Below are 225,380 nucleotides of genomic sequence, written 5' to 3' on the forward strand. Positions count from 1 at the left end.
GTCGGCAGGTCATCAAGCACCGCTGTTGTGGGTGGGCTCTGCAGGGCTTGATGAAGCGTGGATTTCTGCTGGGGGCTGAGCTGGCCTAGTTGAGCCAGCCAGTGGTGAAAGGCTTGAGTATCCATGATCGGCAGACCTCCCGAGCGGATGCCTGCCTTTCAGATTAGTTCTTGCAACACATCATTGGGACATAGCCAACAAAAAGGCCCGGACTAGCCGGGCCTTTTTTATTGGTCGCCAATCAGGCGTTGCCCGACAACTTCAAGCGTGCCGCCTGGGTGAAGTCGAGCATACGCTTGAGCGGCTTGATCGCCCTGGGGATCAGCGCTGGGTCGACGTGGATCTCGTTACTGCCTTCACGCAGGCATTCGAGGGTGCGCTGCAGGGTATTCATCGCCATCCACGGGCAGTGCGCGCAACTGCGGCACGCCGCACCGTTGCCGGCGGTCGGCGCCTCGATGAACTCCTTGTCCGGGCACAGCTGCTGCATCTTGTAGAAGATGCCGCGGTCGGTGGCGACGATAAAGGTCTTGTTCGGCAGACGCTGCGCCGCCGCAATCAGCTGGCTGGTTGAGCCTACCGCATCGGCCAGCTCGATCACCGCCGTCGGCGACTCCGGGTGCACCAGCACGGCAGCATCCGGGTACAGCGCCTTCATGTCTTCGAGCTGCTTGGCCTTGAACTCCTCGTGAACGATGCAGGCGCCGTCCCACAGCAGCATGTCAGCACCGGTCTTGCGCTGAATGTAGCGCCCCAGGTGCTGGTCCGGCGCCCAGATGATGCGCTCGCCGTTATCCATCAGGTGCTCGATGATCTCCACCGCACAACTGGAGGTCACCACCCAGTCCGCCCGCGCCTTCACTGCTGCCGAAGTATTGGCATACACCACCACGGTGCGCTGCGGATGCTGGTCGCAGAAGGCGGCGAACTCATCCACTGGACAACCCAGGTCCAACGAGCAGGTCGCCTCCAGCGTCGGCATCAGCACGCGTTTTTCCGGATTGAGGATCTTGGCCGTCTCGCCCATGAACTTGACCCCTGCCACCAGCACGGTCTGCGCCGAGTGCTGGTTGCCGAAGCGGGCCATCTCCAGCGAGTCGGAGACGCAACCACCGGTCTCTTCGGCCAACGCCTGCAGCACCGGATCGCAGTAATAGTGAGCCACCAGCACGGCGTTCTGCTTCTTTAGCTCGGCGGCAATTTCGGCGCGGTAGAAAGCTTCCTGCTCGGGCGTCAGCGGCTTGGGCTGCTTGGCATCGAGATGAGCTTGGACTAGAAGGCGTTCGGAAATCTGCGTCATGTCATCAGGCCCTGTGAAGGTCTATCAGCGCGGAGTTCGAGTATACCCGCCAGATTGACTATGCGAGAGCAGACAGGACGGGGATACGGGGAGTGAAGCGAGATGAAGCAAGGAAGGAGGTTGGTGGGTCGTGTAGGATTCGAACCTACGACCAATTGGTTAAAAGCCAACTGCTCTACCAACTGAGCTAACGACCCAACGCGAGGCGTATAATACTGATTTAATTCAGGAATTCAACACCTCGCGAAAACTTTTTTAGAAATACCGGGTCGGGTCGGCGACCCCGGCCGCGGCAAAGCCAGCCGCGCGCAGGCGGCAGCTGTCGCATTTGCCACAGGCGCGTCCATCATCATCGGCCTGGTAGCAGGACACCGTCAGCGCGTAATCCACGCCATGGCCCAGCCCGGCCTGGACGATCTCGGCCTTGCTCAGGCGCTGCAAGGGCGCCTGGATGCGAAAGCCCTGCCCCTCGACCCCGGCCTTGGTCGCCAGGTTGGCCATGCGCTCGAACGCCTCGATGAACTCCGGACGGCAGTCCGGATAGCCGGAGTAGTCCACGGCATTGACCCCAATGAAGATATCCCGCGCTCCCAGCACCTCGGCCCAGCCAAGGGCCAGGGAAAGGAATACGGTATTGCGCGCCGGCACGTAGGTCACCGGGATGCCCTCGGTCGGGCTCTCCGGCACCTCGATGCTGCTGTCGGTCAGCGCCGAGCCGCCAATACCATTGAGGTTAAGCCCGATCACCTTGTGCTCGACCACACCGAGCTGCTGCGCCACCCGTTCGGCCGCCTGCAGCTCGGCACGATGGCGCTGCCCATAGTCGAAGCTCATGCTGTAGCAGCTGTAGCCCTCGGCCTTGGCCAGCGCCACCACAGTGGCCGAATCGAGCCCTCCGGACAGCAGGATGACCGCTTTTTTATCGCCCATGACGAAATCCTCGTTAAGACAAAATCTGAAAGGCGGGTCGACCGGTCAGTGGCCGGGCTCGTCGTTCCAGAGAATCTTGTGCAACTGCATCTGCAGGCGCACCGGCAGGTTATCGGTGACGATCCAGTCGGCCAGGCTGCGCGCGCTCAACTCGTGGTGACTCGGCGAGAACAGCACCTCGCCGGCGCGCTCCGGCAAGCGATACTGGATCAACTTGGTCACCGCCCAGTCGTAGTCCTCGCGCGAACAGATGACGAACTTGACCTGGTCATGCGGCGTGAGCAACTCGATATTCTCATAGCGGTTGCGCGCCACCTCTTCCGAGCCCGGGGTCTTCAGGTCGAGCACCTTACTGACCCGCGGATCGACCGCCGACACATCCAGCGCGCCACTGGTCTCCAGCGAGACCTCGTAACCGGCATCGCACAGGCGCTCGAGCAAGGCGATGCAATTGGGCTGCGCCAGCGGCTCGCCCCCGGTCACGCAGACATAGCGCGGCCTGTAGCCGGCGACCTGCTCGACGATGGCGTCCAGTGACATGAGTTCGCCACCGCTGAAGGCATAGGCGGTGTCGCAGTAGTTGCAGCGCAGGGGACAGCCGGTGAGGCGTACGAACACGGTCGGCAAGCCGGCGGTGCGCGTTTCCCCCTGCAGCGAGTAGAAAATCTCGGTAATGCGCAGGGTTTCTTGCATATCAGCCACGGGCGTGACGGCTAAACAGGCCATCCGCCTCCGTTGCGGGAAAAGGGGCGACGATTCTAACGAAAAAACCCGCGACAAGCGCGGGTTTTGTTGATCGCCGACTCAGCTTTTACGGCAGGCGCTGCAGGTCTCGCTGCGCTAGCTGCGCAGCCGAACTGCCGGGATAGCGCGCGACCACCTGCTGCAGGATGGCCTTGGCCCGATCGGTATTGCCCAGGCGCATCTCCACATCCGCCAACTTGAACAGCGAGTCTGGAACCTTGGCATGCTCCGGATAGGCCTGACTGACCCGGGCAAAGGCCTGTCCGGCACCCTGCAGATCGCCCTGCGCCAGGTTGACCTCACCCAGCCAATACTGGGCGTTGCCCGCGTACTGGCTGTTCGGGTACTTGCGCAGGAAGGCACTGAAGGCCTGACTGGCCTTGGCGAAATCCTTGGCCTTGATCAGGTCGAAGGCTGCATCGTAAAACAGCTTCTCCTTCTCCGGGTCGGCCGGCCCTGCAGCAACAGGCGCTTGCGCCTGATCTGCTGCAGACGAAGGGTCAATGGCGCTACCAGCACCATTTACCGGGGAATTCTGGGTAGTGCCGGCATTGGCCGCACCACCGCTCAAGCGTCGATCAAGATCCTGATAGCGCTCCAGGCTCTCCTGCTTCAAACGCTGAATTTCGTTCTGCTGCTCTTCAAGCATGCCCCGCAGCTGCGCAATTTCCTGCTGCATCTGCTGCAACTGGCTGAACAGCATGCCCTGCGCCGAGGCCGGGGCTTGCGCCCCGCCCCCGACGTAGGCGCCGGACGCGCCATAACCAGCCGGCGGATAACTGGCGCCGTAACCGGCATCGTTATCCACCACGGGAACCTCGGCCCAGGCCGCAAGCGGCAGGCAGAGCGCCAAAACGGTTATAGCGCGACGGCACTTACGCATGACGAATTACTTACGCAGTTCGACGCGGCGGTTCTGAGCCCAGGATTGCTCGTCGTTGCCGGTGGCAACTGCACGCTCTTCACCATAGGAGACCAGTTCCAGCTGAGCCGGGGAAACACCCTGCAGTACCAGGTAACGCTGCACGGCCTTGGCACGACGCTCGCCCAGAGCCATGTTGTACTCGCGGGTACCGCGCTCGTCAGCGTGGCCTTCCAGAACGACGCGAGCGCCGTTGCCTTTCAGGTCCTTGGCGTGTACGTCCAGAGCGCGCATGGCTTCCGGCTTCAGGTCGGAGCTGTCGTACTCGAAGTAGAAGGTGGTGATAGCGCGCAGAGCGGCTTCTTCGCTCATGCTGCCATCGACGGAGCCTGCATCGGCACCGTAACCAGCGTTCGGATCCACAGCACCTTCGCCAGCGGTGTCACCGCCCTTGGAGGAACAACCAACAGCCACGGCGAGAGCCAGACTCAGTGCAGCAAATTTGCCGAATTTCAGCATTTCCATCATGTAACCCCAGTGTGTTAAGCAATAGTTAGGTGTAGCACCGCATCAGTTCAGGTAGGGGGACCAGGAAGGCTCTCGAACTTCGCCTTGAGCGGTAGGAAGAGGGAGCCTCACGCGTCCATTGGTGGACGCTAACATCAAGACTCCCCGACCCTGCTGGCGGGTCGCGTAGATTAGCATGGTGCCATTCGGCGCGACAGTGGGCGACTCATCCAAACTGGTGTCTGAAAGGATCCGCAGATTGCCTCGCTGCAGGTCTTGAGCCGCTACCTTGAACACGGTGTAACCCTCTTGACGATGAATCATCACGAGGGTCTTCTCATCAGCCGAGAGCTTCGGGTTGGCGTTGTAGTTACCCACGAAGGTAACCCGCTCGACCGAGCCGCTGCCGATGTTGGTTTTATAGATCTGTGGCTTACCCGAACGATCGGAGGTGAAGTAGATGGTCTGACCATCCTTGCCCCAGAAAGGTTCGGTATCGATCGCGTAGTGATTGGTCACCCGGCGCAACTGGCGCGACCCCATGTCCATGACATAGATTTCCGGGTTGCCGTCGCGCGATAGCACGAAGGCCAGCCGACCGCCGTCCGGCGACCAGGCCGGAGCGCCGTTTAGCCCTTCGAAATTGGTGATCTGCTCACGCCGGCCGGTGTCGATATGCTGGACGAAAATCCGCGGGCGCTTCTGCTCGAAGGACACATAGGCGATCCGCCGTCCATCCGGGGCAAACGCCGGCGACAGGATAGGCTCGCGCGACTGCAGCAGGGTCACGGCGCGGGCGCCGTCGTAATCGGAGCGCTGCAGGGTATAGCGGGTGTTGTTGACACTGAATCGCTCGGCGGTGACGTAGAGCAGGCGGGTGGAAAAGGCACCCTTGACCCCGGTCAGCTTCTCGAAGGCCTGATCGGCAATATGGTGGGCCATGTCGCGCAACTGATCGATGCCGCCACCCACGCTGCCGGTCATCACCTGCTGCTCGGTGGCCACGTTGAACAGGGCAAACTGCACCTGCAGCCGGCCGGCGTTGGGCAGCATGCTGCCGACCAGCACGTACTGGGCGCCCAAGGCCTTCCAGTCGCGGTAGATGACCTCGCTGGCCTGGGTCGGCAGGCTGATCATGTTCTGCCGCGGGATCGGTTCGAACACCCCGGAATTGCGCAGATCGTTGCCGATGATGGTCGCCATGTCCTCGGGCAGCACGGTACCGCCCTGCCAGCCGAATGGCACCACGGCAATCGGCGTCGCGCGGTCGGTACCGCTACTGATCACCAAGGGATCAGCCGCCTGTACGCTGCCGACCAACATGGCCAGCCCCAACAGGACAATACGCATCAGGGTATTCACAGACCTAAATCCTCCGGTTTGAAGACTGCACGACGCTGCCGGTAAAGCCGGTCGAACGTGGCACGATCCAACTGTTGCATTTCGGCGATTCGCCCTACGTTACGCACCGCCTGTACGGCCGAACTGTCGAAAGGCGCATCACCGCTTGAGCGGGTGACGCTGGCGTTGATGATGGTGCCATCGGGCAGCATCTCGATCATCACCTCTACGCTCATACCATTACGTGCCGATGGCGGACGGCGCCACTGCTCGCTGACCAGCTTAACGATCAGATCATCGAGACTGCCGGCCACCTGGTCGCCATGGGTATCGGCGAGCGCCTGCTGATGCTGCACATCATCGGATAACAATTCTGCCAATGCCGCCGCTTTCTTGTCCTCGGCCGCCTTGCGCGCCTGCTCGGCAGCCTTCTTCTTGGCATCCTCGGCGGCTTTCTTCTTCGCGGCCTCGGCGGCGGCCTTTTTCTTGGCCTCTTCCGCCGCTTTCTTCTTCGCCTCTTCGGCCGCTTTTTTCTTGGCGTCCTCGGCAGCCTTCTTCTTGGCGGCCTCTTCGGCGGCTTTCTTCTTGGCGAGATCGGCCTGCTTCTTCTGCTCGGCAGCTTTCTTCTCAGCCTCGGCCTTCTTCGCCGCAACAGCCTTTCGAGCCTCCTCGGCCTTCTTTTGTTCCGCCGCCTTGGCAGCGGCCTGCTTCTGCTGTTCGGCCTGGGCCAGTTTCTGCTGCTCGGCCTTTTTCTGCTCCAACTGCTCGGTTTCGTATTGCGGCGCCGAAGTTTTCTTGGCTTCGCCGGCAATCTTCTGGTTGGTCTGAGTGGTCGCCTGGCTCTGCGACTTCAACTGATAGAGAGTCGCCTGAATGACCGGCCGGGCCGGCGGCAAATCCGGGGCGAAGGCAAAGCTGACGAACAGCATGGCGAACATCAGGATATGCAACGCCAGGGCCCAGACCACCGGCCAGAAATAGCTTTGCGAAGAAGAAGGCTCGCGCTGCTGCATCAGGGCGCCTCGGTAATCAGCCCGACGTTGCCCACGTCAGCCTGCTGCAAACCACTCATGGCCGCCATTACCGCGCCATAGTCGACGGCCTTGTCGCCGCGCATCAGCACCTGCACCTGCTTGCCCTGGCTGCGGCTCTGGTTGAGGATCGCCGTTACCGCACGCACCATTTCATCCAGGGTCAGCGCCTGCTCCTGCACGGTATCGACATCGACCTCGCTGCCCATGTTCCAGTAGTAGGACTTGTCGGCCTTGATCGAAATGGTCAACACCTGGGCGTTGTTGTCCTGCGGCAGGACCTCACTGCTGACCTTCGGCAGGTCGACCTTGACCCCCTGATTGAGCATCGGCGCGGTCACCATGAAGATCACCAGCAGCACCAGCATCACGTCGATGTAGGGCACCACGTTCATCTCGGCGACGGGCTTGCGTCTGTTGCGAATTCTGGCCATGGCCTGAAACCTTTCCTCAGCGTCTGCGGCTTAGTCGTCGGAGGTATGCACCTTGCGGTGCAGGATCGCCTGAAACTCATCGGCGAAGGTGTAGTAACGACCGATCAACATCTCACCGCGCGCGGAGAAACGGTTGTAGGCGATCACCGCCGGAATCGCCGCGAACAGGCCAATCGCCGTGGCGATCAGCGCCTCGGCAATCCCCGGCGCCACGGTCGCCAGGGTCGCCTGCTGCACCTGAGCCAGGCCGCGGAAGGAGTTCATGATCCCCCAGACGGTACCGAACAGGCCGATATAGGGGCTGGTCGAGCCGACGGTGGCCAGGAATGGCAAGCTGTGCTCCAGCTTCTCCTCTTCGCGCGAGATGGCCACGCGCATGCCGCGCGCCACGCCATCCATCACCGCATCAGGGTCGACGCCAGGCTGCTGGCGCAGGCGGGAAAATTCCTTGAAGCCGGCGCGGAAGATCTGCTCGAGCCCGGAGTCAGGATCCGGGTTGCTGCCCGCCTGGCGATAGAGCTTGGACAGATCGATACCCGACCAGAAGCGATCCTCGAAGTTATCCAGCGCACGCTTGGCGGCGCGCAGCATATTGCTGCGCTGAAAGATCATGACCCAGGAAGTGACCGAGGCGGCCACCAGCGTCAGCATCACCAATTGCACCACCAGACTGGCGTTGCTGATCAAACTCCACATCGACATATGGTCAACGGCGTTGGCTTCCACGCTTACTCTCCTGCTTTGGCTGGCCCCGCGTCGGCCTGCTCGGCAAAGGCCGTACGCAGCGACTCGGGAATGGCCCGGGGTTTCAAATTGTCGGCGCGCACACAGGCCACCAGAAACTGCCCTTCGCAGAGCAGCACATCATCCACAACTCGCCTGACCTGCTGACGAAATCGCAAGCTGGCACGGTTCAATTCGATAACTTGCGCACTGACCAGCAACTCGTCATCCAGGCGGGCCGGCGCGTGATAACGCGCCTCGGCCGAATGCACGACGAACAACAGGCCCTCACCTACCAGCGCCGACTGGGCAAAGCCCAGGTCGCGCAGCCGTTCGGTGCGGGCCCGTTCCATAAACTTGAGGTAATTGACGTAGTAGACGATGCCGCCGGCATCGGTATCTTCGTAATAAACACGACACCGATGGGCGTATGGCTGAACTCCGTTTTGCGCGTGCATACTGTAGTGCTAGCTCCTGATCTTGCCAATTGGGTACAGCAAGTATTTTTTTACTCCAGAGCCCCGTCGAACAGATCGCCTGCTGGCGACTCGCCCATGCGTTTGGGCAGGTTGAGGCCGAAGTGCAGATAGGCATGACGGGTCACCACCCGTCCTCGCGGGGTGCGCATGATGTAGCCCTGCTGAATCAGGTAGGGCTCCAGCACGTCCTCGATGGTATGGCGCTCCTCGCTGATCGCCGCCGCCAGGTTGTCGACCCCTACCGGCCCGCCATCGAACTTCTCGATCATGGTCAGCAGCAGCCGGCGATCCTGGTGATCGAAGCCGCGCTCGTCGACGTCCAGCAGGTTCAGCGCCAGGTCGGCGATCTCGCGGGTGATGTCGCCCTGACCGCGCACTTCGGCGAAATCGCGTACGCGCCGCAGCAGACGATTGGCGATGCGCGGCGTGCCACGGGCGCGCCGGGCGATCTCGAACGCGCCCTGGGCCTCGATCGGCAAACCGAGAATGCCGGCCGAGCGGGTGACGATGGTGGCCAGGTCTCCCGTGCTGTAGAACTCCAGGCGCTGAACGATGCCGAACCGGTCGCGTAGCGGATTGGTCAGCATGCCGGCGCGAGTGGTGGCGCCCACCAGGGTGAATGGCGGCAGGTCGAGCTTGATCGAGCGGGCAGCGGGCCCCTCGCCGATCATGATATCGAGCTGAAAGTCCTCCATCGCCGGGTACAGCACCTCCTCGACGATCGGCGACAGGCGATGAATTTCATCGATGAACAGCACATCGCCCGGTTCCAGGTTAGTCAGTAGCGCCGCCAGGTCGCCCGGTCGCTCGAGTACCGGCCCCGAGGTACTCTTGATCGACACGTTCATTTCCTGGGCGATGATGTTCGCCAGGGTGGTCTTGCCCAACCCCGGCGGCCCGAAGATCAAGGTATGGTCGAGTGCCTCGCTGCGCCCCCTGGCCGCCTGGATGAACAGCCCCATCTGTTCGCGCACATTGGGCTGGCCGATATAGTCGGCCAACTTGAGCGGCCGGATGGCACGGTCCACCTGCTCATCGCGATCGCGGGGGCTGGCGGTAATCAGGCGGTCTGCTTCGATCATCTGCTGGGCTGTCCTGGAAGGCATTGAAGTGGGGCTAAGTACGCGAGGTCGGCGGGAACCATGCAGGCCCACCAAGATATCCCGGAAAAAACCAGTGCGCGGTTAAAGGTGCTGCTCACCGCCTAGACCATGCCCCTGAGGGCACGACGAATCATATCCTCGCTGCTCAACCCCTCCTCCTTGATGAGCGAGACTGCACGACTGGCCTCCTGCGGCTTGTACCCGAGAGAAATAAGTGCGCTGACCGCATCACTCTCCGCGCTTGAGACTGCAGTCAAGCCACGAGGTTCCACGACCAGGGCGGCCATCGCCGGTACAGTCTCCCAGGCTTTGAATCGATCTTTCAGTTCGACCAGCAACCGTTCGGCGGTTTTCTTGCCAACGCCAGGCACCTTCACCAGCATCGAGGTGTCCTGCGCCTGCACGCAGCGCACCAGCTCATCGACCTCCAGGCCGGACATCAAGGCCAGAGCCAGCTTCGGCCCGACTCCATTGAGGCGGATCAATTCGCGAAACAGTTCGCGCTCACGCTTCTCGGCGAAGCCATACAGCAGATGAGCATCCTCACGCACCACCAAGTGGGTATGCAGCGTCAGCGGCTCACCCACGGCGGGCAAGCGGTACAGGGTAGTCATGGGCACTTCCAGCTCGTAGCCCAGGCCATTCACATCCACAATCACATGCGGCGGCTGCTTTTCCGCCAGGGTGCCGCGCAAACGTCCGATCACCGCTGCTTTCCTTGAATTACTTATAAACGAAGACGGCCGCTGCGCCGCTTGGCGGCTGACAAACCGTGGGGAATCAGGCTCTGCCGGTGATGGGCGTGACAGAGCGCGATGGCCAGTGCATCGGAAGCGTCGATTTGCGGCTTCTGCACCAGTTTGAGCAGATGCATGACCATCATCTGCACCTGTTGCTTGTCCGCCCCGCCTGTACCGGCGATCGCCTGCTTGACCTGGGTCGCGGTGTATTCGCTGACTTCCAGGCCCGCCTCGACGCCGGCGACGATGGCCGCGCCGCGCGCCTGACCCAGCTTCAGGGCGGAATCCGGGTTGCGCGCCATGAACACCTGCTCGATGCCCATGGTCACAGGACCGTAATTCTGGATCACTTCGCCCACGCCACGAAAAATGATCTGCAGCCGCTCAGCCAGCGCACCACTGCCGGTGCGGATACATCCGGAGGCGACGTACTCGCAGCCTCGCCCCGTATCACGTACCACCCCGTAGCCGGTAATTCGCGAGCCAGGGTCGATGCCGAGAATCAATGTCATGCCCTGCCCCCCCCTCTACGCGCCCAATACAGACAATCAGCGCACTGTCTATTTATACAGGCCGCAAGTATAGGGCCAGCTCCGTGCGCCGTCACGGCCCAAGAAAAAGCCGGAAGGGTCTGGACACAAGTGCCCGACAACTTCCGGCCCGTTCAGACTGCAATCACCTCAGCCAAGCTGCTCCATGATCTCATCGGGGATCTCGGCATTGTGATAGACGTTCTGCACGTCATCGAGATCCTCCAGCATATCGATCAGCTTGATCACCTTCTGTGCGGTCTCGAGGTCCTCGATGGGCGCGGCGATCGACGGGATCATCGCAATCTCCGACTCGTCGCCCTTGAATCCGGCCTCGGCCAGCGCCTCGTTGACCGCGTGAAAATCGGAAAAAGGAGTGTAGACCTCGACCGAGCCATCATCGGCAGCGACCACGTCGTCGGCGCCCGCCTCGAGGGCGGCTTCCATCAGGGCATCCTCGTCCACGCCCGGTGCGTAGCTGATGTGCCCCTTGCGCTCGAACATGTAGGCCACCGAACCATCGGTACCGAGGTTGCCACCGCACTTGCTGAAGGCGTGGCGCACTTCGGCGGCGGTGCGGTTGCGGTTGTCGGTCATGGCCTCGACGATGATGGCCACACCGCTCGGTGCGTAGCCCTCGTAACTCAGCTCGATCATGTTGTCGGCTTCGTTGGTGCCGGCGCCGCGGGCGATGGCACGGTCGATCACGTCGCGCGTCATGTTGGCGGTCAGCGCCTTGTCCACCGCCAGACGCAGGCGCGGGTTATCCGCCGGAATCCCGCCGCTCTTGGCGGCCACTGTCAGCTCACGAATGATCTTGGTGAAGATCTTGCCGCGCTTGGCGTCCTGACGCCCCTTGCGGTGCTTGATGTTGGCCCATTTGGAATGACCAGCCATATCTCACTCCATCTTGCTTCGAATCAGACTGTATCGCCCATAACCAAGGAGCCCGGCAAAACCAGGCTCCTGTTGGGTCGGCTTATTCGGCCTTGGCTTGCTCGCGCAGGCGAATGTGCAGCTCGCGCAATGCCTTGTTGTCCACCAAGCCCGGCGCCTGGGTCATCACGCAGGCCGCACTCTGGGTTTTCGGGAAGGCAATCACTTCACGAATCGACTGCGCGCCGGTCATCAGCATCACCAGACGATCCAGGCCGAAGGCCAGGCCGCCGTGAGGCGGGGCGCCGTACTTCAGCGCGTCGAGCAGGAAGCCGAACTTCTCCTGCTGCTCCTCCTCGCTGATGCCGAGCACGCGGAACACCGCCTGCTGCATGCCCTTGTCGTGGATACGGATGGAGCCGCCGCCCAATTCGGTGCCATTGAGCACCATGTCATAGGCACGCGACAGGGCCACGGCCGGATTGGTTTCCAGCTCGGACGCGCTGCAGCTTGGCGAAGTGAACGGGTGGTGCAGCGAGGTCAGGCTGCCGTCGTCGCTCTCTTCGAACATCGGGAAGTCCACTACCCACAACGGCGCCCACTCGCAAGTCAGCAGGTTGAGGTCGTGGCCCAGCTTGATACGCAGCGCACCCAGGGCCTCGCTGACGATCTTGGCCTTGTCCGCACCAAAGAACACGATGTCGCCATCGGCCGCACCGACGCGGTCGAGGATCACATTGAGGTTGTCCAGCGGGATGTTCTTGACGATCGGCGACTGCAGGCCCTCGACGCCCTTGGCGCGCTCGTTGACCTTGATATAGGCCAGGCCACGGGCACCGTAGATACCGACGAACTTGGTGTAGTCATCAATCTGCTTGCGCGGCATGCTTGCCCCGCCCGGCACGCGCAGCGCGGCGACGCGGCACTTCGGATCGTTGGCCGGACCGCTGAATACCTTGAACTCGACTTCCTGGAGCTGATCGGCGACGTCGACCAGCTCCAGCGGAATGCGCAGGTCCGGCTTGTCCGAGCCGTAGCGACGCATGGCCTCTGCGAAGCTCATGTGCGGGAATTCACCGAACTCGACGTCCAGCACTTCGCGGAACAGCTGGCGGATCATCTTCTCGGTGATACCCATGATGTCGTGCTCATCGAGGAAGCTGGTCTCGATGTCGATCTGGGTGAACTCCGGCTGACGGTCGGCACGCAGGTCCTCGTCGCGGAAGCACTTGGCGATCTGGTAGTAGCGATCGAAGCCGGCCACCATCAGCAGTTGCTTGAACAGCTGCGGCGACTGCGGCAGGGCAAAGAAGCTACCGGCATGGGTACGACTCGGCACCAGATAGTCGCGCGCGCCTTCCGGGGTGGCCCGGGTCAGGATCGGCGTCTCGACATCGAGGAAGCCGTTCTCGTCCAGGTAGCGGCGGATGCTGGTGGTGATGCGCGAGCGCAGCTTGAGCTTCTCGGCCATTTCCGGGCGGCGCAGATCGATGAAGCGATAACGCAGGCGGGTTTCCTCGCCGACGTCGGAGTATTCGTTGAGCGGGAACGGCGGGGTTTCCGCCTCGTTCAGCACCTCCAGCTCGTACCCCAGAATCTCGATGGCACCCGAGGCCATGTTCGGATTCACCGCGCCGGCCGGACGCAGCCGCACCTTGCCGGTCAGCTTGACGACATATTCGCTGCGCACCTTGTCAGCCTTGGCGAAAGTCTCGGCACGATCCGGGTCGAACACCACCTGCGCCAGGCCCTCACGATCACGAATGTCGAGGAAGATCACCCCGCCGTGGTCGCGACGGCGGTGTACCCAACCGCAAAGGGTGACTTCCTGACCGTCCAGGCTCTGATTCAATTGCCCGCAATAGTGGCTGCGCATCATGGTGGTAATCGCTTCTCTCGAGTCTTGAATTCGTTGGGCCACAGCAATCCCGGCGCTCTTAACCGGATGTGCCGCAGGCTGACGGCAGGCGAGCCAGGCCGACAGGCGTAGGCGAAAGTCTCGGCAATTGCGCTAACAGGCGAAACCGCCAAGCAAGCAACGACGCGCCCGTACCAGGCCATCGCCAACCGGCTCGCCGTGACAAAGCGCGGGATTATATATGGTTAAGCCGCTAGTTGCAGCCGCCCGCCGGACGGCTTTGCACTCATCCCTATTCACTCCGGCGCCTCGCCGAGGGCGCCGACAAGCATCCTCACGGCCTCGCCAAGCGCTCTCGGTATGCCCAGGGTTTGCTGGAAGCACGGCCACCGCGACCACCTGCACCTGCGCGCACCACACCCGAGACCGAGCCGCGACGACATGCTATTCCAGAGCAACAATAGATAAGACATATAGAGATCAACAAGCCAATAGCTTAAATGCATAATTTCGATGCAAATAGGCAAAGACTGCGCCCAAGATCGCCATGCTAGTCTCGGATCATTGCGAAACCGCGCCCACCGAAAGGAGAGACGACATGGAAATCAATATCGGAATTGCCGAACAGGATCGCGCAGCCATCGCCGAAGGCCTGTCCCGCCTGCTTGCCGACACCTACACCCTTTATCTGAAAACCCATAACTTCCACTGGAACGTTACCGGCCCGATGTTCAACACCCTGCACCTGATGTTCGAAGGGCAATACACCGAGCTGGCGCTGGCCGTCGACCTGATCGCCGAGCGCATACGCGCCCTGGGCTTCCCGGCACCCGGCACCTATGCCGCCTATGCCCGACTCGCGTCGATCAAGGAGGAAGAAGGCGTACCCAGCGCCCAGGAAATGATCAAGCAACTGGTCCAGGGCCAGGAGGCCGTGGTACGCACCGCGCGCGGCATATTCCCGCTACTGGACAAGGTCAGCGATGAACCTACGGCAGATTTGCTGACCCAACGCATGCAGGTGCACGAGAAAACCGCCTGGATGCTGCGCAGCCTGCTCGACGCCTGAGCGAACCGAACCAGTCCGCCCAGCCACCACCCACTCGAGGGGCTGGGCAACTCCCGCAACGAGGCGCCTCACTACCAGGCTCGACATTAACCCCTACCCGCACGCGGCTTTTGCTAGGCATGCGGCCCAGCGCTGTTCTATGCTTGGCCCATTCGCAATTTGCCACCGTGACGTGCATGGCCCAGCCGATCAAACCCCCAAGCATCCTAGAGCTCTATCCAGAGGAAACCCGCGAAGCAGCGGGCTTTCTCAAGCAGGCCGTGCCCCTGATGATGCGCCATGACATCCCCCCCACCCCACTGCACTATTCCCTCTGGTACACCTACAGCAAAGGCTCGGAGCCTGAGCTGAACCGTCGAATGGACAAGATCGCCAAGGACTTCAATAGCTTTCCGCCGGAGGCGGCGAGCAAACTGTTCCGCGACTACATCATTCGCGGCGAACTGGAAGAAGCCCGGGAAGGCCAGCAGCAGGTCATCGAGCTGGTCGACGATATCGAAGTGGACGTTACCCGCAGCGTTAGCGGCAGCCGCGACTACCAGGCCAGCCTCAAGCATGGCCTGGCCGCGCTCCAGGAACCGCTTATCGACGATCTGCCGAGCGTGCTCAACGAGCTGCAGCAAAGCACCCAGCTCATGCATGACCAGCAGGAAAAATTCCTCTACCGCCTGCGCTCGGCCCAAGAAGAGATCCTGACGCTGCGCAGCCAGCTGGAACGCGCCCACGTGGCAGCAACCCTGGACAGCCTGACGCAAGTCTTCAACCGCAATGCCTTCACCCGACTCTTGGAGCAGGCGCTGAGCAGCGACCATCAGGGCCTGGCCCTGGTGATGCTGGATATCGATCACTTCAAGCAGTTCAACGACCAATATGGCCACCCCCTGGGTGACCGGGTCTTGCAGCACGTGGGCCAACTTTTACGCGACATGCTGCCACCGCGCGCCATCGCCGCCCGCTACGGCGGCGAGGAGTTCTGCATCATCTTGCGTGAATGCTTCGATACGGCCAGCGCCAGCGACTTTGCCGAGCGCTTGCGCCTGAAGATTCAATCATTGCGCATCAAGGTGCGGCGCACCGACCAGACACTCAATAGCATCAGCGCCTCCTTCGGCTTCGCGCTAGCCGAACCCGGCGACGACCTGGAGAGTCTATTGACCCGCGCCGATGACGCGCTCTATCAAGCCAAGCGCAATGGCCGCAACCAGGTCCACCCGGCCAGCGCAGCAGTAGCCCTAACCAGCTGATTTGAGCCCCCCTCGCATTTACTGTTAAATAGCAGCGCGCCGCCTACCACCTGACCGGCGCGTAGGCTGTTTCCCTGCACGCACCAGCAACGCATCCCATTTTCATCGCGAAGCCTGTGCAGTCAGCTCATTCTGGATACCCATCGAGTAAGTGAGTTCATCGACCATGTTGAAAATCGTCCACCTTTTGACCGGCCTTGCAGCATTACTGCTGTCCCTGGCCCCGACCCTAGGCCTTACCCATCAGCCCTTCTTGCAAGACCCCGCCGCACTGACCCTGGCTCTGTTCGGCCTGCTCAACCTGCTGCTGGCGCCACAGCTGCCGATCTGGCATGCCGGCCTGCGTCACCACCTGCAAAACCTGGTATCTGCCCTGTTGATCCTCGCCCCACTGCTGCAAGCGCTGATCCTGTTGGCCCCCCTTCCCACCATCGGCAATCAGCCCGCCAGCGCGTTCAGCCTGCTGATCATTACCGCCGGGGTACTGCTGCACCTGGCCACCAACCTGCGCCTGCAGACCCGCAGCAAAGCGTCGCCCGCCATCGCATCCGACCGTGAAACCGGCACGGTCAAGTGGTTCAATACCTCCAAGGGCTTTGGCTTCATTTCGCGCGATTCCGGCGACGATATCTTCGTTCACTTTCGCGCCATTCGTGGCGAAGGCCATCGCGTACTGGTCGAAGGACAGCGAGTGGAATTTTCCGTCATGCAGCGCGACAAGGGCCTGCAAGCGGAAGACGTGATCGCCGCACAACCTGCTCGGCGCTGACGCCACAGAAAAAGGCCCGCCACTCAGTCGAGTGGCGGGCCTTTTACATTTCAGCAACCACTAATAATGGGGCGGCGGCGACTCGTCCTCACCAATATCGAACTGCCCGCTTGCCTCTTCCTGACGCTTGGCCAGCGCCTCGACCTGCAACTGCAACCGCTCAAGCGCCCGCTGCTGAGCCACCAGCACGTCATTGAGCGCCTGAATGGTATCGTCCTGGAATGCCAGGCGACTCTCCAACTCGGTAACCCGCTCTTGCACATTCATTGTTCACTCCTCGAAGCTGAAGTTGTCGGTCAGCACCAGGCGTAACTTGGCCTTGATCGCCGCCACCTGCTCCTCACTGTAGGGCTGCGGCGCCAGCTTGCCCCAGACCGGCGCCGGCCAGACGGCATCGTCACGCCGCCGCACGATCACATGCATATGCAACTGACTGACCACGTTACCCAGGGTCGCCACATTCATCTTGTCAGCGGCAAACGTATCCTTGAGCGTTTCCGCCAACAGCGTCGTTTCCTGCCAGAGCGCCCGCTGATCTGCCGCATCGAGCTGAAACAACTCGCTGACCCCTTCGCGCCGCGGCACCAGGATGAACCAGGGATAATTCGAATCGTTCATCAACAACAAACGGCACAGCGGAAAGTCTCCCAGCGACAAGGTGTCCTGGCGCAAGCGTGAATCCAAGGCGAACATAGCACCCTCCGTTCAACCAAGTTACAAGGCTAAGCGTAGCGCCATAACCCAGAGGCCGTACCCCACGCGATAGACGCGCAGGATACGCGGCGACCTGCTTGGATTCACCCCCCAACCAACTGCCCACACCTGTGAGCAGAGCAACGCACCATCACGCATCCACCCCGCCCCGCACGCACCACTTCTGCGCGCCTTGCCGTTTCTTCCGGTAATCAATAGCGCCTCAGACGTTACCGACAACGACCCAGCATCCAGGCACAGCACCAAGCGGTCACATTTGCAACCCCCAGCAATTGCTCTCCCTCGTACAACCCAAGACAGCGGCTACCCCCACGAAACAGTCCCTCACCCACGGCCATACAGGCCAGCTGCCCACCGTCCGGCGCAACCAGAAAGTCTTTACGTACTTTGAGCACGACTCTTGCTTAACGTTTGGCCGCTACTTGGCGAAAGCCCGGCGGCACTGGCTGCACCTGGATTTTCGACGGTCAGAACTGCAGAATTCGTCAGCGCTGGCGAACGCAAGTGAAAATCTACAGAATTGCGACATGCTTCAGCTGATTTTGCGACACAGCCATGAAGAAAGCGCAACGAATAGATAGCAACTATCGCCAACTTAGCGTGCGTGCTATAAGTTAGCGCCGACACAAAAAGAAAGAGCCGCCCATATAACAATGACTTGGGCGGCGCAACTCTTCTAAACCAAAGGAGCAATCACGATGCAAGTGATGAAGTGGAGCGTAATCGCCCTGGCAGTAGCCGCGGGTACCACCCAAATGGCAGTAGCCTCGAGCCAGTCCGAATCCAAGGGCTTTGTTGAAGACAGCAGCCTGAACATCCTGAATCGTAACTACTACTTCAACCGCGATTTCCGCAATGGCGCCAGCAACGGCGCAAGCAGTTCCGCCAACCCTGCCGGCTACCGTGAAGAGTGGGCTCACGGCATCATGGCCAACTACCAATCCGGCTTCACCCAGGGCACCGTTGGTTTTGGCGTCGACGCTCAAGGCTTCCTGGGCCTGAAACTGGATTCGGGCAAGGGCACCGTCGGCTCCGGTCTGCTGCCAGTGGGTGACGATGGCCGCGCGCAGGACGACTACTCTGAGATTCACGGCGCAGTAAAAGTACGCATTTCCGATACCACCCTGAAGTACGGCGAAATGTACTCGGCCGCCCCGGTATTCGATACCGGCGACAGCCGCCTGCTGCCGGAAACCGCTACTGGCTTCAGCCTGCAAAGCGCTGAAATCGAGAACCTGTCGCTGGAAGCAGGTCACTTCACCGCCAAGAACACCCAAAGCGGGACCAACTCCGACAACCCGCTCAATGCCGAATATGCCGGCGTCGATGCCGAAAGCGTTGACTTCATCGGTGGCTTCTACAGCATCAATGACAACCTGAGCGTCGGCCTGTACGGCGCTGAAGCCGAAGACATGTGGCGCCAGTACTACGGCAACGCCAACCTGAACCTGCCGATCGCTGACGGTCAGAACCTGAACTTTGACCTCAACGTGTATCGCACCAATGATACTGGCGACAAGCTGGTGGGCGACGTCAGCAACACCACCTTCAGCCTGACTGCCGCTTACACCCTGGGCGCACACAAGTTCTCCCTGGGCCACCAGCGCGTCAATGGCGACACTCCGTACGACTACATCGGCGGCGACTCCATCTGGCTGGCCCACTCGGTTCAGTACTCCGACTTTAACGGCCCTGAAGAGCGCTCCTATCAGGCCCGCTACGACCTGAACATGGCCGAGTACGGCGTTCCGGGCTTGACCTTCATGACCCGTTACACCACCGGTGACAACATCGACGGCACCAAAGCTGACGCCAGCGGCGCCTACGCTGGTTTCTACGGTGCAGATGGCAAGCACTGGGAACGTGACATCGAAGCCAAGTACGTAGTACAGAACGGCGCCGCCAAAGACCTGTCCGTTCGCGTGCGCAATGCCGTGCACCGCGCCAACGATGACCAGGGCGAAGGCGATATCAACGAAGTACGCGTAATCGTCGAATACCCGCTGAGCGTGCTGTAAGCCAGCGTCGATTCGATAGCACCATGAAGAAGCCCGGCCTATGCCGGGCTTCTTCTTTATTACTGCTTAAACAATCGATCAGCCGCCCACCTTAAAGCGGCAGCGCATAGGTCCCTGTGACATGCGCCACCAGCTCCTCTTCGTTGCCCGCCGAATACAGCGACACCTCGCACACCGCCTGGCGCCGACTCAGGCGCAGTATGGTCGCCTCGGCAAGCAGATCGGCCGGCCTGGGCTTTACCAGGAAGTTGATATTCAGATTCGAGGTCACCGCCATCTCCACCCGCCCCAAGCGCCCCAGCACCACCGCATACATGGCGGCATCGGCCAAGGCCATGAGGGTCGGCCCGGATAGCGTGCCACCGGGACGCACCAGCTTGGCGTGAAAAGGCACCCGCGCCAGCACGCCTTGAGCGTCCAGCCGGTCGATACACAGACTGATGTCTTCGGCCATCGGCAACCCCGCCCGAATCAGCGCCTGCACTTGCTCAGCAGTCAATAACAAGACCTCGCCCTCCTCTCTTGCGACGTGCCTGGATCCTATACGCATCTGTACAGGCACCGTACAATGCCGACCTAGCAAATGCCCTCGCAACCGACAGAACGGCCAAATATGCGCACCAGTCAGTTCCTGCTCTCGACCTTGAAAGAAACCCCGTCCGATGCCGTGGTGATCAGCCATCAGCTGATGCTGCGTGCCGGGATGATCCGCAAACTGGCCTCGGGCCTCTACACCTGGCTGCCGCTGGGCCTGCGCGTGCTGCGCAAGGTGGAGAAAGTGGTGCGCGAGGAAATGAACGCCGCCGGCGCCCTCGAAGTACTGATGCCCGCCATCCAGCCGGCAGAGCTGTGGCAGGAGTCCGGTCGCTGGGAGCAGTACGGGCCGGAGCTGCTGCGCCTAAAGGACCGTCACGACCGCGCGTTCTGCGTCGGGCCGACCCACGAGGAGGTCATTACCGACCTGGCCCGCAACGAACTGAGCAGCTACAAGCAGCTGCCGCTCAACCTGTACCAGATCCAGACCAAGTTCCGCGACGAGATTCGCCCGCGCTTCGGTCTGATGCGCGGCCGCGAATTCATCATGAAGGACGCCTACTCCTTCCATGCCGACCAGGCCTCCTTGCAAGAGACCTACGACCGCATGCACCAGGCCTACTGCAATGTATTCAGCCGCCTGGGCCTGAACTTTCGACCGGTACAGGCCGACACCGGCTCGATCGGCGGCACCGGTTCCCACGAGTTCCACGTACTGGCCGAATCCGGTGAAGACGACATCGCCTTCAGCGACAGCTCCGATTACGCCGCCAACATCGAGAAGGCCGAGGCGATTCCGCGCGAGACGGCCCGCGGCGCCGCCACCGAGCAGATGCGCCTGGTCGACACACCCAATACCAAGACCATCAATGACCTGGTCGAAGGCTATGACCTGCCTATCGAGAAGACCATCAAGACCCTGGTGGTGCGCGGCGCCGAGGACGGTCAGCTGATCGCCCTGATCATTCGCGGCGACCACGAGCTGAACGAGATCAAGGCCGGCAACCTGGCCCAGGTCGCCAGCCCCCTGACAATGGCGACCGAAGCCGAACTGCGCGCCGCCATCGGTGCCGGCGCCGGCTCGCTGGGCCCACTGAACCTGCCGCTGCCGTGCATCGTCGACCGCTCGGTTGCCCTGATGAGCGACTTCGCCATCGGCGCCAACATCGATGACAAGCACTACTTCGGCGTCAACTGGGAGCGCGACCTGCCACTACCCGAAGTCGCCGACCTGCGTAACGTCGTCGCCGGCGACCCCAGCCCGGACGGACAGGGCAGCCTGGTGATCAAGCGCGGCATCGAAGTCGGGCACATCTTCCAGCTGGGCAGCAAGTACAGCGAAGCCATGAATTGCACCGTGATGGGCGAGAACGGCAAGCCCACCGTCCTGACCATGGGTTGTTACGGGATCGGCGTATCGCGCGTGGTCGCCGCCGCCATCGAACAGAACAACGACGAGCGCGGCATTGTCTGGAACGACGCCCTCGCGCCGTTCCAGATTGCCCTGGTGCCGCTGCGCTACGAAACCGAAGCGGTACGCGAGGCGACCGACAACCTTTACGCCGAGCTGACCGCGGCCGGCTTCGAGGTGCTGCTCGATGACCGTGACAAGAAGACCAGTCCGGGCATCAAATTCGCCGACATGGAACTGATTGGCATCCCGCACCGTATCGTCATCAGCGACCGCGGTCTGGCCGAGGGCAACCTGGAATACAAGAGCCGTCAGGAGTCCGAGCCCCAGGTGGTTCCGGCTGCCGATATCCTGCCGTTCATCCAGGCCCGCATCCGCCGCTGATCTCAGCCTTTTGACAAGAGTCGTCATGCTCAAGCGAAACACCTTGCACCTTTTCGGCGCCGCCCTGTGCGGCGCCGTTTTCCTCAGCGGCTGTGCCAACCAGTTGCCACAGCGCAGCGAGCACGAGGAACGTATCGAGCGCAACCTGCTCGACCACAGCCTGCAAATCGACGTGGGCGAACCGCGTGTGCTTGAGCTGCCGCAGCGGCGCATCCGCGTGCACGAACAGAAGACCTTCGAAGTCACCGTCTTCGAGGTGACCCGCCGCTACGATCGCTACACGCCGTACCAGATCTGGCGCGAACTGTACGAAGTGCCACTGGGCGCCGTTGCCGTGGTCGCCGGCATTGGCGCCAACGTACTCAACGTGGCATTGCTCGGAAGCCTGCCGGACAGCGCTACCAAGGACTGGATCAGTTACGGCTTTGCCGGCCTCAACCCGCTGATGAACGTCGAGTCGAATGGGCGCTCGCAGCAGAACCTCGCGAGCCTCGAAGAGCACCGCCAGGACGCCCGCATGGAGTACTCCAGCCTGCCCTGGGACGAGCGCCCGGTATTGGTCAAGGCAGGCGAGCAGAAGCATGAGCTGCTCACCGACCGCAACGGCGTGCTGCACCTCAACCTGCTGGACGGACCATTCAACGAACAGGATGCCAGCCGCACCGGCACCCTGCTGCTGAGCGTGGAAGATTCGCAGGACTCGACCCGCGCCGAGGCGACGCTGATGGTTGGCCGCACCTTGCGCGGCAAGCTGCAGGAGGCGCACGCACTGATCTACGACGACCTGGAAGGCGATGACATCAAACAGTGGGTGCATCGGGTCAAGCGCTTGTCCGAACTGGGCCTCGAGGAGGAGGCCAGCGAGCTGGAGCAGAGCCTGATCGAACTCACCCGCAACGACCCGGAGCTGCAGGAGACCTTCTTGCGGGCGCTGATGCAGGATGCCGGACGCCTGGTCGCCGATCCTGGCGGCGACTGAGTCGAACATGGCAGGGCGTCTGCTCCTGGTATGGCTGCTGAGCCTGGCTGGCCTGGACGTCCAGGCCAGCGTGCGCCAGGCACCCGAGCCGGAGCTGCGCGCGTTGCTGCAGCGCACCGTGGCCGAAGCCGACAGCTTTCAGGATCGTTTCGAGGCACAGGTCTGGCTGCTGGACATGTCCACCCGCCTGACACCCTACATCGCCGATCCGCAGCAACGCCTGGAGCTGCTCCGCCTGGTCCATCGCGAAGCCAGCAAGGCGGGGCTGCGTCCCGAGCTGGTGCTGGCCTTGATTCACACCGAGAGCCACTTCGACCGTTTCGCCATTTCCTCGGCCGGCGCGCAAGGCATGATGCAGGTCATGCCGTTCTGGAAGGCGGAACTGGGCCGCCCCCAGGACAATCTCACCGACAATGCCACCAACCTGCGCTACGGCTGCACCATCCTGAGCTTTTACCTGCGCAAGGAAAACGGCAATCTCAGCCGCGCCCTGGCGCGCTACAACGGCAGCCTCGGTCGGCAGGCCTACCCGACCAAGGTCATCGGCTTCTGGTACGACTTCTGGTACGTCAAGCCCTGAGCCGAATCAGCGCCGCACGATGAAACCGGCGATGCCCTGCACCCCCTGTTCCTGTAGCTCAACCGAGTCCACCTTGGCCGCACTCGGTCCCCGCTCCAGCCAGGCTGCCAGCTCATGCACAGCCGCCTCTTCGCCCTCGAACAGGACCTCGACACGGCCATCGCCCAGGTTCTGCACCCAGCCATCCAAGCCCAGGCGCTCGGCCTCCTCGGCAGTGGCCTGACGAAAATACACGCCCTGCACCTTGCCGCTCACGTAACCATGCTTGCACACTCGGGCCATAGGGCTATTTCTCCACTTGTAGGGCCGCCAGTCGCTCACTCAAACCGGCCGCCGTCTGCTCGCCGACCAATCGCTCGCGCAGCCGCCCCCGATCGTCGACGATAAAAGTCGCCGGTAGCACCTGCGGGCGCGGCAGTCCAAAGCGCGCCGAAGGATCCTGTGCCAGCACGGTGAACTCGATCCCCAAAGCCTGCACCGCGCCGCTCAGTTGCGCGCCCTGCAAGCCGTCGAAGTTGACCCCCACGACACTGGCCCAGTCGCCAAGCTGCCTGTCCAGCGCATTCAGCTCGGGAATCTCGGTACGACAGGGCGCACACCATTCGGCCCAGTAATTGATGACCAACCACTGGCCTTCCAGCCGTCCAGCCGGTACCTTTCGTCCAGACTGGTCGACGCCGAGATCCTCGCCGCACGCCGCCAGCAACAAGCCGAGACTCATCCCTGTAACCATACGAATAACAGCCTGGAGCCGCGTTCCCATGCATTCGATCCTCGCCCATGCAGGGTTGATATGACACTGAATGCCTTGCACCTGGAAGTGCCGGACATCCTCGAAGGAGAGGCCACTGCCTTGGCCGACCTCAACGAGCAACTGGCCAGGGCGCGTCTACAGGCCCGGGAGCTCGCGCTGCAGGAAGCGCTCGGCCTGCTGTTTCGACTCAACCGCAGCGCCATGACCTTACTCGAAAGGCAACGGGCCTTGCAAAGCTGTAGCGATGAGTATCGCCACTACGCCGCCGCCTGCTGCACAGGCACACCGCCCTCGCCACTGTTCGTGCGCCTGTGCAGCGAGCTGGCAAACGGCTTCAAACGCCTGCTGCTGCAGATGTTCCAGGGCCGGCAACCCTCGCGACCACATCTGGCCTGGTGCCTGTACATGGCCCAGCACTTCCATGCGCAAGGTTTGCTGCGGCATTACCAGCTGTATCAGGAGCCACCACCGGCACTGTGGCGTGACAGCCACCTGCTGTACTGGCTTGCCGAACAGCATGACTGCCTGGATGAGCCCGTTGCCGCGGCATTTCAGCCGCCGCCGGCCAGCACCCCGCGCGGCCTCTATCAGCAGATGCTGCTACTCGCCCTGAGCAACCCGTTTCACCTGACCGAGGGCGAGTGTCCGCAACTGTTCGGTGCCCTTGCCCCCCTGGCCGAACTAGCGCGCCTGCAGCCGCTGGATGAGGACGATGAATCGGATGCGCCCATCGTCGACCTGACCGAAGCCCAACCCTGCCTGGGCTATGCCCGCCTGGCCGATGGCGGGCGCGAGCACCTGCGCCGCCTCGAGGTGGGCGCCCTGCTGATTGCCCTGGATGAGCCCGCCCCCCTGCAGAGCAGCGGCGACCGGCAACTGCTCGAACGGGTCAAGCCCCACTGGATGGGTCGTCAGCAACGACGCCACCCGCGCACCGAGCATGAGGCACAATGCCGGCTGGTGATTGGTCTGGCGGCCATTCATGCCGACCTAGCTGGGCAGCGCCCACCACAGCTGAGCGCGCAGATGCTCGATGTCAGCCCAGGCGGCGCGCGTCTGCTGTGCACTGCTGACAACTCGGGGCGGCTGGACGTCGGCCAACTGGTTCTGCTAATGGCCAGCAGCGGATCGCCAACCCTGGCGCTGGTGCGCTGGCGACACATCAACGGCGAAGGCCTGCACCTGGGCCTGCGCTACCTGAAGGGGCTGGCGCGGCCGGTCTGGCTGCGCCGCGCACCGAGCGCGCAAACCCACCTGGGCGTACTGCAGAGTACCCCATCGCCCGGCAACGGCTGGCAGCATGGCTTGTGGCTGGCCAATGGCCAATTTGGCGAAGGGGAGAACCTCTGGCTGCAACTGGCCAGCGCTCTCAACCAGACCGTGCTGCCATTGCCCGCGGCCAACCTCGGCACTACCGTCGTCACCCGTCACCCGCTGCACCTGGGATAAACCCTGGAACTGCGAGACGGGTCACGCCGAATATCGGCAAAGTGCACGGTTTCGTCGGCAGGACCCTGCATATAATTGCTCGCACTCGTACTTGCTGCGAGCAGCTATCAGCCTGGAAACACGATCATGACCCAAGCCCACGACAAGCTGATCGGCCCGGTGCCTGCGCGCATCGTCGATGTAGCCCGCCTATCGGTCACGCCCTATGAAGGGCGCGTGGCCGAATACAACATTGCCACCTGGCTGCAGCTGCCCGGGCTGGCCAACTTGCCGGTATCGCTACTGGTCAGCTATCGCGATGGCGACCAGCGCCGGGAGGTGGCCGTCGATCACGGCAAGGTCAACAACCACAGCAAGATCCTGCTTTCCGGCATCGCTCGCCTGCCGGTCAAACAGAAGATCGAAGACATGCAGGTGCGTCTGCGCTCAGCAGTCGCGACCCCGGCAGTGGTGGTCGAGGAACTCTTCGTTCAGGCAGTGGAACTGGCCCGCAGCGACAAACGCCAAGCCATCGCCTAAGCCACCAGGGGCCGCACACGGATGCGGCGATTGATCATCGCGCGGAAATGTTGCCCATTGCCGCCGGACTCAGGGCGTCATCCTGCCGCGGATGCTCCTCGACCTCGGGCAGCGGCACCAACGACTCCGGCCAGCGCGAAAAACGCAGCCCGGTCAATCGGTTCAAGCGTCCTAGCGCCTGCTGCGGGTCCCGCCGATAGAGATACACAACCCTGCCCTTCGTCGTCATAAACCGTCCCTACTCATCTGGCACCACCGCGCTGCTGGCAATCTGACAGTCGTCTACCTTAGGCTTTAGCCAGAAACGTGCCAGCCGCCCCAGCCCGTACGTACAGCCCTGTCCTTCCAGCCCAGCCCCGGCGCCAGGTGAGGGCGCGCCGCAATCTGACGTTTTTTGTCACCGCACCGAAGGATGCAACCAATCGGCCAGGCTTGCCCCAAACAACGCCGTCTGTTCCTCGTACAGTTTCTCCAAGGCGCTGCGTAGCGCCGGATACCAAGGCTCATCGAGCTGCGCAGGCAACTCGGCGAGTTGCGGCAGGGGCCATGGGCTGTGGCTGAGCAATTGCTGCAGGTTGTAGTGGGAAAGGTCGCGACTGAGCACCCAGGCGCCGGCGGTCGTAGGCGCAACCAGTTGCTGACTCTCGAGGAACTCGAGCACCTCTTCCCACTCGTGCTCGGGCAGTTGCCAGCCCTGGCGCTGCAGGTCCCGGTGACGCACCTTTAGTCCCGACTGCTGCCGCTCGTGAAAAACCCGCAAGACCCCCAGCACCACCAGCACCCGAGGCATCGCTCGCTTGCGCCACTGGCGGGAGATGGACAGGTTGCAGACCAACTCGGCGCCGAACAGCACGATCAGCCAGGACAGGTAGATCCACAGGAGAAACAGCGGCACGGTGGCAAAGGCACCGTAGATCAGCTGATAGCCTGGAAACAGACGCACGTAAAGGCCGAACAGCGCCTTGGCCACCTCGAACAGCACGGCACTGAACAGCCCGCCCAGCAACGCATGCTTCAACGGCACCCGTGCATTGGGCACCGTGGCGTAGAGCAGGGTAAAGGCAGCGGCGCTGAACAGCAGAGGCATGAAACCCAGCAGCGTCTGCATCCCGAGCAGGGCATCCGGACCGGAGATCAGGGACAGGGAAGCGATGTAGGTCGTGATCGCGAAACCGGCGCCCAGCAGGATCGGCCCCAGGCTCAATATGGCCCAGTACAGCAGAAAACTCGACACGCCCCGGCGCGGCTGGCGCACCCGCCAGATGGTGTTGAAGGCCTTTTCGATGGTCACCAGCATGAGGAAGGCGGTGACCGCCAGCAACACCACCCCGACCCAGGTCAGCTGACGCGCCTGGGCGGTGAACTCACGCAGGTACTGCTGCACCGTCTCGCCGGCCGAAGGCACGAAGTTGCTGAAGATGAAGCTCTGGATCTGCTCGCCGGTGCCCTGAAAGGCCGGCACCGCCGAGAGCATGGAAAAGGTCACCGTCATCATCGGCACCACCGCGAACAGCGTGGTGTAGGTCAGGGCTGCGGCGCTGTTGGCGGCGCGATCGGCAAAAAACCGCTGGGCCAGGAAACGCCAGAACTCTAGCCAGTCATTGAAACGCTGACGCATGCCTTCTCCTTAGCACTGGACGAAGCGGCGAGCTGGTGCAGATGTCCGGCCTCGACACGGTTAGAATAGCCGCCATCCACTGCAAGATGCGACCTGCACATGACCGACCTGACGCTCTACCATAACCCCCGCTGCTCGAAATCCCGCGGCGCCCTGCAACTGCTCGAGGAGCGCGGCCTGGCACCGACCATCGTCCGCTACCTGGAAACCCCGCCCAGCGCCGAGCAACTGCGCGACCTGCTCGACAGGCTCGGTCTCGGCGCCCGGCAACTGCTGCGCACGGGCGAAGCGGAATACCAGGACCTTGGCCTGGCCGACCCCGAACTCAGCGAAGCCCAGTTGATCGAGGCCATGGCCGCGCATCCGAAGCTGATCGAGCGGCCGATTCTGGTGGCGGGCGACAAAGCCGTGATCGGCCGGCCGCCGGAAAAGGTTCTGGAGATCCTGCCGTGAGCGCACCCTATATCCTGGTGCTGTATTACAGCCGCCACGGCGCCACCGCCGAAATGGCCCGGCAGATTGCCCGCGGCGTCGAGCTGGGCGGCCTGGAGGCGCGCCTGCGCACCGTGCCAGCCATCTCCACCGAGTGCGAAGCCGTCGCCCCGGCGATTCCTGCCGAGGGTGCGCGCTACGTCAGTCTCGACGACCTGAAGAACTGTGCCGGCCTGGCCCTCGGCAGCCCGACGCGCTTCGGCAACATGGCCGCCCCCTTGAAGTACTTCCTCGACGGCACCAGCAGCCTGTGGCTTACCGGCGGACTGGTCGGCCGGCCGGCCGGGGTATTCACCTCCACCGCGAGCCTGCACGGCGGCCAGGAAACCACCCTGCTGTCGATGATGCTGCCACTGCTGCATCACGGCATGCTGATCACCGGCCTGCCCTACAGCGAGTCGGCCCTGCTGGAAACCCGTGGCGGCGGCACCCCCTATGGCCCCAGCCATCATGCCGGGGCCGACGGCAAGCGAGCCCTGGATGAACATGAAATCGCCCTGTGCCGGGTGCTCGGCCAACGCCTGGCACACACCGCCCTGAAACTGGAGAGCACCCGTGGCTAGAACCGCCAAGCCCCTGCCGTCGCTGGACTGGCTCAAGCCACGCCTGGCCATCAGCCGCGCCGCCAGCCTGGCGAGCTTCTTCGCCCTTGCCGCACTCTTGCTGGCGTGGAACCTGATGTTCGCCGAGCTGCCGGACAGCCTGTTCTGGGTGGTCACCAGCTTCCAGCTGGCGCCGCTGCTGCTGCTCGCGCCCGGCTTGCTGCTCGGCAATGCCCGCGCCCACGCCTGGACCTGCTTCGTGGTCAACCTTTACTTCATCCAGGGGGTGCTCGCCGCCTTCGATCCGGCCAAGGCCTGGTTCGGCTGGCTGGAAACCCTGCTCAGCTTCAGCCTGTTCTGCGCTGCCCTGATGTATACGCGCTGGAGCTTCCAGTACGCACGCAAGCTGGCGGGCGAGCACTGAGACGGAGCAAGCCGCCCCGGCGCAATCCGGGGCCGCTGGCTACCAGCCGAGGGTCTCTTTGAGAAAGGGAATGGTCAGCTTGCGCTGGGCCTGCAGCGAGGCCTGATCCAGCCGCTCAAGCAGCTCGAACAGCGCACTCATGCTGCGCTCGCCACGGGTCAGGATGAAGCGGCCGACTTCGTCGCTCAGGTGCAGGCCGCGGCGCGAGGCGCGCAACTGCAGGGCGCGCAGCTTGTCTTCATCGGACAGGGCGTGCAGCTGGAATACCAGCGCCAGGGTCAGACGCGACTTGAGGTCGGCCAGTTGCACCGCCAGCTCGCGTGGCGAGGCGCCGGCCGCCAGCAGCAGACGCCGACCACTGTCGCGCAGGCGGTTGAACAGGTGGAACAGGGCCTCTTCCCACTCGCGGCGCCCGGCCACGGCATCCAGGTCATCGAGACAGACCAGCTCGCACTGCTCGAGGTTGTCCAGCAATGCCGGCCCATACTCCACCACCTCGGCCAGCGGCAGGTACACCGCCGACTCGCCGCGCTGCTCGAAGCGCAGACAGGCGGCCTGCAACAGATGACTGCGACCGACCCCCTCGCCACCCCAGAGATAGATCAGGCTTTCGGTCCAGCCCGCGTCCGCCTCGCACAGGCGCTCGACATAGCCAAGCGCCGCGGCATTGGCCCCGGGATAGTAGTTGGCGAAGGTGACGTCATCGCGCAGGCGCACACCTAGAGGCAGTTGAATGGGTTTCATGCAGGACTGGGCGGCTCCTCGGAACCGCTTGGGGACTCTCCGTAAAGTGCGGAAAGTTTATAGAAATCATGCGCATGGCGCAGCAAAACCATGATCACCGCAGCCACCGGCAAGGCCAGCAAAACGCCACTGAAGCCGAACAGCTGGCCGCCGGCCATGATCGCGAAGATCACCGCCACAGGATGCAGGCCGATCCGGTCCCCCACCAGCCAGGGCGTCAGCAGCATGCCCTCGAGCATCTGCCCGACCATGAACACCGCGGCGATCGCCAGCAGCGGAGAGAATTCGCCGCCGAACTGGAACAGCCCCGCGGCCAGGGCGGCGCCGAGGCCCACCACCATGCCCAGGTAGGGCACGATGCTGGCCAGGCCCGCCAGCAGGCCAATCAGCAGGCCCAGCTCGAGGCCGACCAGCATCAGGCCCGCGGCATAGACCAGGGCCAACGCCAGCATCACCAGCAGCTGCCCGCGCAGGAAGGCGCCGAGCACCTCATGGCACTCGCCGGCCAGCCCCACCACCAAGCCTTCTCGCCGACGTGGCAACAGGCTGCGCAGGCGAGTGACCAGCAAATCCCAGTCGCGCATCAGGTAGAAGCACACCACCGGAATCAACAGCAGGTTGGCCAGCCAGCCCAGCAGCGCCAGTCCCGAGGCGGTCGCCTGCGACAGCAGCATGCCGAGAATGTCAGTGGTCTTGCCCAGCTGCCCGGAGAAAGCCGCCTTGAGCTGGTCGAAGCGCCAGAATCCATCCGCCAGGCCTAGTCGGGTCTGGACCCAGGGCAGCGCCTGGTGCTGCGCCCAATCGAGCAGCTGCGGGGTCAGCTCGTACAGGCGCATCACTTGCTTGCCGAGCATCGGCACCAATACCAGCAACAGGAGCGCCAGAACCAGGCCGAACAGGCTGAAGACCAGGATGACCCCCGCAGTACGCGACAGCTTCCAGCGCTCCAGGCGATCGACCAGGGGATCGCCCAGATAAGCCAGCAACACCCCGATCAGGAAAGGCGAGAGAATGGGCAGCAATTGGTACAGCAGCCAACCGCCCAGAGCCAGCCCAGCCATCCATAGCCAGCGACGTGAATCATTCATGCTCGCTCCTCGGTCATCCATCCAGGCCGCCCCCGGCGACAGTGCGCGGCAGTCTACCAGCGAAAACGCAGGATATCGCCGCGCGGCAACATCTGTGGCGCCGACTGCTCGGCATCGACCGCGGCGGTCGGCGCCGGTGCTTCCTGCAGGCGCGCCAGGGCCAGCTGCGCGCGCAGCTGCTCGGCGCTGGCATTGACCCGGTAGATCAGGCGGTCACCCTCCACCCGGTACAGCTGCGCAGCGAAGGGCTCGAGCATCCGCTGCAACTCGGCATAGCGTTGCAGGTCGGTACCTTCGATCTCCAAGGTCAGTTCGCTCGCCGCCCCGGGCGCCACCACGAAGCGCGGCGCCAGGCGCTCGCTCAGCACCAGCATCACGGCATCGGCCAGGGCAGCCTGATCGGCCCCCTGCACCTTGCCTTGCTCGCGCGTGTCGCCCAGCCACAGCCGCCACTCGGCCTGCCACTGACCATTGTCCTCTTGCGCCAGAACGGCCAGCAGGGCATCGGCCGAATAACGTTCGGAGGCTGCCTGCAACTCCGCAGGCTGGCTCGCCGCCAGGTTCTGCGGCGTGGCCAGGAGCTGCTCGCCGAGGTCGGCCAGCGGCAGGCGCAACGGCAAGCCACGGTGCTGCGCGGCCCGGCGCAGCGGCTCGGCGCTGGCCTGGCCATCCCCAACCAGGCTGGAACCGCTGCTGGAGGTGTTCAGCCACCAGGTCATCAGCGCCGGCCGGTTGGCGCCCCATAGCGGCAAGCCGGCCCGACGCAGGCTGCGTTCGGTGCTGACCGGGTCGAACTCGACCAGCAGGCTGCCATTGTCGTAGCCGTACTGACTGACGATCTGCTGCGGGTCCTTGCGCACCGCCTCCAGCGCCGGGCTCTGCAGTGCATCACGCTGGCCGGTCAGGCGCAGCACCAGGGTCTCCAGGGCACGGCCCAGGGCGGCTTCGCGCGCCTCGGGCTGCTGGCTGGCAACCGGCTCGCGCACTTGGTAGAGGTCGCTCAGCGGCGCCGCGACGCTCGGCAGGCTGAACAGCGGCAGACAGAAGACAAGCAGGCGAGCGATCAGGCGCATGGATATGGCTCTCGACAGGCGGAAGGTGGCGTACAGGCCGTGGTACGGGCTTTATACCTTAAACAGGCGCCCGCCCCCCAGCAACCGCAGCGCGGGCGGGTGGCCGCTGCCCGGCAAGCCTGATAAAATCGCGCGCCTTCGCAGACCGGCCGCAGCATTGCCGGTGCACTTCCGAACTCCCCCTTAAAGGCCTGGATCTATGAGCAAGCAACCCTCCATCAGCTACAAGGACGCAGGTGTAGATATCGACGCGGGCGAAGCCCTGGTCGAACGCATCAAAGGCGTGGCCAAGCGCACCGCCCGTCCGGAAGTCATGGGTGGCCTGGGCGGCTTCGGCGCGCTCTGCGAGATCCCGGCCGGTTACAAGCAGCCGGTGCTGGTGTCCGGCACCGACGGCGTCGGCACCAAGCTGCGCCTGGCGCTGAACCTCAATCAGCACGACAGCATCGGCCAGGACCTGGTCGCCATGTGCGTCAACGACCTGGTGGTCTGTGGCGCCGAGCCGCTGTTCTTCCTCGACTACTACGCCACCGGCAAGCTCAATGTCGACGTGGCCGCCACCGTGGTCAGCGGCATCGGCGCTGGCTGCGAACTGGCCGGCTGCTCCCTGGTCGGCGGCGAGACCGCCGAGATGCCCGGCATGTACGAAGGCGAAGACTACGACCTGGCCGGTTTCTGCGTCGGCGTGGTGGAGAAGGCCGAGATCATCGATGGCTCGAAAGTCGCCACCGGCGACGCCCTGATCGCCCTGCCCTCCTCGGGCCCGCACTCCAACGGCTACTCGCTGATCCGCAAGATCATCGAGGTTTCCGGCGCCGACATCACCAAGGTCCAGCTGGGCGGCCAACCACTGACCGAACTGCTGATGGCGCCAACCCGCATCTACGTCAAGCCGCTGCTCAAGCTGATCAAGGATACCGGCGCGGTCAAGGCCATGGCCCACATCACCGGCGGCGGCCTGCTCGACAACATCCCGCGCGTGCTGCCGACCGGCGCCCAGGCGCTGATCGACGTAGCCAGCTGGACCCGCCCGGCGGTGTTCGACTGGCTGCAGGAGCAGGGCAACGTCGATGAGCACGAGATGCACCGCGTGCTCAACTGCGGCGTCGGCATGGTCATCTGCGTGGCCCAGGATCAGGTCGAGGTCGCCCTCAAGACCCTCGCCGAAGCTGGCGAACAGCCCTGGGTGATCGGCCAGATCGGCGCCGCCGCCGAAGGCGCCGAGCGCGTCGTGCTGAACAACCTGAAAAGCCACTGATGCCGAACGCCTGCAATGTAGTGGTGCTGATCTCCGGCTCCGGCAGCAATCTGCAGGCGCTGATCGACAGCAGCGCCGCAGCCGACAACCCGGCACGGATCCGCGCGGTGATTTCCAACCGCGCCGATGCCTATGGCCTGCAGCGCGCCAAGGCCGCCGGCATCGACACCCGGGTGCTCGACCACAAGGCCTTCGAGGGCCGCGATGCCTTCGATGCGGCGCTGATCGAGGCCATCGACGCCTTCGCCCCGGACCTGGTGGTGCTGGCCGGCTTCATGCGCATCCTCACCCCAGGCTTCGTCCGCCACTACGCCGGCCGCCTGCTGAATATCCACCCCTCGCTGCTGCCCCGGTACAAGGGCCTGCATACCCATCAGCGGGCGCTGGAAGCAGGCGACCGCGAGCATGGCTGCAGCGTGCACTTCGTCACCGAGGAACTCGATGGCGGCCCGTTGGTCGTACAAGCCGTGATCCCGATTCAGCCAGGCGACTCGCTGGACAGCCTGGCGCAACGGGTACACCAACAGGAGCATTCGATCTATCCGCTGGCCGTGCGCTGGTTCGCCGAAGGCCGCTTGCGCCTGAGCGAACAGGGCGCAATGCTCGACGGCCAAGCCTTGCCGAGCACCGGTCAGCTGATCCGAACCTAGGAGAAACCATGCGTCGCGCCCTACTGTTAGCCCTCGCACTGCTCAGCCTGCCGGCCCTGGCCGACACGCTGAAGCCGTTCTCCGCCAGCTACACCGCCGACTGGAAGCAGGTGCCGATCAGCGGCACCGCCGAACGCAGCCTGCAGCGTCTCGACGGCGACCGCTGGCAGCTCAGCTTCGAGGCCTCGATGCTGGTCGCCAGCCTCACCGAGCAAAGCACCTTTCGCCTGGACAACGATGCCTTCCTGCCCCTGACCTATCGCTACGAACGCAGCGGCCTGGGCAAGGGCAAGGAAGTCGAGCAGGACTTCGACTGGAGCACCAAACAGGTGCTGGGCAACGACCGCGGCACGGCCGTGCGTTTCCCGCTCAATCGCGGCCTGCAGGACAAGTCGACCTACCAGCTGGTTCTGCAGCATGACGTGGCGGCCGGCAAGAAGAGCATGAGCTACCAGGTGGTCGATGGCGACGAGATCGAGGTCTACGACTTTCGCGTGCTCGGCGAGGAAGCGGTGCGCACCAAGGCCGGCCTGATCGACGCGATCAAGGTCGAGCGGGTACGCGACCCGACCCAGAGCAAACGCAAGACCATCCTCTGGTTCGCCAAGGATTGGGGCCACCTGCTGGTGCGCCTGCACCAGGTGGAAAAGGACGGCAAGGAATACCAGATCATGCTCAAGGACGGCACGGTCGAGGGCAAGCCGGTGCAAGGTCGTCGTGACTGAAGTGGATCGGACATGAAAAAGCCGGGCGCTGCCCGGCTTTTTCATGTCCGCGGACTTACCACATCAGGTCGTCCGGCACCTGGTAGGCGGCGTAGGGATCGTCGGCATCCGGCGCCTCGGTCGGCGTGTTGAGCAGGACGATGCGGCGCTCGTCGCGCTGCTGAATCTTCAACGCCGCCTCGCGCGGGATCACCTCGTAGCCGCCGCCGTGACGTACGATGGCCAGCGAGCCGCTGCTGAGCTTGTCGCGCATCAGCTTGTTCACCGAGAGACGCTTGACCTTCTTGTCGTCGACGAAGTTGTAGTAGTCCTCGGTGGTCAGCTTGGGCAAGCGGGACACCTCGATCAGCTGCTTGATCTGGGCGGCGCGGGCCTTCTGCTCGGCCTTTTCCTGCTGCTGGCGGTTGAGTTCCTGATCGCGGGCCAGCTTCTCGGCCATGGCCTGCTGGGCGACGAGCTTCTGCGATTCGTCCTTCTCGGCCTGGCCCTTGTGCTCCAGGCGCTTCTGCTTCTGCTTTTCTTTACTGACCTGCTTGGCCTGCTTCTCGTTGACCAGTCCGGCCTTGAGCAGCTGCTCGCGTAGTGAAAGAGCCATAACGTACCTATCCCCAAAAAATCAGTGGCAGCAACTTCTATCCACGTAGGTCCTGTTGCCATTTGTATGGATGCCGCAACAGCCGCCTGGACAGGCTGTTCGCCGCCTCCCGCCTAGTCATCCAGGCTTGCCGGATCTTCCAGCTTCTTGGCCTGCCCCCAGAACGCATCCAGTTCCTCCAGGGTGCAATCTTCCATGGCCCGCCCCGCTTCACGCAATGCCTGTTCGATAAAGCGGAAACGCCGCTCGAACTTGGCGTTGGCCGCGCGCAGGGCCGACTCCGGATCGACGCGCAGGTGGCGGGCCAGATTGGTCACCGCAAACAACAGGTCACCGATCTCCTGCGCCACCGCCTCGGGGTCATTTTCGCTCATCGCCTCGAGCACTTCATCCAGCTCTTCGCGCACCTTGTCCACCACCGGCAGGGCTGCCGGCCAGTCGAAACCGACCTGGGCCGCACGTTTCTGCAGCTTGCAGGCCCGACTCAAGGCCGGCAGGGCCACCGGCACATCGTCGAGCAACGACAGCTGCTCCGGCACGGCGGCCTTGGCCGACCGCTCCTGGGCCTTCAACTCCTCCCAGCGCTGCTTGACCGCCGCTTCTTCCAGGCGCGCCTGGTCGGGTGCGCCATAGAGATCACCACCGACGAACACGTGCGGATGCCGGCGAATCAGCTTGGCCGTGATGCCATCGACCACCTGGGCGAATTCGAAACGTCCTTCCTCGCGCGCCAACTGGCTGTAATAGACCACCTGAAACAGCAGGTCGCCCAGCTCGCCGGGGAGGTGATCAAAGTCGCCGCGCTCGATGGCATCGGCCACCTCGTAGGCCTCCTCGATGGTGTAGGGCACGATGCTCGCGTAGGACTGTTTCAGGTCCCACGGGCAGCCATGCGCCGGGTCGCGCAGACGGGCCATCAGGTACAGCAGGTCGTCGAGTTGGTACATGGCAATCAACCTAAGATGGGCGAGGCCGCTCAGGCGGGCCGGTTACGGCGCGCCTCGATGATGTTGGGCAACTGCGAGATCCGCCCGAGCAGGCGCCCCAGGGCATCCAGGCCGGGAATCTCGACCGTGATCGACATGGTCGCGGTGTTGTCTTCCTTGTTCGAGTGGGTGTTGACCGCCAGCACGTTGAGCTTCTCGTTGAGCAGCACCTGGGTCACGTCACGCAGCAGCCCGGAGCGGTCATAGGCACGAATGACCACATCCACCGGGTAGGTCTGCACCGGCACCGGCCCCCAGTTGACCTGGATGATCCGCTCCGGCTCGCGGCCGGCCAGTTGCAGCACCGACGCGCAGTCCTGGCGGTGGATGCTGACCCCGCGGCCGAGGGTGATGTAGCCGACGATCGGATCGCCCGGCAGCGGCTTGCAGCAACCGGCCATCTGCGTCAGCAGGTTGCCGACCCCCTGGATCTGGATATCGCCGCGCTTGCCCGGCCGGAAGCCCTGGGCCTTGCGCGGAATCAGTTCGAGCTGCTCGCTGCCACGCTCCGGCTCGACCAGCTGCTGGGCCAGGTTGACCAGATGAGCCAGGCGCAGATCGCCGGCGCCGAGGCTGGCGAACAGGTCTTCGGCGTTCTTCAGGTTGGCCTTCTCGGCCAGCTTGTCGAAATCCACATGGGGCAGGGCCAGACGCGCCAGCTCGCGCTCGAGCATAGCCTTGCCGGCGGCGACGTTCTGGTCGCGGTCCTGCAACTTGAACCAGTGGACGATCTTCGCCCGCGCCCGCGAGGTGGTGACATAGCCGAGGTTGGGGTTCAGCCAGTCGCGACTCGGCGTACCGTGCTTGCTGGTGATGATCTCGACCTGCTCGCCGGTCTGCAGGCTGTAGTTGAGCGGCACGATGCGCCCGTTGATCTTGGCGCCGCGGCAGTTGTGGCCGATCTCGGTGTGCACCCGGTAGGCGAAGTCCAGCGGCGTGGCGCCCTTGGGCAGGTCGATGGCGTGGCCGTCCGGGGTGAACACGTAGACCCGGTCCGGCTCGATATCGACGCGCAGCTGCTCGGCCAGGCCGCCGATGTCGCCCAGTTCTTCGTGCCACTCGAGCACCTGGCGCAACCAGGAGATCTTCTCCTCGTAGTGGTTGGAACTAGACTTGACGTCGGTGCCCTTGTAGCGCCAGTGCGCACACACCCCCAGCTCGGCTTCCTCGTGCATGGCATGGGTGCGGATCTGCACCTCCAGCACCTTGCCCTCCGGCCCGAGCACCGCGGTGTGCAGCGAGCGGTAGCCGTTCTCCTTGGGGTTGGCGATGTAGTCGTCGAACTCCTTGGGAATATGCCGCCACAGGGTGTGAACTATCCCTAAGGCCGTGTAGCAGTCGCGCACCTGCGGCACCAGCACGCGCACCGCGCGCACGTCATAGATCTGGCTGAACTGCAGGCCCTTCTTCTGCATCTTTCGCCAGATCGAATAGATGTGCTTGGCGCGGCCACTGATGTCGGCCTTGATCCCGGTGGCCTCGAGCTCCTCGCGCAGATGGTTCATCACATCGTTGATGTACTGCTCGCGATCCAGCCGGCGTTCGTGCAGCAGCTTGGCGATCTGCTTGTACTGCTCGGGCTCCAGGTAGCGGAAGGACAGGTCCTCCAGCTCCCACTTGATATGGCCGATACCCAGGCGATGGGCCAGCGGCGCATAGATGTCGAATACCTCGCGGGCCACGCGCTGGCGCTTCTCGTCGTCCGCCTCCTTGATCGCGCGGATCGCGCAGGTACGCTCGGCCAGCTTGATCAGGGCCACGCGCACGTCGTCGACCATGGCCACCAGCATCTTGCGCAGGTTCTCGACCTGGGCCTGGGAGCCGAGCACCAGCGAGTCGCGCGGATTGAGGCTGGCGCTGATCGCCGCCATGCGCAGCACACCGTCGATCAGCTTGGCCACCACCGGACCGAAGCGCTGATGCACCGCCGCCAGGGTCACCTTGCCTTCGCGCACGCCGCGGTAGATCACCGCCGCCACCAGGGAGTCCTGGTCGAGCTTGAGATCGGCGAGGATCTCGGCGATCTCCAGACCGGCACGAAAGCTGGAAGCCCCCTCCGACCAGAGATTCTGCGCGGCGTTGGCCTGCTGCTCGGCTTCGCGGGCGAACTCGCAGGCGTCCAGCAGCGCGTCGTGCTCCAGCGCCGGATCGACACTGAGCACGTGCGCCAGCCAGGCCTCGAGGTTGATGCTGCCGTCGTCGTTGATCGGCTGATGCGCTCTCACCTGAACCATCTTGCTTACCTTCCCTACGGCACGCTCTGGGCGTACCGAACAGTCGCCGGCCTTCTTCGGGCCAGTCGGTTGAACCACCAAAGGCGCACTCCTTGTGCCCCTTGCGAACCCTAGATGGGGGCGCCGCGCCACGAACCCAAGCGTTCCCGGCAACCGGCCCCGCCCCGGGCGTTAGGCCCGGGGCTTGTCATTCACTGCCTGGCGAACAACGCCATGGCCTCGACATGTGCCGTCTGCGGGAACATGTCGAGAATGCCGGCCTTGACCAGCCGGTAACCCTGCGCCTGCAACTCGGCGCTGTCACGCGCCAGGGTGGCCGGATTGCACGAGACATAGACCAGCCGGCTGGCACCCAGACGCCCCATCTGCCTGACCGCGGACAAGGCGCCATCGCGCGGCGGATCGAGCAGTACCGCGTCGAAGCCACCCTGCGCCCAGCCGGCCTCGGCCAGCGGGTTGGACAGGTCGGCCTGGAAAAAGTGCAGGTTGCCCAGGCCGTTGTTCTCGGCATTCTGCGCGGCGCGCTCGACCATCGCCTGCACCCCTTCGACTGCCACCACCTCGCGCACCCGCAGGGCCAGCGGCAAGGCGAAATTGCCCAGGCCGCAGAACAGGTCCAGCACCCGCTCATTCGCCTGCGGTGCCAACCAGTCTAGCGCCTGGGCGACCATTGCCTCGTTGACCGGCGCATTGACCTGGACGAAATCGCCCGGACGGTAATCCAGTTGCAAATCCCAGGCCGCCAGCTGATAGCCGAGGCGCTGGACCGGATCGTAGGGCTGCGGCTGGCCACCGCCGTGCAGCCAGAGCTGCACCTGCCGGGCCACGCAGAAGGCCTGCAGACGGGCCAGGTCTGCCTCGCCCAGCGGCGCCGTATGGCGCACCAACAGGGCGCTGGCCGTGCCATGAAACAGCTCGACATGGCCGATGGCCTGGGGCGTGACCAAGCCACGCAACAATTCGGGCAGGGCGCGCAGAATCGGCTGCAACGGCGGCACCAGCACCGGACAGTCGTCGATGGCGACGATGTCCTGGCTGGCCGCGGCGCGAAAGCCGACCTCCAGGCGCTGACCTTTGCCATCCCAGCGCACGGCGATGCGCGCACGGCGGCGATAGGCGAACTCCGGGCCGGTCAGGGGCGCGGCCCATTGTTCGGGCTGGATGCCCGCCAGGCGCTGCAACTGCTCCTCGAGCATGCGCTGCTTGAACGCCAGCTGATCGGCATGCGTCATATGCTGCACGCTGCAGCCGCCACAACGGCGAGCATGGGCACAGGGCTCGGCACGCCGCTGGGCACTGGCGCTGAGAATCCGCTCGCAACGCGCCTCGACCACCTGGCTGCGCGCCGCCAGCACCCGCGCCTCGACCTGCTCACCGGGCAAGGCACCGGCGACGAACCAGGTGCGTCCGTCGACGAAGCCTATCCCGCGACCGTCATTGGCCAGTCGCTGGATATCCAGCCGCTGCTTCTTGCCCACCGGCACCTGCGTGGCGCGCGCGCCGCCGCTGGGCTGGAAGCGCAATCCCCCCTGCTTCCTGGCCATCAGTCGTGCGGCGTGTCGTACACGCCCGTGGACAGGTAGCGGTCACCGCGGTCGCAGATGATGGCCACCATCACGGCATTCTCGACCTCCTCGGACAGGCGCAGCATGGCGGCCACCGCGCCCCCGGAGGAGACCCCGCAGAAAATGCCTTCTTCGCGGGCCAGACGGCGCATCACGTCCTCGGCCTCGCGTTGGGCCATGTCGATGATGCGGTCGACGCGATCGGCCTGGTAGATCTTCGGCAGGTACTCCTCGGGCCAGCGGCGAATGCCCGGGATCGAGGCGCCTTCCATCGGCTGCAGGCCGACGATCTGCACCTGGGGATTCTGCTCCTTGAGATAGCGCGACACGCCCATGATGGTGCCGGTGGTGCCCATCGAGCTGATGAAGTGGGTGATCTGGCCCTGGGTCTGACGCCAGATCTCCGGGCCGGTGCCGGTGTAGTGCGCTTCGGGATTGTCACAGTTGCCGAACTGGTCGAGCACCTTGCCACGGCCGCCGCGCTGCAGGCTGTCGGCCAGGTCCCGCGCCCCTTCCATGCCGTCTTCGCTGGACACCAGCACCAGTTCGGCGCCATAGGCGGTCATCGCCGCCTTGCGTTCGGCGGTGGAGTTGTCCGGCATGATCAGGATCATCTTGTAGCCCTTGATCGCCGCCGCCATCGCCAGGGCGATGCCGGTGTTGCCCGAGGTGGCCTCGATCAGGGTGTCGCCGGGCCGGATGTCGCCACGCAGCTCGGCGCGGGTGATCATCGACAGCGCCGGGCGATCCTTCACCGAGCCGGCCGGGTTGTTGCCCTCCAGCTTCAACAGCAGGGTGTTGGAGGTGTTCCCGGGCAAGCGCTGCAAACGCACCAGCGGGGTGTTGCCGACGCAATCGGCAATGGTCGGAAAGTGCAGGGTCATGGCGTCGATCGAGTCCGGACGGCAACAAGGGGCACCTATGATAACGGCAAACCGGCGGCAGCCATAACCGCCGCGCGACAGTCGCAAGCCGGCGTGCCGGCAATGCGCACTGCCCCTGTTACTGCGCGCAGGCCAGCCGCTACACTGCGGCCCTGAAACCAGTGAATCGGCGCCATGGGAGAACGGCTGTGTTCAAGGATCTAGGCATCAAAGGCCGTGTACTGCTGCTTACCCTGCTGCCGACCAGCCTGCTGGCCCTGGTCCTCGGTGGCTATTTCACCTGGATGCAGCTTTCTGGCCTGCAGGCGCAACTGCTGCAGCGCGGGCAGATGATCACCGAACAGCTGGCGCCCCTGGCGGCGCCGGCCCTGTTGCGCGACAACGGCGCGCTGCTCCAGCACATCGCCACCCAAGCCCTGGAACAGGCCGATGTGCGCGCCGTCAGCTTTCTCGACGCCGAACGCAAGGCCCTGGCCCATGCCGGCCCGAGCATGCTCAACCCGGCCCCCGACGGAGGCGACAGGCTGCCGGCGCAGCGCCGCAATCAGGATGCCACGCGCTTTCTGCTGCCGGTGTTCGAGCGCCACCTGAGCCTGACCGGCAAGCCGTTCAAGCAACCCGGCAACCGCCTGCTCGGCTGGGTCGAGCTGGAACTGACCCACCACAGCACCCTGCTCAGCGGCTACCGCAGCCTGTTCGCCAGCCTGCTGCTGATCGTCACCGGGCTGATCGTCACCGCCCTGCTGGCCATGCGCATGAGCCGCAGCATCAACGACCCGCTGCGACGCATCAAGCACGGCGTCGCCCAGCTCAAGGAGGGCCAGCTGACCACTCGCCTGCCGCCACTGGGCAGCCATGAGCTGGACGAACTGGCATCGGGCATCAACCGCATGGCCGAGACCCTGCAGAACGCCCAGGAAGAGCTGCAGCACAGCATCGACCAGGCCACCGAAGACGTGCGGCAGAACCTGGAGACCATCGAGATCCAGAACATCGAGCTGGACTTCGCCCGCAAGGAGGCCCTGGAGGCCAGCCGCATCAAGTCCGAATTCCTGGCCAACATGAGCCACGAGATCCGCACCCCGCTCAACGGCATTCTCGGCTTCACCAACCTGCTGCAGAAAAGCGAGCTGACCCCGCGCCAGCAGGACTACCTGGGCACCATCGAGAAGTCCGCCGACAGCCTGCTGGGGATCATCAACGAGGTGCTCGACTTCTCCAAGATCGAGGCCGGCAAGCTGATCCTGGAAAGCATCCCGTTCAACCTGCGCGACCTGCTTCAGGACACCCTGACCATCCTCGCCCCGGCCGCCCACGAGAAGCGCCTGGAGCTGCTCAGCCTGATCTACCGCGACACCCCGCGCACCCTGGTCGGCGACCCGCTGCGACTCAAACAGGTGCTGACCAACCTGGTCAGCAACGCGATCAAGTTCACCCGCGAGGGCAGCATCGTCCTGCGCGCCATGCTCGAGGACGAAAGCAGCGACCGTGCCCAGTTGCGCATCAGTGTGCGCGACACCGGCATCGGCCTGTCCGAGGAGGACCTGCGCGCCCTGTTCCAGGCCTTCAGCCAGGCCGACAACTCGCTGACCCGGCAAGCCGGCGGCACCGGCCTGGGCCTGGTGATCTCCAAGCGCCTGATCGAACAGATGGGCGGCGAGATCGGCGTCGACAGCACCCCCGGCGAAGGCTCGGAATTCTGGGTCAGCCTGAGCCTGCCGAAAGCCCGCGACGACGTCGAGGACCTGCCCCAACCACCCCTGCTCGGCTGCCGCGCGGCGCTGCTGGAAGGTCACGAGCTGTCACGCCAGGCCCTGCAGCACCAGCTGGAAGACTGCGGCCTGCTGGCCAGCAGCCATGCCGATCTCGACGGCCTGCTCGAGGCAGTCACGGCCGCCCACCACAGCGCGCAGCCGATCAGGCTCGCCGTGCTCGGCGTCACCGCCCATCAACTGCCACCGGAACGCCTCGGCCAGCGCGTCTGGGAGCTGGAGCGCCTGGCCTGCAAGACCGTGGTGCTCTGCCCGACCACCGAGCAGATGCTCTATCAGGACGTACTGCCCGACGCCCACAGCCAGCTGCAGGCCAAGCCGGCCTGCACGCGCAAGCTGCAGCGCACCCTGAGCGACTTGATCAGCCCACGCCAGCTGCGCAGCGAAGCCAGCCAACCGACCCCCAGCCGCCCCCCGCGCATTCTCTGCGTCGACGACAATCCGGCCAACCTACTGCTGGTACAGACCCTGCTCGACGACATGGGCGCCACCGTCACCACCGCATCCAGTGGCCATGAGGCCCTGGAAAAGGCCCGCCAGGAAAGCTTCGACCTGATCCTCATGGATATCCAGATGCCCGGCATGGATGGCCGCCAGAGCACCGAGGCGATCCGCCAGTGGGAGCGCGAGAACGGCCAGCCGCCCGTGCCGATCGTCGCCCTCACCGCCCACGCCCTGGCCAACGAGAAGCGCGCCCTGCTGCAGAGCGGTCTCGACGACTACCTGACCAAACCCATCGGCGAACGCCAGCTGGCCCAGACGGTACTCAAGTGGACGGGCCTGGCGCTGCGCAATCAGGTACCAGAGCGCGGCGCCGAGCACAGCGAAGCCGGCAACGGGCTCAAGGTGCTGGACGCCGAAGAAGGACTGCGCCTGGCCGCCGGCAAGGCCGACCTGGCCGCCGACATGCTGAGCATGCTGTTGGCCGGCCTGGAGGGTGACCGCCAGTCCATTCGCCAGGCGCGCCAAAGCGGCGATCACAACGCGCTGATCGAGCGGGTCCATCGCCTGCATGGCGCCACCCGCTATTGCGGCGTGCCGCAGTTGCGCGCGGCCTGCCAGCGCAGCGAAGCCCTGCTCAAGCAGAATGACCCGGCGGCCCGCGATGCCCTGGATGAATTGGACGCGGCCATTGCCCGACTGGCCGGCGAAGCGGCGCAGAGCCTGGTGGAATAGCCGCAAGGCCCGCTTCTGCTGGTGGCTGGCGCAGCCGCCTAGGCTAGAATGGCGGCCTTTGTGGAGGAATCATGGCCGAACACGATTTTCGTTACACCCTGCTCAACCCCGAACACACCCTGATCGAGTGCCGCGCCCTGGCGGCCGGCCGTTATCAGGTCACCGGCAACGGCGGCTCGATCCACAGCGGTGACAGCCTGCTGGTGACCCTCAAGGGCAGTCGCGACCTGAGCATGCGCCTGCTGGTGGACAAGGTTCGCCACCTGATCAACCCGCCCGGCCAGTGGGTCGCCGTCGCCCACGGTCCGGCCTTCGGCGAGCTGGCGATCTTCAACTGGCAGGTACGCTGCGACGGCTGCGCCACCGAGCTGGACTTCGAGTTCGCGGTCGACGCCAGCCTCGGCAAGAAGGCCCAGGCGCCCGCCGCCGAAGCGCGCATTCAGACGCTGGGCTGGAGCAGCAGCAACGGCCGGCATTGCTGCCCCAACTGCCAGAAGGCCCCGGCATGAAACGCGCCCTGCCCCTGTGCCTGCTCGGCGCCAGCCTGCTGGGCTGCGCCAGCGCTCCCGTGCAACTGGAAACCGAACGCACCTACCAGGTGGAATGGATCGGCGAGCGGCCGTTGATCGACAACAGCCACCTGAGCATCACCCTCGGCGAGGATGGCCGGGCCTATGGCAACGCCGGCTGCAACCACTGGTTCGCCGGCTACACCCTGAGCGGCGACAGGCTCAGCTTCGGCGCCGCCGGCAGCACCCGCAAGCTCTGTGCCCCGGCGCTGATGGAACAGGAAGCACGCTTTCTCGACGGCCTCGGCAAGGTGCAGCGCTGGGACGTCTCGCCGCTCGACCAGCTGCGCCTGTGGCCCGCCACGGGCAAGCCGCTGCGGCTCTGGCCCGAGGAAGGCTGAGCCCCGACTGCATTGCCGGCGCGAACGCGCGCCTAGCGTGCGAACAGCTCCAACTGTTCATGCCGGCCGCGCAGATCGTGCAGGCGCACACCGACCCCCAACAGGCGCACCGGCTTGTTGCCACGGGCGAAGGCCGCGCCCAGCAACGACTGGTAGCTGGCCAGGTCGAACCCGGCGCCGGCCTGCTCCAGGGTGGTCTGGGTGAAATCGTGGAACTTGATCTTGACCAGGGGCTTGTCCGGCCGGTAACTGGCATCGAGCCGCGCCATGCGTCGCGCCAGCTCTTCCAGCAGCTGTGGCAGCTGCGCCTGACAGCTGGCCAGGTCTGGCAGATCCTGCTCGTAGGTGGTCTCCACGCTGACCGTCTGACGACGGCTGTCGGTCTGCACCGCGCGCTCATCGATACCGCGGGCCAGCCCCCACAGGCGCTCGCCGAAACCACCGAACTCACGCACCAGGGCCAGCTTGTTCCAGTCGCGCAACTGCAGACAGGTGCGAATCCCCAGGCGCCCCAGCTTCTCGGCGGTCACCTTGCCGACGCCGTGCAACTTGTTCACCGGCAACTCGGCGACAAAGGCCTCGACCTCGTCCGGCGTGATCACGAACAGACCATCGGGTTTCTTCCAGTCACTGGCTATCTTGGCCAGAAACTTGTTCGGCGCCACCCCCGCCGACACGGTGATATGCAGCTGCTGCAGCACCCGTCGCCGAATGTCGCGGGCGATACGCGTGGCGCTACCGGCAAAGTGCGGGCTGTCGGAGACATCCAGATAAGCCTCATCCAGCGACAGCGGCTCGATCAGCTCGGTGTAGTCGCGGAAGATCGCCTGGATCTCCCGCGATACCGCCTTGTAGGCCTCTATTCGCGGCTTGACGATCAGCAGATCCGGACACAGCTTCAGCGCATGCCCGGAGGCCATCGCCGAGCGCACGCCATAGGCGCGGGCCTCGTAGTTGCAGGTGGCAATCACCCCACGACGATCCGCCGAGCCGCCCACAGCCAGGGGCTTGCCGGCCAGGCTCGGATCGTCGCGCATCTCGATGGCGGCATAGAAGCAGTCGCAGTCGACGTGGATGATTTTTCTGACGGTCATAATATGCAACCCCGCGGGTGCCGACGCACCGACGCACCGACGCACCGACGCAAAGAACACAGGGTCGCCGTTATCCATAAAGGCCTGGTGGCGCAGAATAACCACCGGCGTGGCAGCCGCCAATAGCCTGCACGGTGCCGCCGGCCCTTGCAGCGGGTCCAGGCGCGCCGTGGCGATCGGCTCAGCAAGGAACGCGGCCGCCCCCAGGGCTCCACCCGAAACAGAATTCGATAAATATCGGCGCCCGCGGATTGCTTCGCCGCTCGCCGCAATGCGCTGCAGGCCCCATTGCGCCTGGCCTGGCGCCGCCCTTGGGGCTGGCGTGGAACGCTAAGCGCCTGAACACAAAACAGTTTTTCCACAACCAAGGATTGACAGCGAGCCTTATAGCGGTAGAATTGGCGTCGCGGGATGGAGCAGTCTGGTAGCTCGTCGGGCTCATAACCCGAAGGTCGTAGGTTCAAATCCTGCTCCCGCAACCAGTTATCCAAAAAAGGCCACTCAATCGAGTGGCCTTTTTTGTTTGCGCCCGGATCAACGATTTAAGTATTTGATTGAGAAACACAAATCGATTGACAACTACCGGCTTATGGATAGAATGGCGGCCGCGGGATGGAGCAGTCTGGTAGCTCGTCGGGCTCATAACCCGAAGGTCGTAGGTTCAAATCCTGCTCCCGCAACCAGTTATCCAAAAAAGGCCACTCAATCGAGTGGCCTTTTTTGTGTGCGCAGCTTTGTGCGCAGCTTGCTGCCCCCCCCCTCGACAGGCCTGCGCCGGTCAGTCGCGACGCGACGGCGACAGCAACTCGATCTTGTAGCCATCCGGATCCTCGACGAAGGCCAGGATGCTGCTGCCGTGCTTCATCGGCCCCGGCTCGCGGGTGATCTTGCCGCCGCGGGCGCGAATGTCTTCGCAAGCCTTGTAGACGTCGGCGACCTCCAGGGCGATATGACCGTAGCCGGTGCCCAGGTCGTAGCTGTCGACGCCCCAGTTGTGGGTCAGTTCGATCACGCTGTTGTGCGCCTCGTCGCCATAGCCGACGAAGGCCAGGGTGAACTGGCCATCCGGATAGTCCTTGCGACGCAACAGGGTCATGCCCAACACGTCGATGTAGAAGGCGATGGATTTATCCAGATCGCCCACGCGCAGCATGGTATGCAGCAGTCTCATCGAATCTCTCCTTGTCCGTGGCCCGCCGTGCGGGCCTGAAAATGCAGACCCCGGCGCGTGGCCGGGGTCTTGTGTCAGGCTCGAGCGCTCCGACGCTATCAGAGCAGCTGGCGGCCCTTGTTCGCGGCGATGCGCATGCGCAGCGCGTTGAGCTTAATGAAGCCCGCGGCATCCTGCTGATTGTAGGCGCCGGCGTCGTCCTCGAAGGTGGCGATGGTGGCATCGAACAGCGAGTCGTCGGACTTGCGGCCGACCACGATGACATTGCCCTTGTACAGCTTCAGGCGCACCACGCCGTTCACGCTGACCTGGGAAGCGTCGATCATCTGCTGCAGCATCAGACGCTCCGGGCTCCACCAGAAACCGTTGTAGATCAGACTGGCGTACTTGGGCATCAGCTCGTCTTTCAGGTGAGCGACTTCGCGGTCGAGGGTGATCGACTCGATGGCGCGGTGGCCCTTGAGCATGATGGTGCCACCGGGGGTCTCGTAGCAGCCGCGCGACTTCATGCCGACGAAGCGGTTCTCGACGATGTCCAGACGACCGATGCCGTTCTCGCCGCCGATGCGGTTGAGCTCGGCCAGCACGGTGGCCGGGGTCATGTCCTTGCCGTCGATGGCGACGATGTCACCGGCGCGGTAGGTCAGCTCGATGTAGGTGGGGGTGTCCGGCGCCGCTTCCGGCGACTTGGTCCAGCGCCACATGTCTTCTTCGTGCTCGGTCCAGGTGTCTTCCAGCACGCCGCCTTCATAGGAGATGTGCAGCAGGTTGGCATCCATGGAGTACGGCGACTTCTTCTTGCCATGGCGCTCGATCGGGATGGCGTGCTTCTCGGCATAGTCCATCAGCTTCTCGCGGGACATCAGGTCCCACTCGCGCCAGGGGGCGATGACCTTGACGCCCGGCTTGAGCGCATAGGCGCCCAGCTCGAAGCGCACCTGGTCGTTGCCCTTGCCGGTGGCACCATGGGAGATGGCGTCGGCGCCGGTTTCGTTGGCGATCTCGATCAGGCGCTTGGCGATCAGCGGGCGGGCGATGGAGGTGCCCAGCAGGTACTCGCCTTCATAGATGGTGTTGGCGCGGAACATCGGGTAGACGAAGTCGCGGACGAACTCTTCGCGCAGGTCGTCGATGTAGATTTCCTTGACGCCCATGGCCTTCGCCTTGGCGCGGGCCGGCTCGACTTCTTCACCCTGGCCGAGGTCGGCGGTGAAAGTCACCACCTCGCAGTTATAGGTATCTTGCAGCCACTTGAGGATCACCGAAGTGTCCAGGCCACCGGAATATGCCAGGACTACCTTGTTTACGTCGGCCATGCCAATCAACTCCACGGGGTTGTTCGGGAAAACCCGTGATTCTACTGCCCGCGCCGAACGATTTACAGGGGCGCGACAGCTTATGACGACGAAGCGACGGCTTCTTTCAGCACGGCGACACTCAGGAGCCGGTCGGCGCCTACAGTACTTCACCCTCGGCAGGCGACTCGGGGACCCGATCCAGGCGCACGGTGACCCGGCGATTCTTGGCCCGATTGGCGGCGCTGTTGTTCGGCACCAGCGGATAGCGCTCGCCATGAAAGCGCAGAGTGACCTGCTCGGCCGGTACCCCATTGGCCTTGAGGTAGTCCATCACCGCCAGCGCCCGACGCCGGGACAGGTCGCGGTTGGTCAGGCGGTTGCCGCTGTTGTCGGCATGCCCGTCGAGCTGGATCCGGTTGACGCTGGGGTCGGCCTTGAGAAACTCGAGGATGATGTCCAGCTTGGCCTGGGCCAGGGGCTCCAGGTCGACGCCGCCGCCCGGAAAGCCGATCTGGCTCTGGCGCACCTGGTCGAAGTTGACCGGCAACAGCTTGGCCGTGCAGCCCAGGTAATCGCGATAGGCCTGCTGGAATTTCACCGGCAGCAAGCGCACCTCCAAACGCTCGCCGCCACGCAGGGTATGGTGACGCACCAGCGGACTGCGACCTTCGAGCAAGCCGGTCAGCAAGCGACTGGCCTGCTCCTGGCTGGAGCTGAACGGCACATCCCCCTCGCCCACCCGGACCGAACCCAGGTTGATGTCACCACGCCCCGGTTGCCAGGGAGCCGCGGCCGCCAGCAGGGTCGCCGAACCACTGGCCAGCCAGCGCTCGCGCACCTGCAGGCGGAAGGTTGCCTGCTCGCCGGCACGGCGGACGAACTCGCCGACGCCGAAGTCGGCGACGCTTTGGGACAGACGGCACTCGAACTGGTCGCCCGCAATCTGCCACTGGACGTTTTCCAGGCGAGTCTGAAAGCTGATAGCCCAGGCCGGCAGACACAGCGCCAGACTGGCGATCAGGCTGAGCAGGGCGATACATGGCTGGCGCACATCGAGCTCCACTGGATTAACGTCGTTCCCTCGGGGTATCGGTGGGGCGGGAAAAAACTTAAGCGCGTAGTTGCCGGCAAGCCTGCTGGACGCGCATGCGCGCGTGCCCTGACGGGGCTTTTCCGGTAGCATTCCAGGCACGTTTTGCCCGCCTGGAAGCCCCCATGACCGACCGCATCACCCTGCTGCGTCCCGACGACTGGCACATTCACCTGCGCGATGGCGCGGTACTGCCACACACTGTCGCCGATGTGGCGCGCACCTTCGCCCGCGCCATCATCATGCCGAACCTGGTACCGCCGGTACGTACCGCCAGCGAAGCCGACGCCTATCGCCAGCGCATTCTCGCCGCGCGCCCGGCCGGCAGCCGGTTCGAGCCACTGATGGTGCTCTACCTCACCGACCAGACCAGCCCGGCAGACGTGCGCGAGGCCAAGGCCTCGGGCTTCGTCCATGCGGCCAAGCTCTATCCGGCCGGGGCCACCACCAATTCCGACTCGGGCGTTACCGCCCTCGAGAAGATCTTTCCGGCACTCGAGGCCATGGCCGAAGTCGGCCTGCCGCTGCTGGTCCACGGCGAAGTGACGCGTAGCGAGATCGATGTCTTCGATCGCGAGAAATACTTCATCGACGAGCAACTGAGCCGCGTGGTCGAGCGCTTCCCGACCCTCAAGGTGGTGTTCGAGCACATCACCACTCGCGACGCGGTCGAATTCGTCAATGCCGCACCGGCCAATGTCGGCGCCACCATCACCGCCCACCACCTGCTGTACAACCGCAACCACATGCTGGTCGGCGGCATTCGCCCACACTTCTACTGCCTGCCGATCCTCAAGCGCAATCTGCACCAGGAAGCCCTGCTCGACGCCGCCACCGGCGGCAGCGCCAAGTTCTTCCTCGGGACCGACTCGGCCCCCCATGCCAAGCACGCCAAGGAAGCCGCCTGCGGCTGCGCCGGCTGCTACACCGTCTATGCGGCCATCGAGCTGTATGCCGAGGCCTTCGAGCAGCGCAATGCGCTGGACAAGCTGGAGGCCTTCGCCAGCCTGAACGGCCCGGATTTCTATGGCCTGCCGCGCAACAGCGAGACCATCACTCTGGTACGCGAAGAATGGACCGCCCCGGCCAGCCTGCCCCTCGGCGAGCACAGCGTGATCCCCCTGCGTGCCGGCGAAAGCCTGCGCTGGCGCCTGCTGGAGAGCCACTCGTGAGCGCCGAACAGTTCGACAACGAGCTCGACAGCCCGAGCAGCGGCGGCTCACGCCATCCCATGGCCGCGCGCTTTCGCGGCTACCTGCCGGTGGTGGTGGACGTGGAAACCGGCGGCTTCAACTGCGCCACCGACGCCCTACTGGAGATCGCCGCCACCACCATCGGCATGGACGAGCAGGGCTTTCTCTTCCCCGAGCACACCCAGTTCTTCCGCATCGAACCCTTCGAGGGCGCCAATATCGAAGCGGCGGCGCTGGAGTTCACCGGGATCAAGCTGGACCATCCACTGCGCATGGCGGTGAGCGAGGAACATGCGCTGACGGAAATCTTCCGCGGCCTGCGCAAATCGCTGAAGGCCAATGGCTGCAAGCGGGCGATCCTGGTCGGGCACAACAGCAGCTTCGACCTGGGCTTTCTCAACGCCGCCGTGGCGCGCTGCGAGATCAAGCGCAACCCCTTCCACCCCTTCTCCAGCTTCGACACCGCCACCCTGGCCGGCCTCGCCTACGGCCAGACCGTACTGGCCCGGGCCTGCCAGGCCGCCGGCATCGAATTCGATGGCAAGGAGGCGCATTCGGCGCGCTACGACACCGAGAAGACCGCCGAGCTGTTCTGCGGCATCGTCAATCGCTGGAAAGAAATGGGCGGCTGGATGGACTTCGACGACTGATCCGACCCAGGCACAAAAAAACCGGCACTTAGCCGGTTTTTTTGTGTCGCGTCGTCGGCCCGTTAGAGGCTGGCGGCGTTCTCGGCCAGGTACTTGGCCACCCCTTCCGGCGAAGCGGTCATGCCACGATCGCCTTTCTTCCAGTTGGCCGGGCAGACCTCGCCATGCTCTTCGGTGAACTGCAGGGCGTCGACCAGGCGCAGTAGTTCGTCCATGTTGCGACCTAGCGGCAGGTCGTTGACGATCTGCGAGCGCACCACGCCGTTGGTGTCGATCAGGAAGGCGCCGCGGAAGGCTACGCCACCTTCGGACTCGACGTCGTAGGCCTTGCAGATCTCATGATTGATGTCGGCGGCCAGGGTGTACTGGACCGGGCCGATGCCGCCCTTGTCCACCGGGGTGTTGCGCCAGGCGTTGTGGGTGAAGTGGGAGTCGATGGACACGCCAATCACTTCGACGTTGCGCGCCTGGAACTCGGGAATGCGGCGATCCAGGGCGATCAGCTCGGACGGGCAGACGAAGGTGAAGTCCAGCGGATAGAAGAACACCAGGCCGTATTTGCCTTCGATCGCCGAGGACAGACTGAAGCTGTCGACGATTTCGCCATTGCCCAGCACGGCGGCGACGTTGAAATCCGGGGCCTTCTTACCTACGAGTACGCTCATTCGATATCTCCTTGCATGCAGAATGCGGCGCGCGTCTTACTCGACTGTAAGGCCATCTGACGACAGCCCGGTGACACAGCCCGCGCCGCACGGCCGGGCATCATACACCGCATTCTTGAGCCCCGCCCACCGCTTTCTGACCCTCGAGTCAGCTCCGCCACCAGGCTCCCGGAGCGACCGTTCATCTGCTTCTTCCGCGCGGCCACCGGCGTGTTTTGACAAGCATTCTCATTAACATTAGTATCTATCTCATCAAGCCACTCCCACGCGACGAGAGTCAACTATGTACGTCTGCCTCTGCGAAGGTGTCACCGACGGTCAAATCCGCGACGCAATCTACGAAGGTTGCTGCAGCTACCGTGATGTCCGCACTACCCTCGGTGTCGGCAGCCAATGTGGCAAGTGTGCCTGCCTGGCCAAGCAGGTAGTGCGCGAGACGTTGAGCGAGGTGCAAAGCAGCCAGGCCGCGCTGGCCTATCCGGCCCACTTCGTCGCCGCCTAGTGCCCGCAACGCCAGCAAGCCGGACCTCGAGTCCGGTTTTTTTTGCCTGAAATTCAAGCGCTTAGGCTCCTAACACGGACGCGAACCGCTTCTATTCGTACTAATTTTCAAATAGATTTCAACAGCTTAGGTTTGACAGACCGGAGTGCTCGGGCCAAGATTTATCGCTAACTCTCCTCGCAAGGCAGCCCAGAACATGAAAGGCGACAAGAAGGTCATCCAGCTTCTGAACAAGATCCTCGGTAACGAGCTGGTCGCGATCAACCAGTACTTCCTGCATGCGCGCATGTACGAGGACTGGGGCCTGAAGAAGCTCGGCGAGCACGAATACCACGAGTCGATCGACGAGATGAAGCATGCGGACAAGCTGGTCAAGCGCATCCTGTTTCTCGAAGGCCTGCCCAACCTGCAGGACTACGGCAAGATCCTGATCGGCGAGCACACCAAGGAGATGCTCGAGTGCGACCTGAAGATCGAGCACAAGGCCCATGTCGACCTGAAAGAGGCGATCGCCTACTGCGAGAGCATCGGCGACTACGCCAGCCGTGAACTGCTGGAAGAAATCCTCTGCTCGGAAGAGGACCACATCGACTGGCTGGAGACCCAGCTCGGCCTGATCGACAAGGTCGGCATGGAAAACTACCTGCAATCGCAGATGGACGACTGAGGCTCAACCAGGCCCAGCACAAACGGGAGCCAGCGGCTCCCGTTCTTTATTGCCGCCGGCCACCAGGCAGACAGAAAAAACCCCGCCTCGGCGGGGTTTTTCGTTGCAGCCTCGGCTCAGGCGTCGGCCTGCTGCACGGCGTTCTTGATCAGGGTCTGCAGCTCGCCCTTCTCGAACATCTCGGCCAGGATGTCGCTGCCACCGACCAGCTCGCCACCGACCCACAGCTGCGGGAAGGTCGGCCAGTTGGCGTACTTCGGCAGGTTGGCGCGGATTTCCGGATTCTGCAGGATGTCGACATAGGCGAACTTCTCGCCACAGGCCATGACCACTTGCGCGGCCTTCGACGAGAAGCCGCACTGCGGGGCATTCGGCGAGCCTTTCATGTACAGCAGAACGGTGTTGTTGGCGATCTGCTCTTTGATGGTTTCGATGATATCCATGGGGCACCTCAGGTCTTAACTTCCCGACTCGGGGTCGGCACTGTGGCCGCATTGTAGCGAAAAGCCGAGCGTAATGCTCGGCCTTGCCGGGAACAAACCCGGGAGCCCGGCAGCCCCGGCGGACGAACCGTTTCGCGGCGCCGCCGGCCAGGTGCCGATCAGGCCGCAGAGACCTCCACCGGCACGCCATTGAGCGCCGCATTGCCGGAGACGCTGTCGAGTTGTCGCTCGTCGGTCAGGTCATTGGCGCTGGCGCCCGGCTGCTCGCTGGCGATCGCCATCTGCACCCCGGGACGCGCATGTCCCCAGCCGTGCGGCAGGCTGACCACCCCGGGCATCATCTCGTCGCTGGCGGCCACTTCCACCTCGATCATGCCGACCCGCGAGCGCACGCGCACACGCTGGCCGTCGGCGATACCACGCCGATCCAGGTCCGCCGGATGCATCAGCAGCTGATGCCGCGGCTTGCCCTTCACCAGGCGGTGGTAGTTGTGCATCCAGGAGTTGTTGCTGCGCACATGGCGACGGCCGATCAGCAGCAACTGGTCGGCCTGCAGCTGTTGCTGCTCGGCAAAGCGTCCTAGGTCGGCCAGCAGCAGGTCGGGAGCGGCCTGCACGACCTGGTTCGGGGTGCGCAGGCGCGCCGCCAGATTGGGCTTGAGCGCGCCCAGATCGATGCCATGGGGATGTTCGCGCAAGGTGGCCAGACTCAGCTTCTGCGCTGCCTGGTCGCCATAGCGCCCGGCGCGCAGGCCGATGTCGATCATTTGCGCCGGCGCCAGGGTCGGCTTCAGCACCGCGCCGGTCCTGGCGGCGAAGGCCTGGGCCAGACCGACGAAGATCTCCCAGTCGTGCAGCGCTCCGTCGGGCTTGGGCAGCACCGCCTCGTTGAAACGGCTGACGTTGCGTATGGCGAAGCTGTTGAAGGTCATGTCGTAGTGATCGTGCTCCAGGGGCGCGGTCGGCGGCAGGATCAGGTCGGCGTAGCGGGTGGTCTCGTTGATATAGGGATCGATGCTGAGCATGAACTCGAGCCCCTCGAGCGCCTGCTCCAGCTGCCGTCCGTTCGGCGTCGACAGCACCGGATTGCCGGCGACGGTGATCAGCGCGCGGATCTGGCCCTCCCCGGGCGTCAGCATCTCCTCGGCCAGGGCCGCCACCGGCAGCTCGCCGGCGTACTCCGGCAACGCGGAAACACGGCTGCGCCAGCGATCGAAGTGGGTGCCGGAACTGGAAGCGGTGATATCGATGGCCGCCTCGGTGCAGAGCGCACCGCCCTCGCGGTCGAGGTTGCCGGTGACCAGATTGATCAACTGCACCAACCACTGGCAGAGGGAGCCGAAGGCCTGGGTGGAGACGCCCATGCGCCCGTAGCACACAGCTTTGTCGGCGCCGGCGAAATCCCGCGCCAGCTGGCGGATGGCCGCGGCCGGCACCCCACAACGCGCGGCCATGGCCTCGGCACTGAAGCCGGCGATGGCCTGGCGCACCGCGTCCAGTCCCTCGACCGGCAGATGGCTGGCGCGGGTCAGGCCCTCCTCGAACAGCGTATTGAGCAGGGCCAGCAGCAGCGCCGCATCCTCGCCCGGACGCACGAACAGGTGCTGATCGGCAATGGCCGCGGTTTCGCTGCGGCGGGGATCGACCACCACCAGTTTGCCGCCACGCGCCTGGATCGCCTTCAGGCGCTTCTCCACGTCCGGCACGGTCATGATGCTGCCATTGGAGGCCAGCGGGTTGCCGCCCAGGATCAGCATGAAGTCGGTGTGGTCGATATCGGGAATCGGCAACAGCATGCCGTGCCCGTACATCAACAGGCTGCTCAGGTGATGGGGAAGCTGGTCGACTGAGGTCGCGGAGAAGCGGCTGCGAGTCTTGAGCAGGCCGAGAAAGTAATTGCTGTGGGTCATCAACCCGTAGTTATGCACGCTGGGGTTGCCGTGGTAGGTGGCGACGGCACTTTGCCCATGGCGCTGCTGGATCTCGCTCAGGCGCTCGGCGACCAAGGCGAAGGCCTCGTCCCAGCCGATGGCCTGCCACTCGCTGTCGACCCGGCGCATCGGCTGGCGCAGGCGGTCGGGGTCGTTCTGGATGTCCTGCAGGGCCACGGCCTTGGGGCAAATATGGCCACGGCTGAAACTGTCCTGGGCATCACCCTTGATCGACAGGATGCGAATGCTGCCGTCGTCTTCCGCCTGGGTCTCGATGTTCAGGCCGCAGATGGCTTCGCAGAGATGGCACGCACGGTGATGGAGGGTCTTGGTCATGGCCTAGCCTCATATTCTTGTTCGAGACGACCGGTCAGGTCGCGTTGCAAAGACTATGGCGGCTGGTGGGGAGCTACGCTAGCAGGGTTCGTCTCATGAATCGGCCAGCATCATGCCAACCGATTCAGTCTTGCAGACAGCCGATTCTTAACGAATCGCGGTCACAGTGCCCTTCTTGCCCGTCACCTTGACGCTGACGGTCTTGTAGACAAAGTAATCCTCGACGTTCACTTCGTAACGCGGTGCGACGATCAGGTCGGCACCCGAAGCGGTAACGGCTTTGTAGGCTGCTGCGGACTTGGCGGAAGCCACCGGGTCGAGACCCAGAGCGAAACCACCTTCGCTGCCACCATAGGTCACGCCATCGGCAAACTGGCTGTCGCCACCCAGCTTGAAGACGTTGAACAGGATGCTCACCGAGGATTGACCGGAGATGGACTCGCCCACTTTCACGTCGGCCTTCAGGTCAGTTTCAACAGTGCCGTTTAGGGGAGCGGTCGGTTGGCTGACGTTCTGGCTGGCACAGCCAGTCAGCAGAGCGAGGGCAGAGAAAGCGGCGGCGTAGGCTACGTGTTTCATGCAAAACTCCTTTGCATAACATTCCATGGATACCCCATTGCGGGGGCAATGCATTGCCTGGAAAAGGCGCGGGCATCCTAGAAGCCCTATCTAGAGCGGGCAAGCATAGAAGTCAGTTTTGTGACATCTCGCACAGGGATATAGGCGATGGCTTACACGACGCCCCTGAGCCTGTGCACGACTGGACGGTTTGCGCCACCTCGTCATTTCCTTATAAGATCGCGCCTTCCCCGTTTCGTCGCCCAGTGCGGCTCCCAGCCGCAGGTTCCGCCGTTTCCAAGTCAAACCTGGCCTTTGAACCTGCGCCTGTCGTCAAAAGGTAGTGAACATGAGCGCAAGACACTTTCTCTCGCTGAAGGACTGCACACCACAAGAGCTGGTGAGCCTGATCCGCCGCGGCATCGAGCTGAAGGACTTGCGCAATCGCGGCGTGCTGTTCGAGCCGCTGAAGAACCGCGTGCTGGGGATGATCTTCGAGAAGGCTTCGACCCGTACCCGCCTGTCCTTCGAGGCCGGCATGATCCAGCTGGGCGGGCAGGCGATCTTCCTGTCGCCACGCGACACCCAGCTGGGCCGTGGCGAGCCGATTGCCGACGCCGCCAAGGTCATGTCGCGCATGCTCGATGCGGTGATGATCCGCACCTTCGCCCATAGCAACCTCACCGAATTCGCCGCCAACTCGCGGGTACCGGTGATCAATGGCCTGTCCGATGACCTGCACCCCTGCCAGCTGCTGGCCGACATGCAGACCTACCTGGAACACCGCGGCAATATCGCCGGCAAGACGGTGACCTGGATCGGCGACGGCAACAACATGTGCAATTCCTATATAGAAGCCGCCGAGCAATTCGACTTCCAGCTGCGCGTGGCCTGCCCCGAGGGCTATGAACCCAAGGCCGATCTGGTCGCCCAGGCCGGCGATCGCGTGCAGATCTTCCGCGATCCGCGCGAAGCCGTGGCCGGCGCCCAGTTGGTCACCACCGATGTCTGGGCCTCGATGGGCCAGGAAGAAGAGATCGCCGAACGCCACAGGCTGTTCAAACCCTACCAGGTCGACCGTGAGCTGCTCGATGGCGCCGCCGCGGACGTGCTGTTCCTGCACTGCCTGCCAGCCCACCGTGGCGAGGAAATCAGCCAGGACCTGCTCGACGACCCGCGTTCGGTCGCCTGGGATCAGGCGGAGAACCGCCTGCACGCGCAGAAGGCGCTGCTGGAATTCCTCGTCGAACCAGCCTACCACCACGCATGAGCCAGCCCCTGCTGCTGAACCTGCGCGACCTGAGCTGTGGCTACCATGAGCACAAGGTGGTGCAGGACCTCAATCTGCACCTGAACGCCGGCGATATCGGCTGCCTGCTCGGCCCATCCGGCTGCGGCAAGACCACCACCCTGCGCGCCATCGCCGGTTTCGAGCCGGTGGCCGAAGGGGAGATCCAGCTGGCTGGCGAGGTCATCTCGCGCCCCGGCTTCACCCTGGCACCGGACAAGCGCCGGATCGGCATGGTGTTCCAGGATTACGCGCTGTTCCCGCACCTGACCCTGGCCGAGAACGTCGCGTTCGGCATCCGCAAGCACGCCGACTGCGCGCGCATCACCGACGAACTGCTGGAACTGGTCAAGCTCAGCCACCTGGGCAAGCGCTACCCCCACGAGCTGTCCGGCGGCCAGCAGCAGCGCGTCGCCCTGGCCCGCGCCCTGGCGCCTGAACCGCGGCTGTTGCTGCTCGACGAACCCTTTTCCAACCTCGATGGCGAGTTGCGCCGGCGCCTCAGCCATGAGGTCCGCGACATTCTCAAGAGCCGCGGCACCAGCGCCATCCTGGTCACCCACGACCAGGAAGAAGCCTTCGCCGTCAGCGACCATGTCGGGGTCTTCCACGAAGGCCGGCTGCAGCAGTGGGACACCCCGTTCAACCTCTACCACGAACCCCTGACCCCCTTCGTCGCCAGCTTCATCGGTCAGGGCTACTTCATTCGCGGCCAGTTGCTCAGCCCCGACTCGGTGCAGACCGAGCTCGGCCTGATTCGCGGCAACCGCGCCTACACCTGGCCGGTGGGCAGCGCGGTGGACGTGCTGCTGCGCCCGGACGACATCGTCTACGACCCAGAGGGCGCGCTGCAGGCGCGAATCGTCGGCAAGACCTTCCTCGGCGCGGCCACCCTCTATCGCCTGCAACTGGCCACGGGCAGCCAGCTCGAGGCGATCTTCCCCAGCCACGCCGACCACCAGCCGGGCGAGCATGTCGGCATCCGCGTCGCCGCCGACCACCTGGTGGTGTTCCCGGCCCCCGGCAGCGTCGCCGCCCAGGTCAAACTGGGCGACTCCGGCGTGCGCCGCTGCACCAGCGCCCGCTGAGCGCCGCCGGTACTTCAGTCCTCGTCCAGGTAGAGGCGGCCGCTGGCTACCAGCACCGCCTGACCGGCGATCTTCACCCGCTCGCCGACCAGGCTGCAGTGCAGCTCGCCGCCCCGCGCCGAGCACTGGTAGGCGCTCAGCTCGCGCTTGCCCAGGCGTTCGGCCCAATAAGGGGTGAGGATGCAGTGGGCCGAACCGGTCACCGGATCCTCGTCGATGCCCACACCCGGGGCGAAGTAGCGCGAAACGAAATCGTGGGTACGACCCGGCGCGGTGACGATCACGCCCAAGCCGGGTAGCCGGGCCAAGGCATCGAGGTCCGGGCGACAGTCGCGCACCGCCTGCTCGGAGGCGAGTTCGGCCAACAACTCCTTGCCGCCCCGCACCGACAGCACCGGCTGGCCGAGGATACGCTCGAGCGTTTCGGCCATCGCCGTCTCTTCCAGATACTGCGCGGGAAAATCCAGCACCAGATGGCCTCGTTCGCGGCTGACGCTCAGCGCCCCGGACTGGCAGCTGAAGTCCAGGCGCTCGCCGGGTACGCCGTAGCAGGCGAACAGCACATGGGCGCTGGCCAGGGTGGCATGACCGCACAGTGGCACCTCGCATCTGGGAGTGAACCAGCGGATGCGCCAGGCGCCATCCTCGGCCACCACGAAGGCGGTCTCGGCCTGATTGTGCTCGGCGGCGATCTGCTGCATCAGCCCCTCGGCCAACCAGGCATTGAGGCGGTAGACCACCGCCGGGTTGCCGTGGAAAAGCCGATCGCTGAAGGCGTCCACCTGATGAAATTCCAACTGCATGCTGCGCTCCTGGGCCTGTTCATGGTCCGCCAGCATGCCCGCCGCGCGCGGCGCCGGCCCGGTACAGTGGACGGCAAATGCGCCATCACAGCTGCACGCTTTCAAGGCGTGGCGACCAGCCAAGGTGCAGCGCTCCATCGCAAACCCGTCTTTAAAAGCCAGAAAACCTCCATAAATCAGCCACTTGCCAAATCTGGCACGCCGCCTGCTATGGCCCACCCCGGTCAGCACAACGGCGTGTCTGCCACTCAACCGACAACGACGTCACAGCACCCCGCTCCACCACGGAGACCTGGGCGCCGTGACGTTTTTTTTTGCGTTTTTTGGCCCACAGGAAAGACCGCTATGCGCATGATGAATCTGTCCCTGCTGTCGCTGGCAATCGCCGGCACCATCCTCAGCCACACCGCCGTTGCCGCCGAGGACTTCGCCGACCTGCTGACCCAGGGCAAGCCGATCCTCGATGCCCGCTACCGCTACGAGCACGTCGACCAGGACAACGCCCTCAAGCACGCCAACGCCCAGACCCTGCGCACCCGCGTCGGCTTGCAGAGCGGCAAGTGGTACGGCCTGTCGGCGCTGATCGAGGCCGACAACGTCAGCCGCCTCGGCGAGGCCAGCTACAACAGCACCCGCAATGGCCAGAGCCAGTATTCGGTGGTCGCCGACCCGGACGGCAGCGAGATCAACCAGGCCCTGCTGCGCTACGACCATGCCCTGGGCAGCGCGGTGGTCGGCCGCCAGCGCATCAACCTGGACAACCAGCGCTTCGTCGGCGGCGTCGCCTGGCGGCAGAACGAGCAGACCTACGACGGCGTGCTCGGTCAGCTCAAGCCAATCGACGGCCTGACCCTGAGCTACGCCTACCTCGACAACATCAACAGCGTGTTCGGCCCGGGCAACGGCCAGTACGACAGCGCCGGCAACCCGGCCAACATCGAGGGCCACAGCCACCTGCTCAATGCCCAGTACGTGCTCATGCCCGAGCTGACCCTCACCGCCTACCAGTACCGTCTGGGGCTGGACAACCTGCTCGGCGGCAAGCAGTCGAGCCAGACCACCGGTCTGCGCGCCAGCGGTGCCATCGCCGGGGTCAGCTATGCCCTGGAGTACGCCCAGCAGCGGGACTACGCCGACAACCCGCTGGACCTGGACAGCGACTACTACCTGGCCGAACTCGGCTACACGGTCAAAGGGGTGGCGCTCAGGGCCGGCTACGAGGTGCTCGGTGGCGACTCCGGGCCGGGCAATCGCGCCTTCCAGACCCCGCTGGCGACCAAGCACGCCTTCCAGGGCTGGGCCGACCTGTTTCTCGGCACCCCGGCCGACGGGGTCAAGGACGCCTATGTCGGTGCGGTCATCCCGCTGTTCGGCGGCAGCCTGCAGGCCTGGTACCACGACTTTCGCGCCGAGCAGGGCAGCAGCCAGTACGGCGAGGAACTCGACCTGGCCTACGGCCACCCGATTCCGGGCGTGAAGGGCCTGAGCGGCCTGGTGAAGTACGCCGGCTACGACGCCGACGACTTCGCCGTCGACACCGACAAGCTGTGGCTGCAGCTGCAGTACAGCTACTGACGGTCCAGCCGGGTATGGCTTGGCCGCAGAGGCCCGGCCAGAAAAGCAACGACAGGCCCCGCAATGCGGGGCCTTCGCGCAGCATGCGCGGCGCCCGCGCCGCGCCCCTCATGGAGAGACCGAGATGCGTAACCCGATAATCGCCGCCCTGCTCCTCGGCCTGAGCCTGCTCAGCCCTGCCAGCTGGGCGGCCATCGACGCCGCCGAAGCGATGAACCTGTCCGGCATGCAGCGCATGCTCAGTCAGCGCATCGCCAAGAGCTACCTGATGATCGGCGCCGAGGTGCGTCCCGATCTGGCCGCCGAGCAACTCGACCAGAGCATCGCCAAATTCGAGAGCAACTACCTGGCGCTGAGCGACTACGCCCCCACCGCGCAAATCCGCACGGCCCTGGAGGACGCCGGACACACCTGGCAGCGCTACCGCGAGCTGGCGCTGACCCGCCCGGACAAGCAGACGGCGCCGAACCTGCTGGCGCTCAGCGACCAGTTGCTGATGCAGAGCGAGAACCTGGTGCAGTTGCTCGAACGCCACAGTGGCAGCCAGGAGGCCCGCCTGGTCAACCGCAGCGGTCGCCAGCGGATGCTCAGTCAGCGGATTGCCAAGCTCTACCTGGCCATGAGCTGGCGCCTGCCGGTCGCCGGGCTGCAGGAGGCCTTCGACCAGGCCGTCAAGGAGTTCGACCTGACCTTGCTCGAGTTGCAGCAGGCCGGCCAGAACACTACCGCCATCGCCAAGGGGCTGCAGCAGGCCGAGGCCCAGTGGCGTTTCTCCCGCGCCGGCTTCAAGCTGTCCAGCGACTCGCGCTACGTGCCGACGGTAATCGCCACCACCAGCGAAACCCTGCTCTGGCAGATGAACGATCTGACCAACCAGTACCAACGCCTCATGGCCGGGAGCTGATTACGGCTCGTTCACCCCGTAACGCTCCAGCAAGCGCAGCAGGCGGCCATCCTCGCGGTAGCGGCGCAGCCCCGCCTCGAACAGCGCGAGGTAACGCTGGCTGCTGGCCAGTGCCGGAGAGAAGGCCAGGTAGATGGGCACATCCGGCGTTCGGCAACCGACGTTGCGCAGCTGCCCGCTGCGCCCGCGCCGGCGCAACCAGTTCTGCATGACCCAGGTATTGGCCAGCGTCACATCGATGCGCCCACCGAGCAGCTTGTCGACGTTCAGGCCCAGCGCCCGGTCGCCATAGGCCAGCAATACCCGCGTCGGATCATCGGCATGCCGCTGGATATACGCGTCCAGCTCGGCACCGTAGCTGTAGTCGTTGATCACGCCCAGGCGCTGGCCCGCCAGAGCCACCAAGCCGTCGAAGCGCCACTGGCTGCTGGGCTGCGCGTAGAAGCACATGCGCGAATGGCTCACCGGCGTCGAGGGGAACAGGAAATCCGGCGCATCCTCGTGGCCGGCGCCGATCACCGCATTGAGCTGCCCCTTGCGCACGGCATGCAGCGCCCGCGCCCAGTTGACCAGCCGGTACTGCACCTCGATGCCCGCCTCGGCGAAGATATCCCGTGCCAGCTCGACGAAGATGCCCGGCTGATCGGAGCCCGGCTCGCAGTTCACCGGGCACCAGGGATCGCCGGCAATGACCAGCACCTCCGCACGCGCGCCAATACTGACGCACAGCAAGGCCAGTGTCAGACAGACGTAGCGCAAGCGATCATGCCAATGAAAGGACATGCCAGGGCTCTCCGTCGCACCGGACCATCAGTTCGCCGCGACTGCACCTAGCCCTCGCTACGCACCCGCTGCACCGCATTCAGCCAGCCGAGGTAGAGCTTGGCGCGCTGCTCGTCGGGCATGCGCGGCTCGAAACGCTGCTGACGCTGCCAATGGCCGCCGATCTGCGCCAGGTCGCGGTAGATCCCGGCCTGGAGTCCGGCCAGGTAGGCCACGCCGAGCGCCGTGGTCTCGGTGACCTCGGGGCGCTCCACCGGCACCCCGAGGATGTCGGCGAGAAACTGCATCAGCCAGTTGTTGACCACCATGCCGCCATCCACCCGCAGCGCGCTGGGCGCCGCGGCGCCGTCCTGGCGCATGGCCTCGAGCAGATCGCGGGTCTGGTAGCAGACCGACTGCAGGCCGGCGGTGACGATCTCCTTGATCCCGGTGTCGCGAGTCAGGCCGAAGATGGCCCCGCGCGCCTTGGGGTCCCAGTAGGGCGCGCCGAGGCCGGTGAAGGCCGGCACCAGGTAAACCCCGCAGGCATCGCCGGTCTGCTCGGCCAGCGCCTCGGAGTCACTGGCATGGCTGATCAGCTTGATGCCGTCGCGCAGCCACTGCACCGCGGCGCCGGCGACGAAGATGCTGCCCTCCACCGCATAGGTGACCTCGCCATTGAGGCGGTAACCGACGGTGGTCAGCAGGCGGTTCTTCGAGGTCACCGGGGTGCTGCCGGTGTTCTGGATCATGAAGCAGCCGGTGCCGTAGGTGCTCTTGACCATGCCCGGCTGGAAGCAGGCCTGGCCGATCAGCGCGGCCTGCTGGTCGCCGGCCATGCCCAGCACCGGAATCGGCGCGCCGAGCAGCTCGGCCTCACAGGTGCCGAAGTCGGCGGCGCAGTCGAGCACCTCGGGCAACAGGCTGACCGGAATCTCCAGCAGCGCCAGCAACTCCGGGTCCCACTGCTGGGTATGGATATTGAACAACAGGGTGCGCGAGGCGTTGGTCGCATCGGTGCGATGCGCCTTGCCGCCGGTCAGGCGCCATAGCAGGAAGCTGTCGACGGTGCCGAAACGCAGTTCGCCACGCTCGGCCCGCTCACGGGCGCCGGGCACCTGATCGAGGATCCAGCGCAGCTTGGTGCCGGAGAAGTACGGATCGATCAACAGACCGGTCTTGGCGCTGACCATGGCCTCGTGGCCGGCGGCCTTGAGCGTGGCGCAGTAGTCGGCGGTGCGCCTGTCCTGCCAGACGATGGCCGGATGGATAGGCGCGCCGCTGACGGCGTCCCACACCAGGGTGGTTTCGCGCTGGTTGGTGATGCCGATCGCGGCGATCTGCTCGGCGCCCAGGCCGCTTTCCTCCAGCGCCCGGCGGCAGACCTGCAGGGTGCTGCTCCAGATCTCTTCGCCGTCGTGCTCGACCCAGCCATCCTGCGGGAAGAACTGGCGGAACTCCTGCTGCGCGCGGGCCAGCGGCAAACCCTCGGGGCTGAACACGATGGCGCGGCTACTGGTGGTGCCTTGGTCGATGGCGAGCAGGTAGTTGGACATGCGGATTTCCTTGTTGTTATGCGTGTGGATCACGGGCGCCCGATGGCGGCGAACTGCGCCTGGGTGTGCTGGGCCAGCACCTCGGCCGTCAGCTCCACCTCCAGCCCACGCCGCCCGGCGCTGACGAAGAGGGTCGGGTACTGCCGGGCGGAGGCGTCGATAAAGGTGCGCAGACGTTTCTTCTGTCCCAGCGGGCTGATGCCGCCGAGCAGGTAGCCGGTGGCCCGCTGCGCGGCACCCGGCTCGGCCATCTCGGCCTTCTTGACCCCGGCGGCCAGGGCCAGCGCCTTGAGGTCGAGACTGCCGGCCACCGGCACCACGGCGACCAGCAACTCGCCCTTCTCGCTGGCCGCCAGCAGGGTCTTGAACACCCGCAGCGGGTCCAGCTTTAGTTTCTCCGCGGCCTCCAGGCCATAGGAAGCCGCCTTGGGATCATGCGCATAGCTGTGCACCTGGTGTACAGCCTTGGCTTTCTTCAGCAGGTCGATGGCAGGTGTCATGTTCGAATGCGAAAATCATCTGGCAAAGTTCGCGTACCTTAGCCGAAAACGGGCCGCGCGACAGCCTATAATGTCGCGCAACACAAGGATCCCGCTATGACCCTGGCGCCGCGCCAACATGACATTCTCAACCTCGCCCGCGAGCGCGGTTACGTCAGTATCGACGAACTGGCCCAGGCCTTCGCCGTCACCCCGCAGACCATCAGGCGCGACATCAACCAGCTGGCCGAGCAGGGCCTGCTGCGGCGCACCCATGGCGGCGCGGCGAGCGAGGCCTCGAGTACCCAGAACACCGCCTACGCCATGCGCGCCGGGCAGATGCGCGAGGAAAAGCAGCGCATCGCCGAAGCCATAGCCGCGCACATCCCCGACCACGCCTCGCTGTTCATCGCAATCGGCACCACCACCGAGGCGATCGCCCGCGAACTGCTCAAGCGCACGGGCCTTAAGGTGATCACCAACAACCTGCATGTGGCCGCGCAGCTCAGCGCCAAGGCGGACTTCGAGGTACTGGTGGCCGGCGGCACGGTACGCAGCGACGGCGGCGTGGTCGGCCAGGCGACGGTGGACTTCATCCAGCAGTTCAAGGTCGACTACGCCCTGCTCGGCATCAGCGGGATAGACGAGGAGGACGGCAGCCTGCTCGACTTCGACTACCAGGAGGTACGGGTCTCCCAGGCGATCATCAGCAACGCCCGCCAGGTCTACCTGGCTGCCGATTCGAGCAAGTTCGGCCGTAACGCGGTGGTGCGCCTGGGCCCGATCACCCTGGTCGACCGGGTCTTCACCGACGCCCCGCCCGGCGCCGCCATCAGCCGCCTGCTGAACGAAAACGAGATCCAGCTGGAGCTGGTCTGACGCCTCCCGCCACACCGCCGCCCTTCCCCACTGACCGTCCCTCCCCCAAGTGCCCGGCAACTAAATAGCCGCCGGGGCTGGCGGTCACGCGTTCATTCGACTAGGCTATTTTCGATACCGAACATAATCACGTTCACTTTCGACTTTAGGTGCCGCCATGGCTACTCGCCCCAACCACACAGCGCCCGTCGCCGAGGTCTACGACCTGGCCGTCGTCGGCGGCGGCATCAATGGCGTGGGGATTGCCGCCGATGCAGCCGGCCGCGGGCTGTCCGTGTTCCTTTGCGAAAAGGACGACCTGGCCCAGCACACCTCCTCGGCCAGCAGCAAGTTGATCCACGGCGGCCTGCGCTACCTCGAGCACTACGAGTTCCGCCTGGTGCGCGAGGCCCTGGCCGAGCGCGAGGTGCTGCTGGCCAAGGCGCCGCACATCGTCAAGCCGCTGCGCTTCATCCTGCCGCACCGCCCGCACCTGCGCCCGGCCTGGATGATCCGCGCCGGCCTGTTTCTCTACGATCACCTCGGCAAGCGCGAGCAGCTGCCGGCTTCGCGCAGCCTGCGCTTCGGCGCCGACAGCCCACTGAAGGCAGAGATCAGCCGCGGCTTCGAATACTCCGACTGCTGGGTCGACGACGCCCGCCTGGTGGTACTCAATGCCATGGCCGCCCGCGAGCAGGGCGCCCACGTGCACACCCGCACCCGCTGCGTCAGCGCGCGGCGCAGCAAAGGCCTGTGGCATATCCACCTGGAGCGCGACGATGGCAGCCGCTACTCGATTCGCGCCCGCACCCTGGTCAATGCCGCCGGCCCCTGGGTCGCGCGCTTCATCCGCGACGATCTCAAGCAGCAGTCGCCCTACGGCATCCGCCTGATTCAGGGCAGCCACATCATCGTGCCCAGGCTGTTCGACGGCGAACAGGCCTACATCCTGCAGAACGAGGACAGGCGCATCGTCTTCGCCATTCCCTACCTGGAGCGCTTCACCCTGATCGGCACCACCGATCGCGAGTACCAGGGCGATCCGGCCAAGGTGGCGATCAGCGACGAGGAGATCGACTACTTGTTGGGCGTGGTCAACGCCCACTTCAAGCAGCCGCTGGCACGCGGCGACATCCTCCACAGCTACGCCGGCGTTCGCCCGCTATGCGATGACGAGTCCGACGAGCCCTCGGCGATCACCCGCGACTACACCCTGGCGCTGTCCGGCCAGCCGGGCGAGGCGCCACTGCTGTCGGTGTTCGGCGGCAAGCTGACCACCTACCGCAAGCTCGCCGAGTCGGCCCTGGCCCTGCTGGCCCCGCACTTCCCGAAAATGGGCCCGAGCTGGACCGCCAGCAGCCCGCTGCCGGGCGCCGAGCAGCTCGACAGCCGCAGCGCCCTGGTCGAGGCGCTGTGTGCGCGCTTCGCCTGGCTGCCGACGCAAGTGGCTCGGCGCTGGGCCAGCAGCTATGGCAGCCGCAGCTGGCGCCTGCTGGCAGACGTAGAGTGCCTCGAAGACCTCGGGGAGGACCTGGGCGCGGGCCTCTATGGCCGCGAGGTGGATTACCTGTGCCGGGAAGAGTGGGCCCAGGACGCCGCCGACATACTCTGGCGCCGGACCAAGCTGGGGCTGTTCATGAATAGCCGCCAGCAACAGCAACTGGATCGCTACCTGCGCCTGCACTCGCCGCACAGCCCGGAAGACGCCCACGCCGCCTGATCAGCGCTTGCCTATCCCTTCGCCCCGCCGATCGCCCGAGACGCGGGGCTTTTTTTGCCTGTAAACGATTACAGCTGGGCCCAGTGATCGGTCTGGCGGTGAGCTCGCAGGTAAGGCAGCACGGCCGCCAGCAGCGGTTCCTTGAAGGCCTCCTGAAAGCGATGGGCCAGGCCGGGAATCAGCTTCAGTTCGCTGCCACGGATGTGCGCGGCCACATGCACCCCGTGCATCACCGGCAGCAAGGGGTCGGCGGTGCCATGCACCACCAGGGTCGGCACCCGCAATCGGTTGAGCAACTCGACCCGGCTCGGTTCGGCGAGAATCGCCAGCAACTGGCGCTCCACACCCTCGGGATTGAAGGCGCGGTCATAGGCGTCGGCGGCCTGGCGCAGCAGGCCGGCGCGGTCATCGCGGACCGCGGGGCTGCCGAGGGCGGCGAGCAGGTCGGCCTGCTGCTCCAGGGCCACCTCGCGGCTGGGCGCCTCGCGCCGCGCCAGCAGGGCAAGCAGCCCGGAACTCGGCGCCGGCAGACCCGCGGCGCCGGAGCTGGTCATGATCAGGGTCAGGCTGAGCACGCGGGCCGGCGCCAGGTCGGCCAGGTGCTGGGCGATCATCCCGCCCATGCTGGCCCCGAGCACATGAAAACGGCCTACGCCAAGCGCGTCCATCAAGCCCAGGGCGTCGCCGGCCATGTCGCGCAGGCCATAGGGCGCCGATACCGACAGCCCGAGGCGATAGCGCAAGGCCTCGTAGCCCAGGTTGATCGAGGGTGCGGCATGCCTCCAGCTGCTCAGGCCGACATCGCGGTTGTCGAAACGAATGACCCGGAAGCCCTGCCCGCACAGGCGCACCACCACCTCGTCCGGCCAGTGGATCAGCTGACCGCCCAGGCCCATGACCAGCAGCAGCGCCGGATCGCTCGCGCGGCCGATGCTCTGATAGGCCAGGCGCACCTCGCCCACCGCCACAGTGCGGGTCGCCACCCGGGCATCGCAGCGCTCGGCGGCCAGGGCCGAGGTGGCGCCCAGCAGGGCGAGGAGAAAAATCAACGTACGCATGCAAACACCAGAAACGCAGAACCCCATTAAGCGTCGAGTTTGGTGATATTTCGTCGGGCGCGCTGCCACACCAAGGTGACAATTTGATGAATATTGCCGAGCAGCTCCCCCTCTCTCGAGGAGAAAGGGGGAATGGCGTCAGGCCAACTCGCCACGCAACTGCCGGGCCGCGGCGACCATGTTGACCAGCGCCGCTTCGGTCTCCGCCCAGGCGCGGGTCTTCAATCCGCAGTCGGGGTTGACCCACAGGCGCCCGGCCGGGATGCGCCGGGCCGCCTTGCGCAACAACCTGACCATCTCGCCGGTGTCCGGCACCCGCGGCGAGTGAATGTCGTAGACGCCCGGGCCAATCTCGCTGGGGTAGTCGAAGGTCTCGAAGGCCTCCAGCAGCTCCATGTCCGAACGCGAGGTCTCGATGGTGATCACATCGGCATCCATCGCGGCGATGGACTCGATCACGTCGTTGAACTCGCTGTAGCACATGTGGGTGTGGATCTGGGTCTCGTCACGCACCCCCGAGGCGCACAGGCGAAAGGCCTCGGTGGCCCAGTCCAGATAGCCCTGCCACTGCGCCTTCCGCAACGGCAGGCCCTCGCGGAAGGCAGCCTCGTCGATCTGCACGATCCTGATCCCGGCAGCTTCCAGGTCCTGCACCTCGTCGCGGATCGCCAGGGCCAGCTGCCGCGCCTGCACCTCGCGGCTGATATCCTCGCGAGGGAAGGACCACATCAGCATGGTCACGGGGCCCGTGAGCATGCCCTTCATCACCTTGCCGGTGAGGCCCTGGGCGTAGCGGATCCACTCCACCGTCATCGCGCGCGGCCGGCTCAGGTCACCGACGATCAGCGCCGGTTTGACGCAGCGCGAGCCGTAGCTCTGCACCCAGCCGAAGCGGGTGAAGGCGTAGCCGTCGAGCTGCTCGGCGAAGTACTCGACCATGTCGTTGCGCTCGGCCTCGCCGTGCACCAGCACGTCCAGCCCGAGGTTTTCCTGGACCTGGACGGCATGACGGATCTCGCTGTGCATGGCCTCGGTGTATTCGGCCTGGCTCAGCTTGCCCTGCCTGAAGGCCTGGCGCGCCAGGCGGATGGCCGCGGTCTGCGGGAAGGAGCCAATGGTGGTGGTGGGCCAGGCCGGCAGCTGCAGGCGCGCGCGCTGACGCTCGATGCGCTCGGCGAAAGGCGACTGGCGCTGGCTGTCGGCCGCCGTGATGGCCTCCAGGCGCGCCTGTACCGCCGGGTTGTGGATACGCGGCGAAGCGGCGCGGCTGGCCCGCACCGCGCGGCTGGCGGCAAGGGCCGCCTGCACCGGGGCGGCCTCGGGATCGTCCAGGGCGCGGGCGAGCACGGCGACTTCTGCGCACTTCTGTACGGCGAAGGCCAGCCAGCCCTTGAGTTCGGCGTCCAGCTGGTCCTCACGGGCCAGGTCCACCGGGCTGTGCAGCAGCGAGCAGGAGGGCGCCACCCACAGGCGCTCGCCCAGGCGCTCGTGGGCATGGCGCAGCACCTCCAGGGCCTGGTCCAGGTCGCAGCGCCAGATGTTGCGGCCATTGACCACGCCGAGTGACAACACCTTGTAGGTCGGCAGGCGGTCGAGCACGATCGGATACTGCTCGGGGGCACGCACCAGGTCGACATGCAGGCCATCCACCGGCAGGCCGACGGCCAGGCCGAGGTTGTCCTCCAGGCCGCTGAAATAGCAGGCCACCAGCTTCTTCAGCGGTGCATGCTGGAGCAGGTGATAGCCGCGCTCGAAGGCGTTCTTCCAGTCCTGGGGCAGGTCCAGGCCGAGGATCGGCTCGTCGATCTGCACCCATTCCACGCCCAGGGCGGCCAGGCGTCCGAGGATCTCGCCGTAGACCGGCAGCAGTCGCTCGAGCAACTCGAGCTTGTCGAAGCCCTCTGCACCGGCGCCCTTGACCTTGCCCAGCCACAGATAGGTCAGCGGCCCGATCAGCACCGGCTTGACCCGGTGGCCGAGGGCATGGGCCTGCTCGACCTCCTCGAACAGCTGCTCCCAGCTGAGCTGGAAGCGCTGGTCGACCGTGAACTCCGGGACCAGGTAGTGGTAGTTGGTGTCGAACCACTTGGTCAGCTCCTGGGCATGGCCACCACCGCAGCAGCCCGAACCGGCGCCGCGGGCCATGGCGAACAGGGTATCCAGGTTCGGCTGGTCGTCGGCCGGGCGGAAGCGCTCGGGAATCGCACCGAACATCAGCGAGTGGCTCAACACCTGGTCGTACCAGGCGAAGTCGCCGACCGGCAGCAGCTCGAGGCCGGCGTCCTTCTGCAGCTGCCAGTGGGCGGCGCGCAGCTCGCGACCGACCGCGCGCAGGCCGGCTTTGTCCAGCTCGCCACGCCAGTGGGCTTCCAGGGCCTTCTTCAGTTCACGGTCGCGGCCGATGCGCGGAAAACCCAGGGAATGGGACAGGGCCATGTCGAATTGCTCCATATGTGCAGTTGATGGCGAGCATTCTCGACGGACACCAATGGTGAGACAAACTCAACCTATTCGCCTTGAACTTAAATTTTTCTCATGTAGGGTGGATGGCGGTTCTCTCATCCACCATGGGCAACATCGCCGCCGTGGTGGATGGGTGAGGCGTCAGCTACGCGCCCCGATCCACCCTACCCAGAGGCCTGCCATGCTCGAAGTCCGCCACCTGAAAACCCTCCATGCCCTGCGCGAATGCGACAGCCTGGTGGAGGCCGCCGAACGCCTGCACCTGACCCAGTCGGCGCTGTCGCACCAGTTCAAGGAGCTGGAGGAGCGCCTGGGCATGCAGTTGTTCGTGCGCAAGACCAAGCCGCTGCGCTTCACCAGCGCCGGGCTGCGCCTGCTGCAGCTGTGCGACGCGGTGCTGCCACTGCTGCGCGGCGCCGAGCGCGACCTGGCGCGCCTGGCCGGGGGCACCGCCGGCCGCCTGCACATGGCGATCGAGTGCCACAGCTGCTTCCAGTGGCTGATGCCGACCATCGACCAGTTCCGCGACGCCTGGCCGGAGGTGGAGCTGGACCTGGCCTCGGGCTTCTCGTTCGCCCCGCTGCCGGCCCTGGCCCGCGGCGACCTGGACCTGGTGGTGACCTCAGATCCGCTGGAGCTGGCCGGCATCACCTATGTGCCGCTGTTCACCTACGAGGCCATGCTCGCCGTGGCCAATCAGCACCGCCTGGCCAGCAAGCCCTTCATAGTGCCGGAGGACCTGGCCAGCGAAACCCTGATCACCTACCCGGTGGAGCGCGACCGCCTGGACATCTTCACCCGCTTCCTCGAACCGGCCGACGTCGAGCCGGCCCAGGTCCGCACCTCGGAGCTGACGGTGATGATGATGCAGCTGGTGGCCAGCGGCCGCGGCGTCTGCGGCCTGCCCAACTGGGCGCTGCACGAGTACAGCTCGCGCGGCTACGTGACCGCCAAGCGCCTGGGCGACAAGGGCCTGTTCGCCACCCTCTATGCCGGCATTCGCACCGACATGCTCGACTCGCCCTTCATGCGTGACTTCCTGCTGACCGCCAAGGACACCTCCTTCGCCACCCTCGAAGGCGTCAGCGCGGCGGCCAAGAGCCGCTGAAGAAGTGCGCGGATCGCCGCTGCGCCAGCCAACAGCCAGCCATCCCGGACCGACCTCCCGGAATGATCTGGATCAATGGCCAGCGCCCCCTGCGGGGCTTTAATCCAAGCAGTCAACGCCCCTCGCAGGAGAACCAGCATGAGAAACCTCACCTACAAGTCCCTGACTGCCCTCGCCCTGGCCGGCACACTGCTGGCCGTCCCGGCCTTCGCCCACGACACGCAGCAGTCCGGACAGCAGGCGCAGAACCAGCAAGGCATGCCCATGGGCCACGACATGGGCATGGGCATGGGCATGGGTATGGGACAAGGCATGGGCATGATGGACATGTCCAAGATGCAGGAAATGATGGAGCAGATGCACAACACCACCAACCCCGAGGAGCGCCAGAAAATCCGCCACGAGCACCGCCAGGCCTTGCGCTCGCAGATGGGGATGATGAACCAGCAGATGCAGCAGAGTCGCTGCCCGATGGCCAAGGACGAGGCCATGCAACAGCAATGCCTGGGGGAAATGCACCAGAACATGCAGAACATGCTGCAGATGATGGATCAGATGCTGCAGAACCAGGCCCGCTGATACCAGCTCAGCAAACGCCTGCCCCTCACTTCGTCCAGGCCCGGTAGCACCCGGCGCGGTGTTCGGCAAAGCCCGTTACATCTGCGCACTTGCCCGTCGTGACCAGCGGTCATAGCATGACCACTGGTCACACTTTCTCCGGCCCTGCCTCATGCGCTACCAAGATCAGCTGTTCCAGCAACGCCAAGCCGCCATCCTCGCCGCCGCCCGCCAATTGTTCCGCGAGCAACCCTGGGACCGGGTGACCATCGCCGAAGTGGCGATCCAGGCAGGCATCGGCAAGGGTACGGTGTACAAGCATTTTCCCAGCAAGGAAGCGCTCTACGCCCAACTGGTGCTGGACTGCTCCCACGAGCAGCTCGCCGAGTTGCGCGCCCTGCATGCCGCGCTGCCAGCCGAACAGGCCATGCGCCAAGTCATCCGTCGGGCGTTCGAGCAGATGCTCGCCGACCCGGTGCAGGCGCAGCTGTGTCAGCACTGCGACAGGCCCGCATTCCAGGAGCGCCTGGAGGCGCCCTACCGCGAGCAGTTCCAGGCGCTGGAAGGCGAGTACCGGAGGTTCTTCGGCGAGCTGCTGGAAGGCACGCTCGGCCAGCATGGCCTGACCGCGGCCGACTCCCAGTACCTGCTGTGGGGCGTGGAGGCCAGCGTCAACGGGGTGATGGCACGCATTGCCTCCGGCGGCTTCGTGCATTGGGCCGAGCCGATCGCCCTGAGCGACTACCTCGACCGCGTCACCGACTTCATCATCGCCGGCCTGCGTGGACAGGCCGACTCCCTTAGGACGAGTGAGTAACCGACCATGCTGAGCCAACTATCCAAACGTCCCTGGCTGATCGCCATTGCGATTGCCGTCCTGCTGCTGATCTGGCTGCTCAGCGGCTCGCTGTTCCGCGCCCGGGAGGAGGCCAGTGCCGATCATCCGGTGGCCGCGCCGGGCCTGGCGAAGGTCGAGATCCAGTGGCTGGAGGCCAGCCCGATGCAGCGGCACCTGGTGGTCCAGGGCCAGATCGAAGCCTGGCGCCGGGTCGAGTTGCGCGCCCAGGTCAGCGCCAGCGTGATCCGCCTGGATCAGGATAAGGGCAGCCGGGTCGCAGCCGGCCAGCGGCTGCTGAGCCTGTCCGCCGACGACCGTCCGGCCCAGGTCGCCCGCGGCGAGGCCGATGTGCGCCAGCGCGAGACCGACGTCAACTCGGCCCGGCGCCTGCGCGAGCGCAACCTGTTGTCCGCCAACGAGCTGATCCGCCTGGAAAACGAGTTGGCCAAGGCCCGCGCCGAGCTGGACAGCGCCCGCCTGCAGCTGGGCCACACGCAGATACTCGCGCCATTCGCCGGCGTCTATGACGACCGCCGGGTCGAGCTGGGCGACTTCGTCCAACCCGGACAGAGCCTGCTGACCCTGGTCGATGTCGGCCAGCTCAAGGTCAGCGCGCAGATAGCCCAGCAGCAGGTCCGCGCGCTGCGCCTCGGCCAGCCGGTGCGCGTGCAGCTGCTCGACGGCCGCGAATTGCAGGGCGAACTGCATTTCATCGCCGCCGCGGCCGACCCGGGCTCACGCAGCTTCCGCGTCGAGGTCAAGGTGGCCAACCCCGATTACCTGCGCCTGGCGGGCGCCAGCGCGACGCTGCAGATCAGTACCGGCGAGGCCATGGCCCACCGCCTTTCCCCCGCCCTGCTGAGCCTGGATGAGGCCGGCCGCCAGGGAGTCAAGTGGGTCAACGACGAACAGCGGGTCGAGTTCACCCCGGTCGAGCTGCTCAGCGTCGACAACCAGGGCGCCTGGGTCGGCGGTCTGCCGCCGCGGGTGGCGCTGATCACCCTCGGCCAGGGCTTCGTCGGGCCTGGCCAGCAGGTGCTGGCGCAACCGACCGAAGGGGGCAGCTGAGATGCACGCCCTGATCGCCGCGGCCCTGGACCGCAGCCGCACCAGCCTGTTGCTGCTGGCCTTCCTGATCATCGGCGGGCTGGCCGCCTATGTGGCCATCCCCAAGGAATCCAACCCGGACGTCAGCATCCCGATCATCTACGTCTCGGTGAGTCTGGAGGGCATCGCCCCGGAAGACGCCGAGCGCCTGCTGGTCAGGCCGCTGGAGCAGGAGCTGCGCAGCCTGGAAGGGATCAAGGAGATGCGCTCGATGGCCAGCGAGGGCCATGCCTCGGTGACCCTGGAGTTCGACGCCGGCTTCAACGCCAAGCAGGCCCTGGCCGACGTGCGCGAGAAGGTCGATACCGCGCGCAGCAAGCTGCCGGACGAGGCCGACGAACCCACGGTCAACGAGGTCAACGTGGCGCTGTTCCCGGTGCTGTCGGTCGGCCTGTCCGGCCCGATCGCGGAAACCGAGCTGGTCTATGTGGCGCGGCGCCTGAAGGACCACATCGAGGGCATCGCCGAGGTGCTCTCGGTGGAGGTCGGCGGCGACCGTGAGGACCTGCTGGAGATCGTCGTCGATCCTCAGGTGCTGGACAGCTATGGCATCGACTACACCGAGCTGTTCAACCTGGTCAGTCGCAACAACCGCCTGGTCGCCGCCGGCAGCCTGGACACCGGCGCCGGCCGCCTGAGCATGAAGGTGCCGGGGGTGATCGAGGACCTCGAGGATATGCTGTCGATGCCGATCAAGGTGGTGGCGGGCAGCGTGGTGACCTTCGCCGACGTGGCGACCATTCACCGCACCTTCAAAGACCCCACCGGCTACGCGCGGATCAACGGCCAGCCGGCCATCGTCCTGGAAGTGTCCAAGCGCAGCGGCGCCAACATCATCGCCACCATCGAGCAGGTCAAGGCGCTGCTCGCCCAGGCCCGGCCGCTGCTGCCGGAGGGGCTGCAGGTCAGCTACATCATGGATCAGTCGCAGGAGGTCGAGAACATGCTCGGCGACCTGCTCAACAACGTGCTGACCGCCATCGTCCTGGTGCTGATCCTGGTGGTCGCCAGCATGGGCCTGCGCTCGGCGCTGCTGGTCGGCCTGACCATTCCCGGCGCCTTCCTCACCGGCATCCTGCTGATCTGGATGCTCGGCTTCACCCTCAATATCGTGGTGCTGTTCAGCCTGATCCTGGTGGCCGGGATGCTGGTGGACGGCGCCATCGTCGTCTCCGAGCTGGCCGATCGCAACCTGCATCAGGGCCAGAACGCCCGCCAGGCCTGGGCCAACGCGGCGACGCGGATGGCCTGGCCGGTAATCGCCTCCACCGCCACCACCCTGGTGGTATTCCTGCCGCTGCTGTTCTGGCCCGGGGTGGTCGGCCAGTTCATGAAGTACCTGCCGGCCACGGTGATCCTCTGCCTGCTCGCCTCCCTGGCCATGGCCCTGGTGTTCCTGCCGGTGCTCGGCGCGGTCAGCGGCGGTCGCCCGCTGCCGCTGCCCGAGCGCCCCGGCCGCGGCGCCCGGGGTTATCGGCGGCTGCTGGGCAAGCTGCTGCGCCGCCCGGGCCTGACCCTGCTCGGCATGCTCGCGCTGATCGCGCTGATCTACACCGGCTACGGTCGCTTCAACCATGGCGTGGAGTTCTTTCCCGAAGTCGAGCCGGAAAGTGCGCAGATCTGGCTGCGCGCCCGCGGTGACCTGTCCGTGCAGGAGAAGGACGCCCTGCTCCAGCAGGTGGAGCAGCGCCTGCTCGGCATGAGCGAGGTCAAGGCGCTGTATGCCCGCTCGCTGGCCCAGCCGGACGGCCAGCTCGGCGCCGACGTGGTCGGCACCCTGCAGTTCCAGTTCGTCGACTGGCACCAGCGCCGCCCGGCCAGCCGGATTCTCGCCGACATGCAGGCGCGTACCGCCGACATCCCCGGGATCGTCTTGGAGTTCCGCAAACAGGAAGAGGGCCCGAGCGGCGGCAAACCGGTGAAACTGCAGATCAGCTCGCTGGATCCGGCCAAGTCGGCGCACTGGGTCGAGCAATTGCGCGCCACCATGCAACGCCTCGGCGGCTTCAAGGACATCGAGGACGACCGCGCCCTGCCCGGCATCGAGTGGCGGCTGAAGGTCGACCGCGAGGCGGCCGCGCGCTTCGGCGCCGACGTGCTGAGCGTGGGCAATGCCGTGCAGATGGTCACCAACGGCCTGAAGCTGGCGACCTACCGCCCCGAAGACGCCAGCGACGAAGTGGACATCCGCGTGCGCCTGCCCGCCGACTGGCGTTCGCTCGACCAGCTCGGCCGTCTGACCCTGAGTACGCCCAGCGGCCAGGTACCGCTGAGCAACTTCGTCAGCCTGGAACCGGGGCCCAAGGTCGGCACCCTGCGCCGGGTCGACGGCAACCGCACCATCACCCTGCAGGCCGAGCTGGCCGAAGGCGCCCGCCTGGACGAGCGTCTGCAGGCGTTGCGCAAGGCCATGGGCGAGCTGCCCGAAGACGTGCAGCTGAAGTTCGCCGGCGAGGACGCCGACCAGCGCGAGGCCGCTGTGTTCCTGGCCACCGCCTTCGGCGTGGCGATCTTCCTCATGACCCTGATCCTGGTGACCCAGTTCAACAGCCTGTACCAGGCCATGCTGGTGCTTTCAGCCATAGTGCTGTCCACCGCCGGAGTGCTGGTCGGCCTGCTGGTCACCGGCCAGTCGTTCGGCATCGTCATGGTCGGCATGGGCCTGATCGCCCTGGCCGGCATCGTGGTCAACAACAACATCATCCTCATCGACACCTACAACCAGCTGCGCCGCCAGGGCCTGGCACCGCGCGAGGCGGCCCTGGAGACCGGCAGCCTGCGCCTGCGCCCGGTACTGCTGACCGCGGTGACCACGGTGCTCGGCCTGGTGCCGATGGTCATCGGGGTCAACGTCGACCTGCTGACCCCGAGCCTGGGCATAGGCGCCCCCTCGACCCAATGGTGGACCCAGCTGTCCAGCACCATCGCCGGCGGCCTGGTCTTCGCCACCGTGCTGACCCTGTTGCTGACTCCCTGCCTGCTGGTGCTGGGGGCGCGCTTCGAGCGCCGGCCGGAACCGCTGGAAACCTTTGCCGACGACCTGCTCGACCTGCCGGAGCACCTGCTCGCGACGCATCCCGGCAAGCGCAAGTTGGGCAGCACTGCCGAGCAGTGAGCCCCTGCGCCGCCGCGGCAACGCGGCGGCCGTGCAACACCTGCAGCGGCTGGACGTGCTCCAGCAGCGTGGCGGGCATCAGCGCCGGCAACCTGTCCAGCTCCGCGGTGAAGACCGCCGTCACCCTGCCATTGCGGTAATAGAAGTTCGGCGAAACCGTAACGGCGCGGCCGCGACGCGCAGCATCCAACCCATCAGTCAGGCCGAGCCCAGCGCTGCACGGCAGGGCGGCTAGGCATTGCTAGACTCTTGCTCAAGCCCCGCATTCTCAGCACAGAGGAACGTGCGCTCCCGGCATCCTCTCCGCCGCACAAGGGAGTACGCCTGATGTCCCTGATTGGTCGCATCTGGATGGCGTTGGCGGGAGTGATTGCCACCACGATGTCCGTATTAGCGGTCCTGGCGATACTCCAGCATGACGCGCTCCTCTCCCAGCTGATTCGCCAGCGCCTCGCCGTGACCGTCGAGGCCACGGCACGCCCGTTTCGCTCGGTGGTCGAGCTCGGCCTGCCGGTGTCGATGATGCGCAACAAGCGTGCGTTGCTGGAGCGGGCGCTGGAGAGCGATCCCGCCATTCGGGGCGTCGTTCTCTTCAGCCCTGCGGGAATCATCGTCGAGCGGACTGGTATCTACGCGCCCGCCAGGGTTCCGCGCGACGTGCTCGAGGTCCAGGCGCGCGAAGCCAGCGAGCGCTGGGGCATCGAGACGGCCGGCGAGCTCATCAGCGGCGCCTCGATCAGGAACGACGCGGGAGAGCCGATCGCCGGCATATTCGCGGTCTACCCCAAGGCCGAACTCGCCACCCGCAGCCGTGCCGTCGCCCGCAGCATCGGTTGGGCGGCGCTGGTCATCACCCTGTTATTCGCGGGCCTGGCGTACCTGGCCGTGCGCATGCGCGTGGGCGGCGTGACCGCCGCCCTAGGGCGTATCGAGCAGGCCCTGGGGCAGCTGGAAGGGACGCCCGCCGCGCCGTCGACCGAGCCCCCGGCGGCGGCAACAGGCCGGACCGGCCGCGCCTCCATCGCCCTTGCCATCGAGAGCCTGAGTGAGCGGCTCGACGCGGCCTCGGCCCGCTACCGTCGGGTTCTCCTCGCGCTTGGCATGGCGGAACCCCGCGGTTTAGCGCCACTGAGCGGCCCCCGGGAGACCCTGCTGGTCGGGCTGCCCGAGCGCACGGCAACGCGCCGCGTCGCCCGTAGCCTGACCCCGATAGTACTCGCCCTCAGCCTCGGCAGTGCCGTGCTGCTGGGGGCGGTGGCCTACCTGAGTATCAACGACTCGTTCCGCCCGGAGCTCGAGCGCCGCACGCAACTGATCGGCGCCATCGCCAGTGCCGACATCCAGCGCTCCGTCGAAGCGGGCGTGCCCCTCACCGCACTGGCCGGTGCGGCCGAGTACCTGGAGCATCTACGCGCAGATTTTCCCGAGATCTCTTACTTCGCGGTGCTCGGCGACCGGCCGGTGCTGGAGGTCGGCGACAGGCCCGACCCACAACGCAGCCCGTCGGCGGTGTTTCCCATTGCCGTCGCCGGCAAGACCATAGGGGCCGTGGTGACCGGCAACGACGCCGATTACGCCGCCAGACAATTTCTCGACCTGGTGATCGACCTGGTCGTGGTGTTGCTCGTCATCGTACTGTTCTGCTTCGAGCTCATCGTCGTGATGATGAGCCAGTCCATAAGCGGGCCGCTGGATCGCCTCCTGCACTTGACCGAACTGCAGGCCGCCGGCGACTTCTCGAAACGCCTCGTCGTCCATGGCCGCGGCCTGATCGACAGGCTGGGGCAGCGCCTGTCCGAGCGGGCCGAACAGCTGAACGCCGCGGTGGCGCAGCGCTATCGCGCGGGCGATGCGCCGCCGGGCTGCCAAGGCCCGGTGAGCAAGACGGGGACCTCGATTGCGGGGCAGCCCCCCGCCCTCCTGCGCTTCTGCAGTCTGACGGACGTGCGCCTGCCGCTGTTCCTGTTCGCCATGGCCGACGAGCTGCCCCTCTCGTTCTTTTCCCTGTTCGCCCGGGCGCAGGAGAACCCCTTTCCCTGGCTGGGCGAAGGCCTGGCCATCGGCCTGCCATTGGCCACCTACCTGGGCGCGGCCCTGCTCGGCGCGCCCATCGCCAGGCCACTCGGAAAGCGGCTCGGCTATCGCCAGCTGTTCGTCTGCGCCGCGCTCTCGACCTTCGCGGCGAAAATCGGCCTGTATTTCGCCCAGGGCATAGGCGAGGTGGTCCTCTACAGCGGCATCAACGGCCTCGCCTTCGTCCTGGCCTCGCTGGCCTGCCAGGACTACGTGCTGGACATGTTGCCCAAGGCCGACAGGTCGCGCTCGATCAGCCTGTTCCGGGCTACCCTGTTCAGCGGGGTGTTTGCCGCCACCGCCCTCGGTGGCATCCTCGCCGACCGCCTTGGCCAGCGGCCGGTGTTCGCCATCTGCGCACTGCTCTCGATCATCGCCGCCGTGCTGCTGTGGCGGATGGTGCCGCCCACGCGAAGGGCGCACCGGGCTGCAGCGGCGACCGACGACACGCCGGAGCCGATCTCCTTCAATGTCCTGGCGCCGATGCGCAGCGCGGCCTTCGCGGCGGTGGCGCTGGGCAGCGTGATCCCGCTGGCAATCATCGACCATGTGTTCATCTCCTATCTGCTGACCCTGCGGATGGATGCCGCAGGAGCGAGCATCTCCGAGATCGCCAGGGTGATGATGTACTTCTTCCTGGCCATGATTGTCGGCGGCTATGCACAGCATCGGCTGCCAAGCGGGCTCGCCGCACCGGGGCTTCTGCTGGTGTTCTGCTCGGTGGTGGCCGGCACGGCCTTGCTGGCTTCGTCACTGCTGCCCGCCATCTGGCTGACCACCCTCGCGGCCGTCGCCTGCGGTGCGGCCCTCGGGCTCGCCGGCGGCCCGCAGACCGCGCTGGTGATGGATGCCGCCGAGGGGCCGCTGCGCGACCTGGGCACCAGCGCCGTGCTCGGCACCATTCGCGTGATCGAGCGCGGCGGCGCCATCGCTGGCCTGGTGTTGGTTGGCTGGCTCGCCGACGCCTTGGGCTATGCTGGCGCAGTGGGCCTTATCGGCATCCTGGTGCTTGCCGGCGCGGGTCTGTTCATTCTGCTCCGCCTGCTCGCAAGCCACGGAGCAATGTCGGGGAGGAGTGCATGATGCAGACAAAAATGCTTGTCGCAGCCGCGTTGGCGGCGCTGCTAACGCTCGGCGGCGCCCCCGCCGCCGAGGCCAACATGAAGATCGGCATGGTGGTGTGGATCGGCTGCGAGGAAGTCTGCCGCGGCGTGCAGGACTCGATCGCGGCCCAGGGTCTCGAGGCGGATTTCGTGGTCATGGACGCGGCGCAGGACAAGGCCAAACTGCCCCTGTTCGTCGAGCAGGCCCGCCGCGAAAAGATGGACCTCGTGCTCACCTGGGGAACCAGCGCGACGCTGGGCATCGTCGGCACCCTGGCCGAAAGGGACGACCCCAAGTTCCTCAACGACATCCCAGTAGTCTTCACCGTGGTCGCCGACCCGGTGGGTTCGAACATCATCGAAAGCTATGAACATACCGGCCGCGCAAACGTCACGGGGACGCGCAACCGGGTGCCGGAAAGCGTGAACATCAAGAGCATGCGGCGCTACCTGCCGACCTTCGACCATCTGGGCATGCTGTTCGAGACCCAGACCCCCAACTCCGTGAACAAGGTCGAGGAGGTTCGCGCGCTGACCGATAGCCTCGGTTTCACCCTGGATACCGAACCGCTCGGCACCTTGGCCGATGGCAGCCCGGACCCGGACACGATAGAACGGGGCATCCAGGCGCTCAAGGCAAAAGGGGTGCAGTTCATCTACCTCGGCTCCAGCGCCTTCCTGGAGAAACAGTCCGATCGCTTCACCGGCGCGGCCGTCGCCGCCGGCATCCCGGTGCTCACCCCCTACGAGCACATGGTGTCGTCGTCCCAGGCGCTGATGTCGGTTGCCGCGCGCGACTACGATGTCGGCAGGCTGGCCGCTGAGCAAGTGCGACGCATCCTGGTGGACCGGGTCGCGCCGGGCAAGCTCCCGGTGCTGGCAATGGAAGAGTTCGCCTATCTGGTCAACATGCGCGTGGCCAAGGCGCTCAACCGCTATCCCCCGGTCGAGTTCCTGCAGTTTGTCGAAAAGGTCGAATGATGGGCTGAGCGGGCGGCAACAAAAAGGCTGCCGTTCCGTAGCGCCGGGGACCGGTTACGGCCAAGAGCGGCCAGTCGTTGACAGGACTATCCGGCTCATCCTCGTAAGCTTTATGGAGGATAGGAGAGCTCTAGGAAACTTGGGGCGATTCACAGTCACCCAGAGCACACTTTGCCACTACTGCATGGCGTCGAGCAGAGTATTGCGCAACCAGGTATTGGCCGGATCCGCCTCGCGCTCTCGGTGCCAGAACAGGTGCAGCTCCACCCCCGGCACGCTCACCGGCAGCGGGTGGATATGGTTGCCCAGGTAGGCGTTGCTGGACATCGCCAGGCTGTGGGGCATGGTTAGCAGCAGGTCGCTGCCCGCCACCAAACGGCAGGCCGATTCGTAGTGCTGGCAGCGCGCGGCGATCTGCCGTTGGTAGCCTTGGCGGGCCAGTTCGAAATCCACCACCCCGTAACCCATGCGCCGCGACGACACGGTGATGTGCTGCGCGACGAAGTAGTGGTCGCGGTCGATTGCGGCGCTTGAGCGGCTGACCACGACAAACTCGTCACGGCTCAGAAAGCTATGCGACAGCTCGCCATCGGCGGCCTGGGCCACGTCGATGGCGCAGTCAATACGCCCGCTCGCCAGGTCGGCCTTGAGCGTTGAGCGTTTGATCCGCGCACTGGTCACGCAAATGCCCGGCACCGCGCTATGCAGCGCCTTGACCAGGGTCGGCAATACCGCAGGCTCTATCACCTCGAGCATGGCCAGGGTCACCGCGGTGATATCGCGGATGGGCTCGAAGCTGTGGCTGTGGGCTGCGGCCCGCTGTAGAAACCCCAGCCCCTCCTGCACGTCCGGCCAGATGCGCAGGGCCAGCGGCGTGGGCACCACCCCCTGCGCCTCACGAATAAACAACGGGTCGTCGAGTTGCTGCCGCATACGCGCCAGCGCATGGCTAACGGCCGACTGACTGACGCACAGCTGCTCGGCAGCGCGGGTCAGGTTGCGTTCGCGATAGATCACGGCGAAGACCCGAAACAGGTTCAGGTCCAGGCGTGCGATGGGGGCCGAGTAATTATCTTTGCTCATGTCTACCAATGAAAAACCATCATTTTTCTAATTATAGGCAGACACCTAGCATGGCGACATCCACGCCTCTGCTGGCCTGGCCAATAAGCCTGCGCCCAGAGGCGGTGCTAAATACGAGGAAGTGATATGAACGAGACAATCGCAGGACGAGTCGCGCTGGTAACCGGCGCGGCGAACGGCATCGGCCGCGCCACCGCGTTGGCCTTCGCCAGCAGCGGCTACAAGGTGGTGGTGTCCGATATCGACAGCCAAGCCGGACAAGCGACCGTGGCCTTGATCGAGGCGGCTGGCGGCGAGGCAGTGTTTATCCGCTGCGATGTGTCTTGCGATGCCGAGGTGCGCCGCTTGATTGAGCAAACCGTTGCGACCTACGGCCGGCTGGATTGCGCCTTCAACAATGCCGGAATCGAGATCGAGAAGTGCAAGCTCGCCGACGGCAACGAAGAAGTTTTCGACGCCATCATGGGCGTCAACGTCAAGGGCGTGTGGCTATGCATGAAGTACCAGATAGCCGTGATGCTCGCTCAAGGCGGCGGCTCCATCGTTAACACCGCCTCGGTCGCCGGTTTGATCGCCGCGCCCAAGCAAAGCATCTATTCGGCCTCCAAGCATGCGGTGATCGGCCTGACCAAGACTGCGGCGGTTGAATACGCACGCAAGAATATCCGGGTGAATGCCGTTTGCCCCGCGGTTATCGACACCGAAATGTATCTCCGCGCCAGCACCGACGACCCCAAGCATGTGGCCCTGGTCGTGGCCGCGCACCCCATAGGGCGAATCGGCACTGTCGAGGAAATTGCGGCAGCCGTGCTCTATCTATCCGGCGATTCGGCGGGTTTCACCACCGGCATAGCCCTACCCGTCGATGGCGGCCTTACCGCGCTGTAAGACGTTCAGCCTCTCCAGAGAAATAGCCATGAGCGAATACCAGAGCTTTACCCGCGACGACCATGAGGGTGTCGCCGTGGTGCGCTTCAACCACCCGCCGATCAATCTGGTCGACCGCACTATGGTGATCGACCTGCTCCGCTTGGCGCAGAAACTGGAGGGCGACACGCAGACCAAGGTCGTGATCTTTCGCAGCGACAATGCGGATTATTTCCTCGCCCACTACGACCTGGGCAGCCAACTCGACGCGCTGCCAGTCGCCCTGGCGCCCGGCACGCCAAGCCTGCTGAGTGCACTGTTCACCCGTTTCAGCCGCCTGTCCCAGGTCACCATTGGCGAGCTGAGCGGGCGCGCCCGCGGCGCAGGAAGCGAGTTTCTCCTAGCCTTGGACATGCGTTTTGCCTCCCGCGAAACCGCCGTGCTGTGCCAACCGGAAATTGGCGTGGGGCTGCTGCCGGGCGCAGGCGGCACTGTGCGCTTGACCCAACTGCTGGGCAGAGGCCGGGCCTTGGAGATATGCCTGGGCGGCGAGGATTTCGATGCCACTACTGCAGAGCTTTACGGCTGGATCAACCGCGCACTGCCAGGCGAGCAACTCAGCAGCTTCTGCGACGCCCTGGCCCGCCGTATCGCCGGCTTCCCGGCCGGCGGCATAGGCAATGTCAAAGCTGTGGTGGAGCGTGTCAGCACGCTCGATAAAGAGACCCTGGCGGACGAGTCGCAGCGCTTCGTGGCCGATATGCATGCGCCAGAAACCCTCGACCGGGTGAAGTGGATGCTCGCCCAGGGCGGACAACACCAGGGTGCCATGGAACTCGACCTGGGCGAGCTGCTGGCGCGGTATCCGCAGCCGATAACCCCATAGTCGCGAGGATGGCTGGCGCGGCTGGCCCTTTGCTTGGTGGTGGGCAATATAACGCAGCAGCGAATTCGCCCCAAACAATGCTTCGCGGCCAGGGGCCGCTCCTACGGAGTCAGTGAAAACTGTGGCGCTTTGTAGGCTGGACAAGAGGCAGCTTGTCAAAGGGAAAGGAGACGGATTATTTACAAGACGAACCGGCCGCTTCTGGCCGTTTTCTGCTTTTCGCGCGGTAATCTGGTCAACGCCACCTGTCAGATGGGCGACCACAGCGGGCGCAGCCTACAGCTTCCCCTGGCCACGTTCGTCGTGGCAGTGTGGCGAGGGCCGCGGTGCCCTCTAGGCAGCTGCCGAGTCGCTCGGGCGTTAGGGAATTTTTAGGGATTGCCTAGGGCTTATTTCGCAAAGTCGCGCCGCCCGGCCTCCTAGCATGGACTCCTCACCCCACCGAGGAGTCAGACGATGCCTTCCACCCCCGCCCGCTTCGATATCTATGCGCTGATCCACAAGGGGCTGCGTGCCCACCTGCTGCACACCCTCCATGCGGTCGGCCGCTGCGACTGGCAGGACTGCGCGGATGCCCGCGCCGTGCTCGCCGAACTGGACGAGCTGCTGGCGTTCTGTCGCGCGCACATCGAGCATGAGGACGCCGTGGTTCACCCGGCCCTGGAGCGGCGACGCCCCGGCTCGGCCGAGCACAGCGCGGCCGAGCATCGCCGCCATCAGCAGGCCATGGACGAGCTCGGCGCCCTGGCCGAACAGGTGGCCCACCTGCCGGCGCTGCGCCGTGGCGAGTTCGTCCATCCGCTTTACCGGCGCCTGGCGTGCTTCGTGGCCGAGAACCTGGAGCACATGGAACAGGAAGAGCGCGACAACAACCGCCTGCTCTGGGAAACCCATAGCGACGACGAGCTGATCGCCCTGGAGCAGCAGATCGTCGCCAGCATCGGCCCCGACGAGATGCAGCGCACCCTGCACTGGATGCTGCCGGCCCTGACTCCGCAGGAGCGCGCGGCCTTTCTCGTCGAGTTTCGCCAGCAGGCGCCGCTGGAGCTGTTCGCCGCCACCCTCGAGCGCCTGTGCATGCAGCTGTCGCCGAAGCACCAGGCCCATCTCGATGCCGCCCTGGGCCTGACCCGGGCGGTCGAGCCGGCACGCCGCCTTTATCCGTGAAACCCAACGAGGAACAATGAAATGAGTGCCTATTCCCGCCGCTGGATCTATCTCGCCATCGTCTATTTCTGCCTGGCCGTCGGCCTCGGCGTGTTCATGGGCCTGAGCGGCGACCATCGGCTGATGGCCGTGCATGCGCACCTGAACCTGCTCGGCTGGGTCAGCCTGAGCCTGATCGGCGTCATCTACCACTACTTCCCCAGGGCGGCTGGCAGCCGCCTGGCCAGCCTGCAGTTCTGGCTGCACAACCTGACCCTGCCGTTGATGATGCTGGCCCTGACCCTGGTGACCCTCGGTACGCCCCAGGCCGGCCCGCTGCTCGGCGCCAGCGCGGTGGCGATGCTACTGGCGGTGCTGCTGTTCGCCACCAATATGTTCTGGCGCCGCACCTGAGCAAGGAGCCTCAGCCGGCGGCGATCTCCTGCAACAGCAGCGGGCGCCTGAGCGACAGGCGCAGGCGTCCGCGGCCGCACTTCTCCAGGACGATGTCGCGGCTGCGCTCGGCCAGGCGGCGCTGCAACAGGATCAGCCGCGCCTCCAGGTTGTCGTCCAGCTCCGGCAGCTTGAGCGTCGGATCGACCCGCAGCTCACGGTTGCTGAACTCGCTGCGGCCCTCGCCGAGGTGCAGGTTCAACAGGCGCCAGAAGATGGCGCCGGCCACCCCCTTGATCAGGTAGTCGTCGCCGAGGAACAGGCTGCTGTTGGCCGGATAGTAGCGCACCACCAGGGGTGCACCGCTTGGCGGGGCGAGTGCCGACGTCAGCCCAGCGTCTTCAGGCGCACTCTCGGGCGCCTGCTGCAGGGCCAGGATGGAGGCGCCGAGCAAGCCGGCCAGGGCGAGCAGGCAGTCCTCCTCGTCATAGCCGAAGCGATGGGGCTCGGCGCTTTCCACATGCAGTACGCCGAGCAGGCGACCGGCGGCGAGGATCGGCACCGACAGCTGGCTGTGTGCCTCGGCCAGGCCGGGGAAGACGATTTCCGTCTCCAGCCGGTCCATCGGAGCGGCTTCGGCCAGGTGCTCGCGAATGGCCCGGCCGTAGGCATATTCCGAGGCCAGGTGGGCGATGCGGATCGGCGTGCGGAACTGCGCCGCCACGCCGATGATGCCGCGCCCGACGGGAAACTCGGAGCCCACCCCGGACTGCGCATAGCCGTGACTGGCCACGGTGAACAGCTTCTGCCCCTGGGGATCGAGCATCAGGATCATCGCCTGGGGCATCTCGAGGAGGCTGGCCAGGCCCTCCAGGCACTGCTCCAGCAGGCCGGCCAGGTCGCCGCAGGCCGCCAGGCGCTGGCTCAACTGGCGCAGACGGGCGATATGGCAGGGCGCGCCCTGGGTCGGCGGCACCTCCTCACCCGGTACATGCTCGACGTCCAGCACCTGGTAGATATCCGCGCCAAGCAGGCGAAACACGCCGCTCATGCCGGAACTGGAGGCGATGCCAGCGAGCTTGGCCTTCATGCTCTCGAACAGCGGCCCCGCGGTCTCGGTGCGCCGGTAGAGCAACGCCAGGCGGTAGCGCGCGCTGCTCTGCGGATGGAGGAGAAACACCGTGGCCTGGGGATTGGCCAGGATGTTCTCGCGGGTCTTGTTGAAGAACTGGAAGGACAGCGCCACATGCTTGGGGTCCACGTAGTGCACCTGGGACACCAGGGTCACGTTCGGCGTGCCCTCGACGTCGCAGGTGGCGATCGCCGCCGGCACCGCCCCTTCCAGGCAGGGGCGAATGGCGTCCAGGCTCGGCCCAGGGTTCATGACGAAGGCTCCAGGCGCGCCCCGGCATGGGGCCCGGGGGTCTGCTCGAACAGGTCGCTCAGGGTGAAACTCAGTGCCCTCAGGCGTTCAACCTGGTAGTCATGGGTGGCGCGGGCGAACGGCAAGGCATAGCCCAGGGGCAGCAGGTCTGCGGCGAAGGCGTCGCGATGGCGCGCGGCCAGTTCGGCGTCGCCCGCCGACAGCGGCACCTCGCGGGCATCGCGGCCCTTGAGCTGCAGGGTGCGGTGGCTGCTGGGCAGGCAGAACACCACCGCCAGGGCGCCACTGGCGGCCACATCCTCGAGCAATTGGCCGGACTGGGCGGCGTCGACCAGCACCCGGATCTGGCAGCGATCGCTGGCCACCCGGCAGCCCACGCCCTTGCTCACCGAGGGCACCCGGCGCACGTCGCGCGAGGCCAGGCTGATCGACACGCCACTCTCGATAAAGCGGATCTGCTCCTCACTCAGGGTCACGCCGCTCATGGCTCAGGCTCGAGGAAAACGGAGCAATATCCTGCGCTTTCGCCGCGCGCTTGGGAAGCCACGGCCTGGCAGGCGCCAGGCCCCGTTCAGACCATCTGCAGGTACTGCTTGCGGGTCGGCGGTGCGAAGGCCGCATCGATCAGCGCCAGGTCCGCAGCACTCAAGTGCAGACCGGCCGCCTCGGCATTCAGACGCAGATGAGTCGGCTCCACCGCCTTGGGAATGGCGATCACCCAGTCCTGGCGCAGCAGCCAGGCCAGGGCCACCTGGGCCGGGGTAACGGCATGGGCCTCGGCTACCTGGCGCAGCGCCGGATGGCGCAACAAGGCGCCGCCCTGGCCGAGCGGACAATAGGCCATCAACGGCATGCCCTGGGCCTGCTGCCAAGGCAGCAGGTCGAACTCGATGCCACGCGCCTCGGGGTTGTACAGCACCTGGTTGGTCGCGCAGGCCGAAGCGCCCAGGCCGCTCAGCTCCTGCAGGTCATCCAGGTCGAAGTTGGACACGCCCCAGCGGCCGATCTTGCCCTGCTCGCGCAGGCGCTCGAAGGCCTCGACGGTTTCCGCCAGGGGATACTGGCCGCGCCAGTGCAGCAGGTAGAGATCGATGGTCTCGGTCTTCAGGCGCTTGAGGCTGCGCTCGCAGGCCGCCGCGACGCCGGCGCGGCTGGCGTTGTGCGGGTAGACCTTGCTGACCAGGAACACCTGCTCGCGGCGCCCGCCGATGGCCTCGCCCACCACCTGTTCGGCGCCGCCTTCGCCGTACATCTCGGCGCTGTCGATCAGCCGCAGGCCCTGCTCGATGCCCTGTTGCAGGGCCGCCACCTCGCGGCGGCGCTCGGCGGGGTTCTCACCCATGCGCCAGGTACCCTGGCCGATCACCGGCACATGGGTGCCGGCCATTTCAAGCGTGCGCATCACCCTCTCCTCTTCGCTGGCGGCGCGTCAGCCGCGAGTGCCCCGCTCCGAACTCAACAACAGCAGCAACGACACCGGCTGCTCGCTTTCCGGGTGCAGGGGCTCCTGCAGCCACTGCAGGCGCCAACCGGTCTCTGCGAACAGCCCCAGCCAGGACTCCAGGGTGCGGAAGAACCAGGGCATAGGCGCCGTGAAGGACTCGCCGAAGCCGGCGAAGGTCTCGACCCGCCAACCGTCCCGGTAGGCCGCGTCCTGGCTGGCGCGCCAGGGATGCAGGGTCTGGATCAGCAGGCGTCCGCCCTCGGTCAGCACCTCGTGCAGGGCCTCCAGGGTTGGTGCCAGGGGGTCGTCGAACAGGGCGAAATTGCACACCAGCACTTCGAAGCGGCCGAGCTGATCGGCCTGGCCAGGCAGCTCGGCATAGCCGCACACGCGGTAACTGGCCTGTGGGCCGGCGGCCCGGGCCGCCTCGATCAGCGGCGCCGAGGCGTCTACCCCGACCGCCTCGATACCGCGTTCGGCCAGGCCGCGGCACAGCCAGCCCTCGCCGCAGCCGACATCCAGCACCCGCTGCGGGTCCAGGGCCAGTACCGCCTGGAGGATCGCCGCATCGGTGACCAGGCGCCGGCTCTCGATGTGCCGTTCGCGCACCGCGGCCGTCCAGGCATCGGCATTGGCCTGCCAGCTGAGCTGCAGCTGCTCCCGGTGATCGCGTTGCATAGGTCACTCGCTGTCTGTCGACGACGCCGCGATTGTAGTGCAGCCAGTCGTCTGCTGACGCTTCGATTGCGACGTGCAACTGCCTGACAGGACTGCGACTAAGCTTGGAGTACTTGGGGACGATAGCTCCATGGGGGAGTGATGGGATCCTTGCAGAAATCGGACGCGGAACAGGCCGCACTGCCAGCGGGCGATCGACCACCGGTCTACCTGAAACCCGCCAAAGCGAGAAGCAGGCTGCGCATTGCCCTGTGGCTGGTGCTGGTGCTGCTGCTGACGGCTGCCGGCCTGTTGCTGGCCTATGAGCTGCGCAGCGCGCACTTCCAATCGCGCCTGATCAGCCAATACGCCGCAAGCCTGAGCTACAGCGTGCAGCCGGGGCCCAGCCCGGCGATCCATTACCCGCAGGACGGCCCCTTCGACAAGCGCCTGGGCTACGCCCACCTGCCAGAGTTGCTCGAGCGCCTGCAGCAACGCAACTTCAGCATCCTGCAACAGGCCCGTTTTTCCCCGGCGCTGCTCGACTACGCCCAGCGCGGCTTCTTCCCGCCCTTTCGCGAGAAGACCCAGGCTGGCCTGAGCATCAGCGACTGCCGCGGCAGCCCCTTCTATGAGTTCCGCTACCCGCAGCAGTTCTACCCGAGTTTCGCCGCCATACCGCCGCTGGTGGCCGGCAGCCTGCTGTTCATCGAGAACCGCCAGCTACTCGACGACGAGCAGCCGCTGGCCAACCCGGCGGTCGACTGGCCGCGTTTCGCCATGGCCGCCTGGTCGCAGCTGGGCAAGGCGCTGGACGTGCAGGACCAGTCCGCCGGCGGCAGCACCCTGGCCACCCAGCTCGAGAAGTACCGCCACTCGCCGGATGGCCTGACCCAATCGGCCAGCGAGAAACTGCGGCAGATGGTTTCGGCCAGCGTGCGTGCCTACCAGGCCGGGCCGCAGACCCTGCAGACGCGGCAGAACATCGTGCGCGACTACCTCAACAGCGTGCCGTTGTCCGCCGCCCCCGGCCATGGCGAGGTGCATGGCCTGGCCGATGGCCTGCGCATCTGGTTCGGCGCCGACTTCGCCGAGGTCAACCGCCTGCTCGACCCCGAGCGCTCCCCCGAGGCGAGCAATGCCCAGCGCGGCCTGGCCCTGCGCCAGGTGCTGGCGCTGCTGATCGCCCAGCGCCGGCCGTCCTACTACCTGGCCCAGGGCCGGCAGGAGCTGGACGCGCTGATCGACAGCCATGTCCGCCTGCTGGCCAGGGGCGGCCTGATCGACACGCCGATGCGCGACGCCGCCCTGGCCCGCCAACTGAGCTACCGCAACTGGCAGCTGCAACCGACCCTCACCGCGGTGGACAACAACAAGGGCATCCGGGTCGCCCGCGCGCGCCTGTCCGGGCTGCTCAATATGCCGCTGTACGACCTCGACCGCCTCGACCTGGCGGCCAGCACCACCCTGCAGGACGAGCTGCAGCAAGTGGTCAGCCAGTACCTGCAGCAGCTCGCCGACCCGAGCTTCGCCGAACAGATCGGCCTGTTCGGCGAACGCCTGCTGTCGGCGGAGAAGACCGCCGAGGTGCGCTACAGCTTCACCCTGGTCGAGCGCACGGCCAATGGCAGCCGGGTGCGGGTGCAGACCGACAGCACCGACCAGCCATTCGACATCAACGAGGGCAGCAAGCTGGAACTCGGCTCCACCGCCAAGCTGCGGGTGCTGGCCACCTACCTGACGATCGTCGCCGAACTGCACCAGCGCCATGCCGGGCAGAGCCCGGAGGAGCTGCGCGCGGTGGAAGTCGCCGACCAGGACTACATCACCCGCTGGGCCCTCGACTACCTGCGCCAGAATCCGGGCGCCGAGCTGCCGGCCATGCTCGACGCCGCGCTGGACCGCAAGTACTCGGCCAGCCCCTACGAGCGCTTCTTCACCGGCGGCGGCCTGCACAGCTTCGCCAACTTCCGCCGCGAGGACAACAACCGCATCCCGGCCCTGCGCGATGCTCTGCGCGAGTCGATCAACCTGCCGTTCATCCGCCTGATGCGCGACCTGGTGCGCTACAGCACCTACCAGGCGCCGGGCAACAGCGCCGAGCTGCTCAAGGACGACAAGGACCCGCGGCGCCAGGCCTACCTCAGCCGCTTCGCCGACCGCGAAGGCAAGACCTTCCTCCTGCGCTTCTGGCGCAAGTACCAGGGCCAACCGGCGCAACAGCGCCTGGAAACCTTCCTCGCCAGCCTGCGCGCCACACCGGTGCGCCTGGCGGCGGTGCACCGCTACCTGATGCCGGAGGTCGACGAACAGACCTTCGCCGCCTTCCTGCGTGCCCACCTGCCGCAGGCCAAGCTGACCGACAAGCGCATCACCGAACTCTATCTGGACTATGGCCCCGGCGCCTACAGCCTGCCCGACCAGGGCTATATCGCCCGCGTCCACCCGCTGGAGCTGTGGTTGTTGGGCTTCTTGCTCGAGCATCCCCAGGCCAGCTTCAACGATGCCGTGCTGGCTAGCCACGACCAGCGCCAGGAAGTCTATGGCTGGCTGTTCCGCAGCCGACACAAGAGCGCCCGCGACAGCCGCATCCGCATCATGCTCGAGGTCGAGGCCTTCCTCGACATCCATCGGCGCTGGCAGAAGCTCGGCTACCCGTTCGAGTACCTGGTGCCGTCGCTGGCCACCGCCATCGGCAGCTCCGGCGACCGCCCGGCGGCACTGGCCGAGCTGATGGGGATCATCCTCAACGACGGCATCCGCCAGCCGACCCTGCGCATCGACAGCCTGCACTTCGCCGAAGGCACGCCCTACGACACCCTGGTCGGCCGCCAGTCACTGGAAGGCGAGCGGGTGATGCCTTCGGCGGTCGCCGCGGCCCTGCGCGAAGCCCTCTCCCAGGTGGTCGAGGGCGGCACCGCGCGGCGCCTGCAAGGCAGCTTCAGCCTGCCCGACGGGCGCCAGCTGACCCTGGGCGGCAAGACCGGCACCGGCGACAACCGGGTGGAAACCGTCAGCCGCGGCGGCCAGGTGCTCAGCTCGCGGGCGCTGAACCGTACCGCCACCTTCGTGTTCTTCCTCGGCCAGCGCCACTACGGCACCCTCACCGCCTTCGTGCCCGGCCAGTCGGCGGAGAAATTCACCTTCACCTCGGCGCTGCCGGTACAGGTGCTCAAGGGCATGGCACCGATCCTCGCGCCCTACCTGGAGCCTGGCGCCGCCACCCTGTGCCGGGCGCCGCTGACGCCGCTGCAGGCCAGCTGGAAATAGCCGGCAGCGGTAGCTCCAGCCTGCAACCGCACGGGTTGCGCCTGGGCGACGCTCTGCTCATTCACCCGACGACGATGGATGAACAGGCCTCATCCAGCCTACCCGGAGCATCTGGCCCGGGGCCGGCCGTCAGGACTTCTTCAGCTGGATGTACAGCGCCTCGACCTTCTCCCGCGCCCAGGGCGTCTTGCGCAGGAAGGTCAGGCTGGACTTGATGCTCGGCTCGCTCTTGAAGCAGCGAATGTCGATGCGCTGGGCCAGGCCGTCCCAGCCCAGCCGGGCCACCAATTCGACGAGAATGGCTTCGAGGGTGACGCCGTGCAGCGGATTGTTCGGGTGTGAGCTCATGGGGGGCCTGATCTGCCGGGGATGGGGCCAGGCACCTTAGCCCAGAGCGGCCCATGGGGAAAGTCGGGCGCATGCCTGGCCGCCAAGGCCCCAGGCGCTGCCTATACTGCTTGATGCCGCCGCCCCGGCCTGGGCACATGCGTCCGCGGACATCGCTGTGGCGAGCGCGAAACTGCCCCTTTCCGTCCACCCGCCAGGAGTTCGAACATGACCATCCGCATCGGGGACGAAGCCCCGGACTTCACCGCCGACACCACCGAAGGCCCCCTGCATTTCCATGAATGGATCGGCGACAGCTGGGCCATCCTGTTCTCCCATCCCAAGGACTTCACCCCGGTGTGCACCACCGAACTGGGCTACATGGCCAAGCTCAAGCCGGAGTTCGACAAGCGCAACACCAAGATCGTCGGCCTCAGCATCGACCCGGTCAGCGACCATCACGCCTGGCTCGGCGACATCCAGGAAACCCAGGGCCATGCGGTCAACTACCCGATGATCGGCGACCCCGACCTCAAGGTGGCCAAGCTCTACGACATGATCCACCCCAACGCCAGCGGCGGTCCGCGCACCGCGGTGGACAACGCCACGGTGCGCTCGGTGTTCATCGTCGGCCCGGACAAGAAGGTCAAGGCCATGCTGGTCTACCCCATGACCGCCGGACGCAACTTCGACGAGGTGCTGCGCCTGCTCGATGCGCTGCAACTCAATGCCAGGCACACGGTGGCCACGCCGGTGAACTGGAAGCCGGGCGAGGACGTGATCATCCCCACCTCGGTGTCCGACGACGAGGCCCGGCAGAAGTACCCGCAGGGCTTCAAGACGCTCAAGCCCTACCTGCGGGTGGTCGCCCAGCCCAAGTAGGCGCAAGGCGACGAGGGCCAGCTGCAAACGAAAAAGCCCGCCTCCTCACGGGGGCGGGCTTTGGCTGTTTGCCGACTGGATCAGCTGGCCGAAGGGCCGAAGGTGCGGCCGGCAGTGAACTTCAGGCTGTGCGCCGGTTCGGCTACCAGGGTGCGGTGCAGGGCCAAGGCCATCAGCACCAGGATCACCCCGATCGGCAGCGCCGCGCAGATGGACGCGGTCTGCACGCTCTTCAGGCCACCCGACCACAGCAGGCCGGCGGCGATGGAGCCGACCATCAGGCCCCAGGCCACCCGGCTCCACGCCGGCGGATGGATGTTGCCGCGCGCCGCCAGGGTACTCACCACCAGGGTGCCGGAGTCGGCCGAGGTGACGAAGTAGGTGACGATCAGCAGCGACGCCAGGGCGCCCAGCAGACCGGCAATGCTCATGCCCGAGGACTGCTCGATCTTGTCGAACAGGGTGAACAGCGAGTTGGTCGCATCGGCCTTGGTCGCCACCAGGATGGCACCGCCTTCGAACTTGGCCTCATCGCCGGTCAAGCCTTGGCTCTGCACCTGCTCCTGATGGGCCAGGCGATCGGCTTTCTCGTAGTTCAGCGCGGCGCCACCGAAGGTACCGATCCAGACGAAGCTGAACAGCACCGGAATGACCAGCGAGCCCATCACCAGTTCGCGGATGGTCCGGCCGCGGGAGATGCGCGCGATGAAGGTGCCGACGAAGGGCGCCCAGGTCAGCCACCAGGCCCAGTAGAAGGCGGTCCACCAGTTCTGCCAGCCGGCGTCGTTCTGCGCGTCGCTCCACAGGCTCATGCCGATCACGCTCTGGGCGTAGCCAGAGGTGCCTTCGAGGATGGTGTTGAGGATGTAGCGGGTCGGACCGAAGGCCATGACCGCGGCCAGGATCACCAGCGACAGGCCCATGTTCCACAGCGACAGCAGCTTGATGCCGCGATCGACGCCGGACACCACCGACATGATGGCGACCAGGGAGATGCCGAGGATCAGCGCCATCTTCATGCCGATGCCCAGCTCGGTGCCGGTCAGGGTCTTGATCCCGGTGGCCAGCTGCTCGACGCCCAGGCCGAAGGAGGTGGCGATACCGAAGGCGGTGACCACTACGATGAGGATGTCGAAGATCGCGCCCAGCCAGCCATTCATGCGCTTCTCGCCGAACAGTGGCTCCAGGGTGGCGCGGATCGACAGCGGCTTGCCCTTGCGGAAGCAGAAGTAGGCCATGCACAGCGCCGGCAGCAGGTACAGTGCCCAGGCATGCATGCCCCAATGGAAGTAGGTCACGCGCATCGCCGCCTCGGCCGATTCGGCGCTGAGGCTGGTGGCGCTGAACGGGTTGCCGGCGTAGTGCCACATTGGCTCGGCCACCGACCAGAACAGCAGGCCGATGCCCATGCCGGCGCTGAACAGCATCGACAGCCAGGAGGTGGTGCTGAATTCAGGCTTCTCGCCATCCGCACCGAGGGTTACATGGCCATAGCGGCTGGCCATCAGATACAGCAGATAGACCAGGATGCCCGAGGCCATGGCCAGGTAGAACCACTTGAAGTTCAGCAGGATCGCGGTGGACAGCTCGCCGAACATGGCGCCGGCCTGTTCTCCCTTGACCGCACAAAAGCCGACGAAGGCGGCGATTATCAGGGTCGAAACCAAGGTGATTCGGGCGTCGACGCCGCGAAGACCTCCAGTCGAATTACTCATAGCATGTGCTCCGTTGTTATTGTTTATTTGCCACTGTGCACGCCGGCTTAAAGGCGAGCCGGTAAAACGCTTCTATAAGCCTCTCGGGTGTTGTTGCAAACCTCGATAATTCGATAAATAACAACTTCTGACACCTGATTTTTGTCGGTCTTATTAATGCGTTTTAATCATTAATCGAACGTTCAAAAAACATTAACCACAAACGCCTTAAATGCGGGCGACTGGGCACGGGCAAACCGCCCAGACAAGGGCAGCAAACAACTTTCAGAAGTTCCCAGGATTACCCGCTCGCCCCATCTACAACTGGCGAACGGGTCGTTAATTCGCGGCTGACTATAGGGTCATGTAACATCTCGCAAACATTCCATTAGCGCCATCCATCGATCCATTAGCGCCATGACTCTCCCGCTGGTCAGCCAGACCGACAGCCCGCCGGTTCGCAATCAAGCCGGTGCCTCAGCGCGCCTCGATGATGAACGGCAGCTCCAAATTGTTCTGCGGGTCGAACTGACGCCGCTGGGTGTGGTTGAGGTGACGCCCGTAGACATGGAACGACAGGCTGGTCCGCTGCGTTTCATTGGTCACGCAGTGAATGCCGCCACTGGGCATGAGGATCGCCTCGCCCGGCTGGATCGACTGCTCGCCGATGCAACGCAACTCGGCATAGCCGGGGCGGCTGGCATCATCCAGACGCTGCCAGAAGCGGTTGCGTTCGACCCCGTCGACGCCGACCACCACGGCCCAGGTGTCATGGTCGTGGGGGCGCACACCGCGCCCGGGCAGCCAGCTGTCGACCACCACGAACAGCGACTGATCGGGCTCCACATGCAGCAACGTGGTGCCGAACCCCAACGCCGGGTCGGCCTCGTACATGGCCGGGCGCAGCCAGTCACCCTCGGCGACGGCGCGCCGGGCCAAGGGCCCCACCCGCTCGAGAATCTCGGCCTCATCCGTTGTCGCGGCGACGATCTGCCGAAGGTCGGCGACAAAGGCCTCGAGACTGTATGCCTGCATTGTCATTGCTGCACTCCCGCAGGAAAGTGGTTGATAGGCGCGCGCCCGATTGGCCTAGCGACGTCCCCATCGGCAACGGCGTCCAGCCAGGCCCCCGCCCGACAAGTAAATAAGCCAAGGAACCAATGCGACGGAAGTTCGATTCCAATAGGTGCAATCGAACCGCCGGGCAACGGCCGCTCGGTGAACAAATCCCTCAAGCCAGGCCCTCACTCTTGCTTGTGAAACAACCAGCCATTGCGCGATCGACCCTGGCGCCGGCAGCGCTTCGCAAAACGCCGAGGAAAATATTCGGCGGCAGCGGATGGTCGAATAGCGACGGCGCCGGGACAAATCATTTAATTTGGCTAACTAGTGACTTTTAATCATTTATAAGCCCTCACTCGGACAGGCCCGCCATGGCGCCAGCGAGCCTGCCCGGCGAAGTTCTTACAGCCAATCCTCCTGCCAGGGGAAAGTCGACAGCGCCTGGCAGCCGCTGGCGGTGATCAGCACCTGCTGCTCCAGCTTGATCCCCTCGGCGCCGCCCTGCTCGCCGATGTAGCTCTCCACGCAGAGCACCATGTTCTCCTCGAACTGCCCGTCGTAGCCGCTGCTGGCCCAGTCGGCGCCCTTGTGGGCCAGGGCCGGGTACTCGTCGGCCAGACCGACGCCATGCACCACGCAGCAATAGCGGTTGTGCTGGTAAGCATCCGGAATGTCCCAGGAGCGCTCGACGAACTCGCGGTGGCTCAGGCCCGGACGCAGCAGGCTCATGTTGTGCTGCACCTGCTCATGGGCCAGGCGGTAGAGCTTGCGCTGCTCGGCGCTGGGGGCGACGTGGCCGACCGTCCAGGCCCGGGAGATGTCGGCGCAGTAGCCGTAGGGACCGATCAGGTCGGTGTCGAAGCAGATGATCTCGCCTTCGTTCATCACCCGGTCGCTGGACTCCTGCATCCAGGGGTTGGTGCGCGGCCCGGAGGCCAGCAGGCGGGTCTCGATCCATTCGCCGCCGTGGCGGATGTTCTCGTAGTGCAGCCAGGCCCACAGCTGGTTCTCGGTCATGCCGGGGCGCAGCTCGTCGTGCATGCGCTGGATACCGCGCTCGCACACGGCGATGGTCCAGCGCATCAGCTCCAGCTCATCACTGGATTTGATCTTGCGCGCCTCCTCCATCAGGCTGTGCCCCTCGACCAAGGTCAGGCCGTGCTCGCGCAGCAGGTCGAGCCCCTCCAGGTCGGCCTTGTCCACCGCCAGGCGGGCCTTGGGCCCGGCATGCTGGCGCAGCACCGCGAGGACGTCGTCGGCCCAGGCCACGGCCTTCTCGCCGATCCGCGAGCCGGCGCCGAAGTAGCTCCAGTTGATCGCCGGACGGATCTCGTCGAGCAGCTCGTTGCCCTCGTGCAGGTGCTCGCAGTTGTGGAACTCGAACAGCACCACCGGCCCCTCGGCGAACACCAGGGCATAGCGGGCGAAGTTGTGCAGGGTCCACACCTGCATGTTCGAGGTGTCGGTGGCGTAGCGGATGTTCACCGGGTCATAGAGCAGGATCGCCGCGCAGTCGGCGGCCAGCAGCTGCTGGCGCACCCGCTGCAGGCGATAGCCGCGCGCGGCCTTGTGGGTCTGGATGCTGACCGGGTTGCGCAGCGGCTGGGCGGCGGCCTCATCGGCCAGGTACTTGTTCTTGTTGTCGAACATGAGGGGCATTCCTCTGGAAAACACCGGCCGGCGACCGGCACGCATTCAGGTTGTCGGTGGATCGCCCACCAGGGATTCTTCTGCCGTGACCGACGGCGCCACCGCCGCCGGCAGCGTCGCGCAGGCCAAGCCGACGGGGGTCGCCTGGTGCTGCAGCGGTGCATCGGCCTGCAGGTGTTCGCCGGTCACCCGCTTCTGGCTCACCGCCAGGGCCAGCGACGCGGCGCAGGCGGCGAAGAAGTAGTACAGGCTCCAGGCGCCGAACCGCTCCATCAAGGCGCCGGCCAGCAGCGGACCGATGCAGGCGCCGATGCCATAGGCCACCAGCAGCAGCCCGGCCAGGGACACCCGCAGCTCGGCCTCGACGTTGTCGTTGGCCAGGGCCACGCCCAGCGGATACAGACAGAACTGCAACAGGCCGATGGCGGCGCCGATCAGCAGCAACACGGCGAACGAAGGATCGTGATAGAAGCCCAGCGGCAGGAAGGCGAGAATCAAAAGCAGGGCCACCGCGCGGATCAGCCCGGCCCGCGGCAGACGGTCGGACAGCCAGCCCAGGGGCAGCTGGGCGAGCAGGCCGGCGCCGATCACCACGGCCATGAACTGGCCGATCTGCACCGTATCCAGGCCCTGGCGGCTGGCATAGATGGAGGCCAGGCCGTAGAAGGCGCCGTTGATCATCCCCGACATCAGGATGGTCACCAACGACTGCGGCACCCGGCGCAGGAACAGACGAACGTCGACCGGCGTTGGCTGCAGCGCGGCCGGGTGCGTGCTGCGGGTCAGGGCCACCGGCACCAGGCACAGGGCGAAGGCCATGGCCACGCCGAGCAGGGCGTGGATGCCCAGATCACCATTGAGGCTCAGGGCCAGCTGGCCGAGCACCATGCCGACATAGATGGCGACCATGTAGATGCCCAGCACCTTGCCGCGCTGATCGCTCTGGGCGCGGTCGTTGAGCCAGCTTTCCAGCACCATCAGCTGGCACATCATGGCCAGGCCGACGACGAAACGCAGCGCCAGCCACAGCGGTAGCGCACCGCTGAACTCGTGGCCCAGCACCGCCGCCGAGATCACCCCGGCGCAGGCCACGTAGGTGCGGATATGTCCCACCCGCTCGATCAGCCAGTGGCCGACTCTGCTGCCCAGCACCAGGCCCAGCGCGTTGGCCGCCATGAGGGCACCGCCCCAGAACTCGGCGATGCCGTCGGCGGTCAGGCGCAGGGCCAGGTAGGTCATCAACAGGGTCGAGCCCAGCTGCATCAGCACGCTGGCCAGGTACAGGGCGCCGAACGTTCGGGTCAGGCCGAGCATGGGTGCGCCTCCCGGGGCCACCGGCCCATGGCGCACACCAGCCCTGCTGCGAGATGCCTACCCATACCGCTCTCCCCTTGGCTCAGGCCAGACCGTGCCGCTGCTTCCAGTCACCAGGATGGACCACGTAGCCGAACAGCGCGTGGCCGCCGTAGACCAGCTCGGTGCCCTCGGGAATCCACAGCAGCTGGCCCGGTTCGACCCGGTACAGCTGGCCGTTGGCCTTGAGCTCGAAGCAGCCCTGGATGACGAAGATCACCTCGTCGTACAGCAGGGTCCAGGCCACCTCGGCGCCCTCCCAGCGGGCGAAGCCGATGCCGATATTGGGCGACACCTCGTTGCTGATGGCCCGGGCCACGAAGGCGGCGCCGGGTGGCCCGCCGCGGGGGACGAAATCCAGGTCATGGTGATCCACCAGCCGCACCGGACCTTTCCCGGAAACGACCCGAGTCATAGCTCGCTCCGACTGCTCCAGGCCGCCAGACGAATGCGCGAACGCACGCCGAGGCCGAGGAAAGGCTCCGGCGGGTTCAGCGAGGGCATGCCGGTGACCGCCTGGATATCGCGCAGCTGCTGGGACTGCGCACCCACCGCCAGATCGGCCAGCAGGGTGCCGGAGATGGTGCCCCAGGCCGCGCCGACACCGTTGTCGCAGGCCGAGGCATAGACACCCCGTTCCAGCTCGCCGAAGAAGTTGGTGAAGTTGCGCGAGATGGCGTAGACGCCGCCCCAGGTGTGGCTGAACGGCACGTTGGCCAGCTGCGGGAAGCGCGCCAGGAAGGCCTTGCGGTGGTCGGCACGGATCGACTCGCGCATGCCATCGCTGGTGCTCTTGCCGTATTTGGGCACGTGCTTGTAGGTGTTGCGGATGATCAGCCGGCGGTCCTGGGTCATGCGCACCGTGGTGCCGGCGTGGTCGGCTGGGGTCAGACCCCAGTCCAGCTCGCCGCCATACAGCTGCAGTTCGCTGTCGGTCAGCGGCCGGGTCCAGCTGGCGAAGGTCATCACCGGCAGCAGGCGGTTACGCAGGTAGCCGAACTCCTGGGTGAAGATGCTGGTGCCCAGCAACAGCTGCGGGGTGCGGATGCGCCCGTGGCTACCCTGCAGGATCCAGCCGCCCTGGCCGTCGCGCTCCAGGCGCTGGATCGGCGACTCCTCGAGCAGCTCGACGTTGCCCGGCAGCGAACGGCCCAGGCCGCTGACCAGCGCCGCCGGCTGCATCAGGTAGCAACCGGGGGTGTAGATCGCCCCACTGTAGTGGGTGGTGCCGAGCACCTTGGCCAGGGCGTCGCGCTCGACCCACTCGAAGGGCTCGCCGAGGTCCTGCATCAGCTTCTCGAAGTGCTCCAGATAGGCCAGGCCGCGCGGCCCCACGGCGCCCTGGTACTTGCCGGCGTGGGACCACTGGCAGTCGATGCCGTGGCGCTTGATCAGCCCCTGCAGTTGGTCGATGGCGCCGCGGTTGAGGCCGAGCAGGCGCTGCTTGTGCGCCGGGTCCGGATGCTCCAGGGCGAACTTGTGCGGCAGGTCGATGACGAAGCCGGAGTTGCGCCCGGAGGCGCCCTGGGCGACGCGCTGGGCGTCGACCAGCAGGATACGCGCCTCGGGATGATGCTCGGCCAGCCGCCTGGCCGCGGCCAGGCCGGCGAAGCCGGCGCCGATCACCGCGTAGTCGGCACGCTGCTCGCCCTGCAGGCGGATGGCCGGCCGGGGCGCGGGCAGTGCCGCATACCAGCCGCAGCTGGCATCGTCGTGGGGCAGATGGATCTTCTTGCTCATGTTGGTGCCCTCAGGCCACTGCCCGTTGCGCGTTCTGACAGGATTGCAGCCAGCTGTTGCGCTGCACTTGTGCTTGGCGGCCGAGCAGGACGAAGCCCTGCAACGCCCCCTCGGCATCGTAGAAACCGGCGCTGAGGCCATCGTCCGTCGGCGTGCAGCGCCACTCGCCGGCCACACCCACGGCCGGCGGCAGCAGGCACAGCGGCGCCGCCGGGGTCTTCACCGTCACCGGCATCAGCGGGTAGCTGACCGCGGTCGGCGCACCGAGCAGGGTCTTGCTCAGGGCCTGGATACCCTGGTTGATCGGTGCCAGGTACGGCAGCAGCTGGCCGTCGATCTCGATGCAATCACCCAGGGCGTAGATGCCCGGCTGCGAGCACTGCAACCAGGCGTCCACCTGGATGCCGCGGCCCACCGCGACCCCGGCCGTTTCGGCCAGCGCCAGGTTGGGACGCAGGCCGACGGCGGACAGCACCAGATCGGCTTCCAGTTGCCGACCGTCGGCCAGGCTCAGGCGATAGCCCTGGGCGACCGGGTCGATACGCTTGAGGGTGTTCTGCAGGTACCAGCGCACCCCCAGCTCGCCCAGGGCATCCTGCAACTGCCGGCCGGCTTCCACCGGCAGCAGGCGCTCCATCGGCCACTGGCCGAGGCCGATGACGCTGACCTCGAAGCCGCTGGCGGCCAGGTCGTTGGCGAACTCGCAGCCGATCAGGCCGTCACCGAGGATGGCCACCCGGCGCACGCCGACCAGGCGCTCGCGGAAGCTCTGGTAATCGTGCAGGTTGTTGACGCTGAGCAGCGCCTGGCTGTCGCCCTCGATCGGCAGGCGGATCGGTGCGGCGCCGCTGGCCAGCACCAGCTGGCCGTATTCCATCTCGCCGATGTTGGTGTGCAGGCGCCGGGCCTCGGCGTCGATGCGCTCGACCCGGCAATAGGAATAGACGCGGATCTTCAGCCGCTTCTCGATGGCCAGCGCCGACTCCCCGGCCAGTGCCGCGGCGCTCTTGCCCTGGGCCAGGCCGATCGACAGCGCCGGCTTGGAATACAGGTGACCGGACTCGCGGGTCAGCACGCGGATCTCGACCTGCGGGTCGGCGCGGCGCAGGGCCTGGGCCAGGCCGTAGCCGGCATAGCCGCTGCCGATGATGACGATCGGCTGGCGCACCTCGGCGGCGAGCGGCTGCACCGGTGCCTTCAACGACTGCGGCGGCACCGGCAGCGGCGCGCTGACGGCAGCCGCGGCGGCGGCCACCACCGGGCTGATATCGAGCATCTCGAAATCTTCCTTGCCGACTTTGCACTCGGGGCACTTCCAGTCCGTCGGCACGTCCTCCCAGCGGGTGCCGGCGACGATACCGTCGTCCGGCCAACCCAGGGCCTCGTCGTAGATCAGGCCACAGACCACACAGAGCCAGGTCTTGAACATCTTGCTTACTCCCCCGCCACGCGAATGGCCACGTTCTTGGTGCGTACGTAGCTGTACAGCGCTTCCTGGCCCTTCTCGCGGCCGAAGCCGGACAGGCCGACGCCGCCGAACGGGGTCTCGATGCCGCCGGCATACCATTCGTTGACGAACACTTGGCCCGCCTTCAGGCGCCGGGCGCAGCGCATGGCGCGGCTGATGTCCTGGGTGAAGACCCCGGCCACCAGGCCGAACGCGGTGCCGTTGGCAATCGCCAGGGCCTCTTCCTCGTTGTCGAAGGGAATCACCGCCAGCACCGGGCCGAACACCTCCTCCTGGGCGATGGCCATCTGCGGGCTGACATCGCGGAACACGGTCGGGCGCATAAAGTGCCCGGCGCGGTCGCCGAAGCGCTCGCCGCCGGTGGCCACGACCGAACCCTCTTCGATGGCGCGCCGGCACAGGTCCTCGATGCCGGCCAGCTGGGCGGCGCTGATCACCGGGGTGAGGTCCGGGTTGTCCTGGCCGAGGCCGGCGCTCAGGCCTTCGGCCAGTTCGACCACGGCCTCGACCACCTCCTCATAGACCTCGCGCTGCACCAGCAGGCGCGACATGGCCGAGCAGACCTGGCCGGCATTGAAGAAGATGCCGCTCTTGACGCTGGCCAGCAGCTGCGCACGGTCGGCATCGGCGAAGGCGATGGCCGCCGACTTGCCGCCCAGTTCCATGACGCTGGGGATGGCGTGGGCGGCGGCGTCACGGAGGATGGTCTGACCGGTCGGCACCGAGCCGGTGAAGACGATCTGGTCGACCTTAGCGCTCTGCACCAGGTGGCTGCCGACCTCGCGGCCACGGCCGCAGATCAGGTTCACCGCGCCCCGCGGCAGGCCGGCCTTGGCGATGGCGCGCAGCAGCACGCACATGCCCAACGGCGACAGCTCCGGCGACTTGATCACCACCGCGTTGCCGGCGGCCAGGGCCGGGGCCAGGGAGCGGGCGCAGATCGACACCGGGAAGTTCCACGGCACGATCTGCGCCGAGACGCCCATCGGGTCGTAGACGGTGAAGTCCATGTAGCCGTCGCCCAGCGGGATCGAGGTACCCTCGATCTTGTCGGCCATGCCGGCGTAGTACTCGAAGTAGCGCGCCGCCTCGGTGAACTCGTCACGGGCATCGTTGAGGCTCTTGCCGTTCTCCTGGCACAGTACCCAGGCGCCCTCCTCGGCCACCGCGCGGATCTCGGCGGCGATTGCCAGCAGCCAGGTCACCCGCTGCGCCGGACGGGCGCGGGTCAGCTCGCCGCTGTCGGCACAACGGCGGGCCGCGAGCAGGGCGCGCTCGGCATCCTCGACGCCGGCCTGGGCGATGGTCGCCACCGCTTCGGCGGTGCCGGGGTTGTTGACGGTCAGATGCTGGGCACTATCCACCCATTCACCGTCGATATAGTTCAGCCAATGCTCGGCAATCGGGTACATGGCAGGTTCCTCAGACGGACGGCGTGGTTTCGAGCAGCTGACGCGCGGCCCACTGGTGGAAGTAGTGGGTGGGGATGTCCATCTCCGGGGAGAAGGCGCCGCCGTTGTAACCCGGGGAATAACGGCCCTTCTGCATGCCTTCTACCGAGGCGATGTCTTCGGCGAACACCACTTTCCAGGACTCGAGGATGGCGTTGCGGCAGGCGGCGTACTCGTCACCCAGGGCCTCGTCGCCGACGTAGAACAGGCGCAGGTTCTCGATGGTCTTGCCCGGGGCGATCGGCTCCAGCTGCATGGCGAAGGCGTGGTCGGCCTGGATACCCAGCAGCACGTTGGGGAAGAAGGCCACGTACTCGGCGTTGCGCAGGCGGTCCTGCGGCCAGCTGGGGAAACTCGGCAGGTGGGTGCCGGCCACGTCCGACAGGTTGTAGGCGTAGCTGCCCTGACCGGCGAAGCACTCGTCGAACAGGATGTTGTAGTGGTCTTCCAGGCGCGAGTAGCTGTTCAGGCTCGGGTGCACCCAAGGCAGGTGATAGGCCTCGCAGTAGTTCTCCACGGCCAGCTTCCAGTTGCAGTTGACCTCGATGCTGGTGCCGTCGTGACCCGGGCGGCGACGCAGCAGGCCCATGCCGTCTTCACCGAGGAACTGGCTCCAGCGTGCGGTCAGCGGCGCGAGCATCTCTTCCAGGGGCTGGGCGTCGCCGGACAGGTTGAGGAACACCATGTCCATCCACACGGCGCTGCGCAGCGCCTTCAGGCCGTGCTTCTCGCAGGCGAAGCGCGGGTCCTTGTGCTGGTCGATACCGCCGACGTGCGGGGTGCCGCGCAGGGCGCCGTTGAGGTCGTAGGTCCAGGAATGGTAGGGACAGCGGATCACCCCCTGCACGGTGCCCTCTTCCTCCACCAGCTTCATGCCACGGTGGCTACAGACGTTGTGGAACACCTGCACCAGGCCCTCGCGGTTGCGCATCAGCAGCAGCGGCAGGCCCATGAAGTCGACCGGCTTGACCGAACCGTTCTGGGTCAGGTCACTGGCGAAGCCGATGCAGGCCCAGGTCTTGCCCATCACCTGGTCGCGCTCCAGCTCGAAGTAGCGCTGTTCGGTATAGAACTCGTTGGACAGGCCGGTGGCCTCGTGAATCGGCGCCAGCACGGTTTCCAGGCTGTGGGTGGGAATCAGTTGGGCAGTGGAAGAGTGGCTCATGACTTTTTATTCTCCGTCGCTTGCACGATCTGGCTGAGGCAACAGGCCGCAAGGCCTGCTCGTGGGGGCGGAGTTTCGACAAGCGCGGATTGTCCGACAAACGATTTTTTGCGCAGCAATTAATGATTAAAAATCATTAATTAACCAGAAGCAGCGGAAATGCCCTGTGGCGGCTGAAGGCGAGTATTGCCAAGCACTATTAGTGATAAAAATTCATTAATGTACGACTGCAAATGACTTGTTCGGACGCTCGGCCGGCTCATCGTTGGCCCCGACGGGCTCGCCTACCCGGCGCCTGTTGCGCCATCGGCCACGCCCGCCCCCAGCTATCCGCCAGGGGTCTGGCGCTGGGCGGCGCTCAGCGCAGCGGCGGCTGTTCGCTGAGCAGCCACTGGCGAAAGCGCTGGACGCTCTGCCGCGGATGACCGCGCCCCTGGTGCTCGAGCAGGCAGAACATTGCATCGGTGTCCAGCGTGGCCTCGATCGGCCGCACCAGAGCGCCGCTTTCCAGGTGGATGTTGACCAGGTTGTCCCAGGCCAATGCCACCCCCTGGCCGATCAGCGCCGACTGGATCAGCATCGCGTAGCTGTTGATGTTGATCCGGTTCCTCGGCTCCAGCGCCTTGTGGCCCAGGCGCCGGTACCACTCGTGCCAGCCGATCCAGTCACGCTGCGGATCCTCGAGCCACAGCCAGGTGCAGGCGGCGAGCTGCTCGAGGCTGTGCAGGCCCGGGTGCTTGGCCAGGTACGCGGGGCTGCATACCGGAAACACCCGCTCGGAGAACAGCGGGGTGATGGTCATGTTCTGCGGTGGGGTACGGCAGTAGTACAGGGCCAGGTCGCAGTCCAGGCGGCTGAAATCCTTGACGTGGTCATAGGCGATGATGCGCAGGTCGATCTCTTCGTTGTCGCGCTGGAACTGGGCGACCTTGGGCAGCAACCACAGCGAAGCCATGGCCGTGCTGGTCGCCACCGTGACCTGCTGGGCGCCGCGCCAGTGGCGGATCTCGCCGGTGGCCTGGGCCAGCTGCAGCAACGACTCGCGCACCGTTTCGTAATACTGGCTGCCGGTGGGGCTCAGGTGCATCGCCCGGGTGGTGCGCTCGAACAGGGTCTTGCCCAGATAGTCTTCGAGCAGTCGCACCTGGCGGCTGATCGCGCCTTGGGTGACGTTGAGTTCTTGCGCGGCCAGGGTGAAGCTCAGATGCCGCGCAGCGGCCTCGAACGCCACCAGGCTGTTGAGCGGAGGCAGGGGCTGGATTTTCATGCAGGCAAGGTCACGGGTTGCTTATCGTTTTATCCAGGCAGTTTAGGGCCTGGTCCCGGCCATTCACAGCCGGGAATCCGCCGCTGCCGGCTAAAACCCAGCATTTGCCTGGGACTTGCCCTGCCCCTGTCGCCAGCAGGCCGGTCGAAGTCGCATGACGCAGGCAAAAAAAAGCCGACCCGACACCCGAAGGTGTGGGCCGGCGAAGCACTATCGGGTCGTCGTGGGCCCGCGCCGGGCATCAGCATGGAATTCCGGCCGGGTGCCCCACCTGCAGACGACCGGCTGCGGGCGGGGGTAAAGGGCGACTCAGCCCAGCTTGCGCCGCACCTCGTCGAACTGCGCCTGCAGCGCCGCTTCCGGCTCCTTGGTCAGCAGGCTGACGGTGATGATCGCCAGGGTCGCCAGGATGAAGCCGGGGATGATCTCGTAGAGGTCGAAGATGCCGCCGGACAGCTGCTTCCAGACCACCACGGTGGCACCACCGAGGATGATGCCGGCCAGGGCGCCGTTGCGGTTCATGCGCTTCCAGTACAGCGACAGCAGGATGGCCGGGCCGAAGGCCGCGCCGAAGCCGGCCCAGGCGTAGGACACCAGGCCCAGTACGGTGCTGTCCGGGTTCATCGCCAGGACCAGGGCGATGACGGCGATCAGCACCACCGCGCCGCGGCCGATCCACACCAGTTCGGTATCGCTGGCGTGCTTTTTGAGGATGGCCTTGTAGAAGTCTTCGGCCAGGGCCGAGGAGCTCACCAGCAGCTGCGAGTCGGCAGTGGACATGATCGCGGCCAGCACCGCGGCCATCAGGATACCGGCGACCACCGGGTGGAACAGGCTGTTGACCAGGACCATGAACACGGTCTCGGCATCGCCCAGGTCGGTTTGCAGGTAGCCCAGGGCGACCCAGCCGATGGCCAGGGCGGCGACCAGAGTCAGCGCCGTCCAGCTCACCGCGATGCGGCGGGCGGTCGGCATGTCCTTGTCGTTGGAAATCGCCTTGAAGCGCGCCAGGATGTGCGGCTGACCGAAGTAGCCCAGGCCCCAGCCCAGCAGCGAGAGGATGGCGATGATGCCCAGCGGCTCGCCCTTGACGTCGTTGAAGAAGGTCAGCAGTTCGGGATTCTTGGCCATCATGGCAGCATGGGTAGCGTCTACACCGCCCACCGCATTGAGGGCGAACACCGGCACCATCACCAGCGCCGCGGCCATCAGCAGGCCCTGCACCACGTCGGTCCAGGCCACCGCGAGGAAGCCGCCGAACAGGGTGTAGGAGACCACCGCCACGGTGCCGACGATGACCGCGATCTTGTAGTCGAAACCGAATACGGTCTCGAACAGCTTGCCCGACGCCACCAGACCGGAGCTGGTGTAGAACAGGAAGAAGGTCAGGATGATCAGCGCCGACACCACGCGCAGGGCGCGCGAGCCGTCATTGAAGCGGTTCTCGAAGTAGGCCGGCATGGTCACCGAGTCGTTGGCCGTGTGCGAGTAGATGCGCAGGCGCTGGGCGACGAACAGCCAGTTCAGCCAGGTACCGGCCAGCAGGCCGACGGCGATCCAGGTGGCCTCGAAGCCGGCGGCCAGGGCATAGCCCGGCAGGCCCAGCAGCAGCCAGCCGCTCATGTCCGAGGCGCCGGCCGACAGCGCGGCGGTGCCCGGGCCGATGGAGCGCCCACCCAGCACGTAGTCGGACAGGTTGTTGGTGCGCTGGTAGGCAACGATGCCCAGCCATAGCATCAGGATCAGGTAGACCACGAAGGTCACCCCTACAACAAAAACGTTCTGCTCGTTCACCTTGTTGTTCTCTTTATTGGCACGGCTCTGGCCGTGACGTTTCTAGTGACAAGCGACCACTGTATGCGGCCGCTCCTTTGAACCGCGGGCCGGCGCACGCCTGCTAGCCGGCCCGGGGGAGGAGACGGCCTTGTGGGCCGGCTCCAGGTTAGCGACTCAGTCCTCGTCGCCCAGCGACAGCAGCGAGGCGTTGCCGCCCACCGCGGTGGTGTTGACCGAGGTGGTGCGCTCGTTGACGAAGCGCAGCAGGTAGCTCGGGCCACCGGCCTTGGGGCCGGTGCCGGACAGGCCACAGCCGCCGAAGGGCTGCACGCCGACCACGGCGCCGATCTGGTTGCGGTTGACGTAGAGGTTGCCGACCCGTGCCTGGGCTTCGATGCGCGCGGCGGTCTCCTCGTTGCGGCTGTGCACGCCCAGGGTCAGGCCGTAGCCGGTGCCATTGATCGCCGCGACCACCTTGTCCAGCTCCGCCGCCTGGTAGCGCACGATGTGCAGGATGGGGCCGAAGTTTTCCTTCTTCAGCTCGTCGATGCCGCTGATCTCGAACGCCACCGGGGCGACGAAGTGACCGTCCAGGCCGCTCGGCAGCTGGGTTTCGGCGATCAGCTTGCCTTCGCCCTTGAGCTTGACGATGTGCGCCTGCAGGCCGTCACGTGCCTCGGCATCGATCACCGGGCCGACGTCGCTCTCGCGCAGGTAGGTCGGGCCGACTTTCAGTTCGGCCATGGCGCCCTTGAGCAGGTCGATCACCCGCTCGGCGATATCGGCCTGCACGTACATCACACGCAGCGCCGAGCAGCGCTGGCCGGCGCTGGTGAAGGCCGACTGCACGGCATCCTTGACCACCTGCTCGGGCAGCGCGGTGGAGTCGACGATCATGGCGTTCTGGCCGCCGGTCTCGGCGATCAGCGCGGCAATCGGGCCGGGCTTCTCGGCCAGCTGGCGGTTGATCAGGCGCGCCACCTCGGTGGAACCGGTGAAGCACACCCCGGCGACCCGGGCATCGCGGCAGAACACCGCGCCGAGGGTGGCGCCGTCGCCCGGCAGGAAGGCGATCACGTCCTTGGGCAGGCCGGCCTCGAACATCAGCTCCAGGGCGCGGGCGGCGATCAGACTGGTCTGCTCGGCCGGCTTGGCCAGCACGCAGTTGCCGGCCACCAGAGCCGCGGTGATCTGACCCAGGTAGATGGCCAGCGGGAAGTTCCAGGGGCTGACGCAGACGAAGATGCCGCGGCCTTCGTGGAACAGCTCGTTGCGCTCGCCGGTCGGGCCCTTGAGCTCTTCACGGCCCAGGCGCAGGCGGGCCTGCTGGGCGTAGTAGCGGCAGAAATCCACCGCCTCGCGCACCTCGTCGATACCGTCCTGCAGGGACTTGCCCGCTTCGACGGTGCACAGCGCCATCAGCTCGGCGCGGTTGGCTTCGAGCAGGTCGGCCAGGCGCTCGAGGATGCTCGCGCGGTTGTCGATCGAGGTGGCGTTCCAGCGCGGCCAGGCGGCCTGCAGCACGTCCAGGGCCTGACGGGCCTGGTCGGCGCTGGCGAACTGGGCGCTGCCGACCACGTGGCTGAGCTGGTAGGGGCAGCGGACCTGCTGGGCGCTGCCGGACAGCTGCTGGCCATTGATCACAGGCGCGGCCTGCCACTGGCGATCGAGGAACGGCTGGTAGGCGGATTCGAGCTCGGACATGGATTTCTCGATGTTCATGTTGATGCCTTGGGAGTTTTTCCGCGCGGCACCGAACAGAGCTGGCGGAAGGGGAATTTTGTCGTTGCCGAGGTTCTTGAACTTGCGCAGCTGCGTCGCCGGGTGATCGAGCAGGGACTCGACCGGGGTGCTCGGATCGACCAGCTGGTGCACGAACGAGGAGTTGGCGCCGTTTTCCAGCAGGCGCCGCACCAGGTAGGGCAGCAGGTCCTTGTGCGCGCCGACCGGGGCATAGATGCGCACGGTCTTGCGGTGTTTCTCCAGCACGGTGTCGTAGAGCGCGTCGCCCATGCCGTGCAGGCGCTGGAACTCGAACTCGCGCGGCTGCGGGTGCTCGGCGGCCATGGCCAGGATGCAGCTGACGGTATGGGCGTTGTGGCTGGCGAACTGCGGGTAGATCACATCGCGGGTGAAGTCCGACAGCAAGAAGCGCGCGCAGGCCAGGTAGGAGGTGTCGGTGCCTTCCTTGCGGGTGAACACCGGGTAGCCGTCCAGGCCCTGGACCTGGCACTGCTTGATCTCGGTGTCCCAGTAGGCGCCCTTGACCAGGCGCAGCGGCATCTTGGCGCCGAGTTCCTTGCCCAACAGCGTCAGCCACACCAGCACCGGCAGGCAGCGCTTGGAATAGGCCTGCACCACCAGGCCGAACTCGCCCCAACCGGCGATGGCCGGGTCGCGCATCAGCTTCTCGTAGAGCTCCAGCGACAGTTCCAGGCGGTCGGCTTCCTCGGCGTCCACCGAGATGCCCACGCCCAGCTTGCGCGCCCGGATCGCCAGTTCGCGCACGTTGGCGAACAGTTCGCTGAGCACGCGCTCGCGCTGCGCCACTTCGTAGCGCGGGTGCAACGCCGACAGCTTGATCGACACCGACGGTTTGGGCCCCGGACCGACCTGCGGCTCGGCGCCGACGGTGTCGATGGCCAGACGGTAGTCGGCCATGTACTTCTCGGCATCGGCCTGGGTCAGCGCCGCCTCGCCGAGCATGTCGAAGGAGTAGCTGTAGCCCTTCTGCCGCTCCGGGCGGCCGTTCTTCAGGGCCTCGGCGATGTTGCGGCCAAGCACGAACTGCTTGCCCATCAGCTTCATCGCCTGGTTCATGGCGGCGCGGATCACCGGCTCGCCGGAGCGCTGGATCAGGCGGCCGATGACCTTCTTCGGCCGGCCATCGGCGGTTTCCGGGTCGACCACCTTGCCGGTCATCACCAGGCCCCAGGCGGCGAAGTTGACCAGCACGTTGTCGCTCTTGCCCAGGTGGCGTTCCCACTCGGCGGCATTGAGCTTGTCGCGGATCAGCGCGTCGGCCGTGGTGGCGTCCGGCACGCGCAGCAGAGCCTCGGCCAGGCACATGAGCATCAGCCCTTCCTGGGTGTCGAGGCTGTACTGACGAAGCAGTGCGTCGAGGGTATCGACGGCATTGTCCCGGCTACGCACGTCTTCGATCAACGTGCGGGCGTCGCGGCGGATAGCCGCTATGCCGGCTTCACCGGGATCGGCGAGCTGCAATAGCTCAGTGAGATAGGCTGCCTCGTCAACGCTGTAATTCGCGCTGATGACAGGGAAAAAATCGGCGGCCTTGGCGGCCGAGATCCGGGTAAGGAACTCGTCCTGCAAGACGTGACTGGCTTTGAACATCACGCCCATCCTCTTATGGATACTGTTGTTGTGGAAAACCACTCTGTATGGGTCCAGCGCAGATCAGCCGGCCTGCTCACCGACACAGGCCGATAGCGCCAAGCTCACGTGGATGACGGAATTTAGTGGCAGAACCATGACCGCTTCTTGCTGAAAACTCTGGAGTTTTTGCCAAAAGCTATGGGCGGGGGAACTAATCGCGAACGCTCGTTCGAGCGTCCCAGGACTGCAAAGAAGCCCACAGCCCCATGCCAGAGCCGTCAAGGCGGGCGCTCTGTTCAGCATGGAGATGGCAATGGGCCGGCTGCGAATAGCGGCGCGCGGGCTGGCCGCCCTAGTGGGGTTGCGGCGCCTGACCGACCTGCAGCCGGGCTGCCCGGGCAGAACCCGGGGTCTGCCTGAAGCGGCTCTTGTAGGCGCGGGAGAAACTGGAGGCATCGGCAAAGCCGACCTCATCGGCGACCGCCGCCAGCGACATGGCGCTGTTGAGCAAGAGGAACTGCGCCCGCTGCAGGCGCCGGCCCATCACGTACTGCTGCGGCGTGATGCCCAACTGACGCTGGAACAGGCAGTGGAAATGGCTCTCGCTGAGGTTGATCGCCGCCGCCAGTTCGGCATTGCTCGGCGGCTCGGCCAGGCGCCGGTCGATCAGCCTGTCGAGCTCGTCGACCGCCAGGCGCGAGTTGCGCAGTGGCAGCGCGGCAGCCGATGAGTAGAGCTGCACCAGCTGGGTCATGAACAGCGACACCAGCTGGTAGCTGACCACCGAATCGCCCGGCGCCGGCTCGCGCCGCAGCTGGCCGGCGGCGAAGTCGAGCATCGGCAGCGCCGCGCCGTCCAGGCAGACGAACTCCGGTCGCTGGAACAGCGTCTGGCTGAAGTTCAGCGCACAGGCCTGTTCCAGCGCGCGGATGTAGGGGTCTTGCAGCGCCACGTCGATCACCAGCAGCTCGCTGTCCTCGCTGAGACCGGCGTACAGGTGCCCGGCCGAGGCCGGCACCAGCGCCGCGGCGCCGTTGCCCAGGCGCCCGGCATTGCCCTGGAACTCGCAGTCCATCCGCCCGCGCCAGCCGATCAGCACCTGGGCATAGTCGTGGCAATGCTCGCCGCGCTGCAGGGCGATCAGGTTGCGTCGCGCCTGCGAGCGGTGGATGGCTTCAACGCCCATGGCGGCACCAGCGGGATCGATTCATAGCCTGGGTATATAACTCCGGCGGCAGGGTCAATGGCAGGGATTTCAGCGTGATTACCATGGCCAACACACTAACAACGGGGAAAGCCGCCATGCAACTGAATGCCGACCAGGTACAGAACGCCCTGCCGTGGGCCGCTCTGATCGAGGCGCTGAGCGATATCTTCGCCCGCGACGACGTCCGCGCGCCGATCCGCCACCACCACGCGATCGAGGTGCCCGGCGAACCGCAGGCCACCCTGCTGCTGATGCCCGCCTGGATCGAGGGCGAGTACCTGGGCGTCAAGCAGGTCAACGTGTTCCCCGGCAACAACGCGCGCAACCTGCCGGGCCTGAGCAGCCACTACATGCTTAGCTGCGGCCAGAGCGGCCAGCCGCTGGCGCTGCTCGACGGCAACGAACTGACCGCCCGGCGCACCGCCGCCGCCTCGGCGCTGGCCTCGCGCTTTCTCTCCCGCGCAGACGCCAGCAGCCTGCTGATGATCGGCGCCGGACGCATGGGCCGGCGCCTGATTCCGGCACACATGAGCGTGCGCCCGATCCAGCGCGTGCAGGTGTGGGACCGCAACGCAGCGGCCTCGGCGGCGCTGGTGGCCGAACTGCGGGCCAGCGATATCGACGCCAGCGTGTGCGGCGACCAGCAGCTGCAACGGGTGGCCGGCGAGGCCGACATCATCAGCTGCGCCACCCTGGCCACCGAACCGGTGATCTTCGGCGACTGGCTCAAGCCCGGCGCCCACCTCGACCTGGTCGGCAGCTTCACCCCGAGCATGCGCGAAACCGACAACCGCGCCATGCAGCGCTGCGCGGTCTTCGTCGACACCCGCGCCGGGGCCCTGAGCGAGACCGGCGACCTGATCATGCCGATCCGCGAAGGTGCGATCGGCGCCGACAAGATCCTCGCCGAACTGGCCGAGCTGTGCCGCGGCCAGCATGCCGGCCGTGCCGCCCTGGCGAACGCCGAGCAGGCGGTAACCCTGTTCAAGTCAGTGGGCGATTCGCGCGAGGACCTGGCTGCCGCGATTCTGGCCTACCGCAACCACGGCTGAAACCAACGCCTGTTTGGGCAGCCGGCGACGGCTGCCCTTTTTTTATGGCACCCCACAATAACAACAGGATGACGACCGCCGTCGCTCATCCACCGGAGCCCGCACATGACGGATAACACCTCGCCGCCGATCGCCATGCCCAACCTCTGGGTGGCCCTGATCCCGATCGTCCTGACCATCGGCCTGCTCGGCCTGCAGATCTTCCATTACAACGATTTCACCCCGCACATCGCCCTGGCCATCGGCTTCGCCATCACCGGCCTGGTCGGCTGGGCCCAGGGCTATCGCTGGAAGGACATCGAGGCCGGCGCCTTCCACGTGCTGCACGTGGCCATGCCCTCGATCGCCACCCTGATCCTGGTCGGCATGCTGGTCAGCCTGTGGATCGCCAGCGGTACCGTGCCGCTGCTGATCTACTACGGCCTGGAACTGATCGACCCGGCCTGGTTCCTGGCCGCCTCGATGCTGCTGTGCTCGGTGGTGTCGCTGGCCATCGGCTCGAGCTGGACCACGGTCGGCACCATCGGCCTGGCGCTGGTGGGCATCGGCACCGCCTTCGGCATTCCGCTGTACTGGATCGCCGGCGCCGTGGTCTCCGGCGCCTTCTTCGGCGACAAGGTCTCGCCGCTGTCCGACACCACCAACCTGGCGGCGGCGGTGACCGAAACCAACGTGTTCGAGCACATCCGCAACATGATGCCGACCACCATTCCGGCGATGCTCATCGCCTTCGTCCTCTACCTGCTGGTCGGCGGCCAGAGCGGCGTCGACGCGGCCCAGCTGGAACAGATCGGCGGGCTCAAGGAGGGCCTGCGCAGCCAGTTCGACCTCGGCTTCCTCGCGCTGCTGCCGCTGCTGGTGGTGATGGCCCTGGCGTTCTTCAAGGTCGCGCCGATTCCGGCGCTGTTCGTCGGCTTCGCCCTCGGTGGCCTGGTCGCCTTCATCAACTACGACTACAGCCTCAACCAGCTGCTGACCTTCGCCCACAGCGGCTTCACCATCAGCAGCGGCGCCGAGTCCCTCGACAGCCTGCTCAACCGCGGCGGAGTGACCTCGATGACCTGGGTGGTGACCCTGATGATGTTCGCCCTGGCCTTCGGTGGCGCCCTGGAGCGCACCCGCTGCCTGGAGTCGGTGGTCAGTTCGATCATGCGCCTGAGCAAGGGCTTTCGCGGCCTGCAGACCAACGCCATCCTCACCTCGGTGGCGACCAACGCGGTGTCCGGCGACGTCTACCTGTCGATCGCCCTGCCGGGGCGCATGTACGGCCCCGAGTACGACCGCCTGGGCTACAGCCGGCTCAACCTGTCGCGAGCCATCGAGGAAGGCGGCACCCTGGTCTCGCCGTTGATTCCCTGGAACGCCGGCGGCGCCTTCGTCATCGGCACCCTGGGCCTGAGCGTGGCCAGCGGCGACTACAGCAACCTGCTCTATGCGCCACTGGCCTTCGCCTGCTGGCTGTCGCCGGCCATCGGCATCCTCTACGCCCAGACCGGCTGGTTCTCCAAGCGCGCCGAGGTCGATCGGGCCGAGACCCGCCCGGCGACCGGCAGCGCCCTGGCCGCTTCGGCCGAAGGAGCCGCCTGATGAACGCCTCACCGGCCTTGCAAACCGGCGGCAGCGTCGCAGTGGTCGGCGCCGGCGTGGTCGGCCTCTGTACCGCCCTGCAGGCCCAGCGCCAGGGCTACCGAGTGACCCTGATCGATCGCGATGCGCCGGGGAAAGGTGCGTCCTTCGGCAACGCCGGCTACCTGGCCACCGAGCTGATCGACCCGCTGGCCAACGCCAAGACCCTGCGCGGCGCCCTGCCCATGCTGCTTGACCCGCATGGCCCGCTGGCCCTGCCGCTGGCCTACCTGCACCGCAGCCTGCCCTGGCTGGCGCGCTTCGTCGCCGCCGCCCGGCCCGCCCGAGTCGCCCGCTCGCAGGAAGGCCTGCGCCAGCTCAACCGGGCGGCGATCGGCGCCTGGCAGCGTTGCCTGAACGACATAGGCGCGAGCGAGCAGCTGTGCCAGTCCGGCTACCTGCTGGTCTGGGAATCGCCCGAGCGCCTCGAGGAGGCCCGCGCCCACGGTCGGTACCTGAAGCAGTGGCAGGTCGCCTGCGAACTGATCGACGCCGCCCGGGTCGCCCAGCTGGAGCCGGCCCTGGCCGGCACGGTCAGCCATGCCCTGTACTTCCCCGAGGCCTGCCAGGTGCGCGAGCCCTACCAGCTATGCCGCCAGCTGTTCGCCGCCTTCGAGGCGCGCGGCGGTCGCTTCCTCCAGCAGGCGGTCGACAGCATCTCTGCGGATACGCAGCAGGTACGGCTCCAGAGCGCAGGCGCCGCCTTGAGCTTCGATCAGGCGGTGATCTGCACCGGTGCCTGGAGCAAGGCGCTGCTGCAGGGCACCGGCCTCGCGGTGCCGCTGGAAGCGGAACGCGGCTATCACCTGAGCATGCACAGCCCGGCGGTCAGCCTTAACCGGCCGATCGGCTCGGCCGAACGCCGCTTCGTCATCAGCCCGCTGGATTCGGGCCTGCGCGCGGTGGGCTTCACCGAGTTCGGCGGCCTGGCACTCAAGCCCATCCGCCGGCGCTTCACGACCTTGCGCCGGCACAGTCAGGCCCTGCTCCCGGCGCTGGTCGACCCGTCCCTGCAGAACAGCGAATGGATGGGCCATCGCCCCACCCTGCCCGACTCGCTGCCGGTGATCGACCGTCACCCGCGGCACGCCCGGCTGCTGTTCGCCTTCGGCAACCAGCACCTGGGCCTGACCCAGGCGGCGATCAGCGCCGAACTGGCGGTCAGCCTGATGGCCGGGGAAACCCCGGCCATCGATCCACACCCGTATCGGGTCGACCGCTTCTGAGACCGGCTGCGCGCGTGAGCGAAATTCGCGCTGACCGCGCGGTCAGCGCACCAATCTGGTGAGCCCTGCGCCCGCACTGGCGGGCGATAGAGCGCTGCAACGCCCTGTCCGCGCGGACGGCGATCGCCTCGCCCCATGGCACTCTTTCTGCATCCACTGCACTACAACGATCATTTCGGCAGGACGCGCTCCTGCCAGGCAACGGTGCCTGAACGACCTGCGACTGTCCCCGCGGGTACTTCGGGCGCTTTTTTTTTGGGCAACTGTCGGAGAGATGCACGCATGAAGTGGCTTAGCTATCCCGCGCTGCTGTTGCTGCGCGAACTGGGTGTGGTCGGCATGCTGCGCAGCCTGCTCGGCATCGGCCTGGCGGGCGCGGCCGTCGCGCTCTGGTGGCCGAGCCAGGCAGCGGCGCCGGCCTGGGCCTTGCTCGCCTATCTGGGCATCTGCAGCCTGTGGTTGCTGTGGCAGGAGACGCTGCAACTGCAACGCTATTGCGACGCTGCCGGCCAGGTGGCGCCCGGCGCCATCGAGTGGTGCCTGCTCCAGCCGATCGGCCACAGCCTGCAGCAATGGCTGCACCGCGAACAGCGCCAGCAGCAGTTGCTGCAACAGCGCCTGGATGAAATCTCCCACTCGTCCCAGGAGCTCGAGCAGAGCGCCGTGCTGGTGACCCGCAACGCCGAGAGCCAGAGCGAATCGGCCAGCATGGCTGCCGCCGCGGTCGAGCAACTGAACGTGAGCATCGTCCAGGTCGCGGCGCTGGCCGATGAGTCGCGGCAGACCAGCCTGGTCGCCAGCGAACAGCTGGGCGACGGCATCGCCCGGCTCAGCGAGCTGGTACAGCAGGTGGCCGAGATGACCCGCCAGGCCCACACGACCAACGAGCTGATCCTGCAGCTGCACAGCAACTCGCACACCATCAACGAGATGTCCGGCACCATCCGCAGCATCGCCGAGCAGACCAACCTGCTCGCCCTCAATGCCGCGATCGAAGCGGCCCGCGCCGGCGAGAGCGGTCGCGGCTTCGCCGTGGTGGCCGATGAGGTGCGGCGCCTGGCGCAACACAGCCAGGCGTCCGCGGCGGAGATCAGTCGCAACATCGAGTCGGTGCAGCAGCACATCAAGGGCGCCACCGTGCAGGTGGCCGGCCTCAGCGAACTGGCGCAACGCAGCGCGCACAGCTCCGAGGCGGTATGCGTGCTGCTTGACCAGGTCCAGCAGTGCGCCCGCCAGCTGATCGGTCAGGTCGATCAGGTGGCGGTGAGCACCGAACAGCAGGGCAAGGCCGTGGCGGAGATCGCCGAGCTGGCCGACCTGGTCCGCCAGGGCAACGTCGACAACCTCAAGGCGGCCGACCAGGCCCGCACCATCGCCCATCATCTGGCGCATCTGACGGGGTAACCGCATGGACGACTTCTACCCACTCGCGCTCTACCTGGGCGCCGGCACCGCCGTCGTGACCCTGGCGTTATACGGCCTGCATCGCCGGCTGCAACGGCAAAAGCGCCGGCACATCCAGGCGAACATTCGCCAACTGGCCCTGCTGCGCGCGCTGATCGCGGGCCTTCAGCGCCACCGCGGCCTGAGCAACGGCGTACTCTGCGGCGATAGCGGCATGAGCCAGGAGCTGGCCACCACCCGCCAGCTGCTCGACCGGCACATCGAGGACGCCCGGCAACTGGCCGGCAGCCACCGCGACGCCTGGAACAGCCTGATCGATCACTGGTCGCGGTTGCGCGAGGGGCGCATCGGCGATGCGGCGAACAACCTGGCCCAGCATCACCTGATCATCCGCAACAGCATCTTCCTGATGGAGGACGTGGCCAGTGAAGTCGACCTGACCACGGGCCGCGCCAGCCTCGGCTACCTGCCGTGCATCTGGCGCGAGGTGGTGCAGGCCGCGGAATGGGCCGGCCAGGCCCGCGCCCTGGGCACCGGCATCGCCGCCGCCGGCCACAGCAGCGCCGAGCAACGGGTGCGCCTGCGCTTTCTCTACCAGAAGATCCAGCAGCTGGCCGGCAGCGCCTTCGCCACCCTGCAGCCGCACGGCGAGCTGTTCCGCCTGGCCCAGCGCCAGCGGGTAATCGAGGACTTCCTGCACTGTATCGAGCAGGAGCTGCTCGGCCAGGAACAGCCGGCGATTGCCGCCAAGAGCTACTTCCAGCGCGCCACCCAAGCCATCGACGAACTGCTGGCACTGGTCGATACCGCGCTGCAACAGTTGCAGCCCCAGCGCTAGAGGCGCAGGGTAGCGGGCGCATCTGGCTCAGTCGGGGCGATCGGCGATCAGCGCCAGCAGGTCGGTCACCCCAACCTCGGCGCCGGCCTGGCTCAGCAGGGTGGTGACCTGGCCGCGGTGGTGGGTCTGGTGGTTGAAGAAGTGCATCAGCAGGCTGAAGAAATCCTTGCGCGCCGGCACACCCTTGCTGTTGTGGTAGGCGAGCGCATGGTCCAGATCGGCCTCGGCGATCGAAGCGGTCCAGTCGAGGATCAGGCGGTCGAGCCATTGCCGATGGGCATGCAGCGCCTGGATGTCGGCGAACAGTATCTGCCCCAGGCTCAAGGGCGTCGGCAGCTCACGCACCGGCGCCAGTGCGGCATAGCCGGCCGGGTGTTCGGCGAAGCGCTTGAGCCACAGGGTGTCGCCTACCACCAGGTGGTTCAGGGTGCCGAGCAGCGAACCGAAGAACGCCTGGCGATCGGCCACCAGTTCGGTCTCGGGCAGACCGAGGGCCGCCTGATAGACCTTGGTGTTCATCCACTGGTTGTACTGCGCCATCAGGCAGACGTGCTGGCTTCGACTCACGGTGAATCTCCTTTTCGCTTGTTCGATGGGCCGCCGGGGCCCGCCTCAGGCCACGACCCGGTTGCGCCCAGCGGATTTGGCCCGATAGAGGTTTTCGTCGACCCGCTTCATCCAGGCCCGATAATCCTCGTCGCCGACCAGGCTGGCGGCGCCGATGCTGACGGTAACCGGCTGGTCGGGCAGGAACGGCTGCGCGGCGACCGCACCGAGCAGTTCCTCGGCGACCTGCCGGGCGTTGGCGCCATCGGCGTCATACAGCAGCACGAGAAACTCCTCGCCGCCCAGACGGAACAGCTTGTCGGCACGCCGCGCACGCTGGTGCAGCAGCTCGCCGACCCCACGCAGCACGGCGTCGCCGGCGTCGTGTCCGAGGCGGTCGTTGATCGCCTTGAAGTGATCGATATCCAGTGACAGGAGCGCCATAGGTGTCTTGGTGCGACGACTCTGTTCGATGGCCTGCTCGAGACTGTCGGCGAGCAGCATCCGGTTGAAGAGCCCGGTAAGCGGATCGGTCACCGCCTGCCTGCGCATCTTGTGCTGCTGCGCGGTGATGACCCGGATGAACACGGCCGCAAAGGCGCTGACCGCCAGCAGCGTCGCCGTCACCCTGGCCGCCAGCGGCGCGTCGATCACGCTCCAGGCCTGCGGCAGGGTCAGGGCGAGCATGGCGCCGTTGGCGATCCAGGCCTTGCGTTCGGGCAGCATGAAATAGAAGGAAATCACCGCCGGGTAACACCACAAGACCCCGATGATGCCCTGGCGATTGATGGTAAGGACCAGATAGAAGATGACCGCCGGCACTATGCCCAACAAGGTGAGGGCGGGCGAGTAGTGACCACGCCAGATGCCCCAGGCATTGCCGGCAAGCAGCAGTACCACGATCAGCGAGCCGGTGCCGAGATACGGATGGCCCTGAACGATATGGTTGATCGAGAACGGCGTCAGCAGAACGAATGCGGCCAGGGCAACGCCCAGCGTCGCCTTCTGGCGAAAGTCGAACGGATCTTCGAGTTGCTGTATCAACGCTTTCACAACGCCAGTCCAACTGTGGGTCAGGAGCGGTACTGTAGCCCGTCGCGCATAAGGCTAGCGAGCCAATCGATCGGCCAGGGCGTCCCGCCCAGGCGGCGCGCGCAATTCGCCGGGCTCGGGGCGTGGCCAGCGCGCCTGCTACTCCTCCAGGCTGACGCCCGAGCCGCCCATCTCCGCGGGCAGGTCCTTCCACTTGGGCAGGCCGTCCTTGATCGGCAGCACGCGCTCCTGGTAGTGCACATGCACCGCGGGCATGAACTGCAGTTGCGGAATCAAGGCGGCGTAGACGTCGATCAGACTCATGCCGGGGTGGTCGGTGAACAGGTGGCCGCCGCATTGGGTGCACCACTGGCGCGTGCTCTGCGGGGTCTTGTTGAAGCGGCCGATATGCTCGGCACCGCGGGTCACGGTGACGGCGGCTGGTGGCCACAGGGTGAAGGCATTGACCGGTCCGGCCGACCAGTGCCGACACGACTGGCAATGGCAAAAGCCCATGGCCGCAGGCTCGCCGCTGACGCTGAACTGGACGGCGCCGCAAAAGCACTGGCCCTGATAGATACGCGGGTTGTTCATGCTCGAGTTCCTCGTTTGCAGACCTGGCCTCACCCGCCCCGCCAGCCGGCTTCAGCTGAAGCCGGCTGGCGGCTAGCGGTCGATCACTTCCCCGCGCATCGGCGCCAGGCGCGCCAACAGACGGTTCTGCGCCGGCACCGAAATACCCTCAGCATCCATGGCGTCCTGCAGGTTTTCCACCAGGGCGTTGAAGTCGCTGGGGGTCAGCTGCTGGCCCTTGTGACTTTCTTCCATGCTGTCGCCAGTATAGGTGCAGGGACCGCCGGCCTCGACGCAGACCTGCTCGACCAGCTTGTCGCGCAGGCGCTCGATGTCGATGTCCTGGAAGTGGCGGACGATGCGCGCATCGCCGGCGATATTCAGCAGCATGCCTTCGACGATGCGGGTGATGCCGGCCCGCTCACCCAGCGCCCGGTACAGGCTGTCGTCCTGCGGGGCGCGCTGGGCGCAGGCGGCCAGGCCGAAAGCCAGCAGCAGTATCAGTGCGCGCATCCTCTAGAAGCTCCCCTGCAGGGACAGGTAGACGCCGTCCTGGTTGTCCAGCGTGGCAATCTCGCCGAGGCGGGCATAGGCCAGCACCAGCGCCAGGTGCTTGTTGGGGAAGTAGCCTACGAACAGGTCGGCCCAGTCGCTCTCGCCGGCGAAGCCGAGGTTGTCCGGTTTTTCCCGGTACTCCAGGCCAATGGCCCAGTGGCGGTCGGGCAACACGGCGATCGAGCCTTCCTTGAGCAGCGAATGGCGGTCGCGTCGGTCGCCGCCGAAACCGAGCAGGCCCAGTTCGTTGGCCCGGCTGTAGCGCAGCCCGCCATTGATCAGCAGGTTGTAGCCGAAGGCACCGCCGAGCAGCAGGCGGCTGGCGTTGAGGTAGCCCTCGCTGTCTTCGCTGCGCCGGGCGCCGACCAGGCGGGGGACGAGGAAGTCCTTCTGCCGCTTGTGCTGGAGGCCCAGCGCCACCTGGGGCAGGTGGTCGTAGATCAGGTCGCCGAACAGGCGCAGCTTGAGGCCGAAGATGTCCTGGCTGAGGCTGCTCTCGGGCAGGTCGAGGCCACGGGCCAGGTTGCCCAGGTCGAAACGCTGGCGCGCGTAGGACAGCTCCAGGCGGTTGTCGAAGGAGGCGGCAAGGCCGGCCACCTCCAGGCGGTAGTCGCCGGTCTCGACGCGGGTGGCGAATACATCGGCGCCCCACTCGCCGCGCTCGCCATAGCCGGCCAGCACCGCCCAGGGGGTGATGCCGCCACCGGCCGCGCCGTCGAGGCTGGTCGCCCCACCGGTGGCCAGCAGACGCCCGTCGGCGGCGGCCACCAGGGTGGAAAACAGGCCGAGCAGTGCGCCACAAATGATCTGCGAATAGCCCATCGGCCTGCCTATACGGTCGATACGCGGGAGTTGAGGGGTTGTGCGACCCAGGCTTCGAACGCCTCGGCGGGCAAGGGCCGGCTGATCAGGTAGCCCTGTACCGTATCGCACTGCCAATGCTGCAGCAGACGCAGGCTGCGCTCCAGTTCGACGCCTTCGGCGACCACCTTGAGGCCCAGGCTGTGGCTCATCTCGATGGTGGAGCGGACGATCACCGCGTCCTCGCTGGTGTCGTCCAGTTCGCGAATGAACGACTGGTCGATCTTCAGCTCCTGCACCGGCATGCGCTTGAGCTGGGTCAGCGAGGAATAGCCGGTGCCGAAATCATCCACCGACAGGCCGATGCCGCATTCGCGCAGGCCATGCAGCACCTGCAGGGCGACGGCCGGGTTGAGCATCACCCCGCTTTCGGTGACCTCGAAGACCAGCTGCTCGGCGGCGATGCGGTACTTGCCCAGCAAGCGGCCGACCCGTGCGGGAAGCTCGGGGTCGATCAGGTCCTCGGTGGAGATGTTCAGCGACAGCTGCAACTGCAGGCCGCGCTCGTTCCAGGCCTGCAGCTGGCGCAGGGCCTGCTCGATCACCCAGGCGGTGAGCAACTGGATGCTGCCGGTGCGCTCGGCCAGGGGAATGAACTCTCCCGGCGAGATCATGCCCAGCTGCGGGTGCTGCCAGCGCAACAGGGCCTCGGCCTGGCGCACCTTGCCGGCAGCCAGATCCAGTTTCGGCTGGTAATGCAGCAGCAGTTCGCCGCGTTCCGGCGCCCGGCGCAGGTCGCGGATCAGGCGGATCTGGCGCTGGTGGACGGCGTCACGTCCCTGCTCATAGACCTGCAGGCGGCCGGGCAGGTGCGCGGCGTCCTGCATGGCGATGCTGGCGCGGCGCAACAGCACCTCGGCGCTGTCGCCATCGGCCGGGTAGGCGGCGATACCGATGCGGCAGCCCATCACCACCTCGACGTTGGCGACCTGCAGGGGTTTGAGCAGCGCCTGCTGCATGCGGTCGCCGGCGGCCACCGCGCTGTCGCTGTCGGCGTTCTCCAGCAGCAGCAGCAGCTCATCCGCGGTGATTCGCGCCAGGCTGTCGCCTGGGCGCAGGGTCGCCTGCAGGCGCTGGCTAAGCTGCTGCACGACCTGGTCGGCGCCGGCCGGGCCATAGCTGTCGTTGACCGAGCGCAGGTTGTCGATGCCCAAGTAGAGCAGGGCCACCGGCCGCCCGGCGGCGATGGCCGCGCCGAGGCGCTCGAGGATCAGGGCGCGGTTGGGCAACCCGGTCAGGCCATCGTGCAGGGCATTGTGGGCCAGCTGCCGCTCGCGCTCGGCGATGCCCAGCTGCATGGTCTGGAAGGCCTTGGCCAGGCGCCCCAGCTCGTCGCTGCGCTGCAGCTCCAGCGGCGTCTGGTAGTCGCCCTGGCCGACCCGCTGGGCGGCGTCGGCCAGCTGCCGCACCGGCTGCGAGATGGTCCTGGCCAGCAGCAGGGCGCCGGCCAGCGAGGCCAGCAGGGCCGCCAGGGCGATCAGCAGGATGTTCCGATCCAGCGCGGCGAACGCCTGCTGCGCCTGACTCAGGGACTTGTGCAGCAGGGCGCGCACCGCAAAGTCGTCGCCGCGGGCCAGCACCAGCCCCTGACTGAGGTAGCGCTGCTCGCCCAGCGGCATCACCTCGCCGTCCATGGCGCCGGCAAGGTCGGCCTGATCCAGCCAGGATTGCTCCGGTTGAACCGCCAGGGTGCTGACGCGGATGCTCGCCAGCCCCTGCTGGCTGGCGACCAGGGTGAGATCCAGGTGGGTCAATTCACGCAGTTCGCGGGCAAACGCCTCATCGACCGGGAAGCCCATCACCAGCCGGGCGATGGGCAGGGGCGCATTGACCGGGGTCTGCACCAGCAGGTAGAGGCGGTCGGCCAGGGGCATCAGGAAGATCCCCACGCCGTCTTGCAGGTGACGCATCACCTGCGCATTCACCCGGGCGGCGAGCGCGGCATCGACGCGCGCATCGGTGCTGGCCCGGATGCCGCCATCCAGGCCGAACAGCATGACCAGGCCGGCGCTGATCCGGGCGCCATGGTTGCTCAACGCCGAGCGGATGGTTTGCGCATCGCCGCTGGCCACCGCCTCCTTGAAGCCGAAGTCGGCGGCCAGGACCTGCGCGGCGTCGTGCAGTTGACGACCGCGCACCTCGAGCAGCTGGGCAAACACCCGCGTGCCCACATCCAGCTGTTCACTGGCCTGGCTGCGCACGGCGACGCTGGTGGCGGTCTGCACGGCAAAATAGAGCGCGCCGATCACCACCAGCGACAGCAGCACCAGCACGCTGGCGATGCGGGTCTGGAAGCTGCTAGGGCGCATTGCTCATGGCCTTCTTGAACGCACTGCCAAAGGCGCTTGGCGCCGGCGCGGCCGGTACCGAACTGGCGCCGCCCGGCACCGCCAGGGTGAAGTTCGCTACGCCGCCCTGCTCGTTCAGCATCAGCTCGCTCTCGGCCTGTGGCTGCATGTCGGGCAGCAGCGGGTGCCAGAGGCTCACGCTGTAGCGCCCGGGTGGCAACTGCGCGAATGGCGCCCGCCCCTGCTGGTCACTGACCACAAACCAGGGATCGTCGGTGACATAGACGTAGCCGACCATCCAGTCGTGGATATTACAGCCGAGCACCACGACCCCCGGCGTGTCGAAGCGCACCGGTTCGCTCGGCGTGCCCTGGTACAGGCGCAACTCGAAACGCTTGGCCGGGGAAAACGAATAGACGTGATGGCGAATGTCATCGCTGTTGGGAAAGCTCACCGCACTGCCGGTACGCACCGCCAGCACGTTGGGCACGAACTGCTTGGCCTGTTGATCCATCACCACCATTGGCGGCTCGGCTTCGGCGCCCAAGGGGCCGCGCAGGCTCAGTACGGCATTGGCCAATGGTTGTCCGCCGGCATCGACCAGCCGAGCCTGCAGGCTGGCCGCCGCGGCCAGCGAACTGTAGGCGCAAACGGCCCCAAGCAGCATCGCCTGCAATGAATGCAACAGGGTCCTGGTCCTGCGTCTGTATCGTGCCGGGTGCAAACCCAAACTCCCCCAAGCGGAATTCATGCCGTCCTGGCAACCTGGAATACCAATGCTGAGCAGGTTAGTCGGCCACGCGAAGAAGTTCACGCTTTTCCCCGCCGGCAACCAGCGCGGCGATGACCTGCCTTGGACTATTCGGCGCCACGCAAACGCTTGGGGGTCAGACCGAGGTAGCGGCGCATGGCCGTGGTCAGCGCGCTCTGGCTGGAGAAGCCGCATTCTTCGGCGATGCGGATCAGCGGCAGGCCGCTCTCGCGCAACAGGCGCGAGGCGCGGTCGAGGCGGGTTTTCAGCAAATACTGGTGCGGGGTGAGACCGACGCTGTCTTTGAACTGGGCGTGGAAGTGACTCGGACTGAGGCAGACCACCTGGGCCAGTTCGGCAACGCTGATGCGCCGCGCCAGGTGATCGCCGATATAGGAGTCCAGTCGCTCCAGATTGAGCGGCCCGGTGGCGCGGTTGGGCTGATCGCCGAACAGGCGCAGATGCAGGGCGCGCAGCAACACGCCGCCGAGCGAGCGGGCCAGCATCGGATCGCTGCCATAGCGCTCCAGCTCGGCGCCGGCGTAGCTCAGCAGGTTCTGGAAATCGGCATCCAGCTGCGGATAGCGCGGCGTCTCGAACAGGTGGGTGAGCAGCGCCAGGTCTTCGCTGGAGGTGCCCTGCTCATCGAGGTCGACGATCAACATGCGGTTGTCGCCCACCCCGGCGAACTGGTGATCGGCGTCCCCCGGCACCAGGCAGGCGCGCATGCGGCAGACCTCACCGCCGCAGCCATTGACCTCGAACTCCGCGCGCCCAGTCAGCGACAGCACCAGCTGATGGTGATCATGGGTGTGTTCGTGGGCCTGGTCGTCCAGGCGCAACAGACGGGCTTTGAGCATTGCAGTGGCAACTTCGGCTGGCGGTGCTGGCACTTTAACCAGTTGCAGGGGCGATCGTCATCCCCGCCGACCGGTGGCTGGCCGGTATTTCGCTGGTTCTAGGTGCCCACAGCCGCTAGCACCTGCACCAAAGTGGACAAGCCTGAGCTGTCGCGCACAATGCCGGGGCACCAGCCCGTCCCCCGGCCCAGACGAACGCCGCCAGTACCGGGCTTGCCGGCAACTGGCAGGAGAGTTGCTACAGCCAGCTCAATGGCTGCTTTGTTATTCGCGCCGCAACTGGGACGCTCTGCATGGAACTCAGTATCACCCTGGCCCTGGCACTCGGTCTGCTGCTGCTCGGTCAATGGCTGAACCGCCTCGCCGCCCGTCGCCACAGGGTCGCCCTGAACAAACTGCAGAGCGCCACCCTGCAGCGCAGCCTGGAGCTACTGCAGGCCCTGCAGAAACACCGTGGCCTGGGCGCGCAGAAGGACATCGCCAGCGTCAGCCAGCGCAACGCCCTGGCCCGCCGACTCGACCAGCTCTGGCTGAACTGGCCGGGCGCCAGCCTGCAGGTGGCGCCGCTGCAACGCGACTGGCCGCAGCTGCGGCGCAACCCGGCCGACTTCGAGGCCCACTGCCGGATGATCGAGGCGCTGCTGACGGTCATCGAACAGCTTGCAGAACGCCTGGACCTTCACCGGCTCGAGCTTGCGCCGGCCTGTCGCCACCTCGAGGACCTCGCCCGCCTGCGCGGCCTGGCCATGCGCGCGGCCAACTACCGGCGCTGCCCCGCCGGCCTGGAGCTGCAGATCCGCCTGCTCTGCCAGCGCCTCGCCGAACCCGCTGCCGAAGAGCCGCTGCACGGAATGCTGCGCCAACTCGAGCAGCAGCTGGCTGCCACGGCGCAGACCCGCCTGACCCCGGGCGCCTGCTTCGCCCTGCTCACCCCGCTGATCGACGAGCGCCTGCAGGGTTTGCGTCGCGCCCTGGCCCGCAACCTGATCGCCGCCTGATTGAAAAACCCGGTGGGCCGCCCCATGTAGCACCCATGGAGCAACCACAGGTGCCGCATGAACGATCAACAGGACATCGAAATCGTCGCAGAACAGGCCAACCCCAAGACCCAGGGCCTGGTGCTGCCCAACCAGCAGCTGCCGGACAAGCTGTATGTGATCCCGGTGCACAACCGGCCCTTCTTCCCCGCCCAGGTGCTGCCCGTGGTGGTCAACCAGGATCCCTGGAACGAGACCATCGAGCGTGTGCTCAACACCTCGCACCAGTGCCTGGCGCTGTTCTATATGGACAGCCCGCCGGCCGAAGGCGCCGCCTTCGACCCCGACAGCCTGCCCGAGCATGGCACCGTGGTGCGCGTGCACCATGCCTCGCAGGAAGGCGGCAAGCTGCAGTTCGTCGCCCAGGGCCTGACCCGGGTGCGTATCCGCGGCTGGCTCAGCCGCAAGTCGCCTTACCTGGCGGAAGTCGATTACCCGAAGAGCCCGGCGGACTCGCCCGACGAGGTCAAGGCCTACGCCATGGCGCTGATCAATGCGATCAAGGACCTGCTGCCGCTCAATCCGCTGTACAGCGAGGAACTGAAGAACTACCTGAACCGCTTCAGCCCCAATGACCCCGGGCCCCTGACCGACTTCGCCGCCGCCCTGACCAGCGCGCCCGCCGCCGAGTTGCAGGAAGTGCTGGACTGCGTACCGATGCTCAAGCGCATGGAGAAGGTGCTGCTGCTGTTGCGCAAGGAGGTCGAGGTCGGCCGCCTGCAGAAGGAGCTGTCGGCCGAGGTCAACCGCAAGATCGGCGAGCACCAGCGCGAATTCTTCCTCAAGGAGCAGCTCAAGCTGATTCAGAAGGAGCTGGGCCTGAGCAAGGATGACCGCAGCGCCGACATCGAGCAGTTCCGCCAGCGCCTGGAAGGCAAGGTACTGCCCGAGCAGGCGCGCAAGCGCATCGACGAGGAACTGGGCAAGCTGTCGATCCTTGAGACCGGCTCGCCGGAATACGCCGTGACCCGCAACTACCTGGACTGGGCCACCATCCTGCCCTGGGGCGTGTACGGCAAGGACAAGCTCGACCTCAAGCACGCACGCCAGGTACTCGATGAGCACCACGCCGGGATGGACGACATCAAGCAGCGCATCGTCGAATTCCTCGCCGTTGGCGCCTTCAAGGGCGAGATCGCCGGCAGCATCGTACTGCTGGTCGGCCCGCCCGGCGTGGGCAAGACCAGCATCGGCAAGTCCATCGCCGAGAGCCTGGGTCGGCCGTTCTACCGCTTCAGTGTCGGCGGCATGCGCGATGAGGCCGAGATCAAGGGCCACCGGCGCACCTACATCGGCGCCCTGCCGGGCAAGCTGGTGCAGGCACTGAAGGACGTCGAGGTGATGAACCCGGTGATCATGCTCGACGAGATCGACAAGCTCGGCGCCAGCTTCCAGGGCGACCCGGCCTCGGCGTTGCTGGAGACCCTGGACCCGGAACAGAACGTCGAATTCCTCGACCACTACCTGGACCTGCGTCTGGACCTGTCCAAGGTGCTGTTCGTGTGCACCGCCAACACCCTCGACTCGATCCCCGGGCCGCTGCTCGACCGCATGGAAGTGATCCGCCTGTCCGGCTATATCGCCGAGGAGAAGCTGGCCATCGCCAAGCGCCACCTGTGGCCCAAGCAGCTGGCCAAGGCCGGGGTGGCGAAGAAGAGCCTGTCAATCAGCGACGCCGCGCTCAAGGCCTTGATCGAGGGTTATGCCCGCGAGGCCGGGGTGCGCCAGTTGGAGAAGCAGCTCGGCAAGCTGGTGCGCAAGGCCGTGGTCAAGCTGCTCGAGGCCCCCGACAGCCCCGTGAAGATCGGCCCCAAGGATCTGGAGGGCTACCTGGGCATGCCGCCGTTCAAGACCGAGCAGCTGCTGTCCGGCATCGGCGTGATCACCGGCCTGGCCTGGACCAACATGGGCGGCGCGACCCTGCCGATCGAGGCCACGCGCATCCACACCCTCAACCGCGGCTTTAAGCTCACCGGCCAGCTTGGCGAGGTGATGAAGGAATCGGCCGAGATCGCCTACAGCTACATCAGCTCGCACCTGAAACAGTTCGGCGGCGACCCGAGCTTCTTCGACCAGGCCTTCGTCCACCTCCACGTGCCCGAAGGCGCCACGCCCAAGGACGGCCCCAGCGCCGGCATCAGCATGGCCAGCGCACTGCTCTCGCTGGCGCGCAACCAGGCGCCGAAGAAGGGCGTGGCCATGACCGGCGAGCTGACCCTGACCGGCCAGGTGCTGCCGATCGGCGGCGTGCGCGAGAAGGTGATCGCCGCGCGCCGGCAGAAACTGTTCGAGCTGATCCTGCCGGAAGCCAATCGCGGCTCCTACGAGGAGCTGCCCGACTACCTGCGCGAGGGGCTGACCGTGCACTTCGCCAAGCGCTACAGCGACGTGGCCAAGGTGCTGTTTCGCTGATCAGGTACGCCCGGCGCGCCTGGCTCAGGGCGTGTCCGGGCGAATATCGAAACCGTTCTTGGCCTCGCTGACGATACGCAGGCGCGAGGTCTCGCCCGGCGCCACCTCGACCGCCAGTTCGCGGTTCAGGCGGCCCATGCCGCACAGGGTGTCGTCCTGCTTGTCGACACCGATGCCCACCACCCGCCGACCCGCCGGCACCTGCAAGCGCACCGACTCGCCGATGCCGATGCGCGCCGCGACCTGGCGGTCGACCAGCAGCGCCACGTAGCAGCCGCCGCCGAGCAGGCCGAATTCACGCGCCACCAGGATCTGCCCGCCGCCCTCCACAGGCTGCTGGTAAGCCAGCCAGCGCTCGGCCGGCAGCGTCTTGCCGTGACCGGGCGCGGCCTGGAACGAGGAACAACCGGCCAGCGCCAGCAGCGCTAGAACTGCACACATCAATCGCATGGGGCCCTCCATGGGCGCAGAGAATGCCTGCCGAGTATTGGCGCAGACGCCCGCACACTCAAGGCCGACGCCTCAGCCGGCGATGCGCTCGACCAGGCGTGCCTGCAGCGCCTGCAGCTCGGCCGGGTCGGCCCGGTCCGCGGCGTGGATGCCCAGCCCCTGGCCGGCGAAGCGCGGGATGATGTGCATGTGCAGATGAAACACCGTCTGCCCGGCCGGTGCGCCATTGAACTGCGCGACCTGCACGCCGTCCGGTTTCAGCTCCTCGACCAGCACCCGGGCCAGGCGCTGGGTCACCTGCATCAATTTGGCCAGGCTGTCCGCGTCGATCTCCAGCAGGTTGCGCGCCGCGACTCGCTTGGGGATCACCAGGGTATGGCCGAACGCCTGCGGAAACAGGTCGAGGAAGGCGAGCACCTGGTCATCCTCGTACAGCTTGTAGCAGGGGGCCTCGCCGCGAATGATCTGGGCGAAGATGTTCTGCGGGTCATAGTCGCCGTGCAGGCTCATGGAGTGTTCCTTTTGCGATGGGTCCAAGCGCGCACCATACCGGCTCGCTCCAGAGCAGGGAACCCGGGCTGCGGGCCCATCACCCGGGTCGATGCCCACTAGTGCAACTATCGATTTCCGCGCCAGGCGTGAAAAATGCTCTTATTGCTCCGGGCCAGCCACCGCGCCAGCGTCCGAAGCAGCGACCCGCCCTCGCCAAGCAGAGTGGCACAGCGGCTGCCGGCGCCCGCGGGCCGTCCCCTAACGCCAGGCGGCGCCATCCGGGTGCCCACGCCGGTTATTCACCACCATGATGACAGGACGCGCTATGCCAGACCTCTCCGCCTACCCCATCACCCGCAAATGGCCCGCCAGCCAACCCGAGCGCCTGCAGCTCTACTCGCTGCCCACGCCCAACGGGGTCAAGGTGTCGATCATGCTGGAAGAGACCGGCCTGGCCTACGAGCCGCACCTGGTCAGCTTCGAGCGCAACGAGCAGCTCTCGCCCGAGTTTCTCTCGCTCAACCCGAACAACAAGATCCCCGCCATCCTCGACCCCAACGGCCCGGACGGCGAGCCGCTGGCGCTGTTCGAGTCCGGCGCGATCCTGATCTATCTGGCGGAGAAGACCGGCCAGTTGCTGCCCGAGGATCCAGCCGGGCGCTATGAAACCCTGCAGTGGCTGATGTTCCAGATGGGCGGAATCGGCCCGATGTTCGGCCAGGTCGGCTTCTTCAACAAGTTCGCCGGCAAGGACTACGAAGATAAGCGCCCGCTACAGCGCTACATTGAAGAAGCCAAGCGCCTGCTCGGCGTGCTCGACCGGCGCCTGGACGGCCGCCAGTGGCTCATGGGCGAGGCCTACAGCATCGCCGACATCGCCACCTTCCCCTGGGTGCGCAACCTGATCGGCTTCTACCAGGCCGGCGAGCTGGTCGAGATCGAGCGTTTCCCCCAGGTTAACCGCGTGCTGGACGCCTTCCTCTCGCGCCCGGCGGTGATCCGCGGCCTGGCCATCCCCAAGCGCGACTGATCCGGCCCAGGTGCGCGGAACCGCGGCGGCGGGTATCTTCTGCGCACCCGCCTCAGCCAGGATATCCAGCTGCTCCATGCGCACCCTTCTTTTCCAGGCCGCCCTGCTCTGCAGCGCGGCGCTGTGTTCGGCCACCAGCCAGGCCAGGGTCGAGGTCGAAGCCGCTCAGCACCAGCGCCTCGGCCCGATACTGGCCGCCAAGATTTCCGAGGACATCGCCCCCGGCGACTACGAGGCCCTGCTCAAGGGGCTGCGCGCCCACCCCGGTAAATTCGCCCGCAAGATCGTGCTGCTCGACAGCATCGGCGGCAGCGCCCCGGAAGCCATGCGCATGGGCCGCCTGCTGCGCGAGACCGGTTTCGACGCCCTGGTCCCCGCCCGCGGCGTGTGCCAGGGCAGCTGCATCTACCTGCTGGCCGCCGGCCACAGGAAGACCGTGCACGGCCATGTCGGTCTGCACCGCCCCTACTTCCCCAGCGGCGACTCGGCCCGCGCCCAGGCCGCCCATCACGCCGAGCGCTACAGCCCGGCTGCCTACCTGCGCGCCATGAACCTGCCCACCCGCCTGGCCGACGACATGCAGCGCATCGACCCGTACCACATGCGTGTGCTCAGCACCGAGGAACTGACCCGCTACGGGCTGAACTGACCCCGCGCGGGCAGGCATCGCCCGAAAAGACTTTGACGCCTGCCATGCCGCGTGCTCCGCAGCGCTCGGGAAGCTCGTCCAGCCCTGCCTCCATGGCAGTCGCTACCGGGCCGGATACTCGGCGACCAGCTGGTCCGCCCCTCCGTGGGTCAGGCCAATGACCTGGTAGCCCTGGCCAACCCCGCCGGACTCCATGCCCGGTGAGCCCGCCGGCATACCGGGTACGGCGATGCCGAGCAGCTCATCGCGCTTGATCAGTTCTTTGACCTGAGCGGCCGGCACATGCCCTTCGACAAACTTTCCGTCGATCACCGCGGTGTGGCAGGACGCCAGTCGAGGCGCCACGCCAAGCATTCGCTTCAGCGCTGGCATATCGTCTTGCACATGATCGATGACCTGGAACCCGTTCGCTTGCAGGTGTGAGATCCACTGTTTGCAGCACCCGCAATTGGCATCGCGATGCACATCGATGGTCAGGACCTCGGCCGCCTGGACCGAGCCGACCATGAAGACAGCGGCCAGCAACCCCAGGCGTGCCCCTGTGCCCTTAGCTTTCATGGAGATGCTCCTTGCCATCGGCATGGGTATGGGCTTTCGGTGCGCGTTGCGGTAGCGGCACGGCGTGTTCGCCGCCACTGTCTTGCGAGACAGCGACTTCCCCCGCGTGGTGCTCCGCGCCGCCTGTGGACGAGGCGTGATGAGCCCCTGCTCCGGGCGCGTCGGCATGATGGTCCGCTTCACCCGCTGCAGCGGCATGATGACCCGGCTCGGCGCTGCCATGCTGCCCCTCGTGGTTGTGCATCTGGCTCTCCCCGCCCCCATGCTGGTGACCGCCACTGGAAGCCACCAGCGCCTGGTAGCGCTTGGCGTCCATTTCTGGCAACTGGTCGAGGAAGGCGACCATGCCCCAGATGTACTCGTCGCCCATGCTCTTGCCCCACGCCGGCATGCCTGACGCCTTGATCCCGTGCTTGATCACCCAGAAAGTCGCCGCGGGGCTTTCGTCAACGCCCACCTTGGCCAGGTTGGGGGGCGCCGGATACAGCGCCTGGCTGAGTTCGGTCTGCGCCACACCGGGAGCCAGGTGACAACCGACGCACATGGCGTTGTAGTTGCCCGCGCCGGCGCGGATAAGCGCGGGCTCATCCAGGTTGGGCACCTCGATATCCCTGGCGCGTACTTCGACTGAGCGCTCCCGGACCATGGTCAGGAATGCATGCACGGCCGGCAAGTGGGGATCATCGGCACCAACGTTGACCAGACCAAAATAGGCACCCGTCAATACCGCGGCGCCACCGACGACGCCCGCCGCCGCCAGGGTTGCAAGGGTTCTTTTCATGTCAGCCTCTCAAAACCAGATTCGAATGCCGGCAACAAGGCGGGCCTCGTCGACATCCCCGCCCTCGTCACGCACGATGTCAGCGGTGTTGCCATAGGTACGGTTCCAGGAAACCCCGATATAGGGGGCGAACTGGCGAACGAGCTCGTAGCGCAAGCGCAGACTCAGCTCCGTATTGGCCAGCCCGGAACCGACGCCCCGCTCGGGGTCGTTCTTGCCGTAGAAGTTCACTTCTGCGCTTGGCTGGAGAATGAGTCGATTGGTCAGCAGGATGTCGTATTCGCCCTCGAGGCGCGCGGCGCTCTGTCCGTTTTCTCCGACGAAGGCCGTGGCCTCGACTTCCAGGGCATAGAGCGGCATGCCCTGCACGCCCAAGGCGCCCCAGGTCTGCGCTGGCTCAGGTTGGAAGTCATGGCGAACGCCCGCGACCAGGTCCCACCATGGGCCAATCGAGCGCCCATACAGCAGCTGCAGCTCGGCATCCTCGGTTACGCCCTCGGTCCGCTCACCCTCGGAACGAAACCAAAGCCGGTTGATGTCACCGCCAATCCATCCCGATGCATCCCAGGCCAGGGTGCTGCCCTCATCGGCGTGCTGATACTCGAACTGATCGAGCAGAAAGAAGCCATTGATGCCGCTGTCATGGACCTTATGCCCTGGCAATGGTGGGAAAGCGGCCAGGCGATCGGCATCGGTCAGCACGGGAATCGGCGTGCGGCTGGTGGCTGTCTGCGCCGAGCCATGGTTCATCTGGCTGTGACCCATGGCTTCGTGGTCCATGCCATCCATCTGCCCCTGCACGGCTGCAGGGTTCATCTGGCCGGGCGAGCCATGACCCATCGCGGCGTGATCCTTCGGCTCCGCCGCGGCGCTAGCGGAGCCGATCACTGGGGCCTGGTGCGCCGAATGATCAGTCGCTTCGGCGGCCAGCACAAACCCGCTGGTCAATGCACTCAGGGACGCGGCCAGCGCAATGAGTGGCACACCTGGATGCCTAGCCATCATGGTTCGAACCCGCCTTGGTCTTCTCGTCGCCCTGCCCAGGCATCAGCTGCTGGTGATCCAGGTGCTGATCGTTTGCAGCGTGCCCCTGTAGATGAGCGGACGCCTGCCCAGACTCGGCCGGGCTGTCATTCGAGAACGCCGCAGGCGCTTGCGAGATGGCCAAGACGCCAAGCACCAGGGCGGCGCCGAGCAGAGGTTGAGGTCTATGGGACTGATTCATTGGAAATCTCCTTTACTCATCGACACGCACTTCACGCATCATGCCCGTCTCCATATGCAGCAGCAGGTGGCAGTGGTAGGCCCAGCGGCCCAGGGCATCGGCGGTCACTCGATAGCTGCGCTTGGAGCCTGGCGGCATGTCGATGGTGTGCTTGCGCACCATGAAGTTGCCGTGCTCATCCTCCAGGTCGCTCCACATGCCATGGAGGTGAATGGGGTGAGTCATCATGGTGTCGTTGACCAGGGTGATGCGAACACGCTCGCCATAGGTGAGGCGCAGCGGCTCGGCATCGGAGAACTTGATGCCGTTGAACGACCAGGAAAACTTCTCCATATGGCCGGTGAGGTGCAATTCGATGGTCCGCCCCGGCTCACGGCCATCGGGGTCGATGAAGGTGCTGCGCAGGTCGGAATAGGTCAGCACCCGGCGACCGTTGCCCCGCAGGCCGATGCCCGGATCGTCCAGCTTGGCGGTCGGCATCATGGTCTGCATATCGACCAGCGGGTTATCGGCCTCGGAGGCCGGGTGAGACTGCATCTGGCCGGCGCTACTGCCGTAATCCATTCCGGCCATGGCGCCTTGCATGGAACCGTGGTTCATAGCGGCCATTGTGCTGTGATCCATGCCAGCCATATCGCCCTGCATGCCGGCGTGATCCATGCCGGCCATGCTGCCGTGATCCATTCCCATGTCAGCCATGGCGATCAGCGGACGCGGATCCGGGCTCGGTACCGCGGCACTCAAGCCCTGTTGAACTGCCAGGGTGCCTCGGGCGTATCCGGTGCGGTCCATGGACTGGGCGAAGAGGGTGTAAGCCTGCTCGCTCTGCGGCTCGACGATCACGTCATAGGTTTCCGCCACGGCAATACGGAACTCGTCGATGCTGACCGGCTCGACCGGTTGGCCGTCGGCGGCCACCACGGTCATCTTCAGGCCCGGGATGCGCACGTCGAAATAGGTCATGGCCGATGCGTTGATGAAACGCAGGCGAATCTTTTCCCCGGGCGTGAAGAGGCCGGTCCAGTTGCCATCCGGCGCCTGGCCGTTCATCAGGTAGGTGTAGGTGTGGCCGCTGACGTCGGCGAGATCGGTCGGGCTCATCTTCATCTCGGCCCACATCTTGCGATCGGCCACGGCGGCGGACCAGCCCATTTCGCTCACGTCATCGATGAAGTCACCGACGGTGCGCTTGTGCAAGTTGTAGTAGTCCGACTGCTTCTTCAACTTGGCCAACACCCGAGCTGGTTGCTCGTCGGTCCAGTCGCTCAGCAATACGACGTAGTCACGGTCGTAACCGAAGGGCTCGGGCTCCTTGGCATCGATCACCAGTGCGCCGTACACGCCGACCTGCTCCTGCAGGCCCGAGTGGCTGTGGTACCAGTAGGTGCCGTTCTGATTGATCTTGAACCGGTACTCGTACAGGCCGTCGGGGCTGATGCCGTGAAAGCTGAGACCGGGAACGCCATCCATGTTGGCCGGCAGGATGATGCCGTGCCAGTGAATGGAGGTGTCTTCCCTCAGCTGGTTGCGTACGCGCAAGGTGACGGTGTCGCCCTCCCGCCAGCGCAGAATCGGCCCGGGAAGTGATCCGTTGATGGTCATCGCCGTTCGCGCCAGGCCCGTGATGTTTACCGGCGTCTCGCCGATAAACAGGTCGAAATCGGTACCGCTCAGCACATTGGGCTGGCCTGGGCTGGTCACCGCCCAGACAGGCGTGCGCCACATGCCCAGGCCACCGAGGATGCCGGCGGCCGCCAGGCCCTTGACGAAGGTGCGCCTTGTGGTTTTGCTTTGCATGCGATTGTGTCCAATCAGTCAGGTGAGCCTGGGCTATTCACCCAGGCTCGGGTTCTTTGGCAGCTTCGATTGCGGGGCCTGCCTCCCCATCAGGCCTTGCTCGCTGTCGGCCGCGCCCTCTTGCCCAGTCAGCGCGCCGTACGAAACTGCCATACCTCGCCCCATAGAGCGATTACATTTCTGTAAGCTTGAGTGCCTCAGCAGTTGCCATGCTCGACCGGCCGGACGCTGCTTTCGGCGACGGGCGCCTCCGCTTTCTGTTGCTTGGCCACTGGGTAAACCCGCATGGCGGCCTGCTGGGCTTGTTCCATACGGGCAAAGGTACGCTCGCCACCACCTTCTGCCATCGCCAGGGAGGAGGCACTCAGCGCAGTAGCGACTAACAGGGCATTGATCGATTTCATCACAGCAATCCTCGTAAGTTCGGTATCCCCCATTTGCACCCGGGGGCTGAGCTTCAGGCTCGATAGCACCTTAACCAAGGCACCCTGTCAGCAAGCTGAACCGAAGATTACGCCTGCGTCAGCTGGCGCAGCCGAAGGCGCACAGGTCAGCTCTGAACGCGGTCGTGCTGACCGCCGCAGCGCACCAGACACCAAGGCAGAAGAGCGTTGTACCACCGCCGGTCGCTAAGCTGCCCGCGACTCGAAGCCCAGTGCCCGAACCATCTCGCACAGGGCCCGGGCACCGAGATCGCTGTCGACCAACACCTTGCCCGCCGCTCGCTCGACCTCTACCCGCGCGTCAGGATCCTTCGCCTGGATGGCCCCCGTGATCTTGCGCACACAGCTGGCGCAGCCGATCCCATTTACGTAGAGAACGTCCATAAAATCCCCCCCTTGTGTCGAGCGGTCGGAAGTGCCGCACCGCCAGCATCGACCTTGACCCGAGGGCAAGGTCAAGCCCCTCCGTGGGCAAGATGAAAGTGCCGTGCGAAATGGACATGCTGCACATCCTCGAAATCTGGCCATCCGCTTGCTAGCCGGGCACGCGCCAGGCCCTGACGCCTCAGGGTCGGTCGGATAGGACAAGCGCGGGGCCGACGCTCGGCCCGCGGCGGCCTGCAGGCCAGGGCGAAGCTCGCTGGGGCAGACTCAATCGATTCGGACCTGGCGCAAGCGCAGGGCGTTGAACACCACCGAGGCCGAGCTGACACTCATCGCCAGGGCGGCAATCATCGGCGACAGCAGGTGCCCGGTCAGCGGATACAGCAGGCCCGCGGCCAGGGGAATGCCCATGGCGTTGTAGAGAAAGGCAAAGGCCAGGTTCTGCCGCATGTTCCTCACGGTGGCCACCGACAGGCTCCGCGCACGCAGGATACCCATCAGGTCGCCTTTGACCAGCGTCACCTGGGCGCTGCTCATCGCCACGTCGGTTCCCGTGCCCATTGCAATCCCGACGTCGGCCCTGGCCAGAGCGGGCGCATCATTGATGCCATCTCCGGCCATGGCAGTTCGGCGGCCATCAGCCTGCAGCTCGGCCACCAGTTGTTCCTTGTCCTGCGGCTTGACCTCGCCATGGACTTCCTCGATCCCCAACTCGCTGGCAACGGCCTTCGCCGTAGTCAGGCCGTCGCCGGTGGCCATGATGACCCGCACGCCCTCCCGTTGCAGGTTGGCGACGGCCAGCCTGGAGGTCGGTTTGATCGGGTCGGAGACGGCCAGCAGGCCGGCCAGGCGCCCATCCACCGCCAGGTAGACGATGCTGATGCCTTGCAGGCGAAGCTGTTCGGCGCGGGCGCGCAGGGGGGCTATATCGACGCCCGCATCCTCCAGCAGTGCCGTATTGCCCAGCTGCAACTGATGACCATCGACTCGTCCGCGAACACCGATGCCCGAGCCGGACTCGAAGGTCTCCGGCTTCGCCAGCGGCAGATCCTGGCTGCGCGCGTGCTCGACGATGGCATGCCCCAGAGGGTGCTCGCTGCCCTGGTCAAGGCTTGCAGCCAAGCGCAGCACCTCGCCTGGATCAAAGGCTCCGGTAGCCTCGGCGCTGTGAAAGACCGGTCGTCCTTCGGTCAGCGTGCCGGTCTTGTCGACGATCAGCGTGTCGATCTTGCGCAGGTTCTCGATGGCGCCGGCATCGCGGAACAGCACGCCACTGGCGGCGGCCTTGCCGGTCGACACCATCACCGACATGGGCGTCGCCAAGCCCAGGGCGCAGGGACAGGCGATGATCAGCACCGACACGGCATTGATCAGGCCGAATACCCAGCCGGACTGCGGGCCGAAAAGACCCCAGCCGAAGAAGGTGGCGATCGCCACCAGCACCACCGTGACCACGAAATACCCGGCCACCGCGTCAGCCATGCGCTGCATCGGTACCTTGGAGCGCTGGGCCCTGGCCACCATCTGCACGATCTGCGACAGCATGGTGTCGGCGCCGACTTTCTGCGCCTCCATTACCAGGCTGCCGTGGGTGTTCATGGTCGCCCCGATCAGGGCATCGCCGCTACGCTTGGTGACGGGCACCGGCTCCCCGGTGAGCATCGATTCGTCGACAGCGCTCTCGCCCTCCAGCACCGTGCCGTCCACGGGGACCTTCTCACCCGGGCGGACCCGCAGATGGTCGCCGCGATGAACGTGACCGAGTGGAATATCCTCCTCCTCACCATCGGCCTTGATGCGCCGCGCAGTCGCGGGCGCCAGGCCCAGCAGCGCCTTGATCGCGGCAGAGGTCTGCGAGCGGGCCTTGAGTTCCAGCATCTGCCCCAGCAGCGTGAGCGAGATGATCACCGCAGCGGCTTCGTAGTACACCCCGATACGGCCATCCTGGAAAAAAGCAGCCGGGAACCACTGGGGCACCAGGGTAGCGGCCAGGCTGTACAGATAGGCCGCCGAGGTGCCCAGGCCGATCAGTGTCCACATGTTCGGGCTGCCGCGACGGATCGAGTCTATGCCTCGGACGAAGAACACCCGTCCCCCCCAGAGAGTGACCGGTGTGGCAAGCGCCAACTCGACCCAGTTCTGGGTCGTGCCATGGAACAGCTGCACCGAGTGCCCTGCCATGGCGAGGGTGGTCACGATGAGGGTCAACGGGAGTGTCCACCAGAAGCGCCGCGAGAAGTCCTTCAGTTCCGGATTTTCCTGCTCCTCCAGTTCGGGGATGACCGGCTCCAGCGCCATGCCGCAGATCGGGCAGTTTCCCGGTCCTGGCTGGCGAACCTGAGGGTGCATTGGGCAGGTGTATTCAGCCGCCGCCTCTGTCGCAGGAACTTCCTGCTGCTCATGGCGCCCCTGCGGCGGATGGGTGAATTGCTGGGGGGATAGTCGGAAACTCTCCAGGCACTTCGAACTGCAGAAACGATAGGTCTGCCCGTCATGGCGCTCGTGGAAAGGGCTGTCAGACTCGACCTGCATGCCACACACCGGATCGAACCGATCGCCGGCGTCACCTTGGGAATGATGGGCAGTCTCTTGGCCGTGGTTGCAGGAAGGGCTATGCATGCGCTCTATTTCCGGTATTCGCCTGTGGCAACATCGCTACCGCTGGAGTGACCCATGCGCATGACCTCGACTCGACGCATACCACTTGATCCATGGCTTCAGCATAGGCGGCTCTACCCGGCCAAGGTTGACGCCGATCAACCAGAGATCGGCGCCGGGTCATTCGAACGACCTTTCCCGACTGGTGGTGCGTGAAGCATCGGCAAACGCCGAAACAGCAGCATCGGATATCGTCCAAACCAGCTGCAGCGATGGACAGGAACCGCGGCGCCAGGTCTTGCGCCGGCCAGGGGCACATGCCGAAGGCAGGCTTTCACCCTAGGCAGCGGTGCCTGACAGTGACCTGAAGCCTGGATTACATTCTTGTAAGCTTGCGCCAGATGATGCCTTGCCACTGCACACTCGGCCCGCCCGAATATGGAACCCTGCGCATGAAACTACTGGTCGCCGAAGACGAACCGAAAACCGGTGCATACCTGCAACAAGGACTCAGCGAAGCGGGATTCAATGTCGACCGGGCGAACACCGGCAGCGAAGCGCTGCAATACGCGCTCGCCGAGACCTATGACCTTCTGATCCTCGACGTGATGATGCCGGGCCTGGACGGTTGGGAGGTGCTGCGCGGGGTTCGAGCGGCTGGCAGAGCGGTTCCGGTATTGTTCCTGACCGCCCGCGACGGCGTGGAGGATCGCGTAAAGGGCCTTGAGTTGGGTGCAGACGACTACCTGATCAAGCCGTTCGCTTTCTCCGAACTCCTGGCGCGGGTCAGAACGCTTTTGCGCAGGGCCAGTGGCGCGCCGTCGCAAACGTCGATGAAGATTGCCGATCTCGAAGTCGACCTGTTGAAGCGCCGCGCCATTCGAAGCGGAAAACGCATCGACCTGACGGCAAAAGAGTTTTTGCTACTGGAGCTGTTGATGCGCCGGCGCGGCGAAGTGCTGCCAAAATCCCTTATCGCCTCCCAGGTATGGGACATGAACTTCGACAGCGACACCAACGTCATTGAAGTCGCGGTACGCCGCCTGCGCGCGAAGATCGACGACGACTTCGAGCCCAAGTTGATCCATACCGCACGTGGCATGGGCTACATGCTGGATACGTCGGAGTGAACAACGGCCGACTTTCGCTGACGGCACGCATGAGCCTGATGTTCATGTCCGCGGTCATTGCCGTGCTCGCCGTGGCAGGCTTGAGCTTCAACATGCTGAGCCAGCACCACTTCAAAAAACTGGACAGGCAGGCCCTGACCGAGAAGCTCGAATCGACCAGAAACATCCTCGACAAGCAACGCAGCGGTTCCCGTCTTCACGATGAGCTGCCACAACTTAGCGCGCTGCTGGGCGCCCACCAGGATCTGACGGCCATCATCCTGAGCGCCGATGGCACAGTGATCTTCTCGGATACCAAGACGGTCGATGTTCCCGATCGTTTCAGGCGCGCCGGCGAGCAGGAAATGTGGGAGTGGAACGACGGCGAGCACCTATACCGCGGCATGACCGGGCGGTTCCTGGTTCCCGGACAAGCGCAGCCGCTGACGGTTGTGCTGGCGCTCGATGCAACCAGCCACGCCCATTTCGTCGAAACCCTGCAGCGCTGGTTCTGGATCGGCTTGATCATCAGCGCCATGGTCAGTGCCGCACTGGGCTGGGTGGTGGCTCGAAGCGGCCTGCGCCCCCTGCGGCAGGTCACCCGTGTAGCCGCCTCGATGTCCGCCCGATCGCTGCAGGAGCGCATCCCTCTGCAACCTGTTCCGCTGGAGCTGCAGCAGCTGGTTGCATCGCTCAACGCAATGCTCGCCCGCCTGGAAGACGCCTTCAGCCGGCTGTCCAACTTCTCGGCCGACATCGCCCATGAATTGCGGACCCCGCTCAGCAACCTCATGACCCACACCGAAGTGGTGCTGACCAGGAAACGCGATCTCGCCGCCTACGAGGACAACCTCTATTCCAACCTGGAAGAACTCAAGCGCATGTCGCGCATGATCGATGACATGCTGTTCCTGGCCAAATCGGACAACGGCCTGATTACCCCCGAGAGGGCCGAGGTAGAGCTTGCCGATATGGTCGCCAAGCTGTTCGAGTATTACCAGCTGCTGGCCGATGAGCGCGGCATCGGTCTTTCGGCGTCGGGATCAGGCAGCGTTGTTGGCGACCGGCTGATGCTCGAACGGGCCGTCTCCAACCTGCTGTCCAATGCGCTCCGGCATACCCGGCCCGGCGGGACGATCGCGGTAGCGATTGGCCAGACCGAGGCGGCAGTGACCCTCAGTGTCGAAAACCCGGGTGACACGATCGACGCCGATCAGCTGGACAAGCTGTTCCACCGCTTCTATCGAGTCGATCCTGCCCGCCGCGAGGGCAACCCGAGCAATGCGGGTCTCGGACTGGCCATCACCCGATCCATCGTTGAGGCCCACAGAGGCCGGATCTGGTGTACGTCCAGCGATGGTCTCACCGGCTTTCACCTGGAGCTTCCTTGACAGCCGGCAGGAGCGGCCACTAGGGTGGCCCCATGAACCCGATCACGCTCGACACCACCACGACCACCACGACCGCTTATGGCGGGTCGTGTGGTCGAGCGCTGGGCTGAAATCAGCGAACCGACACCAAGGCCCCGCCAGCGATGGACGGGGCCTTTTCGTTTCTCCGTCCCGGCTGGCCCATCAAGGAGAGACACCATGCCTAAACCCGCCGCCAAGCGCCCTGCCCTGTTGATCGTCGATATGCAGGTCGGCCTGTTCCACGGGCCGCAGGCGCCCTACCAGGGGCAGCGCATCCTGACCAATATCAACCGGCTGATCGGCAAGGCGCGCAGCGCCGGCGCCCCGGTTTTCTTCGCCCGGCACAGCGGCCCGGCAGGCTCGCCGATCGAGCCGGGCAGCCCCTTCTGGCAGCTGCTACCGGAACTGGCGGTGGATACGGCGAGCGACGTAGTGTTCGACAAGACCCGGCCCAGCTGCTTCTTCGCCACGGACCTGGGCGAACGGCTCGCCACGCTTGGCGTCGATCGACTGGTCATCGCCGGCATGAAGACCCAGTACTGCATCGACACCACCTGCCGCGCGGCCGCGGAACTGGGCCTGCAGCCGCTGCTGGTGGCCGACGCGCACAGCTGCATGGACACGCCCGTGGCATCGGCCCAGACGATCATCGAGCACCACAACCTGACCCTGGGCGGCGCCTTCGTGCAGCTGCAAGACACCGATGAGCTGGCGTTTGCCTGCGCCCTGGCGACGCCCTAGGGCAAGGCCGTGGGCTGCATGAGGCGCCGTGCGGCATCAGCCGCCGATGGCGGCCGTTGAGCTGGTTGCACCCTGTCGCGCGGCGGCGCAACCGAAGGTCAGAACCTCGCCATCGGCCGGGATGAACAGGCGGTGGTCGAGGTTTGCCGCGCGGGCGGCCGCCGCCAACGCCATGCGCGTCACCGGGCAGTGGCTGATGGCCTCCAGGTGATTGGCGACCACCTGACCGGTCGCGCCCCGGGTGAAGGCCAGGGTCTCCTCGAGCCCCATGATGATGTCGCCGCCCAGATCGAAGCGGGCGCCACCGGACGGCACCACGCAGACATCGGGCCGATGCCGCGCCACGAAAGCGCGCACCGCCGGGGTCAGGATGGTGTCGCCACTCAGGTAGAGGCTGGGCTCACCGGGCACCTCGATCAGATAGCCGACCCCGTGCTCCATCAGCCGGCCAACCAGGCCGCGGCCGTGGGTGCAGCGCAGGGTACGGATCTGCCCACCGAGAAACGGGCTGGGCCTTTCGTGATCGCTCGGCAGTGGCTCGACCCTGAGCCCGCGTCGTGCCAGGTAGCCGGCGTCCTCGGGGGTGCAGATGACCGGAATCTGCCGCTCGCGCAGCCACTTCTTGCCCGCCCGATCCAGGTGGTCGAAGTGGCCCTTCTGGCAGTGGGTGATCAGGCAGTGGGTCACCGCCTCGAGCGCGGTCGCCGCGCCGTCCGGCAGGTCGACGCAGGGATTGCGCTGCCGGGCGCCGAACACGCGCAGCGGCGGCAGCGCGTGCTTGGGCGCCAGCATGGGATCGACGAGGATCCGCTTGCCGGCCAGTTCGACGATCAGGGTTGCATTGCGCAGTTGCTGGATTTTCATGCTGGGCCTCCGTGACAGGTGGCCATTGTCGCGGGCAACCACAGCCGGCAGAATGGCAGATCCAGACAGCTATCATTCAATTCATGCCATGAGCACACTCACCCGCGTGGGGCTGCTGTTCTACCCCCAGTGCATGCCTGCGGGCCTGTTCGCCTTTGCCGACCTGTTGCACGCGGCCAATCGCCGGGCCGGCCAGAAGCTCTTCGATCCGCTGTTCGTGGCGGCCGAGCCCGGCCAGGTGAGCTGCGCCAACGGGGTGTCGCTGCAGATAGCCGAGACCCTGGATACCCGCGGGCTCGATGCGCTGCTGGTGCCGGGCTTCTGGGCCGAGTCCGGTCAGCAGGTCGAACAGATGCTCGCGGCCAACCAGGCCCTCATCCGGCGCCTGGCCAATGCTCGCCGCCTGCGGCTGTGGAGTTACTGCACCGGGGTCTGCCTGCTGGCGGCGAGCGGCCGCCTGGACGGCCAGGCGGCCACCGTCACCTGGTGGCTGGTCGAGGCCATGAGCCGCGGGTTTCCCAGGGTCCACTGGCAACCCGAGCGCAGCTGCATCATCGACGGGCCGGTCGCCTCGGCATCGGGGGTGGGCGGTTACCAGCCCATTGCCCAGGCGCTCATCGCCGAGCGGCTCGGCGCCGCCGTCGCGCGCGACCTGGACCGGCTGATGGTGCTGCCCCGCCCCGTCCAGCCGCACCAAGCCTTCGCTGCGATGAACCTGATCGAACAGTCGAGCCCGCTGCTGCGCCGGCTGCATCGTCTGGTGGAGCAACTGCCCGCCAACCAGCTGACGGTCGCGCGCCTGGCGCAGACGCTCGGCCTGTCGGCGCGCACCCTGGCCCGCCGAGTCGCCGGCGAAACCGGCCTTGCCGTTGCGGCTTACGCCCGCTGCATCAAGCTGAACCAGGCCAGCGAGCGGCTGATCTACACCTCGCTACCGGTCAGCGTCATCGGCGCCGAACTCGGTTTCAGCAGCGACTCCAACCTGAGCCGCATGTTCAAGGAACTGACCAGGCTCTCGCCGCTGGAGTATCGACAGCGCTTCAGCACGACCGGGGCCCAATAGCGCCTTTCCGCGGCCGACGGCGGCTCAGGCGAAGCGCTTGACCGCCTCCAGCCAGGCCGGATCGAGGCGATTTTGCTGCGGGTCAAGGTCGCGCTGCGCCATGGCCTCGCGGTGCGCGTCGATCTCGCGCACCAGCTGGCTCAACTCGCCGCTGTTGCCGTCCAGCTGGTGCATCTGGATCAAGCCCAGGTGATAGAAGCGCAGCAGCTTCATCGCGCCCTCATCGCCCGCTGCCACGCCGGCCTTGACCTGGTGCATCTGGTTGGTCAGGCGCATCAGGCTGCGCTTGAGGCGCCAGCCGTACACCGCCGCCGCCATGAACGGCCGCGACCACAGCTGCAGACGCACCAAGGCGACGGTCAGGGCCAGGCCGGCGAGCACGCCGGTCAGGTTCCATTTGAAGTTGTCGCCGCCGGGGGTGCCGAATAGCTGGGTGCTGGCCGTGGCGCAGAGCATGGCCAGCAGCAGGAACAGCACCACGAGCAGCAGGGTGCTGCGGCGGGTCTGTCGGCGGTAGTGCTCGGGGTTCATGGGCTGGATTTCAAACATCGTCTTCTCCTGGCGCGGTCAGGCTTCGACCGCGCTCCACTGCTTGCTCAGGCGCTTGTCCGACACCGCCATCTTGGTGCCCAGCTGCTGGGCGAACAGCGACACCCGGTATTCCTCGAGCATCCAGCGGTACAGGATCAGCTGCGGGTCGCGCTTGCCTTCCTGACGGTGCTTGGCCAGGCGCGCCTGGTACTGCTCCCAGTAGCCGGCCAGCTCGCCGCTCCAGACCCGGTCGCGCTGCAGCTGGGCGCCGATCTTGTCCAGGCGCTGCTCGATGGCCTTGAGGTACCTGGGCAGCTCCTTGAGCCATTCGCCTGGGGTCTCGCGGACGAAGCCCGGATAGACCAGGTTGCCCAACTGCTGCTTGATGTCGTTGAGGGCGATGGCCTGGGCCAGGTCGATCTTGCCCTTGAAGCGCTTCTGCAGGCCGTGCCAGAGCTTGAGAATCTCCAGGGTCAACTTGGCCAGGCGCTCGGCGTGTTCCGCCCAGGCGCCGCGCTTACGCTCGGCCAGGGCCGCCAGGGCGGCGCCGTCGCGCGGCAGCGCCGCCTCGCCTTCGAGGATGCAGCTGTCCAGGCTGGCCAGCAGGATGTCCTCGACCAGCGCCTCGACGCGGCCGAGTTCGCGGTGCAGCAGGCCCAGCTCGGTCAGCCCCGGCAGCTTGCCGCGCAGGAACTTCGCCTGCTCGGCCAGTTGTTGCAGGAGCAGGCGCTGCAGGGCGCGGCGGTGCTGGAACTCGGCCTCGGCCTGGGTCGCGAAGCGCTCTTCCTTGACCACCCCGGACTCCTCGACCAGCGCCGGGAAAACGGTCATCGACAGGCCGGCGATCTTCTGCTGGGTCTTCTCGGCGACCTCGGCGAAGGCCTTGGCCTCCACCGTCTTCGGCGCCTTGTCGGCCTGGGGAATGGCCAGCGCGGCCTGGCTGGCCTCGCTGAAGCGCGCGCACAGTTCGGCCAGGTTGCGGCCCTCGCCGAGGAACTTGCCGCGCGCGTCCACCACTTCCAGGTTCATCTTCAGGTGGCCGTCGAGTTGCGCCTCGGCCTCGGCCCAGGCCTCCTCGCTGACCCGCGCCCCGGTCATGCGCAGCAGCTCGCGGCCCAGCGCCTCGGGCAGCGAACCCTGGGCGAAGGCGATCTTGCTCAGCGCCGCGCCGACGAAATCCGGCACCGGTACGAAGTTCTTGCGCAGCGCCTTGGGCAGGTTGCGCACCAGGGCCACGCACTTGGCCTCCAGCAGGCCGGGCACCAGCCACTGCAGGCGCTCGCCCGGCAGTTGCGGCAGCAGCGGCGCCGGCACGCGCAGGGTGACGCCGTCACGCGGGTGGTTGGGCTCGAAATGGTAGGACAGCGGCAGGCTCAGCTCGCCCAGTTGCAGCCTGTCCGGATAGAGCGCGGCGGTGACCTCCTTGGCGTCGCGGGCGAGCACGTCCTCCTCGCGCATGATCAGCAGCTGCGGATTCTTTTCACTCTCGCGCTTGTACCAGCTGTCGAAGCTCGCGGTCTGGTAGATGTCCGCCGGCAGGCGCGCCTCGTAGTAGGCGAACAGGGTTTCCTCGTCGGCGAGGATGTCGCGGCGGCGCGCCTTGGCCTCCAGCTCGTCGAGCTGCTCGAGCAGCTGGCGGTTGGCGGCCAGGCACTTGGCCCGGCTGTGGATCTCGCCACCGACCAGGCCCTCGCGGATAAACAGCTCGCGCGACACCACCGGATCGATGGGGCCGTAGTGCACCGGCCGGCGGCCGACCACGATCAGGCCGTAGAGGCTGATCTGCTCGTAGGCCACCACCTGGCCGCGCTTCTTCTCCCAGTGCGGCTCCAGGTGGTTCTTCTTGACCAGGTGCGGCGCCAGCGGCTCGATCCAGTCCGGCTCGATCCTGGCCACCATGCGGGCGAACAGCTTGGTGGTTTCCACCAGCTCGGCGGTCATGATCCAGTTGGGTTTCTTGCGTCCGATCACGCTGGAGGGGTGCACCCAGAAGCGCCGCTGGCGGGCGCCGAGGTAGTCGCCGTCCTCGGTCTTCTGGCCGATCTGGCTGAGCAGGCCGGAGAGGATCGCCTTGTGCACGCTGGCGTAGTCGCGGGCGCGCTGGGCCGCCTCGTCCTTGTCCGCGGCCTTGTTCGCGGCATTGCGCTCCTGCTGCGAGCGGCCGGACGCCGCCTCGGCCGCTGCGGCGCCGACGGCCGCCGAGCCGACAGCATCGGGGCGGCCATTCCGGCCCCGCCTGGAACCCTCGCTCAGCCTCAGCTCGCGGGCGATCAGCACCAACTGGCGATGGGCGTCGCGCCATTCGCGCAGGCGCATGTAGTTGAGGAAGTTCTTCCGGCACCAGCTGCGCAGGGCGCCGGAGCCCAGCGCCTGGCGCTGCTCCTCGAAGCCGCGCCAGAGGTTGATCAGCGCGGCGAAGTCCGAGTCGACGTCCTTCCACTGCGCGTGGGCCTGGTCGGCGGCCTGCTGGCGGTCGGACGGGCGCTCGCGCACATCCTGCACCGACAGGGCGCTGGCGATGATCAACACCTCGTCGAGGCTGCCCTGCCGGGCGCCCTCGAGCACCATGCGGCCCAGCCGCGGGTCCACCGGCAGGCGCGCCAGCTGGCGGCCCAACGGGGTCAGCTGGCCCTCGCGGCTGACCGCCGAGAGTTCCTGCAGCAGGTTGAAGCCGTCGCTGATGGCCTTGCCGTCCGGCGGCTCGATGAAGGGGAAGGCCTCGATCTCGCCCAGGCGCAGGTGCAACATCTGCAGGATCACCGCCGCCAGGTTGGTGCGCAGGATCTCCGGATCGGTGAATTCGGGGCGGGCGAGGAAATCCTCCTCGCTGTACAGGCGCACGCAGATGCCCGGCTCGACCCGCCCGCAGCGGCCCTTGCGCTGGTTGGCGCTGGCCTGGGACACGGCCTCGATGGGCAGGCGCTGGACCTTGGCGCGGTAGCTGTAGCGGCTGATCCGCGCGGTGCCCGAGTCGATTACATAGCGGATGCCCGGCACCGTCAGCGAGGTCTCGGCGACGTTGGTGGCCAGGACGATCTTGCGCCCCGGCAGGGGTTGGAAGATCTTCTGCTGCTCGGCCGGGGTCAGCCGCGCATACAGCGGCAGCACCTCGGTGAAACGCAGGTTGGCCTTGCGCAGCACCTCCGCGCAGCTGCGGATCTCGCGCTCGCCGGGAAGGAACACCAGCACGTCGCCGGGGCGCTTGCCCTCGGCCTTCTCATGGGCGGCGATCTCGTCCAGCGCGGCGAGGATGCCCTGGTCGACCGAGAGGTCGTCGAGCAGGCGCTCGCCCTCCTCGTCCACCTCGGCGGCCAGCGGCCGGTACCAGGTCTCCACCGGGTAGGTACGCCCGGACACCTCGACCACCGGCGCGTCGTCGAAGTGCTTGGAGAAGCGCTCCAGGTCGATGGTCGCCGAGGTGATGATCAGCTTCAGGTCCGGCCGCCGGGCCAACAGGGTCTTGAGATAACCGAGCAGGAAGTCGATGTTGAGGCTGCGTTCGTGAGCCTCGTCGACGATCAAGGTGTCGTACTTGTCGAGGAAGCGATCGTGCTGGGTCTCGGCCAGCAGGATGCCGTCGGTCATCAGCTTGATCAGGCTGCGCTCGTTGCTCTGGTCCTCGAAGCGCACCTGGTAGCCGACCAGCTCACCCAGCGGCGTGCCGATCTCCTCCGCCACCCGCGTGGCCACGCTGCGCGCCGCCAGGCGCCGCGGCTGGGTGTGGCCGATCAGGCCGTGGATGCCGCGGCCCAGCTCCAGGCAGATCTTCGGCAGCTGGGTGGTCTTGCCCGAGCCGGTCTCGCCGGCGATCACCACCACCTGATGGCCGGCGATGGCCGCCTTGATCTCGTCGCGCTTGGCGGCGATCGGCAGCGCCTCGTCGTAGCGCATCACCGGCACGCTGAGGCGGCGCGCCTCGACCTTGGCCGCGGAGGCCTGGAAGCGCTCCAGCCACTGCGCCAGCCTGGTCTCGTCCAGCGCCTGTTGCTTGCGCAGCTCGTGCAGCTGGCGGCGCAGGCGATGACGGTCGGCGATCAGCGCCTGATCGAGGTTTTTCAGCAGTTGGTCGAGGGCGGGGGTGGCATCGGTCATCGGGCAGCCGTGGACATTTTCATGAGGGCCGCGATTGTCGCAGATTTGCGCCTGAGGCCGAAGGCGCCATCGCCGAATCAGAAGGCCGCGTCGCGATACACCTCTTCGCCGCCCAGCAGGGTCCAGAGCACCTTGGTCTTGCCGAGTTGCGCGAGCGGCAGCTGGAAGACGTCGCGGTCCAGCACTACCAGGTCGGCCTGCTTGCCGATCTCCAGCGAGCCGGTATCACGCTCCTGACGCAGGACATAGGCGGCGTCCAGGGTATAGGCGCGTACCGCCGCCTCCAGACCGGGCAGGCTGCGCTCGCCCAGGCTCAGGGCGTTGTGCATGATGCCCAGCGGCGACAGCGGGTTGACGTCCCAATCGGAGCTGAGGGTGACCCGCGCACCGGCGTCATGCAGCTGCCGCAGCGGCAGCAGCTGATAGGCACGCTGACCGATCAAGGGCTCGTTGTCCTTGAGAAAAGGGGGTGCGAAGTAGCGGCTCGGCTGGAAGTCGGCGGTGACGTTCAATTGCTTGAAGCGCGGCCTGTCGGCCTTGCCCACCAGTTCGAGGTGGGTCAGGCGGTGACGCCCCTGGCCGCCGCCGGCCTCGATGGCATCCAGGGCATCGCGCACCGCCTGATCGCCGATGGTATGGATATGCATGTCGTAGCCCACTGCCGACAGCTCGGCGACATAGCGTTGCAGGCGCTTGGGGCCGAAATAGTACAGGCCGTTGCGCTCGACCCCAGGCAGACTCTCGGCATAGGGATGCCGCAGCCGCGCGGTGGTGTTGTGGATGATGCCGTCGACATAGAACTTGATCTGATTGACCCGCAGCAGGCTGTGCTCATCGCCCGGTCGATACAGGGCCTTGAGCGCGGACAGTTGCTCTTCGTCGTCCAGCGAAGGGTAGGCCCACAGGCCCAGCGAAGTGCGCGCCTTCAGTTGGTCGCGTCGGGCGGCCTTCTGCCAGGCCTCCAGGTGACCACGACGCCAGAACACACGGGCGTCGGCCACCGAGGTGATGCCGTTCTTGGCCAGCTCATCCTGACCGGCCAGTACGGCCTGGTAGTAGACCTCTTCGAGCGCTCTGGACGGCGACAATGCCTGGTCCAGGGCAAGGTCGCCGGCATTGTCCAGCACCAGGCCGGTGGCTCGGCCGTCCTCGTCACGCAGGATCACGCCGCCGACCGGGTCGGGAGTGTCTGCGTCGATGCCGGCCAGTTCCAGGCCCTTGGAGTTGAGCCAGTAGGCGTGCGAAGTCTCCTCCATCAGGCTCACCGGACGGTCTGCCACCACGGCGTCGAGCAGGTCGCGCGGCGACTGCTCTTCTGCCAATAGGCGATGCAGAGCGAAGCCCCAGCCCACCAGCCAGTCGCCCTCATCCTCGGCATTGCAGGCACTCAGCTCGGCCAGCCACTGCGGCACCTCATCCTCGGGACTGAGGGTGCAATCGCCCTGGGCCTCGGAAGAGGCATCCAGCACATGGGCATGGGTGTCCTGGAAACCGGGCAATACCAGCCGCCCGCCCAGGTCGACCCGCTCGGTCTGCTCGTCGACATGGGCCTGCAGCGCCTGGCTGTCGCCCACGGCGAGAATGCGCCCGTCGGCGCCGATGGCCAGGGCGCTGGCCCAGGGTTGCTGCGGATTGACCGTGTAGATCCGGCCGTTTTCCAGCAGCCTGGCCGCAGGCTCGGCGGCCTCTAGGGTGGAGCCGGCAAACATCAACAGTCCGGCCAGGGTCAGGGAAAAACGCATGAAAAAACCTCATCGCTGAATGGCGGCGGCGCATCCGGCCGCCGACTGGCTACTGCGCCGTGGCCGTCTTGAACGCGGTCCAGGTGCGCATGCGCGCACGCATGTCGCGCTGCGGGATGTCCTTGCCGGGAATCAGCCGTGCGTAGGTCGCGGCATCCGGGTAGATATCCGGGTTGTCGCGCATCTGCGGGTCGACAGCCGGCCGCGCCTTGGCGTTGGCGGTCGGATAACCGGTGAAGTTGGAGATGGCTGCCATGTTCTCCGGGCGCATGACGAAGTTGATGAAGGCGTAGGCGTACTCCGGATGCCTGGCATCGACCGGGATCGCCATGGTGTCCATCCACACCGTGGAGCCCTCGCGGGGGATGCGGTACTGGAAGTCCATCTGCTTGCCGGCGGCGTCTGCCGCACGCTGGGCCTGGGTCATGTCGCCGCTGTAGCCGAGCGACAGGCACAGGTTGCCATTGACCAGACCGGTGACCGGTTGCGACTGCAGCTTGGTCACGTACGGACGGATCTGCTGCAGCAGGGCTTGGGCAGCCTCCAGGTCCTGCGCCTTGCCGCTACGCGGATCGCGACCGAGGTAGTGCAGCGCCACCGCCAGCACTTCGTCGGGCGAGTCGATCAGGGAGATGCCGCAGTCGGCGAACCTGGCCGCCAGCTCCGGCTTGAACAGCATGTCCAGGCTGTTCAGCGGTGCATCGGGCGCGCGCCGTTTGATCATCTCGGCGTTGTAGGTCAGGCCGATGGTGCCCCAGGTATAAGGCACCGTGGCCTCGCGGGACTTGGGGTACTGCGCGTGCAGCGCCTGCAGGCCCGGCTCGATGTCGTCCAGCTCGGTCAGCTTGGCCTTGTCCAGCGGCTGCAGGGCGCCGGCACGCATCAGCCGCTCGGCCACGGTGTCGCCGGGGAAGATCAGGTCGTAGCCGCTGCCGCCGGACATCATCTTGGCCTCCAGCGTCTCGCTGCTGTCCATCACGTCGTAGACCACGCGGATTCCGCTCTCGGCGGTGAACTTGGCGAGGGTGTCCTCGGCGAAGTAGTCCGCCCAGTTGTACAGGTGCAGCACCTTCTCCTCGGCCAGCAGCGGCTGGGACGACAGCCCCAGGGTCAGGGCCAGCAGGGCCAGTGGTTTGCTGTGCTTATTCATCGTGAACTCCTCGCGCCGTCCAGCGCACATGGGTTTGACGACCGTCCAGGCCCAGCAGGGGGCCGTACATTTCCGGGCGGCGGTCACGGTAGATGCCCCAGGTCAGGCGCTCTTCGCGCATGGCATCGAGGTCCAGGGCCTGCACCAGAACGCCGGTCGAATCGCGGTCGGCCTCGACCAGCTTCTTGCCCTTGTGGTCGGTGATGAACGAGGAGCCGTAGAAGCTCATCGCCAACTCGGGGTCGGTGCTGGCCTGCTCGCGGCCGACGCGGTTAGCGGCGACCACCGGCAGGATGTTGGCGGCGGCATGGCCACGCATGCACAGCTGCCAGTGGTCGCGCGAATCCAGCGTCACAGCCCCCGGCTCGGAGCCGATGGCGGTGGGGAACAGCAACAGCTCGGCACCCATCAGGGCCAGGCAGCGGGCGGTCTCGGGGAACCACTGGTCCCAGCAGATACCCAGGCCGAGGCGGCCATAGGCGGTGTCCCAGACGCGGAAGCCGGTGTCGCCGGGGCTGAAGTACTCCTTCTCCTGGTAGCCGATGGCGTTGGGGATATGGGTCTTGCGGTAGACGCCGAGCAGGCGGCCGTCGGCGTCGGCCACGGCCAGCGAATTGAAGCAGGCATTGCCGGCCTTCTCGAACCAGGACAGCGGCAACACCACGCCCAATTCTTTGGCCAGGGCGGCGAAGCGCTTGAGCACCCGGCTGTTGCGATATTCCTCGGCCAGGGCCAGGTGCCTGTGGTCCTGCTCGATGCAAAAATACGGGGTAGCGAACAGCTCCTGCAGCAGGATCACCTCGGCGCCCTGGCCAGCCGCCTGGCGCACCAGCTGCTCGGCCTGGTCGAGGTTGCGGGCGAGGTCCCAGCTGCAGGCGAACTGGGTGGTGGCGACGGTCAGCATGACGACCCTCCCAGCGGCCAGGCCGGTTGTTGCTGGGTGATGCAGTGCACCCCGCCGCCGCCGTGGGCCAGGTGGTCGATCCGCACCGGCACCACCTCGCGCCCGGGGAAGGCCATGGCCAGGGTCCCGGCGGCGACCCGGTCGGCGGCAATGCCGTAGGCCGGCATGATCACCGCGCCGTTGGCGATATAGAAGTTGGTGTAGGAGGCGCAGAACACCTCGGCCTGCGTATCCACAGCCTCGCTGGCATCAAACAGCTCGAGCAGCTCGAACCGGCGGCCGCGGGCATCGGTGGCCAGTTCCAGGGCGCGGCGGTTCTCGCGCACCACCTCGGCATATACGGAACCCTGGTCATGGGTGGCGTCCACCAGCAGCGCGCCGGGCCGGGCGAAGGCGCAGACGCCGTCGACGTGGCCGTCGGTCATGTCGCCGGTGACATGATCCGGATCGCCCGGCAGCCAGATGGTCTTCTTCACCCCGAGCAGGCGGGCGAAGATGGCTTCCATCTCGGCCTTGCTCAGGCCCGGGTTGCGGTTGGGGTTGAGCAGCACCGACTCGGTGGTGATCAGGGTGCCGTCGCCGTCCACATGGATGGCGCCGCCCTCGTTGGCCAGAGGCGTGCCGAAGCAATCCAGGCCCAGGCCATTGAGGATGCGCCGGGCCAGGCTCTCGTCCAGGTCATGGGCCGACTTGCCGCCCCAGGCATTGAAGCGCCAGCTGACCCCGGCCAGGCCCAGCTGCGGATGGCAGATGAAGCTCGGCCCGCTGTCGCGGCACCAGCTGTCATTGACCGCCAGTTCGACCAGTTCGACGCCCGGCTCGCACAGCGCCCGGGCGCGCTCGACTGCAGACGGATCGACCACCAGCCTGACCGGCTCGAAACGGGCGATGGCGTTGGCCACCCCGGCGAAATCCTCCTGCACCTGGGCCAGGGTCGCGCCCCAGGTGGTCTCCCACAGCCCGCGGTTGTGCGGCCAGACCATCCAGGTGGCGGCATGCGGCGCCCATTCGGCGGGCATCCACCAGCCGTCTCCTTGCATCTCGTTGTGTTGCATGACAATTGCCTTTCAGTTAAGTAGTTGTTATCACTGAAAACCGCAGCAGCGGCGTTGCATTGCATGCTAGGCCTGTAAATCAGGCACAACAAACGATGGATTTTGCCCAAACCTGATTAGCAAGGCTTATCGATTATGCTCAAGCACTGGCCACCCCTGAATGCCCTGCGCGGCTTCGAAGCCGCCGCCCGCCTGGGCAGCTTCCACCAGGCCGCCGAGGAACTGCACCTCACCCAGTCGGCGATCAGCCAGCAGATCCGCAGCCTGGAGAGCTACCTGGAACAGCCGCTGTTCTACCGCAGCGGCCGCCGCGTCAGCCTGACCGACGCCGGCCACGACCTGCTCAGCACCACCCAGTCGCTGCTGCAGCAACTGGCCGTGGGCATTCGCCGCCTGGAGCAATACAGCAAGCCCAACCAGCTGGTGCTCAACACCACCCCGGCCTTCGCTCGCCACTGGCTGCTGCCGCGCCTGGGTGAGTTTCATCGGCGCCATCCCGAGGTCGATCTGTGGCTGTTCACCACCGACGAGGCCCCGGACATGGCCAGCCAGACCGTCGACATCGCGGTGCGCGACGACATCGCCGCCCAGGCCGAATGCAGCTTCCGGGTGCTGTTGCAGGACCGCCTCTACCCGGCCTGCCACCCCGACCTGCTGGCGATGCCAGCCGCCGAGCGCGGCACCCTGCACGGCGAGCGGGAAATGGACTGGAACCACTGGGAGGTTGAGGCCGGGGTCGACGTCGGCCAGCAGGGCAACGGCCTCAACTTCTCCGATCCCGGCCTGCTGCTGGACGCCGCCTGCCAGGGCCTGGGCATCGCCCTGGTCAGCCAGCTACTGGCGCAACAGGCGTGCCGCGACGGCCTGCTGCGGCCACTGGCCGAACGCAGCGTACGCGGGCCGAACTGGGCCTGGCTGATTCATCGCGACAGCGAGCAGAGCCCGCTGACCCGGCATTTCTGCGAGTGGCTGGGCGAGGCTCTGGCACCGAGCGCCGAGGGATAAAAAAAACGCCACCCGAGGGTGGCGTTCTGGCTGCTTGCGCGAGCCGGCTCAGCTAGCCTTGGCCAGGCTCTTGAGCTCCTGGTCGCGCAGTTCGCGGCGCAGGATCTTGCCGACGTTGGTGGTCGGCAGCGCGTCGCGGAACTCCACCGCGCGCGGCACCTTGTAGCCGGTGACGTTGGCGCGCATGTGCTCCATGACCTGCTCCTTGGTCAGGGTCACGCCGGGCTTGGCGACCACGAACAGCTTGATCGCCTCGCCGGACTTCTCGTCCGGAATACCGATGGCCGCGCACTGCAGCACACCCGGCAAGGTTGCCAGCACGTCTTCCAGCTCGTTCGGGTAGACGTTGAAGCCGGACACCAGAATCATGTCCTTCTTGCGGTCGACGATGCGCATGTAGCCGTCGTCCTGGATCACCGCGATGTCGCCGGTCTTCAACCAGCCGTCGGCGTCGATGATCTCGTCGGTGGCCTCCTGGCGCTGCCAGTAGCCCTTCATCACCTGCGGACCCTTGACGCACAACTCGCCCACCGCGCCGAGCGGCAACTCGTTGCCCTCGTCGTCGATGACCTTGCACTGGGTCGAGGGCACCGGGATGCCGATGGTGCCGAGCTGGATATTGCTGATCGGATTGACCGACGCCACCGGGCTGGTTTCGGTCATGCCGAAGCCTTCGCAGATCGGACTGCCGGTGACCTGCTGCCAGCGCTCGGCGGTGGCCAGCTGCAGGGCCATGCCGCCGGACAGGGTGACCTTCAGCGAGGAGAAGTCGAGCTTCTGGAAGTCCTCGTTGTTGCACAGGGCGACGAACAGGGTGTTGAGGCCGACGAAGCCGCTGAACCTGTACTTGGCCAGGTCCTTGACCATCCCTGGCAGGTCGCGCGGGTTGGTGATCAGCACGTTGTGGTTGCCGATCAGCATCATGGCCATGCAATGAAAGGTGAAGGCGTAGATATGGTACAGCGGCAGCGGCGCGATGATTACCTCGCGCCCCTCGTCCATGTTGGAGGCCATCATGGCGCGGGCCTGCAGCATGTTGGCGACCAGGTTGCGGTGGGTCAGCATCGCACCCTTGGCCACCCCGGTGGTACCGCCGGTGTACTGCAGCACGGCGATTTCGCCGCTGCCCGGGTTGGCTTCCCTGACCGGCTGGCCACGGCCCTTGGCCAGGGCCTGGGTGAGCTTGACGGCGCGCGGCAGGTTGTAGGCCGGCACCATCTTCTTTACGTACTTGACCACGCTGTTGATCAGCAGGCGCTTGAGCGGCGCCAGCATGTCGCCGACCTCGGTGACGATCACGCTCTTGACGCCGGTCTTGGGTACCACCTGCTCGGCCAGGTGGGCCATGTTGGCCAGGCACACCAGGGCCTTGGCCCCGGAGTCGTTGAACTGGTGCTCCATCTCCCGCGCGGTATACAGCGGGTTGGTGTTGACCACCACCAGGCCGGCGCGCATGGCGCCGAACACCACCACCGGGTACTGCAGGACGTTGGGCAGCTGCACGGCGATACGGTCGCCGGGCTGCAGGTCGGTGTGCTGCTGCAGGTAGGCGGCAAAGGCGCCCGACAGCTCATACAGCTCGCCGTAGGTCAGGGTCTTACCGAGGTTGCTGAAGGCAGGCTTGTCGGCGAAGCGTTGGCAGGACTGTTTCAGCACCGCCTGGATATTCGGGTACTGGTCAGGATCGATTTCGGCAGCAATCCCAACGGGATACTTGTCCTTCCAAAAGTTTTCGTTCATGGAAGCCCACTCCTAAGCAACAGCTTGATCTTCACCGCGCGGCGGCGGTTGTTTGTTGTGTGTATGCCCGTTATCTGGCCGTCCGGGACGGCGAAAAGCGGCCCGAGAGTAGCAGCTTTGCCAGGGGCCGCCTAGCACCAAACACAGGCCAAACGGTCACCAACAGAACCATCTATCGAATTTCGGTCACATTGCGCCTGACTGTCGGACAGTCCGGCAATGACCGCGCACGCAAGCGGGGAAAGCGGCCGGCCCAGCGGCGCGCGGGCCGGCCAGGGAATGCCGGGGCGACAGGCTTGGCCGCTAGGCACGACGCCGATGACGCCGCGCCCAGCAGGAGGGATCAGGCGATATCGCGCAGCTCGCGACGGAGGATCTTGCCCACCGGGGTCATCGGCAGGGCATCCTTGAAGACGATGTGCTTGGGCACCTTGTAGCCGGTGAAATTCTCCTTGCAGTAGGCCTTGAGCTCCTCGACGCTCAGATCATCGGCGCGCGGCACCACGAACAGCTTGACCACCTCACCGGACTTCTCGTCCGGCACACCGATGGCCGCGCAACTGGCGACCTTCGGGTGGGCCATGACCACGTCCTCAATCTCGTTGGGGTACACGTTGAAGCCGGAAACGATGATCATGTCCTTCTTGCGGTCGACGATGCGTACGAATCCGTCCGGGTCGATCACCGCGATGTCGCCGGTCTTGAACCAGCCCTCGTCATCGAGTACCTCGGCGCTCGCTTCGGGACGCTGCCAGTAGCCTTTCATCACCTGCGGCCCCTTGATGCACAGCTCGCCGCGCTCGCCCAGCGGCTGCTCGTTGCCCTCGTCGTCGATGACCTTGAACGCCGTACCCGGCACCGGGATGCCCACGGTACCGAGGCGCGCCTGCTTGCCGTAGGGGTTGGTGCTGGCCACCGGCGAGGTCTCGGTGAGACCGTAGCCCTCGACCACCGGGCAGCCGGTGATGGCCTCCCAGCGCTCGGCGGTGGCCTTGACCAGGGCGGTGCCGCCGGAGTTGGTCACCTTGAGGTTGGAGAAATCCAGGTTCTTGAACTGCGGATGGTCCATCAGCGCGACGAACAGGGTATTGAGGCCCAGCAACGCGGAGAACTTCCACTTGCCCAGTTCCTTGACGAAGCCGTCGATGTCGCGCGGATTGCTGATCAGCACATTGTGGTTGCCGTTGACCATCATGCACATGCAGTTCGCGGTGAAGGCATAGATGTGATACAGCGGCAGCGGTGCGATCATCACCTCCTGGGCCGGCTTCATCAGCGGGGTGCCGTCCTCGCCGAGCTGCGACAGGCAGGCATCGACCTGCAGCATGTTGGCCACCAGGTTGCCGTGGGTGAGCATGGCGCCCTTGGCCACTCCGGTGGTGCCGCCGGTGTACTGCAACACGGCGATGTCGTCATGGCCGACCTTGACCGGCCTGAGCTCGTGGCCATGGCCCTGCGTGAGCGCCTGCTTGAACGGCACCGCTTGCGGCAAACGGTAATCGGGCACCAGCTTCTTCACGTGCTTGACGAGGGTGTTGACCAGCCAGCCTTTGGGGCCGGGCAACAGGTCGCCCATGCGCGCCTCGACCAGGTAGTCGATCTGAGTGTCCGGCAGCACGTCCTCGACCAGCTTGCCGAACATGTTCAGGTAGACCAGGGCGCGTACGCCGGCATCCTTAAACTGGTGGCGCATCTCACGGGCGGTGTACAGCGGGTTGGTGTTGACCACGATCAAACCGGCGCGCATCGCGCCAAAAACCGCGATCGGGTACTGCAGGACGTTGGGCATCTGCACCGCGATGCGTTCGCCGGGCTGCAGGTCGGTGTGTTTCTGCAGGTAGCCGGCGAAGGCGGCGGACAGGCGATCCAGCTCGGCGTAGGTCAGGGTCACGCCCAGATTGCTGAACGCCGGACGATCGGCGAATTTCTTGCACGAGCGCTCGAACACCTCGATCACCGACTTGTAGGCACCCAGATCGATATCGTTGGGTACGCCGGCCGGGCGTTTGTCGCTCCAGAAATCAGGCTGCATTGTTCTTATCCTCTTACCCTGGAAGTATCGGCCCTGCTGAACCGGCAACTGCGCATCGGGCCGCCGCATCTCATACAGGCTGCGCCGAACTTAGCAGCTGGGGCCCGGGGCGCAAACACTTGGAGGACCGTCATTGATCGCGTGAATCTTCGATCACGCCATTGGACTGGGACAAGGCCGTCGCCTGGTTCTACAATGCCGCACCCTTGCAGGCTTAAGGATTCGCCATGCAGCACCAAGCGTTCTGGCTGAACAGCAGCGATGCCACTCCCCTGTACGTGAACCGCTGGTTCGCCGAGCAGCCGCCGAAGGCGGTCGTGATGGTGGCCCACGGCATGGCCGAACACAGTGGCCGCTACGCACGCCTGGGCGAAGCGCTGGTCGCCGCCGGCTACGAGCTCTACGCCCACGACCAGCGCGGCCACGGCCAGACCGGCAGCCGCGGCACCCCGGGGCATTATGCCGACCAGGGCGGCTGGAACCGGGTGGTGGGCGACCTGGCCTGCCTCAATCATTACATTCGCCAGCAGCACCCGCATGTGCCGATCTTTCTGCTCGGTCACAGCATGGGCAGCTATATCGCCCAGGCCTATCTGATGCAGCACAGCAGCAGCCTGCAGGGCGCCATTCTCTCCGGCTCCAATTACCAGCCGACCTGGCTCTACCGGGCCGCCCAGCTCGTGGCCCGCCTGGAGCACTGGCGCCAGGGGCCGCGCGGACGCAGCGCCCTGCTCGATTTCCTCTCCTTCGGCTCGTTCAACAAGGCGTTCAAGCCCAACCGCACCGCCTTCGACTGGCTCAGCCGCGACCCGCAGGAAGTGGACAAGTACGTCAATGATCCGCTGTGCGGATTCCGCTGCAGCAACCAGCTGTGGCTCGACCTGCTCGGCGGCCTGCAGCAGATCACTCCATTGCACAATCTGGCGCAGATCGACAGCAGCCTGCCGTTGCTGGTGATCGGCGGCGAGCGCGATCCAGTAAGCCAGGGCAAGCGCCTGCGCGACCTGGCCGGTGCCCTGCGCGAGGCCGGCCTGCGCCAGGTGCAACTGAAAATTTACCCGGACGCTCGTCACGAGCTGCTCAACGAGAGCAATCGCGACGAAGTCACCGCCGACCTGATCGACTGGCTGGAGCAGGCCCTGCGCCAGCCCCGCCAGCGTCAACCCAAGTCCCAGGAGATGCACCCATGAGCCAAAGCCGCAACACGCCCTACGAAGCCCTCGAAGTCGGCCAGACCGCCAGCTACAGCAAGACCGTCGAAGAGCGTGACATTCAATTGTTCGCCGCCATGTCCGGCGACCGCAACCCGGTGCACCTGGATGCCGAGTATGCCGCCGGCACCATGTTCAAGGAGCGTATCGCCCACGGCATGTTCAGCGGTGCGCTGATCAGTGCCGCGGTGGCCTGCGAACTGCCAGGGCCCGGCACCATCTATCTGGGCCAGCAGATGCGTTTCACCGCGCCGGTGAAACTCGGCGACACCCTGACCGTGCGCCTGGAGATCCTCGAGAAGCTGCCGAAGTTTCGCGTGCGTGTCGCTACCCGGGTATTCAACCAGCGCGACGAACTGGTGGTGGACGGCGAGGCAGAAATCCTCGCCCCGCGCAAAGCCCAGACCGTCGAACTGACCGAACTGCCGCCGATCAGCATCGGCTAAACCGCCGCCCCGACCGACGCAATCTGGCCGAGAGACCGCTGCCGCGGCCTCTCGCCCTTGGCGACGCTCACACTCCACTGGAGCACTCCATGTCCCTGTCCATGTACCAAGCGTCCATCCCGGTGTTCACCCGCCAGCTGAACAACCTGTCGACCCTGCTCGGCCTTGCCGCTGCCGACGCAGAAGCCAGGAAGATCGACCCGAGCGTGCTGCTCAATGCGCGCCTGGCGCCCGACATGTTTCCCCTGGTGCGCCAGGTGCAGATCGCCTGCGACAGCGCCAAGGCCGGCATCGCCCTGCTGGCGGGCATCGAGGCGCCGCAGCAGACCGACGACGAAACCAGCTTCGCCGATCTGCAGGCACGCATCGCCGCCACCCTGGCCTTCCTGCAGGGCATCGTCCCCGGACAGATCGACGGCAGCGAAGCGCGCGACCTGATCCTCAAACGGTGCGACAAGGAGACCCACTTCCTGGGCCAGGCCTTCCTCCTCGACCACGTCATGCCCAACTTCTATTTCCACTACACCACCGCCTACGCCATCTTGCGCCACAATGGCGCCGCCATCGGCAAGCGCGACTTCCTCGGCACACGCTGAATCCTGCAGGGCGGCGGCCGGCGTGACCGGCCATCCGCCCTCGCCCGCGTCAGCGCATTAGCGGCTTGCAGATTAATTATATTTATATTTAAATTTAATTAATGAAGACGCCAAGCCAACCACCAAAGTCCCGCGCTCCCGGCCGCCCGGCCGGCGACAAGCCCGCCCAACGCGAGTGCCTGCTCGACAGCGCCGTCGAAGCCTTCGCCCATAGCGGCATCAAGGCCTCCAGCCTGCGCGGCATCGCCGAGCAGGCCGGGGTCACCCCCGCGCTGGTCAACTACTACTTCGGCAACAAGCCCAAGCTGCTCGCCGCGGTGGTCGAGGAACGCCTGATGCCCCTGCTGACGGGCCTCGGCCAGGAACTGCGCCAGGTCGACGACGAGCCCGTCGCCCTGGTGACCGGGTTCATCCAGGGCATGCGTCGCACCGTTCAAAGCCACCCCTGGTTGCCGCCGCTATGGGTACGCGAAGTGCTGTGCGAAGGCGGCGGCTTGCGTGAACTGCTGATGGGCCGGGTGGCTCCACTGGTCGCGCACATGCTGGCCGAGCGCTTTGCCAGCGCCCAGCGGCGCGGCGCCCTGAACCCCGACCTCGATCCGCGTCTGCTGGTGGTCTCGCTGATCGGCCTGACCCTGTTTCCCTATGCCGCCGCCCCTATCTGGCGCGGCCTGTTCACAGCCCCCGAACTGGACGACGAGGCACTCGCCCGCCATACCCTCGCCCTGCTCGAACGCGGCCTGGAGCCTTGAGATGAACAAACGCCTGCTGCCCAGCCTGACCCTGCTCATCCTGCTGACCGGTTGCGACCACAGCGACGATGAGGCGCTGCTCGGCACCCTGGAATGGGACCGCATCGGCCTGCCCGCCGAAGCCTCGGAAACCATCCTGAACTGGCGGGTGGCCGAAGGTGACCAGGTCGAGGCCGGACAGCTGCTGCTCGAGCTCGACCCGCGCCGCCTGGAGGCGCGCATCGGCCAGGCCCAGGGCGAGGTGGCCGAGGCCGAGGCCCGCCTGAGCGAACTGAGCAACGGCGCACGGCTGGAAACCATCGAGGCGGCCCAGGCCAGCCTGGCCCGCCACCGTGCCGAACAGACCGAAGCCGAGCGCAACTTCCAGCGCATCGACACCCTCTACCGGCATCGCCAGGTGGCCCTCGCCGAACTCGACCGCGCCCGCGCGCGCCGCGACCAGGCCAGGGCGGCCACGCGCAATGCCGGCGCCCAGCTGCGCGAACTGACCCATGGCACCCGAGCGGAGCAACTGCAACAGGCCGCCGCCCGCCTGCAGGCGGCACGCGCCAGCCTCGCCCGCGTGCAGCTCGATCGCGAGCACCTGGACCTGCGCGCACCGCGCCCTGGACGGATCGACGCCCTGCCCTTCAAGCCCGGTGACCAGCCGCCCATCGGTGCCGAGCTGGCCAGCCTGCTGGTTGGCGAGGCGCCCTACGCACGGCTCTACATTCCCGCCAGCCAGCGCGCCCGCTTCCGACTGGGCGACGCCATGCGCGTCTACGTCCAGGGCATCGAACAGCCCTTCGCCGCCTCCCTCAGCAGCATCCGCAGTGAGGCCAGCTTCACCCCCTATTTCGCCCTCAGCGGCGACGATGCCAGCCGCCTGGTGTACCGCGCCGAGCTGCGCCTGCAGGGCGATGCCGCCCGCCAGCTGCCGGCCGGCCTGCCCCTGCGCGCCGAGCGTGACGCCGATGGCCAGCACTGAGGCGGTGATTCAGGCCAGCGGCCTGACCAAGCGCTTCGGCCAACTCACCGCGGTCGACGACCTCGACCTGCGCGTGCGCCGCGCCGAGGTGTTCGGCTTTCTCGGCCCCAACGGTTCTGGCAAGTCGACCACCATCCGCATGCTATGCGGCCTGCTGTTGCCCAGCGCCGGCGAGATCGAGGTGCTCGGCTGCCAGATCCCCCGTGACGCCGAGGCCCTCAAGCGGCGTATCGGCTACATGACCCAGAAGTTCTCGCTCTACGAAGACCTCAGCGTGCTGGAGAACCTGCAGTTTCTCGCCACCGTGCAGGGCCTGGACAAGGGCGCGGCGCGCCAGCGTATCGCCGAGCTGCTCGAACGCTACTGGCTGAGCGAGCAGCGCCAGCAGATGGCCGGCACCCTCAGTGGCGGGCAGAAGCAGCGTCTGGCCCTGGCCGGCGCCGTGCTGCACAAACCCGACCTGCTGCTGCTCGACGAGCCCACCAGCGCGGTCGATCCACAGTCGCGCCGGGAGTTCTGGGAGTCGCTGTTCGAGCTGGCCGACGCCGGCACCACCCTGCTGGTCTCCACCCACTATATGGATGAGGCCGAACGCTGCACCCGCCTGGGCATCCTCGACGCCGGCCGCCTGGTCGCCGACGGCAGCCCGCGCGAGCTGCTCGACGCCCTGCCCGGCCAGCCACTGCTAATCGAGTGCGCCCAGCCACGCCAGGCCCAGCGCGCGCTGCACGGTTGCGAGCAGGTGCTGGCGATGGCCCAGATCGGTGCGGCGTTGCGGGTCATGGTGAACGACGAGACCGCCCGCCAGCCCATCGAGCAACGCCTGCACGCCGCGCAGATCGAGGCGCGCATCAGCCGCACCGAGGCCAACCTGGAGGACGTCTTCGTTGCCGTCACCCGCCAACCCGTACAGGCCCCGGCATGAACCTGCGCCGCCTCAGCGCCATCGTCGCCAAGGAGCTGCGCCAACTGCGCCGCGATCGCCTGACCTTCGCCATGATCGTCGGCATCCCGTTGCTGCAACTGGTGCTGTTCGGCTACGCGATCAACATGGACGTGCGCGGCATCGACGCCGCCGTACTGGACCAGGCCAATACCGCTCGCTCGCGCGAGGTGGTGGCGGAGATCGGCTCGAGCCAGGTGCTCAACCTGCGCTACCGACTGAGCACGCCGCAGCAGATGGACGCCCTGCTGCGCCAGGGCAAGATCGGCGCCGCCCTGGTGATCCCGAGCGATTTCGAGGCGCGCCTGGAACGGGGGGCAGGCCCGTCGCAGGGCCGCCTGCCGCAGGGTCGCCTGGCGCAGGATCGCCTGCCGTTACAGCTGGTGGTGGATGGTTCGGACCAGAGCGTGCAAGCCTCAGCGCGCCAGCTGGCGAACTATCCATTACCCGGCTGGGCGCACCAGCAAGGGGTCGAGCTGGTCAATTTCTACAACCCCGAGCGCCTGGCGGCGGTGAACACCGTGCCCGGGCTGATCGGGGTGATCCTGACCATGACCATGGTGCTGTTCACCGCCATCGCCCTGGTCCGCGAGCGCGAGCGCGGCAATATGGAGATGCTGATCACCACGCCGCTGTCACCCTGGGAACTGACCCTGGGCAAGGTGCTGCCCTTCGTCGGCATCGGCCTGCTGCAGGTCACGGTGATCCTGATCACCGGCAGCCTGCTGTTCGAGGTGCCGATCCGCGGTTCGCTGCTGGAGCTCTACGGCGCCTCCCTGCTGTTCATCGTGGCCAGCCTGGCCCTCGGGGTATTCATCTCGACCCTGGCGCAGACCCAGTTCCAGGCCATGCAGATCGCCTTTTTCACCTTCCTGCCGCAGATTCTGCTGTCGGGCTTCATGTTCCCCTTCGCCGGCATGCCCCAGGCGGCGCAGTGGATCGCCGAACTGCTGCCGCTGACTCACTTCCTGCGCCTGGCGCGCGGGATCATGCTGCGCAGCGCCGGCGTGCTGGAGCTGTGGCCGGAGATGCTAGCGCTGCTGGTGTTCACCGCGCTGATGCTGGGCGTGGCGGTCACCCGGGTGACCAAGCGTCTGGATTGAGTCAGGCAGCGCCCCCCTGGGCCAGGGCCAAATCGCAGCCATAAAAAAGGGCGACCGAAGTCGCCCGAGTTGCCTTGCGTGCCTGTGAACCTGGAAGACCTAGCGCGCCTTGCGCTTGTGCGAGTCCTTCCAGATGAAATAACCAACGCCAGCGAAGAAGGCCACCATCAAACCTACGGTGCCGATACCGGCGAGAACTACGACATCGATAAACATGGTTGCCTCCAGCGCTAACCCTGTTGGGGATGGCTGCAAGGTACCAGTCGCGGCGCGGCACAAATTGACCCAAGTCAAGGCTGGGAACGCCCTGCCGGAGGGAGTGACCGGAAGCTGACCCAGGTCAATAAATCAGCCTCCCGGAGCGTTCGATCAGCGCTTCTTGGCCTTGCCCTTGGTCTTCTTCTTGCCCTTGGGCAGCGGTAGCACCTGCTCGAACTGCTGGCGCATTTCCTCGAGCTTCCTGTCGTGCAGGTCGTGAATGCGCTTGCCGCGCTCGGCGCTGAAATCGATCACTTTGTCGTCTTTGCTCATGCTGGCGCCCGGATCAAACGAAAGGTCAGGTTCAGGCGTGGCGCGCAGTGGTTGCGCGTCTTCGCCACTTGATGTTGCCAATAATGCTGCGTCGGCCCGCGCATGACCAGCAGCGAGCCGTGTTCGAGCCACAGCGAGTGGCCGATTCGGTTCTGTCCCTTTCGACGCAGATCGAAGCGCCGGGTTGCACCGAGGTTGAGCGAGGCGATCAATGGATCGGGCCCCAGCTCGCGCTCGTCATCGCTGTGCCAGCCCATCGAATCCTGGCCATCGCGGTAATAGTTGAGCAGCACGCCATTGAGCGGCTGGCCGACGGCCTCGATCACCCGCGCACGAATCTGCGCCAGCAGGGGCGTCCAGGGCAGCGGTCGATGAGTCAACCCGGAGTAGCGGTAGCTGGCCTCGGCATCGCCGTACCAGGCCACCAGCCGCGGCAGCGGATGCTCGCGGCCGTAAAGGCGCACCCGCGGCTGCTGCCAGGGCGTCTGCTCGACCAACTGGTGCAACCACAGGTCGGCGGTGGCAGGGGCCAGCCAGGTCGAGCGCAACTCCAGGTCGGCGCCTGGCAGCTGCAGTAAGGTCTCGGGAAACAGGGTCACGGCAATCACATCGGTGCGGGGCTGGCGGCAGTGAGGATCAGTGTGCGCGACCTAGACCTCCACATCCACCCACAGGCCCTGGCGCGGCAAGGCTTCGCCTGTCTCGTCGGCGACCTCGTCCGCTACGCCTGCCGCCAGTTGCTCGGCGGAGTAGCCGCGCCGCTGGCGTCGGCGCTGCTCCTCGCGCAGCAGTTCCTCGGCCTCCTGGGGATGGCGCTTGTCCAGACTCACGCCACTTTCCTTGGCCGTTTCCGCAACCGGCGTCACCGGCGGGATATCGGGCCTGGGCTTGACCACATCCTGCTGGGCGGTTACCGGCGCCATGCTGTGAGGAATCGGTGGAAGCATGATGGGCAATCCTCCTTTGGTCAGCCTATCGGCTGCACGGCCCCCTACTTGAACACTGCCTCGCTACACTTTCCCTTCAGATTACACCCTTATCGCGCTGCCAAGAGCCAATGCACCTTTGGCCTGGGCGCAGCGCTGCGTTACCATAGCCGGCTTTTTCACGCGGGAGACAGGCATGGCGCAATACGAACCGGGGCAACGCTGGATCAGTGACAGCGAAGCGGAGCTGGGCTTGGGCACCATCCTCGTGCAGGACGGGCGCATGCTCACCGTACTCTTCCCGGCCACCGGCGAAACCCGCCAGTATGCTGCGCGCAATGCCCCGCTGACCCGGGTGCGCTTTTCCCCCGGCGACGAGATCACCCACTTCGATGGCTGGAAGCTGACGGTGCAGGAAGTCGAGGACCTCGACGGCCTGCTGGTCTACCACGGCCTCAACGGCTCGCACGAGAGCATCAGCCTGCCGGAAACCCAGCTGTCGAACTTCATCCAGTTCCGCCTGGCCAGCGACCGCCTGTTCGCCGGCCAGATCGACCCGCTGCCCTGGTTCGCCCTGCGTTACCGCACCCTGGAGTTCACCAGCAAGCAGCTGCAATCGCCGCTCTGGGGCCTGGGCGGTGTGCGCGCCCAGCCGATTCCGCACCAGCTGCACATCGCCCGCGAAGTGGCCGACCGCATCGCCCCACGGGTGCTGCTGGCCGACGAGGTGGGCCTGGGCAAGACCATCGAGGCCGGCCTGGTGATCCACCGCCAGCTGCTCTGCGGCCGCGCCAACCGCGTGCTGATCCTGGTCCCGGAAAACCTCCAGCACCAGTGGCTGGTGGAAATGCGCCGGCGCTTCAACCTCGATGTCGCCCTGTTCGACGCCGAACGCTTCATCGAGAGCGATGCCAACAACCCCTTCGAGGACGCCCAGCTGGCGCTGGTCGCCCTGGAGTGGCTGCGCGAAGACGACCGCGCCCAGGATGCGCTGCTCGCCGCCGGTTGGGATCTGCTGGTGGTTGACGAGGCCCATCACCTGGTCTGGCACCCGGAACACGCCAGCCCGGAATACCTGCTGGTCGAGCAGCTGGCCGGCATCATCCCCGGCGTGCTGCTGCTCACCGCCACCCCTGAACAACTCGGCCAGGACAGCCACTTCGCACGCCTGCGCCTGCTCGACCCGAATCGCTTCCATGACCTCGAGGCCTTCCGCGCCGAGAGCGCCCACTACCGTCCGGTTGCCGAGGCGGTGCAGGAACTGCTCGACAAGGGCCAGCTGTCGACCACCGCCCATCGCACCATCCACGACTTCCTCGGCCTCGAGGGCGAAGGCCTGCTGGCCGCGGTCAACGACGGCGACCAGGACGCCGCGGCGCGCCTGGTGCGCGAGCTGCTCGATCGCCACGGCACCGGCCGCCTGCTGTTTCGCAACACCCGCGCCGCCGTTCAGGGCTTCCCCGAGCGCGAACTGCACCCCTACCCGCTGCCGAGCCCGGACGAGTACATGGAGCTGCCGATCGGCGAGCACCCGGACCTCTACCCCGAGGTCAGCTACCAGGCCCAGAGCGAAGTCGACGATGAGCAGCGCTGGTGGCGCTTCGACCCACGGGTCGAGTGGCTGATCGACACCCTGAAGATGCTCAAGAAGTTCAAGGTGCTGGTGATCTGCGCCCACGCCGAGACCGCCCTGGACCTGGAAGATGCCTTGCGCGTGCGCAAGGGCATCCCCGCCACGGTGTTCCACGAGGGCATGAGCATCCTCGAACGCGACCGCGCCGCGGCCTACTTCGCCGACGAGGAGTTCGGTGCCCAGGTACTGGTCTGCTCGGAGATCGGCAGCGAGGGCCGCAACTTCCAGTTCGCCCACCACCTGGTGCTGTTCGACCTGCCGGCCCACCCGGACCTGCTCGAGCAACGCATTGGTCGCCTCGACCGGATCGGCCAGAAACACCGCATCCAGCTGCACGTGCCTTACCTGGAGAACAGCCCGCAGGAGCGCCTGTTCCAGTGGTACCACCAGGCCTTGAACGCCTTCCTCGCCACCTGCCCGACCGGCAATGCCCTGCAGCATCAGTTCGGCGCACGCCTGCTGCCCCTGCTGGAAGGCGGCGACGACGGCGAATGGCAGCGCCTGGTGGACGAGGCCAAAGCCGAACGCGAACGCCTGGAAAGCGAGCTGCACAGTGGCCGCGACCGCCTGCTGGAACTCAACTCCGGCGGTGCCGGCGAAGGCGAGGCGCTGGCCGAGGCGATTCTCGAGCAGGACGACCAGTTCGCCCTGCCGATCTACATGGAGCAGCTGTTCGATGCCTTCGGCATCGACAGCGAGGATCACTCCGACAACGCCCTGATCCTGCGCCCCAGCGAGAAGATGCTCGACGCCAGCTTCCCCCTCGGCGACGACGAAGGCGTGACCATCACCTACGACCGCAACCTGGCCCTGGCCCGCGAAGACATGCAGTTCCTCACCTGGGAACACCCCATGGTGCAGGGCGGCATGGACCTGGTGCGCTCAGGCTCGATGGGCAATACCGGGGTGGCGCTGATCAAGAACAAGGCGCTCAAGCCCGGCACCGTCCTGCTCGAACTGCTGTATGTCAGCGAAGTGGTGGCCCCACGCAACCTGCAGCTGGGGCGCTACCTGCCACCGGCGGCGCTGCGCTGCCTGCTCGATGCCAATGGCAATGACCTGGCCAGCAAGGTCGCCTTCGAGACCCTCAACGACCAGCTGGAAAGCGTGCCGCGGGCCAGTGCCAACAAGTTCGTCCAGGCCCAGCGCGACAGCCTCAGCCCGCTGATTGGCGTCGGCGAGGACAAGATCGCGCCGCGCCACGCTGAGCGAGTCGCCGAAGCGAAACGCCGCCTGGCGGCCGAAACCGAGGAAGAACTGGCCCGGCTGACCGCCCTGCAGGCGGTCAACCCGAACGTACGCGACAGCGAACTCAAGGCCCTGCGCCAGCAACGCGAGCAGGGCCTGGCCATGCTCGACAAGGCGGCGCTGCGCCTGGAGTCGATCCGCGTGCTGGTAGCCGGCTGACCCCGCTCCAGCAGCGACCAGGCCCGCGCTGGCGGGCCTGGTCGCGCTGCACCGGCGCTACTCCCTCGCGCCCCGCCAGCACCCCGTGAGGCCACCTTCGCCCCAGGCATCATGCCGGCGGTCCCGCGCCCTTCTGCCACCCGCCCAGCCACCTGCACCTTGACCTGAATAAGCCATCCGGCCACGCTAAGCCTTCAGGGACGTTCAGGCCGGCAATGCCTTTAGATCAGCCAGCAATAGGGCCAATCGCCAAAGAGCAGTGCAAAACCGCCAAGCAGCGACGTTTATGTGAACTGGATCACTATACTGAGCAGGTCGCGCTTCAGCCTGACAGCGACAAGACAAGCGGAGGCAGGCGACGGCGCTTCAGCCTGACAGTGGGGGGCCAACAGAGCCACTCGGCGAACGGCACCGACGCGGGGAAGGTTTATCTGGAGCACGCCATGAGGCCCCAGGCGGGTCAGTGGGGCTGATCGACATACGGATGGCGCCAGGGCTGGCTAGCCGGAATTGAGGGAGTAATTGCGCTATGGATGGCTTGGCGTTGCAGATTATCGTTGGCCCGACAAACGACGGCGCACCTATCTTTGGCGCCGTGCATGCTCCCCTGCTGCTCCTGCTGACCCTCGTGCTGGCCTGCGTTGCCAGCTACCTGAGCCTCCAGCTGCTCGAATCGGCCAGTCACAGCGCGCGCGGCGATAGCCGCCGCATTCGCCGCGCACTGAGCGCCAGCTGCCTGGCCATGGCAATCGGCGCCCCGCAGCTGCTCGCCTGGCTGGCCCAGGCGCCTGCACCGGGCCTGGCCGCCAGCCTGCTGATCGGCCTGCTGGTGCCATCGACCGCCGCCGCCCTGGCCCTGCACAGCCTGAACAGCCGCCACCTGCATGCCGGCCAGTACCTGCTCGGCGCAAGCTGTATCGGCCTTGGCATCGCCGCGATGCACTTCAGCGGCATGGCGCCTGCTGGCGTCCAGGCTCCTGCGCACTACCAACCCTTGCCCTTCGCCCTCGCCACGCTGCTGGCAATCGCCGGTAGCCTTGGCGCCCTGCTCCTCGGCCGCGCAGTCACGCCGGCGGCCCGCTGGGCGCTGGCCGCGCGCAGATGCCTGGCCAGTGTGCTGCTGGGGCTGGTCGTGGTTGCCGGGCCCTTGCTCGCCAGTTGGCCGCTGACTGCCGAGACGCCTACCCAGGCCCTGGGGCATGGGCATGGCGTCGGCGAGCCTGGACAGCTGGAAGCGCTGATCCTCGGCGGCATCGCCCTGCTCAGCATCTTCGCCAGCCTGGGCGCCGCCTGGGCCGACAAGCGCCTGGCCCGCGACAAGCGCTGGCCCCAGCGAATCAACAGCCTGCTCGAGCAACTCAGCCAGGCACAGGCCTCGCTGCAGCGGGTCGCCAGCTTCGACCCGCTGACCGGCCTGCTCAACCGTCAGGGCCTGAATCAGGCGCTCGGCGAAAGACTGCAGGAGCATGCCCAGGAGCAGCCACTGGCGGTCATGTTTATCGACATCGACCACTTCAAGCGGATCAACGAAAGCCTCGGCCACAAGGCCGGTGATGAACTGCTCAAGGTGGTGGTCGAGCGCGTGCGCAGCGCCTTGCGCGATCAGGATGTGCTGGCGCGCTTCGGCAGCGACGAATTCTGCCTGCTGGCCGCTCTTCAGCACCGGGACGAAGCGAGGCCGCTAGCCCTGCGCGTGATGCAGTGCATGCAGGAGCCGTTCGCCCTGGCCGGCCGCAGCATGGTGATGACCCTCAGCATCGGCATCAGCCTGTACCCCGACGATGGCCGCAGTGGCGAAGAACTCCTCAAGCATGCCGACCTGGCGCTCTACCAGGCCAAGAGCAGTGGCCGCAACAGCCTGCAGTTCTTCAGCACCCAGCTGAGAACCAAGGCCAGCCTGGAACTGCAACTCGAGGAAGAGCTGCGCCACGCGATCCACCGGGATCGCGGCCTGGAGCTCTACTACCAACCGATTCTCGACCTGCACAGTGGCGAGCTGAACAAGCTCGAAGCCCTGGTCCGCTGGCAGCACCCACAACACGGACTGCTGGCCCCGGACCGCTTCATTGGAATCGCCGAGGCCAACGGCTTTGTCGCCGAGCTGGACGCCTGGGTGCTGCGACGCGCCTGTCGGGACCTGAGCCGGCTGAATGACAGCGGCTACCGGCAGTTGAGGGTGGCGGTCAATTGCTCGGCGCTCAACCTGGGGCGCGAGGAGCTGGTGCAGGAGGTGGACGATGCCCTGCGCAGTTTTTCCGTCCAGCCCCAGCGCCTGGAACTGGAAGTCACCGAGAATGCCCTGATGGGCAATATCAACCAGGCCGCGAACCTGCTGCAACAGATCCGTGCGCTGGGGGTCAGCTTGTCCATTGACGACTTCGGCACCGGCTACTCCTCGCTCGCCTACCTCAAGCGCCTGCCGCTCGACACCCTGAAAATCGACCGTTCATTTCTCATGGATATCCCCGACGCCCAGACCGATATGCAGATCATCCAGGCGATCATTGCCATGTCCCATTCGCTGCGCCTCAAGGTGGTCGCCGAAGGCGTGGAGACGCCACAGCAACTGGCCTTCCTGCGCGAGCACGACTGCGACTTCATCCAGGGCTTTCTGCTCAGCCCGCCATTGCCGCTGGCGCAACTGCAGTGTTTTCTGGACAACTACCGCCCCGCTGTCGAGGCGACGCATATCCTGCTTGAGCAAGGTTGAAAAGCTCACCGCTGCTCCTAGAGTAAAGGGGGTCGATGGGCTTACCCGTCTTGGTTGTCGCACCCTGCGAAAGGTCGTTGCGCCCATGCCTGCCAAGTGTTCCATGCTCGTTCGGACCAGAGGCCAGCGGTGGTTTGCCGCGGTCTTGCTGGTCATCCAGGCATTCGCGCCGGCGACTGCCTGGGCGGCTGACAACGTGCGCCTGCAACTGCGCTGGCTGCATCAGTTCCAGTTCGCCGGTTACTACATGGCCCTGGAAAAAGGTTTCTATCGTGACGCCGGGCTGCAGGTGGAGATTCTCCCGGGCGGCCCGGGTTCAGCCAAACCCATGGCCGCCCTGCTCGCCGACGAAGCCGACTTCGCCATCGCCAACAGCGGCGTGATCATCGCCCGCATGGCCGGCGACCCGGTGGTCGCACTGGCCGCGATCATGCAGCGCTCACCGATCGTCTGGATCGTCCGTGCCGACTCGGGCATCTACAGCCCGCACGACCTGGACGGCAAGCGGGTGATGCTGATGCCCGAACCGGAGAGCTCCGAACTGCGCATCACCCTGGCCCATGAAGGCATCGACCCGAAGCAGCTGCAGATCCAGCACACCAGCTTCAATCCGCAAGACCTGATCGACGGCAAGACCGACGCCTACGACGGATATATCTCCAACGAGCCCTTCTGGCTGCGCCAGCAGGGTGTGGGCTACCGCCTGATCGACCCGCACGAATACGGGGTCAACTTCTACAACGACGTGCTGATCACCCGTGAAGGCCTGCTGCAGGAGCGCCCCGAGCAGGTCGAGGCCTTTACCCAGGCAAGCCTCGCAGGCTGGCGCTATGCCCTGGAGCATATCGAGGAAAGCGTGCAACTGATCCACCGCCGCTTTGCCCCGGACAAGAGCCTGGAACACCTGCGCTTCGAGGCCAGAGAATTAAAGAAGCTGATCATGCCCGAGCTGGTCCAGCTCGGGCACATGAACCCGGGACGCTGGCAAACCATCGCCGAGGACTATGTCGAATTGGGCCTGGCCCAGGGGCCGGTCAACCTCGAGGGCTTTATCTACCGGGGCCCGCCGAAAGCCGACAACGGCTTGCTCTACCGCGCACTGGCCGGCGCCCTGGCGGCCCTGCTGCTGGTCGGCGGCGTGGCCTTGCGCTTCGTTCACCTGACTCACCGCTTGCGCTCTGAGATCGAGCTTCGCCGTCAAGCCGAAGAGGAACTGCGCCGCAGCAACAGTCAGCTCGAGCGCCTGGCCAATACCGACCGCCTGACCGGACAATGCTCACGCCTCAAGCTCGAGGATCTGGCCCATGCGGAGATCAAGCGCGCCGAGCGCCATGACCTGCCGCTGAGCCTGGCGTTTCTCGACATCGATCACTTCAAGTCGATCAATGACCAGTATGGTCACGACGTCGGCGACCTGGTGCTCAGCGGCCTGGCGCAGAAGATCAAGGCGCAGCTGCGCGAGACCGACAGCCTGTGTCGCTGGGGCGGCGAGGAATTCATCATTCTCATGCCGCACACCGACCTCGACCACGCCCGGGTGATGGCGGAAAAATTCCGCGCCCTGCTCGCCGCCGAGCCGCTGGTGGATCAGATTCGGGTCACCGCCAGCTTCGGCGTGGCGCAGTGGCAACCCGGCCAGGGCCTGGGCGAACTGGTGCACTGCGCCGACCTGATGCTCTATCGCGCCAAGAAGCTGGGGCGCAATCGAGTCGAATTCTTCAGCCACAGCCATATCCAACCCTTGGTGTAGGCGCCGCCCGGCCGGCTCAGGCCAGGCTATGCCACGCCGCCAGCCAGGCCAGGCTTGCCCGCGTGCCTTCGGCGCCAGGCCGATACTCGGCGCCCAGCCAGCCCGCGTAGCCGCCGCGCTCGAGCGCCGCCAATGCCGCCACGAAGTCCAGGCGACCGCTGCCCGGCTCGCCGCGCCCGGGACAGTCGGCGAACTGCACGTGGCCGATGCGCCCGGCCAGCAGTTCGATCCCCGCCACCGGGTCGATACCCTGGCGGGCCATGTGATAGAGATCGTATTGTGCCGCCAGGTTGGGATGATTCACCGCGCGCAACAGCGCATCGAGATCCTCGGGGGTATTGATCAGAAACCCCGGCATGTCCAGCGGATTGATCGCCTCCACCAGCACGCGAATGCCCAGCACGGCGAAGGCGTCGGCGGTACGGCGCAGGTTATCGACCAGGGTCGCCAGCGCCTGCTCGCGGCTCAGCCCCTCGGCCAAACGGCCGGGCAGCACATTGACGCACGCCGGACGCACCATGGCCGCGTAGGTCAGCGCCTCCTGCAGGGCGGCGTCGAACTCCGCCTGCCGGGCCGGCACCGCGGCCAGCCCGGGGCCGCCGGCCATCAGGTCACCGGCAGGCAGGTTGATCAGCACCAGCGGCATGCCAGCAGCGTGCAGGGCCTCCTGCAATCGAATGGCCGGTACCTCGTAGGGGAACTGAATCTCCACGCCGTCGAAACCCGCCGCGCGCGCGGCGACGACACGCTCGATCAGCGCCAGCTCGGTGAACAGCAGCGACAGGTTGGCGGCGATCTTCATGCCTCGCCCTCGCGGTACAGCTCGACCAGGGTCGCCGGATCGCGCTCCAGGTTGCCCCGGCCGCCATGCAGGCGCATCAGCTGCGCGGCCAGGCCGCTGAGCGGCGTCGCCGAACCGATCTCGCGGGACAGCTTGACCGCGGTCTCCAGATCCTTGAGCAGGGTGCGTACATGCCACTTGGCCGGTTCGAATGTGCTGGCGGCCATCTGCGGGGCCAGAATCTGCAGCGGCCTGGAGTCGGCAAAGCCCCCGGCCAAAGCCGGCGCGATCAGGCTGGCATCGACCCCCGCGCGCTCGGCCAGGGCCACCACCTCGGCAATCACCAGGGCGTTGCAGGCCACGATCATCTGGTTGCACGCCTTGGTCACCTGACCGGCACCGACGTCGCCCATGCGGGTCAGGCGTTGGCCCAGATGGGCCAGGATCGGCCGCACCCGCTCGACGTCCAACTCGCTCCCGCCGGCCATGATCGCCAGGCTGCCCGCCTCGGCCCCCGCAGTACCGCCGGAGACCGGCGCATCGACCCAGCGCATGCCCGTGCGCGCCTCCAATTCAGCGGCCATTTCGCGAGTCGCCGCCGGATCCAGGCTGGAGAAGTCCACCAGCAGCTGCCCTGGCCTGGCGCCCTCGACGATGCCGCCGGGGCCGAAGACCACCTCGCGCACCACCGCGGTATTGGCCAGACACAGCATCACCACCTCACTGTCGGCGCAGAGTTCGGCCGGACGCTCGACCCGCCGCGCGCCCTGTTCCAGCAGTGGCAGGCACTTGTCCGCCGAGCGGTTCCACAGTGTCAGCGGGTAGCCGGTGGCGAGCAACCGGCGGGACATCGGCAATCCCATCAGGCCGATGCCGGCGAAGGCGAGTGAAGGTAGCGAGGCCGTCATACAGAGACTCCATACGATTCGAGAAAGCACCCATGTTAACCACGAAGTCAGTCGATGAGAGCTGCGCTCAAGCGCACATGTCCCTATAATCCGCCCGCTTTCCCCGCTATTGAACCGGAGAACCCCCATGATCAAGCGTACCCTCGCGCTCGCCGCCGGCGTGGCCCTTAGTTTTTCTGCCCTGTTCGCTCACGCGGCCGACACCCTCAAGGTTTCGGCCATTCCCGACGAAGCCCCCACCGAACTGCTGCGCAAGTTCAAGCCGCTGGGTGCCTACCTCGAACAGCAACTGGGCATGCCGGTCGAGTTCGTGCCGGTTGCCGACTATGCCGCGGTGGTCGAGGCGATCGCCGCCGACCGCGTCGACCTGGCCTGGCTGGGCGGCTTCACCTTCGTCCAGACCCGCCTGAAGACCGGCAATGCCCTGCCCCTGGTGCAGCGCGCCGAGGATGAGAAGTTCACCAGCAAGCTGATCAGCGCCGACCCGGACGTGAACTCGCTGCAGGACCTCAAAGGCAAGACCTTCGCCTTCGGCTCGGTCTCCTCCACCTCCGGCAGCCTGATGCCGCGTTATTTCATGCTGCAGGACGGCATCAAGCCGGAAGAGTTCTTCAGCCGCATCGCTTACTCCGGCGCCCACGACGCCACCGCGGCCTGGGTCCAGGCCGGCAAGGCCGACGGCGGCGTGCTCAACGCCTCGGTCTGGGACAAGCTGGTCGCGGCCGGCAAGGTCGACACCGCCAAGGTCAAGGTGATCGCCACCACCCCGCCCTACTACGACTACAACTGGACCGTGCGCGGCACCCTCGATCCGGCCCTGCGCGACAAGATCCAGGCCGCGTTCCTCGCCCTCGACCCGGCCAATCCGGAGCACAAGGCGATCCTCGACCTGCAGGCGGCCAGCCGCTTCATCGCCACCAAGGCGGAAAACTACCAAGGCATTGAGGAAGCAGCCCGCGCGGCCGGCCTGTTGAAGTGAGCATCAGCCTGCATGGCGTGGGCCTGTCCCACGCCAATGGCCAGGTTGCGCTTCGCGATATCGAGCTGCGGGTCCGCCCCGGCGAACGGCTCGCCATCATCGGGCCGTCCGGCGCCGGCAAGACCAGCCTGCTGCGCCTGCTCGCGACCAGCCTGCGCCCAAGCGCCGGCCAGTTCGAGCTGTTCGGCCAGCAGCCCTGGCAACTGGCCGCTGGCCAGCGTCAGCGCCTGCGCAGCCGAATCGGCCTGATCCATCAGGCGCCGCCGCTGCCGCCGCGCCAGCGCGTGGTCACCGCGGTACTGGCCGGCAAGCTCGGCCAGTGGTCGCTGGCCAAGAGCCTGCTCAATCTGCTGCATCCAGTGGATGCCCAGGGCGCCCGCGCGGCACTCGCTCGCCTGGACCTGGCCGACAAGCTGTTCGAGCGCTGCGACCAGCTCTCCGGCGGTCAGTTGCAGCGAGTCGGGATCGCCCGGGTGCTCTATCAGGCGCCGGAATTGATCCTCGCCGACGAACCGGTTTCAGCCATGGACCCGCTACTGGCCGGGCACACCCTCGCTGTACTCAACCAGCAGGCCGCCGAGCGCGGCGTCACCCTGCTGGCCAGCCTGCATGCGGTCGACCTAGCCCTGGCGCACTTTCCGCGGATCATCGGCGTACGCGAGGGCCAGGTGCTGTTCGACCTGCCGCCCGCGGCGATCCAGCCGGGCCAGCTGGAGGCGCTGTATGCCAACGAACAACTGCAACCCCTGCCGGCCTCGACGCCCGCCGCCCCGGTGTGCGTTCAGATCCCGCGATGCTGAAGCCGCAGCTGCGTGACCCCGCCGCGCTGCCACGCCTGCTGCTGGGCCTGCTGGCGCTGCTGCTGTTATGGCCGGGCTTGTCGCTCAGCGAGCTGAACCTGGCGGTGCTGGCCGACCCGCAGAACGCCGCCAACATGGGCGGCTTTCTCGCCGGCTTCTGGCCCCTGGCGCATGACCGCGAGTTTCTCTCGCTGCTCGCCCGCGCCACCCTGGAAACCCTGGCCATCGCCACCGCCGGCATGGCCCTGGCGCTGCTCATCGCGATTCCCGGCGCACTGCTCGCCAGCCGCGCTTTGTCGCTGTCCGCCGCTCACCGCGGCGGCCGCCCGACTTGGTGGGCCCAGGCACTGCGCTGGCCGGCACGCGGCCTGCTCATCGTGTTGCGCAGCGTGCCGGAAATCGTCTGGGCGTTGCTGTTCGTCCGCGCAGTCGGCCTGGGTCCGACTGCCGGCGTGCTGGCCATCGCCATCACTTACAGCGGTATGCTGGGCAAGGTCTATGCGGAGATCTTCGAATCGGTCGATCCGCGCCCGAACCGTGCGCTGCTGATCGCCGGCAGCTCGCGCCTGAGCGCCTTCGCCTATGGCGTATTGCCCAATGCCGCGGCGGAGATGCTCTCCTACAGCGTGTATCGCTGGGAATGCGCGATCCGCGCCTCGGTGGTGATGGGCTTCGTCGGCGCCGGCGGCCTCGGCCAGCAGATCGACCTGTCGCTGCGCATGTTCGCCGGTGGCGAAGTGGCCAGCATGCTGCTGTGCTTCCTGCTCCTGGTACTGCTGGCCGACCAGCTCAGCCGCCTGCTACGCGCGAGGCTGCTATGAGCCGCGCGATCAACTATGGCCTGTTGCTGACCCTGCTGCTGGCGGTGGCCGGCTCGTTCCACTTCCTCGGCATCGACCTCGGCGCCCTGGCTGGCACAGACAGCCTGAGCCAGATGGCCAGCTACGCCGGCGGTTTCCTGTCCCCGGACTTCTCCGCCGGGCACCTCGGCGCCATTGCCCATGGCGCCTTGGAAACCCTGGCCATGTCGGCCATCGGCACCCTGCTCGCCGCCCTGCTGGGCCTAGGATTGGCGCTTCCGGCTGCCGGTCGCTGTGGCTGGCTGGCCATGAGCGCTTCGCGCCTGCTGCTCAATGCCTTGCGCGCGGTGCCGGAGCTGGTCTGGGCGGCGCTGGTGGTGCTGGCGGCCGGCCTCGGCCCGAACGCCGGCACCCTGGCCCTGGCGCTGCACACCAGCGGGGTGCTCGGGCGCCTGTTCGCCGAAGCCCTTGAGAACAGCCCGAGCGAGCCGGCCGAGGCGATTGGCCTGGCCGGTGGCGGGCGCGTCACCGCCTTCTGCTACGGCACCCTGCCGACCATCTGGCCGCAGCTGATCGCCTATACGCTGTACCGCTGGGAAAACAATATCCGCATGGCCAGCGTACTGGGCTTCGTCGGTGCCGGCGGCCTGGGGCAGATGCTCTACGTCAGCCTCAGCCTGTTCCAGCAAGCCCAGGCCGCCACGGTGATCCTGGCCATGCTGGTGCTGGTGCTGGGAGTGGACACGCTGAGCGGCTGGGCACGCCAGCGCTGGGTCAATAGCTAGCCCGCCGAGCGCTAGAGGCCGTCCTTTTCCAAGTGGTCGAGATTGACCGTATCGCCGGCATGCATGTCGAGCTTGGTGCGGATATCGGCGAACATCTGGTCGTACTCCCGATGATTGCGCTGCAGCAGGCTGGCATCGGCCGGCAGGCCATGCTTGCGGGCTATCCGGGCGGCGACGCTGGCAAAGTTGAAGGCCGTGTCGCGGTGCAGTTCGAACTCTTCCTCGAAAGTCTTGCCGGCGATCTCCCCCACCAGCCGCATATGCAGCATGGGGCCCTCGGCAGGGTCCTGGCGCACCTCGTAATGCAGATCGATGCTGAACACCGGTTGGTCAGCCGTGCCAACCGGATTGGCGCGATGCAGATGGCCGGGCTCGAACATGCGGACACTCCTTTAAACGGGTCAACAGCGAGCATAGTCCAACCGGGCGCAGCCGCGGCCATTGTCTGGCGGCGGGGCCGATCAGTGCAGCGCCGGGGCCTGCCCACGCTCCTGCACCAGCACCCAGGGCGCCACCACCACGGCCCAGAGCTGCGGATCGCGCGCCAGCAGGTCCTCGGCCCGAGTATCGTCGACCTTGCCCAGCAGCCCGCTATCGAGCCACGCCGAGACCTTGTCCCGATCATTTTCGGCCACCGCCTGCGCCACCGCGATCAGATCCTGCCCGCCCTCGACCCAGAGCAATGCGCCGCGGGCGAAGAAGGGCTGCAGTTCCTGCCAGGCAATTGGTGCCGTTTCTCCAAGCAGCTTGGCATAGAGGGTGCTAGCGTGTTCTGTCATGGTTTGCCCTGTAGTGGATAAGCCTAGTGATGATCATCGGCCATGATAGCGCCGGCCACCGGCCAGGCAAATTCTCCTGGCCTGAACAGGCGCTTCCAAGGCACGCCGTTTTTCTATACGTTTGTTTCATTTACGCGACACCCGCGTACTTTGCCCCCGATGGCTGGCTTTTCAAGGCGTAAACCGGCGCTCTAAACTGCACCGGTACAGTTGCCGGGGGTATGACCGGGGAAATCTATCCGGTTCTGCAGCTTTGGCCGCAAGAACTACAACAACGAAAAACATAAGAGTGGAGCACTATGAACAAGGCTACTAAGCAGATTTCCAAACTGTTTGCCGCCATGGCCATGGCCGGCGTTGCCAGCTACTCGTTAGCGGCCGACACCATCAAGATCGGCATGGCCGGCCCGGTTACCGGCCCCGTCGCGCAATACGGTGAAATGCAGTTCATCGGGGCCGAGATGGCCATCGAGCAGATCAACAAGGCCGGTGGGGTGAACGGCGCCATGCTCGAGGGCATCAAGTACGACGACGCCTGCGACCCGAAGCAGGCCGTTGCCGTGGCCAACAAGATCGTCAACGACGAAGTCAAGTTCGTCATCGGCCACCTCTGCTCCAGCTCCACTCAGCCAGCGTCGGACATTTACGAAGACGAAGGCATCCTGATGATCAGCCCGGCCTCCACCAGCCCGGACATCACCGCCCGTGGCTACGAACTGGTGTTCCGCACCATCGGCCTGGACAGTCTGCAGGGCCCGACAGCCGGCAACTTCATTGCCGACCACATCAAGCCCAAGGCCGTGGCCGTGCTGCATGACAAGCAGCAGTACGGTGAAGGCATCGCCACCGCGGTCAAGCAGACCCTGGAGAACAAAGGCGTCAAGGTCGCCCTGTTCGAAGGCATCAATGCCGGCGACAAGGACTTCTCGGCGATGGTTGCCAAGCTCAAGCAAGCCGGCGTCGACTTCGTCTACTACGGCGGCTACCACCCGGAACTGGGCCTGCTGCTGCGCCAGTCGGCCGAGAAGGGCCTGAACGTGCGCTTCATGGGTCCGGAAGGCGTGGGCAACAAGGAAATCTCCGCCATCGCCGGCCCGGCCTCCGAAGGCATGCTGGTCACCCTGCCGAAGTCGTTCGATCAGGATCCGAAGAACCAGGCCCTGGTCGAGGCCTTCAAGGCCAAGAACCAGGACCCGACCGGTCCGTTCGTGTTCCCGGCCTACGCCGCCGTGCAAGTCATTGCTGAAGGCATCGAGAAAGCCGGCAGCACCGACACCGCTGAAGTGGCCGCCGCCCTGCGCGCCAACAGCTTCGACACCCCGACCGGCACCCTCGCCTTCGACGAGAAGGGCGACCTGAAGGACTTCGCCTTCGTGGTCTACGAGTGGCACCAGGACGGCACCAAGACCGAAGCGCCGCTGAACTAAAAAGCGCGGCCCCGCCTGAACCCAAAGCCCACTGCAAACGCAGTGGGCTTTGTTTATTAGAAGAATTCCGGTCTCATGCTGCGCCACAAGCGCCGCCGTGCGTGACGACCCAGGAGTTAGGCAATGCCTGATCTTTATCACTACCTGCAACAGCTGGTTAACGGCCTGACCGTTGGCAGCACCTATGCCCTGATCGCCATCGGCTACACCATGGTCTACGGCATCATCGGCATGATCAACTTCGCCCACGGCGAGGTTTACATGATTGGCTCGTACGTAGCCTTCATCGCCATCACCGGACTGGCCATGTTCGGCCTGGACAGCCTGCCCCTGGTGATGATCAGCGCCTTCGCGGCCAGCATCATCGTCTGCAGTGCCTATGGCTACAGCATCGAGCGGGTCGCCTATCGCCCGTTGCGCGGCGGCAACCGCCTGATCCCGCTGATCTCGGCGATCGGCATGTCGATCTTCCTGCAGAACGAAGTGCTGCTGGCCCAGGACTCCAAGGACAAAGCCATTCCCAACCTGCTGCCGGGTAACTTCATCTTTGGCGAGGACGCCATGACGGGTGTGGTGATCTCCTACATGCAGGTGCTGATCTTCGTCGTTACCTTCCTGGTGATGGTCGGTCTGACCCTGTTCATCTCCCGCTCACGCCTGGGCCGCGCCTGCCGCGCCTGCGCCGAAGACCTGAAGATGGCCAACCTGCTGGGCATCAACACCAACAACATCATCGCCCTGACCTTCGTCATCGGCGCCACCCTGGCCGCCGTGGCCGCGGTGCTGCTGGGCATGCAGTACGGCGTGATCAACCCGCACCTGGGCTTCCTCGCCGGTATCAAGGCGTTCACCGCCGCGGTGCTGGGCGGCATCGGCAGCATTCCTGGCGCCGTGCTCGGCGGCCTGGTTCTGGGCGTGGCCGAGGCCTTCGGCGCCGACATCTTCGGCGACCAGTACAAAGACGTGGTCGCCTTCAGCCTGCTGGTGCTGGTGCTGCTGTTCCGCCCAACCGGCATCCTGGGTCGCCCGGAGGTGGAAAAAGTATGATCGCCAAGAACCTCAAAACCGCCTTCTTCAGCGCCCTGCTGGTGATGGCCGTGGCCTACCCGGTGCTCGGCCTGAAACTGACCACCGTCGGCATCAGCCTGCAGGTGCAAGGCGCCAGCCCGGCCGTGCTATGGACCATCGCCGCGTGCGCCATCGCCATGTTCGTCTGGCAGTTGCTGCGCGACAAGCTGAGCACGGCCTGGAGCCAGCTCCCCAGACTGCCGAGCGTGCCGAGCCAGGCGAGTGACCTGCTCACCCGCCCGGCGACCCAGCGCTGGGTCGTGCTCGGCCTGATCCTGGTCGCCCTGGCCTGGCCGTTCTTTGGCAGCCGCGGCGCGGTGGATATCGCCACGCTGATCCTGATCTACGTGATGCTCGGCCTCGGCCTGAACATCGTGGTGGGCCTGGCTGGCCTGCTCGACCTGGGCTACGTCGCCTTCTACGCGGTCGGCGCCTACAGCTATGCCTTGCTGGCCCACTACTTCGGCCTGAGCTTCTGGATCTGCCTGCCGATCGCCGGCCTGATGGCCGCCACCTTCGGCTTTCTCCTCGGCTTCCCGGTGCTGCGCCTGCGCGGCGACTACCTGGCGATCGTCACCCTGGGCTTCGGCGAGATCATCCGCATCCTGCTGAACAACCTGACCTGGCTGACCGGCGGCCCCAACGGCATCGGCTCGATTCCCAAGCCGACGCTGTTCGGCCTGTCCTTCGACCGCCGCGCCGAAGAGGGCCTGCAGACCTTCCACGAGTACTTCGGCATCGCCTACAACTCGATCAACAAGGTGATCTTCCTCTACCTGATCGCCCTGGTGCTGGTGCTGCTGACCCTGTTCGTGATCAACCGCCTGCTGCGCATGCCGATCGGCCGCGCCTGGGAAGCGCTGCGCGAGGATGAGATCGCCTGCCGCGCACTGGGCATGAACCCCACCGTGATCAAGCTTTCGGCCTTCACCCTGGGTGCCTGCTTCGCCGGTTTCGCCGGCAGCTTCTTCGCCGCGCGCCAGGGCCTGGTCAGCCCGCAGTCGTTCACCTTCATCGAGTCGGCGATCATCCTCGCCATCGTGGTGCTGGGCGGCATGGGCTCGCAACTGGGGATCATCCTCGCGGCCATCGTGATGATCTTGCTGCCGGAACTGGCCCGCGAGTTCAACGAGTACCGCATGCTGATGTTCGGCGCCCTGATGGTGCTGATGATGATCTGGCGTCCGCAGGGCCTGTTGCCCATGCAGCGCCCCCACCTGGAGCTGAAACAATGAGCCGCCCTATCCTGGAAGTCAGCGGCCTGTCCATGCGCTTCGGCGGCCTATTGGCCGTCAACGGGGTGGGCCTGACCGTCAACGAGAAACAAGTGGTATCGATGATCGGCCCGAATGGCGCCGGCAAGACCACGGTATTCAACTGCCTGACCGGCTTTTACCAGCCCACCAGCGGCAACATCCGCCTGGCGGGCGAGCAGATCGAGGGCCTGCCGGGCCACGAGATTGCCCGCAAGGGCGTGGTGCGCACCTTCCAGAACGTTCGCCTGTTCAAGGAAATGACCGCGGTGGAGAACCTGCTGGTGGCCCAGCACCGCCACCTCAACACCAACTTCCTGGCCGGCCTGCTGAAGACGCCGTCGTTCCGCAAGAGCGAGCGCGAGGCGATGGCCTATGCCGAGCACTGGCTGCAGCAGGTCAACCTGACCGAGTTCGCCAACCGCCCGGCCGGCACCCTCGCCTACGGCCAGCAGCGTCGCCTGGAGATCGCCCGCTGCATGATGACCCGGCCGAGCATTCTCATGCTCGACGAGCCGGCCGCCGGCCTGAACCCGCGCGAAACCGATGACCTCAAGGCGCTGATCGGCGTGCTGCGCGACCAGCACAATGTCACCGTGCTGCTGATCGAACACGACATGAAGCTGGTCATGAGCATTTCCGACCATATCTACGTGATCAACCAGGGCACCCCCCTGGCCGACGGTACGCCGGAGCAGATCCGCGACAACCCGGACGTGATCAAAGCCTATCTGGGGGAGGCGTAAGCATGCTGAACTTCAACAACGTCTCCACCTTCTACGGCAAGATCCAGGCCCTGCACGACGTCAGCATCGAAGTGCAGAAAGGCGAGATCGTCACCCTGATCGGCGCCAACGGCGCGGGCAAGTCGACCCTGCTGATGACCCTGTGCGGCAACCCCCATGCCAGCAGCGGCAGCATCCGCTACCAGGGCGAGGAACTGGTCGGCCTGGAAACCCCGGAAATCATGCGCAAGAGCATTGCCGTGGTGCCCGAGGGGCGCCGGGTGTTCGCCCGCCTGACCGTGGAAGAAAACCTGGCGATGGGCGGCTTCTTCACCGCCAAGGCCGACTTCCAGGCCCAGATGGACAAAGTCCTGCACCTGTTCCCGCGTCTGCAAGAGCGCCTCAACCAGCGCGCCGGCACCATGTCCGGTGGCGAGCAGCAGATGCTCGCCATCGGCCGCGCCCTGATGAGCAAGCCCAAGCTGCTGCTGCTCGACGAGCCGTCGCTGGGGCTGGCGCCGATCATCATCCAGCAGATCTTCGACATCATCGAGCAGCTGCGCAAGGATGGCGTGACCATCTTCCTGGTCGAGCAGAACGCCAACCAGGCGCTCAAGCTGGCCGATCGCGGCTATGTGCTGGAAAACGGCCGGATCGTCATGCAGGGCAGTGGCCATGACCTGCTGACCAACCCGAAGGTACGCGACGCCTACCTGGGCGGCTGACGCCGCCTGGGGCCAGAAGAACCGCTCTCCGGAGCGGTTTTTTTATCGACGCCGTTCACCCATTGGTCCGCGCAGCGGTGCCCGGGCCAGTTACAATGGCCGCCAACATTCTGCCGACGACGCCTCCATGACCGATGCCATCCGCCTGTCCAAACGCCTGATCGAACTGGTCGGCTGCTCGCGCCGCGAGGCCGAGCTGTATATCGAGGGCGGCTGGGTGCAGGTCGACGGCCAGGTAATCGAGGAACCGCAGTTCAAGGTGCTGAATCAGCGCGTCGAACTACATCCGGACGCGGTGGCCGCCGCGGTAGAGCCGGTCACGTTGCTGCTGCACGTGCCGAGCGGAAACAACCCGGATCGCGTGGCCCAGGCCTTGGCCCCGAGCGACCACTGGCCGGACGACGCCAGCGGCATACGACCGCTGAAAGGCCATTTCGCCCGTCTGACGCCTTGTATCCCCCTGCAGGCCGGTGCCGATGGCCTGCATGTGCTGACCCAGGACTGGCGCGTCGAGCGCAAGCTCAAGGAAGACCAAAGCAAGCTCGAGCAGGAGTATGTGGTCGAGGTCGATGGCCAGCTCAGCGCCGCCGAACTCAAGCGCCTGAACCACGGCCTGAGCTTCAATGGTGCACCGCTGCCGCCGTGCAAGGTCAGCTGGCAGAACGAGACCCGCCTGCGCTTTGCCTTGAAGAACCCGCAGCCCGGGCAGATAGTGTTCATGTGCAACAGCGTCGGCCTCAAGGTGCTGGGGCTCAAGCGCATCCGCATCGGTGGCGTGCCGATGGCCAAGGTTCCAGCCGGCCAGTGGCGCTATCTGGCCGCCAAGGAACGCTTCTAGGCATCTTGCCTGCGGCATCCGCGCCCACCGCGGCGCCCCTCCCCTTTTTCCCAGGAATTCCCATGCTCAACAACGATGTACTGCGCAGCCTGCGCTACAGCCTCGACCTCAGCGACGCACAGATGGCCGATATCATCCAGCTCGGCGGCCTGCAGGTCGCCGAGGGCCGAGTCAGTGCCGTACTCAAGAAGGACGACGAGGACGGCTTCCAGCCCTGCGACGACGAGCTGATGGCACATTTCCTCGACGGCCTGGTGACCTTCAAGCGGGGCAAGGATGACAGCCGCCCGCCCCAGCCCCTGGAGCTGCCGATCAGCAACAACCTGGTGCTGAAGAAGCTGAGGGTGGCCTTCGAGCTCAAGGAAGACGACATGCACGCGATCATGCACAGCGTCGACTGCCCGGTGTCCAAGCCCGAGATGAGTGCGCTGTTTCGCAAGGTCGGCCACAGCAACTACCGCAGCTGTGGCGACCAATTCCTGCGCAACTTCCTCAGGGGCCTGACCCTGCGCCTGCGCGGCTGAGCCAGGCCGGCGAGTCACCTGCAACGCCGATGGCGCTGCATTCCCGAGCGCAATAGTGCCTGCTCCAGGACGCATGCGCGTTTAGGCTGATGGCACCTTCCCTGCCATTAGGACTCGCCATGCACCCCTACTTTTCCCTGCAAGGTCGCACTGCTCTGGTCACCGGCGGCACCCGCGGCATCGGCAAGATGATCGCCAAGGCCCTCGTCGAAGCCGGGGCCAGCGTCTATGTCTGCGCCCGCGACGCCGAGGCCTGCGCACAGACGGCCGCCGAACTGTCGGCGTTCGGCAGCTGCCACGGCATCGCCGCCAACCTGGCCCACGAGGAAGGCGTACGGGCGCTGGTCGAGCAGCTCGATGGCGCGATCGATCGGCTGGACATCCTGGTCAATAACGCCGGTACCACCTGGGGCGCGCCACTGGAATCCTATCCGGTCAAGGGTTGGGAAAAGGTCATGCAGCTCAATGTGACGTCGGTGTTCAGCTGTATCCAGCAGTTGCTGCCGCTGCTGCGCCAGGCCGGCTCTGCGCAGAACCCGGCACGGGTGATCAATATCGGCTCGGTCGCCGGCATCAGCTCCCACGGCGAGGAGGCCTACGCCTATGGCCCGAGCAAGGCCGCCTTGCACCAGCTGTCGCGCATGCTGGCCCGCGAACTGGTCGGCCAGCACATCAACGTCAACGTGATCGCACCCGGTCGTTTCCCCAGCAAGATGACCCGGCATATCGCCGAGGATGAAGCAGCCATGGCCGAGGACAGCGCCCTGATCCCGATGCAACGCTGGGGCCGCGAGGAAGAAATGGCGGCCCTGGCGATCAGCCTGGCGAGTACTGCCGGCGCCTATATGACCGGCACCATCATCCCCATCGACGGTGGTTTCAGCCTCTGAGCGCGCCCGGCTGCGGGCCGCGCGCCCGTCAGTCCGGCGGGCCGCGCGGCCACCTGCCGCTCTGCTAGCTTTATTGTTGAGGGGGGGCAGAATACTTCAGGCTGCACTAGCGGCAAGGAGCTAAGCCATGAGCATGGCTGACTGGCGCATGCAGGGCGCCGAATTCGCCACCTGCAACTGTGACTGGGGTTGTCCCTGCCAATTCAGCGCGCGACCCAGCCACGGCCACTGCGAGGCAGTGGTATCGATGCGTATAGACCAAGGCCACTACAACCAGGTCAAGCTCGACGACCTGTGCTGGGTGGCAACCTTTGCCTGGCCCGGCGCCATCCATGAAGGCAACGGCCGCTGCCAGGTCTTCATCGAAGACAAGGCCAGTGCGCAGCAGCGCGACGCGCTGCTGCGCATTCTCTCCGGCGAGGACAGCGAGCCCGGCAGCACAGTGTTCTCGGTATTTGCCAGCACCATCAGCGAAATGTTCGAACCGCAGTTCGTGCCCATCGAGTTCGAGGTCGACGTGGATAAGCGCCTGGCACGCACCCGCATCGCCGGGGTACTCGAAGTCACCGGCGAGCCGATTCGCAACCCGGTGACCGGCGAGCCCGAGGAAGCGCGGATAGTGCTGCCCAAAGGCTTCGAGTTCACCGAAGCGCAGGTCGGCAGCGGCACCTACCAGACCCAGGGGGCGATCAAGATCGCCGCGCAGAATAGTCACGGCCACTTCGCCCGCCTGCACTTCACCGGCCAAGGCGTGGTGCGCTGAGCGTGCAAGCCGTGTCCGCGGGCGCTGCCGACCAGCAGCGACGCCTGCCCCATTGGCCGCTCAGCCGGGAGCAATGGCTGTGCCTGCTGTGCCTGCTGGCGATGACCGGCATGGCATGGTTGATTCTGCTGCGCCTGGCCGCACCGGGCGCCATGACCGACATGGCCATGGCGGCTATGCCGATGCCCTGGCGTGCGGCCGATGCGCTGCTGATGCTGGCGATGTGGTCGGTGATGATGGTCGGCATGATGCTGCCCAGCGCCCTGCCGATGATCCTGCTCTACCAACAGATGCTGCGCAGGTACCAGAACGCGCCACAACGGCATCTGGCCCTGCTGCTGTTTTGTCTGGCCTATCTGCTGATATGGGGTGGTTTCAGCCTGGTCGCCACCACAGTGCAATGGGGCCTGGACAGACTGACCCTGCTCGATCCGCAGATGCGCAGCCAGAGCCACTGGCTGGGCGCGGCCCTGCTACTCGGTGCCGGGGTCTACCAATGGTTGCCCGGCAAATCCGCCTGCCTGGCCCATTGCCGCGGGCCGGTGCAGTTTCTCCTCGGCCACTGGCGCGCCGGTATCCTCGGCGGGTGGCGGATGGGGCTCAGCCACGGCCTGTATTGCCTGGGCTGCTGCTGGATGCTGATGGCCCTGCTGTTCGTCGGGGGCGTGATGAATCTGCTGTGGGTCGCCGCGATCAGCCTCTATGTGCTGCTGGAAAAACTGCTGCCCCATGGCCTCTGGCTTGGCCGTGGCGCCGGACTGCTGCTGATCGCCTGGGCGCTGGCGCTGCTGCTCTACTAGGCCGCGCTTAAGGCCAGCGGCCATTGCGGGTAAGATGGCCGCCTCACCACTATCAACTGCGCTCATGCCCTACTCCGTATCGCCCATCGGCTTCGTCCGCTCCTGCTTCAAGGAGAAGTTCGCCATACCGCGCCAACCGCAACTGGCACCTGCCGCACGTGGGGTCCTGGAGCTGCTTGCGCCCTTCGATACGGGCGAGGCGGTGCAGGGTCTGGAACAGGTCAGCCACGTCTGGTTGCTGTTCCTGTTCCACCAGGCGCTGGAAGACAAGCCACGACTGAAGGTGCGGCCGCCGCGCCTGGGCGGCAACCAGTCGCTGGGGGTCTTCGCCAGTCGCGCGACCCACAGGCCCAACGGCATCGGCCAATCGGTGGTCAAGCTCGACCGCGTCGAGGCCGGACGCCTCTGGCTATCGGGCATCGACCTGCTCGATGGCACCCCGGTGCTGGATATCAAGCCCTACGTGCCCTATGCCGACAGCGTGCCCACCGCCTACAACCGCATCGCCGACAGCGCCCCAGCGGCCATCGCCGTCGACTGGCAGGACAAGGCCCTGCAACAGGCGCGAGCGCATGGCCTGCGCCTGAACGAACCCCTGACCGAGCTGATCGAGCAATGCCTGGCCCAGGACCCGCGCCCGGCCTATCAGCAGCCGCAACCGGAGCGGCGCTACGGTGCCAGCTTCTGGGATGTCGACGTACGCTGGCATTACCCGCAGCCGGGGCGGATTTGCGTGCTGGAAGTGGTGCCGGCCATTCCGCCGAGCGAGTTGTGATCTCTCAGCGGCCAGGATTGAGCGCCAGCACGTCGGCCTCTATCACCTGCTGGCTGACGATCAACGGCTCGACCAGCGGCCGACTGGCGAGAAAGTGCGGCGTCCGGGTGTGCGCCTCGAACGCCGCCTCGTCGGTGTACAGCTCGTAGAGCCAGACGCAGTCGGGGTCGCGACGATCACGCAGCAGATCGAAAGTCAGGCAACCCGGTTCGTCACGCACCGAAGCCGCGGCATTGACGCCCATGGCCGCCATGAACGCATCGAAACTTCCAGGCTTGAGTTGAGTCTTGAGCAACAGGCAGTACACAGCGAACTCCACTTTGTCTTATATTGGCCTCAAATTGTATACAAAAAGAGGATCAATAAGATGACCAACCGCCCGAGTCGACTCAACGGCCTGCGCCACCTTGCCCTGCTGGTGCCCAACCTGGAGGCCTGCGAACGCTTCTACGTCGATATACTCGGCATGCAGGTGCTGCACCGGGCCGGCCCGAACCTGGTCTACCTGACCTGCGGCAACGACAATCTGTCGCTGGGCCGCGCCCATGCCGACAGCAGCGGCACCCAGGCGATGGATCACTTCGGCTTTATCGTCGACAGCGTCGAACAACTGGAGGCCTGGTACCAATACCTCAAGGCACAGGGCGTGACGCTGCTGGACAGCCCCTTCGATCATGGCGATGGCGCCCGCAGCTTTCACCTGCTCGACCCGGCCGGGAACAAGGTCCAGCCGATCTACCACCCGGCCATCTCCGGGCAACGCTTCAGCCCGCCTGCGCGCGCCTGAGCGATTGGCCAGACACGCCTCTGGACTGCCACGCTGACTGGGCGGGCGCAGGAAAATGGGGCGTGGCGAAGCGCTCGCCTGCCCCTTGCGGGCTCGATTGAAGTATTGTTCTGACTGTCAGCGGATTGCCCTCAGGCTTGCGCTAGGCTTGATGCTTAGCGGTACGACGCCACTCGTGTGGATATCCAGTTGTCAGAGACAGACCGTCAATCGATGAACAAGCCCACTTACCTGCCGGCCAGCAACGTCATCGACCTCCTGCTCGACGCCATCTGCGTGGTCGATCGCCAGGGGCGATTCGTCTTCGTCAGCGCGGCCTGCGAGCGCATCTTCGGCTATACCCCCGAGGAAATGCTGGGCCAGCCGATGATCGAGCTGGTCTTCCCGGAGGATCGGGCCAGAACGCTGCAGGCCGCCGACGAGATCATGGCGGGCACCAGCAAGCCCCACTTCGAGAACCGCTATGTGCGCAAGGATGGCCAGATCGTCCACATCATGTGGTCGGCACGCTGGTCGGAGGACGATCAGCTGCGAATCGCAGTCGCTCGCGACATTACCGAACGCAAGCGCAGCGAATCCATGCAGGCAGCCACCTACGCCATTTCCGAGGCCGCGCACTCGGCCCAGGACCTGCCCGGCCTGTTTCAGCGAATCCACCGGATCATCGGCGAACTGCTGCCGGCCAGCCTGTTCTCGGTGGTGCTGCACGATGAGCGCAGCAACCAGCTGAGCATCGCCTACCATGCCGACGAACGCCGGCAGCCGGCGGCGCCCGCCCTGCTGGATACCTGCGCCCTCGGCGCGCAGATCATCCGTAGCGGGCAGACCCTGCTGCGCGCCCCGGAGACCCTCGCCACGCTGCCGCAACAGGTGCGCGAGCTCGACTGCGACTCGCTCTACTGGCTGGGTGTGCCGCTCAATACGCGCAAGGGCACCATCGGTGCCTTGGTCGTGCAGAGTTATGCCCAGGAGGCACGCTACACCGATCGGGACAAGGAGCTGCTGCAGTTCGTCTCGACCCAGGTGGCGGCGACCGTGGAGCGTCAACAGATGCTCAGCCGCCTGCAGTTCATGGCGCAATACGACCAGCTGACCCAGCTACCCAACCGCGCCCTGCTGTATGACCGCCTGCACATCGCCCTGGCCCGGGCACGGCGCGAGCAGCTGCAGCTGTCCCTGGTGTTTCTCGACCTGGACAAATTCAAGCAGGTCAACGACACCTTCGGCCATGCCGTGGGCGATCAGCTGTTGCAGTTGGTGGCCCAGCGCCTGCGCGACTGCCTGCGCGAATCGGACACGGTCGCGCGCCTGGGCGGAGACGAATTCGTGGTGCTGCTGCAAGACTTTCACTCGCCGGACCATGTGATCACCGCGGCCGAGAAGATCCGCCTGGCGCTCAACCAGCCATTCGACCTCAACGGCCAGGCCCAGCTGGTTCCACCCAGCATCGGCGTGGCGCTCTACCCCCAGCATGGTGCCGATGCACAGCAGCTGCTCCAGCATGCGGACAAGGCCATGTATCTGGCCAAGCGTCTCGGTGGCAATCGCTTCCAGATCAACCTGGAAGACAGCCTGGCAGAGCGCCAGGCGTAGGCAGACGTCCAGCGCAGCAGCGGCCCGGCCATGCACCCGGGCCCGAGACCACAACAAGAAAGCTCGCCGGGCGGCGAGCTCTGCTATTGGGCCTGCGCCTTATTTTTCGACGAAGGCGCGCTCGATCAGGTAGTCCCCGGGCTCGCCCATGCGTGGCGAGATCTTCAGGCCGAAACTCTCCAGCACTTGGCTGGTTTCATCGAGCATGCTCGGGCTGCCGCAGATCATCGCACGGTCATCCTGCGGGTTGATCGGTGGCAGGCCGATGTCGCGGAACAGCTTGCCGCTGCGCATCAGATCGGTCAGCCGGCCCTGGTTCTCGAACTCCTCCCGGGTCACGGTCGGGTAGTAGATCAGCTTGCTCTTCAGGGACTCTCCGAAGTACTCGTTCTGCGGCAGGTGCTCGGTGATGAACTCGCGGTAGGCCACCTCGTTGACGTAACGCACGCCGTGCACCAGCACCACTTTCTCGTAACGCTCGTAGGTTTCCGGGTCCTGGATCACGCTCATGAACGGCGCCAGGCCGGTACCGGTGCTGAGCAGGTAGAGGTGCTTACCCGGCAGCAGGTCGTCGAGCACCAGGGTGCCGGTCGGCTTGCGGCTGACCATCAGTTCGTCGCCCGGCTTGAGGTGCTGCAACTTGGAGGTCAGCGGGCCGTCCGGCACCTTGATGCTGAAGAACTCCAGGTGCTCCTCGTAGTTCGGGCTGGCGATCGAGTAGGCGCGCATCAGCGGGCGACCGTTATCCTGCTGCAGACCGATCATCACGAACTGACCGTTCTCGAAGCGCAGCCCGGCATTGCGCGTGGTCTTGAAGCTGAACAGGGTATCGTTCCAATGATGGACGCTGAGCACACGCTCGACGTTCAGATTGCTCATGCTGGCTTCCTCGAAAATACGCTGACATGCAACAGGGTGATTGCGGCGCATTTTAGGCGGGCGCAGAATATCTGTTAAGTGGATTATTAAGATATAGGTTATCGGTTATATAGATATGCGATTTACCCTTAGACAACTCCAGGTATTCGTCGCCGTTGCCCAGCAGGAAAGCGTCTCGCGCGCCGCCGAGTCGCTGGCGCTGTCGCAGTCGGCCACCAGCACCTCGCTGAGCGAGCTGGAGCGCCAGTCCGACTGCCAGCTGTTCGATCGCGCCGGCAAGCGCCTGAGCCTCAACGCCCTCGGGCTGCAGCTGCTGCCCGAGGCGGTGGCGCTGCTTGACCAGGCCAGGGAGATCGAGCGCCTGCTGGCCGGCAAACGCGGTTTCGGCTCGCTGCACGTCGGTGCAACCCTGACCGTGGGCAATTACCTGGCAACCCTGCTGATCGGCAGTTTCATGCAGCGTCACCCCGAATGCCGGGTGACCCTGCAGGTGCACAACACGGCCTATGTGGTGCAACAGGTCGCCCACTTCGAACTGGATCTGGGCTTGATCGAGGGTGACTGCCAGCATCCGGACATCGAGGTCCAGCCCTGGGTCGAGGATGAGCTGGTGGTGTTCTGCGCACCCCAGCACCGCCTGGCCCAGCGCGGCGAGGCCAGCGTGGAGGAGTTGACCCGTGAGGCCTGGATTCTCCGCGAGCAGGGTTCGGGCACCCGCCTGACCTTCGATCAGGCCATGCGCCACCACCCCGGTTCGCTGAACATTCGCCTGGAGCTGGAGCACACCGAGGCGATCAAGCGCGCCGTGGAATCAGGCCTGGGCATCGGCTGCATTTCGCGCCTGGCGCTGCGCGACGCCTTCCGCCGCGGCAGCCTAGTGCCGGTGGAGACCCCCAGCCTGGACCTGCGCCGGCAGTTCTACTTCATCTGGCACAGACAGAAATACCAGGCGGCGGCCATGCGCGAGTTTCTCGAGCTGTGCCGTGCCCTGACCGCCGGGGTCAGACGCAGCGACGAGATCGTCCTGCCGAGCATTGCCTGACGCCTGCCCGCGCGAGCCAAGTGCCGGGCTCGCCCTGCCCGGGATCAGTCCGCTTGGCTGGTCGGGATACTTTCCAGCTGTTGCAACAGCAGCGCGGCCTGGGTTCGGGTGCGCACCCCGAGCTTGCGGAAGATCGCCGTGACATGGGCCTTGACGGTTGCCTCCGAGACACTCAGCTCGTAGGCGATCTGTTTGTTCAGCAAGCCCTCGCAGACCATGGTCAATACGCGAAACTGCTGCGGCGTGAGGCTGGCCAGACCGTCACTGGCGGCCTTGGCCTCGGCGGAAACGCCGCTCGCCTCCTCGGTTTGCAGCGGCCACCAGGCATCGCCATCGAGCACCGCGCGCACCGCCTGCTGAATGGTTTCCAAGGAACTGGACTTGGGAATGAAGCCACTGGCGCCGAACTCACGCGAGCGCGCCACCACCGCCGGGTCCTCCTGTGCCGAGATCATCACCACAGGAACCTGCGGGTACTGTCCGCGCAGCAAAACCAGACCGGAGAAGCCATAGGCGCCGGGCATATTCAGGTCGAGCAGGACCAGGTCCCAATCCGCCTTCTGCGCCAGGCAGGCCTCCAGCTCGGCGATGCTGGCCGCCTCGACCAATCGCACCTCGGGCCCCAAGCCAAGCGTCAGCGCCTGCTGAAGGGCACTGCGAAACAATGGGTGATCGTCGGCAATCAGGATTTCAAAAGCAGCCATGGCGGATCCTGTTCTTGTTATGGGAGTAGCCTCGGTGGCGAGGGCAGCGGTACCTGGCCATCGGCGGCGCCTGAGTTGCCCCGCGAAGCAAGGGGCTTGGACCACAGAGGCGCCTGAGGCGGCGCCCAGCATGCCGAGCGAACACGGGGTGGTCAAGCACGACACTTTGCGGCAGAGTCTGCAGTTTTGCTCAACGAGCGTCCTTAATGCAAAACAAAGCCCTGCGCGCCGACCTGCTGATGCTGGTCACAGCCATGATCTGGGGTTCGGCGTTCGTCGCCCAACGCCTGGGCATGGACTCGATCGGCCCCTTTCTCTACAGCGGACTGCGCTTCGCGCTGGCGGCGCTGGTCCTGCTGCCGCTGCTCGGCTGGCTGCAGCGCCGCCCGGCACTGGCGCCGCCCCCCGGGCTTAGCCGCCCCTTGCTGCTGGGGGGCGGCCTGATGGGCCTGGTGCTGGCGCTGGGGATCAACCTGCAGCAAGTGGGCCTGCTGTTTACCAGCGTGACCAACTCGGGCTTCATCACCGGGCTCTATGTGATCATCGTGCCGCTGCTGGGCCTGCTGATCGGCCAGCGGGCCGGGCTGGGCATCTGGCTCGGCGCCTCGCTGGCGGTGGTCGGCATGTTCCTGCTGAGCGTCGGCGACGGCTTCCAGATCGCCTCCGGCGATTGGCTGCAGCTGGCCGGCGCCTTCGTCTGGGGTCTGCATGTCTTGCTGGTGGGCTTCTTCGCCAGTCGTCACGACCCGCTGCGCCTGGCGGCCATCCAGTTTGCCACCTGCGCGCTGATCAGCCTGCTGCTGGCGGTGATCTTCGAGGACATCCAGCTCGACGCCATCCTCGCCGCCGGCCCGGCGATTCTCTACGGCGGCCTGTTCGGCGTGGCCATCGGCTTTACCCTGCAGGTGGTGGCACAGCAGCATGCGATCGCCTCCCACGCCGCGATCATCCTCTCCCTGGAGGCGGTGTTCGCCGCCATCGCCGGCGCCTGGCTACTCGGCGAAGCCTTGCACCTGCGCGGCTACATCGGCTGCGCGCTGATGTTCGCCGGCATGCTGCTCGCCCAGCTGTGGCCAAAAGCCTTGCCCTCGCCCAGCACCGACCTCAGAGAAACTGTCGCAGGCGCTGATGCAGGGCATCCTCCAGGTCAACCGCGCGTGGGGCTTTAGCCGCCAGGTAGTGCTGGCTGAACACGTCCAGGTAGGCGTCCAGGGCCTCGCTGGCGCAGCGGTCGCCGGCCAGCTCCAGGCACAGGGCGGCCACCTCGGCGGTACACAGGTGGTCGTCGCGCTTGGAGCGCCGCAAGCGGTAACGCGACAGTTGCTCAGGTTGCAGACTGAGCACCGGCAAGCCGTCCAGGTAGGGGCTCTTGCGGAACATCTTGCGCGCCTCGGTCCAGGTCGCATCGAGCAGAACGAACAGCGGTCGCTTGCCAGGGGCCAGCTGCACGCTGTCGACCACCCGCTCGGGCGCCGCATACTCGCCGGGAAATACCAGGTAGGGTTGCCACTGCGGATCGCTCAGCAGCGCCGGCAAGCCGGGCTCGACGGCCGTGCGCAGCCAGCCAAAGGCCGAGGTATCGGCCAGCACATCGGCGATCAGCCAGCCGGTGTTACTCGGCTTGAGCGCCTCGACGTCATGCATCAGCAGGCACACGGCCGATTGCGCCTGCACCCGCGGACGCCAGGCGCACAGGCAGTGGCTCACCGCCAGACGACAGCTCGGGCACCGTACGGCTCTGGAACCGCGGGCGAGAAAGGGTTTTTCACTGCGCGCCAGGCGGGCGGCACGCAGACGGGCGACCGCATGGCTCATCGCAGCGGCGCCATGCAGTAATAAGAAGAGGGGCTCATGCTTGATCCTGGCGGCCAAAGCCCGGCAGTCTAACAAAGCGCATCCATCGAGGCTGAACCCCATGCACCTCAGCCTGTCGTATCCACCAACCGACTGGAGTACCCATGCCGCGCTTCCTCCTGGCCATCACCCTGTGCCTGCCACTGCTGGCCCAGGCGGCCTCGCTCAAGGACCACGAGCTGAGCCGCCTGCTGCAACGGGTTGCCCGCGACAGCAGTATCGGCACGCCCCGGGCGATCAACCAAGACATTCTCGATCGGGGCTATAGCGTCGATGGCAATCAGCTGGTCAATCACCTCAGCGTGCGCCCGGCGCATGCCGCGCAGATGCGCGCCAATCCCGAGCAGGTGCGGGTCCAGCTGAGCAACAGCGTCTGCGCCAACGACGGCTATCGCCGGCTGCTGGCTCAGGGTGCGCTGCTGCGCTACGAATTCAGCGAGCTGCGCAGCAATCGGCCGATCGCCAGCGAGACCTTCCGCGAGAGCGATTGCACCTCGCCCGACTGAATACACGCCGCCTGCATCCGCTGGCGCCATCAGCACAGCACACGCGGTTCTCCCCTACCGGCCACCGCCGCCCGCTCGTCGGCGTCGAGCAGGTGCTCCAGCGCCACGCCGAGCAGCTCGGCGGCAGCCTCCAGAACATGTGCCCAGCTGGCGCGATTGGCGAACAGCATGCCGGCCTGATCCAATGTGCCACCTCGATTGCGATAACCCAATGCGCGGGATTGGCGGACATCAGGAAGAATCGCGCCGAGGTAGCCACGGGCCACCTCGGGGCGCATGTGGGTCAGCAGAATGCGCCGCGCGCAGGCCTGCGGGAACAGCCTGTCGCGCACCGCGGCCTCGGCGATGGCGGCCTGCTCCCAATGATCGCGCGGCGCGCGGAAACGCCCGGGCTCCTGCAGGTAGATCAGCCGCCAGCTGCAGTGCGCGGCACTCAGGCGCGCGGCGGCCCGGCGCATCTCGGTCAACTGGTAGGCGCCGGTGGCAATCAGCAGCAGCGGGGCGTCGCCCGGCGAATCGTTGCCCGGCGAGTCGTCGCCCGGTGCACTGTCGCCCAGGTACTCATCTACCAGAATGGCGCCATCGGCGGCCAGCTGCTCCGCCTGGCGTCGGCCGAACTGGCTGGGCTGCTCGCGCTTGGGGATGACCATGCAGGCCAGCTGCCCGCGCGCCTGATAGATCGCCGGCAGCAGGGCCAACGCCGAGTTGTGGTCGGCCGGAAATACCAGCCGTACCATGTCGCCCATCTCCCCGAGCAGCGCCTCGCAGAAACTGGTGTCCTGGTGCGACTGCTGGTTCTTGCCGTTCTCCCAGGTGTGCGATGTCGCCACCAGGGGCCAGCCCAGCCACCCGGCGGGGCGTCCGACCTCTTTCTGCTGACGGGCGAAAATCAGCGTCTGGCGCACCGCCCCGAGCATCTTCACGCAGAAGGCCTCGTAGCTGGCCACCAGGTTCAGGCCGCCCTGGTTGGCCAGGCAGGCCGACACCACCGCCTCCTCGTTGAGCGCAGTGATGATGGCGCCATCCACCGCCTCGAGCTCGCTTTCCGGTTGGCTGACCCGATGCTTGAGGGTCTTGAGCACCTCACCCAGCCGGTTGCTGGCCAGCTCATCCGGATTGCCGACCCGTGGACGCAGCTGCGGGTTGGCGGCAACCAGGTCGACGAAGAAGCGATCCAGCGCGGCCATCGGCGAACAGGCCGCGTCGCTGTAATGCAGCGCGGGAATACGGGGCAACGCCGGCCGACGCAGCGCCAGCGGATGGTCACGTTCCAGCGGCCGCGCCCCGCGACCTTCGAGCAAGCGCGCGCAGGCCTGTTGCAACTCGGCCGGCGGCACCCACAATACGCCAGCATGCTGATTGAATAGCGCCCGGGACTCGTCATCGACATGGGGGTTGCCCGGCAACGGCAGGTTGTGCGCGGCGTTGCTGCCGGCGCCATAGAAACCGAAACCCTTCTCGACCTCGGCGATGGCGTAGGGCATCGGCAACGGGTAGCGAAGGATGCCGCTGCGCCGTTCCTGGACCCGGTGAGCCAAACGCTGCTCCATCTCCCACAGGGCACAGGCAAAGGCCGCCGGATCACGGCCATCGAGGCCGATCGGGTCGAAGCCACAGTGCGCCAGATGCTCACGGAAGCCGGCCATGCCCCTGTCGGTCCCCAGTTCGGTGCGCTGCTCGATGCGCCGGCCATTGGCAATCATCACCGGCAGGGCCAGCCCGCAATCCTCCGCCCGCCACCAGCGCGGCATCCAGTCGCTGCCGCGCTGCTCCTCGGCCGCGCCATCGGAGAGGAAGGCCACCAGCGTCTCCCCGGGCAACGGCAGGTGCGCATATTGCAGTTCGGCGAAACCCAGGTAGCCACCCTCGGCGATCCCCCCGGCGGTATGCGGGTTGACGTGGCTGCCAAGCGGAATCCCGGCACGACCATCGGCAGCCTGCGCATAGCTGTAGAAATCCCCGACCAGGCGACTCATGCCCGTCTCATCGCACGGGTAACGCTCGGCCTGCTCGGGATGCTGGTTAGCGGTCAGCAGGTTGAGTGCCTCGATGGCCGCCACACAATGGCCCTGACCCATGAGCCAACCGCGGGTTTCGCCGGTCAGGGCGTTCAGCGCCAGGTAGCCGGCGTAGGCCGGCACCATATTCAGGGCGCCACCGGTATGCCCCTCCGGCGTGACCTTGAAGTCGGCGGCAGCAAGCGCGCTACCGTCCAGGCGAACGCGCTGCGCGTAGGTCATGTGCACCACCAACCACAGGGCCGCCGCATTGATTCGGTCCAGCCCATGGAGCAATCGATAGACGCGAGCCACATCGGGCTGCAATCCCGCCTGTACCAGTTGGTGGGCCAGGCGAAATACCGCGGCGCGGGTCTCCAGGCTGTGCTGCAGCGGACCATAGCCCTGCTGCCAGTCGGCAAAGCTGGGCTCGGCCCGGGCGTGGTCGGCCAATTCGTTGGCGCTGGGCAGTATCTGCGACATGAGTGCACTCCTGTTGTTCTCCTGCAGTCTAGGCAAGCGAGGACGGGGCTAAGCTGACCTGTATCAAGGCTGCGGCCACAGATTCGCGGCAACCTGATGCCTTCAGGCTAACAACAGGACTTTTCCCATGGCTCTGCTCAGCTTTCTTGGCGCGATTCAGCAAGTCACCGGTTCGTGTTACCTGGTCGAAAGCCGCGACGGCGCCAAGGTGCTGCTCGAGTGCGGCATGCGCCAGGGCCGTCGCGAAGATGAGGAAGGCAATCGGGGCGCCTTCGCCTTCGACCCGCTGAGCCTGGACGCCGTGGTAGTTTCCCATGCCCACATCGACCACACCGGCCTGCTGCCAAAGCTGGTCAGCGCCGGCTATCGCGGGCCGGTCTTCGCCACCAATGCAACCTGCGAGCTGATGGAGCTGATGCTTCTGGATGCCGCCAACATTCAGGAGAAAGACACCGAGTGGGAGAACAAGTGGCGTGCTCGCCTGGGCAAAGCACCGATTGACCCGCTGTACACCACCGAGGATGCCGAGCAGACGCTCAAACAGCGGCGCCCGCAGAAATACGACCAGCCCTGCGAAGTGGCCCCGGGCGTACAGGTGACCTTTCACGATGCCGGCCATATCCTCGGCTCGGCCATCGTCGAAATGCAGGTGCAGGACCATCACCTGACCCGCCGACTGGTATTCTCCGGCGACCTGGGTAACAGCTGCTCGCCGCTGATGCGCAAAGCGACCACACTCGACCAGGCCGACGTGATCCTGATGGAGTCCACCTACGGCGACCGCGACCACCGCTCCAGCAGCGAGACCATCGAAGAGCTGGCAGAAATCCTCCAGCAGGCCCATCGCGACGGTGGCAATGTGCTGATTCCCGCATTCGCCGTGGGCCGCACCCAGGACCTGATCTACCACCTCGGGCGCTTCTACCAAGAGGGACGTCTGCCGCAACAGGCAGTCTTCCTCGACAGCCCGATGGCCATCAGGGCCAATGCCATCTATTCGCACTTCCCCCACCTGTTCAATGCGGCCGACCAGGCGACCATCGCCGCCAACCACATCAAACGCATCGAAGACTGGCTACCGGTACTGCGCTGCACCCCGACCCCGGAAGAATCCATGGCGATCAACCGGATCAAGAGCGGCGCGGTCATCATCGCCGGCAGCGGCATGTGCACCGGCGGGCGCATCGCCCACCACTTCAAGCACAACCTCTGGCGCAGCGATTGCCATGTGGTGTTCCCGGGGTTCCAAGCCCGGGGAACGCCCGGCCGCGCCATCGTCGAGGGCGCCAGCACGGTAAAGATGCTCCATCAGCGCATCGCGGTAAAAGCCCAGGTGCATACCCTGGGCGGATTCTCCGCCCACGCCGGCCAGTCGCAGTTGCTGGACTGGGTCAGCCACTTCGACCATCACCCCGAACTCTACCTGGTGCATGGCGAACTGGAGAAAATGCAGATACTGCAGCAAGTGCTGCGCGAGCGCCTGAACTGGATCGCCAACATTCCCGAACCCGGCGAACAGATCGCCCTCTGAGGGGACGCCAGCTGCATCGGAGCATTCAGAACGCCATTGGGTGCACACCAACCGAGCGGGTCTTGCAGACTGATATGGGACCCGTGCGAGGAGCCCCCCTAGGCCGTGCCGCGATGGCCAAGCTGGCGACCTGGAACACCGGACTACGCCCACCCGTAGGTATTTTTTGCCCGGCAAAAGGCTCTGGCCCGGCCATACTCTGATCAGGGCCGGGTTCTTCGAGGCACCTAGTGACCCGGTCGGCATCCAGAAAGGAGAAGTCGAATGCCCTACGAACCGGACGATTACCTATCCCGCCATTTCCAGACCAGCGGCATCGACCTGGCCGATAAAGTCGACGAGCTGGTGACCCTGGTCGCCCCCTCCGACAGTCCGAACCTGCCGCTCTACCGTGACATGCTGATCACGGTGATACGCATGGCGCAGGCCGACCGCAATCGCTGGGACGCCAAGATCATGCTGCAGACCCTACGCGAACTGGAAAACGCTTTCAGCACCCTGGAGCAGTTCAAACGACGCCGCAAAGTCACCGTGTTCGGCTCGGCGCGCACGCCCATCGACCACCCGCTCTACGCCCTGGCGCGCGAACTCGGCGCCACGCTGGCGCACCATGACCTGATGGTCGTCACCGGCGCAGGTGGCGGCATCATGGCCGCCGCCCACGAGGGTGCTGGACTGGAAAACAGCCTGGGCTTCAACATCACCCTGCCCTTCGAGCAAGGGGCCAACGCCACGGTACACGGCAGCGGCAACCTGCTGTCGTTCCACTTCTTCTTCTTGCGCAAGCTGTTCTTCGTCAAGGAAGCCGACGGCCTGGTGCTCTGCCCTGGAGGTTTCGGCACCCTGGATGAAGCCCTGGAAGTGCTCACCCTGATTCAGACCGGCAAGAGCCCGCTGGTACCGGTGGTCTTGCTGGATCAGCCGGGCGGTACCTACTGGAAGGAAGCCCTGGCGTTCATCGAGAAACACCTGCGGGACAACGGCTACATCCTCGCCAGCGACATGCACCTGATGCATCTGGCGCATAGTGCCGAAGCGGCAGCAGCGGAGATCGCCCAGTTCTATCGCAACTACCATTCCAGTCGCTGGCTCAGAGACCGCTTTGTCGTGCGCCTGAACCATCCACTCAATGAGGCGGCCATGGAGGCAATAAACCGTGATTTCAGCGGCCTCTGCACCGATGGCGGATTCACCCTGCAGCCGCCCTCCGAGCTGGAGCGGGACGAGCCGGAACTGCGCCACCTGAGCCGCTTGGCGTTTGCCTTCAACGGACGGGATCATGGCCGCTTGCGGGAACTGCTGAATCTGCTCAACCAACCCAGGCACTGGGCAGGAGCGTCAGCTCATGCCTGACCAATACACACCCGTCGGGCGCGGTCGTGCAGCCGATGGTCAGTCGTCCAGCGTGCCGCGCAATAGCCGACCGATCAGCTCCAGCGGATAACCGCGATAACTGAGAAAGCGCCCCTGCTGGGCACGCTCGCGGGCATCCTCCGGCAGCCGCCCGGAAAACTTGCGCTGCCAGCACGCCTGCAGCTGAACCGCCCAGTCGATGCCGCTGTCGCGCAGGGCCTGCTCGACATCGGCACGAGCCAGGCCTCGCTGCGTCAGCTCCTCGCGAATCCGCAGCGGGCCGTAACCGGCCCGCGCACGGTAGGCGACAAAGCTTTCCAGGTAGCGTGATTCGGACAACAAGCCCTCTTGCTCCAAGCGGTCGAGGGCGGGCTCGATAAACGCTTCGGGGGCGCCACGCTTGCGCAGCTTGCGCAACAGCTCGACGCGCCCATGCTCGCGACGCGCCAGCAGGTCCATTGCCGCGCGACGTACGGCAAGCGGGTTATCCAGCTCCACGAAGAGGCTCTAGGCGCCTATCAAGCGTCGACTTCGACAGCGGCCAGATCGTCGACCACGGCTTTGACCGGTGCGCCGGAAACCAGCAGCTTCTCGCGAATCAGGCCCTCGATGGTGCGTGCCACTTCGGGATTGTCTTCCAGGTACTTGGCCGAATTGGCCTTGCCCTGGCCGATCTTGTTGCCCTGGTAGCTGTACCAGGCGCCGGACTTCTCCAGCAGCCCCTGCTGCACGCCCAGGTCGATGATCTCGCCGTTGCGGTAGATGCCCTTGCCATAGAGGATCTGGAATTCGGCCTGACGGAAGGGCGGTGCCACCTTGTTCTTGACGATCTTGACCCGGGTCTCGCTGCCGACCACTTCGTCGCCTTCTTTCACCGCACCGGTGCGGCGGATGTCCAGGCGCACAGAGGCGTAGAACTTCAGGGCGTTACCGCCAGTGGTGGTTTCCGGACTGCCGAACATCACGCCGATCTTCATGCGGATCTGGTTGATGAAGATCACCAGGCAGTTGGCATTCTTGATGTTGCCGGTGATCTTGCGCAGCGCCTGGGACATCAGGCGGGCCTGCAGGCCCACGTGCATGTCACCCATCTCGCCTTCGATTTCCGCCTTGGGCACCAGGGCTGCCACCGAGTCGACGATGATCACGTCGACCGCATTGGAGCGCACCAGCATGTCGGTGATTTCCAGGGCCTGTTCGCCGGTATCCGGCTGCGAGACCAGCAGGTCGTCGACATTCACCCCCAGCTTGCCGGCATATTCGGGATCCAGCGCGTGCTCGGCGTCGACGAAGGCGCAGGTCGCCCCCAGCTTCTGCGCCTCGGCGATCACCGACAGGGTCAGGGTGGTCTTGCCGGAAGACTCGGGGCCGTAGATCTCGACGATCCGGCCCTTCGGCAGACCGCCAATCCCCAAGGCGATATCCAGGCCGAGCGAGCCGGTGGAAATAGCCGGAATCGCCTGCCGCTCATGGTCGCCCATGCGCATCACCGCACCCTTGCCGAACTGCTTTTCGATCTGCCCCAGGGCAGCCGCCAAGGCGCGCTTCTTATTCTCGTCCATTGATATCCTCACGTGATCAAGAGGGCCAGCTAACGGCCGCCAACAACTGTATAAGTAGCCAGTATTATTCCATAGGGCAAGTCGCTCGCCTACCCCGCATCTGGATTTTCTTCCGCGACCAGCCGCAGCAGCCCCTCTAGCGCGGCCTCGACCGTTTGTCGGCGAACTTCGCCACGATCACCAGAGAACTGCCGACGCTCGCTGACCAATCGATCGTGCGCGCCCCAGGCCAGCCAGACCGTACCCACCGGCTTGTCCGGCGAGCCGCCATCCGGGCCGGCCACCCCGCTCACCGCGACCGCGAAACGTGCGCCGCTATGGACCTGGGCGCCTCTGACCATGGCCTCGACCACCTCCCGGCTGACGGCCCCGACGCTAGCGAACAGGTGCTGCGGCACATCCAGCTGCTTGCTCTTCTGCGCATTGGAATAGGTCACATAGCCGGCCTCGAACCAGGCCGAACTGCCGGGCACTCGGGTGATGGCCTCGGCAATGCCGCCCCCCGTACAGGACTCGGCGGTACTGACCTGAGCCCCGAGCGCCAGCAGTCGGCGCCCCAGCTCGGCGGCCAAACGGGTCGAAGCCTGATCGTTCACACTCATCTGCACTCCGGGGTTAAAGCCTGACAGGGGGATACCGTACACTAGGCGCTTTTGCGATTCAGCCGGACAGTTATTAAAGATGAGCCAGAGCGATCTCAGCGCCCACACCCCCATGATGCAGCAGTACTGGAAGCTGAAGAACCAGCATCCCGACCAGCTGATGTTCTACCGCATGGGCGACTTCTACGAGATCTTCTACGAGGACGCGAAAAAGGCCGCGAAGCTGCTCGACATCACCCTCACCGCCCGCGGCCAGTCGGCCGGGCAGGCCATTCCCATGTGCGGAATACCCTACCACTCGGTCGAGGGCTATCTGGCCAAGCTGGTCAAGCTCGGCGAGTCGGTGGTGATCTGCGAGCAGGTCGGCGACCCAGCCACCAGCAAGGGCCCAGTGGAACGCCAGGTGGTGCGCATCATCACCCCCGGTACGGTCAGTGACGAGGCCCTGCTCGACGAGCGGCGCGACAATCTGCTGGCCGCAGTGCTGGGTGATGAGCGCCTGTTCGGTCTGGCGGTGCTGGATATCACCAGCGGCCGCTTCAGCGTGCTGGAGATTCGGGGCTGGGAGAACCTGTTGGCCGAACTGGAGCGACTCAATCCGGTCGAGCTGCTGATCCCGGACGACTGGCCCCAGGGCCTGCCGGCCGAGAAGCGCCGTGGCGCGCGACGCCGGGCGCCCTGGGACTTCGAGCGCGACTCGGCGCACAAGAGCCTCTGCCAACAGTTCGCCACCCAAGACCTCAAGGGCTTCGGCTGCGAGAACCTGACCCTGGCCATCGGCGCCGCCGGCTGCCTGCTCGGCTACGCCAAGGAGACCCAGCGCACCGCCCTGCCGCATCTGCGCAGCCTGCGCCATGAGCGCCTGGACGATACGGTTATCCTCGACGGCGCCAGCCGGCGCAACCTGGAGCTGGACATCAACCTCGCCGGCGGTCGCGACAACACCCTGCAATCGGTGGTCGACCGCTGCCAGACAGCCATGGGCAGCCGCCTGCTCAGCCGCTGGTTGAACCGGCCGCTGCGCGATCGTACGGTACTGAAGGCGCGCCAGGAGTCGATTGCCTGCCTGCTGGAGCGCTACCGCTTCGAGACCTTGCAACCGCAGCTCAAGGAAATCGGCGACCTAGAGCGCATCCTCGCGCGGATCGGTTTGCGCAATGCCCGGCCACGCGATCTGGCGCGCCTGCGCGATGCCCTGGCCACCCTGCCCACGCTGCAGATGGCCATGAGCAACCTTGAGTCGCCGCACCTGGCCGACTTGGCGGGCATGGTCAGCACCTACCCGGAACTGGCCGAACTGCTCGGCCGCGCCATCATCGACAACCCGCCGGCGGTGATCCGCGATGGCGGCGTACTCAAGACCGGCTACGACGCCGAACTCGACGAACTGCAGGCGCTAAGCGAGAACGCCGGCCAGTACCTGATGGACCTGGAGGCCCGCGAGAAGGCTCGCACTAGCCTGGCCAACCTCAAGGTCGGCTACAACCGCGTGCATGGCTACTTCATCGAGCTGCCGAGCAAGCAAGCCGAGTCCGCCCCCGCCGACTACATCCGCCGCCAGACCCTGAAAGGCGCGGAACGCTTCATCACTCCCGAGCTCAAGGAGTTCGAGGACAAGGCGCTGTCGGCCAAGAGCCGCGCCCTGGCGCGCGAAAAGATGCTCTACGAGCAACTGCTGGAACTGTTGATCGGTCGCCTGGCTCCGCTGCAGGACAGCGCCGCCGCGCTGGCCGAACTGGACGTGCTGAGCAACTTGGCCGAACGTGCCCTGAACCTGGACCTCAACCGCCCGCGCTTCGTCGATGAGCCGTGCATGCGCATCGAGCAAGGCCGCCATCCGGTGGTCGAACAGGTCTTGACCACCCCTTTCGTCGCCAACGACCTGAACCTGGATGATGCCACGCGCATGCTGATCATCACCGGGCCGAACATGGGTGGTAAATCCACCTACATGCGCCAGACCGCCCTGATCGTGCTGCTGGCCCATATCGGCAGCTTCGTCCCGGCCGCCCGTTGCGAACTGTCGCTGGTCGACCGGATCTTCACCCGCATCGGCTCGAGCGATGACCTGGCCGGTGGCCGCTCGACCTTCATGGTGGAGATGAGTGAAACCGCCAACATCCTGCACAACGCCAGCGAGCACAGCCTGGTGCTGATGGACGAGGTTGGCCGCGGCACCAGTACCTTCGACGGCCTGTCCCTGGCCTGGGCCGCCGCCGAGCAGCTGGCCAAACTGCGCGCCTACACCCTGTTCGCCACCCACTACTTCGAGCTGACGGTACTGCCGGAGAGCGAGCCCAACGTGGCCAACGTGCACCTCAATGCCACCGAGCACAACGAACGCATCGTCTTCCTGCATCATGTGCTGCCGGGGCCGGCCAGCCAGAGCTACGGCTTGGCCGTCGCGCAACTGGCGGGGGTACCGAACGAGGTGATCGTGCGCGCCCGGGAGCACCTGGCCCGCCTGGAAACCACCAGCCTGCCCCACGAGCAACCGCGGCAAACACCGGGCCAGGCCCCGGCGCCGCTGCAAAGCGACCTGTTTGCCAGCCTGCCGCACCCGGTACTGGACGAATTGCTGAAAATCAATCCGGATGATCTGACACCGCGCAGTGCGCTCGAGCTGTTATATACATGGAAGACACGCATCTAACCTATAAACGCACAAACTGTTAGAATCGCGCGCATTTTTACGATAGCCCGGTTTACAGCCTGAGCCGTGGCATTAACGAGCGCCTGCAAGCCCTGTCCAGAAAGGGACCAGAACGCTGCCCGAGGAGAGAATCAGACCATGACCTTCGTCGTTACCGACAACTGCATCAAGTGCAAATACACCGACTGTGTGGAAGTCTGCCCGGTGGACTGCTTCTACGAAGGCCCGAACTTCCTGGTGATCCACCCGGACGAGTGCATCGACTGCGCACTCTGCGAGCCCGAGTGCCCGGCCCAGGCGATCTTCTCCGAAGACGAAGTGCCAGAGGACATGCAAGAATTCATCGAACTCAACGCCGACCTGGCCGAAGTCTGGCCGAACATTACCGAGAAGAAAGAAGCGCTGGAAGACGCCGAAGAGTGGGATGGCGTGAAAGACAAGCTGCAACACCTGGAGCGCTAGTCACACCCCCCCGGCCCCAGACAAAAGACCCGCTAGATGCGGGTCTTTTACTTTTCTGCAGGCAAAAAAAGGGGCGGTGTTACCCGCCCACTCTTTTGTCCCTATTCCCTGTATTCCCTGTTCATCATCCTGATGAGATCGCTTCCCGCGATTGTCCTGGCGACCATCCTTGGCAGCCCGTGCCTGTCCCTCGGCACAGTTGAAATACTAGCGACTTCCTCGCGCTTAACAAGTCATGGAACTACGACCGACATTGCTCACACAGCGCGCGACACACATAATAATTTCTTATAAATCAAATACTTAAATAAGTTGAAAATGAAAGCAAGCGACTAACAGGCGAAGCTTTCCGGCAATCGCTTACAGACCGCGTAAGCAAATACTTACATGGGCGCGCACAAAAAACCCGGCCGCGGCCGGGTTTCCTGACAGTCATGCAAGCCTATTGAAACAATGCGTCGCTCGACAGGCCGTTATTTTCCAGAATTTCACGCAGGCGCTTTAGCGCTTCGACCTGAATCTGCCGCACTCGCTCTCGAGTCAAGCCGATCTCCTGACCAACCTCCTCGAGCGTACAGCTTTCATGACCACGCAAGCCGAAGCGACGCACTACCACCTCACGCTGCTTATCGGTCAACTCCGACAACCACTGGTCGATGCTCTGTGAAAGATCATCGTCCTGCAGCAATTCACAAGGATCGGTCGGGCGATCGTCGGTCAAGGTATCGAGCAGCGTCTTGTCAGAGTCCGGCCCGAGGGAGACATCCACCGAGGACACCCGCTCATTCAGGCCCAGCATGCGCTTGACCTCGCCTACCGGCCTTTCCAGCAGGTTGGCAATTTCTTCGGCCGAGGGCTCATGGTCGAGCTTTTGCGTCAACTCGCGCGCCGCGCGCAAATAGACGTTGAGCTCCTTGACCACGTGAATCGGCAGACGAATAGTGCGGGTCTGGTTCATGATCGCCCGCTCGATGGTCTGACGGATCCACCAGGTAGCATAGGTGGAAAACCGAAACCCCCGCTCCGGATCAAATTTCTCGACCGCCCGGATCAGGCCGAGGTTGCCTTCTTCAATAAGGTCCAGCAGCGACAAGCCGCGGTTGACATAGCGGCGGGCTATTTTCACCACAAGGCGCAGGTTGCTTTCGATCATGCGCTTACGCCCAGCCGGATCGCCCTTCTGCGCCAGTCGCGCGAAGTGCACTTCCTCTTGGGGAGTAAGCAAAGGGGAGAAACCGATTTCGTTGAGGTACAACTGAGTGGCATCAAGCGCACGCGTGTAATCGATGTACTTGTGCTGCTTGCTGCTGGTGGAGCGCTTGGCCTTGGTTTGAGCAGTCGACGCGTCTGTCTTCTCACTCCCCACATCGGCCAGGACAATGCCCGACTCCATAAGGAGCACCTCATCGTCTACGTCAAACTCCGGCGCTACTTTTTTTTTGAGTGCCATTGTTATTGTCCCTTGCTGAGTTCGACAGCAAGCTCTGGCGGCGCCTGAGTCCTTGGCCACACCTGAGCCTGTCCCACCCACGTGAAGGGAAAGGCTGGATTCAGGTCAGCGGCGTGGCAGGTATTGCAATGGATCTACAGGCTTACCCTGGCGGCGAATTTCGAAATGAAGCTTCACCCGGTCGGCTCCCGTGGAACCCATCTCGGCAATGGTCTGCCCGACTTTGACCTGCTGTCCCTCCCGCACCAACAGCCTGCGGTTATGACCGTAGGCGCTTACGTAGGTATCGCTGTGTTTGATGATCACCAACTCGCCGTAGCCCCGTAAACCACTCCCGGCGTACACCACTGATCCATCAGACGCAGCTAGAACAGGCTGTCCCAATTCCCCGGCTATATCAATGCCTTTATTCAAACTACCGTTTGAGGAAAATCGCCCGATCAGCACCCCATTCGAAGGCCAGGCCCATCCCGACGCCGAGCGCGCAACGGCCTGTACCGGTGTGGTGGCAGGGGCGCTCTTGACGGGCGTGGCAGACGTCGCCGGAGCAGCCACAACCCGGCTCTGAACAGGGGCGGCGGGTGGCCGCGAAGGCGTGGCAGGGGTGGCTCGCGCAGCCGTCGCCCTGGTCGAACTGGTCGGCTGCTTGCCATCGAAGCGGATCGCCTGCCCGACCCGAATCAGATAGGGCGGGGAGATGCCATTGCGCGCAGCCAAGGCCTTCCAGTCCCAACCGAAGCGAAATGCGATCGAGTAGAGGGTGTCACCACGCTGCACCAAATATTGCCCGTGGGTCACGGTCGGACGCTTGTGCGCGGGCGCACGGCGATCGCGATCGACCACCTGTACGTCTCCGGGCGGCGGGCTCGCACAGCCTGCGAGCAAGGCGCCCAAGACCAGGCCACTCAGTAGCCACCGAGTGCTGCTGCAGCGAATTTGCCGTTGAATGGCCGTGAAACTCACCCCGTTCTCCCCTGCCGGCTACTGGCACCTGCTAACTGGCGCGTATTGTGCCGGAATTATTCGGCGTAGCCAGCGCTTTGCTGCTGACGCCTGGCGATCCACTCCAGCCCCAGCACCAATACAATTCCGCCCACTGCCAAAAGCATAGCCAACAGCACCTGCGGATCCTGCCCGGTGACCTCGGCAAAGCGCTGCGGCAACAGGTTGGCCTGGAGTAGCGGCACCTGTTCGCCATGACGATCGAGGCGCCAGCTCAGGGTTTCCTTCCAGGGCCAGATCTTGTTCAGCGAGCCAAGCATCAGCCCGGTGAGGAACGCCAGACCCAGGTCGCGCCAACGCACCAGCAACCAGCGCAGAAGGCCCGCAAAGCTGACCAGCCCTACCAGACAGCCGCTGGCGAAAAGGGCCAGCACGGTAATCTCAAGGCCCTTCACGGCGCCAAGGATAAAGGGATACAGGCCCAGCAGAACCAGAATGAAGCTGCCGGAAATACCGGGCAGGATCATCGCGCAGATGGCAATGCCGCCAGCCAGGAAAATACTCAGGGAGTCGGTCCCCCACTGCATGGGCGAGGCGACCGTGACCCAGTAGGCGAATGCACCGCCCAGGGCAAAAGCCACTCCACGGGACCAGTTCCAACGCCGGATATCTCGCGCCACCAGGTGCGAAGAAACCAGGATCAGACCGAAGAAAAAAGACCATACCGGAATCGGCTGATGCACCAGTAGATAGGTGATCAGGCGTGCCAGACTGGCCACGCTGGTGAGGATCCCGACCAGCAGTACCAGCAGAAAGGTGGCATTGGCCGCCTGCCAGGCCGCGCTCACCCGCCCACGCAGCAGCAGACCCAAGGCGTGAGGCACGCTGGCGATGGAGCGCAGCAGTTCGTCATAGATGCCACTGATAAAAGCCACGGTGCCGCCGGAAACCCCAGGCACGACGTCGGCAGCGCCCATGGCAATGCCTTTGGCGAAAAGCAGGAAATACTTGTTCATGAATCCTTCCAATCGAACGAGGGGGTCAGGCCAACGGCCCGTTGAGCAGTGGAACGAAGCGCACGGCATCCAGCACATGCCTGGAGAAGCCCTGCTCCTCGCGAACGATCAACAGCAACTGCTGCACGTCGCCGGCACCGACCGGGATTACCAGGCGTCCCCCGGGTGCCAGTTGGTCGAGCAGCGCCTGGGGCACATCGGCGGCGGCGGCGGTAACGATAATGCCGTTGTACGGGGCCAGGGCCGGCCAACCTTCCCAGCCATCCCCCCAACGGAACACCACGTTACGCAGGTTGAGTTCGAGCAGGCGCTCCTTGGCGCGATCCTGCAAGCCCTGAATACGCTCGACCGAAAACACCCGCTCGACCAGCTGCGCCAGCACCGCGGTCTGGTAGCCCGAGCCGGTGCCTATCTCCAGCACCTTGTCCAGCGGCCCGGCGCCCAGCAGCAACTCGGTCATGCGCCCAACCATATAGGGCTGGGAGATGGTCTGATTGTGCCCGATGGGCAGCGCGGTATCTTCGTAGGCCCGATGGGCCAGGGCCTCGTCGACGAACAGGTGGCGCGGTGTACGCCTGATCACTTCGAGCACATGAGGATTGGACAACCCTTCCTCATACAGGCGCTGAATCAAGCGCTCGCGGGTCCGCTGCGAGGTCATGCCGATCCCCCGGCGCTGCAGTTCGTCTTGCTCGCGATTCATCAGAGCAGGCCCTCCAGCCAGGGCTCCAGACTGCGGAAGCCGTCCTGGAAGGTACGATCCAGCTGCAGCGGCGTCACCGACACATAGCCCTGCATCACCGCGTGGAAATCGGTCCCCGGACCGCCGTCCTCGGCATCGCCAGCGGCGGAGATCCAGTAGCCTTCCTTGCCTCGCGGGTTAATCACCTTCACCGGCGCCGCCGCACGGGCTCGATGGCCGAGGCGGGTCAGCTGGACACCACGGATCTGCTCCAGCGGCAGATCGGGGATGTTGACGTTGAGCACGGTGCGGGGCGGCAGATCCAGGCGCTCATGGGCCGCCACCAGCTTGCGGGCGAAGTAGGCGGCACTGGCCAGGTTGTCCGGCTGGCGCGACAGTAGCGAGAAGGCAAATGCCGGGCGACTCAGGAAGCGCCCCTCGAGAGCCGCCGCCACGGTGCCGGAATAGAGGACGTCATCGCCCAGATTGGCACCCAGGTTGATGCCCGACACCACCAGATCCGCCAGTTCCGGCAGCAGGCCGTTCAAGCCCAGGTGCACGCAATCGGTGGGGGTTCCGTTAAGGCTGATGAAGCCGTTGGCCAGCGTATGCGGATGCAACGGACGGTCGAGGGTCAGCGAGCTGCTGGCGCCACTGCGGTCCTGGTCGGGGGCGATCACCGTGCACTCGGCATAATCGGTCAAGGCGGCGTGCAAGGCGGCGAGGCCCGGCGCGGCCACACCATCATCGTTAGAAATCAGAATACGCATGGGTTATCCGTCTGCCCTGCCGGCAACAGATCGACGAGTTCGCGCACCAATACGGTAGCGAAGCATCCAGCCGGCAGGACGAATTCCAGTTGCAGAATGTCAGGCTCGGGATAATGCCACGTCAAACCGCCGATGGGGAGGCGCAGTATGCGTCGTTCGTGCGCCATCCCCGCTTCTGCCAACCAGGCCACCAAATCCCTCTCGGCATTTGCCAGACGCCGCTCGAGCACCTGCTGGTCGCCGCCGGCCGCAGAATCGCCCTCCCCCCACAGCGGGCCGGTCGGATGCAGATCGAGAATGCCCAAGCGCGGGTCCTGGCACTCGGCCTCGCCGGCCGGGAAGAAGCTGCGGCTGTCGGTAAAGGCGAGCAGGTCGCCGGGCAACGCCTGATTCCAGGTACCGGCCGAAACACGCTCTGCCAGGGACTGGTTGAACAGGTAGCTGCGCGCCGCCGAAAGCAGCCGCGAGCGGATATTGCGCTGCGGCGGCAGCGCCTTGCTGGCGGCGAAGCGGCGCGCCTCCAGCACATTGCCACCACCATGACCGAAGCGTTGCAAGCCGTAATAGTTGGGTACGCCCTGAGCGGCGATTGCCTGCAGCCGCCGCGCCAACGCGTCGCGATCGGCGACCAGCTGGGTCAGGCGCAGGGTGAAGCCGTTGGCCGAATGGGCACCACGCTGTAATTTACGCTTGTGGCGAACCTGCTTGAGGATGCCCAGGCTCGGCCCCTCGGCGGCAGACAGATCGGGATCGGCCTGGCCGGGCAGGTGCAGGCTGAACCACTGGCGGGTCAACGCCTGGCGGTCCTTGAGGCCCGCATAGCTGATCATGCGCAACGGCACGCCGGCGGCGCGGGCGATGCGCCGCGCCGCGTCTTCGGTATTCAGCCCGCGCTTCTCCACCCACAGCCACAGGTGTTCGCCCTCTCCGGCCAGGGGAATATCCAGCACCTCATCGACCTGAAAATCCTCCGCGCAGGCCTTGAGCACCGCCGTGCCGCAAGCCAGCCCATGACCCCGCGGCCCGAGCAGCTCCAGTTCGTTCACAGGCCCACCAACAGCGCGACGGCGTGCACCGCGATGCCTTCCTGGCGGCCGGTGAAGCCGAGCTTCTCGGTAGTGGTGGCCTTGACGTTGACCTGCTCCAGGGTGACGTGCAGATCCGCGGCGATCAGCTCGCGCATGGCCTCGATGTGTGGCGCCATCTTTGGCGCCTGGGCGACGATGGTGGCGTCGACATTGCCGACCTGCCACCCCTTCGCCTGAACCAAACCCAGGACGTGACGCAACAACACGCGGCTGTCGGCGCCCTTGAAGCGCGGATCGGTATCCGGGAAGTGCTTGCCGATATCGCCGAGCGCCGCGGCGCCGAGCAGCGCATCGCTCAGCGCGTGCAGCAGCACATCGCCGTCGGAGTGCGCGAGCAATCCGAAACCGTGAGGGATTCGCACCCCGCCGAGGGTGATGAAGTCGCCCTCGGCGAAACGGTGCACGTCGTAGCCATGACCAATACGCATAATGAAAAACGCCCTGGAAATTCAGGGCGTTATTCTACAGGACTATCAACGGGCCGGAGCCCCTAGCCATGCAATGCCTGGGCGTGATGGCGCAGGTGATCGTCGATAAAGCTGGCGATGAAGTAGTAGCTGTGGTCATAGCCGGGCTGCAGACGCAGGGTCAGCGGATGACCAACCGCCTTGGCCGCAGCCTCCAGCGCCTCGGGCTTGAGCTGGGTTTCCAGGAAGTCGTCGCGGTCGCCCTGATCCAGCAGAATCGGCAGACGCTCGCTGGCTTCGGCGAGCAGCGCACAGGCGTCCCAGCCTTTCCAGCGCGAGCGGTCCTCGCCCAGATAGCGCGAGAGCGCCTTCTCGCCCCACGGACAGTTCATCGGGTTGGTGATCGGCGAGAACGCCGACAACGACTGGTAGCGCCCCGGGTTGCGCAAGGCGCAGACCAAGGCACCGTGGCCGCCCATGGAGTGGCCGCTGATGCCGCGCTTGTCCGAAACCGGAAAGTTCGCCTCGATCAACGCCGGCAGCTCGTGCACCACGTAGTCGTGCATACGGTAGTGCCGCGACCAGGGCTCTTGCGTGGCATTGACGTAGAAACCGGCGCCCTTGCCGAAGTCCCAGGCATTCTCGGGGTCACCCGGTACATCGTCTCCGCGCGGACTGGTGTCCGGCGCCACTATGACCAGGCCCAATTCGGCAGCCAGACGCTGGGCGCCGGCCTTCTGCATGAAGTTCTCGTCGGTGCAGGTCAGGCCGGAGAGCCAGTACAGCACCGGCAACTTGGCATCCTGTTCGGCCTGCGGTGGCAGGTAGACGGCAAACTGCATGTCGCAGTTGAGCGAGGTGGAACGATGACGGTAACGCTTGTGCCAGCCGCCGAAGCTTTTCTGGCAGGAAATGTTTTCCAGGGTCATGACAATCTCCGTAGGCCGGAAAGCCAGCTCGGGCTTTCCGGCGCAAGACGGTGGGTGCAGACGAGGCCACCCACCCTAGACACTCAAAAATGGATGACCGTACGGATGCTCTTGCCTTCATGCATCAGATCGAAGGCCTGGTTGATATCGTCCAGCGGCATGTTGTGGGTGATGAAGGTGTCCAGCGGGATCTCGCCCTTCTGCGACTTTTCGACGTAGCCCGGCAGTTCGCTGCGACCTTTCACCCCACCGAAGGCGCTGCCGCGCCAGACGCGGCCGGTCACCAGCTGGAACGGACGGGTGCTGATCTCGGCACCGGCCGGCGCCACGCCGATGATGGTCGACTCGCCCCAGCCCTTGTGGCAGCACTCCAGCGCCGCACGCATCAGCTGCACGTTGCCGATGCACTCGAAGCTGTAGTCGACGCCGCCGTCGGTCATCTCGACTATGACCTCCTGGATCGGTTTGCTGTGCTCCTTCGGGTTGACGAAGTCGGTCATGCCCAGCTCGCGGGCCACGGCTTCCTTGGCCGGGTTGATGTCGATGCCGATGATGCGCGAAGCCTTGGCCATCTTGGCGCCAATGATGGCGGCCAGGCCGATGCCGCCCAGGCCGAAGATGGCCACGGTTGCGCCCTCCTCCACCTTGGCGGTGTTGAGCACCGCGCCGATGCCGGTGGTGACACCACAGCCCAGCAGGCAGACCTTGTCCAGCGGCGCTTCTTTCGGGATCACCGCGACCGAGACTTCCGGCAGCACGGTGTACTCGGAGAAGGTCGAGCAGCCCATGTAGTGGTAGACCGGCTGGCCCTGATAGGAGAAGCGGGTGGTGCCATCGGGCATCAGGCCCTTGCCCTGAGTGGCACGCACCGAGCTGCACAGGTTGGTCTTGTTGGACTTGCAGAACTTGCACTGGCCGCATTCAGCGGTGTACAGCGGGATCACGTGATCGCCCACCTTGACTGAGGTCACGCCCTCGCCGACCGCCTCGACCACGCCACCGCCTTCGTGACCCAGGATGCAGGGAAACACACCCTCGGAGTCCTGACCGGACAGGGTGTAGGCATCGGTATGGCAGACACCGGTGGCGACGATGCGCACCAGCACCTCGCCAGCCTTAGGCGGCTCGACATCCACTTCGACGATTTGCAGCGGTTGGTTGGCGGCAAAGGCTACCGCGGCACGTGACTTGATCATGTTCGCTCTCCAGCTGGTTGTAACGGTGGCAGAGAGTGTAGATCAGCGACCCAGAATCAATAATCAGGCATTTATCAAAACATTATTGCCATACAGGGATAATATGGCCTCCTCGCATTACCATGCACCGATGCCGCCATTAGCCGGCGCCGCACTGCGCAGGAGAAAGAGGTCATGAACCGCTGGGAAGGTCTGGATGAATTCGTCGCCGTCGCCGAATGCGGCCAATTCACCGGCGCGGCCGAACGCCTCGGGCTATCCGCCTCGCAGATCAGCCGCCAGGTCGCACGTTTGGAAGAGCGCCTGCAGACCCGCCTGTTCTACCGCAGCACACGGCGCGTGGCGCTGACCGAGGCGGGACAGACCTTCCTGCAACATTGCCGGCGCCTGCAGGATGCCCGCGAGGAAGCGCTGCGTGCGGTCGGCGACCTGGGCAGCGAACCCAAGGGCCTGCTGCGCATGACCTGCGCGGTGGCCTATGGCGAACGCTTTATCGTGCCCCTGGTGACCGACTTCATGAGCCGCCATCCCCAGCTGCGGGTGGACATCGAACTGAGCAACCGCAGCCTGGACCTGGTCCACGAAGGGCTGGACCTGGCCATCCGCCTGGGCCGCCTGCAGGATTCTCGCCTGGTGGCGACGCGTCTGGCACCACGGCAGATGTACCTGTGCGCGGCGCCGAACTACCTGCAGCACTATGGCCGACCACACAGCCTGTCGGAGCTGGCTCGACACAACTGCCTGATCGGCAGCTCGGATAGCTGGAGCTTCCAGCTCGACGACAGGGAAACCAGCGTCCGGGTGCAGGGCAACTGGCGCTGCAACAGCGGCCAGGCGGTGCTGGAAGCGGCTCTTCGCGGCCTGGGCCTGTGCCAGCTGCCGGACTACTACGTCCTCGAACACCTGCGCAGCGGCGCCCTGGTCTCGCTGCTGGACAACCACCAGCCCCCCAACACCGCCGTCTGGGCGCTCTATCCGCAGCAGCGCCATCTGTCGCCCAAAGTGCGCCAGCTGGTGGACTTCCTCAAACGCGGCCTGGGCCAGCGCCGCGAATACCGACGCTAGCGCCGCAGACGCCTAACGACCCGCGGACCAGCGCTGGCGCAGCCAGTCGAGATCTTCCGGACGGGTGATCTTCAGATTGTCCGCCCGCCCCTCGATCAGGCGCGGCGCCGCCCCGGCCCACTCGAGGGCCGACGCCTCATCGGTAATCGCCGCCCCGGCGGCCAGGGCATCCACCAGCGCCCGCCGCAAAGGCCCCAGGCGAAACATCTGTGGTGTGTAGGCCAGCCAGATCGGCGAGCGATCGACGGTTTCCAGCACCCGCCCGTCGGCGCCGGCACGCTTGAGGGTGTCGCGCGCCGGCACGGCGAGCAGCCCGCCGATCGGGTCATCGGCGAGCTCGCTGAGCAGCAGGTCCAGATCGGAACGCGCCAGGTTCGGTCGCGCGGCATCGTGAACCAGCACCCAGTCCTGCTCCCGGGCGCCCAGCTCGATCAGACGCGACAAGCCGCCGAGCACCGAATCGGCACGCTCACGCCCCCCCTCGGCGCGCCGCACCCGTGGGTCTTGCGCACAGCTCAGGGTCGGCCAATAGGGATCGTCGGCCGCCAGGCTGACCACCAGGCCACGCAGGCCGGGGTGGCCCAGGAAACAATCCAGGGTGTGTTCGAGAATGGTCTTGCCGGCCAGTTGCAGGTACTGCTTGGGACGGTCGGCGCGCATCCGGCTGCCAACGCCAGCAGCCGGAACCAGGACCCAGAAGGCGGGAAGCGATTGACCGCTCATTCGGCCAACTGATAGAGGGTCTCGCCCTCCTTGACCATGCCGAGTTCGTGGCGAGCACGCTCCTCGACGGTTTCCATGCCGCTCTTGAGCTCCAGCACTTCCGCCTCGAGGATGCGGTTGCGCTCCAGCAGACGCTGGTTTTCGCCGCGCTGCTCGGCGATCTGCTGCTTGAGGTCGGTGACCTGGGCCAGGCTGCCGTCCCCCACCCACAGGCGGTACTGCAATCCGAGCAGCAGCGCGATGAGCACGGCCAACAGCCAGTAGGGAGTCTTGGACATCGAAACACTTCAATTCAGATATAGAAAGGGCGGCAAAAGCCGCCCCTCTTTTACCACGCCTGGCCTCAGCCGCGGAACTCGGCACGGCCCTTGTAAGGTGCCTTGCCAGCCAGCTGCTCTTCGATACGCAGCAGCTGGTTGTACTTGGATACGCGGTCGGAACGGCACAGCGAGCCGGTCTTGATCTGGCCGGCGGCGGTGCCCACGGCCAGGTCGGCGATGGTGCTGTCCTCGGTTTCACCGCTGCGGTGCGAGATCACCGCGGTGTAACCGGCGGCCTTGGCCATCTGGATGGCTTCCAGGGTCTCGGTCAGCGAGCCGATCTGGTTGAACTTGATCAGGATCGAGTTGCCGATGCCCTTCTCGATGCCTTCCTTGAGAATCTTGGTGTTGGTAACGAACAGGTCGTCGCCGACCAGTTGCACCTTGGCGCCGATCTTGTCGGTCAGCACCTTCCAGCCGGCCCAGTCGGACTCGTCCATGCCGTCCTCGATGGAGATGATCGGATAGCGCTCGGACAGACCGGCCAGGTAGTCGGCGAAGCCGGCAGCATCGAACACCTTGCCTTCACCGGCCAGGTCGTACTGGCCGTTCTTGTAGAACTCGCTGGAGGCGCAGTCCAGGGCCAGGGTAACGTCGTCGCCGAGCTTGTAGCCGGCATTGGCCACGGCCTCGGCGATGGCCGCCAGGGCGTCTTCGTTGGACGCCAGGTTCGGCGCGAAGCCGCCCTCGTCGCCCACCGAGGTGCTCAGGCCACGAGCCTTGAGCACGGCCTTGAGGTGATGGAAGATCTCCGCACCCATGCGCAGGGCATCGGCAAAGGTCTTGGCGCCGACTGGCTGAACCATGAACTCCTGGATGTCGACGTTGTTGTCGGCGTGCTCGCCGCCGTTGATGATGTTCATCATCGGCACCGGCATGGAGTACTGACCCGGGGTGCCGTTGAGGTCGGCAATATGCGCGTACAGCGGCACGCCCTTGGCCTGCGCGGCGGCCTTGGCAGCCGCCAGGGACACGGCGAGGATGGCGTTGGCGCCCAGGCTGGCCTTGTTCTCGGTAGCGTCCAGCTCGATCATTGCGCGGTCCAGCGCCTGCTGATCGACGGCGTCTTTGCCCAGCAGCAGATCGCGGATCGGCCCGTTGATGTTGGCTACGGCTTTCAACACGCCCTTGCCCAAGTAACGGCTCTTGTCGCCATCACGCAGTTCCAGCGCCTCGCGCGAACCGGTGGAGGCACCGGACGGCGCACAGGCGCTGCCGATGATGCCGCCTTCGAGGATCACATCGGCTTCCACGGTCGGGTTGCCACGGGAGTCGAGAACCTCACGGCCTTTGATGTCGACGATCTTTGCCATTGCGTGTAGCACTCCAAAAAGTTGACTTAAAAGTTAGTGCCGGGCGGATCGCCCACCACACGCCGGCAACCTGCCGACGCGGAAAATGTACCGACTAACGAGTCATATTGTATACAAACAGCGCTCTACTCGAGAATGACCGTTTCAGGCAGTCTCGATCGGCGGAAAACTCTTGATCAGGTCATCCAGCCGCTTGAGCTGGCTGAGGAAGGGCTCCAGCTTGTCCAGACGCAAGGCACAGGGGCCGTCGCACTTGGCGTTGTCCGGATCAGGGTGTGCCTCGAGGAACAGCCCAGCCAGGGCCTGGCTCATGCCGGCCTTGGCCAGGTCGGTGACCTGGGCACGGCGACCGCCCGCCGAGTCGGCGCGCCCCCCCGGCATTTGCAGGGCGTGGGTCACGTCGAAAAACACCGGGTACTCGAACTGCTTCATGATGCCGAAGCCGAGCATGTCCACCACCAGGTTGTTGTAACCGAAGGAGGAGCCGCGCTCGCAGAGAATCAGCTGATCGTTGCCGGCTTCCACGCACTTGGACAGGATGTGCTTCATCTCCTGGGGCGCGAGGAACTGGGCCTTCTTGATGTTGATTACCGCGCCGGTCTTGGCCATGGCCACCACCAGGTCGGTCTGCCGCGAGAGGAAGGCCGGCAGCTGGATGATGTCGCACACCTCGGCCACCGTGGCCGCCTGATGCGGCTCGTGCACATCGGTGATCACCGGCACGCCGAAGGCCTGCTTCACCTCTTCGAAGATCTTCATGCCCTCTTCCAGGCCGGGGCCACGGAAGGAGGTGATGGAGGAGCGGTTGGCCTTGTCGAAGCTGGCCTTGAAGACATAGGGAATACCGAGCTTCTCGGTGACCCGCACATACTCTTCGCAGGCGCGGAGGGCCAGGTCGCGCGACTCGATGACGTTGATGCCGCCGAACAGCACCATCGGCTTGTCGTTGGCGATCTCGATGGCGCCAACCTTGATGGTCTTCTGGGTCATGTCCTTATGCCTTCTTCGCGTGTTGCGCCAGGGCGGCGTTGACGAAACCGCTGAACAGCGGATGACCATCACGCGGCGTCGAGGTGAACTCGGGGTGGAACTGGCAAGCCACGAACCACGGATGATCCGGCGCCTCGACCACCTCGACCAGGGCACCATCGCCGGAGCGACCGGAAACCTTCAGGCCAGCCTCGATCAGCTGCGGCAACAGGTTGTTGTTCACCTCGTAGCGATGGCGATGCCGCTCGACGATCACATCCTTGCCGTAGCACTGGTGCACCTGCGAGCCATCCTCGAGCAGGCACTCCTGGGCACCCAGGCGCATGGTGCCGCCGAGGTCGGAGGTCTCGCTACGCTGTTCCACTTCGCCGGTGGCATCCTGCCATTCGGTGATCAGACCGACCACCGGGTGCTCGCTGGCGCTGTCGAACTCGGTGGAGTTGGCGTCGGTCCAGCCCAGCACATTGCGGGCAAACTCGATCACCGCGACCTGCATGCCCAGGCAGATGCCCAGGTAGGGAATCTTGTTCTCGCGGGCGAACTGCACGGTCTTGATCTTGCCTTCGACGCCGCGCAGGCCGAAACCGCCCGGCACCAGGATGGCGTCGACACCTTCGAGCAGGCCGGTACCCTGGTTCTCGATGTCTTCGGAATCGATATAGCGCAGGTTGACCTTGGTGCGATTCTGGATGCCGGCATGGCTCATCGCCTCGATCAGCGACTTGTAGGCATCCAGCAGCTCCATGTACTTGCCGACCATGGCGATGGTGACTTCATGCTCGGGGTGCAGCTTGGCATCGACCACCCGCTCCCACTCGGACAGATCGGCACCGCCGCACTCCAGGCCGAAACGCTCGACGACGAAGTCGTCCAGACCCTGGGCATGCAGCACCGAAGGGATCTTGTAGATGGTATCGACGTCTTCCAGGGAAATCACCGCACGCTCTTCGACGTTGGTGAACAGCGCGATCTTGCGCCGCGAGGACGCATCCACCGGGTGGTCGGAACGGCAGATCAGCACGTCCGGCTGCAGGCCTATCGAACGCAGTTCCTTGACCGAGTGCTGGGTCGGCTTGGTCTTGGTTTCGCCGGCGGTGGCGATATAAGGCACCAGGGTCAGGTGCATCAGCATGGCTCGCTTGGCACCGACTTCGACTCGCAGCTGGCGAATCGCCTCGAGGAACGGCTGCGACTCGATGTCGCCCACGGTACCGCCGATCTCGACCAGGGCCACGTCGGCATCGCCGGCACCCTTGATGATGCGTCGCTTGATCTCGTCGGTGATATGCGGGATGACCTGGATGGTCGCACCCAGGTAGTCACCACGGCGCTCCTTGCGCAGCACGTGCTCGTAGACACGGCCGGTGGTGAAGTTGTTGTTCTGGGTCATGGTGGTGCGGATGAACCGCTCGTAGTGGCCCAGGTCGAGGTCGGTCTCGGCGCCGTCATGGGTGACGAACACCTCACCGTGCTGGAACGGGCTCATGGTGCCCGGATCGACGTTGATATAGGGATCCAGCTTGAGCATCGTGACCTTCAGGCCCCGCGCCTCCAGGATAGCCGCCAATGAAGCCGAAGCGATGCCTTTCCCCAAAGAAGAAACAACACCACCCGTGACGAAGATGTAGCGCGTCATGAAAAACCCTAGAAGTCTGCGTTTAAGCGGTCTGCGCCGCCGGGGAAAGCGAAGGAAGGCCGAAGCCCTCAGTTACTCAAGCACTGTAACTGACAAGCGATTGCCGACTCCTATTCACCAGGTGAAAAGGAATCAGAAAAAGCTCTGATAAGACGGGAGCGTAGTCTACCGGAAAGGCCTTTTCAGCTCAAACCTTGATCATCGATCGGCGGCTGCCAACGCAGTCGCCATTGACCGTCAGGCGGCGCATCCAGACCGGGCAGATTGGCCACCGCGCGCAGCTCGCCGTCGTCGTACAACAAGGGCAGGCGCCCGCGCACGAATGCCGGAAGCTGGCGCTCGTTGAGCAGGCGCTTGAGGTCACGATGGCCACGCCCCGCCAGCTTCAACACCTCGCCCCCCTGTCGATAGGCCAGGCGCCAGTTGCCGGCCGGCAACACACCGTCAATCCATGCACAGCCATTGCCCGGCAGCGCCATCGGCCGGTTTTGCCCGACAGGCGCCGTCGGCATGGCCGGCGCGCGCAGCCAGTCGCCGCTCAGCCACCACAGCCGCCCGTCGGCGCGCCTGAGCTCGCCGCCAGCCAGGCGCCAGAGCGGAACCGAGTCGCTCCGAGCATCACGCAGCGCCTGCCAGCCCGCCCAGTGCTGACTATCGGGCAAGATCGTCAGCGCGCGCAGCCAGTAGCGCAGGGCATTGCGCTGGCGCGCCTCGCTCAACCCCAGAAGCGGCGCCAAGCTCAGGCTCGGCAGCGCCAGCCAGGGGAAAGCCGGGGCGTCATGCGCAGCCGCCAAGTCCTGCTGCGCCAGCTCGTCGAGCAATTGCGCGGCCTCGCCGAGGTGTTCGGCCGAGCGCGCCAGGGTGACGGCGGCCTGTGGCCAACGCGCGGCCAGCAGCGGCATGATCCGGTGACGCAGGTAGTTGCGCGAGAAGCGGCAATTGGCGTTGGACGGATCCTCCAGCCAACGCAGCCGATGCTCGTCCGCATAGGCGCGCAATTCGTCCCGCGAAAGATTCAACAGCGGCCTGAACAGATGGCCGCGCCCCAGAACCCGCTGCGCCGGCATGGCGGCCAGGCCAAGTACTCCGGCACCGCGCATCAGGCGAAACAGCAGGGTCTCGGCCTGGTCATCGCGGTGCTGGGCCAGCAACAGCAAATCCCCGGCCCCCAGGGCCGACTCGAAGGCGGCATAACGGGCCTGTCGGGCGGCCTGCTCCAGGCTGGCTCCCGGCGAGACATCGACCCGCTCGACCTGCAGCGGCACGCCCAGCGCCGCGCACAGACGCTGGCAATGCGCCGGCCAGCCATCGGCAATCGACTGCAGGCCATGGTGGACATGAATGGCGCGAAGGGGTGGCAGAGGCTGCCGCCGGGCGAGGCCGGCGAGCATATGCAACAAGACAGTGGAATCAAGACCGCCAGACAGGGCGATCAGCCAGGCCGGCGCATCGCGCCAGGGCGCAAGGGTAGCGAGCAGGCGCTCTTCGAGGGTCATGGAGTGCATTCGGATTGTCGAGTGGACACTGGCCCACCCGCACAACTGGAGGGCGGCCAGCCATATCGAGCGACACCGACAGCAGCGGAGTCGACGAAAACAGGCCGGCGCCTCATTCTACTGCGCTGATCAGGCGACGCCGTAGCTCATCAGGCGCTCATAACGCCGCGCCAGCAACTCGGACGTGTCGAACTTGCGCAGGGTCTTGAGCTGAGCCACCAGTTCCTGGCGAATAGACTCGGCCGCCGCCGCAGGGTCGCGATGGGCGCCGCCCAACGGCTCGCCGATCACCTTGTCGACGATGCCCAGGCCCTTCAGGCGCTCGGCGGTGATCCCCATGGCTTCCGCCGCCTCCGGCGCCTTGTCCGCGGTCTTCCACAGAATGGAGGCACAGCCTTCCGGCGAAATCACCGAGTAGGTCGAATACTGCAGCATGTTCAACTGGTCGCACACACCGATCGCCAGCGCACCGCCGGAGCCGCCCTCGCCGATGACGGTGGCGATGATCGGGGTCTTCAGGCGCGCCATCACTCGCAGGTTCCAGGCGATCGCCTCGCTCTGACCGCGCTCCTCGGCATCGATGCCCGGGTAGGCCCCAGGGGTATCAATAAAGGTCAGGATCGGCATCTTGAAACGCTCGGCCAATTCCATCAGCCGGCAGGCCTTGCGATAGCCCTCCGGACGC

General features: G+C 65.6%; 211 protein-coding genes, 3 tRNA genes and 4 pseudogenes (1 of these 218 running past the window's edge). 93 read left to right on the plus strand and 125 right to left on the minus strand.

Annotated elements, in window-relative coordinates; translation table 11 throughout:
• Positions 1-241: 241 nt before the first annotated feature.
• From nadA to aspS, 16 genes and pseudogenes are all read right to left on the minus strand, one after another.
• Positions 242-1,300, minus strand: a complete 1,059-nt coding sequence (nadA, locus tag AB5S05_RS02495; protein ID WP_369285853.1) for a quinolinate synthase NadA — start codon at positions 1,298-1,300, stop codon at positions 242-244.
• Positions 1,301-1,421: 121 nt separating this feature from the next.
• Positions 1,422-1,497: transfer RNA gene (locus AB5S05_RS02500), tRNA-Lys, on the minus strand.
• 58 nt (positions 1,498-1,555) lie between these two features.
• The gene (gene queC, locus AB5S05_RS02505; RefSeq protein ID WP_369285854.1) at positions 1,556-2,230 is read right to left on the minus strand and encodes a 7-cyano-7-deazaguanine synthase QueC; all 675 of its coding nucleotides are present in this window, start codon (positions 2,228-2,230) and stop codon (positions 1,556-1,558) included.
• Between the two features lie 45 nt (positions 2,231-2,275).
• A complete protein-coding gene (gene queE / locus AB5S05_RS02510) occupies positions 2,276-2,923 on the minus strand; it encodes a 7-carboxy-7-deazaguanine synthase QueE (protein ID WP_369285856.1) in 648 nt (215 codons plus the stop codon).
• A 118-nt stretch (positions 2,924-3,041) separates the two neighbouring features.
• Entirely contained in the window at positions 3,042-3,857 is an 816-nt protein-coding gene (ybgF, locus tag AB5S05_RS02515) for a tol-pal system protein YbgF (RefSeq protein ID WP_369285857.1), read from the minus strand.
• Positions 3,858-3,863: 6 nt separating this feature from the next.
• A complete protein-coding gene (gene pal / locus AB5S05_RS02520) occupies positions 3,864-4,361 on the minus strand; it encodes a peptidoglycan-associated lipoprotein Pal (protein ID WP_369285858.1) in 498 nt (165 codons plus the stop codon).
• Positions 4,362-4,406: 45 nt separating this feature from the next.
• On the minus strand, positions 4,407-5,705 hold the full coding sequence (gene tolB / locus AB5S05_RS02525) for a Tol-Pal system beta propeller repeat protein TolB (RefSeq protein WP_369285859.1): 1,299 nt from the start codon (positions 5,703-5,705) through the stop codon (positions 4,407-4,409).
• Positions 5,702-6,700 carry a cell envelope integrity protein TolA gene (gene tolA / locus AB5S05_RS02530; RefSeq protein ID WP_369286331.1) on the minus strand — a complete coding sequence of 333 codons (999 nt, stop codon included), beginning with the start codon at positions 6,698-6,700 and terminating at the stop codon, positions 5,702-5,704. Before tolA ends, tolB begins: the two co-directional genes overlap by 4 nt.
• On the minus strand, positions 6,697-7,149 hold the full coding sequence (tolR, locus tag AB5S05_RS02535; protein WP_369285860.1) for a protein TolR: 453 nt from the start codon (positions 7,147-7,149) through the stop codon (positions 6,697-6,699). The genes tolA and tolR overlap by 4 nt, the downstream gene beginning before the upstream one ends.
• Positions 7,150-7,179: 30 nt before the next feature.
• Positions 7,180-7,875, minus strand: coding sequence for a protein TolQ (tolQ, locus tag AB5S05_RS02540; protein WP_369285861.1), 696 nt, complete (start codon positions 7,873-7,875; stop codon positions 7,180-7,182).
• A pseudogene (ybgC, locus tag AB5S05_RS02545) lies at positions 7,856-8,330 on the minus strand (tol-pal system-associated acyl-CoA thioesterase). Before ybgC ends, tolQ begins: the two are co-directional and overlap by 20 nt.
• 50 nt (positions 8,331-8,380) lie before the next feature.
• Positions 8,381-9,433, minus strand: a complete 1,053-nt coding sequence (gene ruvB, locus AB5S05_RS02550; protein WP_369285863.1) for a Holliday junction branch migration DNA helicase RuvB — start codon at positions 9,431-9,433, stop codon at positions 8,381-8,383.
• A 122-nt stretch (positions 9,434-9,555) separates the two neighbouring features.
• A complete protein-coding gene (gene ruvA, locus AB5S05_RS02555) occupies positions 9,556-10,161 on the minus strand; it encodes a Holliday junction branch migration protein RuvA (RefSeq protein ID WP_369285864.1) in 606 nt (201 codons plus the stop codon).
• Between the two features lie 20 nt (positions 10,162-10,181).
• Positions 10,182-10,706, minus strand: coding sequence for a crossover junction endodeoxyribonuclease RuvC (ruvC, locus tag AB5S05_RS02560; protein WP_369285865.1), 525 nt, complete (start codon positions 10,704-10,706; stop codon positions 10,182-10,184).
• Between the two features lie 168 nt (positions 10,707-10,874).
• Complete coding sequence (locus AB5S05_RS02565; protein ID WP_369285866.1) at positions 10,875-11,621, minus strand: YebC/PmpR family DNA-binding transcriptional regulator; 747 nt, start codon at positions 11,619-11,621, stop codon at positions 10,875-10,877.
• An 82-nt stretch (positions 11,622-11,703) separates the two neighbouring features.
• Positions 11,704-13,479 carry an aspartate--tRNA ligase gene (aspS, locus tag AB5S05_RS02570; RefSeq protein WP_369285867.1) on the minus strand — a complete coding sequence of 592 codons (1,776 nt, stop codon included), beginning with the start codon at positions 13,477-13,479 and terminating at the stop codon, positions 11,704-11,706.
• Positions 13,480-14,056: 577 nt separating this feature from the next.
• Here aspS and AB5S05_RS02575 point away from each other — a divergent pair.
• The 4 genes and pseudogenes from AB5S05_RS02575 to AB5S05_RS02590 all read left to right on the plus strand — a co-directional run bounded on the left by AB5S05_RS02575 (position 14,057) and on the right by AB5S05_RS02590 (position 16,540).
• The gene (locus AB5S05_RS02575; RefSeq protein WP_369285868.1) at positions 14,057-14,527 is read left to right on the plus strand and encodes a Dps family protein; all 471 of its coding nucleotides are present in this window, start codon (positions 14,057-14,059) and stop codon (positions 14,525-14,527) included.
• A gap of 176 nt (positions 14,528-14,703) precedes the next feature.
• Positions 14,704-15,771: a GGDEF domain-containing protein gene (locus AB5S05_RS02580; RefSeq protein ID WP_369285869.1), complete on the plus strand. Its 1,068-nt coding sequence runs from the start codon at positions 14,704-14,706 to the stop codon at positions 15,769-15,771.
• Positions 15,772-15,937: 166 nt separating this feature from the next.
• Positions 15,938-16,258 (plus strand): annotated as a pseudogene (locus tag AB5S05_RS02585) (cold shock domain-containing protein membrane protein); the annotation flags it as partial.
• Positions 16,259-16,312: 54 nt separating this feature from the next.
• Positions 16,313-16,540: a cold-shock protein gene (locus AB5S05_RS02590; protein ID WP_369286332.1), complete on the plus strand. Its 228-nt coding sequence runs from the start codon at positions 16,313-16,315 to the stop codon at positions 16,538-16,540.
• Between the two features lie 60 nt (positions 16,541-16,600).
• On the opposite strand, the gene AB5S05_RS02595 is transcribed toward AB5S05_RS02590, so the two are convergent.
• Together AB5S05_RS02595 and AB5S05_RS02600 are read right to left on the minus strand one after the other, a co-directional pair.
• Positions 16,601-16,807 carry a SlyX family protein gene (locus tag AB5S05_RS02595; RefSeq protein WP_369285870.1) on the minus strand — a complete coding sequence of 69 codons (207 nt, stop codon included), beginning with the start codon at positions 16,805-16,807 and terminating at the stop codon, positions 16,601-16,603.
• A gap of 3 nt (positions 16,808-16,810) precedes the next feature.
• Positions 16,811-17,233, minus strand: coding sequence for an HIT family protein (locus AB5S05_RS02600; protein WP_369285871.1), 423 nt, complete (start codon positions 17,231-17,233; stop codon positions 16,811-16,813).
• Positions 17,234-17,952: 719 nt separating this feature from the next.
• On the opposite strand from AB5S05_RS02600, the gene AB5S05_RS02605 reads away from it, so the two are divergent.
• Positions 17,953-19,272 (plus strand): OprD family porin, encoded by a 1,320-nt coding sequence (locus AB5S05_RS02605; protein ID WP_369285872.1) that lies wholly within the window; start codon positions 17,953-17,955, stop codon positions 19,270-19,272.
• A gap of 91 nt (positions 19,273-19,363) precedes the next feature.
• Here AB5S05_RS02605 and AB5S05_RS02610 read toward each other — a convergent pair whose 3' ends face one another.
• Positions 19,364-19,771, minus strand: a complete 408-nt coding sequence (locus tag AB5S05_RS02610; protein ID WP_369286333.1) for a PaaI family thioesterase — start codon at positions 19,769-19,771, stop codon at positions 19,364-19,366.
• 114 nt (positions 19,772-19,885) lie between these two features.
• Here AB5S05_RS02610 and AB5S05_RS02615 point away from each other — a divergent pair, with 114 nt between their 5' ends.
• From AB5S05_RS02615 to AB5S05_RS02625, 3 genes are read left to right on the plus strand one after another with little or no spacing between them, the layout of a single operon-like run.
• A complete protein-coding gene (locus AB5S05_RS02615) occupies positions 19,886-21,601 on the plus strand; it encodes a proline--tRNA ligase (RefSeq protein ID WP_369285873.1) in 1,716 nt (571 codons plus the stop codon).
• 25 nt (positions 21,602-21,626) lie between these two features.
• Positions 21,627-22,580, plus strand: a complete 954-nt coding sequence (locus AB5S05_RS02620) for a hypothetical protein (protein WP_369285874.1) — start codon at positions 21,627-21,629, stop codon at positions 22,578-22,580.
• Positions 22,581-22,587: 7 nt separating this feature from the next.
• Complete coding sequence (locus tag AB5S05_RS02625; protein ID WP_369285875.1) at positions 22,588-23,160, plus strand: transglycosylase SLT domain-containing protein; 573 nt, start codon at positions 22,588-22,590, stop codon at positions 23,158-23,160.
• Positions 23,161-23,166: 6 nt separating this feature from the next.
• Here the strand turns inward: AB5S05_RS02625 and AB5S05_RS02630 are convergent, their stop codons facing one another.
• Entirely contained in the window at positions 23,167-23,442 is a 276-nt protein-coding gene (locus AB5S05_RS02630; protein WP_369285876.1) for an acylphosphatase, read from the minus strand.
• A 4-nt stretch (positions 23,443-23,446) separates the two neighbouring features.
• Positions 23,447-23,923 (minus strand): TlpA family protein disulfide reductase, encoded by a 477-nt coding sequence (locus tag AB5S05_RS02635; protein ID WP_369285877.1) that lies wholly within the window; start codon positions 23,921-23,923, stop codon positions 23,447-23,449.
• Positions 23,924-23,953: 30 nt separating this feature from the next.
• On the opposite strand from AB5S05_RS02635, the gene AB5S05_RS02640 reads away from it, so the two are divergent.
• Positions 23,954-25,363, plus strand: coding sequence for a PilZ domain-containing protein (locus AB5S05_RS02640; protein WP_369285878.1), 1,410 nt, complete (start codon positions 23,954-23,956; stop codon positions 25,361-25,363).
• 126 nt (positions 25,364-25,489) lie between these two features.
• The gene (locus tag AB5S05_RS02645; protein WP_369285879.1) at positions 25,490-25,882 is read left to right on the plus strand and encodes a hypothetical protein; all 393 of its coding nucleotides are present in this window, start codon (positions 25,490-25,492) and stop codon (positions 25,880-25,882) included.
• A 34-nt stretch (positions 25,883-25,916) separates the two neighbouring features.
• Here the strand turns inward: AB5S05_RS02645 and AB5S05_RS02650 are convergent, their stop codons facing one another.
• Positions 25,917-26,048 carry a hypothetical protein gene (locus tag AB5S05_RS02650; RefSeq protein WP_438943528.1) on the minus strand — a complete coding sequence of 44 codons (132 nt, stop codon included), beginning with the start codon at positions 26,046-26,048 and terminating at the stop codon, positions 25,917-25,919.
• A 231-nt stretch (positions 26,049-26,279) separates the two neighbouring features.
• Positions 26,280-27,500 (minus strand): virulence factor BrkB family protein, encoded by a 1,221-nt coding sequence (locus AB5S05_RS02655; RefSeq protein WP_369285881.1) that lies wholly within the window; start codon positions 27,498-27,500, stop codon positions 26,280-26,282.
• Positions 27,501-27,599: 99 nt separating this feature from the next.
• On the opposite strand from AB5S05_RS02655, the gene arsC reads away from it, so the two are divergent.
• From arsC to AB5S05_RS02670, 3 genes are read left to right on the plus strand one after another with little or no spacing between them, the layout of a single operon-like run.
• Positions 27,600-27,953, plus strand: coding sequence for an arsenate reductase (glutaredoxin) (arsC, locus tag AB5S05_RS02660; protein WP_369285882.1), 354 nt, complete (start codon positions 27,600-27,602; stop codon positions 27,951-27,953).
• Positions 27,950-28,555, plus strand: a complete 606-nt coding sequence (wrbA, locus tag AB5S05_RS02665; RefSeq protein WP_369285883.1) for an NAD(P)H:quinone oxidoreductase — start codon at positions 27,950-27,952, stop codon at positions 28,553-28,555. Before arsC ends, wrbA begins: the two co-directional genes overlap by 4 nt.
• Positions 28,548-28,958 carry a DUF2069 domain-containing protein gene (locus AB5S05_RS02670; protein WP_369285884.1) on the plus strand — a complete coding sequence of 137 codons (411 nt, stop codon included), beginning with the start codon at positions 28,548-28,550 and terminating at the stop codon, positions 28,956-28,958. The genes wrbA and AB5S05_RS02670 overlap by 8 nt, the downstream gene beginning before the upstream one ends.
• Before the next feature lie 39 nt (positions 28,959-28,997).
• On the opposite strand, the gene hda is transcribed toward AB5S05_RS02670, so the two are convergent.
• Genes hda through AB5S05_RS02685 form a run of 3 tightly spaced genes read right to left on the minus strand, consistent with a single transcriptional unit; the run spans position 28,998 to position 31,863 of the window.
• Positions 28,998-29,702: a DnaA regulatory inactivator Hda gene (hda, locus tag AB5S05_RS02675; RefSeq protein ID WP_369285885.1), complete on the minus strand. Its 705-nt coding sequence runs from the start codon at positions 29,700-29,702 to the stop codon at positions 28,998-29,000.
• A complete protein-coding gene (locus AB5S05_RS02680; RefSeq protein WP_369285886.1) occupies positions 29,699-30,790 on the minus strand; it encodes an AI-2E family transporter in 1,092 nt (363 codons plus the stop codon). The genes hda and AB5S05_RS02680 overlap by 4 nt, the downstream gene beginning before the upstream one ends.
• A gap of 53 nt (positions 30,791-30,843) precedes the next feature.
• Positions 30,844-31,863 carry a DUF2066 domain-containing protein gene (locus AB5S05_RS02685; RefSeq protein WP_369285887.1) on the minus strand — a complete coding sequence of 340 codons (1,020 nt, stop codon included), beginning with the start codon at positions 31,861-31,863 and terminating at the stop codon, positions 30,844-30,846.
• 199 nt (positions 31,864-32,062) lie between these two features.
• On the opposite strand from AB5S05_RS02685, the gene purM reads away from it, so the two are divergent.
• Genes purM through AB5S05_RS02700 form a run of 3 tightly spaced genes read left to right on the plus strand, consistent with a single transcriptional unit; the run spans position 32,063 to position 34,496 of the window.
• Positions 32,063-33,121, plus strand: coding sequence for a phosphoribosylformylglycinamidine cyclo-ligase (gene purM, locus AB5S05_RS02690; RefSeq protein ID WP_369285888.1), 1,059 nt, complete (start codon positions 32,063-32,065; stop codon positions 33,119-33,121).
• Positions 33,121-33,771 (plus strand): phosphoribosylglycinamide formyltransferase, encoded by a 651-nt coding sequence (gene purN / locus AB5S05_RS02695; protein WP_369285889.1) that lies wholly within the window; start codon positions 33,121-33,123, stop codon positions 33,769-33,771. The genes purM and purN overlap by 1 nt, the downstream gene beginning before the upstream one ends.
• Positions 33,772-33,779: 8 nt before the next feature.
• Positions 33,780-34,496 carry a DUF3108 domain-containing protein gene (locus AB5S05_RS02700; RefSeq protein WP_369285890.1) on the plus strand — a complete coding sequence of 239 codons (717 nt, stop codon included), beginning with the start codon at positions 33,780-33,782 and terminating at the stop codon, positions 34,494-34,496.
• A 55-nt stretch (positions 34,497-34,551) separates the two neighbouring features.
• Here the strand turns inward: AB5S05_RS02700 and AB5S05_RS02705 are convergent, their stop codons facing one another.
• The 5 genes from AB5S05_RS02705 to cysM all read right to left on the minus strand — a co-directional run bounded on the left by AB5S05_RS02705 (position 34,552) and on the right by cysM (position 40,760).
• A complete protein-coding gene (locus tag AB5S05_RS02705) occupies positions 34,552-35,091 on the minus strand; it encodes a DUF2058 domain-containing protein (protein WP_369285891.1) in 540 nt (179 codons plus the stop codon).
• 113 nt (positions 35,092-35,204) lie between these two features.
• A complete protein-coding gene (mazG, locus tag AB5S05_RS02710; RefSeq protein WP_369285892.1) occupies positions 35,205-36,038 on the minus strand; it encodes a nucleoside triphosphate pyrophosphohydrolase in 834 nt (277 codons plus the stop codon).
• A 29-nt stretch (positions 36,039-36,067) separates the two neighbouring features.
• The gene (relA, locus tag AB5S05_RS02715; RefSeq protein ID WP_369285893.1) at positions 36,068-38,311 is read right to left on the minus strand and encodes a GTP diphosphokinase; all 2,244 of its coding nucleotides are present in this window, start codon (positions 38,309-38,311) and stop codon (positions 36,068-36,070) included.
• Between the two features lie 191 nt (positions 38,312-38,502).
• The gene (gene rlmD, locus AB5S05_RS02720; protein WP_369285894.1) at positions 38,503-39,855 is read right to left on the minus strand and encodes a 23S rRNA (uracil(1939)-C(5))-methyltransferase RlmD; all 1,353 of its coding nucleotides are present in this window, start codon (positions 39,853-39,855) and stop codon (positions 38,503-38,505) included.
• Complete coding sequence (cysM, locus tag AB5S05_RS02725) at positions 39,855-40,760, minus strand: cysteine synthase CysM (protein WP_369285896.1); 906 nt, start codon at positions 40,758-40,760, stop codon at positions 39,855-39,857. The genes rlmD and cysM overlap by 1 nt, the downstream gene beginning before the upstream one ends.
• 188 nt (positions 40,761-40,948) lie before the next feature.
• Here cysM and AB5S05_RS02730 point away from each other — a divergent pair, with 188 nt between their 5' ends.
• The 3 genes from AB5S05_RS02730 (at position 40,949) to AB5S05_RS02740 (ending at position 44,618) form a co-directional block, all read left to right on the plus strand.
• Positions 40,949-43,708: an ATP-binding protein gene (locus AB5S05_RS02730; RefSeq protein ID WP_369285897.1), complete on the plus strand. Its 2,760-nt coding sequence runs from the start codon at positions 40,949-40,951 to the stop codon at positions 43,706-43,708.
• Positions 43,709-43,779: 71 nt separating this feature from the next.
• Entirely contained in the window at positions 43,780-44,217 is a 438-nt protein-coding gene (locus AB5S05_RS02735) for a hypothetical protein (protein WP_369285898.1), read from the plus strand.
• On the plus strand, positions 44,214-44,618 hold the full coding sequence (locus tag AB5S05_RS02740) for an META domain-containing protein (protein ID WP_369285899.1): 405 nt from the start codon (positions 44,214-44,216) through the stop codon (positions 44,616-44,618). Before AB5S05_RS02735 ends, AB5S05_RS02740 begins: the two co-directional genes overlap by 4 nt.
• 32 nt (positions 44,619-44,650) lie before the next feature.
• Here the strand turns inward: AB5S05_RS02740 and dinB are convergent, their stop codons facing one another.
• Positions 44,651-45,712, minus strand: coding sequence for a DNA polymerase IV (dinB, locus tag AB5S05_RS02745; protein ID WP_369285901.1), 1,062 nt, complete (start codon positions 45,710-45,712; stop codon positions 44,651-44,653).
• Between the two features lie 405 nt (positions 45,713-46,117).
• Between dinB and AB5S05_RS02750 the strand changes: the two genes are divergently transcribed.
• A tRNA-Met gene (locus tag AB5S05_RS02750) sits at positions 46,118-46,194 on the plus strand.
• Between the two features lie 124 nt (positions 46,195-46,318).
• Positions 46,319-46,395, plus strand: a tRNA-Met gene (locus AB5S05_RS02755).
• A gap of 95 nt (positions 46,396-46,490) precedes the next feature.
• On the opposite strand, the gene gloA is transcribed toward AB5S05_RS02755, so the two are convergent.
• The 3 genes from gloA to AB5S05_RS02770 all read right to left on the minus strand — a co-directional run bounded on the left by gloA (position 46,491) and on the right by AB5S05_RS02770 (position 49,232).
• Positions 46,491-46,883 (minus strand): lactoylglutathione lyase, encoded by a 393-nt coding sequence (gene gloA / locus AB5S05_RS02760; RefSeq protein ID WP_369285902.1) that lies wholly within the window; start codon positions 46,881-46,883, stop codon positions 46,491-46,493.
• 98 nt (positions 46,884-46,981) lie between these two features.
• Positions 46,982-48,199, minus strand: coding sequence for an argininosuccinate synthase (locus tag AB5S05_RS02765; protein ID WP_369285903.1), 1,218 nt, complete (start codon positions 48,197-48,199; stop codon positions 46,982-46,984).
• A gap of 139 nt (positions 48,200-48,338) precedes the next feature.
• Positions 48,339-49,232 (minus strand): flagellar protein MotY, encoded by an 894-nt coding sequence (locus AB5S05_RS02770; protein ID WP_438943530.1) that lies wholly within the window; start codon positions 49,230-49,232, stop codon positions 48,339-48,341.
• Between the two features lie 164 nt (positions 49,233-49,396).
• On the opposite strand from AB5S05_RS02770, the gene pyrC reads away from it, so the two are divergent.
• Both pyrC and rnt read left to right on the plus strand, forming a co-directional pair.
• Positions 49,397-50,443, plus strand: a complete 1,047-nt coding sequence (gene pyrC / locus AB5S05_RS02775) for a dihydroorotase (protein ID WP_369285904.1) — start codon at positions 49,397-49,399, stop codon at positions 50,441-50,443.
• Positions 50,440-51,114, plus strand: coding sequence for a ribonuclease T (gene rnt, locus AB5S05_RS02780; protein WP_438943531.1), 675 nt, complete (start codon positions 50,440-50,442; stop codon positions 51,112-51,114). The genes pyrC and rnt overlap by 4 nt, the downstream gene beginning before the upstream one ends.
• Before the next feature lie 62 nt (positions 51,115-51,176).
• Here rnt and AB5S05_RS02785 read toward each other — a convergent pair whose 3' ends face one another.
• The gene (locus AB5S05_RS02785) at positions 51,177-51,779 is read right to left on the minus strand and encodes a peroxiredoxin (RefSeq protein WP_369285905.1); all 603 of its coding nucleotides are present in this window, start codon (positions 51,777-51,779) and stop codon (positions 51,177-51,179) included.
• Between the two features lie 283 nt (positions 51,780-52,062).
• On the opposite strand from AB5S05_RS02785, the gene AB5S05_RS02790 reads away from it, so the two are divergent.
• Complete coding sequence (locus AB5S05_RS02790) at positions 52,063-52,281, plus strand: bacterioferritin-associated ferredoxin (protein WP_369285906.1); 219 nt, start codon at positions 52,063-52,065, stop codon at positions 52,279-52,281.
• A gap of 196 nt (positions 52,282-52,477) precedes the next feature.
• Positions 52,478-52,948 carry a bacterioferritin gene (bfr, locus tag AB5S05_RS02795; protein ID WP_369285907.1) on the plus strand — a complete coding sequence of 157 codons (471 nt, stop codon included), beginning with the start codon at positions 52,478-52,480 and terminating at the stop codon, positions 52,946-52,948.
• Positions 52,949-53,064: 116 nt separating this feature from the next.
• Here bfr and grxD read toward each other — a convergent pair whose 3' ends face one another.
• The 3 genes from grxD to AB5S05_RS02810 form a co-directional block, all read right to left on the minus strand.
• On the minus strand, positions 53,065-53,391 hold the full coding sequence (grxD, locus tag AB5S05_RS02800; protein WP_369285908.1) for a Grx4 family monothiol glutaredoxin: 327 nt from the start codon (positions 53,389-53,391) through the stop codon (positions 53,065-53,067).
• A gap of 158 nt (positions 53,392-53,549) precedes the next feature.
• A complete protein-coding gene (locus AB5S05_RS02805; protein WP_369285909.1) occupies positions 53,550-55,658 on the minus strand; it encodes a molybdopterin oxidoreductase family protein in 2,109 nt (702 codons plus the stop codon).
• Positions 55,659-55,805: 147 nt separating this feature from the next.
• The gene (locus tag AB5S05_RS02810; RefSeq protein ID WP_369285910.1) at positions 55,806-56,237 is read right to left on the minus strand and encodes a hypothetical protein; all 432 of its coding nucleotides are present in this window, start codon (positions 56,235-56,237) and stop codon (positions 55,806-55,808) included.
• Between the two features lie 328 nt (positions 56,238-56,565).
• Between AB5S05_RS02810 and argF the strand changes: the two genes are divergently transcribed.
• Positions 56,566-57,486, plus strand: a complete 921-nt coding sequence (argF, locus tag AB5S05_RS02815) for an ornithine carbamoyltransferase (protein WP_369285912.1) — start codon at positions 56,566-56,568, stop codon at positions 57,484-57,486.
• Positions 57,483-58,592 carry an ABC transporter ATP-binding protein gene (locus AB5S05_RS02820; RefSeq protein WP_369285913.1) on the plus strand — a complete coding sequence of 370 codons (1,110 nt, stop codon included), beginning with the start codon at positions 57,483-57,485 and terminating at the stop codon, positions 58,590-58,592. The genes argF and AB5S05_RS02820 overlap by 4 nt, the downstream gene beginning before the upstream one ends.
• Before the next feature lie 14 nt (positions 58,593-58,606).
• Here AB5S05_RS02820 and AB5S05_RS02825 read toward each other — a convergent pair whose 3' ends face one another.
• The gene (locus AB5S05_RS02825; RefSeq protein WP_369285914.1) at positions 58,607-59,395 is read right to left on the minus strand and encodes a PhzF family phenazine biosynthesis protein; all 789 of its coding nucleotides are present in this window, start codon (positions 59,393-59,395) and stop codon (positions 58,607-58,609) included.
• Positions 59,396-59,749: 354 nt separating this feature from the next.
• Between AB5S05_RS02825 and AB5S05_RS02830 the strand changes: the two genes are divergently transcribed.
• Complete coding sequence (locus AB5S05_RS02830; RefSeq protein WP_369286336.1) at positions 59,750-60,970, plus strand: alginate export family protein; 1,221 nt, start codon at positions 59,750-59,752, stop codon at positions 60,968-60,970.
• Between the two features lie 124 nt (positions 60,971-61,094).
• Complete coding sequence (locus AB5S05_RS02835; protein ID WP_369285915.1) at positions 61,095-61,874, plus strand: type IV pili methyl-accepting chemotaxis transducer N-terminal domain-containing protein; 780 nt, start codon at positions 61,095-61,097, stop codon at positions 61,872-61,874.
• Here AB5S05_RS02835 and AB5S05_RS02840 read toward each other — a convergent pair whose 3' ends face one another.
• Genes AB5S05_RS02840 through ybaK form a run of 3 tightly spaced genes read right to left on the minus strand, consistent with a single transcriptional unit; the run spans position 61,875 to position 64,692 of the window.
• Complete coding sequence (locus AB5S05_RS02840) at positions 61,875-62,657, minus strand: substrate-binding periplasmic protein (protein ID WP_369285916.1); 783 nt, start codon at positions 62,655-62,657, stop codon at positions 61,875-61,877.
• Between the two features lie 47 nt (positions 62,658-62,704).
• Complete coding sequence (gene glpK, locus AB5S05_RS02845) at positions 62,705-64,192, minus strand: glycerol kinase GlpK (RefSeq protein ID WP_369285917.1); 1,488 nt, start codon at positions 64,190-64,192, stop codon at positions 62,705-62,707.
• Positions 64,193-64,221: 29 nt separating this feature from the next.
• Positions 64,222-64,692, minus strand: coding sequence for a Cys-tRNA(Pro) deacylase (ybaK, locus tag AB5S05_RS02850; protein ID WP_369285918.1), 471 nt, complete (start codon positions 64,690-64,692; stop codon positions 64,222-64,224).
• 96 nt (positions 64,693-64,788) lie between these two features.
• On the opposite strand from ybaK, the gene AB5S05_RS02855 reads away from it, so the two are divergent.
• Together AB5S05_RS02855 and glpD are read left to right on the plus strand one after the other, a co-directional pair.
• The gene (locus AB5S05_RS02855; RefSeq protein WP_369285919.1) at positions 64,789-65,550 is read left to right on the plus strand and encodes a DeoR/GlpR family DNA-binding transcription regulator; all 762 of its coding nucleotides are present in this window, start codon (positions 64,789-64,791) and stop codon (positions 65,548-65,550) included.
• Positions 65,551-65,707: 157 nt separating this feature from the next.
• The gene (gene glpD / locus AB5S05_RS02860) at positions 65,708-67,249 is read left to right on the plus strand and encodes a glycerol-3-phosphate dehydrogenase (protein WP_369285921.1); all 1,542 of its coding nucleotides are present in this window, start codon (positions 65,708-65,710) and stop codon (positions 67,247-67,249) included.
• Positions 67,250-67,317: 68 nt separating this feature from the next.
• Here glpD and AB5S05_RS02865 read toward each other — a convergent pair whose 3' ends face one another.
• Together AB5S05_RS02865 and metE are read right to left on the minus strand one after the other, a co-directional pair.
• Entirely contained in the window at positions 67,318-68,307 is a 990-nt protein-coding gene (locus tag AB5S05_RS02865) for an alpha/beta fold hydrolase (RefSeq protein ID WP_369285922.1), read from the minus strand.
• A gap of 138 nt (positions 68,308-68,445) precedes the next feature.
• Positions 68,446-70,743, minus strand: a complete 2,298-nt coding sequence (gene metE, locus AB5S05_RS02870) for a 5-methyltetrahydropteroyltriglutamate--homocysteine S-methyltransferase (protein ID WP_369285923.1) — start codon at positions 70,741-70,743, stop codon at positions 68,446-68,448.
• Positions 70,744-70,951: 208 nt separating this feature from the next.
• Between metE and metR the strand changes: the two genes are divergently transcribed.
• From metR to AB5S05_RS02895, 5 genes are all read left to right on the plus strand, one after another.
• Positions 70,952-71,878 carry a transcriptional regulator MetR gene (gene metR, locus AB5S05_RS02875; protein ID WP_369285924.1) on the plus strand — a complete coding sequence of 309 codons (927 nt, stop codon included), beginning with the start codon at positions 70,952-70,954 and terminating at the stop codon, positions 71,876-71,878.
• Between the two features lie 138 nt (positions 71,879-72,016).
• Positions 72,017-72,457: a hypothetical protein gene (locus tag AB5S05_RS02880; RefSeq protein ID WP_369285926.1), complete on the plus strand. Its 441-nt coding sequence runs from the start codon at positions 72,017-72,019 to the stop codon at positions 72,455-72,457.
• A 151-nt stretch (positions 72,458-72,608) separates the two neighbouring features.
• Positions 72,609-73,253: a TetR/AcrR family transcriptional regulator gene (locus AB5S05_RS02885; RefSeq protein WP_369285927.1), complete on the plus strand. Its 645-nt coding sequence runs from the start codon at positions 72,609-72,611 to the stop codon at positions 73,251-73,253.
• A gap of 6 nt (positions 73,254-73,259) precedes the next feature.
• A complete protein-coding gene (locus AB5S05_RS02890; RefSeq protein WP_369285928.1) occupies positions 73,260-74,342 on the plus strand; it encodes an efflux RND transporter periplasmic adaptor subunit in 1,083 nt (360 codons plus the stop codon).
• A 1-nt stretch (position 74,343) separates the two neighbouring features.
• The gene (locus AB5S05_RS02895; protein ID WP_369285929.1) at positions 74,344-77,496 is read left to right on the plus strand and encodes an efflux RND transporter permease subunit; all 3,153 of its coding nucleotides are present in this window, start codon (positions 74,344-74,346) and stop codon (positions 77,494-77,496) included.
• A gap of 13 nt (positions 77,497-77,509) precedes the next feature.
• Here the strand turns inward: AB5S05_RS02895 and AB5S05_RS02900 are convergent.
• Positions 77,510-77,650 (minus strand): annotated as a pseudogene (locus AB5S05_RS02900) (acetoacetate decarboxylase (ADC)); the annotation flags it as partial.
• A 173-nt stretch (positions 77,651-77,823) separates the two neighbouring features.
• On the opposite strand from AB5S05_RS02900, the gene AB5S05_RS02905 reads away from it, so the two are divergent.
• Both AB5S05_RS02905 and AB5S05_RS02910 read left to right on the plus strand, forming a co-directional pair.
• Positions 77,824-80,652, plus strand: a complete 2,829-nt coding sequence (locus tag AB5S05_RS02905; RefSeq protein ID WP_369285930.1) for an MFS transporter — start codon at positions 77,824-77,826, stop codon at positions 80,650-80,652.
• Positions 80,649-81,653: an ABC transporter substrate-binding protein gene (locus tag AB5S05_RS02910; RefSeq protein WP_369285931.1), complete on the plus strand. Its 1,005-nt coding sequence runs from the start codon at positions 80,649-80,651 to the stop codon at positions 81,651-81,653. Before AB5S05_RS02905 ends, AB5S05_RS02910 begins: the two co-directional genes overlap by 4 nt.
• Positions 81,654-81,830: 177 nt before the next feature.
• On the opposite strand, the gene AB5S05_RS02915 is transcribed toward AB5S05_RS02910, so the two are convergent.
• Positions 81,831-82,736, minus strand: a complete 906-nt coding sequence (locus AB5S05_RS02915; protein ID WP_192330664.1) for a LysR family transcriptional regulator — start codon at positions 82,734-82,736, stop codon at positions 81,831-81,833.
• Positions 82,737-82,862: 126 nt separating this feature from the next.
• Here AB5S05_RS02915 and AB5S05_RS02920 point away from each other — a divergent pair, with 126 nt between their 5' ends.
• The 4 genes from AB5S05_RS02920 to AB5S05_RS02935 all read left to right on the plus strand — a co-directional run bounded on the left by AB5S05_RS02920 (position 82,863) and on the right by AB5S05_RS02935 (position 86,049).
• Positions 82,863-83,624, plus strand: a complete 762-nt coding sequence (locus AB5S05_RS02920; protein WP_369285932.1) for an SDR family oxidoreductase — start codon at positions 82,863-82,865, stop codon at positions 83,622-83,624.
• A 28-nt stretch (positions 83,625-83,652) separates the two neighbouring features.
• Positions 83,653-84,489, plus strand: coding sequence for an enoyl-CoA hydratase/isomerase family protein (locus AB5S05_RS02925; protein WP_369285934.1), 837 nt, complete (start codon positions 83,653-83,655; stop codon positions 84,487-84,489).
• 456 nt (positions 84,490-84,945) lie between these two features.
• Positions 84,946-85,656 (plus strand): hemerythrin domain-containing protein, encoded by a 711-nt coding sequence (locus AB5S05_RS02930; protein WP_369285935.1) that lies wholly within the window; start codon positions 84,946-84,948, stop codon positions 85,654-85,656.
• Positions 85,657-85,677: 21 nt separating this feature from the next.
• Positions 85,678-86,049 carry a hypothetical protein gene (locus tag AB5S05_RS02935; RefSeq protein WP_369285936.1) on the plus strand — a complete coding sequence of 124 codons (372 nt, stop codon included), beginning with the start codon at positions 85,678-85,680 and terminating at the stop codon, positions 86,047-86,049.
• Between the two features lie 10 nt (positions 86,050-86,059).
• On the opposite strand, the gene AB5S05_RS02940 is transcribed toward AB5S05_RS02935, so the two are convergent.
• The 4 genes from AB5S05_RS02940 to AB5S05_RS02955 form a co-directional block, all read right to left on the minus strand.
• Entirely contained in the window at positions 86,060-87,412 is a 1,353-nt protein-coding gene (locus AB5S05_RS02940; RefSeq protein WP_369285937.1) for a GAF domain-containing protein, read from the minus strand.
• Positions 87,409-87,897 carry a hypothetical protein gene (locus AB5S05_RS02945; RefSeq protein ID WP_369285939.1) on the minus strand — a complete coding sequence of 163 codons (489 nt, stop codon included), beginning with the start codon at positions 87,895-87,897 and terminating at the stop codon, positions 87,409-87,411. Before AB5S05_RS02945 ends, AB5S05_RS02940 begins: the two co-directional genes overlap by 4 nt.
• Positions 87,898-87,983: 86 nt before the next feature.
• Positions 87,984-88,814 (minus strand): aldo/keto reductase, encoded by an 831-nt coding sequence (locus AB5S05_RS02950; protein ID WP_369285940.1) that lies wholly within the window; start codon positions 88,812-88,814, stop codon positions 87,984-87,986.
• Positions 88,815-88,841: 27 nt separating this feature from the next.
• On the minus strand, positions 88,842-89,534 hold the full coding sequence (locus AB5S05_RS02955) for a class I SAM-dependent methyltransferase (protein WP_369285941.1): 693 nt from the start codon (positions 89,532-89,534) through the stop codon (positions 88,842-88,844).
• Between the two features lie 141 nt (positions 89,535-89,675).
• Here AB5S05_RS02955 and AB5S05_RS02960 point away from each other — a divergent pair, with 141 nt between their 5' ends.
• Positions 89,676-92,783, plus strand: coding sequence for a transglycosylase domain-containing protein (locus tag AB5S05_RS02960; RefSeq protein WP_369285942.1), 3,108 nt, complete (start codon positions 89,676-89,678; stop codon positions 92,781-92,783).
• A gap of 129 nt (positions 92,784-92,912) precedes the next feature.
• On the opposite strand, the gene AB5S05_RS02965 is transcribed toward AB5S05_RS02960, so the two are convergent.
• The gene (locus AB5S05_RS02965) at positions 92,913-93,131 is read right to left on the minus strand and encodes a VF530 family protein (RefSeq protein ID WP_369285943.1); all 219 of its coding nucleotides are present in this window, start codon (positions 93,129-93,131) and stop codon (positions 92,913-92,915) included.
• 207 nt (positions 93,132-93,338) lie between these two features.
• Between AB5S05_RS02965 and AB5S05_RS02970 the strand changes: the two genes are divergently transcribed.
• Entirely contained in the window at positions 93,339-93,992 is a 654-nt protein-coding gene (locus tag AB5S05_RS02970) for a peroxiredoxin (RefSeq protein ID WP_369285944.1), read from the plus strand.
• 80 nt (positions 93,993-94,072) lie between these two features.
• Here AB5S05_RS02970 and AB5S05_RS02975 read toward each other — a convergent pair whose 3' ends face one another.
• From AB5S05_RS02975 to AB5S05_RS03040, 14 genes and pseudogenes are all read right to left on the minus strand, one after another.
• On the minus strand, positions 94,073-95,707 hold the full coding sequence (locus AB5S05_RS02975; RefSeq protein ID WP_369285945.1) for a BCCT family transporter: 1,635 nt from the start codon (positions 95,705-95,707) through the stop codon (positions 94,073-94,075).
• Between the two features lie 456 nt (positions 95,708-96,163).
• Positions 96,164-96,727 carry a cysteine dioxygenase family protein gene (locus tag AB5S05_RS02980; RefSeq protein ID WP_369285946.1) on the minus strand — a complete coding sequence of 188 codons (564 nt, stop codon included), beginning with the start codon at positions 96,725-96,727 and terminating at the stop codon, positions 96,164-96,166.
• A 423-nt stretch (positions 96,728-97,150) separates the two neighbouring features.
• Positions 97,151-98,398: a M24 family metallopeptidase gene (locus tag AB5S05_RS02985; RefSeq protein ID WP_369285947.1), complete on the minus strand. Its 1,248-nt coding sequence runs from the start codon at positions 98,396-98,398 to the stop codon at positions 97,151-97,153.
• Between the two features lie 45 nt (positions 98,399-98,443).
• The gene (locus AB5S05_RS02990) at positions 98,444-99,712 is read right to left on the minus strand and encodes an MFS transporter (protein WP_369285948.1); all 1,269 of its coding nucleotides are present in this window, start codon (positions 99,710-99,712) and stop codon (positions 98,444-98,446) included.
• 82 nt (positions 99,713-99,794) lie between these two features.
• Positions 99,795-100,166: a EutQ-related cupin domain-containing protein gene (locus AB5S05_RS02995; RefSeq protein ID WP_369285949.1), complete on the minus strand. Its 372-nt coding sequence runs from the start codon at positions 100,164-100,166 to the stop codon at positions 99,795-99,797.
• Entirely contained in the window at positions 100,163-101,491 is a 1,329-nt protein-coding gene (locus tag AB5S05_RS03000) for an NAD(P)/FAD-dependent oxidoreductase (protein WP_369285950.1), read from the minus strand. Before AB5S05_RS03000 ends, AB5S05_RS02995 begins: the two co-directional genes overlap by 4 nt.
• Positions 101,492-101,501: 10 nt before the next feature.
• A complete protein-coding gene (locus AB5S05_RS03005) occupies positions 101,502-102,767 on the minus strand; it encodes an FAD-dependent oxidoreductase (protein WP_369286337.1) in 1,266 nt (421 codons plus the stop codon).
• Positions 102,756-102,920: pseudogene (locus tag AB5S05_RS03010) on the minus strand (rubredoxin); the annotation flags it as partial. The gene AB5S05_RS03005 and the pseudogene AB5S05_RS03010, both read right to left, overlap by 12 nt.
• 5 nt (positions 102,921-102,925) lie before the next feature.
• Positions 102,926-104,371, minus strand: coding sequence for an aldehyde dehydrogenase family protein (locus AB5S05_RS03015; protein WP_369285951.1), 1,446 nt, complete (start codon positions 104,369-104,371; stop codon positions 102,926-102,928).
• Positions 104,372-104,381: 10 nt separating this feature from the next.
• Entirely contained in the window at positions 104,382-105,575 is a 1,194-nt protein-coding gene (locus AB5S05_RS03020) for an aromatic ring-hydroxylating oxygenase subunit alpha (protein ID WP_369285952.1), read from the minus strand.
• Between the two features lie 358 nt (positions 105,576-105,933).
• Complete coding sequence (locus tag AB5S05_RS03025; RefSeq protein WP_369285953.1) at positions 105,934-106,842, minus strand: LysR substrate-binding domain-containing protein; 909 nt, start codon at positions 106,840-106,842, stop codon at positions 105,934-105,936.
• A 309-nt stretch (positions 106,843-107,151) separates the two neighbouring features.
• Entirely contained in the window at positions 107,152-108,579 is a 1,428-nt protein-coding gene (putP, locus tag AB5S05_RS03030) for a sodium/proline symporter PutP (RefSeq protein ID WP_438943538.1), read from the minus strand.
• 213 nt (positions 108,580-108,792) lie between these two features.
• On the minus strand, positions 108,793-111,972 hold the full coding sequence (putA, locus tag AB5S05_RS03035) for a bifunctional proline dehydrogenase/L-glutamate gamma-semialdehyde dehydrogenase PutA (RefSeq protein WP_369285955.1): 3,180 nt from the start codon (positions 111,970-111,972) through the stop codon (positions 108,793-108,795).
• A gap of 334 nt (positions 111,973-112,306) precedes the next feature.
• Positions 112,307-113,140 (minus strand): helix-turn-helix transcriptional regulator, encoded by an 834-nt coding sequence (locus AB5S05_RS03040; RefSeq protein WP_369285956.1) that lies wholly within the window; start codon positions 113,138-113,140, stop codon positions 112,307-112,309.
• Positions 113,141-113,256: 116 nt separating this feature from the next.
• Here AB5S05_RS03040 and lhpI point away from each other — a divergent pair, with 116 nt between their 5' ends.
• From lhpI to AB5S05_RS03065, 5 genes are all read left to right on the plus strand, one after another.
• Positions 113,257-114,213: a bifunctional Delta(1)-pyrroline-2-carboxylate/Delta(1)-piperideine-2-carboxylate reductase gene (lhpI, locus tag AB5S05_RS03045; protein ID WP_369285957.1), complete on the plus strand. Its 957-nt coding sequence runs from the start codon at positions 113,257-113,259 to the stop codon at positions 114,211-114,213.
• Between the two features lie 105 nt (positions 114,214-114,318).
• Positions 114,319-115,800 carry a Na+/H+ antiporter NhaC gene (nhaC, locus tag AB5S05_RS03050; RefSeq protein WP_369285958.1) on the plus strand — a complete coding sequence of 494 codons (1,482 nt, stop codon included), beginning with the start codon at positions 114,319-114,321 and terminating at the stop codon, positions 115,798-115,800.
• Complete coding sequence (locus tag AB5S05_RS03055) at positions 115,800-117,065, plus strand: NAD(P)/FAD-dependent oxidoreductase (RefSeq protein WP_369285960.1); 1,266 nt, start codon at positions 115,800-115,802, stop codon at positions 117,063-117,065. Before nhaC ends, AB5S05_RS03055 begins: the two co-directional genes overlap by 1 nt.
• Before the next feature lie 858 nt (positions 117,066-117,923).
• Positions 117,924-118,469, plus strand: a complete 546-nt coding sequence (locus tag AB5S05_RS22095) for a methyl-accepting chemotaxis protein (RefSeq protein WP_438943539.1) — start codon at positions 117,924-117,926, stop codon at positions 118,467-118,469.
• Positions 118,470-118,473: 4 nt separating this feature from the next.
• Positions 118,474-119,307, plus strand: coding sequence for a nitrate- and nitrite sensing domain-containing protein (locus AB5S05_RS03065; protein ID WP_369285963.1), 834 nt, complete (start codon positions 118,474-118,476; stop codon positions 119,305-119,307).
• 27 nt (positions 119,308-119,334) lie between these two features.
• On the opposite strand, the gene AB5S05_RS03070 is transcribed toward AB5S05_RS03065, so the two are convergent.
• The 8 genes from AB5S05_RS03070 to AB5S05_RS03105 form a co-directional block, all read right to left on the minus strand.
• Positions 119,335-119,874 carry a DinB family protein gene (locus AB5S05_RS03070; protein WP_369285965.1) on the minus strand — a complete coding sequence of 180 codons (540 nt, stop codon included), beginning with the start codon at positions 119,872-119,874 and terminating at the stop codon, positions 119,335-119,337.
• A gap of 45 nt (positions 119,875-119,919) precedes the next feature.
• Positions 119,920-120,906, minus strand: a complete 987-nt coding sequence (locus AB5S05_RS03075; RefSeq protein WP_369285966.1) for a GGDEF domain-containing protein — start codon at positions 120,904-120,906, stop codon at positions 119,920-119,922.
• 138 nt (positions 120,907-121,044) lie between these two features.
• Positions 121,045-121,479 (minus strand): GFA family protein, encoded by a 435-nt coding sequence (locus AB5S05_RS03080; protein ID WP_369285967.1) that lies wholly within the window; start codon positions 121,477-121,479, stop codon positions 121,045-121,047.
• Positions 121,480-121,551: 72 nt separating this feature from the next.
• Positions 121,552-121,971: a group I truncated hemoglobin gene (locus tag AB5S05_RS03085; protein ID WP_369285968.1), complete on the minus strand. Its 420-nt coding sequence runs from the start codon at positions 121,969-121,971 to the stop codon at positions 121,552-121,554.
• 3 nt (positions 121,972-121,974) lie between these two features.
• On the minus strand, positions 121,975-122,835 hold the full coding sequence (locus AB5S05_RS03090) for a DUF3034 family protein (protein ID WP_369285970.1): 861 nt from the start codon (positions 122,833-122,835) through the stop codon (positions 121,975-121,977).
• A gap of 8 nt (positions 122,836-122,843) precedes the next feature.
• Complete coding sequence (locus AB5S05_RS03095; RefSeq protein WP_369285971.1) at positions 122,844-125,183, minus strand: putative bifunctional diguanylate cyclase/phosphodiesterase; 2,340 nt, start codon at positions 125,181-125,183, stop codon at positions 122,844-122,846.
• Complete coding sequence (locus AB5S05_RS03100; protein WP_369286338.1) at positions 125,173-125,829, minus strand: methylamine utilization protein; 657 nt, start codon at positions 125,827-125,829, stop codon at positions 125,173-125,175. Before AB5S05_RS03100 ends, AB5S05_RS03095 begins: the two co-directional genes overlap by 11 nt.
• 191 nt (positions 125,830-126,020) lie before the next feature.
• Positions 126,021-126,773 (minus strand): helix-turn-helix transcriptional regulator, encoded by a 753-nt coding sequence (locus AB5S05_RS03105; RefSeq protein WP_369285972.1) that lies wholly within the window; start codon positions 126,771-126,773, stop codon positions 126,021-126,023.
• Positions 126,774-127,066: 293 nt separating this feature from the next.
• Here AB5S05_RS03105 and AB5S05_RS03110 point away from each other — a divergent pair, with 293 nt between their 5' ends.
• Positions 127,067-127,771 (plus strand): hypothetical protein, encoded by a 705-nt coding sequence (locus tag AB5S05_RS03110; protein WP_369285973.1) that lies wholly within the window; start codon positions 127,067-127,069, stop codon positions 127,769-127,771.
• Between the two features lie 57 nt (positions 127,772-127,828).
• Positions 127,829-130,222, plus strand: a complete 2,394-nt coding sequence (gene lon, locus AB5S05_RS03115) for an endopeptidase La (protein WP_369285974.1) — start codon at positions 127,829-127,831, stop codon at positions 130,220-130,222.
• Between the two features lie 24 nt (positions 130,223-130,246).
• Here the strand turns inward: lon and AB5S05_RS03120 are convergent, their stop codons facing one another.
• The gene (locus AB5S05_RS03120) at positions 130,247-130,672 is read right to left on the minus strand and encodes a 3-isopropylmalate dehydratase (RefSeq protein ID WP_369285975.1); all 426 of its coding nucleotides are present in this window, start codon (positions 130,670-130,672) and stop codon (positions 130,247-130,249) included.
• Between the two features lie 72 nt (positions 130,673-130,744).
• Complete coding sequence (locus tag AB5S05_RS03125) at positions 130,745-131,182, minus strand: HIT family protein (protein WP_369285976.1); 438 nt, start codon at positions 131,180-131,182, stop codon at positions 130,745-130,747.
• A 307-nt stretch (positions 131,183-131,489) separates the two neighbouring features.
• Between AB5S05_RS03125 and AB5S05_RS03130 the strand changes: the two genes are divergently transcribed.
• Both AB5S05_RS03130 and AB5S05_RS03135 read left to right on the plus strand, forming a co-directional pair.
• On the plus strand, positions 131,490-132,194 hold the full coding sequence (locus AB5S05_RS03130) for a glutathione S-transferase N-terminal domain-containing protein (protein WP_369285977.1): 705 nt from the start codon (positions 131,490-131,492) through the stop codon (positions 132,192-132,194).
• Between the two features lie 76 nt (positions 132,195-132,270).
• Positions 132,271-132,843 (plus strand): COG3904 family protein, encoded by a 573-nt coding sequence (locus AB5S05_RS03135; protein ID WP_369285978.1) that lies wholly within the window; start codon positions 132,271-132,273, stop codon positions 132,841-132,843.
• 102 nt (positions 132,844-132,945) lie between these two features.
• Here AB5S05_RS03135 and AB5S05_RS03140 read toward each other — a convergent pair whose 3' ends face one another.
• The 8 genes from AB5S05_RS03140 to AB5S05_RS03175 all read right to left on the minus strand — a co-directional run bounded on the left by AB5S05_RS03140 (position 132,946) and on the right by AB5S05_RS03175 (position 140,650).
• Complete coding sequence (locus AB5S05_RS03140; RefSeq protein WP_369285979.1) at positions 132,946-133,401, minus strand: DUF411 domain-containing protein; 456 nt, start codon at positions 133,399-133,401, stop codon at positions 132,946-132,948.
• Positions 133,391-134,182, minus strand: a complete 792-nt coding sequence (locus AB5S05_RS03145; protein ID WP_369285980.1) for a c-type cytochrome — start codon at positions 134,180-134,182, stop codon at positions 133,391-133,393. Before AB5S05_RS03145 ends, AB5S05_RS03140 begins: the two co-directional genes overlap by 11 nt.
• Before the next feature lie 9 nt (positions 134,183-134,191).
• Complete coding sequence (locus AB5S05_RS03150) at positions 134,192-135,187, minus strand: copper resistance protein B (protein WP_369285981.1); 996 nt, start codon at positions 135,185-135,187, stop codon at positions 134,192-134,194.
• Positions 135,177-135,407: a hypothetical protein gene (locus tag AB5S05_RS03155; protein ID WP_369285982.1), complete on the minus strand. Its 231-nt coding sequence runs from the start codon at positions 135,405-135,407 to the stop codon at positions 135,177-135,179. The genes AB5S05_RS03150 and AB5S05_RS03155 overlap by 11 nt, the downstream gene beginning before the upstream one ends.
• A gap of 12 nt (positions 135,408-135,419) precedes the next feature.
• Positions 135,420-137,204, minus strand: coding sequence for a copper resistance system multicopper oxidase (locus AB5S05_RS03160; protein WP_369285983.1), 1,785 nt, complete (start codon positions 137,202-137,204; stop codon positions 135,420-135,422).
• Between the two features lie 197 nt (positions 137,205-137,401).
• Positions 137,402-137,608, minus strand: a complete 207-nt coding sequence (locus tag AB5S05_RS03165; protein ID WP_369285984.1) for a co-regulatory protein PtrA N-terminal domain-containing protein — start codon at positions 137,606-137,608, stop codon at positions 137,402-137,404.
• A 225-nt stretch (positions 137,609-137,833) separates the two neighbouring features.
• Positions 137,834-138,031 (minus strand): heavy-metal-associated domain-containing protein, encoded by a 198-nt coding sequence (locus AB5S05_RS03170; protein WP_369285986.1) that lies wholly within the window; start codon positions 138,029-138,031, stop codon positions 137,834-137,836.
• A gap of 267 nt (positions 138,032-138,298) precedes the next feature.
• Positions 138,299-140,650 (minus strand): heavy metal translocating P-type ATPase, encoded by a 2,352-nt coding sequence (locus AB5S05_RS03175; RefSeq protein ID WP_369285987.1) that lies wholly within the window; start codon positions 140,648-140,650, stop codon positions 138,299-138,301.
• Positions 140,651-141,081: 431 nt separating this feature from the next.
• Between AB5S05_RS03175 and AB5S05_RS03180 the strand changes: the two genes are divergently transcribed.
• The 3 genes from AB5S05_RS03180 (at position 141,082) to AB5S05_RS03190 (ending at position 143,891) form a co-directional block, all read left to right on the plus strand.
• Entirely contained in the window at positions 141,082-141,759 is a 678-nt protein-coding gene (locus tag AB5S05_RS03180) for a heavy metal response regulator transcription factor (RefSeq protein ID WP_369285988.1), read from the plus strand.
• Positions 141,756-143,129: a heavy metal sensor histidine kinase gene (locus AB5S05_RS03185; RefSeq protein WP_369285989.1), complete on the plus strand. Its 1,374-nt coding sequence runs from the start codon at positions 141,756-141,758 to the stop codon at positions 143,127-143,129. Before AB5S05_RS03180 ends, AB5S05_RS03185 begins: the two co-directional genes overlap by 4 nt.
• A 198-nt stretch (positions 143,130-143,327) precedes the next feature.
• On the plus strand, positions 143,328-143,891 hold the full coding sequence (locus AB5S05_RS03190; protein ID WP_369285990.1) for a cysteine hydrolase family protein: 564 nt from the start codon (positions 143,328-143,330) through the stop codon (positions 143,889-143,891).
• 36 nt (positions 143,892-143,927) lie between these two features.
• Here AB5S05_RS03190 and AB5S05_RS03195 read toward each other — a convergent pair whose 3' ends face one another.
• Positions 143,928-144,755: an MBL fold metallo-hydrolase gene (locus AB5S05_RS03195; protein WP_369285992.1), complete on the minus strand. Its 828-nt coding sequence runs from the start codon at positions 144,753-144,755 to the stop codon at positions 143,928-143,930.
• Positions 144,756-144,843: 88 nt separating this feature from the next.
• Here AB5S05_RS03195 and AB5S05_RS03200 point away from each other — a divergent pair, with 88 nt between their 5' ends.
• Positions 144,844-145,818, plus strand: a complete 975-nt coding sequence (locus tag AB5S05_RS03200; protein WP_369285993.1) for a GlxA family transcriptional regulator — start codon at positions 144,844-144,846, stop codon at positions 145,816-145,818.
• 24 nt (positions 145,819-145,842) lie between these two features.
• Here AB5S05_RS03200 and AB5S05_RS03205 read toward each other — a convergent pair whose 3' ends face one another.
• From AB5S05_RS03205 to AB5S05_RS03230, 6 genes are all read right to left on the minus strand, one after another.
• Positions 145,843-146,367 carry a DUF3087 domain-containing protein gene (locus tag AB5S05_RS03205; RefSeq protein WP_369285994.1) on the minus strand — a complete coding sequence of 175 codons (525 nt, stop codon included), beginning with the start codon at positions 146,365-146,367 and terminating at the stop codon, positions 145,843-145,845.
• 18 nt (positions 146,368-146,385) lie between these two features.
• Complete coding sequence (hrpA, locus tag AB5S05_RS03210; RefSeq protein ID WP_369285995.1) at positions 146,386-150,441, minus strand: ATP-dependent RNA helicase HrpA; 4,056 nt, start codon at positions 150,439-150,441, stop codon at positions 146,386-146,388.
• Positions 150,442-150,518: 77 nt separating this feature from the next.
• Entirely contained in the window at positions 150,519-152,183 is a 1,665-nt protein-coding gene (locus AB5S05_RS03215) for an amidohydrolase (protein ID WP_369285996.1), read from the minus strand.
• A gap of 49 nt (positions 152,184-152,232) precedes the next feature.
• Positions 152,233-153,333 (minus strand): extracellular solute-binding protein, encoded by a 1,101-nt coding sequence (locus tag AB5S05_RS03220; RefSeq protein WP_369285997.1) that lies wholly within the window; start codon positions 153,331-153,333, stop codon positions 152,233-152,235.
• On the minus strand, positions 153,326-154,237 hold the full coding sequence (aguB, locus tag AB5S05_RS03225) for an N-carbamoylputrescine amidase (RefSeq protein WP_369285998.1): 912 nt from the start codon (positions 154,235-154,237) through the stop codon (positions 153,326-153,328). Before aguB ends, AB5S05_RS03220 begins: the two co-directional genes overlap by 8 nt.
• On the minus strand, positions 154,231-155,292 hold the full coding sequence (locus AB5S05_RS03230; RefSeq protein ID WP_369285999.1) for an agmatine deiminase family protein: 1,062 nt from the start codon (positions 155,290-155,292) through the stop codon (positions 154,231-154,233). Before AB5S05_RS03230 ends, aguB begins: the two co-directional genes overlap by 7 nt.
• Before the next feature lie 135 nt (positions 155,293-155,427).
• On the opposite strand from AB5S05_RS03230, the gene AB5S05_RS03235 reads away from it, so the two are divergent.
• On the plus strand, positions 155,428-156,297 hold the full coding sequence (locus AB5S05_RS03235; RefSeq protein WP_369286000.1) for a LysR substrate-binding domain-containing protein: 870 nt from the start codon (positions 155,428-155,430) through the stop codon (positions 156,295-156,297).
• Between the two features lie 48 nt (positions 156,298-156,345).
• Here AB5S05_RS03235 and fadD1 read toward each other — a convergent pair whose 3' ends face one another.
• Together fadD1 and fadD2 are read right to left on the minus strand one after the other, a co-directional pair.
• Positions 156,346-158,037, minus strand: coding sequence for a long-chain-fatty-acid--CoA ligase FadD1 (fadD1, locus tag AB5S05_RS03240; RefSeq protein WP_369286001.1), 1,692 nt, complete (start codon positions 158,035-158,037; stop codon positions 156,346-156,348).
• Positions 158,038-158,380: 343 nt separating this feature from the next.
• On the minus strand, positions 158,381-160,069 hold the full coding sequence (gene fadD2 / locus AB5S05_RS03245; protein WP_369286002.1) for a long-chain-fatty-acid--CoA ligase FadD2: 1,689 nt from the start codon (positions 160,067-160,069) through the stop codon (positions 158,381-158,383).
• A gap of 227 nt (positions 160,070-160,296) precedes the next feature.
• On the opposite strand from fadD2, the gene AB5S05_RS03250 reads away from it, so the two are divergent.
• The 7 genes from AB5S05_RS03250 to AB5S05_RS03280 all read left to right on the plus strand — a co-directional run bounded on the left by AB5S05_RS03250 (position 160,297) and on the right by AB5S05_RS03280 (position 166,087).
• Positions 160,297-161,259, plus strand: a complete 963-nt coding sequence (locus tag AB5S05_RS03250; RefSeq protein ID WP_369286003.1) for an alpha/beta hydrolase — start codon at positions 160,297-160,299, stop codon at positions 161,257-161,259.
• The gene (locus AB5S05_RS03255) at positions 161,256-161,726 is read left to right on the plus strand and encodes a MaoC family dehydratase (protein WP_369286004.1); all 471 of its coding nucleotides are present in this window, start codon (positions 161,256-161,258) and stop codon (positions 161,724-161,726) included. The genes AB5S05_RS03250 and AB5S05_RS03255 overlap by 4 nt, the downstream gene beginning before the upstream one ends.
• A gap of 89 nt (positions 161,727-161,815) precedes the next feature.
• On the plus strand, positions 161,816-162,322 hold the full coding sequence (locus tag AB5S05_RS03260) for a DUF1993 domain-containing protein (protein WP_369286005.1): 507 nt from the start codon (positions 161,816-161,818) through the stop codon (positions 162,320-162,322).
• 101 nt (positions 162,323-162,423) lie between these two features.
• Entirely contained in the window at positions 162,424-163,074 is a 651-nt protein-coding gene (locus tag AB5S05_RS03265) for a TetR/AcrR family transcriptional regulator (RefSeq protein ID WP_369286006.1), read from the plus strand.
• Between the two features lies 1 nt (position 163,075).
• Positions 163,076-164,041, plus strand: coding sequence for an HlyD family secretion protein (locus AB5S05_RS03270; protein WP_369286007.1), 966 nt, complete (start codon positions 163,076-163,078; stop codon positions 164,039-164,041).
• Positions 164,028-164,966 (plus strand): ABC transporter ATP-binding protein, encoded by a 939-nt coding sequence (locus AB5S05_RS03275; protein WP_369286008.1) that lies wholly within the window; start codon positions 164,028-164,030, stop codon positions 164,964-164,966. Before AB5S05_RS03270 ends, AB5S05_RS03275 begins: the two co-directional genes overlap by 14 nt.
• Positions 164,963-166,087 carry an ABC transporter permease gene (locus AB5S05_RS03280; RefSeq protein ID WP_369286009.1) on the plus strand — a complete coding sequence of 375 codons (1,125 nt, stop codon included), beginning with the start codon at positions 164,963-164,965 and terminating at the stop codon, positions 166,085-166,087. Before AB5S05_RS03275 ends, AB5S05_RS03280 begins: the two co-directional genes overlap by 4 nt.
• 99 nt (positions 166,088-166,186) lie before the next feature.
• On the opposite strand, the gene ccoM is transcribed toward AB5S05_RS03280, so the two are convergent.
• From ccoM to AB5S05_RS03300, 4 genes are all read right to left on the minus strand, one after another.
• Positions 166,187-166,303 carry a cytochrome c oxidase subunit CcoM gene (ccoM, locus tag AB5S05_RS03285; RefSeq protein WP_369286010.1) on the minus strand — a complete coding sequence of 39 codons (117 nt, stop codon included), beginning with the start codon at positions 166,301-166,303 and terminating at the stop codon, positions 166,187-166,189.
• A gap of 153 nt (positions 166,304-166,456) precedes the next feature.
• Entirely contained in the window at positions 166,457-166,618 is a 162-nt protein-coding gene (locus AB5S05_RS03290) for a hypothetical protein (protein ID WP_369286011.1), read from the minus strand.
• Complete coding sequence (locus AB5S05_RS03295) at positions 166,615-167,217, minus strand: alpha-ketoglutarate-dependent dioxygenase AlkB family protein (protein ID WP_369286012.1); 603 nt, start codon at positions 167,215-167,217, stop codon at positions 166,615-166,617. Before AB5S05_RS03295 ends, AB5S05_RS03290 begins: the two co-directional genes overlap by 4 nt.
• A gap of 51 nt (positions 167,218-167,268) precedes the next feature.
• Entirely contained in the window at positions 167,269-167,565 is a 297-nt protein-coding gene (locus AB5S05_RS03300) for an aspartate-semialdehyde dehydrogenase (RefSeq protein ID WP_369286013.1), read from the minus strand.
• Between the two features lie 175 nt (positions 167,566-167,740).
• On the opposite strand from AB5S05_RS03300, the gene rapA reads away from it, so the two are divergent.
• The 3 genes from rapA to AB5S05_RS03315 all read left to right on the plus strand — a co-directional run bounded on the left by rapA (position 167,741) and on the right by AB5S05_RS03315 (position 175,044).
• The gene (gene rapA / locus AB5S05_RS03305; RefSeq protein WP_369286014.1) at positions 167,741-170,584 is read left to right on the plus strand and encodes an RNA polymerase-associated protein RapA; all 2,844 of its coding nucleotides are present in this window, start codon (positions 167,741-167,743) and stop codon (positions 170,582-170,584) included.
• A 544-nt stretch (positions 170,585-171,128) separates the two neighbouring features.
• Entirely contained in the window at positions 171,129-173,294 is a 2,166-nt protein-coding gene (locus AB5S05_RS03310; RefSeq protein WP_369286015.1) for a putative bifunctional diguanylate cyclase/phosphodiesterase, read from the plus strand.
• Between the two features lie 103 nt (positions 173,295-173,397).
• Positions 173,398-175,044 (plus strand): ABC transporter substrate-binding protein, encoded by a 1,647-nt coding sequence (locus AB5S05_RS03315; RefSeq protein ID WP_369286016.1) that lies wholly within the window; start codon positions 173,398-173,400, stop codon positions 175,042-175,044.
• 16 nt (positions 175,045-175,060) lie between these two features.
• On the opposite strand, the gene AB5S05_RS03320 is transcribed toward AB5S05_RS03315, so the two are convergent.
• Both AB5S05_RS03320 and AB5S05_RS03325 read right to left on the minus strand, forming a co-directional pair.
• Positions 175,061-175,846: a hydroxypyruvate isomerase family protein gene (locus AB5S05_RS03320; protein ID WP_369286017.1), complete on the minus strand. Its 786-nt coding sequence runs from the start codon at positions 175,844-175,846 to the stop codon at positions 175,061-175,063.
• The gene (locus tag AB5S05_RS03325) at positions 175,843-176,733 is read right to left on the minus strand and encodes an NAD(P)-dependent oxidoreductase (protein ID WP_369286019.1); all 891 of its coding nucleotides are present in this window, start codon (positions 176,731-176,733) and stop codon (positions 175,843-175,845) included. Before AB5S05_RS03325 ends, AB5S05_RS03320 begins: the two co-directional genes overlap by 4 nt.
• Positions 176,734-176,860: 127 nt before the next feature.
• On the opposite strand from AB5S05_RS03325, the gene AB5S05_RS03330 reads away from it, so the two are divergent.
• The 4 genes from AB5S05_RS03330 to phnE are packed head-to-tail and all read left to right on the plus strand — an operon-like array spanning position 176,861 to position 180,097.
• Entirely contained in the window at positions 176,861-177,712 is an 852-nt protein-coding gene (locus AB5S05_RS03330; protein WP_369286020.1) for a putative selenate ABC transporter substrate-binding protein, read from the plus strand.
• Positions 177,709-178,512: a phosphonate ABC transporter ATP-binding protein gene (locus AB5S05_RS03335; RefSeq protein WP_369286021.1), complete on the plus strand. Its 804-nt coding sequence runs from the start codon at positions 177,709-177,711 to the stop codon at positions 178,510-178,512. Before AB5S05_RS03330 ends, AB5S05_RS03335 begins: the two co-directional genes overlap by 4 nt.
• Positions 178,506-179,333, plus strand: coding sequence for a PhnE/PtxC family ABC transporter permease (locus AB5S05_RS03340; RefSeq protein ID WP_369286022.1), 828 nt, complete (start codon positions 178,506-178,508; stop codon positions 179,331-179,333). Before AB5S05_RS03335 ends, AB5S05_RS03340 begins: the two co-directional genes overlap by 7 nt.
• Entirely contained in the window at positions 179,330-180,097 is a 768-nt protein-coding gene (phnE, locus tag AB5S05_RS03345) for a phosphonate ABC transporter, permease protein PhnE (RefSeq protein WP_369286023.1), read from the plus strand. Before AB5S05_RS03340 ends, phnE begins: the two co-directional genes overlap by 4 nt.
• Before the next feature lie 11 nt (positions 180,098-180,108).
• Here the strand turns inward: phnE and AB5S05_RS03350 are convergent, their stop codons facing one another.
• A complete protein-coding gene (locus AB5S05_RS03350) occupies positions 180,109-180,477 on the minus strand; it encodes a DUF5064 family protein (protein WP_369286024.1) in 369 nt (122 codons plus the stop codon).
• Positions 180,478-180,558: 81 nt separating this feature from the next.
• Positions 180,559-180,876 carry a DUF2288 domain-containing protein gene (locus AB5S05_RS03355; RefSeq protein WP_369286025.1) on the minus strand — a complete coding sequence of 106 codons (318 nt, stop codon included), beginning with the start codon at positions 180,874-180,876 and terminating at the stop codon, positions 180,559-180,561.
• A gap of 299 nt (positions 180,877-181,175) precedes the next feature.
• Between AB5S05_RS03355 and AB5S05_RS03360 the strand changes: the two genes are divergently transcribed.
• The 11 genes from AB5S05_RS03360 (at position 181,176) to tsaA (ending at position 190,664) form a co-directional block, all read left to right on the plus strand.
• Entirely contained in the window at positions 181,176-182,303 is a 1,128-nt protein-coding gene (locus AB5S05_RS03360) for a branched-chain amino acid ABC transporter substrate-binding protein (protein ID WP_369286026.1), read from the plus strand.
• Between the two features lie 123 nt (positions 182,304-182,426).
• Positions 182,427-183,350, plus strand: a complete 924-nt coding sequence (livH, locus tag AB5S05_RS03365) for a high-affinity branched-chain amino acid ABC transporter permease LivH (protein ID WP_369286027.1) — start codon at positions 182,427-182,429, stop codon at positions 183,348-183,350.
• Positions 183,347-184,606 carry a high-affinity branched-chain amino acid ABC transporter permease LivM gene (locus AB5S05_RS03370; RefSeq protein ID WP_438943532.1) on the plus strand — a complete coding sequence of 420 codons (1,260 nt, stop codon included), beginning with the start codon at positions 183,347-183,349 and terminating at the stop codon, positions 184,604-184,606. Before livH ends, AB5S05_RS03370 begins: the two co-directional genes overlap by 4 nt.
• Positions 184,603-185,370 (plus strand): high-affinity branched-chain amino acid ABC transporter ATP-binding protein LivG, encoded by a 768-nt coding sequence (gene livG, locus AB5S05_RS03375; protein ID WP_369286028.1) that lies wholly within the window; start codon positions 184,603-184,605, stop codon positions 185,368-185,370. Before AB5S05_RS03370 ends, livG begins: the two co-directional genes overlap by 4 nt.
• Before the next feature lie 2 nt (positions 185,371-185,372).
• Positions 185,373-186,074, plus strand: coding sequence for an ABC transporter ATP-binding protein (locus AB5S05_RS03380; protein ID WP_369286030.1), 702 nt, complete (start codon positions 185,373-185,375; stop codon positions 186,072-186,074).
• Positions 186,075-186,201: 127 nt separating this feature from the next.
• Positions 186,202-186,912 carry an rRNA pseudouridine synthase gene (locus AB5S05_RS03385; RefSeq protein ID WP_369286031.1) on the plus strand — a complete coding sequence of 237 codons (711 nt, stop codon included), beginning with the start codon at positions 186,202-186,204 and terminating at the stop codon, positions 186,910-186,912.
• Between the two features lie 62 nt (positions 186,913-186,974).
• Complete coding sequence (locus tag AB5S05_RS03390) at positions 186,975-187,436, plus strand: YehS family protein (protein ID WP_369286032.1); 462 nt, start codon at positions 186,975-186,977, stop codon at positions 187,434-187,436.
• A 119-nt stretch (positions 187,437-187,555) separates the two neighbouring features.
• Entirely contained in the window at positions 187,556-188,326 is a 771-nt protein-coding gene (locus tag AB5S05_RS03395; protein WP_369286033.1) for an SDR family oxidoreductase, read from the plus strand.
• Positions 188,327-188,453: 127 nt separating this feature from the next.
• The gene (locus AB5S05_RS03400) at positions 188,454-189,089 is read left to right on the plus strand and encodes a DUF1326 domain-containing protein (RefSeq protein ID WP_369286034.1); all 636 of its coding nucleotides are present in this window, start codon (positions 188,454-188,456) and stop codon (positions 189,087-189,089) included.
• A 2-nt stretch (positions 189,090-189,091) separates the two neighbouring features.
• Positions 189,092-189,889, plus strand: a complete 798-nt coding sequence (locus AB5S05_RS03405; RefSeq protein WP_369286035.1) for a DUF2182 domain-containing protein — start codon at positions 189,092-189,094, stop codon at positions 189,887-189,889.
• A 64-nt stretch (positions 189,890-189,953) separates the two neighbouring features.
• Entirely contained in the window at positions 189,954-190,664 is a 711-nt protein-coding gene (gene tsaA, locus AB5S05_RS03410) for a tRNA (N6-threonylcarbamoyladenosine(37)-N6)-methyltransferase TrmO (RefSeq protein ID WP_369286036.1), read from the plus strand.
• Positions 190,665-190,668: 4 nt separating this feature from the next.
• Here the strand turns inward: tsaA and AB5S05_RS03415 are convergent, their stop codons facing one another.
• Positions 190,669-190,971 carry a putative quinol monooxygenase gene (locus AB5S05_RS03415; RefSeq protein ID WP_369286037.1) on the minus strand — a complete coding sequence of 101 codons (303 nt, stop codon included), beginning with the start codon at positions 190,969-190,971 and terminating at the stop codon, positions 190,669-190,671.
• Positions 190,972-191,031: 60 nt separating this feature from the next.
• Between AB5S05_RS03415 and AB5S05_RS03420 the strand changes: the two genes are divergently transcribed.
• Both AB5S05_RS03420 and AB5S05_RS03425 read left to right on the plus strand, forming a co-directional pair.
• Complete coding sequence (locus AB5S05_RS03420) at positions 191,032-191,451, plus strand: VOC family protein (RefSeq protein WP_369286038.1); 420 nt, start codon at positions 191,032-191,034, stop codon at positions 191,449-191,451.
• Between the two features lie 213 nt (positions 191,452-191,664).
• The gene (locus tag AB5S05_RS03425; RefSeq protein WP_369286039.1) at positions 191,665-193,044 is read left to right on the plus strand and encodes a diguanylate cyclase domain-containing protein; all 1,380 of its coding nucleotides are present in this window, start codon (positions 191,665-191,667) and stop codon (positions 193,042-193,044) included.
• Positions 193,045-193,143: 99 nt separating this feature from the next.
• On the opposite strand, the gene fpr is transcribed toward AB5S05_RS03425, so the two are convergent.
• Positions 193,144-193,923, minus strand: coding sequence for a ferredoxin-NADP reductase (gene fpr, locus AB5S05_RS03430; RefSeq protein WP_369286040.1), 780 nt, complete (start codon positions 193,921-193,923; stop codon positions 193,144-193,146).
• Between the two features lie 115 nt (positions 193,924-194,038).
• Between fpr and AB5S05_RS03435 the strand changes: the two genes are divergently transcribed.
• Positions 194,039-194,965 (plus strand): LysR family transcriptional regulator, encoded by a 927-nt coding sequence (locus tag AB5S05_RS03435; RefSeq protein WP_369286041.1) that lies wholly within the window; start codon positions 194,039-194,041, stop codon positions 194,963-194,965.
• 44 nt (positions 194,966-195,009) lie between these two features.
• Here AB5S05_RS03435 and erdR read toward each other — a convergent pair whose 3' ends face one another.
• A complete protein-coding gene (erdR, locus tag AB5S05_RS03440) occupies positions 195,010-195,669 on the minus strand; it encodes a response regulator transcription factor ErdR (protein WP_369286042.1) in 660 nt (219 codons plus the stop codon).
• Between the two features lie 206 nt (positions 195,670-195,875).
• Between erdR and AB5S05_RS03445 the strand changes: the two genes are divergently transcribed.
• Positions 195,876-196,838: a DMT family transporter gene (locus AB5S05_RS03445; RefSeq protein ID WP_369286044.1), complete on the plus strand. Its 963-nt coding sequence runs from the start codon at positions 195,876-195,878 to the stop codon at positions 196,836-196,838.
• On the opposite strand, the gene AB5S05_RS03450 is transcribed toward AB5S05_RS03445, so the two are convergent.
• On the minus strand, positions 196,774-197,484 hold the full coding sequence (locus AB5S05_RS03450; RefSeq protein WP_369286045.1) for a tRNA-uridine aminocarboxypropyltransferase: 711 nt from the start codon (positions 197,482-197,484) through the stop codon (positions 196,774-196,776). The genes AB5S05_RS03445 and AB5S05_RS03450 overlap by 65 nt on opposite strands.
• A gap of 143 nt (positions 197,485-197,627) precedes the next feature.
• Here AB5S05_RS03450 and AB5S05_RS03455 point away from each other — a divergent pair, with 143 nt between their 5' ends.
• Positions 197,628-198,029, plus strand: coding sequence for a quorum-sensing-regulated virulence factor family protein (locus AB5S05_RS03455; RefSeq protein ID WP_369286046.1), 402 nt, complete (start codon positions 197,628-197,630; stop codon positions 198,027-198,029).
• A gap of 29 nt (positions 198,030-198,058) precedes the next feature.
• Here AB5S05_RS03455 and AB5S05_RS03460 read toward each other — a convergent pair whose 3' ends face one another.
• Positions 198,059-200,509 carry a phosphoketolase family protein gene (locus AB5S05_RS03460; protein WP_369286047.1) on the minus strand — a complete coding sequence of 817 codons (2,451 nt, stop codon included), beginning with the start codon at positions 200,507-200,509 and terminating at the stop codon, positions 198,059-198,061.
• Between the two features lie 127 nt (positions 200,510-200,636).
• Here AB5S05_RS03460 and AB5S05_RS03465 point away from each other — a divergent pair, with 127 nt between their 5' ends.
• Both AB5S05_RS03465 and AB5S05_RS03470 read left to right on the plus strand, forming a co-directional pair.
• A complete protein-coding gene (locus AB5S05_RS03465; RefSeq protein ID WP_369286048.1) occupies positions 200,637-202,040 on the plus strand; it encodes an MBL fold metallo-hydrolase RNA specificity domain-containing protein in 1,404 nt (467 codons plus the stop codon).
• 264 nt (positions 202,041-202,304) lie between these two features.
• Positions 202,305-203,393 (plus strand): LOG family protein, encoded by a 1,089-nt coding sequence (locus AB5S05_RS03470; RefSeq protein ID WP_369286050.1) that lies wholly within the window; start codon positions 202,305-202,307, stop codon positions 203,391-203,393.
• A 39-nt stretch (positions 203,394-203,432) separates the two neighbouring features.
• Here the strand turns inward: AB5S05_RS03470 and recX are convergent, their stop codons facing one another.
• The 3 genes from recX to AB5S05_RS03485 all read right to left on the minus strand — a co-directional run bounded on the left by recX (position 203,433) and on the right by AB5S05_RS03485 (position 205,557).
• Positions 203,433-203,891 carry a recombination regulator RecX gene (recX, locus tag AB5S05_RS03475; RefSeq protein ID WP_369286051.1) on the minus strand — a complete coding sequence of 153 codons (459 nt, stop codon included), beginning with the start codon at positions 203,889-203,891 and terminating at the stop codon, positions 203,433-203,435.
• A 20-nt stretch (positions 203,892-203,911) separates the two neighbouring features.
• Positions 203,912-204,955 (minus strand): recombinase RecA, encoded by a 1,044-nt coding sequence (gene recA, locus AB5S05_RS03480; protein WP_369286052.1) that lies wholly within the window; start codon positions 204,953-204,955, stop codon positions 203,912-203,914.
• 89 nt (positions 204,956-205,044) lie between these two features.
• Positions 205,045-205,557: a CinA family protein gene (locus AB5S05_RS03485; RefSeq protein ID WP_369286053.1), complete on the minus strand. Its 513-nt coding sequence runs from the start codon at positions 205,555-205,557 to the stop codon at positions 205,045-205,047.
• A gap of 79 nt (positions 205,558-205,636) precedes the next feature.
• On the opposite strand from AB5S05_RS03485, the gene mutS reads away from it, so the two are divergent.
• Both mutS and fdxA read left to right on the plus strand, forming a co-directional pair.
• The gene (mutS, locus tag AB5S05_RS03490) at positions 205,637-208,210 is read left to right on the plus strand and encodes a DNA mismatch repair protein MutS (protein WP_369286054.1); all 2,574 of its coding nucleotides are present in this window, start codon (positions 205,637-205,639) and stop codon (positions 208,208-208,210) included.
• Positions 208,211-208,348: 138 nt separating this feature from the next.
• A complete protein-coding gene (gene fdxA / locus AB5S05_RS03495) occupies positions 208,349-208,672 on the plus strand; it encodes a ferredoxin FdxA (RefSeq protein ID WP_369286055.1) in 324 nt (107 codons plus the stop codon).
• A 442-nt stretch (positions 208,673-209,114) separates the two neighbouring features.
• Here the strand turns inward: fdxA and rpoS are convergent, their stop codons facing one another.
• The 9 genes from rpoS to AB5S05_RS03540 form a co-directional block, all read right to left on the minus strand.
• Positions 209,115-210,122, minus strand: a complete 1,008-nt coding sequence (gene rpoS / locus AB5S05_RS03500; RefSeq protein ID WP_369286056.1) for an RNA polymerase sigma factor RpoS — start codon at positions 210,120-210,122, stop codon at positions 209,115-209,117.
• A gap of 105 nt (positions 210,123-210,227) precedes the next feature.
• Positions 210,228-211,085, minus strand: a complete 858-nt coding sequence (locus AB5S05_RS03505; protein ID WP_438943533.1) for a peptidoglycan DD-metalloendopeptidase family protein — start codon at positions 211,083-211,085, stop codon at positions 210,228-210,230.
• Positions 211,086-211,141: 56 nt separating this feature from the next.
• The gene (locus AB5S05_RS03510; protein WP_369286058.1) at positions 211,142-212,080 is read right to left on the minus strand and encodes a polyprenyl-phosphate transporter; all 939 of its coding nucleotides are present in this window, start codon (positions 212,078-212,080) and stop codon (positions 211,142-211,144) included.
• A gap of 25 nt (positions 212,081-212,105) precedes the next feature.
• On the minus strand, positions 212,106-212,741 hold the full coding sequence (locus AB5S05_RS03515; RefSeq protein WP_369286342.1) for a protein-L-isoaspartate(D-aspartate) O-methyltransferase: 636 nt from the start codon (positions 212,739-212,741) through the stop codon (positions 212,106-212,108).
• Positions 212,742-212,782: 41 nt separating this feature from the next.
• Entirely contained in the window at positions 212,783-213,532 is a 750-nt protein-coding gene (gene surE / locus AB5S05_RS03520; RefSeq protein ID WP_369286059.1) for a 5'/3'-nucleotidase SurE, read from the minus strand.
• Positions 213,520-214,578: a tRNA pseudouridine(13) synthase TruD gene (gene truD, locus AB5S05_RS03525; RefSeq protein WP_369286060.1), complete on the minus strand. Its 1,059-nt coding sequence runs from the start codon at positions 214,576-214,578 to the stop codon at positions 213,520-213,522. Before truD ends, surE begins: the two co-directional genes overlap by 13 nt.
• A complete protein-coding gene (gene ispF, locus AB5S05_RS03530) occupies positions 214,575-215,048 on the minus strand; it encodes a 2-C-methyl-D-erythritol 2,4-cyclodiphosphate synthase (RefSeq protein ID WP_369286061.1) in 474 nt (157 codons plus the stop codon). Before ispF ends, truD begins: the two co-directional genes overlap by 4 nt.
• 62 nt (positions 215,049-215,110) lie before the next feature.
• Positions 215,111-215,956: an S-formylglutathione hydrolase gene (fghA, locus tag AB5S05_RS03535; RefSeq protein ID WP_438943534.1), complete on the minus strand. Its 846-nt coding sequence runs from the start codon at positions 215,954-215,956 to the stop codon at positions 215,111-215,113.
• Positions 215,957-216,039: 83 nt separating this feature from the next.
• Positions 216,040-217,152, minus strand: coding sequence for an S-(hydroxymethyl)glutathione dehydrogenase/class III alcohol dehydrogenase (locus tag AB5S05_RS03540; protein WP_369286062.1), 1,113 nt, complete (start codon positions 217,150-217,152; stop codon positions 216,040-216,042).
• Between the two features lie 174 nt (positions 217,153-217,326).
• On the opposite strand from AB5S05_RS03540, the gene AB5S05_RS03545 reads away from it, so the two are divergent.
• On the plus strand, positions 217,327-218,217 hold the full coding sequence (locus AB5S05_RS03545; RefSeq protein WP_369286064.1) for a LysR substrate-binding domain-containing protein: 891 nt from the start codon (positions 217,327-217,329) through the stop codon (positions 218,215-218,217).
• A gap of 12 nt (positions 218,218-218,229) precedes the next feature.
• On the opposite strand, the gene ispD is transcribed toward AB5S05_RS03545, so the two are convergent.
• The 7 genes from ispD to accA all read right to left on the minus strand — a co-directional run.
• Positions 218,230-218,940 (minus strand): 2-C-methyl-D-erythritol 4-phosphate cytidylyltransferase, encoded by a 711-nt coding sequence (gene ispD, locus AB5S05_RS03550; RefSeq protein ID WP_369286065.1) that lies wholly within the window; start codon positions 218,938-218,940, stop codon positions 218,230-218,232.
• On the minus strand, positions 218,937-219,218 hold the full coding sequence (gene ftsB / locus AB5S05_RS03555) for a cell division protein FtsB (protein WP_369286066.1): 282 nt from the start codon (positions 219,216-219,218) through the stop codon (positions 218,937-218,939). The genes ispD and ftsB overlap by 4 nt, the downstream gene beginning before the upstream one ends.
• A 65-nt stretch (positions 219,219-219,283) precedes the next feature.
• Positions 219,284-220,573 (minus strand): phosphopyruvate hydratase, encoded by a 1,290-nt coding sequence (eno, locus tag AB5S05_RS03560; protein ID WP_369286067.1) that lies wholly within the window; start codon positions 220,571-220,573, stop codon positions 219,284-219,286.
• A gap of 144 nt (positions 220,574-220,717) precedes the next feature.
• Positions 220,718-221,563 (minus strand): 3-deoxy-8-phosphooctulonate synthase, encoded by an 846-nt coding sequence (gene kdsA / locus AB5S05_RS03565; protein ID WP_369286068.1) that lies wholly within the window; start codon positions 221,561-221,563, stop codon positions 220,718-220,720.
• Positions 221,564-221,567: 4 nt separating this feature from the next.
• Positions 221,568-223,199: a CTP synthase gene (gene pyrG, locus AB5S05_RS03570; protein ID WP_369286069.1), complete on the minus strand. Its 1,632-nt coding sequence runs from the start codon at positions 223,197-223,199 to the stop codon at positions 221,568-221,570.
• Between the two features lie 182 nt (positions 223,200-223,381).
• Positions 223,382-224,695, minus strand: a complete 1,314-nt coding sequence (gene tilS / locus AB5S05_RS03575) for a tRNA lysidine(34) synthetase TilS (protein ID WP_369286070.1) — start codon at positions 224,693-224,695, stop codon at positions 223,382-223,384.
• Positions 224,696-224,824: 129 nt separating this feature from the next.
• On the minus strand, positions 224,825-225,380 hold the 3' portion of the coding sequence (gene accA, locus AB5S05_RS03580; RefSeq protein WP_369286071.1) for an acetyl-CoA carboxylase carboxyl transferase subunit alpha. 395 nt of this gene lie beyond the right edge of the window; only the last 556 of its 951 coding nucleotides appear in the window; its start codon lies off the right edge, out of view — the gene reads right to left on this strand; the stop codon is at positions 224,825-224,827.

The organism is Pseudomonas zhanjiangensis, assembly GCF_041027545.1.
In the GTDB taxonomy this organism is placed as follows: domain Bacteria; phylum Pseudomonadota; class Gammaproteobacteria; order Pseudomonadales; family Pseudomonadaceae; genus Aquipseudomonas; species Aquipseudomonas zhanjiangensis.

Excerpts from the sequence above, each read along its gene's own strand:
- nadA (WP_369285853.1), bottom strand. The coding sequence starts at position 1,300 with ATGACGCAGATTTCCGAACGCCTTCTAGTCCAAGCTCATCTCGATGCC.
- queC (WP_369285854.1), bottom strand. The coding sequence starts at position 2,230 with ATGGGCGATAAAAAAGCGGTCATCCTGCTGTCCGGAGGGCTCGATTCG.
- queE (WP_369285856.1), bottom strand. The coding sequence starts at position 2,923 with ATGCAAGAAACCCTGCGCATTACCGAGATTTTCTACTCGCTGCAGGGG.
- ybgF (WP_369285857.1), bottom strand. The coding sequence starts at position 3,857 with ATGCGTAAGTGCCGTCGCGCTATAACCGTTTTGGCGCTCTGCCTGCCG.
- pal (WP_369285858.1), bottom strand. The coding sequence starts at position 4,361 with ATGGAAATGCTGAAATTCGGCAAATTTGCTGCACTGAGTCTGGCTCTC.
- tolR (WP_369285860.1), bottom strand. The coding sequence starts at position 7,149 with ATGGCCAGAATTCGCAACAGACGCAAGCCCGTCGCCGAGATGAACGTG.
- ruvB (WP_369285863.1), bottom strand. The coding sequence starts at position 9,433 with ATGATCGAAGCAGACCGCCTGATTACCGCCAGCCCCCGCGATCGCGAT.
- ruvC (WP_369285865.1), bottom strand. The coding sequence starts at position 10,706 with ATGACATTGATTCTCGGCATCGACCCTGGCTCGCGAATTACCGGCTAC.
- AB5S05_RS02565 (WP_369285866.1), bottom strand. The coding sequence starts at position 11,621 with ATGGCTGGTCATTCCAAATGGGCCAACATCAAGCACCGCAAGGGGCGT.
- aspS (WP_369285867.1), bottom strand. The coding sequence starts at position 13,479 with ATGATGCGCAGCCACTATTGCGGGCAATTGAATCAGAGCCTGGACGGT.
- AB5S05_RS02575 (WP_369285868.1), top strand. The coding sequence starts at position 14,057 with ATGGAAATCAATATCGGAATTGCCGAACAGGATCGCGCAGCCATCGCC.
- AB5S05_RS02580 (WP_369285869.1), top strand. The coding sequence starts at position 14,704 with ATGGCCCAGCCGATCAAACCCCCAAGCATCCTAGAGCTCTATCCAGAG.
- AB5S05_RS02595 (WP_369285870.1), bottom strand. The coding sequence starts at position 16,807 with ATGAATGTGCAAGAGCGGGTTACCGAGTTGGAGAGTCGCCTGGCATTC.
- AB5S05_RS02600 (WP_369285871.1), bottom strand. The coding sequence starts at position 17,233 with ATGTTCGCCTTGGATTCACGCTTGCGCCAGGACACCTTGTCGCTGGGA.
- AB5S05_RS02605 (WP_369285872.1), top strand. The coding sequence starts at position 17,953 with ATGCAAGTGATGAAGTGGAGCGTAATCGCCCTGGCAGTAGCCGCGGGT.
- AB5S05_RS02615 (WP_369285873.1), top strand. The coding sequence starts at position 19,886 with ATGCGCACCAGTCAGTTCCTGCTCTCGACCTTGAAAGAAACCCCGTCC.
- AB5S05_RS02620 (WP_369285874.1), top strand. The coding sequence starts at position 21,627 with ATGCTCAAGCGAAACACCTTGCACCTTTTCGGCGCCGCCCTGTGCGGC.
- AB5S05_RS02625 (WP_369285875.1), top strand. The coding sequence starts at position 22,588 with ATGGCAGGGCGTCTGCTCCTGGTATGGCTGCTGAGCCTGGCTGGCCTG.
- AB5S05_RS02630 (WP_369285876.1), bottom strand. The coding sequence starts at position 23,442 with ATGGCCCGAGTGTGCAAGCATGGTTACGTGAGCGGCAAGGTGCAGGGC.
- AB5S05_RS02635 (WP_369285877.1), bottom strand. The coding sequence starts at position 23,923 with ATGGGAACGCGGCTCCAGGCTGTTATTCGTATGGTTACAGGGATGAGT.
- AB5S05_RS02640 (WP_369285878.1), top strand. The coding sequence starts at position 23,954 with ATGACACTGAATGCCTTGCACCTGGAAGTGCCGGACATCCTCGAAGGA.
- AB5S05_RS02645 (WP_369285879.1), top strand. The coding sequence starts at position 25,490 with ATGACCCAAGCCCACGACAAGCTGATCGGCCCGGTGCCTGCGCGCATC.
- AB5S05_RS02655 (WP_369285881.1), bottom strand. The coding sequence starts at position 27,500 with ATGCGTCAGCGTTTCAATGACTGGCTAGAGTTCTGGCGTTTCCTGGCC.
- arsC (WP_369285882.1), top strand. The coding sequence starts at position 27,600 with ATGACCGACCTGACGCTCTACCATAACCCCCGCTGCTCGAAATCCCGC.
- hda (WP_369285885.1), bottom strand. The coding sequence starts at position 29,702 with ATGAAACCCATTCAACTGCCTCTAGGTGTGCGCCTGCGCGATGACGTC.
- AB5S05_RS02680 (WP_369285886.1), bottom strand. The coding sequence starts at position 30,790 with ATGAATGATTCACGTCGCTGGCTATGGATGGCTGGGCTGGCTCTGGGC.
- AB5S05_RS02685 (WP_369285887.1), bottom strand. The coding sequence starts at position 31,863 with ATGCGCCTGATCGCTCGCCTGCTTGTCTTCTGTCTGCCGCTGTTCAGC.
- purM (WP_369285888.1), top strand. The coding sequence starts at position 32,063 with ATGAGCAAGCAACCCTCCATCAGCTACAAGGACGCAGGTGTAGATATC.
- purN (WP_369285889.1), top strand. The coding sequence starts at position 33,121 with ATGCCGAACGCCTGCAATGTAGTGGTGCTGATCTCCGGCTCCGGCAGC.
- AB5S05_RS02700 (WP_369285890.1), top strand. The coding sequence starts at position 33,780 with ATGCGTCGCGCCCTACTGTTAGCCCTCGCACTGCTCAGCCTGCCGGCC.
- AB5S05_RS02705 (WP_369285891.1), bottom strand. The coding sequence starts at position 35,091 with ATGGCTCTTTCACTACGCGAGCAGCTGCTCAAGGCCGGACTGGTCAAC.
- mazG (WP_369285892.1), bottom strand. The coding sequence starts at position 36,038 with ATGTACCAACTCGACGACCTGCTGTACCTGATGGCCCGTCTGCGCGAC.
- relA (WP_369285893.1), bottom strand. The coding sequence starts at position 38,311 with ATGGTTCAGGTGAGAGCGCATCAGCCGATCAACGACGACGGCAGCATC.
- rlmD (WP_369285894.1), bottom strand. The coding sequence starts at position 39,855 with ATGGCCAGGAAGCAGGGGGGATTGCGCTTCCAGCCCAGCGGCGGCGCG.
- cysM (WP_369285896.1), bottom strand. The coding sequence starts at position 40,760 with ATGACCCTGCACTTTCCGACCATTGCCGATTGCGTCGGCAACACCCCG.
- AB5S05_RS02735 (WP_369285898.1), top strand. The coding sequence starts at position 43,780 with ATGGCCGAACACGATTTTCGTTACACCCTGCTCAACCCCGAACACACC.
- AB5S05_RS02740 (WP_369285899.1), top strand. The coding sequence starts at position 44,214 with ATGAAACGCGCCCTGCCCCTGTGCCTGCTCGGCGCCAGCCTGCTGGGC.
- dinB (WP_369285901.1), bottom strand. The coding sequence starts at position 45,712 with ATGACCGTCAGAAAAATCATCCACGTCGACTGCGACTGCTTCTATGCC.
- gloA (WP_369285902.1), bottom strand. The coding sequence starts at position 46,883 with ATGAGACTGCTGCATACCATGCTGCGCGTGGGCGATCTGGATAAATCC.
- AB5S05_RS02765 (WP_369285903.1), bottom strand. The coding sequence starts at position 48,199 with ATGGCCGACGTAAACAAGGTAGTCCTGGCATATTCCGGTGGCCTGGAC.
- pyrC (WP_369285904.1), top strand. The coding sequence starts at position 49,397 with ATGACCGACCGCATCACCCTGCTGCGTCCCGACGACTGGCACATTCAC.
- AB5S05_RS02785 (WP_369285905.1), bottom strand. The coding sequence starts at position 51,779 with ATGAGCGTACTCGTAGGTAAGAAGGCCCCGGATTTCAACGTCGCCGCC.
- AB5S05_RS02790 (WP_369285906.1), top strand. The coding sequence starts at position 52,063 with ATGTACGTCTGCCTCTGCGAAGGTGTCACCGACGGTCAAATCCGCGAC.
- bfr (WP_369285907.1), top strand. The coding sequence starts at position 52,478 with ATGAAAGGCGACAAGAAGGTCATCCAGCTTCTGAACAAGATCCTCGGT.
- grxD (WP_369285908.1), bottom strand. The coding sequence starts at position 53,391 with ATGGATATCATCGAAACCATCAAAGAGCAGATCGCCAACAACACCGTT.
- AB5S05_RS02805 (WP_369285909.1), bottom strand. The coding sequence starts at position 55,658 with ATGACCAAGACCCTCCATCACCGTGCGTGCCATCTCTGCGAAGCCATC.
- AB5S05_RS02810 (WP_369285910.1), bottom strand. The coding sequence starts at position 56,237 with ATGAAACACGTAGCCTACGCCGCCGCTTTCTCTGCCCTCGCTCTGCTG.
- argF (WP_369285912.1), top strand. The coding sequence starts at position 56,566 with ATGAGCGCAAGACACTTTCTCTCGCTGAAGGACTGCACACCACAAGAG.
- AB5S05_RS02820 (WP_369285913.1), top strand. The coding sequence starts at position 57,483 with ATGAGCCAGCCCCTGCTGCTGAACCTGCGCGACCTGAGCTGTGGCTAC.
- AB5S05_RS02825 (WP_369285914.1), bottom strand. The coding sequence starts at position 59,395 with ATGCAGTTGGAATTTCATCAGGTGGACGCCTTCAGCGATCGGCTTTTC.
- AB5S05_RS02830 (WP_369286336.1), top strand. The coding sequence starts at position 59,750 with ATGAATCTGTCCCTGCTGTCGCTGGCAATCGCCGGCACCATCCTCAGC.
- AB5S05_RS02835 (WP_369285915.1), top strand. The coding sequence starts at position 61,095 with ATGCGTAACCCGATAATCGCCGCCCTGCTCCTCGGCCTGAGCCTGCTC.
- AB5S05_RS02840 (WP_369285916.1), bottom strand. The coding sequence starts at position 62,657 with ATGTCCTTTCATTGGCATGATCGCTTGCGCTACGTCTGTCTGACACTG.
- glpK (WP_369285917.1), bottom strand. The coding sequence starts at position 64,192 with ATGTCCAACTACCTGCTCGCCATCGACCAAGGCACCACCAGTAGCCGC.
- ybaK (WP_369285918.1), bottom strand. The coding sequence starts at position 64,692 with ATGACACCTGCCATCGACCTGCTGAAGAAAGCCAAGGCTGTACACCAG.
- AB5S05_RS02855 (WP_369285919.1), top strand. The coding sequence starts at position 64,789 with ATGACCCTGGCGCCGCGCCAACATGACATTCTCAACCTCGCCCGCGAG.
- glpD (WP_369285921.1), top strand. The coding sequence starts at position 65,708 with ATGGCTACTCGCCCCAACCACACAGCGCCCGTCGCCGAGGTCTACGAC.
- AB5S05_RS02865 (WP_369285922.1), bottom strand. The coding sequence starts at position 68,307 with ATGCGTACGTTGATTTTTCTCCTCGCCCTGCTGGGCGCCACCTCGGCC.
- metE (WP_369285923.1), bottom strand. The coding sequence starts at position 70,743 with ATGGCCCTGTCCCATTCCCTGGGTTTTCCGCGCATCGGCCGCGACCGT.
- metR (WP_369285924.1), top strand. The coding sequence starts at position 70,952 with ATGCTCGAAGTCCGCCACCTGAAAACCCTCCATGCCCTGCGCGAATGC.
- AB5S05_RS02880 (WP_369285926.1), top strand. The coding sequence starts at position 72,017 with ATGAGAAACCTCACCTACAAGTCCCTGACTGCCCTCGCCCTGGCCGGC.
- AB5S05_RS02885 (WP_369285927.1), top strand. The coding sequence starts at position 72,609 with ATGCGCTACCAAGATCAGCTGTTCCAGCAACGCCAAGCCGCCATCCTC.
- AB5S05_RS02890 (WP_369285928.1), top strand. The coding sequence starts at position 73,260 with ATGCTGAGCCAACTATCCAAACGTCCCTGGCTGATCGCCATTGCGATT.
- AB5S05_RS02895 (WP_369285929.1), top strand. The coding sequence starts at position 74,344 with ATGCACGCCCTGATCGCCGCGGCCCTGGACCGCAGCCGCACCAGCCTG.
- AB5S05_RS02905 (WP_369285930.1), top strand. The coding sequence starts at position 77,824 with ATGTCCCTGATTGGTCGCATCTGGATGGCGTTGGCGGGAGTGATTGCC.
- AB5S05_RS02910 (WP_369285931.1), top strand. The coding sequence starts at position 80,649 with ATGATGCAGACAAAAATGCTTGTCGCAGCCGCGTTGGCGGCGCTGCTA.
- AB5S05_RS02915 (WP_192330664.1), bottom strand. The coding sequence starts at position 82,736 with ATGAGCAAAGATAATTACTCGGCCCCCATCGCACGCCTGGACCTGAAC.
- AB5S05_RS02920 (WP_369285932.1), top strand. The coding sequence starts at position 82,863 with ATGAACGAGACAATCGCAGGACGAGTCGCGCTGGTAACCGGCGCGGCG.
- AB5S05_RS02925 (WP_369285934.1), top strand. The coding sequence starts at position 83,653 with ATGAGCGAATACCAGAGCTTTACCCGCGACGACCATGAGGGTGTCGCC.
- AB5S05_RS02930 (WP_369285935.1), top strand. The coding sequence starts at position 84,946 with ATGCCTTCCACCCCCGCCCGCTTCGATATCTATGCGCTGATCCACAAG.
- AB5S05_RS02935 (WP_369285936.1), top strand. The coding sequence starts at position 85,678 with ATGAGTGCCTATTCCCGCCGCTGGATCTATCTCGCCATCGTCTATTTC.
- AB5S05_RS02940 (WP_369285937.1), bottom strand. The coding sequence starts at position 87,412 with ATGAACCCTGGGCCGAGCCTGGACGCCATTCGCCCCTGCCTGGAAGGG.
- AB5S05_RS02945 (WP_369285939.1), bottom strand. The coding sequence starts at position 87,897 with ATGAGCGGCGTGACCCTGAGTGAGGAGCAGATCCGCTTTATCGAGAGT.
- AB5S05_RS02950 (WP_369285940.1), bottom strand. The coding sequence starts at position 88,814 with ATGCGCACGCTTGAAATGGCCGGCACCCATGTGCCGGTGATCGGCCAG.
- AB5S05_RS02955 (WP_369285941.1), bottom strand. The coding sequence starts at position 89,534 with ATGCAACGCGATCACCGGGAGCAGCTGCAGCTCAGCTGGCAGGCCAAT.
- AB5S05_RS02960 (WP_369285942.1), top strand. The coding sequence starts at position 89,676 with ATGGGATCCTTGCAGAAATCGGACGCGGAACAGGCCGCACTGCCAGCG.
- AB5S05_RS02965 (WP_369285943.1), bottom strand. The coding sequence starts at position 93,131 with ATGAGCTCACACCCGAACAATCCGCTGCACGGCGTCACCCTCGAAGCC.
- AB5S05_RS02970 (WP_369285944.1), top strand. The coding sequence starts at position 93,339 with ATGACCATCCGCATCGGGGACGAAGCCCCGGACTTCACCGCCGACACC.
- AB5S05_RS02975 (WP_369285945.1), bottom strand. The coding sequence starts at position 95,707 with ATGAGTAATTCGACTGGAGGTCTTCGCGGCGTCGACGCCCGAATCACC.
- AB5S05_RS02980 (WP_369285946.1), bottom strand. The coding sequence starts at position 96,727 with ATGACAATGCAGGCATACAGTCTCGAGGCCTTTGTCGCCGACCTTCGG.
- AB5S05_RS02985 (WP_369285947.1), bottom strand. The coding sequence starts at position 98,398 with ATGTTCGACAACAAGAACAAGTACCTGGCCGATGAGGCCGCCGCCCAG.
- AB5S05_RS02990 (WP_369285948.1), bottom strand. The coding sequence starts at position 99,712 with ATGCTCGGCCTGACCCGAACGTTCGGCGCCCTGTACCTGGCCAGCGTG.
- AB5S05_RS02995 (WP_369285949.1), bottom strand. The coding sequence starts at position 100,166 with ATGACTCGGGTCGTTTCCGGGAAAGGTCCGGTGCGGCTGGTGGATCAC.
- AB5S05_RS03000 (WP_369285950.1), bottom strand. The coding sequence starts at position 101,491 with ATGAGCAAGAAGATCCATCTGCCCCACGACGATGCCAGCTGCGGCTGG.
- AB5S05_RS03005 (WP_369286337.1), bottom strand. The coding sequence starts at position 102,767 with ATGCTCGATATCAGCCCGGTGGTGGCCGCCGCCGCGGCTGCCGTCAGC.
- AB5S05_RS03015 (WP_369285951.1), bottom strand. The coding sequence starts at position 104,371 with ATGTACCCGATTGCCGAGCATTGGCTGAACTATATCGACGGTGAATGG.
- AB5S05_RS03020 (WP_369285952.1), bottom strand. The coding sequence starts at position 105,575 with ATGAGCCACTCTTCCACTGCCCAACTGATTCCCACCCACAGCCTGGAA.
- AB5S05_RS03025 (WP_369285953.1), bottom strand. The coding sequence starts at position 106,842 with ATGAAAATCCAGCCCCTGCCTCCGCTCAACAGCCTGGTGGCGTTCGAG.
- putP (WP_438943538.1), bottom strand. The coding sequence starts at position 108,579 with ATGCTATGGCTGGGCATCGTTGCCTACCAGCGCACCAACAACCTGTCC.
- putA (WP_369285955.1), bottom strand. The coding sequence starts at position 111,972 with ATGTTCAAAGCCAGTCACGTCTTGCAGGACGAGTTCCTTACCCGGATC.
- AB5S05_RS03040 (WP_369285956.1), bottom strand. The coding sequence starts at position 113,140 with ATGGGCGTTGAAGCCATCCACCGCTCGCAGGCGCGACGCAACCTGATC.
- lhpI (WP_369285957.1), top strand. The coding sequence starts at position 113,257 with ATGCAACTGAATGCCGACCAGGTACAGAACGCCCTGCCGTGGGCCGCT.
- nhaC (WP_369285958.1), top strand. The coding sequence starts at position 114,319 with ATGACGGATAACACCTCGCCGCCGATCGCCATGCCCAACCTCTGGGTG.
- AB5S05_RS03055 (WP_369285960.1), top strand. The coding sequence starts at position 115,800 with ATGAACGCCTCACCGGCCTTGCAAACCGGCGGCAGCGTCGCAGTGGTC.
- AB5S05_RS22095 (WP_438943539.1), top strand. The coding sequence starts at position 117,924 with ATGACCCGCCAGGCCCACACGACCAACGAGCTGATCCTGCAGCTGCAC.
- AB5S05_RS03065 (WP_369285963.1), top strand. The coding sequence starts at position 118,474 with ATGGACGACTTCTACCCACTCGCGCTCTACCTGGGCGCCGGCACCGCC.
- AB5S05_RS03080 (WP_369285967.1), bottom strand. The coding sequence starts at position 121,479 with ATGAACAACCCGCGTATCTATCAGGGCCAGTGCTTTTGCGGCGCCGTC.
- AB5S05_RS03085 (WP_369285968.1), bottom strand. The coding sequence starts at position 121,971 with ATGCGCGCACTGATACTGCTGCTGGCTTTCGGCCTGGCCGCCTGCGCC.
- AB5S05_RS03090 (WP_369285970.1), bottom strand. The coding sequence starts at position 122,835 with ATGGGCTATTCGCAGATCATTTGTGGCGCACTGCTCGGCCTGTTTTCC.
- AB5S05_RS03095 (WP_369285971.1), bottom strand. The coding sequence starts at position 125,183 with ATGCGCCCTAGCAGCTTCCAGACCCGCATCGCCAGCGTGCTGGTGCTG.
- AB5S05_RS03100 (WP_369286338.1), bottom strand. The coding sequence starts at position 125,829 with ATGCTGCTTGGGGCCGTTTGCGCCTACAGTTCGCTGGCCGCGGCGGCC.
- AB5S05_RS03105 (WP_369285972.1), bottom strand. The coding sequence starts at position 126,773 with ATGCTCAAAGCCCGTCTGTTGCGCCTGGACGACCAGGCCCACGAACAC.
- AB5S05_RS03110 (WP_369285973.1), top strand. The coding sequence starts at position 127,067 with ATGGAACTCAGTATCACCCTGGCCCTGGCACTCGGTCTGCTGCTGCTC.
- lon (WP_369285974.1), top strand. The coding sequence starts at position 127,829 with ATGAACGATCAACAGGACATCGAAATCGTCGCAGAACAGGCCAACCCC.
- AB5S05_RS03120 (WP_369285975.1), bottom strand. The coding sequence starts at position 130,672 with ATGCGATTGATGTGTGCAGTTCTAGCGCTGCTGGCGCTGGCCGGTTGT.
- AB5S05_RS03125 (WP_369285976.1), bottom strand. The coding sequence starts at position 131,182 with ATGAGCCTGCACGGCGACTATGACCCGCAGAACATCTTCGCCCAGATC.
- AB5S05_RS03130 (WP_369285977.1), top strand. The coding sequence starts at position 131,490 with ATGCCAGACCTCTCCGCCTACCCCATCACCCGCAAATGGCCCGCCAGC.
- AB5S05_RS03135 (WP_369285978.1), top strand. The coding sequence starts at position 132,271 with ATGCGCACCCTTCTTTTCCAGGCCGCCCTGCTCTGCAGCGCGGCGCTG.
- AB5S05_RS03140 (WP_369285979.1), bottom strand. The coding sequence starts at position 133,401 with ATGAAAGCTAAGGGCACAGGGGCACGCCTGGGGTTGCTGGCCGCTGTC.
- AB5S05_RS03145 (WP_369285980.1), bottom strand. The coding sequence starts at position 134,182 with ATGAAAAGAACCCTTGCAACCCTGGCGGCGGCGGGCGTCGTCGGTGGC.
- AB5S05_RS03150 (WP_369285981.1), bottom strand. The coding sequence starts at position 135,187 with ATGATGGCTAGGCATCCAGGTGTGCCACTCATTGCGCTGGCCGCGTCC.
- AB5S05_RS03155 (WP_369285982.1), bottom strand. The coding sequence starts at position 135,407 with ATGAATCAGTCCCATAGACCTCAACCTCTGCTCGGCGCCGCCCTGGTG.
- AB5S05_RS03160 (WP_369285983.1), bottom strand. The coding sequence starts at position 137,204 with ATGCAAAGCAAAACCACAAGGCGCACCTTCGTCAAGGGCCTGGCGGCC.
- AB5S05_RS03165 (WP_369285984.1), bottom strand. The coding sequence starts at position 137,608 with ATGAAATCGATCAATGCCCTGTTAGTCGCTACTGCGCTGAGTGCCTCC.
- AB5S05_RS03170 (WP_369285986.1), bottom strand. The coding sequence starts at position 138,031 with ATGGACGTTCTCTACGTAAATGGGATCGGCTGCGCCAGCTGTGTGCGC.
- AB5S05_RS03175 (WP_369285987.1), bottom strand. The coding sequence starts at position 140,650 with ATGCATAGCCCTTCCTGCAACCACGGCCAAGAGACTGCCCATCATTCC.
- AB5S05_RS03180 (WP_369285988.1), top strand. The coding sequence starts at position 141,082 with ATGAAACTACTGGTCGCCGAAGACGAACCGAAAACCGGTGCATACCTG.
- AB5S05_RS03190 (WP_369285990.1), top strand. The coding sequence starts at position 143,328 with ATGCCTAAACCCGCCGCCAAGCGCCCTGCCCTGTTGATCGTCGATATG.
- AB5S05_RS03195 (WP_369285992.1), bottom strand. The coding sequence starts at position 144,755 with ATGAAAATCCAGCAACTGCGCAATGCAACCCTGATCGTCGAACTGGCC.
- AB5S05_RS03200 (WP_369285993.1), top strand. The coding sequence starts at position 144,844 with ATGAGCACACTCACCCGCGTGGGGCTGCTGTTCTACCCCCAGTGCATG.
- AB5S05_RS03205 (WP_369285994.1), bottom strand. The coding sequence starts at position 146,367 with ATGTTTGAAATCCAGCCCATGAACCCCGAGCACTACCGCCGACAGACC.
- hrpA (WP_369285995.1), bottom strand. The coding sequence starts at position 150,441 with ATGACCGATGCCACCCCCGCCCTCGACCAACTGCTGAAAAACCTCGAT.
- AB5S05_RS03215 (WP_369285996.1), bottom strand. The coding sequence starts at position 152,183 with ATGCGTTTTTCCCTGACCCTGGCCGGACTGTTGATGTTTGCCGGCTCC.
- AB5S05_RS03220 (WP_369285997.1), bottom strand. The coding sequence starts at position 153,333 with ATGAATAAGCACAGCAAACCACTGGCCCTGCTGGCCCTGACCCTGGGG.
- aguB (WP_369285998.1), bottom strand. The coding sequence starts at position 154,237 with ATGCTGACCGTCGCCACCACCCAGTTCGCCTGCAGCTGGGACCTCGCC.
- AB5S05_RS03230 (WP_369285999.1), bottom strand. The coding sequence starts at position 155,292 with ATGCAACACAACGAGATGCAAGGAGACGGCTGGTGGATGCCCGCCGAA.
- AB5S05_RS03235 (WP_369286000.1), top strand. The coding sequence starts at position 155,428 with ATGCTCAAGCACTGGCCACCCCTGAATGCCCTGCGCGGCTTCGAAGCC.
- fadD1 (WP_369286001.1), bottom strand. The coding sequence starts at position 158,037 with ATGAACGAAAACTTTTGGAAGGACAAGTATCCCGTTGGGATTGCTGCC.
- fadD2 (WP_369286002.1), bottom strand. The coding sequence starts at position 160,069 with ATGCAGCCTGATTTCTGGAGCGACAAACGCCCGGCCGGCGTACCCAAC.
- AB5S05_RS03250 (WP_369286003.1), top strand. The coding sequence starts at position 160,297 with ATGCAGCACCAAGCGTTCTGGCTGAACAGCAGCGATGCCACTCCCCTG.
- AB5S05_RS03255 (WP_369286004.1), top strand. The coding sequence starts at position 161,256 with ATGAGCCAAAGCCGCAACACGCCCTACGAAGCCCTCGAAGTCGGCCAG.
- AB5S05_RS03260 (WP_369286005.1), top strand. The coding sequence starts at position 161,816 with ATGTCCCTGTCCATGTACCAAGCGTCCATCCCGGTGTTCACCCGCCAG.
- AB5S05_RS03265 (WP_369286006.1), top strand. The coding sequence starts at position 162,424 with ATGAAGACGCCAAGCCAACCACCAAAGTCCCGCGCTCCCGGCCGCCCG.
- AB5S05_RS03270 (WP_369286007.1), top strand. The coding sequence starts at position 163,076 with ATGAACAAACGCCTGCTGCCCAGCCTGACCCTGCTCATCCTGCTGACC.
- AB5S05_RS03275 (WP_369286008.1), top strand. The coding sequence starts at position 164,028 with ATGGCCAGCACTGAGGCGGTGATTCAGGCCAGCGGCCTGACCAAGCGC.
- AB5S05_RS03280 (WP_369286009.1), top strand. The coding sequence starts at position 164,963 with ATGAACCTGCGCCGCCTCAGCGCCATCGTCGCCAAGGAGCTGCGCCAA.
- ccoM (WP_369286010.1), bottom strand. The coding sequence starts at position 166,303 with ATGTTTATCGATGTCGTAGTTCTCGCCGGTATCGGCACCGTAGGTTTG.
- AB5S05_RS03290 (WP_369286011.1), bottom strand. The coding sequence starts at position 166,618 with ATGAGCAAAGACGACAAAGTGATCGATTTCAGCGCCGAGCGCGGCAAG.
- AB5S05_RS03300 (WP_369286013.1), bottom strand. The coding sequence starts at position 167,565 with ATGCTTCCACCGATTCCTCACAGCATGGCGCCGGTAACCGCCCAGCAG.
- rapA (WP_369286014.1), top strand. The coding sequence starts at position 167,741 with ATGGCGCAATACGAACCGGGGCAACGCTGGATCAGTGACAGCGAAGCG.
- AB5S05_RS03315 (WP_369286016.1), top strand. The coding sequence starts at position 173,398 with ATGCTCGTTCGGACCAGAGGCCAGCGGTGGTTTGCCGCGGTCTTGCTG.
- AB5S05_RS03320 (WP_369286017.1), bottom strand. The coding sequence starts at position 175,846 with ATGAAGATCGCCGCCAACCTGTCGCTGCTGTTCACCGAGCTGGCGCTG.
- AB5S05_RS03325 (WP_369286019.1), bottom strand. The coding sequence starts at position 176,733 with ATGACGGCCTCGCTACCTTCACTCGCCTTCGCCGGCATCGGCCTGATG.
- AB5S05_RS03330 (WP_369286020.1), top strand. The coding sequence starts at position 176,861 with ATGATCAAGCGTACCCTCGCGCTCGCCGCCGGCGTGGCCCTTAGTTTT.
- AB5S05_RS03340 (WP_369286022.1), top strand. The coding sequence starts at position 178,506 with ATGCTGAAGCCGCAGCTGCGTGACCCCGCCGCGCTGCCACGCCTGCTG.
- phnE (WP_369286023.1), top strand. The coding sequence starts at position 179,330 with ATGAGCCGCGCGATCAACTATGGCCTGTTGCTGACCCTGCTGCTGGCG.
- AB5S05_RS03350 (WP_369286024.1), bottom strand. The coding sequence starts at position 180,477 with ATGTTCGAGCCCGGCCATCTGCATCGCGCCAATCCGGTTGGCACGGCT.
- AB5S05_RS03355 (WP_369286025.1), bottom strand. The coding sequence starts at position 180,876 with ATGACAGAACACGCTAGCACCCTCTATGCCAAGCTGCTTGGAGAAACG.
- AB5S05_RS03360 (WP_369286026.1), top strand. The coding sequence starts at position 181,176 with ATGAACAAGGCTACTAAGCAGATTTCCAAACTGTTTGCCGCCATGGCC.
- livH (WP_369286027.1), top strand. The coding sequence starts at position 182,427 with ATGCCTGATCTTTATCACTACCTGCAACAGCTGGTTAACGGCCTGACC.
- AB5S05_RS03370 (WP_438943532.1), top strand. The coding sequence starts at position 183,347 with ATGATCGCCAAGAACCTCAAAACCGCCTTCTTCAGCGCCCTGCTGGTG.
- livG (WP_369286028.1), top strand. The coding sequence starts at position 184,603 with ATGAGCCGCCCTATCCTGGAAGTCAGCGGCCTGTCCATGCGCTTCGGC.
- AB5S05_RS03380 (WP_369286030.1), top strand. The coding sequence starts at position 185,373 with ATGCTGAACTTCAACAACGTCTCCACCTTCTACGGCAAGATCCAGGCC.
- AB5S05_RS03385 (WP_369286031.1), top strand. The coding sequence starts at position 186,202 with ATGACCGATGCCATCCGCCTGTCCAAACGCCTGATCGAACTGGTCGGC.
- AB5S05_RS03390 (WP_369286032.1), top strand. The coding sequence starts at position 186,975 with ATGCTCAACAACGATGTACTGCGCAGCCTGCGCTACAGCCTCGACCTC.
- AB5S05_RS03395 (WP_369286033.1), top strand. The coding sequence starts at position 187,556 with ATGCACCCCTACTTTTCCCTGCAAGGTCGCACTGCTCTGGTCACCGGC.
- AB5S05_RS03400 (WP_369286034.1), top strand. The coding sequence starts at position 188,454 with ATGAGCATGGCTGACTGGCGCATGCAGGGCGCCGAATTCGCCACCTGC.
- tsaA (WP_369286036.1), top strand. The coding sequence starts at position 189,954 with ATGCCCTACTCCGTATCGCCCATCGGCTTCGTCCGCTCCTGCTTCAAG.
- AB5S05_RS03420 (WP_369286038.1), top strand. The coding sequence starts at position 191,032 with ATGACCAACCGCCCGAGTCGACTCAACGGCCTGCGCCACCTTGCCCTG.
- AB5S05_RS03425 (WP_369286039.1), top strand. The coding sequence starts at position 191,665 with ATGAACAAGCCCACTTACCTGCCGGCCAGCAACGTCATCGACCTCCTG.
- fpr (WP_369286040.1), bottom strand. The coding sequence starts at position 193,923 with ATGAGCAATCTGAACGTCGAGCGTGTGCTCAGCGTCCATCATTGGAAC.
- AB5S05_RS03435 (WP_369286041.1), top strand. The coding sequence starts at position 194,039 with ATGCGATTTACCCTTAGACAACTCCAGGTATTCGTCGCCGTTGCCCAG.
- erdR (WP_369286042.1), bottom strand. The coding sequence starts at position 195,669 with ATGGCTGCTTTTGAAATCCTGATTGCCGACGATCACCCATTGTTTCGC.
- AB5S05_RS03445 (WP_369286044.1), top strand. The coding sequence starts at position 195,876 with ATGCAAAACAAAGCCCTGCGCGCCGACCTGCTGATGCTGGTCACAGCC.
- AB5S05_RS03450 (WP_369286045.1), bottom strand. The coding sequence starts at position 197,484 with ATGAGCCATGCGGTCGCCCGTCTGCGTGCCGCCCGCCTGGCGCGCAGT.
- AB5S05_RS03455 (WP_369286046.1), top strand. The coding sequence starts at position 197,628 with ATGCCGCGCTTCCTCCTGGCCATCACCCTGTGCCTGCCACTGCTGGCC.
- AB5S05_RS03460 (WP_369286047.1), bottom strand. The coding sequence starts at position 200,509 with ATGTCGCAGATACTGCCCAGCGCCAACGAATTGGCCGACCACGCCCGG.
- AB5S05_RS03465 (WP_369286048.1), top strand. The coding sequence starts at position 200,637 with ATGGCTCTGCTCAGCTTTCTTGGCGCGATTCAGCAAGTCACCGGTTCG.
- AB5S05_RS03470 (WP_369286050.1), top strand. The coding sequence starts at position 202,305 with ATGCCCTACGAACCGGACGATTACCTATCCCGCCATTTCCAGACCAGC.
- recA (WP_369286052.1), bottom strand. The coding sequence starts at position 204,955 with ATGGACGAGAATAAGAAGCGCGCCTTGGCGGCTGCCCTGGGGCAGATC.
- AB5S05_RS03485 (WP_369286053.1), bottom strand. The coding sequence starts at position 205,557 with ATGAGTGTGAACGATCAGGCTTCGACCCGTTTGGCCGCCGAGCTGGGG.
- mutS (WP_369286054.1), top strand. The coding sequence starts at position 205,637 with ATGAGCCAGAGCGATCTCAGCGCCCACACCCCCATGATGCAGCAGTAC.
- fdxA (WP_369286055.1), top strand. The coding sequence starts at position 208,349 with ATGACCTTCGTCGTTACCGACAACTGCATCAAGTGCAAATACACCGAC.
- rpoS (WP_369286056.1), bottom strand. The coding sequence starts at position 210,122 with ATGGCACTCAAAAAAAAAGTAGCGCCGGAGTTTGACGTAGACGATGAG.
- AB5S05_RS03510 (WP_369286058.1), bottom strand. The coding sequence starts at position 212,080 with ATGAACAAGTATTTCCTGCTTTTCGCCAAAGGCATTGCCATGGGCGCT.
- AB5S05_RS03515 (WP_369286342.1), bottom strand. The coding sequence starts at position 212,741 with ATGACCTCGCAGCGGACCCGCGAGCGCTTGATTCAGCGCCTGTATGAG.
- surE (WP_369286059.1), bottom strand. The coding sequence starts at position 213,532 with ATGCGTATTCTGATTTCTAACGATGATGGTGTGGCCGCGCCGGGCCTC.
- ispF (WP_369286061.1), bottom strand. The coding sequence starts at position 215,048 with ATGCGTATTGGTCATGGCTACGACGTGCACCGTTTCGCCGAGGGCGAC.
- fghA (WP_438943534.1), bottom strand. The coding sequence starts at position 215,956 with ATGACCCTGGAAAACATTTCCTGCCAGAAAAGCTTCGGCGGCTGGCAC.
- AB5S05_RS03540 (WP_369286062.1), bottom strand. The coding sequence starts at position 217,152 with ATGATCAAGTCACGTGCCGCGGTAGCCTTTGCCGCCAACCAACCGCTG.
- AB5S05_RS03545 (WP_369286064.1), top strand. The coding sequence starts at position 217,327 with ATGAACCGCTGGGAAGGTCTGGATGAATTCGTCGCCGTCGCCGAATGC.
- ispD (WP_369286065.1), bottom strand. The coding sequence starts at position 218,940 with ATGAGCGGTCAATCGCTTCCCGCCTTCTGGGTCCTGGTTCCGGCTGCT.
- ftsB (WP_369286066.1), bottom strand. The coding sequence starts at position 219,218 with ATGTCCAAGACTCCCTACTGGCTGTTGGCCGTGCTCATCGCGCTGCTG.
- eno (WP_369286067.1), bottom strand. The coding sequence starts at position 220,573 with ATGGCAAAGATCGTCGACATCAAAGGCCGTGAGGTTCTCGACTCCCGT.
- kdsA (WP_369286068.1), bottom strand. The coding sequence starts at position 221,563 with ATGACCCAGAAGACCATCAAGGTTGGCGCCATCGAGATCGCCAACGAC.
- pyrG (WP_369286069.1), bottom strand. The coding sequence starts at position 223,199 with ATGACGCGCTACATCTTCGTCACGGGTGGTGTTGTTTCTTCTTTGGGG.
- tilS (WP_369286070.1), bottom strand. The coding sequence starts at position 224,695 with ATGACCCTCGAAGAGCGCCTGCTCGCTACCCTTGCGCCCTGGCGCGAT.